This is a genomic window from Mesorhizobium sp. M1E.F.Ca.ET.045.02.1.1 (genome assembly GCF_003952485.1).
Classification (GTDB): domain Bacteria; phylum Pseudomonadota; class Alphaproteobacteria; order Rhizobiales; family Rhizobiaceae; genus Mesorhizobium.
Genome location: NZ_CP034447.1, coordinates 1,987,991 through 2,210,237, shown reverse-complemented (window position 1 = coordinate 2,210,237; position 222,247 = coordinate 1,987,991). Strand labels below are relative to the sequence as shown.

Sequence of the window (222,247 nt, the reverse complement as noted above, 5' to 3'; positions counted from 1 at the left end):
GAAGGATGATCGATTTGCCTGCCGCATCGACGAAAGGCCATCCTTCGATATGCCTGGCGAAGCCGAAGGCCAGCATATTGTGGCGTCCTAGGTCGGACAGTGTCTGCGGCGTGCCGCGGGCTTCGAGGTAGGCAGGGGACGCTACCAGCACCATCCGGCTCTGGCCGAGCTTGCGCGCCACCAGCCGAGATTCGCGCAGTGGCCCGGCGCGTATGGCGATGTCGGCTCGCTCCTCCAGAAGGTCGATGACATTGTCGGTCAGCACCGCCTCGACGCTGATCTCCGGGTAGCGTTCCAGGAAGCGCGGCAGCAATTCCATCAGCCGGTGCTGGCCGAAGGGCACATAGCTGTTGACCCTGAGCCTGCCGCGAGGCGCGGCACCCGCCGCCGCTTCGCGCTCGGCCGCGTCGAGGTCGGCGAGAATGCGGATGCCGCTGTCGTGGAAAGCGACACCTTCCGGGGTCAGCTGCAGCCGCCGCGTCGAGCGGCTGAGAAGTCGCGCGCCGAGCCGCGCCTCCAAGCGCGCGATCAGCTTGCTCACTGCCGAGGGTGTCATGCGCAACGCCCGCGCCGCAGCGGAAAAACTGCCGGCCTCGACGACGCGGACGAACACCTCGATCTCGCCGGAGCGGTTGATTTCGGGTCTCGCCATTCGTGAATCTATTTCACAGAAAATATGCTTGGCGCAAGGCTGGTTCACAGCTCGACGGATCACGATCTTCCCGGTCGGGGGCGCGGGACTGGGCGTCCTTTCCTGACCAACCGGACCATTGCCATGCCTCTTGCTCTCTATGCCCTCACCGCCGGCGCCTTCGGCATCGGCGTCACCGAATTCGTCATCATGGGCCTGCTGCTCGATGTCAGCGCCGATCTCGGCGTCTCGATCTCGGCCGCGGGCCTGCTCATTTCCGGCTATGCGCTGGGCGTCGTTGTCGGCGCGCCGCTGCTTGGCGCGCTCACCGGCCGCCTAGCGAAGAAGACGCTTCTGCTTGCCCTGATGGTGGTCTTCACCATCGGCAACCTCGCCTGCGCGCTGGCGCCCGACTACTGGACGCTGATGGCGGCGCGCGTGCTCACCGCCTTCGCGCACGCTTCCTTCTTCGGCGTCGGCTCGGTCGTCGCCACCAGCCTTGTCGCGCCCAACCGGAAGGCGTCGGCTATCGCGCTGATGTTCACCGGCCTCACCGTCGCCAATATCCTCGGCGTGCCCTTCGGCACCTGGCTCGGCCAGGCCTATGGCTGGCGCTCGACCTTCCTTGCCGTAACGCTGGTCGGCGTCATCGCCTTTGCCGTGATCGCGCTGCTGGTGCCGCGCGACGAGCCGGCAGCGGCCGCCGAGGAGGAAAGCTCCGAAGGCGCGCTTGCCGTGCTTGGCCGCCGGCCGGTGCTGCTCGGCCTGCTGACCACGGTGCTGAGCTGGGTCGGCGTCTTTGCCGCCTTCACCTACTTGGCGCCGATCCTCACCCGGATCAGCGGCTTTTCCGAAGCCGCCGTGTCACCGATCCTGCTCGTCTTCGGTGCCGGTCTGGTCGCCGGCAACCTGCTCGGCGGACGCCTCGCCGACAGGCATCTGGTGCCGACGGTCATCGGCACGCTCGTCGCGCTGTCGGCCGCGCTGTTCGTCATGACCGCCGCCATGCATCAACCGATAGCGGCAATCATCGCCGTCGGCCTGCTGGGCGCGGCCGCCTTCGCCACCGTCGCCCCTCTGCAGATGTGGGTGCTGGAGAAGGCCAAGGGCGCCGGCCAGGGTCTTGCCTCCTCCTTCAACATCGCCGCCTTCAATCTCGGCAACGCGATCGGCGCCTGGCTCGGCGGCTTCGTCATCGATCACGGACCGGGCCTCGGCGCCGTCCCACCTGTCGCCGGCCTGGTGCCGCTCGCGGCGTTGGCCGTGGTGTTCCTGGCGCAGCGCCTGGAGCGCGGCCGCCCGCTTGGCGAGCCTGCCGCGGCACAGTGCTGATCGGCTCCCTTTCACCTTCGGCATCACAAGGAGCGAAATCATGGAATATCGACGTCTCGGCGCCTCCGGCCTGAAAGTGCCGGCGCTGTCTTTCGGCGCCGGAACCTTCGGCGGTTCAGGACCGCTGTTCGGCGCCTGGGGCAACAGCGACGCCAAGGAGGCGCGCCGGCTTGTCGACATCTGCCTGGAGGCCGGCGTCAATCTCTTCGACACGGCCGACGTCTATTCGAACGGCGCTTCGGAGGAGGTGCTGGGCGAAGCGATCAAGGGCCGCCGCGACGCGGTGCTGATCTCGACCAAGACCTCGCTGCCGATGGGCGACGGTCCGGCCGACTGGGGCTCGTCCCGCGCACGATTGATCCGGTCTGTGGACCAGGCGCTGAAGCGGCTCGGCACAGACTATATCGACCTGCTCCAGCTTCACGCCTTTGACGCTTCCACGCCGATCGAGGAAGTGCTCTCGACGCTGGACGACCTCGTGCGTTCGGGCAAGCTGCTCTATGTCGGCGTCTCCAACTTCTCCGGCTGGCAGGTGATGAAATCGCTCGGCCTGGCCGAGATGCATGGCTACCCGCGTTACGTCGCGCATCAGGTCTATTACTCGCTGGTCGGCCGCGACTATGAATGGGAATTGATGCCGCTCGGCCTCGACCAGGGTGTCGGCGCCCTGGTGTGGAGCCCGCTCGGCTGGGGCCGGCTGACCGGCAAGATCCGCCGCGGCCAGCCGCTGCCGCAAAAGAGCCGCCTGCACGACACGGCGAGCTTCGGCCCGCCGGTCGAGGACGAGCATCTCTTCAAGGTGGTCGATGCTCTGGACGCTGTGGCGGCCGAAACCGGCAAGACCGTGCCGCAGGTCGCCATCAACTGGCTGCTGCAACGTCCGACAGTGTCATCCGTGATCATCGGCGCGCGCAACGAGGAGCAGTTGCGCCAGAACCTCGGCGCCGTCGGCTGGGCATTGACGCCGAAGCAGATGAAGGCCCTCGATGAAGCAAGCGCGGTGACGGCGCCCTACCCTTACTTTCCCTATCGCCGTCAGGAAGGTTTCGCCCGGCTCGACCCGCCGGCGGTGTGAGTGCTGGCGCCGAAGCTGCCAATCTCCCTCCTTGCGGGGGAGATGGCCGGCAGGCCAGAGGGGGTCGTCTCACGTAGAGCGCCAGCATCGTCTCTCGTCATGGAGGGCATTGGCGCTCCACGCGCGGCGACCCCCTCTGTCGCCTTCGGCGACATCTCCCCCTCAAGGGGGGAGATTATGGGCGACGCCTCAATGCAATAAAAACTCCCCATCCACCTTCCGCCACTCGTTCGGCGCGATCAGCTTCTGATGCGTGTAGGTGACCGAATGCAGCGGTCCGTCGAGCTTCGTCTTCCAGAATTCGATGAAGCGGATCAGCACCGGAAACTTCGGCGCGACGTCGTAATCCTGCCAGATGAAGCTTTGCAGCAAATGCGGGTGGTCGGGGAAGTGGTAGAGGATTTTGGCCGTGGTCAACCCATAGCCCCTGAGCATCAGGTCCATTTCGGAGTGGTCGTGCATGGCAGCCCCCTTAAGGCTCGATCTCCTTTCCTCCCAATGTTCGATTCTGCGCTCAGTTGCTTAACTGTCTATTGAATTTTGCTGATCGCAACCGGCTTTTCCTTCGCCAAAACAGTTGGTTAGCAGCGATGGGTAACGAGTGCTGACAGCGTTTCGGCGTTTCCCCTGCGTCATCCCGCCGCGCGAATCCAACGTCTAATATTGCCGTCACGACGGAACTGTTAATAATGCCCGCGAATTCGCGGCTGCGTCGCCGCGATACCGCCGGCGATCTAAGCCGGCGGAACGGTTTGGGAGGAAGGCAAAGAAATGTCCGATGTTCATGTGCACCGCGTCCAGCCGGCGTGGAAGAAGAACGCGCTGATCGACAACGAAACCTATCTCAAATGGTACGCCGACAGTGTGAAGAACCCGGACAAGTTCTGGGGCAAGCACGGCAAGCGTATCGACTGGTTCAAGCCGTTCACCAAGGTCAAGAACACCTCCTTCGACGGCAAGGTTTCGATCAAGTGGTTCGAGGACGGGCAGACCAATGTTTCCTACAACTGCATCGACCGGCATCTGAAGAAGCGCGGCGGCCAGACCGCCATCATCTGGGAGGGCGACAACCCCTACGATGACAGGAAGATCACCTACAACGAGCTTTACGCGCATGTCTGCCGCTTCGCCAACGTGCTGAAGAAGCACGGCGTCAAGAAAGGCGACCGCGTCACCATCTACATGCCGATGATCCCGGAGACGGCCTATGCGATGCTGGCCTGCACCCGCATCGGCGCCATCCACTCGGTCGTCTTCGGCGGCTTCTCGCCCGACGCTCTCGCCGGGCGCATCGACGACTGCAAGTCGACCGTCGTCGTCACTACGGACGAGGGCCTGCGCGGCGGCAAGCCGATCCCGCTGAAGGACAACGCCGACAAGGCGATCGACATCGCAGCCAAGGCCGGCACGAAGGTCGAGAAGGTGGTGGTCGTGCGGCGCACCGGCGGCAAGACCGGCTGGGTGCCGGGTCGCGACGTCTGGTACCACGACGAGGCAGCGACCGTTAAGGCCGACTGCAAGCCGGAGAAGATGAAGGCGGAGGACCCGCTGTTCATCCTCTACACCTCGGGCTCGACGGGCAAGCCGAAGGGCGTGCTGCACACCACGGCCGGCTATCTCGTCTATGCCTCGATGACGCACCAATATGTCTTCGACTATCATGACGGCGACGTCTACTGGTGCACCGCCGATGTCGGCTGGGTCACCGGTCACAGCTACATCGTCTACGGGCCATTAGCCAACGGCGCCACGACGCTGATGTTCGAAGGCGTGCCGAACTACCCGTCGCAGTCGCGCTTCTGGGAAGTCATCGACAAGCACCAGGTCAACATCTTCTACACCGCGCCGACGGCGTTGCGCGCGCTGATGGGCGCCGGCGACAGCCATGTGAAGAAGACCTCGCGCAAGTCGTTGCGCGTGCTTGGTACCGTCGGCGAGCCGATCAATCCGGAAGCCTGGGAGTGGTACTACAACGTCGTCGGCAACGCCAAACTGCCGATTGTCGACACCTGGTGGCAGACCGAGACCGGCGGCATCCTGATCACGCCTCTGCCAGGCGCCACCGACCTCAAGCCGGGTTCGGCTACGCGGCCCTTCTTCGGCGTCAGGCCGCAGTTGGTCGACGGCGAGGGCAAGGTGCTCGAAGGAGCGGCCGACGGCAATCTCTGCATCATCGATGCATGGCCCGGCATGATGCGCACGGTCTATGGCGATCACGACCGCTTCGTGCAGACCTATTTCTCGACCTACAAGGGCAAGTACTTCACCGGCGACGGCTGCCGCCGCGACGCCGACGGCTACTACTGGATCACCGGCCGCGTCGACGACGTCATCAACGTTTCCGGCCACCGCATGGGCACGGCCGAAGTGGAGTCGGCGCTGGTCAGCCACGACATGGTCTCGGAAGCCGCCGTCGTCGGCTATCCGCACGACATCAAGGGGCAAGGGATTTACTGCTACGTCACGCTGATGGCCGGCACGACATCGAGCGAAGACCTCCGCAAGGAACTCGTCACCCATGTCCGCAAGGAGATCGGCGCCATCGCGACACCAGACAAGATCCAGTTCGCTCCGGGCCTGCCCAAGACCCGCTCGGGCAAGATCATGCGGCGCATCCTGCGCAAGATCGCCGAGGACGATTACGGCGCGCTCGGCGACACCTCGACGCTCGCAGATCCGGCGGTCGTCGACGACCTGGTCGCCAACCGGCAGAACAAAAGGGCCTGATGACAGACAAGGCGGTGCTCGGAACCGTCAGCCAGCTCTGGCGCTATCCGGCGAGCTCGCTCGCCGGCGAGCGCCAGGACGCGATCTCGGTCGGCCGCGAAACCATCGACGGCGACCGTCTGTTCGGCCTCGTGGATGCCGCGGACAACGAGATTGCCCGGCCCGACCGCGACGCCAAATGGCACAAGGTGCCGCGTATCCGCACCCGGCTGACCAACGATCGCGAACTTGAGGTGGCCGTCCCCGGCGGCGACTGGCTGAGCGCGCCCGGCACCGAATGCGATCATGCCGTGTCTGCCTATCTCGGCTTCACTGCCTCGATCCGGCCGTTCGGCCGGGAGAACGCGCCGCCGGCCTATGCCGGTCCGCTGACGCAGGCGCGCTATCGCAAGGCGCCGATCCATCTGCTGACCACCGCCTCGCTGGCGCGGTTGAAGACGCTGCATCCGGAAGGGGCGGCCGATCCGCGCCGCTTCCGCCCCAACATCGTCGTCGACATGGAGCCGGTCGAAGGCTCTTTCCCGGAGACGGAATGGATCGGCCGCAAGCTTGCGGTCGGCGATCTGCTGCTCACCATCTCGGAACCCTGCCGCCGCTGCGGCTTCACCATCATTGCCCAGGACGGCTTCGACAACGATCCAGGCATCCTGCGCAACCTGGTGCGCCACAACGCCCACAATCTCGGCGTCTACTGCACCGTCGACCGGCCCGCGCGGATCGAGGTCGGCGCGCCGATGCGCTTCGTGTAGGCTTATCGATACAAATCCACACGGGTTGGCGGCAGGCCGCTTGGCCCCCGCGCGCGCCTGGTGGCGACGGTCTGGAAAATCTGCGCCGAGGCCCGCTCGAAGGCAATCGAGCAGCCGGAGAGATAGAGCAGCCAGAGCCGCGCCTTCGCCTCGCCGACCTCGGCGATCGCCTCATCGAAGCGCGCGTGCAGACGCTCCGCCCAGAGCCTGCAGGTGCGCGCGTAGTGCTCACGCAAGTTCTCGACGTCATGGACCAGGAAGCCATGCGCCTCGAGATTGCCGAGCGTCATGCCGATCGTGTCGAGCTCGCCGCCGGGAAAGATGTATTTGATCAGCGCCTTGTATTCCGGGCCCTTGCGCAGCGTCTTGCGGATGTCGCCTTTGCTGCGCCTGGTGATGGCGTGGTGCAGATAGATGCCGCCGGGCTTGAGCAGGCGATTGACGGCCGAGAAGTAGGCGTCGTGGTTGGCGAGCCCCAGATGCTCGAACATGCCGATCGACGATATCTTGTCGAACGTGCCGGAGAGCTCGGCATACGACTTTATCTCGATGGTGATGCGATCCTCCAGCCCCTCGGCGCGAATGCGCTCGCGGGCAAGCTCCGTCTGGGCTTGCGACAGCGAGACGCCGTGGCCGACGACGCCGTAGTTCTTCGCCGCATGGATGAGCATCGCGCCCCAGCCGCAGCCGATGTCCAGCAGACTTTCGCCTGGCTTCAGCCTGAGCTTGCGGCAGATGTGATCGAGCTTGTCGACCTGCGCCTGGTCGATGCCATTGGCGAAATCCTGGAAGTAACCGCAGCTATAGACCATGCGCTCGTCGAGGAAGAGCCGGTAGAAGGCATTCGAGATGTCGTAGTGATGCTGGATCGCCGCCTTGTTCGACCCGCTGACATAGGGATTGCGCCCGGAGAGGTCGGTGCGCGCCGTCATCTGCCTTCGCGAAAACAAGACAGCCGGCAGGTCGCGCAGGATTGCCAGCTTCGGCAGGGACTTGAGCTTCGTCTTGAGCTTGCCTTGCGAAGGCAGGGCGTAGAAATCGAACAGCGTGCCTTCTTCGATGTCGACGGTCTTGGATATCCACATCTCGACCAGCGTCGAGAAGGCCGGCCGCCGCACCAGTTGCCAGACGATGTCCTGGTCGTTGATGGCGAGCACCGGACCGCCGGCGGGGCCGATCCGCTCGCCGGTCCACAGCCTGACCGCAAAGCCGGGCTTCAGAGTCTCGACGACCGTTCGCACGATCCGCGCGGCCCTGTCGGCGGCATTCATTCCCACCTCCCGATACGTCGAATACGCCCGCTGGCTTGAGCCACTGTCGTCCAATTCGCCTTGGGACCGCAATCCCGATCTGTTGCGCAAATGCACTACTCGAGGATTTCCCGTCTGGCCATTCCGTTGCGGCACCTTGTCATTTGCCGCGACACACCCCATTCTTTGGGCCGTGTTCAACCAATCGAAAGGAGGTGATCCGATGTCGAGTGATTTCGTTTTCCATAACGTGAGCTCAGCGGATTGCACTTCCGGGAAGCAGTCTTCCCGTTAAGGCGCGAGACGCGCGGCAGGTGACCCGATGGGGTCGCCGCCATGAGCCGCGTCATGGACGGAAACACGGAAGGCCGCCGGCTTCGTCAAGAAGCGGCGGCCTTTTCCTTTTGGACCAATAGCGATCGAGGAAGGGGTGAACGGCGTTTCCGGGAAACGATGAACCGCTCCAGCATCGAAGCGGGTCAGCGGCGGTGCTGGAGCCGTCGTTTAATGCATGTCGCCCAAAAGTGTGCAGCGGTTTTGGGAGAACGACATGCATCAAAACAAGAACCTAAAGCACGTCGCTTGGATCCGTTTCAGCGCGACGCGCTTTAACAGCCGCCTGCCTATGCCAGCATCTGCGCGCTTACCGTGCGGTCGATGCCGTGCTGCGGCGGATTGAACCGGTTGCTTACCTGCTCATAGGTCCAGACCTTGAACAGGCCGAGCCGGTGCGGCCCGAAACTGTGCAGCAGCGGCACGTCCGTGGCGTCGCGGCCGCGCGCAATCACGACGCGGCCTATCCTGGGGCAATTGTGGCGCGGATCGAACGTGTACCATTTGCCGTCAAGGAATGCTTCCATCCAGGCCGAGAAATCCATCGGCGCGGGATCGGCCGGCACGCCGATATCGCCGAGATAGCCGTTCACATAGCGCGCCGGAATGTTCATCGAGCGGCAAAGCGTGATCGCGAGATGCGCGAAATCGCGGCACACGCCGACGCGCTCTTCATGCGCCTGCGCCGCGGTGCGCGTGGCGCGGGCATAGCCGTAGCCGAAGGAAAGCCGGCTGTGGACATAATCGACGATCGCTTGCACGCGCGCCCACCCGGGCGGGAGACGGCCGAAAAGCTGCCAGGCGAGGCCGCCGAGGTGATCGGTTTCGCAATAGCGGCTGCCGAGCAGGTAGACGAGCACGTCGTCCGGCAGGTCCGCCACCGGCGTTTCGTGCGCCAGCCTGTTGACTTCGTCGCATTCGCCGCTGTCCTCGACCGCTGCGTCATAGAGGATACGGAAGCCGCCGGCCGGCGCGGTGAAGCGGCGGCAGATGTTGCCGTAGCGGTCGCGATAGGTCCGGGTCGGCACGGAAGGCGAAGTGAGCACCCGCGTCTGCCGTTTGATATCGGCATGGCGATCGGGGTGGATGTCGAGGAGCGAGACGATCGGCGTCGCCGCGACGCATTCGATAGCGATTTCGTAGCCGAGCCGGATCAGCATCGCATTCCCCCCTTTTTTGACGATCGCGAAGAAGAACGCGGCAACCGGGAGGTTGTTCCTGCTGCGGATGGAAATCGCCGGCGCGACTTCTCAGGCAGCGCTGACGGCATTAAAGTAAGGAGCGTTTCGCCCCTCCCCGAAAACGATTCTCCAGGAAATCCGATGTTCGTAGGCAGAAAGTTCGCCGCCTTCCTTTTCGACATGGACGGCACGGTGCTCAACTCGATCGCGGCGGCGGAACGCGTGTGGACCCACTGGGCAAATCGCCATGGTCTCGACGTGGCAAGTTTCCTGCCGACGATCCATGGCAGGCGCGCGAGAGAGACGATCGCCGCGCTCGAGCTTCCGGGCGTCGATCCTGTTGCGGAAGCCGACGCGCTGCTCAAGGCCGAGGCCGACGACCTTGAAGGCATCGTGCCGATCGCGGGCGCGGTGGCGTTTCTGCAATCGCTGCCGCCCGAGCGGTGGGCGATCGTGACCTCGGCGCCGCGCGAGCTGGCGCTGCTGCGCATCGAGGCAGCAGGCATTCCGCTTCCCGCCATGATGGTGTCGGCCGAGGACGTCACCCGCGGCAAGCCGGCGCCCGACTGCTTCCTGCTGGCGGCAAAGCGCCTCGGCGTAGAGGCGCGCGACTGCCTCGTCTTCGAGGATGCGCCCGCGGGTATCGCGGCGGGCGAAGCTTCCGGCGCCTCGGTGATGGTGATCAGCGCCACGCATGTCCATCCGATGCGGACGCCACACGCCAGCATTGCTTCCTACGATGCGCTCGGCATCGCCACGGACGACAGCGGCTGGATGGTCATCGATAGGCAGCGTGACGCGGCTTAGGATATGCTGAGATTCAGGTCAGGCCGAGTCGGGGATGGTGAATTCCGAGAACCAGAACGGAGCGGACCTATGGGCCCGTGAGTACCGGCCTGCGCCGGCCGTAGCCTTATCTGCCGCGCCACTCTCATGAATGCTTCGGCCGGCGAAGGCCGGAAGCGCAGGAAGTCGCCATCCGCAGGCCGGCCTCACCTGAATATCAGCATATCCGGCTAGAAGTCGCTGGTCAGACCCTTCACTTCCCAGTCGCCGTAGCGCCCCGGTTCGTTGCTGCCGCGGCCGCCGATCTCCTTCGGCAGGCGGGCTTCCGCCTCGCGATAGGCCTTTCGCCTCGCCTCGGCCTCGGCAAGCGCGCGCTCCGCCGCCGGGGTCAGCGTCTTTCGCGGCTTTTCGGCCGCGGCGGCGGTTTCGGTTTTGCTGGGGTGTTCGGTCATGCGATATGCCTTGCCGATTGAAACAGGGGGCCGATTGAAACAGAGGGCCGATTGAAACAGAGACCGGCCTTTCCCATCATATAGCCATGATGCAAGACGGATCGACTCCTATTCGCCACCACGCCAAACGGACTAGAAGATGAACACGCTTCGCACCGCTATGCTTCTCGCCGCGATGACGGCGCTGTTCATGGGCGTCGGCTTTCTGATCGGCGGCACGGGCGGCATGATGATCGCGCTTTTGATCGCCGCCGGCATGAACCTGTTCAGCTACTGGAATGCCGACAAGATGGTGCTGTCGATGAACGGCGCCTTCGAGGTCGACGAAAGAAGCGACCCCAGATACTACAGGATAGTGCAGGGCCTCGCCCGGCGAGCCGGCCTGCCCATGCCGAAAGTGTACAAGATCGACACCCCACAGCCCAACGCCTTTGCCACCGGCCGCAATCCCGAGAATGCCGCCGTGGCTGCCTCGACCGGCCTGCTGCAGCAGCTTTCGGACGAAGAAGTCGCGGCGGTCATGGCGCATGAGCTTGCCCATGTGCAGCATCGCGACACGCTTACCATGACGATCGTCGCGACGCTTGCCGGCGCGATCTCGATGCTCGGCAATTTCGCCTTCTTCTTCGGCGGAAGCCGCGACAACAACAACCCGTTCGGCTTCGTCGGCGTGCTGGTGGCCATGCTGGTCGCGCCCTTCGCCGCCATGATCGTGCAGATGGCGGTGAGCCGCACCCGCGAATACGAGGCCGACCGGCGCGGCGCGGAGATCTGCGGCCGGCCGCTGTGGCTGGCCTCGGCGCTCGACAAGATCGCGCGCGGCGCCGAACGCATCCCCAACCTGGATGCCGAGCGCAATCCGGCGATGGCCCATCTTTTCATCATCAACCCGCTCTCGGGCGAGCGCATGGACAATCTGTTCTCGACCCATCCGAGCACCGAGAACCGTATCGCCGCCCTGCAGCAGATGGCGAGCGAGATGGGCAGCGCCTCTCGGGCCACGCGGCGCGAAGCGCCGATGGCGGCCGATGAGCCGCCGGCCGGGCCGTGGGGCAAGCCGGCCGAACCCGTGCCGCCAATCGAGCCGGCGCGGCCAAAACCCAATCCATGGGGCCGCAACCCGACTGGACCCCGCGGCGCAGGACCCAAAGGTCCTTGGTCGTGAGCGGAGCGAAGCGCCGACCGCAAACCCCTGGCAGACGTGATGCAGGCGAGGCGATTGCCGGGCTTGCCGCGCGCAAGGCTGCCGCTCGGCTGCTTGCCGCCGTCATTGATGCCCGCACACCGCTCGACGGCCTGACCGACAACGAGCACGGCCATCCGCAATACAGGGCGCTTGATGCCCGCGACCGCGCGCTGGTGCGCGCCATCCTGGTCACGGCGCTGCGCTACCGCATGACCATTGCCGGCCTGCTGGCGAAGCGTCTGGAGAGGCCGCTGCCGGCCAACGCGACCGCGCTCTCGCACATCCTGCACGTGGCCGGCGCGCAGATCCTGTTCCTCGATATCCCCGACAGCGCCGCAGTCGATCTTGCCGTCACCCATGCCAAGTCCGATCCGCGCACGCTGCGCTTTTCCGGCCTCGTCAACGGCGTGCTGCGCTCGCTGGCGCGCGCCAAGGAGGCCGAGCTGGCGCCAACGCTTGCTGCGACCAGCGAAGCGCCGCAATGGTTTGCCGACCGGCTGACCGCCGCCTACGGCGCCGACAAGGCGCGGACCATCCTTGCCGCCCACCGCCACGAAGCGCCGGTCGATTTCACCGTCAAGTCCGACCCGGCGCTCTGGGGCGAGCGGCTCGGCGGCATCGTGCTGCCGACCGGCACCGTGCGGATAGAAAAACTGCAGGCTGCGGTCACCGACTTGCCCGGCTTCACCGACGGCGCCTGGTGGGTGCAGAATGCGGCGGCAAGCCTCCCCGCGCGCCTGTTCGGCGACATCGAAGGGCAGCGCGTTGCCGACCTTTGCGCCGCGCCCGGCGGCAAGACGGCACAGCTCATCCTCGCCGGCGCCAATGTCACCGCCGTCGACACCTCGAAGAACCGGCTGGCGCGTCTGGCGCAGAATCTCGAGCGCCTCGGCCTGTCGGCGGAGCTGGTGCAGACCGACCTGCTCGACTACCGGCCGGCGGAGCCGTTCGACGCCGTGCTTCTCGACGCCCCCTGCTCCTCGACCGGCACCGTCCGTCGCCATCCCGACGTGCCGTGGACAAAAACCATGGCCGATGTCGAGAAACTCGCCGCGCTCCAACGGAAGCTCCTCGCTCACGCCGTTACTCTCGTCAGACCCGGTGGCCGGATCGTCTTTTCCAACTGTTCGCTCGACCCGATCGAGGGCGAAGATCTCTACCACGCTTTCCTTGCCGAGACGCCCAGTGTGGCCGCCGATCCGATCCAAGCAGGCGATTTCGCCGGCGTCGACCCGTTCCTGACGCCAGAGGGCACCCTGCGCACGACACCCGCCGACATGGCGCTCGACTCACCGGGGATTTCCGGCCTGGACGGCTTTTTTGCCGCGCGGATGCGAAGGGCCGCTTAAAACGTTATTACATCAAACTTGCTGACTTTTTTAGGGACGGTCCCGGCGGCACCGCGTGAAGCGCTTCACGCCGGCGAAATCCGCCTTCGCATAAGTTCTTGAATCATATAAGCTTGTGCTTGGGTAGCGGTCGATCAGGAGGGGATTTGGCACTTGTTGCCGGCAACACGACGCGTCTTTGGACGCTTGTCGCGAGGGAGTTTTGGCGCAAGACGCGCCGGCGTCTTCGCGCCGGTCCCGTCTATCGCTGGCGCTATTCCGGCCGCACGCCCGAGCGCGTGCTCATCGCGCCGCCGGATCTCAGGCTCGCCGATCCGCAGATCGCGCTCGAAATCTATTATGGGCGCTATCCGTTGTCCGGCCACATGGTGGAAACCGGCGGCAAATCGCCCTTTCAGATCAATGTGCCCAACCACGGCTGGCAAAAGACGCTGCACGGCTTCCGCTGGCTGCGCCATATGCGGGCCGCGGGCACCGAGCTTGCCGCCGCCAACGCACGGGCCCTGGTCTCCGACTGGATCGCCATGCACGGCAACCAGATATCCGGCGTCGCCTGGGAGCCGCGCACGACGGCCAAGCGGGTGATCGCCTGGCTGCAGCATTCCTCCGTCGTGCTGCAGGGCGCCGAATTTCCCTTCTACCGCGCCTTCCTCAAATCGCTCGCCATGCAGATCCGCTATCTGCGGTCGATGGCACGCGAGATGCCGGACGGCAAGGACAGGCTGCGCGCCCGCATCGCGCTTGCCTTCGCCGCCCTGTCGCTGCCGGCGCCGCCCTCGGCGCTGCGCGCCGCCACCCGCAACCTTGCCGAGGAGCTCGACCGCCAGATCCTTCCCGATGGCGGCCACATCTCGCGCAACCCGATGACGGTGCTGGAATTGCTGGCCGACCTTTTGCCTCTGCGCCAGACCTATGCCAACCAGGCCGAGGCGCCGCCGCCGGCGTTGATCGGCGCCATCGACCGCATGCTGCCGGCCCTGCGTTTCTTCCGCCACCAGGACGGCAGCCTCGCCCGCTTCAACGGCATGGGCGCCACGATCCACGACCGCATCGCCACCATCCTGCGTCATGACGACACGGTCGGCGCGCCGCTGCTGCACGCGCCGCATTCCGGCTACGAGCGCCTGTCGATGGGCGGCGTGACGGTGATCGCCGACACCGGCCTGCCGCCGCCCATCGACGTTTCCAACGCCGCGCATGCCGGGTGCCTCGCCTTCGAGCTTTCTTCCGGACGCCAGCACTTCATCGTCAATGCCGGCATCGATACCTATGGCGCCGCCGAGTTCCGCCCGCTTGCCCGCGCCACCGCCGCGCACTCGACCGCCACCGTCAACGACACCTCCTCGGCGCGCTTCAGCCATTCGCTGCGGGTCAGCGACCTGCTCGGCTCGCCGCTGATCGCCGGCCCGCAGCGCGTGCCCTGCAAGCGCATCGACCAGAAAGGCGTGCACGGTTTCGTCGCCCGCCACGACGGCTATGCCGCGCGCTTCGGCTTCCTGCACGAGCGTGAATTGAAGCTGACGGAGAACGGCAATGTGCTGACCGGCCGCGACCGTTTCCTGCGCCCCGGGGGCGCGACGGTCCGCAACAATGGCCGCGACTTCGTCACAGTGCGCTTCCACATCCATCCCGACATCGGCCTGCTTCAGGACGAGCGGGACCGCTTGACGCTCGCCGCCGCACAAGGAGACACTTGGGTTTTCACCTGCGCGGAAGTGGCGCCGGAGGTTGAGGAATCGATCTATTTCGCCGGACTCGGCGGGCCGCGCCGCAGCCGGCAGATCGTGCTTGCCTTCAAGGCCTCGGAGATCGCCGAGGTGCACTGGCAGCTGACGCGCACCCACATCGCCGGCTATCCCGAAAACAACTGAGCCTCAGCGATGGAACCCAAGCTGCGCGCTTGATTTCCGGGGCTCATATGCTACGGCCCGCGAACGTTTCCCAACCAGCCTTGAAAGGCCGCCTGCCATGGCCGTCCCCGCCAAGAACATTCCGGCACCGGACCTCGTTCCGGTTCGCCGCGCGTTGCTTTCAGTCTTCGATAAAACCGGCCTGATCGATTTCGCCAGGGCGCTTGCCGCCGCTGGCGTCGAGCTGGTCTCCACCGGCGGCACGGCGAAGGCGATCGCCGAGGCCGGCCTGGCGGTCCGCGATGTTTCGGAACTGACCGGCTTTCCCGAGATCATGGACGGCCGCGTCAAGACCTTGCACCCGTCGGTGCATGGCGCGCTGCTCGGCGTGCGTGACGACCCCGAGCATGTGAAGGCGATGCACGACCACCATATCCTTCCGATCGACCTCGTCGTCTCCAACCTCTACCCGTTCGAGGAAGTCCGCCGCTCCGGCGCCGGCTACGCTTCGATCGTAGAGAACATCGACATCGGCGGTCCGGCGATGATCCGCGCCTCGGCCAAGAACCATGCCTATGTCGCCATCGTCACCGATCCCGCCGACTACGCCTCGGTGCTCAACGCGCTGGAGATGAACCTCGGCTCGCTGTCGCTCGATTTCCGCAAGAAGCTGGCCGCCAAGGCCTTTGCCCGCACGGCCACCTATGACGCGGCGATCTCCGGCTGGTTCGCCGAGGCGCTCGAGGTCGAGCATCCGACCTGGCGCGCCTTCGGCGGCCGCCTCGACCAGGTGATGCGCTATGGCGAGAACCCGCACCAGAGCGCCGGCTTCTATCTCTCCGGCGACAAGCGGCCGGGTGTCGCCACCGCCAGGCAGCTGCAGGGCAAGCAGCTCTCCTACAACAACATCAACGACACCGACGCCGCCTTCGAGCTGGTCGGCGAGTTCGATCCGGCCCGTTCTGCGGCGATCGCCATCATCAAGCACGCCAATCCCTGCGGCGTCGCCGAAGGGGCGACGCTGAAGGCGGCTTATGCCAGGGCGCTTGCCTGCGATCCGGTCTCGGCTTTCGGCGGCATCGTCGCCATGAACCGCATCCTCGATGCCGAGGCGGCGGAAGAGATCGTGAAAACCTTCACCGAGGTGATCATCGCGCCGGACGCCACCGACGAGGCGGCAGCGATCGTCGCCGCGAAGAAGAATTTGCGCCTTCTGGTCGCCGGCGACCTGCCCGACCCGCGCGCCGCCGGCACGCTCGTGAAATCGGTGGCCGGCGGGCTCTTGGTGCAAAGCCGCGACAATGCGGTGGTCGACGACCTCGCATTGTCGGTGGTGACGAAGCGCGCGCCGACGCCGGCCGAGATGGCCGACCTCAAATTCGCTTTCCGCGTCGCCAAACACGTCAAGTCGAACGCCATCGTCTATGCGAAGGATGGCGCCACCGTCGGCATCGGCGCCGGCCAGATGAGCCGCGTCGATTCCTCGCGCATCGCCGCCCGCAAGGCGCTCGACGCGGCCGAAGCCGCCGGCCTGACCGAACCGCTGACCAAGGGTTCCGTCGTCGCCTCCGACGCCTTCTTCCCCTTCGCCGACGGCTTGCTGTCGGCGATCGAGGCCGGCGCTAGCGCCGTGATCCAGCCCGGCGGCTCGATGCGCGACGACGACGTGATTGCCGCCGCCGACGAGCACGGCATCGCCATGGTGTTCACGGGCGTGCGGCATTTCAGGCATTGAGCGCGCCCTCTCCTTCTCCCCTTGTGGGAGAAGGTGTCGCCGAAGGCGACGGATGAAGGGTGCTGGACGGAGTGAGGCGTTGGCGGTCCGGTCGCCATGTGTCGTTTGGACGAGCGCGTTCGCCAAGCTGGAACACCCCTCATCCGTCTCGGCGCTGCGCGCCGATCCACCTTCTCCCACAAGGGGAGAAGGAAGAGGCTCACTCCACCGGCTTGTCCGCCGGGTAGGGCGTCCTGACCAGGATCGCCATGCCGATACCGAGAAAGAGGATGATCACCGCCATGCCGAGCCGCGCCGAGTCGCTCAGGTAGCTGATCGTCGCGAGCAGGAACGGCGCCAGGAAACTGGTCGCCCGTCCGGACAGCGCGTAGATGCCGAAATAACGGCCCGATTCGGCGGCGGTGACGCTCCGCGCCATATAGGAGCGCGATGAAGCCTGCACCGGCCCGAAGGCAAGGCCGATCAGCAGCCCGTAGAGGATATAGGCCTTCTCGGCGGCGGTGCCGAACAGGCCGCCGGAATCAGCCAGGGGGAGCGGTATCAGGCCGAGCAGCGTGAAGCCCGGCCCGGTCGAGATGATTCCGGCGGTGGCCACGGTCAGCATCATCAGCGCGATCATCACCACCGCTTTGGAACCAAGCGCGGTGTCAAGGCGAGCGGCGATCCAGCAGCCGAAGATGGCGACGACGTTGAGAATGATGCCGAAGATGCCGATCTCGGTGATCGACCAGTGGAACATCGCGGCAGCGAACACACCGCCCTGCGTGAGCAGCGCGTTGACGCCGTCCTGGTAGATCATGCGGGCGACAAGGAAGCGGAAGATACCGACGCGCTTGCGCGCCTCTGTCAGCGTCGACTTCAGCTCCGAAAGACCCTCGCGCACTGCCGGTCCGATCGGAATGCCCTTGGCGGCGTCCGGGGTGAAGAAGAACATCGGCAGGATGAAGAGAAAGTACCAGCCGGCCGACATTGGCCCGGTGGCGCGGGCATCTTCGCCGAGCTTCGGATCGAGTCCCAGGATCGGGTCGAGGCCGATGACCGTTTTGCCGGTTTCCAGATTGCCGGCCATGAACAGAATGACAAAAATCAGCGCGATCATCCCGCCGAGATAGCCGAGACCCCAGGCGATGTTGGAGATGCGCCCGATTTCGCTTTTCGGCACCAGCCGCGGCATCATCGAATCGTTGAACACGGTCGAGAATTCCGCGGCCACCGAGGCCAGCGAGAACAACAGCACGATCAGGAACACATTCGACCCGGGCGCCGCGAGCCAAAGCAGCGTGAGGCTGGTGATCTTGATGGCCGCGAAGAAGGCGATCCACGGCTTGCGCGGTCCCGTCTGGTCGGCGATCGAGCCCAATACGGGCGAAAGCACGGCGATGACCAGGCCGGCGGCGGCGATGCCCCAGGCCCAGGCGGCCTGACCCACGACCGGATCGCTGACCATGCGCGAGGCGAAGTATGGCCCGAAGATGAAGGTGGTGACGACGGTGAAGAAGGGCTGCGCCGCCCAGTCGAAGAACATCCAGCCCCAGATGCCGCGCCCCGTCGCCCGCTGCACTGCTACTTCGGCCATGTCCCCTCCACTCGCCTTCTATTTGTCGGCGGCGCCATGTCTGCATGTTTTCGGACAGCGATGCAAACGAACAAGCGGCCGCCAGCTATTGCCCAGATTTCCTCGCCCCCACGAAGTGGGGGAGAGGTGGCTCGGCGAAGCCGAGACGGAGAGGGGGAAATGCGCCGGCCTACGGTCAGGTTGACCGCTTAATGCATGTCGCCCAAAAGTGCGCAGCGGTTTTGGGAGAACGACATGCATCAAAACAAAGACCTAAAGCGCGTCGCCTGAATCCGCTTCAGCGCGACGCGCTTTAAGGGTGGTCTCCGCCCTACGAAGCCCCCTCTCCGGCCGCTTCGCGGCCACCTCTCCCCCGCTTTGGCGGGGGCGAGGAACCCAGGCCTTCAAAGCTCACATCCCCGTCAGATCGGTCATCAGGCCCGACGCCACCGACAGCCGCGACACGGTGATGTCGCCGCCTTCGGTGAGTGCCTGCAGCCGCTCGCGAATGCGCGCGACACGCTCGCCGCCGGCCTCCAGCCAGGCCGCGACCGGATCCGCCGCCTTGCCATGGCCGGTGAGCGCCGCGACCGCAATGCCGCGCCTTGCCGCGCCGATCGTGTCCATCGCGCGCGACAGCGCCAGTTGATCGTAATAGTCCGGCGGCGTGATCGAGCGCGCGGCCTCCTCGACCCGTGGGATGCGGAAGGCATCGCTGACGGCGAAGAAGGCCTTGGCCGCGCCGACGATGTCGGCGCCGGCCGTGCGCGCGGTGAGCGCGATGTCCGGGATGAGTTCCGCCACTTCGGCGAGCGCCAGTTGTCCAGCCAGCTTCTCGGGCGCGCCGCTCTTGAACAGGCCGTGCCGCCGCTCCTCGATCCGCTCGCGCGAGAAGGCCGGCAGCAGCGACGCCAGTTTCGGCTCCAACGCCTTGCGCGCGTCATGCAGTTCGCCGATGCGCTGGCTGAGCGGGGCGGCGCCTGCCTCGTTCTTCAGGTACCAGCCGCTGGTCATGAAGATAAGCCGGCTGACCGCCTGATAGAAATCGAGCTGGATCTGGCCGTCGACCTGGCTGTCGAGCGCGTCGATCTCCCTGTAGAGCGCAGGCAGCGCGAAGCCGTCGCGGACCACGGCGAAGGTCCGCACCACGTCGGCCGCGGTGCGGCCCGTGGCTTCCTGCAGCCGGTTGACGAAGGAAGGCCCGCCGCGGTTGACGAGGTCGTTGGCGACGACGCGCGCGATGATTTCGCGCCGCAGCCGGTGGTCGCGGATTTCGCCGGCGAATTTCTTTGCCATGCGCTCCGGGAAATAGCCCATCAGGTCGCGGTCGAAATGCGGATCGTCCGGCACGTCGCTGGCGACGATGTCGGAGAACAGCACGATCTTGGCATAGGCAAGCAGCACGCCGAGCTCGGCCCTGGTCAGCGGCTCCCCGCGCGCCTCGCGCTCGGCAAGGGCTGCGGGCGAAGGCAGCGTCTCGACCGCTCGGTCGAGCAGGCCGCGCGCTTCCAGTGCCGTCATGAAGCGGGCCTGGTGCGCGATGTCGGCCAGCCCGCGCTTGCGCGCCATCGAGAGCGCCAGCGTCTGCTGGTAGTTGTTGGAGAGCACCAGCCCGCTCACCTCGTCGGTCATCTCGGCGAGCAGCTTGTTGCGCGCGGGCCGGGCCAGCGAGCCTTTGCGCATGGCGGATGCCAGCGCGATCTTGATGTTGACCTCGACGTCCGAGCAATTGACGCCGCCCGAATTGTCGATGGCGTCGGAGTTGCAGCGGCCGCCATTCATGCCGAACTCGATGCGCGCCCGCTGCGTGACGCCGAGATTGGCGCCCTCGCCGATGACCTTGGCGCGCACGTCGAGCGCGGTGACGCGGATGGCGTCGTTGGCGCGGTCGCCGACATCCTGGTTGGTTTCGCCGGAGGCCCTGACATAAGTGCCGATGCCGCCGAACCACAAAAGGTCGACCGGCGCCTTGAGGATGGTGTTGATGATCTCCACCGGCGTCGCGGTGGTCTTGCCAAGGCCGATCGCGGCGGCCGCCGCCGGCGGCAGCGTGATCGACTTCTGGCTGCGCGAGACGATGACGCCGCCTTCCGACAGTTTCGACTTGTCGTAGTCCTGCCAGGACGAGCGCGGCAGCGCGAACATGCGCTGGCGCTCGGCAAGCGAAGCCGCGACATCCGGATCGGGATCGATGAAGATGTCGCGATGATCGAAGGCGGCGATCAGCCTGGTCTGCGGCGACAACAGCATGCCGTTGCCGAACACGTCGCCCGACATGTCGCCGACGCCGACCACGGTGAAGGGCGAGGCCTGAATGTCGCGGTTCATCTCGCGGAAATGCCGCTTGACCGCTTCCCACGCGCCCTTGGCGGTGATGCCCATCTTCTTGTGGTCGTAGCCGGCCGAGCCGCCGCTGGCGAAGGCATCGTCCAGCCAGAAGCCGTGCTTCTCGGAGATGGCGTTGGCGGTGTCGGAGAAGGTCGCCGTGCCCTTGTCGGCGGCGACGACGAAATAGGGATCGTCAGGATCGCGACGCACCACGCCGGCCGGCGGGATGACGCCGTCGACGCCAATATTGTCGGTGATCGAAAGCAGGCTGGAGACGAAGTTCTTGTAGGCCGAGGTGCCGGCCTCGAAGATTGCGTCGCGCCCGGCGCTCATTGGCAGCTTCTTCGGATAGAAGCCGCCCTTGGCGCCGACCGGCACGATGACCGCGTTCTTGACCTGCTGCGCCTTGACCAGGCCGAGCACCTCGGTGCGGTAGTCCTGGGCGCGATCCGACCAGCGCAGGCCGCCGCGCGCCACCGGGCCGAAGCGCAGATGCACGCCCTCGACCTCGGAGCCATAGACGAAGATCTCGCGCCATGGCCGCGGAGCCGGCAGGCCGTCGACCGCCTGCGAGTCGAGCTTGATCGCCAGCGACTGCCCCTTCTCCTTCGTATCGGCTACGAAATGATTGGTGCGCAGCGAGGCTTCGATGAGGTTGAGGTAGCGGCGGATGATGGTGTCGTCGTCGATGTTGGGCACCTCTTCCAGCGCGTCCTTGATCTTGGCCTTGAGGTGCTTGGCGGCGACCACGCCTTCGGTTTCGGCCGTCGGCCCGAGGCGTGCGACAAACAGCTGATGCAGGCCGCGCGCGATCTCCGGATAGCGGTTGAGCGCGGCGGCGATGAAATCCTGGCTCTGCGGAATGCCCGCCTGCTGCAGGTAACGGCCATAGGCGCGCAAGATGGCGATCTCGCTCGACCACAGCCCGGCGGTCTGGGCAAGCCCGTTATAGCCGTCATTGTCGACATCGCCGCGCCAGACCGCCAGGAAGGCATCCTCGAACAGCGCGCCGCCGTCGGACAGATCGATTGCCTTGCCGTAGCTGTTCTCGAGTTCCATGTCGTGGATGAAGACCCTGCCGGAACCTTCATCGGCGATCTCGAAGGTGCGCTCGCTGATGACGCGGAAGCCGATGTTTTCCAGCACCGGAACGCGACGCGACAGCGCCACCGGACTGCCGTAATGGTAGATCTTCAGCGCCGCCTGGTGCGGCTTCCGGTCGGCGCGGCGGTAATAGTCGATGGCGATCGGATGGTCGGGGCCGATTGCGGCGATGCGTCCGGCATCGGCCAGCGCCACCGAAGCCGAAAAGGTATCGCGGTAGCTTTCCGGGAACCGCGCTGCGATGCCCTTCAGCATCGGATCGCTGCCGGCCGCCTCCGCCGCCTCGGAAAGCGCGTCTTCCCAGGTTCGCACGATGTCGCGGATAGCCGCCTCGACGGCGGCCTGATCGATCTTCGGGGTTTTGCCGCCGGAACGGCCGATGATGAAATGCACGCGCGCCAGCCCGCCCTCGGGGAAGGCCGGGTAGTAGGCCGACAGCCGGCCCTCGAACACGGTCTTGAGATAGGTGCCGATCTTCTCGCGCACGACGCTATCGTAGCGGTCGCGCGGCACGAACACGAGGACGGACACGAAGCGGTCGAACTGGTCGAGACGGATCAGCGCCCGCACGCGCGGACGCTCGATCAGGCCGAGAATGGCGCTGGCGTGCTTCCTCAAGATAGGCACCGGGACCTGGAAGAGCTCATCGCGCGGATAGCTCTCCAGCACGTTGATGAGCGCCTTGCCGGAATGGTCGCTCGGATTGAAGCCGGACTTGGCGATGATCGTTTCGGCCTTCGAGCGCAGATAGGGGATCTTCATCACCGAGCGGGTATAGGCGGTCGAGGTGAACATGCCGACGATGCGCAGTTCACCGGCAAGCGCGCCCTTGGCCGTATAGGTCTTGATGCCGATGTAATCGAGGTAGATGCGGCGATGCACGGAGGACTTGGCATTCGCCTTGGTGACGATCAGCGGTTCAGGCCCGTGCAGGAAGGCACGGATTTCCGGCGTCGTCGTCACCGCCTCGGTGCCGCGCCGCAACACCAGCACATCGGGATCGGACAGGATGCCGAGACCTGGCTTGTCGGCGCGCTCAAGCGTGCCGCTCTCTTCGCCACCGACATATTTGAACTCACGCATGCCGAGAAAGGTGAAATTATCGTCGCGCAGCCATTCGAGGAAGGCGATCGCTTCGGCGACGCTGTTCTTGTCGAGCGGCACGGCCGAATAGCGGAATTCGGAAATGGCCTGGTCGAGGCGGGCGAGCATCCGTTTCCAGTCGGTGACGGCGCCGCGGACCTGGTTGAGTATCTTGCGCAGCCGCTCGGCGAGCGCGCGCGCCTGCTCCGCGGTGAGCCGCGGGATATGGACATGAACGACGCTCAGCCGGTCATGATCGTCGACGTCCCTGCCGCCGTCGCCCAGGATCTCGACGACGCCGTTCTTACCGTGCCGAACCGTCATGATCGGGTGGGTCACCAGCGTCGGCTCGCCGGCGGTCTCGGCGATCTCGCCGAGGATGGAATCGAACAGGAACGGCATGTTGTCGTTGACGACGGTGATGACCGTGACCGGCCTGCCGCCGCAGGAAACGCCTGAATCGGCTTCGATCGCGACGACGCTCTCGCCCTTCTTGTGGCTGGCCACCGCCCGGCTCGCGAGGTCGGCAGCGCGCTCCAGGTCGGCCACGTCATAGGCCGCGACATCCTCGGCCGGCGCACGAGCAAGCAGGTGGTCGGCAAGCCTCGCTGGCTTCTCTTCCGCTTTCACGGCGGCTGCGGCTCTCTTCTTCGGCTTGGATTTCACGCTGGCCATGACGCCAATTCCCTCCCGTGGCATGCTTTTGCGACTATGGTAGCCAGATGACTGCCGTTTGGCGACAAAGGTTTGACGACGTTTTAAAAAATTCGAACCAACGCCATCGCCCTGCAAGGAGAACGACCATGACCAACAGGATTACCGCGCTCGACCTGGTCCAGGCGGAGCTCGGCGAGGCGACAAAGGCCTATTTCGCCAAATGCGAGGAGAAGCTCGGCCTCGTTCCCAACGTGCTTCTGGCTTACGCCTTCGACGAGAAGAAGCTGCGCGCCTTCACCGACATGTACAACGACCTGATGCTCGGCGATTCCGGCCTGTCGAAGCTGGAGCGCGAGATGATCGCGGTGGTCGTCTCATCGATCAACCACTGCTTCTACTGCCTGACCGCGCATGGCGCGGCGGTGCGCCAGCTTTCCGGTCACCCGGCGCTTGGCGAGATGATGGTGATGAATTTCCGCGCCGCGGACCTGCCCCTTCGCCAGCGCGCGATGCTGGAGTTCGCGGTCAAGCTGACGGAAGAGCCGGCCAAGATCGTCGAGGCCGACCGAGCCACCTTGCGCCAGGCCGGCTTTACCGACCGCGATATCTGGGACATCGCTTCGACCGCCGCCTTCTTCAACATGTCGAACCGGGTGGCGGCTGCCGTCGACATGCGGCCGAACCCCGAATACCATGCCATGGCAAGGTGAGGCTTATCAGCCTCATATTAGCATCTGCGAATTTTGATTTGCCCGCCCCGCCGTTTGGTCCGATGATCAACGATTGCGGCATGGCCGCATATCGGATTGCGGCATGGCCGCATGTCGCTAAAGCAATTCCAGGAAAAGTGAGAAACGGTTTCCCGCCCGGAATTGCGCCAAAACAGAAATAGCGCGGCGTGGCCGCATGCCGGTTCAACGCCGCAGACAAGGGAGGAGAACATGGCGAAATTTCTCTATGTCTATCATGGCTCCGGCAAGATGCCGACCGATGAGGCCGAACGCAAAGCAGCGATGGATGCCTGGACCGGCTGGTACGGCAAGCTCGGCCAGGCCGTGGTCGACGGCGGCAATCCGGTCGGCATGTCGAGAACGGTGTTGCCCGGCGGCAAGGTCGAGAACAATGGCGGCAGCAATCCGACCGCCGGCTACACGATCGTCGAGGCGAAGGACATCGACGATGCCGTCGCCAAGGCCAAGGATTGCCCGATCCTGACGAACCCGGCCTTCACCGTCGAGATCGCGCCGATCATCGAGATGATGTGATGGTCGAGGGGCGCCCATGAATGCCGCGTGCCGGGTGAGCCGGTAGCCAACGAAGAGGCGGTGCGACCACCGATGGGGTTCGCCCCTATGAAGCAGTGTCGGCGCTGCCCCTCACCTGCCTGCCGGCATCCTCTCCCCGTATTAGTGACGGGGAGAAGGTGCCGGCAGGCGGATGAGGGGCAGCGCAAGCATCCGAAGTAGCTGGCTCTGAGCCATCGCCCCCAGCCAAGCGGACTCTTGCTCCTCCGCCATCGCGCGGCTAGAAGAACCGTCCCGACATCCATTTCGAGCTTCACTTTGCCTCAGTAATCGCCGGTCTCGTCTACTCCCCGAAAGCACCGCAGGCGCAGCTTTGGCGGCACCTGTATCATTTTCATGTGTTCTTCAGGCGGGCGGTTTCGAGACCGGTTTGGCATTGCTGAGCCGCTGTCGCGCAATCCGCGCCGACGCCTGACATCCAACAAAACAGCCTTTCGCCACACCGTGCCCGCGCGGGCATCTCGGACATCGCCGGCCTGACGGACTTCCCGACGGGAAGGGCCTACCGGCATGTCTGGACTGTTGCGTATCCGCTGGGCGATCGCGCCGAAAATCGCGCCTCGACCTCTCATCAACTGCAACCGCTGCGGCGGTATCAGACCCTATCGATGCAGCGGCAGATTCCGCGTCAACGCCAACGGCAAGCGCATCGATGCCTGGCTGATCTACCGCTGCACGGACTGCGACAATTCCTGGAACCGCACCATTTTTGAGCGCTGCAACCGCCGCAACATCGAACCGGCGCTGCTGGCGGCGCTCGAGAGCAACGATCCGGCGCTCGTGCGCAGCCATGCTTTCAATGCCACGGCACTACGGAGCCGGATCGGACGGATCGAGGAATTTCCGGATGTCTCGATCCGAAAGGAGCTTCTGAATGGCAGGCCGGAAAGCGCTGTCGCGCTTTGGCTCGCACTTCGGCTCGACGCCGCGACGCCTTTGCGCCTCGACCGTCTGCTTGCCGGCGAACTCGGCATCTCGCGGTCGAGACTGCAGAATTGGGAAGAGCGGCGCACGCTCGCTGTCGAACCTGACGGCGCCAGGGCCTTGCGCAGGCCGCCGCGCGACGGCATGGCGGTCCGCATCGATCTTTCCAGCGAAGCCGACCGCGACGCCATCGTCTCGGCCGCATGCGGATGAAACGAAAAGGGAGGGAGCAATGCCCCCTCCCTCAAATGACCGCTTGCGAAAAAGGCTTACGCTGCGCCCAACACCTTGGCCGACTTCTCGAAGCGCTTGCGCTCGTTCGGATCGAGATAGAGCTTCCTGAGCCGGATGGTCTTCGGCGTCACCTCGACAAGCTCGTCGTCCTGGATCCAGGCCAGCGCGCGCTCCAGCGTCATGCGCACCGGCGGCGTCAGCTTCACCGCCTCGTCCTTGCCGGCGGCACGGATGTTGGTGAGCTTCTTGCCCTTCAGCACGTTCACTTCCAGGTCGTTGTCGCGGCTATGGATACCGATGATCATGCCCTGATACACCTTGACGCCCGGATCGATGATCATCGGACCGCGGTCTTCCAGGTTCCACATCGCGTAGGCGACCGACTCGCCCTGTTCGTTGGAGATCAGCACGCCGTTGGTGCGGCCGGGCAATTCACCCTTGTACGGCTGATACGCGTGGAACAGCCGGTTCATCACGGCGGTGCCGCGCGTGTCGGTCAACAGCTCCGACTGGTAGCCGATCAGGCCGCGCGTCGGCGCGTGGAAGACGAGGCGCTGGCGGTTGCCGCCGGAGGGGCGCAGCTCGACCATCTCGGCCTTGCGCTCCGACATCTTCTGCACGACGACGCCGGCATGCTCCTCGTCGACGTCGATGACGACTTCTTCGACCGGCTCCAGCAACTGGCCGTCATCGCCCTTCTGCATGACGACGCGCGGCCGCGACACGGCGATCTCGAAGCCCTCGCGACGCATCGTCTCGATCAGCACCGCAAGCTGCAATTCGCCGCGGCCGGAGACAAAGAAGGAATCCTTCTCCGGCGATTCCTCGATCTTCAGCGCGACATTGCCTTCGGCCTCGCGCAGCAGCCGGTCGCGGATGACGCGGCTGGTCACCTTGTCGCCCTCGGTGCCGGCAAGCGGGCTGTCGTTGACCAGGAAGGACATCGTCACCGTCGGCGGATCGATCGGCTGCGCGTGCAGCGGCTCGGTCACCGTCGGGTCGCAGAACGTATCGGCGACCGTGCCTTTGGAGAGGCCGGCGATCGCCACGATGTCGCCCGCCTGCGCTTCCTCGATCGGCTGGCGCTCGAGGCCGCGGAAGGCGAGGATTTTCGAGATACGTCCGGTCTCGATCTGCGTGCCGTCGTGGTGCAGCACCTTGACCGCCTGATTGGGCTTCAGCGTGCCGGACTCGATGCGTCCGGTGATGATGCGGCCGAGGAACGGATTGGCTTCCAGGATGGTGCCGATCATGCGGAATGGACCGGGATGCACGGTCGGCGCCGGCACATGCTTGACGACGAGGTCGAACAGCGGCGCCAGTCCCTGGTCCTTCGGGCCTTCCGGGTTTTCCGACACCCAGCCGTCGCGGCCCGAACCGTAGAGGATCGGGAAATCGAGCTGCTCGTCGGTGGCGTCGAGCGCGGCGAACAGGTCGAACACCTCGTTGACCACCTCGATATGGCGGGCATCGGGGCGGTCGATCTTGTTGATGACGACGATCGGCCTCAAGCCCACCTTGAGCGCCTTGCCGACGACGAATTTGGTCTGCGGCATCGGCCCTTCGGCGGCGTCGACCAGCACGATCGCTGAATCCACCATCGACAGGATGCGCTCGACCTCGCCGCCGAAGTCGGCGTGTCCGGGCGTGTCGACGATGTTGATGCGGGTGCCCTTCCAGTCGACCGAGGTCGCCTTCGCCAGGATGGTGATGCCGCGTTCCTTTTCGAGGTCGTTGGAATCCATGGCGCGTTCGGCGACGCGCTGGTTGTCGCGGAAGGCGCCGGACTGTTTGAGAAGCTGGTCGACGAGGGTGGTTTTCCCATGGTCGACATGCGCGATGATCGCGATATTGCGGAGGTTCATTTGTCTGGTCTCGGGAGCGTTGCAGGCAGCAGGCCCAAAAGCGCCGCCTTTTTCGGTTGCGCGGCTCATACAAGGTTTTTCGCAATTGCGAAAGGGGAGGCCCCGCCCCAAATACATGGTCACTGATTCTTAAACGTCTTGGTGTGAAATGATTCTGTTAACCAAGGCGGAACCTTTGAGGGGCCGGGCAGTTCGATGTTCATGACCGATCAGATGTCCAGATTGCGTCCGGTTTTCGCATGGGCGGCGCTTGGCGTGCTGCTTGCGGCCGGTGTGGCGCAGTCGGCCACGGCTCTGAGAGAGACCGGTTCCATCCAGCCGCCCGACGCCAGGACCGCGCAGCAGATGTTCGCCGACGCCCCTGACGGCGTCGACCCGATCGTCACCGGCCCGGTCAGCGCCGCTTTCAAGCAGCGTCAGAAGGCGGCCAACTGCGACACTGCCGTCTGGCCGAACATTCCCGCGACCTGCTATCCGGATTGATCTTCGCGACGGCTATCTGGCAAGGGTAGCACTCCGGCACACCCCCCTCTGCCCTGCCGGGCATCTCCCCCGCAAGAGGGGAGATCAGATGTCGCCCCGGCTTTCGCCAATCGCCAACGTTGCAGAAAACGCTCCGGCGGCGGAGCTGCCAATCTCCCCCCTTGCGGGGGAGATGTCCGGCAGGACAGAGGGGGGTGCTGTCCCTCCAACGTCAAAATTCTGCATCGCCGCAACGCTCCGAAGTGTAGAATCTCCTATGCCGACCGCACCGGGTCGAGCGTGACCTTATAAAGCTCGTTGTCGTCGCGATCCATCAGCCGCACGGTGAGCTGCTCGGTGGCGCCGGAAATATCGACCAGACCGAAGAACTGCAGCCCGGCCGACGGCGGCAGGTTCTGGCCCTGCTCGGCGGTCGGCGCCTTGATGAATTTCAGCTCCGGACCGAAGGTCATGTCGAAATCGTTGGGGCCGAACGTGCCGGCGTGGATCGGGCCGGAGACGAACTCCCAGAACGGATTGAAATCCTGGAACTTGGCCTTGTCCGGATTGTAGTAGTGCGCCGCCGTGTAGTGCACGTCGGCGGTGAGCCACACCGTGTTGGTGATGCCGGCGTTCTTGATGTAGCGCAGCAGGTCCGCGAATTCGAGCTCGCGCCCCTTCGGCGCGCCATTGTCGCCGTTGCTGACCGCCTCGGCGCCGGCCTTCTTGGCCGCGTCGTCCCAGACGATGAGGCCGAGCGGCATGTCGGCGGCGATGATCTTCCACGTCGCCTTGGAATTCGCCAGTTCCCGCTTCAGCCACTTGGTCTGCTGCTCGCCGAGCATGCGCGACTTCGGCGTCAGCGTTTCCTCCATGTCCGGGCCGTTCGGGCCGCGATAGGAACGCATGTCGAGGAAGAAGACATCGAGCAGCGGGCCGTAAGCTATTCTGCGGTAGACGCGGCCCGGCTCCGACGGCTCGTAGCGGATGGTGGTCATCTCGTGGAAGGCGCGCGCCGCGCGAGCCGAGAGCACATGGATGGATTTTTCCGTGTAGCGGTTGTCGGCCGTCAGGTTCTTCGAATCCGACCAGTTGTTCAGCACCTCGTGATCGTCCCACTGATAGAAGGTCGGGCAGATGGCGGAGAGGCCCAGCACGTGCTTGTCCATCATGTTGTATTTCCACTGGTCGCGGTACTCGTCCAGCGTCTCGGCCACCTTGCGCTTGCCGTCGATCATGACGACGTTCTTCCACTTGCCGCCGCTGGGCAGGTCGACCTCGTCCTTCATGGCGCCGTCGGCATAGATCGTGTCGCCGGAATGCAGGAAGAAGTCCGGCGTGTGTTTGGCGATGGTCGAGTAGGTCTTCATGCCGGTCTCGTCGATGCCCCAGCCCTGGCCGGCGGTGTCGCCCGACCAGGCGAAGCGCACGTCGCGCTTGGAGGCCGGCGCGGTGCGGAAGCGGCCGACGATCGGCTCGGAGACGGCGTTGATGTCGGAAAGGTCGGCCGCAGTCATGCGGTAGAAGATGTCCTGGTCGGAGGCTAGGTCGGTGAGCAGCCGTTTCACCGTATAGTCGCTGGCCGGCGAGGTATCGAGCGGCGCAAGCCTCGTCGCATCGGCGAAGCTCTCAGTCGTCGACACTTCGTACATGACGCGCGCCGGGCGGTCCGTGCGGGTCCAGACCATGCCCGAGGTGGCGTCGACATCGCCGGACTGGACGCCGTGGGTGAAGGCCGGGCGCTGACTGGCGCGGGAATAGTAGGGCAGCGCGAGCCCGGAGGCGCCGACAAGGCCGAAGGCGCTGGCTGAGGTGATGAAAGCGCGGCGGGTCAACGAGATCTTGTTCATGGCGGTCTCCGGATGGCGTTGAACGGGACCGCCAAGCTCACGCCTCAATGTTTCAGGCGCATATCGGAACCATGAAGTTTTGATAACAGTGAACAGGCATACCCTTCTCCCCTTGTGGGAGAAGGTGGATCGGCGCGCAGCGCCGAGACGGATGAGGGGTGTTCCAGCGGAGTGAGACGTCGGCTTTCCCTGGAACACCCCTCATCCGTCGCCTGCGGCGACACCTTCTCCCACAAGGGGAGAAGGGGAAGCCGTGCCTCAAGCCGCCTGCGGCTCCGGCTCGAACGCCGGCTTGCTCGTATTGATCAACAGCGAAATACACGCCGCGGCGATGCCCGTCATGCCGGCGATCATGAAGGCGAGCTCGTAATTGCCCTGCAGTTCACGCATCGTGCCGCCGAAAGCGGCGGCCGCTGCCGCGCCCACCTGGTGGCCGGCGACGATCCAGCCGAAGACGATCGGTCCGCTGCGGTCGCCGAAGGCTTCGTTGGCGAGCCTGAGCGTCGGCGGCACGGTGGCGATCCAGTCGAGCCCGTAGAGCACGGCGAAGATGATCAAGCTGACTGCCGAGAAGCCGGAATAGGGCAGATAGATCAGCGACAGGCCGCGCACCGCATAATAGACGCCGAGCAGCTTGCGCGGATCGAAGCGGTCGGTGAGCCAGCCGGACAGCGTCGTGCCGATCAGGTCGAAGATGCCCATCATCGACAGCAGCCCGGCAGCCTGCACTTCGCCGATGCCCATGTCGCCGCAGAAGGCGATGAGATGCGTGCCGACGAGGCCGTTGGTGGTGAAGCCGCACACGAAGAAAGTGGCGAACAAATACCAGAACACCCTGGTACCCGCGGCACGGCGCAGCGTGGAGAGCGTATGCGTCAGGAAATTGCCCTGCGAGGCCGGCGATACCGGCGGCACATCGTCAGCGTCGGCGCCGAAACGCACCTGGCCAATCGAGGCCGGGCGTTCCGGCACCAGCAGGAAGACGATGGGCACAAGCGCAGCAGTGGCAATGGCAACGGCGATCGCCACCGGCTTCCAGCCGCCGGCCTGCGCCAGCGAGGCGATCAGCGGCAGGAACACCAGCATGCCGGTGGCGCTCGAAGCCGACATCAGGCCCATCATCAGGCCGCGATTGGTCTTGAACCAGCGATTGACGATGGTGGCGCCGAGCACGCTCGCCACCGCGCCCGAGCCGATGCCGGAAAACACGCCCCAGGTGATGAAGAGATGCCATGGCTCGGTCATCAACAGGCTGAGCGCCGTCGAGCCCGACATGATCAGCAGCGAGGCAAGCAACGTGCGGCGCAAGCCGATGCGCTCCATCAGTGCCGCGGCGAAAGGACCGGTCAGGCCGTAAAGCAGAATGCCGACGCCGGCGGACAACGAGATGACATCGCGCCGCCAGCCGAAGCTCGCCTCCAGCGGCAGCATCATCACGGAAGGTGCCGAGCGAAGCCCGGCGGCGATCAGCAGGCAGAGGAAAATGACGGCGACGACGACAAAGGCGTAGCGCTGGCCAAACGGACGGGACTGAGCTATCATGTTACTGACCGGTACGTTGCAATGGGATGGCGCCATACATACGTACCGGTCAGTAACATTGTCAAGCGAGTTTGTTGAATGCCATCGGACAATAAAATTGAAGCGTCGGTGAATGAGGCCCGTGCCGCGCCGGCGCCGAAGGCCGCCGACAAGATCCTCGACGTGGCGCGCGATCTTTTTTATCGCGAGGGCATCCGGGCGATCGGCGTCGACGAGATCGTCAGGCGCGCCGGCGTCACCAAGCCCAGCCTCTACCGCAGCTTTCCGTCCAAGGACGAGCTCGCGGCCTCCTATCTGCGCAAGTACGACCTCGAATTCTGGGAGCGCTTCGACGAGGCCGTCGACGCGCATCCGGGCAACCCGCGCGCCCAGATCATCGCTTTCCTGACCCGCGTCGGCAAACGCACGCAGAAACCGGACTATCGCGGCTGCGGCATGACCAACGCGGCGGTCGAATATCCCGAGCACGGGCATCCTGCGCGGGTGGTGAGCGAGAACAACAAAATGGAGCTGCGCCGGCGCCTGCGCGCCATGGCGGCGGCGATGGGCGCCAGCGATTCCGACACGCTCGGCGACGGGCTGCTGCTGCTGATCGAGGGCGCCTATATCAGCGGCCAGCTTTTCGGGCTCGGCGGACCGGCGGCATCGGTCGCCCGCAACGCCGATCTCCTGATCGAAGCCAGTCTGAAGAAATAACAATCTCGAGCTTGGGCGCTGCCCCTCACCTGCCTGCCGGCATCCTCTCCCCGTATAGTCACGGGGAGAGGGGCGCTCCCGCCGGCGATTTCGCCAATCGCCAGCGTTGAAGGAAGGGTGCCGAGGCCGCCCCAGCTCCCTTCTCCCCGTCACTATACGGGGAGAAGGTGCCGGCAGGCGGATGAGGGGCGGCGCAGACGCCGACAACGGGCGCTTGGCAGCCGCCGCGCCCTAGGCCCGCGTCAGTTTTGACGCTACGCTCACGTACCTCCATCGGAGACACCTCGCCATGCGTGCGCTTCTGATCCCGCTTGCCCTCGCCGGTTTCTGCCAGGCGGCGCATGCCGGCGACATTTCCAGCGCCTATACCGATCTCGACTGGAAGAAGGACTGCGTGACCTATGCGCAGTCGGAGGAAGGCGACGGCGACTGGGCGAGCCTCGCCTGTGCCGGCTATCGCGGCTATCCGGTGCTGATCGGCTATGACGATGCCCGCGAGTCCGTTTATTACGGCTTTCCCTCCGACGACATGACCGCCGTCTGGGAGAGTTTTTCCGGGCTCAACACCTCCGGTCCGAAGGTCGAGTGGCGGATCGAAACCAACGGCGACAAGGCGGTGCCCTTCGCCGTCATTCACCGTCGCGAGATCAGCAGTCCCGACGCCGAGAACAAGCCGACCGAGGTGCTGGTCGTCGCCAAGGTGGCGCAGCCGGAAGAGCACGAGGGCTGCACGGTCGGCCTGGTGCTCGCCACCGGCAACCCCCAAGCCAACGACCAGGCGCGCAAGCTCGCCGACGAAAAGGCGAAGGGCTTTGCCTGCGGCAAGGACAAGCGCGAAGTGATCGGCAAAGTGCCGGACTTCGGCCGGGTGGATAATTAGAGCTTGATCCCAAAAAGTGGGAACCGGTTTTTGGGCAAGATCAAGCTCAAAATGAGATCGCCTACTTCGCCGCCTTCGCCCGCTCGATCGCGTCGACGATCATCTTCTTGGCGTATTTGGAATCGTGCCAGCCCTCGATCTTGACCCATTTACCGGGCTCGAGGTCCTTGTAGTGCTCGAAGAAGTGCTGCACCTGCTGGCGCGTGATGTCAGGCAGGTGGGTGTATTCGGTGACGTTCTCGTAGCGCAGCGTGAGCTTGGGCGAGGGAACCGCGATCACCTTCTCGTCCTGGCCGGCATTGTCTTCCATGATCAGCACGCCGATCGGCCGCACATTGATGACACAGCCCGGCACTAGCGCGCGCGTGTTGCAGACCAGGACGTCGATCGGGTCGCCGTCGCCGGAAAGCGTGTGCGGCACGAAACCGTAATTGCCGGGATAGCGCATCGAGGTGTGCAGGAAGCGGTCGACGAACAGCGTGCCGGCCTCCTTGTCCATCTCATATTTGATCGGCTCGCCGCCGATCGGCACCTCGATGATGACGTTGACGTCTTCAGGCGGGTTCTTTCCGGTGGAAATCGCTGCGATACGCATGGCTCAAAATCCCTCTCGATCTTGTCAGACCGATAGCGGGACACGCGTCATGGTGCAATGCGGCGAATGGTGCTGAACGCTGATGGAAGCGCACACTTTGTGATGGATTGTAACCTGATGCGTGTCACCCGACGTGCGCAGCGGTCTTGGAAGAACGACGCTTATCAGGCGGCGCCCGTCATTCCCAGACGAAAGCCACCTTCTTCAGCGCCTTCTGCTCGAAGACCTCGACGCCTTCGGCGATATCGCGGCCGCCATTGCCGGCATAGAAGGCTAAAGCGTTGTAATTGTCTTCCAGCGCCCACACCACCAGGCCTCTGAGGCCGTGGTCGGCCAGGCGCGTCCGCGCCGCCTTGAACAGCCGGCTGCCGAGCCCGATGCCCTGATATTCCGGGCGCAGGTAAAGCTCGTAGATCTCGCCCTGCTGCCTCAGCTCGCGGGCGCGGTTCTTGCCGATCGTGGCATAGCCGGCGATCGTGCCGCCGATTTCGACGACCAGCACCGTTGCCGCCTTGCGAATCGCGTTCGCCCACCAGTCGGGGCCGCGGCGGTTGATCATGGCGGTCAACGTGCGATGCGGGATGATACCGGAATAGGCGCCGCGCCATGCCTCCTGATGCACTTCGGCGATGGCGGCTGCATCGCGAGGGTCGGCTTTCCTGATATCGATCGTCAGCGTGTTCATGATTGGTTAACCATAAACCCGCGTCGCCCGATTGCAAAGAGTCCGCTCCGTCGCGCCCGCGCTTTCGCACAGGCCAACTTGTCGGCGCCGGAAGCGCTGAAAACCGCCTCGCGCCGCCGTCAAAGCCAGGGTTTGCAGCCTAGGCCCTGTCAGATTTCGACGAGGTGGTCGTCAAGCTCGTTGGCGTCGCCGGCGGTGACCGGGAAATGCTCGGCAAGCACCGCGCCTACTGATTCGATCGCCTTGACGAAACCATCGGCGAGCCGGTCGTCGCCGGCGTGCCTTGTGAGGTCCCGCACAACGCCATCCCAGACATGCTGGCCGACCTTGGCATCGATGCCGCTGTCGGCGACAATTTCGGCATAGCGCTCGGCGATCGAGACGAAGATCAGCACGCCGGTGCGCGCGCTCGTGCGGTGGACGTTGCGGGCCAGGAACTGCTTCATCGCGTTGGCATGCGCCGCCTGGTAGCGCAGCCGCCTCGGCACAAGATGGATGCGCCAGCCAGGCAGCGCCCATAGAAGCGCGAGCATGCAGCCCAGCGACAGAAGCTGGGCAAGCACGAAATGCGGCAGGCGGATGGTCAACCACCAGGCTTCCAGCCCATAGGCCACCGCGAGACTGACGATGAGCGTGGCTATAGCCGCCGCGAACGCGGCCGGAAAGAAATAGCCGTCGCTGGTTTGCGCAACGACGCAGTAGATCTCGCCGTCCGTCCTCGCCTCGGCGGCGCGGATCGCGCCGGCGATGCGGTCATGGTCCTCAGGGCTGATCGGTCGCGTTGCCATGGTCCTCACCAGCTCCCCGAAGAACCGCCGCCGCCCGACGAGCCGCCGCCGCCGGAAAACCCGCCGCCACCGCCGCCAGAGGACCAGCCTCCGCCGCCCGACGACCAGCCGCCGCCACCTCCGGAGGATCGCCGTCCCGGCTCGAAGGTCATGCCGAGCCAGCGATAGCGGCCCGGTCCGATCTTCTGGCCGAAGATCGGCGGCAGCACCGTCAGCGCGATGCTGCCGAAAAAGATCAGCGCCCAGATGGTGATGAAGATGGCGAAGAACAGATCGTCGGAATTGAACGGTGCCTGCTCGTTGCGCTTGCCGCGCGCTTCCAGCTCCTCCGGATTGCCCTCCAGCACCATGATCATGTCGTCGACGGCCTTTGAAATGCCGCCGGAGAAGTCGCCGGCGCGGAAGGCCGGCACCATGTCGTTCTCGATGATCAGCTTGGTGTGCAGGTCGGTCAGCGTGCCTTCCAGCCCATAGCCGACCTCGATGCGCATCTTGCGGTCGTTCGGCGCCACGATAAGCAGAACGCCGTTGTTCTCCTTGGCCTGGCCGAGCTTCCAGAACCGGAACAGCCGGTTGGCGTAGGGCTCGATCTCCTCGCCGCCGAGGCTGGGGATGGTGGCGACGACGATCTGGTCGGAGCCTTTCTTCTCGAAATCGGCGAGTTTCTGGGTCAGCGCCGCGCGTGTGCCGGCATCGATGATGCCGGCATTGTCGACGACGCGGCCGGTAAGGGCGGGGAGGTCGGCGGCAAGGGCTGCGAGCGGGAGGAGGAAGAAGAGGAGGCTAAGCAAGCCGCCAATGAAGGTGTTCCTGCGCACCCCCCTCTGGCCTGCCGGCCATCTCCCCCGCAAGGGGGGAGATTGGCAGCTTCGCCGCCGGCCATCTCCCTCAGACGACGGAAATTGGCGAAAGGACAGATGACGGCCAATCTCCCCCCTTGCGGGGGAGATGTCCGGCAGGACAGAGGGGGGTGGGACGGAGCGCAAGGCCAGCAGGCTCGATCTATTAGGTCAGTTCACCCGCCCTGCTTCGTGCTCGTGCCGAAATTCACCTTCGGCACCTGCATCTTGTCTTCCTCGACGGTGAAGTTGGCGAACGGCTCGTTGCCGCGGAACCAGAAGGTCGCCCACAGCACCGAGGGGAAGGTCCTCAGCGTCAGATTGTAGTCCTTGACCGCCTGGATGTAGTCGCGGCGCGCCACCGCGATGCGGTTTTCCGTGCCTTCGAGCTGCGCCTGCAGCGCCAGGAAATTCTGGTTGGCCTTGAGGTCGGGATAGTTTTCCGACACCGCGATCAGCCGCGACAGCGCGCCCGTCAGCCCAGCCTGGGCATCCTGGAACTTCTTGAGGGCTTCCGGATCCTTCAGCGTATCCGGCGTCACCGTGATCTGCGTTGCCTTGGCGCGCGCCTCGACGACCGCGTCGAGCGTGTCCTTCTCATGCGACGCATAGCCTTTGACCGTCTCGACAAGGTTCGGGATCAGATCGGCGCGGCGCTGATACTGGTTCAGCACCTCGCTCCAGGCCGCCTTGGCGTTCTCCTCCGCCGTCGGGATGGTGTTGTAGCCGCAGCCGGCAAGCAGCGGCAGCACGAAAGCCATCATCAGCAAGGCAGGCAAGCTACGAAAAGCGGAGGGTAAGGAAAGGCGCTGGGCAAACATGATTGGTCCCTCGGGTCAAAGTTGCATGCGAAGCAATAGCACAATCCGCGCGCAAGAAAATGACCCGGCCGTGATGTTGCTTCTGGCCGGCCGTGAACCCCTGTGAATGCTTGCACGAACACGCTAAGCTCCCGACAGGAAAGGACATTTGCCATGACCGAGCGCCGGGACGACGAAAGCGAATCGCGCCGCATCCTCGAGCGCGTGGCGCGCGAGACGGCGCCGGGCGGCGCATCGTTCATCACCCGCACCGCGAAGGGCGCGCGCGACCACGTGACCGCCGCGGATGCCGACCGATCCGATCCGATCGAAGTTTGGGGCACCCGCATTGGCCGAACGCTCGGCCTCATCATCGCCATTGGGCTGTTGGCCTGGCTGGTGTATGTCGCCACGCGGGGCGGTTAGGAATCGACTTCCATGAATGCAGAAAAAACCGGCGCGCCGCGTGCGGTCATCGTCATCTCCAGCCATGTCGCCCGCGGCTCGGTCGGCAACCGCGCCGCGGTCTTCGCGCTCGAGACACTGGGCTTTCCGGTCTGGGCGGTACCCACCGTCATCCTGCCCTGGCACCCGGGCCACAGCCGCGCCACCCGCATTGTGCCGCCGCTTGACCAGTTCAAGGCGCTGATGGCCGATCTCGAGCGCGCGCCTTGGTTGGGCGAGGTCACGGCGGTGCTCTCGGGCTATCTCGGCGAGGCCGGCCAGGCCGAGGCCGTCGCCTCGCTGGTCGCCGCCGTCAAGACGAAGACGCCAGGCGCCCTTTATGTCTGCGATCCTGTCATGGGCGATTCGGGCGGGCTCTACGTGCCGGAATCGACGGCCGCAGCGCTCCGTGACAGACTGATGTCGATCGCCGACATCGCCACGCCCAACCGCTACGAGCTCGAATGGATGGCCGGCGCGCCGCTGCCCGACATCAAGTCGGTGATGGCGGCCGCGCTTCACGCCGGCCCTTCCACCATGCTGGTCACCTCGGCGCCGTCGATGATGGCTGGCGGTACCGGCAATTTCCTGCTCGACGGCAGCCAGGCGCTGCTTGCAGAGCACCGCGTGATCGAGAAGCCGCCGAACGGACTGGGCGACCTGACGGCCGCCATCTATCTCGCCCGTATCCTCTCCGGCCAGCCGCCTCTGAAGGCCCTGCAGTCGACCACGGCCGCCGTCTACGAAATCCTGGCGCGCACCGCAAAACGCGGCGGCGACGAGCTGCAGCTCGAGACCGACGCGCAGAGCCTGTCGCATCCGATGGCCATGGTGCAGCTTCGCCATCTCCTCCATCCCGGACGGGACAAGCGGGCGTGACGCCAGGCGGCGGCGCCAAAGCATTTTGCAGCCAAGTGGAATCACTCGGCGTCGCAGAAATGCGGCTAAACAAACAGACAGAGCGGGATGCAGACCTGCATCCCGCTCTGGCCGGCGTCGACGGCTGCAAGGCCGGCTGGATCGCCGTCCACCGCGCTGCTGATGCCGCGCCATTGGTCTCGGTCTTCCCGCGCTTCCAGGCGCTGCTTGACGCCCTGCCCGATGCCACGATCGCCGTCGACATGCCGATCGGCCTGCCGGATCTTTCCCGCCGGGGCGGCCGCGGGCCGGAGGCGCTGGTGCGGCCGCTGCTCGGAGCACGGCAGTCGAGCGTCTTTGCCATCCCTTCGCGCGCGGCGCTCTATGCCGACACCAGCGACTTCACCACGGTCGAGGCTTGGTACGCGGCGCACCGGCGGGCGAGCGCGGTGGCGATGGCCACCTCCGATCCGCCGCGCGGCGTTTCCATCCAGGCTTTCGGCATCTTTGCGAAGATCCGCGAGATCGACGCGCTTTTGATCGAGCGGTCGGATCTGCGGGGTCGCATCTTCGAATCGCACCCTGAAGTGGCCTTCTGCCGACTGAACGGCGGCGCGGCGATGGCGCTGCCGAAGAAGATCAAGGGCGCGGTCAACCCGGCCGGCATGGACGAGCGCAAGGCGCTGCTCTGCCGGCACGGCTACGAGAAAGCCTTTCTCGACCAGCCGCCGCCGAAAGGTGCGGCAAGCGACGACTTCCTCGACGCGGCGGCCATGATGCTGATTGCCGGACGGATCGCCAGCGGCGAGGCGCGGCCGTCGCCCGACCCGCCGCTGACCGACCGTTTCGGCATTCCCGTCGCCATCTGGGCTTGAGGCAAGATCGGCTGCGCGGCTTTGGCGGCATGCGTTTGCGACGCTGCCATCCGCAATTCGGCATTGCTCGCGACCGGCTTTTGCCGTTAGAGCCTTTTTTCGATCGCAACGAGCTGCCGCCTCCAACCCCCCGGAAAGGCTCTAGCTGCCCATGCCTCACCTCCCCGAGCACCTGCTGACCGGCTACCGCAACTTCATGAACGGCCGCTATCCCGCCGAAAGCGGACGCTACCGCTCGTTGGCGCGCGACGGCCAGGCGCCCGAAACGATGATCGTCGCCTGCTGCGATTCCCGCTCGGCGCCGGAAGCGATCTTCGATGCCGGCCCCGGCGAGCTCTTCGTGCTGCGCAATGTTGGCAACCTGGTGCCGCCTTACGAGCCGGACGGCGAGTACCACTCGACCTCGGCCGCGCTCGAATTCGCCGTGCAGAGCCTGAAGGTGAAGAACATCGTGGTGATGGGACATGGCCGCTGCGGCGGCATCCGCGCCGCGCTCGACACCAATTCGGCGCCGCTGTCGCCCGGCGATTTCATCGGCAAATGGATGAGCCTGATCGCGCCGGCTGCCGAAACCGTCACGGCGAGCACCTTCATGACGGCGACGGAGCGCCAGACCGCGCTGGAGCGCATCTCGATCCGCTATTCGATCGCCAATCTCAGGACCTTTCCCTGCGTTTCGATCCTCGAGGGCAAGGGCAGGCTCACGCTGCACGGCGCCTGGTTCGACATCTCGACCGGCGAGCTCTGGGTGATGAACAAGGAAACCGGCGATTTCGAGCGGCTGGAAATGGAGTGAGGCTAGGATGCATCGTCATTTTCGCCATGCCGTCTTTGCCACCGTCGCGCTGCTGTTCTCTCTCCTTGCCGCTCGCGCCGATGACAGCGCCGTCATCGACCGCTGGTATGCGGCGCTGCTCGCCGCCGACCGCGCCGAATTGTCGGCCCTGCTTGCCGACGACGCGCGCATGACGCTCGAGGACCTTGGCGTCGTTCAGAACAAGCAGGAATTCATCGACTCGATCGACCAGTGGCAAGACGCGGTCGCGGGCGCCGCGATCCGCCACCGAATCGAGAAAAGCGAGAACGGTGAGACCACCGTGCTCGCCTGCTACGACTTCCCGGAAAACGACACGCTGATGCGCGAGACCTTCACCGTCCTTGCCGGCCGCATCACCGCCAGCACCCAGACGGCGATCGCGCAGGACTGCAGCGCTTACTAAGCACAAAGCAATTCCAGGAAAAGCGCATAGCGGTTTCCGTCCGGAATTGCGCAATCAGTTTGTTGCGCGACAGGAAGCATCGCCCTACATCCGAGGCACCTCGCCTCATTCAGCCCTCCGGAATTGCTCATGTCATCTTCAAAGACCGTCGACCTCGCCGCCCATCCGCTGACATTTTGGCAAGGGCCACTCGGCCTGCCGGATTTCTCCCGCATCGGCGACAATGATTTTGGCTTGGTCTTCGACGCGGCGCTGGAGGCGCATCAGGCCGAGATCGACGCCATCGCCGGCAACGGCGAGACGCCGACCGTCGACAACACGCTGGCAGCACTTGAGCTTGCCGGCGAGCCGCTGGACCATGTCTCGTCGATCTTCTGGTGCCGCGCCGGCGCCCACACCAACGACACCATCCAGGCGATGGAGCGCGAGGTTTCGCCAAAGATGTCGCGGCATTTCTCGGCGATCTCGATGAACGAGAAGCTGTTCGCCCGCATCGACGACCTCTACCAGCGCCGCGAGAGCCTGGAGCTCGATCCGGAAACGCTGCGCGTCTTGGAAAAGACCTGGAAGGGCTTTGTCCGGTCGGGCGCGAAACTGGACGCCGAGGGCAAGAAGCGGCTCGCCGCCATCAACGAGGAGCTGTCCTCGCTCGGCACCAAATTCGGCCAGAACGTGCTGGCCGACGAGCGCGACTGGGCGCTGTTCCTCGACGAGGCCGATCTCGCCGGCCTGCCGGATTTCCTGAAGAGCGCCATGGCGGAAGCCGCCGAGATGCGCGGCCAGAAGGGCCGCTATGCGGTGACGCTGTCGCGCTCGATCTACGAGCCGTTCTCGACCTTTTCCGAGCGCCGCGACCTGCGCGAGACAGCCTTCCGCGCCTTCACGATGCGCGGTCAGAATGGCGGCGCCACCGACAACACGGATGTGGTGCGCGACATGCTGACACTGCGCGCCGAGAAGGCCAAATTGCTCGGCTACGAGTCTTTCGCGGCGCTGAAGCTCGATGACACGATGGCGAAGACGCCGAAGGCGGTGCACGACCTACTCGACCCTGTCTGGGAAAAGGCGCTGAAAAAGGCAGCGACCGACCAGAAGGAGCTGGAGCGGCTGGCAACGGAAGCCGGCAGCAACGAGACATTCGCGGCGTGGGACTGGCGCTTCTATCAGGAGAAGCTGCGCGCCGAGAAATTCGCCTTCGACGAGGCCGAATTGAAGCCCTATTTGCAGCTCGATCGCGTCATCGACGCCTGCTTCGACGTCGCCACGCGCCTGTTCGGCATCAGCTTCGAGGAGAAGAAGGGCATCGCGGCCTGGCATCCCGACGCGCGCGTCTTTGTGGTGAAGAATGCCGACGGCGGCGAGCGCGGCCTGTTCCTGGCCGACTATTTCGCGCGGCCGTCAAAGCGCTCCGGCGCCTGGATGAGCGCGCTGAAATCCGGCTACAAGCTTGGGCCGGGCGCCAAGCCGGTGATCTACAACATCATGAACTTCGCCAAGCCGCCGGCCGGCGAGGCGGCGCTGCTGTCGGTCGACGAGGCAAAGACGCTGTTCCACGAATTCGGCCATGCGCTGCACGGCATGCTGACCGACGTCACCTGGCCATCAGTCTCCGGAACCTCGGTGAGCCGCGACTTTGTCGAACTCCCCTCACAGCTTTACGAGCATTGGCTGACGGTGCCGGCGGTGCTGGAAAAGCACGCGCTGCACGTCAAGACCGGCAAGCCGATGCCGAAAGACCTGCTCGACAAGATGCTTGCCGCCCGCACTTTCGGCGCCGGCTTCGCCACGGTCGAATTCACCGCCTCGGCTCTGATCGACATGGCTTACCACGCGTGTCCGGACGCGCCGGCTGAGCCGCTTCGATACGAGGCCGAAACGCTCGAGAAGCTCGCCATGCCCGACACCATCGCGATGCGCCACCGCACCCCGCATTTCGGCCATGTCTTTTCGGGCGATGGTTATTCAGCCGGCTACTATTCCTACATGTGGTCGGAAGTGCTCGACGCCGACGCCTTCTCGGCCTTCGAGGAAACCGGCGATGCCTTCAATCCCGAACTCGCTGAGCGGCTGAGGAAGAACATCTACGCCGCCGGCGGTTCGAAGGATCCCGAAGAGCTCTACACGGCGTTTCGCGGAAAGATGCCGTCGCCCGAGGCGATGATGGTGAAAAGAGGGTTGGTGTAGCGCCTGCAAATCTCCCCCCTTGAGGGGGAGATGGCCGCGAAGCGGCCAGAGGGGGTCGCTGCGCGTAGAGTGCCGACCTCCTCCCTCGCCACTGCGGGGCGTCGCGGCAGTTGAGGCGACCCCCTCTGTCGCCTTCGGCGACATCTCCCCCTCAAGGGGGGAGACTTATCAGCTCCACGGATCCGCCACTCTCGGCCAGATCGGCCGCTTCAGCTTCTTATAATCCGTCTTCGCCGGATTGCTCGGATAGGAGCTCGGCGCCGTGACATAGATGATCTCGGCGGCGATCGGCGCGAAGCCGGCGTAGAAATGGTTGGTCGACTTGACCAGCAGGATGTCTTTCGACAGCGGATCGATGCCGATGTTGGAAAAAATATCCGGCTCGAAGGTCTGGGTGCGGTTGGTGTTGAGGATGACGTCGACCTCGGTGCCTTCGATGCGAACCACCGCTGACGGCCCCAGCGTCACCCGGCTCGGCCCGAAACTCTGCCAGCCTTCGCCGACGGCCTTCAACACTGTGACGCGCGCGTCTATGGGCTCGCCGGCCTGGGGACCGGCCTTGCCGCCGAAACGCAGGTCGATGACCGCGCCCTCACCCGCGGCATGGCAGAAAGTCACCGCGATGGGGTCCCAGATCGTCGCGACGCCGACCTTGTCGACGCCGCGCGCCAACAATTCGCGCAGCACGATGGTGCCGTCGCCCGGCACGCCGCCGCCGGGGTTGTCCCATATGTCGGCGATGACCGCCGGCTTGTCTTGTCTTTCAGCGCGCACGGCAAGCGCCCGCTCGATGCCGGCGGCGGCGGAAAGCATCGTCATCGCGGTCTTCTCGCGCAGGGTGTAGAGCTCGCGCCCCAGCGTCTCCGCGAGACGGTCGCCCTTTGCCTTGTCGTTGTCGGTGACGACCAGGATGCGCGTTCCCATCTCCGGCACGTCGGCGGCCATGAAGCCATGGATGACCGAGACCGACAGCACGCCGTCCTTGCCGTGCAGCGCCTTGATTTTGTCGACGAACGAACGCATCGGCTCGCGGCTCGTCGGCAGCACCTGGATCATGCGGCAGTCGAAGGTCGAGATCACCGGCTTGATCTCGCCGCGCGCCGCCGCCAGGCCGAGCTCGACGACATGCTCGCCGCGCTCGTAGAAATCGGTGTGCGGGAATTCGAGGAAATAGGCCATGATGTCGGATGCCGCGACGCGCTTCGGCGTCAAATGGCTGTGCGGATCGAACTCCGAGGCGATCACCACCTTCGGGCCGACGATCGCGCGCACGCGCTCCAGCAGATCGCCCTCGCAGTCGTCATAGCCTTGCGCCACCATAGCGCCGTGCAGGCCGAGGATCACCGCGTCGACCGGAAGGGCCGCCTTCAACTGATCGAGGATCTCGTCGCGCAGCGCCTCGAAAGTCTGCCGCTGCACCAGACCGCCGGGCTCCGCCCAGGTGGCGGTGCCCTCGATGACGGTCAGGCCCTCGCCTGCCGCGCGGCGGCGCAGCGCGACGATCGGCGAGGAGCAGAGCGTCGGCGTCTCCGGATGCTTGCCCGGACCAGCGTAGAAGGCCATCTCGAACGAGGCCCGGTCGGTCGGCACCGGCGAGAAGGTGTTGGTTTCCGTCGCCAGCGAGGCGGTGAAGATGCGCATCAAAACTCCATGGACAATGACAGCTATTTTACGGCCCCGAGCGCCAAGCCCCGGACGAGATAGCGTTGCAGCCAGATGAACAGGATCGCCACCGGCAAGGTGGCCAGCAGCGTGGCCGCCATGACATGGTGCCATTCGATCGTGTAGCGGCCGGCGACCAGCGAGAACACCTGGATCGGCAGCGTATAGCTTTCCTGGCTGCGCAGCATGGTGAGCGCCACGACGAACTCGTTCCAGGCGTTGATAAAGGTGAAGATCGCCGTCACCGCGATCGCCGGCAGGCAGAGCGGCAGGAACACTTTTCGCAGGGTCAGCCAGCGACCTGCGCCTTCCATCCAGGCCGCTTCCTCGAGGTCGCGCGGGATGGTGTCGAAATAGCTCTGCAGCATCCACACGGTGAAGGCGACGTTGAAGGCCATGTAGATGAAGCCGAGCGCGGTCGTGCTCTCGACCAGACCCCAGGCGGCCATCAGCCGGAACAGGCCGAGCACCAGCACGATCGGCGAGATCATCTGGGAGATCAGAAGGAACTGGCGGAAGGCGCCGTAGCCGGCAAAACGAAACCGCGACATGGCGTAGGCCGCCGGCACGGAGATCAGGATAGCGCCGATTGTCGCCAGCGCCGAGACATAGAGCGAGTTGAGGAGCGCCTGGCCGAAGCCGGTCGCCACCCACATGTCGGCGAAATTCGACCAGCGGAACTCGCTCGGCCACCAGGTGGGCGAAAGCACTTCCGGCCGCGGCTTGACCGCTGTCAGGAACATCACCGCGAAGGGAAAGATCGTCACCACGATCAGTGGCGCAAGCAGCAGCCAGGCGATGATCGTTCGTTTGAGCTTGCCGTTCCTCATGCCCGCTGCTCCCGCATGGCCAGCCGCACATAGATCATTGTGAAGACGAGCAGGATGATGAACATCACCAGCGACACCGCTGACGCTTCGCCCAGTTTGCCGATGCGGAAGGCGAGCTTGTAGAGATGCGTGACCAGGATATCGGTGGAGTTCGCCGGCCCGCCCTGTGTCATCACCCAGATGATCGGGAAGGAGTTGAACACGTAGATGGTGTTGAGCACGATCGCGATGTTTATGAAGGGTTTCAGGAGCGGAAAGGTGATCTCGCAAAACTGCTGGAAGGGCGTTGCGCCTTCCAGCGCGGCGGCCTCATAGAGATCGTCGGGGATCGAGGACAGGCCGCCGAGGAAGATCGTGGTGGTGAACGGCACCGTCACCAGGATGCCGATCAGCACCTGCATCGGGAATGCGGTCTCGGCGCTCGCCAGCCACTGGATGTTCTGGCTGATGATGCCGAGCTTCATCAGCGCCGAGTTGAGCATGCCGCTCTCGCCGTTGAGCGCCCAGCGCCAGACCACTGCCGTCATGGTGAGCGACACCGCCCAGGGCAGCATGATGATGACGCGGGCGAGGCCGCGCCCGTAGAAGTCGGTATTGAGGATGATCGCCACGGGGATCGACAACAGCAGCGCGCCGCCGACCACAAGCACGGTCCATAGGCCGGTGCGCCAGAGCGCCGCGACAAAGTCGGGATCGGCGGCAAGCGCCGAGAAATTGGCCAGGCCGCTGAAGTCGCGCAACTGGCCGAAGCGATTCACCTCATGCGTCGAGATCTGCACCAGGTCCCAGACCGGCCAGAAGATAACCACTGCTGCCAAGAGCAGGCTGGGCAAAGTCAGCAGGTAAGGCAGGATCCGGCTTTGCATCGGCTGGCTTGTACCGCTTTGGGAGTAGACAGCAGTGGCATTGGTGCTCAAGGCACGTCCCCGCATTTGAATTCCAGGCCAGCGTTGGCGCTGCCCCTCACCTGCCTGCCTGTCCTCTGCGGCAGTTGCGGAAGAGGGCCCTTCCTCTCCCCCGTCGATCGGGGGAGAGGTGTCGAGCGAAGCTCGACGGAGCGGGGGTCGATCCTTGGGCGCAAGGCGAAGCGATGCTTGCGCCTTGCGTCCCTCGTATGTCCGTTCGCGGCGGTTGCCAGGTGGTTCCCCCACTCCGTCTGGGCTTCGCCGAGCCACCTCTCCCCCCTCCGGAGGGAGAGGAAGGAGGCTGGCTGGGGCGGCGCTGACATCGACGATTCTGTCTTTCTGCTGAAGACCGGAAAGGATGTGGCGCGCCCCGACGGGGTGGGGCGCGCCACGGGGCGCAGGGAGATACGCCCTATTTCTTCAGCACGCCATTGGCCTTGGCGGCGGCCTCCTTCAAGGCGGCTTCCGGCTCGGCGCTGCCGAGATAGATCTTCTGCATGGCGTCGGAAGTGATCTGGGCGATCTCTTCCCAGCCCGGGATGACCGGCGCGAAGCGGGCGTCGGGCAGCAGAGCGGTGAAGGCGGCAAGGTCGGCGTTGTTGACGTAATAGTCCATCTTCGCCTCTTCCTTGTTCACCGGCAGGAAGCCTTCGCCTTGCGTGAACTTGGCGCGCTGCTCCTTGGTGAACAGGAAGTCGAGCAGCTTCCAGGCCTCGTCCTTGTTCTTGGAATTCTTGAACATGATGATGGAGTCGGTGACGCCATAGGTGCCGCGCGCGCCGGTCGGACCGGCCGGAATGGCGGCGACGCCGTATTTCAGCTTCGGCGCTTCTTCCTTGATCTGGTTGGACAGGAAGGGCGCGGTGATCATCATGCCGACCTTGCCCTGCTTGAACAGGTTCTGCACATCCTCGCGGTTGTTGGAGGTGACGCCCGGCTCGGTCAGGCCCTCGTCGATCATCGACTTATAGAGCTTGGCGGCCTCGAGCGCGCCCGGCGTGCTCAAGCCGGACGTGCCGTCCTTGTTGAGGATCTCGGTGCCCTGCGACCACATCGCGTAGTAGTAATAGACGTCGGTCTCGATCTCCTTGCCCTGCAGGCCGAAGCCGAAGGCGCCGACCCCCTTGATCTTGCGCGCATCCTCCTGCAGCTCGGTCCAGGTCGCCGGCGGCTTGGCGATGCCGGCCTTCTCGAAAAGCTCCTTGTTGTAATACATGGCGCGCGCCGAAGCCGCGATCGGCAGGCCATAGGTCTTGCCCTCCATGATCGAGGGCTGAAGGAAAGTGTCGATGAAGCGGTCCTTGAACTCGGGCGTGATGTAGCTGTCGAGCGGCTCGGCGACATCCTGCTGCACGAAGTCGATCAGCCAGCGTGTTCCGATGATCGAGAGATCCGCATTGGTGCCGGCGGTGATGTCGGTGGTGAGCTTCTGCAAAAGCACGTCCCACGGCACCACCTCGTATTTGATGGTGATGCCGGGATTGGCCGCCTCGAATTCCTTCTTCACCGCTTCGAAATAGGGGCCGGTCTTGGCGCTGTATTCGGCGACGGTGACGCGCACCTCGCCCGCATCCGCCGGCGCTGCAAGCGCCAGCATGCTCATTCCGGCCAACAGGCCGACAGTCCATTTCGCAAGGCTCATCTGATCTCTCCCATTGATGCGCATTCGCGCCTGGCCCTGTCGGGCTCAGGATTTATGTGACTTTCCTACATTATCGATCATTTGTCGCCATGCAAGCAGTTTATCATGTTGCTAAATTACATTTCGTTGAGTAGCGTTGGTCCTCCATCTGGCTTGCGGAGGAGCGCGCGCATCGTGGTGTCGAAGGCCGATTTCGAGGGTAAGACCGTTGTCGTCACCGGCGCCGGCGGCGGCCTCGGCTCGGCGATCGTGGCGCTGCTTGCCGAGCGTGGCGCGCGCATCGTCGGCTGCGACCAGTCGGCGGAAGCGCTGGCCAGCCCCCATATCGCCTCGCGCCACGTCTTCAACCTGCTCGACCGCGCCTCGATCGAAGCCGCGATTCCCACCCTGCTCGACAAGGACGGCGTCCCCGACGTCCTGATCAACAACGCCGGCTGGACGCGCGCCGAGACGTTGACGGCGCTGACGGCCGACAAGATAGAGCAGGAGCTCGACCTCAACCTGACCGGCGTGATGAATTTCGCCGACCCGATCATCAAGGCGATGGCGGCAAGCGGCGCGGGCAGCGTCGTCTTCATCTCCTCGGTCAACGCGATTTCGCATTTCGGCAATCCGGCCTATGCGGCTGCCAAGGCCGGCATCAACGCCTATGCCAAGTCGATCGCCGTCGAGCTCGGCCGCAGCGGCGTGCGCGCCAATGTCGTCTGCCCGGGATCGATCCGAACGGCCGCCTGGGATCATCGCCTTGCCAAGAACCCTGAAATCCTCGGCCGGCTGAAGCGGCTCTATCCACTCGGCCGCATCGTCAATGCGTCGGAAGTCGCCGAAGCAGTGGCTTTCCTTGCCTCCGACCGTGCATCCGGCATAACTGGCGCGATTGTGCCGGTCGACGCCGGACTGACAGCCGGCTACCTGCCTTTCATCGACGACATTTTGGGAGCGTGACCATGACCGACGTCCAGTTTCGCAACCTGTCGAAAGCCTTCGGCCAGCACAAAATCCTCGAGGACATCAACCTCGAGATCAAAAGCGGCGAGTTCGTCGTGCTGGTCGGCCCGTCCGGCTGCGGCAAGTCGACCCTGCTGCGCATGCTGGCGGGACTGGAGACGATCACCTCCGGCGACCTCATCATCGGCGGCGTACGCGCCAACGAGCTGCCGCCGCAGAAGCGCAACATCGCCATGGTCTTCCAGTCCTACGCCCTGTTCCCGCATCTGAAAGCCGCGGACAATATCGGCTTTGGCCCCAAGATCCGCGGCGAGACGCGCGCCGCGATCGACGACAAGGTGAAGAAGGCTTCAGGGGTGCTGAACCTCTTCTCCTATCTCGACCGCTATCCACGACAATTGTCGGGCGGCCAGCGCCAGCGCGTCGCCATGGGCCGCGCCATCGTGCGCGAGCCTTCGGTGTTCCTGTTCGACGAGCCGCTTTCCAACCTCGACGCGCAGTTGCGCGTGCAGATGCGCACCGAGATCAAGGCGCTGCACCAGCGGCTGAAATCGACCATCGTCTATGTCACCCACGACCAGATCGAGGCGATGACCATGGCCGATCGCATCGTGGTGATGGACCGCGGCCGCATCCAGCAGGTCGGGCAGCCGCTGGAGCTCTATGACCGCCCGGCCAACAAGTTCGTCGCCGGCTTCATCGGCTCGCCATCGATGAGCTTTGTTTCCGGCGCGCTGAAGACCGCTAACAGCAAATCCTGGTTCGAGACCAGCAGCGGCGGTCGCCTGGCGCTTGCCGGCAAGGCAGCATCCGGCAGCGACACTGTCGAGGCCGGCATCCGCCCCGAGCATTTCGTCATCGGCGCCGCCGAAGACGCCATCGCGATCGATGTCGACGTCGTCGAGCCGACCGGCTCGGAAACCCATGTCTATGGCTCGATCGGCGACGACACGGTGCGCGCCGTGTTCCGCGACCGGCTGCAGGTGAAGCCTGGGGACAGGCTGCCGGTGAGCGTCGACCCGCGCAACGTCCATCTCTTCGACAAGGCGACGGGCCTGCCGCTGTAAGGACAAGACGATTTTGAAGACAACAAGATGAAGACACCGGCCGACATCATCACCCGCCTGCAATTGATGTCGCAGGACGGCACCAAGTCGGACCGCCGGCTGGCCGGCCTCGTGCTTTCCGATCTCGATTTCGCCTCCAAGGCGGCGATCTCGGAGATCGCCGCGCGCGTCGGCGTCAGCGAGCCGACCGTCACCCGCTTCTGCCGCAAACTCGGCTGCGAAGGCTTGCGCGATTTCAAGTTCTACCTGGCGCAGGCGATCGCCATCGGCGGCCAGTATCTGTCGCCGGAGCCGCTCAGCCGCGACGCTCGCGAGCAGCGCATCGCTTCCGCCATCACCGAGGCCGCGATCGCCGCTATCCAGCGCGCCAGCGAGAATCTCGACATGAGCGTGTTGGTGAGCGTGGCCGCGAGGATCGCCAGTTCCGGCAATGTGCTGTGCATCGGCTCGGGCGGCATCTCCTCGATGATGGCGACCGAGATGCAGAACCGGCTGTTCCGGCTCGGCCTGTCGGCGCTCGCCCAGGTCGACGGCCAGCTGCAGCGCATGTATGCCGCCGTCGCGACGCCTGAGACGACGCTGGTTGCCTTCTCGGTTTCTGGCTATGCGCGCTCGGTGATCGAGGCCGTCGAGGTCGCGCAGCAATATGGCGCCGCCACCGTCGCCGTAACCGCGCCGGATTCGGCTTTGGCCAAGGTCGCCGACACGGTGATCCTGCTGCAGTCATTCGAGGACGGCAACATCTACAAGCCGACCTCGTCGCGCTACGCGCTTCTGGCAATCGTCGACATGATCGCCACCACGGTGGCGGAATCGCGCGGGCCGAAGGTGCTGGAGAACCTGCGCCGCATCAAGCAGAGCGTGAACACGCTGAAGGTTGACGATCCAAGATTGCCGCTGGGCGATTGAGGTATGGATTTCGCGCCCCCATGCCCGGCGCCAGCCGACTCCGCCGACCATCTTGCCTTTCAACATTAGCCAGGTCTAATGTGAATTGGGATTGATTGGAGGACGATCATGTCGGGTAAACCAGCCGCATTCCAAATGCCTGATGACGTGTTCAGCGCGCTGCCTGACCAGGCTAAAAGCCATCTGCCGCCAGCCACTTTCGATGCCGCCCTCGCGGCGGTGGTTCCGGATCACCCCTCCGCCGGCGATCACTTCGCGCCTCATGCGGACGTCACTCTGCCGGTCGATGCGGCTGACGCGCTTGACCAGCACGGCACACATGTTCCGAGCTTCGTGACAGACTGGCTGCTGTAGCCAGCCGGACCTGGCGGTTTTCCATCTGGTCAGTGCCCGCCGCCCCTCCGGCGGACGTGGTCATTTTGCGGCCCGACCCGTCACCGTGCCATCGCCGGGTTTGTCAAATAGTCCCCTCCCCGCAAACGGGGGAGGTGAGCTGGCGATATTCTGATCGATACGATCTCAGCTGCCGGAAAGTGCCTCGACGCTTTTCGCCAGCTCACGCGCATCGCCGCGGATACGCAGTGTTTTCAACCGCGCGGTCCCCCCGGCAACCACCGAAACGGCTGACGCCGGAACACGCAGCGCCTTGGCCATCATCCGCTCCAGCGCCGCATTGGCCGCCCCATTCTCCGGCACGGCACGAACGCGAGCCTTGAAATGGCTGCGCCCGTCGGCCGCCGTCTCGACACCTTCGATCCGGTCCAGCGCCGCCTTTGGCGTCAGCCGCACGAAAAGGTCGATGCCATCGTCGCGCGGGCGGAACGGCGCGCTCATGGCGGGACCGGCCTCAGACGACCAGGGACAGGACAGTGGTAAGCAGGAACTGCCGTATGAAGAAGATGATCAACAGCAGGATGATCGGCGAGATGTCGATGCCGCCGAGATCGGGCATGAAACGGCGGATCGGCCGCAGCGCCGGCTCGGTCAGCCGGTAGAGCATGTTGGCGACGGTGCCGACGAACTGGTTGCGCGAGTTGACGACGTTGAAGGCATAGAGCCAGGAAAAGATCGCCGAGGCGATGATGACCCACCAATAGAGGTCGAGCGCCATGACGATGGTTTGAATGAGGGCGATCATGCCGGTCTCCAAATTGTCGCCGACATGTAGCCATTGCTTGGCGAACCGGCAAGGCCCGCCGGCATCGACGCCTCGACGTCAGGCGATCCGTTTCGCCTTGACATCAAACCGCCGCGACCGATACAAGCCCATCCGCTGGAACGGGGCTGTAGCTCAGCTGGGAGAGCGCATCGTTCGCAATGATGAGGTCAGGGGTTCGATCCCCCTCAGCTCCACCAGCGGGATTTTGCGAGCCACGGTGCCGGCCTTGCACGCCACCGCAAACCCCAGAGCCAACCGAACAACCTCTTTTAGATCGGCCCGGAAATCACTTTTGTTTTCCGCCGCATGAGTTCGGTGCGCCGGCGGCGCCATCTCCCAGCGCTGATTTTCGGTCAAACGCCGCGGCGGCAAGACGTCCTGAATTGTGATCTCGCCGGATCGGATGGCTGCTGCAGCCCTGAAACGTCCAACCGAAGCGGTCATGAATTTTCGCTGAATGGAGCCTTCAGCCTCCGTTCCGGGCCAACCTCCTACAAAGGGGCCGTTCAACCCGCGGTCCCCTGCCGCATCGAAGGAGAGGTCCCATGACCCGTACGTCAATCATCGCCACAGCTCTTGCAGCCGTCGTCGGCTTTTCCGCCGTCGCGCCCGCCATGGCCAATGATGTCAACATCGAACAATATGGCTGGCGCAATTCCGCCGGCGGCGCCCAGCACGGCTACCGCAACCGCATACACGTCTACCAGGATGGCCGCTTCAACACCGCCATCGGCCAGCAATATGGTCATCGCAACCGGTCGGTGATCGGGCAGCAGGGCGTCAACAACTACGGCGCGACCTATCAGTACGGCAGCCGGAACGCCGCGGGCATTGCCCAGTTCGGCTCGAACCACACCGCGATCCTGACGCAGGACGGCAACGGCAACATCGCCGCCGGCGTTCAAGTCGGCCACGGGTGCAATGCCGACGTCGGCCAGGGCGGCAGCGGCAATGTCGCCGCCTTCGTCCAGGACTGCCCCTGAACAATATGGACGGCCGGCAACGGTGTTGCCGGCCGTCATCCTGAGATGGCGAGGAGATCATCCATGACCAGACTGGACAACCGAACAGCAGCGGCATCGGCGGCGCTCCTGGCCGTGATCGCCGCCGGCGCGGCCGGTGCGGCGGCCGGTAAGGATGGCGCGAATTCCGGGCTGCTGCGATGCGAGATACGAGATACGGTTCAAGGCGACGCAATCCTGCTGGAGCCCCTGGTTTATGCCGACAGGAGCATCAACGGCATCTACACGGTCAGCGTCTCCGGCGGCGGCACCTACGGCTCCGCCAACATCCGGCAAGGCGGCGCCTTCGAAGCCGGACCGGGCAGTCGCGCATCGCTCGGCCGGATGAGCGTCGGGGCAAACGGCGCTGCCTACGACGTCAAGCTGAAAGTGACCGCAGGCGGAGCGAGCATCAGCTGCGTCAAGCAGGTGTCCGGCGCGACCTGAGCGCCAGTTCTCTCGATTGATCGAAGGAGGGCTTCGGGCAACCGGAGCCCTTCGCCATTTCCATCAGGCCAGGAACAATTCCTGGAAAGTGAGCAGCGATTCTCCATCCGTAATTGCGTGAAAACAAATACTTGGAGCGTCAGCGATTCTTTCAAAGGCTGAATCGCTCCAGGTCTTGAACGGCTGCTGAACGATCCCTTCCGTCACGGTTCAGCTTGGCTATGCGACTGTTCCTCATCAACGGTCGAACCCGCCAGGAGACGTAACATGAACCGCCAGATCACGAAGCTCGTCCACGCCGCCGCGCTCGCCGCGGCCATCGGCCTGCCCCTTGTCGCCGCTCCGGCAAAGGCGGGCGGTTCGATCGGATTTTACTACTCGCCTCGCGCTGCCCGCGACGCGCGGGCGCTGGACCTCGGCCTGCGCGCCTATTCGATCTACAACGGGCTGCGCAGCGGCGCCCATATCAGGCAGTTCGGACGGAACAACCGTGCCGGCCTAGGTCAGGACGGTGCGGGCAACCTCGGCATAATTCGACAGGAGGGCAGCGGGCATTCCGCTGTCTTGCGGCAGGACGGCAACGACAATTCCTACGGCATTTTCCAGTTCGGCAGAAACACCGACGCCAACGCCGCGCAGGCCGGCAACGGCCAGAGCGGGGCAGCCGTGCTGTTCGGCTGGTAGGCGAGAAGCCGCGGATTGCGGATGCGTGGACGACTGTCCGGCTATGCATCCGCAACCCGATGATCGGTTACAGCCCGCGAGGCCTGCAAGCGGCCCCTGTAAAACGCAGGGCAGCTTTCGGCCTCAGAGAGCCTCAATTGTCCCAATCATCCCAATTGTCTTCATCCTGCGGCGGATCGTTGGGAATGACCCGGATGACCGGCCGCGGACGCTGATAGCGCCAGTAATACTCGTCCGGCTGCGGCTCATAGGTGCGGTAGATCTGCCGGTAGTGGTGCTTGGGCTTCCAATACATATGCTTCTTGTGCGGCCGCACGCAGTAGCCGTCCTCGGTCAGGTACGCGCATGTCACATGCGCTCTTGGACCAGACTGTCTCTGTCCGGCGCCGCGATCATTGGCGCCGCCTGCAGCGCGAACGTCGGCGCCAGCATAGCCCCGGCAAGGGCAAGAACAGACAATTTCATCGACCTCTCCATCGTCTCCAGGTTCGGGCCGGAAGAACCCCCTGATTGGGGACGATTTGGGGCGGCCGGTGATCACTTTGATTTTCCGCCGCACATATAAGCGTTAGATCATGTTCGCATGGCGGCGTGCTCAAAGCCTTGCCCTTCAGGCCTGAAGTTTTCCGCGCCATCCCCTCGAAACAGACGGCGCATGAGACCGCAGGCCATTCTTCGCGGGCTTCCAATGGCCGCCAAAAATATGGGTGCTCCCGTGCGGCCTCGGCTGGCCCCACTCACCTGGAGACCGCCGTCGCTCTGCGATTGCGCTGGCGCGCGTAAGCCACACAGGCGTCCACCGTGCTGACGCAGAGCGCGTCGCGGCTGTTCGGCAGATTGTTGTCGCCGGCATAGGCCACCTCGGCGACGTGGCCGTTGAGCATCCGGATCTGCGTGTTGCAATAGCCGCCGGGAGCGACGTTGACGGACCCTCCAACCGCCGGGATCGCGCCCACGGCCATGGTCGGCATTGCGATGCTGAGATTGCCGCGCTGAACGGTGCGCTGATAGGTCCAGATCCGGCCGGAAGCTCCCACATCGGCGGTAGCTGTCGGAAAGCCGGCGCACATGCGAACGTCGGCCTCGCTGAGACCGATCATCTCCTTGCGGGCGGCGGCCGTGGTGGCGTCGACCTTGGCGATGCTCGATGTGTCGTTGGGGATGACGCAGGAAGACTGGATCGAGATGCCTGCCGCAACAAGGGCAAGTTTTCGAATGCGAGAAGATGTCATGCCGTCGGTCGGAATTGCGTGCCGCCCCAGCGCCCTCCTGCCTACCTAGGCAATCTGGCAAGAGCGTCAACCCGAGGAAATCCGCGAATTCCGGTCGAAGGCGAGAGCACCTTTCGCCACGTGCGCTCACACCACCCGGAAATAGCTCGTCATGCCGGTCTTCTGGTGCTCGATGATGTGGCAGTGGAGCAGCCAGACGCCGGGGTTGTCGGCGACGAAGCCAAGCTGCACCTTCTCGTCGGGCTGGATGAGATAGGTGTCGGAGACGAGCGGTTGCACTTGTCGGGTCGAGGACGACAGCACCTTGAAACTCATGCCGTGCAGGTGGATCGGATGCGAATGCGGCGTGAGGTTCTCCATGTCGATGATGTAGCTCTTGCCGAGCCTCAGCTCGGCCAGCGGCGCGGTCGGATCCGGCGTGTCGCCCGGCCACGGAACCTTGTTGATCGCCCAGAAACTGTAGCCGATCGAGCCGCAGATGCTGTCGGCCGAGACGTTTTCCGCCGTGGCGCTGAGCGCCAGCGGAATGCGCCCGGCGCCGGCGAGGTCCACTTCCGCCACCGGATTGGCCTCCAAAGGGCCAAGATCGCGCAGGTCGCGCTTGAGCGACTTCCCGACTGAACGCAGCGTCGCCAGAATCTTCGGCTTGGTGCCCCTGACGTCCCGCAGGCTGACGATCGCGCCTTCGTCGTCGGGCATGCGGATGGCAAGCTCCAGCCGCTGGCCAGGTCCGAGCTGCAGGGCGTCGGGCGCGAAGCGTAGCGGCACCGGATTGCCGTCGAGCGCGATGACCTCCGCTTCCGCGCCGTCGACACGGAAGGCGTAGATGCGGGTGACGTCGGTGATGGCGGCCCGCAGCCGCACCAGGCCGCCTGCCGGCGCGTCATATTGCGGCTGGTCGAGCCAGTTGGCGGTGCGCACGGTTCCATAGGTGCCCGCCCTTGCCGCATCGCGCGGCCGGAACTGCTCGATGAACTGGCCGTCGTCGCCGAGGCGCCAGTCGCGCAGATTGATCACCACCTCGGAATCGAATTCCGGATCGTTGGGATTTTCTACCACGATCACGCCGGTCAGCCCGTGGCCTGTCTGGGTCAGCGTGTTGCAATGCGGGTGGTACCAGAATGTGCCGGCGTCGGGTGGCGTGAAGGCATAGTCGAAATGATCGCCTTGATAGACATAAGGCTGGATCATGAACGGCACGCCGTCCATCTTGTTCGGAACGCGGATGCCGTGCCAATGGATCGTCGTCGGGTCGTCGATGCCATTGATGAGCCGCGCGGCGAACGGCTTGCCCTTCCTCATCCTGACGACCGGCGGTGGGCCTGCCTGGCCATAGGTGAGCACGTTCCTGGTCGGACCGGCCTCCATCAGCTTCGCCTCGATGTTTGAAGTCTTCAGAATAACCGGCTCAGGTCTCGCCGCCGCGAGCCCGGTCAACCTGCCGATAGTCGAGGCGCCAATGCCGGCGAGGCCGGCCGCGGCGGTGGCTTTGAGAAGATTGCGTCGCGTAAATACCGTCATATGGCTTTCCGAAAGGCAGTATCCCGGGCAGTCCACGATTGGGCTGAACCGCTCAGGCCCCTGTCACTATCCATCTTCACAGCCTAGAGCGCTTTGTTTTGACGCAATTCCGGACGGAAAACCGTTTCACACTTTTCCTGGAATTGCTCTAGTCCCGCAAACTGAACACGAATGGCGCCGTGCGCGTGACACGCGCGCCGAGCTCCTCCGGCGGCGTGGGCACCGTCGCGCCCTGCAGCGCGCCGAGCGCCGCGCGATCCAGATCCGCATCGCCCGACGAGCGCGCCAGCCGGGCCGAGACCACCCTGCCGGAGCTGTCCACCGTGAAGGTGACGTTGGGGCTGCCTTCGGCCTTTCTCGATCGCGCAGCGCTCGGGTAGCGCGTGTGCCGCCTGATCCACGCCGCCAGGTTGGCATTCCACCGCGATGGGCTGACGCTGGACCGCGGCGCCGCATCGGAGGATTGCGGCGCGGCGGCCTTCGCTCCTGCCTTGGCGCCGATGCTGGCCGTCGTCACCGCCTTGGGCGGCTCGGCCTTTTCCTTCTTCGGCCGGTGCTTCGGCTTTTCGACCGGCTTCTTTTCCGCTTTTTTCTTCGCCTCGACGGGTTTGCTTGCCTTGATTTCCGCCTCGACCGGCTTCGGCTGCGGCAGCGGAATGACCACGTCAGGCGCGATCGCTTCGACAGGATCGGGAATAACCTCTTCCAAAGGTTGCTGCTCGCTGAGCGCCGCAACAGCCTGCTCCGCTGCTTCGGCCTCTTCCGCCTTGTCAGCGTCGACGGGCTGTTCGGTGGCCGGCTCGGGCGCTTCCGCGACCGGTTCCGGTATCGGATCGGTCGCGGGTTTCACTTCGCTGACCGTCGGCGTCTCCTCCGCCGCATCGGGCGGATCCGGCGTCACCGCGTTCAGCGTCGCCACGTCTTCCGGCACCGCAGGCGCAACCACCAGCGGCGCCATTTCGACCGCCAGCGCCGGTGGCGGGCCGCCGTCCGGCGCCTCGGCAAAGCTCAGATTCTGTACCGCACAGGCGACGGCGACATGCGCGGCGAGAGTGATCGCGGCCGCGCTTGTCCACAGGCCGGCTTCGCGCACGTGCAAGCGCGGCCGAACGGACAAGGAGGCGACCGCAGGTGTCATGGCCCGGGACTTCCGCTTGTCGCCGGCGCGGGGCTTCCGCCTGGAACCGCGCCACCGGCGCCCGATGCCGTCTCGAGGCCGACCAGCGCGACCTTGAGATAGCCGGCGGCGCGCAAAAGGTTCATCACCTCCATCAGTTCGCCATAGCCCACCGTCTTGTCGGCGCGCAGGAAGATGCGCGTCTGCTTGTCGCCTTTGCTGCGGCTGTCGAGCACCGCGGCGAAGGCGGAGCGCGGCACGCTGTCATTGCCGATCGCCAGCGTCAGGTCGCTTTTCAGCGTCAGGAACAGCGGCGTCTCCGGGCGCGGCGCGGGCGTCGCCGTCGAGCCCGGCAGGTCGACATTGACGTCGACGGTCGCCAATGGTGCCGCGACCATGAAGATGATCAGCAGCACCAGGATGACGTCGATGAACGGCGTGACGTTGATCTCGTGGCTTTCCTCGAGATCGTCGCTGGCCGTCTCGCGGATCCGCGCCGCCATCGCCGCTCACTCCGCCGCCATCGCGGTTGCCGGCGGCACCGTGCGGAAATCGAGGTCGCGGCTCACCAGCCGCTCGACGCCCGCGGAAGCGTCGGCAAGGATCTGCCTGTAGCCGGCTATCGAACGCGCGAAGACGTTGTAGATCACCACCGCCGGGATCGCCGCGACCAGGCCCATGGCGGTGGCGAGCAGCGCCTCGGCGATGCCCGGCGCCACCACCGCCAGATTGGTGGTCTGCGCCTGCGAGATGCCGATGAAGGCGTTCACGATGCCCCAGACGGTGCCGAACAGGCCGACGAAGGGCGCCGTCGAGCCGATTGTCGCAAGCAGGCCGGTACCGCGCGACATGCGCCGCGCCGCGGCAGCCTCGATGCGCGAGAGCCTTGAGTTGACGCGCTCCTTCAGACCGTCGCCCGAGGCATGATCCAGCGCGCCGACCGAAAGCGCGCGCTCTTCCTCGGCCGCGCGCACCAGCAGCGCGCCCGGCCCCCCGCTGTGGCCAAGCGCGCGGCCGGCCTGCATCAGCGTCGCCGCATTGCCGATCGCCGTCACCGCGCGGCGGGCCCTGAGCTTGCCGCCTAAGATCTCCAGCGACTTGGCGAGCCAGATCGTCCAGGTGACCAGAGAAGCGAAAGCAAGTCCGACCATGACCGCCTTCACCACGATGTCGGCATTCATGAACATGCCCCAGGGCGACAGATCATGCGGCAGCGTCAGCGGGATTGCGGCCGGCTGCTCACGATCGGCGCCGACGCTCTGGGTCGGCTGGGGACTCGGCTCCGCCGGCTGGGCTACAGTCGGCGCGGCACCCGCCGCCGGTGGTTGCGCCGCAGGTGCCTGCGCGGCCGGCACCGGCGCCGACGGCTGTTCTTGCGCCGTGGCCACGCCGGCTGAGAGAATGACCGATGCGGCCAGCGCCGCAGGAAGAAAGCTGTTCCGGGACAAGGTTCGTCCTCGCTTCATCATTGCACGTAGCCGATAGGCCGGCCGGTGACGGGGTGCTCGAGCACGCCCATCTCGACGCCGAAAATGTCCTTGAGCACCTCGCCCCGCATGATTTCGGCCGGCGTGCCGCGCGTGAGCAGCCGGCCTTGCTTCAGCGCGATCAATTCGTCGCAATAGCGCGCCGCCATGTTGGGATCGTGCAGCACCACGACGACGCAAAGATCGCGCTTGCGGCTCAGGTCCTTGACCAGCGCCAGCACCTCGACCTGATGCGCGATGTCGAGCGCCGAGATCGGCTCGTCGAGCAGCATGACGCCGGCATTCTGCGCCACCAGCATGGCGAGCCAGGCGCGCTGGCGCTCGCCGCCGGAAAGCTCGTCCACCAGGCGGTCGGCGAAAGCGCTCATGTCGGTCAGCGCCAGCGCTTCCTCGACATGGCTTCGGTCCTCCGACCCGAAACGGCCGAGCGCGCCATGCCAAGGATAGCGCCCGAGTGCCGCCAGCTCGCGCACGGTCAAGCCCGTGGCCGCCGGCGTCGTCTGCGGCAGATAGGCGAGCGCCCGCGCCAACTCGCGCGCGCCCCAGCCGGTGAGCGGACGTTCGGCGAAGCGGATATCGCCGGAGCTTGCCGGCTGCTGCCGCGCCAGAAGCTTGACCAGTGTCGACTTGCCCGAACCGTTATGGCCGATCAGCCCGTAGACGCGCGAGCGTTGAAGCTCGAGCGAAACCGGCCCGAGCAGTGTGCGCTCGCCGACGGCAAAGCGCACCGCTTCGACATGAAAGGCAGTCTGGGCACCTGCTTCGGTCAACATCCGTCTCCAAGCGGCCGCTGCCTAGGCTGTCGCCATGCGGCCAACGTTGGCTGACTAGGAAACATGAGTTTACTAGTCAACTCTAAAGGTGATTTTTTTGATCAACAAATTGCTGCGTCGCTTCGACCGGCAGCCTGAGCGCTATGAGGTCTGGACGGCGACGCCATCGCTGCGCCACGATGCAGGCGGCAACCGAGGCAGCAGGCGATGATCAAGGCGACACCATTCGACTTCCCCTATGACGGCCGGCTGGTGCCGCAGCACACCGCGCTGCTGGTCATCGACCTGCAGGAGGATTTCCTGTCGCCGACAGGTTACTTCGCCAGGAAAGGTTATGATCCGTCGCCGCTCAGAGCCATCCTGCCCGCCGTGAACCGGCTGATTGCCGCCGCCCGCGCAGCGGGCCTGACCATCGTCCACACCAGGCAAGGCTATCGCGCCGACATGGCCGACATGACGCCCTACGAGAAATGGCGCCGCAAGCGGGCTGGCCTCGACGGCACCGACATCCTGCTGCGCTCCAGCCCAGGCTTCCAGATCGTGTCCGACATCGAGGTGGCGCCTGAGGACATCGTCGTCGACAAGACCTGCAACGGCGCCTTCACCTATACCGATCTGGAGCTGGTGCTCAGGGCGCGCAGCATCACCCATCTCCTGTTCGCCGGATGCACGACGGATGTCTGCGTGCACACAACGCTGCGCGAGGCCTGCGACCGCAATTTCCAGTGCCTGACGATCGCGGACGCCTGCGCCAGCGGCGACCAAAAGGCGCACGAAGCCGCGCTCCACATGGTCACGGTCGAGGACGGCGTCTTCGGCGCGCTGGCGGAGTCGGAAGTCGTCATCGCCGCGCTGTCCCGGCTCGTGACCGCGGCGAACTGAGCAGCCGCGGGCCTTCTTCTCACAACGGCGAGCGCACGGCCGGCGGCCGGCGCGCGGCGAAAGCTCCCGGCTGCGGGATCTCCGCTTCGCGGCGCGCCAGCGAATTCGCGATCAGCGTGACCGTCTCGCGCCCGATCCGGGCAATCTCGCTCGGACGGTCGATGCCGCCGATCATGAATTCCTCGATACCGAGCGCGGCATAAGGCAACAGCGAAAGCGCAAGCCGCGCCGGCGGCCCCACGACATCGACCGCCTTGTGGTCGGAGGCGCCGGACCAGTCTTCGGAGCGAATGCGGACGGGAAGCGCGAAATGCAGCTTGCCGGCGCGACCGTGTTCGGCGGCGGCGCTGCGCACGCGCTGCATCAACTGCGCGACCTCGTCCGGCGAGCCGGCGGCCAGCTCGAAGACATCGGCGTGCCGTCCCGCGACCTTCAGCGCCGTGCCGGATTGCCCGCCGAGACGGATGGCGAGGTCCGCGCCATGCGGACCCTTGCGCGGAACGTAGCCGCCTCTGACGCTGTAGAAGGCGCCCTCGTGATCGAAAGGCTTGTCGTTCGACCACAGACGCTTCAAGAGCACCAGATATTCGTCGATGCGCTGCCAGACCACGCTGTGGCCGACCGGCCGCGCCTCGGCGTCGCTGTCCTCCAGCGGCTCGCTCAGCATCCTGAGCGACAGGCGGCCGCCGCTTCTGCGGTCGAGCGCCGCGAGTTGCCTTGCCGCCACCGTCGGCTCGATCACGCCGGCCCAGTGCGTCAGAACCACCTCGAGCGATGCCGTGCGTTCGAGCGTCTGGGCGGCGATGTCCATATTGGTGAGCAGGCCGGCCGGATCGTCGACGACCAGCTTGTTGAAACCGGCATCCTCGATCAGCGACAGCTTGGTCGCCGTCTCGGCGAAATCATAGAAGAAGCTGCCGTTGGCAGGCTTACCGGGAACATGCGTGAACTCGATCGGCATTGCCATCTCCTCCATCACGTTGGGTTGCCCCGCTTTATGCCCTCGCATTGAAATCCACGCACAGGCGCGCGACGGCGCTCTGGCGCACGGCCAGTTCTACTCGGCTACTCAACTCAGATTGTTTGACGGAGGGGCCTTGGCCCCTATGCCCGATTATTAGGGGATCAGCCCCAGCACCACCGCGCCGGTGAACACGAACGCAAGCGCGAAGACGAGATAGGCGAAGGTGCCGCCATAGGCGGGCCTCCAGCTCTCACCGGCGGTCAGCCTTTGGCCCTTGCGCTGAGCATTCTGGATGTAGGACATGGTCGAGCCTCCGTCTCGGCCATTAATCTATAAAATTAGTAGACTTTGTCGATTGCTATTTTTGAGAGATTTTTGGAACAACGTTCTCAAATTCAGGCCAAAGATGGTTGTTATTACCTCTCGTAAAAGGAGTATTCGATCGTCGGCGCGTGCCACGCCGGCCTCTGGCTGACCTGGAGTTGGTCGGTCGGAGCCGCCTTCCGAAGCCAAAAAGCCCTTTATTCGACAGAGCTTGGCCATCCCGAATGTCGGGGATAGCATCGGCCGACAAACAAAGGCCCTCACGGAGAAACGACATGGGTGGAAGGCTGGCGGGCAAGGTCGCCATCATTTCGGGCGGCGCGACGGGCATTGGCCGAGCGGCTTCCGAGCTGTTCGCGGCCGAAGGCGCCAAGGTGGCGATCATCGACCGCAACGGCGAGGCGGCCGGCAAAACCGCCGCGGCTATCCGCGCGCGCGGCCACATCGCCGAGCATTTCGTGGCCGACGTTTCGGATGAAGCGCAGGTCGAAGCGGCGGCAAGGGCGGCGGCGGAGAAATTCGGGCCGGTCACCGTGCTGTTCAACCACGCCGGCACCATCGTCATCAAACCCTTCCTGGAGACGAGCCTGCAGGAATGGGACTGGCTGCACGCCGTCAACGTGCGCTCGATGTTCCTGATGACGCGCGCGGTGCTGCCCGGCATGATCGCAGCCGGCGGCGGCTCGATCGTCTGCACCTCGTCGATCTCGGCGGTGGCGGCGACGCCGAACGAAGTGCTCTACGACACCACCAAGGGCGCCTGCCATATGTTCGCCCGCGCCATCGCGGTCGAGTTCCGCGACCGCAACATCCGCTGCAACGCCGTCTGCCCCGGCTTCATCCGCACCCCGCACGGGCTGCGCGAGGTGGCCGATCTCGGCAAGCTCGGCGTCGACGTTTCCGACGCCGCCATGGCCGCACAGCAGGGCCGCATCGGCGAGCCGGAAGAGGTAGCGAAGGCCGCGCTGTTCCTCGCCAGCGACGAATCGAGCTTCGTCAACGGCGCGCATCTGTTCGTCGACAACGCGTTTACGGCAATCTGAGGCCAGCCTGGCACCCTTCCTCTCCCCCGTCGATCGGGGGAGAGGTGTCGAGCGTAGCTCGACGGAGTGGGGGGTCGACCCTTGGCGTGGCGCAGGAAGATTCTTGCGCCTTGGTCTTTTTTTCAATGTTCGGCGGCAGCGGTTGCCAGGTGGTTCCCCCACTCCGTCGCTGCTTCGCAGCGCCACCTCTCCCCCCTCCGGAGGGAGAGGAAAGGGAGCCGAGTCCTACCGCTCCTCCCTGCGAAACGGCTTCAGCAGCGCCGACGGCGCGACCGCATTGCGCGACATGAAGGCCATCGCGACGATGGTGAAGATGAACGGCAGCATCAGGAACGCTTCGTAGGGGATGTGACCGAGTCCGCTTGCCTGCATCCTGAGCTGTAGCGCGTCGACGAAGGCAAAGAGCAGCGCGGCTCCCGCCGAGCGCCATGGGTCCCAGCGGCCGAACACGACCAAAGCGATCGCCACCCAGCCGCGGCCCGACACCACGCCGAAGGTGAAGGCGTTGAACTGCGCCATGGTGAGGAAGGCGCCGGCCAAACCCATCAGCGCGCCGCCGAGGATGACCGCCTGGAAGCGCGTGGCGATCACGCTGACGCCGGCGGAATCCGCAGCGCGTGGGTTCTCGCCGACCATGCGCACCGACAGTCCCCATGGCGTGCGGTAGAGCACGAAGGCGGCGAGCGGTACGGCAAGGATCGCGAGATAAACCAGCGTGAACTGGTTGAACACGGCCGGGCCGAGGATCGGAATGCCCGAAAGCAACGGGATCGCCACCGGCTTGAAGCCGTCGATGCTGGGCGGCACCGATTGCTGGCCGAAGATCAGGCGGTAAAGGAAATAGGCAAGGCCGGATGAGAACAGCGTCACGCCGATGCCGCAGACATGCTGGCTCAAGCCCAGCGCCACGGTGAACAGCGCATGCAGCGCGCCCATCAGCGCGCCGACAAGCACGGCCACCAGCACGCCGAGCCACAGGCTGCCGCTGAGGCTGGCGGCGGTGAAGCCAGCCATCGCCGACAACAGCATGATGCCTTCGATGCCGAGATTGAGCACGCCGGCGCGCTCGGAAAACATTTCGCCGAGCGTGGCGAAAGCGAGCGGCGTGGCAATGCGGATGATGGCGGCGAGGAAGCCGACCTGAAAAATCTGCTCGAATACCGCGCTCATGCGGATGCTCCCACGCGGCGGATGCGGTAGGCGGTGAAGAGCAGCGCCACCAGCATGGCAAGCAGCGCCGTGCCCTGGATGACGTCGCTGAGGAAAGCCGGCACGCCGGTCGCGCGCGACATCGCCTCGGCGCCGGTCATGACGGCGGCGAGGAAGAGCGCCGCGGGCACCACGCCGAGCGGATTGAGCCTTGCCAGCATGGCGACGACGATGCCGGAATAGCCATAGCCCGGCGAGATGTCGCTCATCACCTGGAAGTGCACGCCACCCACCTCGCCGACGCCGGCGAGTCCGGCGAGCGCGCCGGAGAGCAGCGCGGTGGAAAGCAGCACGCGCTGCACGCTGATGCCGCCATAGCGTGCCGCTTCGGCATTCTCGCCGGTAACGCGGATGCGGAAGCCGAGCGTGGTGCGCGCGATCAGGAACCAGCAAAGCGGTGCCGCGATCAGCGCCACGATCACGCCGAGATGCAGCCGCGTGCCTTCGATCAGCACAGGGAAATTGGCCGAATCCTCGATCGGCGGCGAGATCGGGTAGCCGCTGAACGTATCCTTCCACGGCCCCTCGATCAGCGCCATCAGCGCGTAATAAATGACCGAGTTGAGGAGCAGCGAGCTCACCACATCATCGACCTTGAACTTGACCCGGAGCGTCGCCGGCACCAGCGCGACGATGGCGCCGGCCGCCGCGCCCGCCAGCGCCATCAGAAGCATGGCGAGGTAACCCGGCATCGGGATGGCGCCGACGGCGCAGCTCGCCACCGCGCCGGCCAGCAACTGGCCCTCGGCGCCGATGTTCCAGAATTTTGCCCGGAAGGCGATCGCCACCGCAAGGCCGGTGAAGATCATGGGTGCTGCGCGCACCAGCGTCTCGGTGATGGCGTAGCTGTCGCCGAGCGAGGCCGAGAGCATCACGCCATAGGCCTCGGTGACCCCGGCGCCGGCGACTGCGATCAGGCCGCTGCAAAGGATGAGTGTGACGACAATCGCGAGGAACGGCAGCGCGAGATTGAACCAGGCGGGCGTCGACGTGCGGGCTTCGAGACGAAACATCAGGCGTGCCCCTCCGCGCCGGTCATCATCAGCCCGAGCCGCGTGACCGTGGCGTCCGCGCCGGAAAGCGTGCCGGCGATGCGGCCCTCATACATCACCGCGATGCGGTCCGAGAGCATCAGCAGTTCCTCGAGGTCCTCGCCGATGACGATGATGCCGCAGCCCTTGGCGCGCATGGCGAGGAACTTCTCGTGGATGAAGCGGGCAGCGCCTATGTCGAGGCCGCGCGTCGGCTGCGAGACGATCAGCACCTTCGGATCGAAGGCGAGCTCGCGCGCCAAAAGCGCCTTCTGCAGATTGCCGCCGGAAAGCGCGCCGGCGCGCACCATCGGCCCGGGACAGCGTATGTCGTAGGCCTTGATCTGCGCCTCGGCGAAGGCGCGGATCGCGGCCGGATTGAGCAGTCCCTTGCGGCTGAAGGCCTCGGTGCCGACGCGCGGCAGCACCATGGAATCGGCGAGCGGCAGGTTTGTGACCAGCCCGGTCGTCATCCGGTCTTCCGGAATACGGCCGAGCCCGAGCGCCTGCAGTGCGCGCGGCGAGAATTGCGTCACCTTTTTGCCGGCTATCGTCATCGTGCCGGCTTGAGGCTGCAACATGCCGGAGATGACGTCGGCGAGCGCCCGCTGGCCGTTGCCGGAAACGCCGGCGATACCCAGGATCTCCCCGGCGCGGACGAAAAGCGACACCTCGCGCAGCGGCATGCCGGCATGGCCGGTAGTGGAAATAGCGTCGAGCGTCAGCACCGAGGCACCGGGCGTCGTAGCCTCTTTGGTCGGCGGTACGATCTCGTGGCCGCACATCAGCTTGGCCATCTCGGCCGAGGTCGTGCTGGCCGGATGATCGACGCGGCCGGCGACCTTGCCGTGGCGCAGCACCACGCAGCGATGCGTGAGCGCTCTGACCTCGTTGAGCTTGTGCGAGATGAAGATGATGCCGAGCCCTTGGGCTGCCATGGAGCGCAAAGCGGCGAACAGGCCGTCCACTTCACTCGGCGCCAGCACCGCCGTCGGCTCGTCGAGGATCAAAAGCTTCGCGCCGCGAAACAGCGCCTTGATGATTTCCAGCCGCTGCTGCTCGCCGACCGAGAGCGCCGAGACCGGCAGGTTGGGATCGAGGCTCAAGCCATGCCGGCTGCCGATTTCCTTCAGCCGCGCCAGCCCGCCGGCGCGGTCGATGCCGCCGGATCTGCCGGGGATGCCGATCAGCAGGTTCTCCAGCACCGTGAGCCGTGGCGCCAGATGGAAATGCTGATGCACCATGCCGATGCCGGCGGCCAAGGCATCGGCCGAATCGTGGATGGCGACCGATCTGCCCTCGACCAGAATCTCGCCGGCGTCCGACGCATAGGCGCCAAACAGCACATTCATCAGCGTCGTCTTGCCGGCGCCGTTCTCGCCGAGCAGGCCGAGGATTTCGCCCGGCGCGACGCTGAGATCGACCGCCTCGTTCGCCTTGACGGCGCCGAAGCTCTTGGTGATGCCGCGCATTTCGATGAGAGGGGCGGACAAGGGTGCTCCTGCACTGATACCCCTCCCCCTCGAGGGGAGGGTGCCGAGCGAAGCGAGGCGGGAGGGGTCGCCTCAACCGCCTCGACGTTGATTGAAGGATGGAGTGCGTCGCGGGCGACCCCTCCCGGCCCTGCGGGCCACCCTCCCCTCAAGGGGGAGGGGAGCGCAAGCCTCAATCCGAAACCGGCGTGTTCTCGTCGACGTCGACGCGGAAATTGCCTTCGAGGATCTCGGCCTTCTTCTTCTCGACCAGGTCCTTGACCTCCGCCGGCAGCGTCTTGTCGAACTTGTGGTAGGGCGCCAGATAGGAGCCGCCCTTGGCCATGCGCGAGAAGTCGCCATAGTCCTGCGCGGTGAAGACGCCGGCCTTGACCAGCTTGATCGCCTGCTCGACCGTCGGATACATGTCCCACACCGGGCCGGTGATGACCGTGTCGGGGCCGAGGCTCGACTGGTCGGACATGTTGGAGATGGCGAGAATCTTCTTCTCCACCGCCGCCTCGATGACGCCGAAGCGCTCGGCATAGATGACGTCGACGCCGGCATCGATCTGCGCCACCGCCGCTTCCTTGGCCTTCGGCGGATCGAAGAAGGAGCCGATGAAGGCGACCTTCTTCTTGACATTCGGGTTGACCTCCTTGGCGCCGGCGAAGAAGGCGTTGACCAGCCGGTTCACTTCCGGAATGCCCATCGCCGCGACAGCGCCGACCGTGCCCGACTTCGACATCTTGCCGGCGATCATGCCGGACAGATAGGCCGGCTCATGGATCCAGTTGTCGAAGACGCCGAAATTGGGTTCGGCCGGACCGGCGCCGGAGCCGAACAGCCAGGCGGTCTTCGGGAACTGCTTGGCGGTCTTTCGCGATTCGCGCTCGGCGGCGAAGGCATCGCCCAGCACCAGTTGGTAGCCGCCCTGCGCATATTCGCGCATCACACGGCTGAAGTCGGCGGTCTGCACCTTTTCCGACCATTTGTATTCGATGCCCAGCTCCTTCTGGGCCTTCTGCAGGGCGACATGGATCTGGTTGTCCCACGGCTCCTCGATCGGCGTGGCGAAGATCGCCGCCACCTTCAGCTTCTTGTCCTTGGCGAAAGCCATACCGGGCAGCGCGGCCGCCGCGAGACCGAGCGCGCCGAGTTCCAGCACGTTGCGCCGCGACAGGCCGGCGCGTTGCGATTTGCTATGATCGTTTTCCATTGAAGTGCCCCTCTGTTCGACAGCCGTGTCGAGCCGGCCGTTCAAAAAATGTCAGACGCCAAGACTATGGAACGCCGCCTGAGTTTTGTCCACATGGTCAAATTTGGCCGTCGATCGTTGTGTGTAAGCCGAGAAGATCGGCGGGACAGCACCCCCCTCTGGCCTGCCGGCCATCTCCCCCGCAAGGGGGGAGATCAGCAGTCATGACGGCCTTCGCCAATCTCGGGCTTCGCAAGAGCAGCGAGGCGCCAGAACTGCCAATCTCCCCCCTTTGCGGGGGAGATGTCCGGCAGGACAGAGGGGGGTGCGAAGGAACTCCGGCGCTTGTTCCGGATGGCTGTACTATCCCTCCCAGCGCCCCGTCTCCGCAAACCTTCTCAGCAGCGGCGCCGGCTCGAAGATCAGCCGCCCTGTCCTTGCGTGCCAATACTCCAGCCGCTCGACGATCTTGCCGGCCCCTTCGAGCCCGGCCCAGAACATCGGCCCGCCCTTGCCGACCGGAAAGCCGTAACCATTGGCCCAGACGACATCGATATCTGACGCCCGCGCAGCGATCCCCTCCTCGAGGATCTTCGCGCCCTCGTTGACCAGTGGATAGAGCGTGCGCTCGATGATCTCCTCCGCGTCGATCGCGCGCGGCGCGATACCCAGTTCCGCCACCTTGGCGCGGATCAGCGCCTCGACGTCCGGGTCCGCAACCGGCTCCCGCGAGCCGCCGTCATAGCGGTACCAGCCGCGCCCGGTCTTCTGGCCGAAGCGGCCCTGCTCGCACAGCGTATCGGCAATGACCGCCGTCTGGCCGCGCGCCTTGCGGTTGCGCCAGCCGATATCAAGGCCGGCGAGATCGCCCATCTGGAACGGCCCCATCGGCCAGCCGAAATCGGTGAACGCCTTGTCGACCTGACTTGGCGTCGCGCCTTCGAGCAATAGCGCTTCGTTCTCTGCACCTCGCGCGGACAGCATACGGTTGCCGACGAAGCCGTGGCAAACGCCGACGACGACCGCCACCTTGCCGACGCGCCGCGCCAGATCGGTGACCGTCGCCAGCGCATCCGGCGCGGTTTTCTCGGCCCGCACGATCTCAAGCAGCTTCATGACATTGGCCGGCGAGAAGAAATGCATGCCGAGCACGTCCTGCGGCCGCGAGGTCGAGGCGGCGATTGCGTTGACGTCGAGATAGGAGGTGTTGGTGGCGAGGATGGCGCCGGGCCCGGCGACTGCGTCGAGCCGGCCGAACACCTCCCTCTTCACCGCCATGTCCTCGAACACGGCCTCGATGATCAGGTCGCAATCGGCAAGGTCGGCATAGTCGGTGCTGCCCTTGAACAGGCCGAGACGCTGCTGTTTCGCCTCCTCCGTCAGCGAGCCACGGCTGACCGAGACGGCATAGTTCTTGTCGATCGTCGTCAGCCCACGTTGCAGCGCTTCCTCGCTCGTCTCCAGCAAGGTCACCGGGAAACCGCCATTGACGAAGGCCATGGCGATGCCACCGCCCATCGTGCCGGCGCCGATGATGCCGACGCGGGCAATATTGCGTCGCTGCAGATCCTTGCCCGGCACCTTCGCGGCCTCGCGCTCGGCGAAGAACAGATGCCGCTGCGCCCGCGACTGGTCGCCGGAAACGAGTTGCAGGAAGAGCTGGCGCTCGGCAGCCAGAGCTTCGTCGAAAGGCAAGGTGATCGCGTTGCGCACGGCCTCGGTGCAGGCAAGCGGCGCCTCGAGCCCGCGCGCTTTCTTGGCGAGTTCAGCCGCCCGGGCGTCGAAAGCGGCAAGATCGGCTTCAGCCAGACGGTCGTTGCGGTCTCGGACAGCGATGAACGCTCCGCCTCGGTCAGCCATTTCGCTAGCGAAACGAATTGCTTCTGCCAACAGATCGCCATCAAACACCGCGTCGACAAGACCCGCCGCCTTGGCTTCACCGGCCGAAATCGGCGTGCCCGAAACGATCATGCCGAGCGCTTTCGCGGCACCCACCAGGCGCGGCAGGCGCACCGTGCCGCCGCCGCCCGGCAGCAGGCCGAGCTTCACTTCCGGCAGGCCGAGCTTTGCGCCTTGATCGGCAATGCGGAAATGGCAGCCGAGCGCCAGTTCCAGCCCGCCTCCCAGCGCCGTGCCGTGGATGGCGGCGACGGTCGGCTTGGCGATGGTTTCCAGCAAGGCGATGATGGCGCGCAGCTCCGGCTGCTCGACCGGCTTGCCGAATTCGGTGATGTCGGCGCCGGCGACAAAGGTGCGCCCGGCGCAGGCGATGACGATGGCCCTGGCGGCAGGATCGTCACGCAGCGCGGCGAGCGCCGCATGGAGCGGCTTGCGGACATGAAAACTCAGCGCATTGACCGGTGGATTGTCGATTATGACCACCGCCACGCCGTTCTCGTTCGCGACGTCGACGAAATTGGACAAGCGGAACCTCCCGAGACCCGGCTGCGACCAGGACGGGTTTATTACGCCGCGTCGCGAATTGAAACCGGATGCCGTGCTGGCACAATGCTTGTCGGAAAGCTTAGCCGGAAGCGTTGCGTTCCTTCACACCCCCCTCTGCCCTGCCGGGCATCTCCCCCGCAAGGCCCGCAAGGGGGGAGATCGGAAGCTTGAGCGCTCCGCTCATTCCTGCGATGTTTGAGATTGGCGAAAGCCAAAGCGACGTCCAATCCCCCCTCTTGCGGCGGTTGAGGAGCGGTCCGCGCAGCGGACGGAAAGCCAATTGCTTGGCTTTCCGAGCGACGAAAGCCGGCAGGCCAGAGGGCTGTCCCGCCAACCTCTCGCAGCCCTGCGCCAACGCGACTATCGCACGGCCTTCTCCCCACCCGCTGCCGTGATCACCCCGACGATGATCAGCCCGGTCAGCACCAGCCGCACGCCGGCGCTGACGCCGAATGTGTTGAGCATGGTGAGCAACAGCACCAGGAACAGGCCAGCGCCCCAGACGCCGGGCACGTTGGCCTTGCCGCCGGCGACCGAGGTGCCGCCGATGACCACGACCGCGATCGAGGCGAGCAGATACTCGTTGCCGATATCGACATTGGCGCCGCGGAAATAGCCGGCGAGCAGCGCCCCGTCGATGCCGCCGAGCGCGCCGCACAGCGTATAGGTAAGGAAGCGGATTCGCCCGACATTGACGCCGGCGAGCCAGGCGGCGCGGATGTTCTGCCCGATCGCCAGCACCGAGCGGCCATAGATCATGCGCTGCAGCGCCAGCGCCGCGCCGACGGTGAAGACCACCGTCAGCATCGCCAGCACCGGGATGCCGAGGACCTGCCAGTTGGTGAAATCGGCGAAGCCCGGCGGCGGCTTGATCTGCAGGCCGCGGCCATAGCTGATGTCGACCGACTGGATGATGAAGCTCGCCGACAGCGTGGCGATGATCGGCGGGATGCGCAGCGCCCAGATCAGCAGGTAGTTGATGATGCCGATGGCCGCCCCGCAGGCAAGCGCCGCAAGCAGTCCCACGATGATCATGGAGTCGCTGCCGCCCATCACCTTCATCGCCACCGCGCTGGCCAGCCCGATATTGGCCGGCAGCGACAGGTCGACATTGCCTGGTCCCAGCGTGATCACGAACATCTGGCCGACGCCGACGATGACGGTGAAGACGGCCAGCGAAAGTGCTGCCGTGACCATGCCGCCGGCGCCGTAGCCGCCGGTGAAGGCAACCGTCGCCAGCCATACGAAGAGAGCGCCCACGAAGGACCAGAGCCAGGGTTTTTCGAGCAGCATCCGCACAGAGGCCATCTTCTCACCTCTCCCTGCGGCTGATCAGCACCCGCGCCGCCAGCACGATGATCAGGATTGCGCCATTGGCGGCGACCTGCCAGTCGGGCGGGATATGCATGAAGGTGAGCAGCGGCGAGGCGGCCAAAGCCAGCGTCAGCGCGCCGAGGACCGCGCCGATCGGCGACACCCGGCCGCCGACGAATTCGCCGCCGCCCAGAATGACGCCGGCGATCGAAAGCAGCGTGTAGCCGTTGCCGATATTGGCGTCGGCCGAGGTGGTGATGCCGATCAGCGCCATGCCGGAGAGCACGCCGAACAGCCCGGTCAGCGCGAACAGCCCGATCTTGGTCCTGAGCAGCGACCATCCGGCGCGCCTCAGCGCCGCGGCATTGCCGCCGGAGCCGCGCAAGATGACGCCATAGGAGGTGCGCATCAGGCCGAAATGCACGACCGCCGCAATCAGCAGCGCCGCAAGGATCGGGAACGGTATGTAGGGCGGCTTGAACGCCAGGATCGCCAGCAGCCAGTCCGGCGCCTTGCCGCCGGGCTTCGGCAGGATGAGGATGGCGAGCCCCTGCCAGACGAAGCTCATGCCGAGCGTCACCACGATCGAAGGCAGGTTGCGCAAATGGATCAGCGCGCCGAGCAGCGCGTAGACGCCGATCGATCCCAGAAGCACCGCGATGCCGATGAGCGGCGCGTCGCGCAGCCACGTCGCGGTGACGCAGCCGACAAAGCCGACGAAGGTGCCGATCGACAGGTCGAGCTCGTTGCCGGCGATGACGAACATCTGCGCGATCGTCGCCAGCGCGATCGGGATCGCCAGGTTCAGCATCAGGTTGAAGCCGAAATAGCTGATGGCGCGCGGGTTCAGCCAGGCGATCGCCATCAGCACCAGCGCCAGCGACAGCGCCGGCAAAAGGCCGCGCAGCATGCGTGCCCGGGCCGCGTTGCCGCGTGGTGAGGATTTCGGGACCGTGCCGGGAGCGAGCGCCGTCATCTCAAGCCGCATCGCCGAAGGAGGACTGGATGATCTTTTCCTCCGTCAGCTCGTCGCGCCGCAGATTGGCGACGATCCTGCCGTTCTTGAAGACATAGACATGGTCGCAATTGTCGAGCTCTTCGGTTTCGGTGGTGTACCAGAGGAAGGTGCGGCCCTTGGCGGCCTCCTCGCGCACAAGGTCGTAGACTTCGAGCTTGGTGCCGACATCGACACCGCGCATCGGGTCGTCCATCAGCACGATCTCGGCATCGGAGCCGAGCGCGCGGGCAAACAGCGCCTTCTGCTGGTTGCCGCCCGACAGGGAATAGATGTTGTTGCTCATGTCCGGCGTGCGGATGCCGATCTTCTTCTTCCAGAACTCGGCCAATTCCGCCTCGCGCTGCGGCGAGATCAGCAGCCCGTTGCGCAGCCGAGCCAGTGAGCGGATGCCGATGTTCTGCGCGATCGACCATTGCGCAAAGATACCGTCCGACTGACGGTCGCCGGCGACCAGCGCGACCGGCGCCGTCACCTCGATGCCGGCCTTGGCGCGCGAGGCCGCCGAGAAAATTGCGAGCAAAAGGTCCGTCTGACCATGGCCGGCAAGACCGGCAAGGCCGATGATCTCGCCCGCGCGGGCGACAAGTTCCTTGCCATCCTGCTGCCGTGCCGGACGCGCCCGCACTCTGAGCGCACCGGCCTCGGCCTTCCGCGTCTCTTTAGCGGTCCGCTGATGGCCCTCGGCGCCACCCATGGCGGCGACCAGCTTGTCACGGTCGAAAGCGCTGGCGGCATCGGCCGCGACCACCTTGCCGTCTCGCATCACCACGATGCGGTCGGCATTCTGCAGCACCTCGCCCAGCACATGCGAGATCAGGATGCAGCTGCCGCCCGCCCCGACGAAGCGGCGCACGAAAGCGAGCAACTGGCCTGCCGTATGCGCGTCGAGCGACGAGGTCGGCTCGTCGAGGATGACCAGGTGCAGCGGCTCGCGGGTCAATGTAAAGGCGCGCGCCACCTCGACCATCTGCCGCCGCCCGATCGAGAGGTCGCCGGCTATATCGTCCGCCGCGATGCCGTGGTCGGGAAAGATCTCATCGAGCTTGGCCTGAATGAGGTCGGCGGCCTTGCGCCGCCAGCCGAAACCGGCGAGCGAGGGATGGTTGATGCGCGTGTTCTCGGCGACGCTGAGGTTGGGGCAGAGCGACAGCTCCTGGAAGACGCAGCGTATGCCGAGCTCGAGAGCGCGCGCCACGGAATAGGCGGCTTCCTGATTGCCGCGCACGGCGATCTGCCCGCCGTCGGGCCGCAGCGTGCCCGCCACCATATGCATGAGCGTCGACTTGCCTGCGCCATTGTGCCCGACCAGCCCGACGCATTCGCCGGCGCCGACATGAAAATCGACGCCGTTGAGCGCCCGGACGGCGCCGAAATGTTTTTCGGCGCCGTCCAGCCTGACGATGTCTGCAATAGCCTGGAGCATCCTCAACTTTTATCCGGTTGCCGATGCGGCTGGCAACGTTGGCCACTATTGCTTGATGTTGGCCTTGATGGCCGCAACGGCTTCTTCCTGCGTGTATTCGTGGGTGGCGACGCCGCCCTCCTTGATCTTCGGCAGCGCGGCTTCGAAATCGTCCTGGGTGAAGGCAAGATAGGGCACCAGCAGGTCGTGCGGAATGTCCTTACGACCGTCGAGCACCTGCTGCGCCACCCAGAAGGCGAGCGTCGACACGCCGGGCGCGATCGAGGCCGACCAGGTCGTGTAGCCGTCCTTCTCCTTCTGCTCCTTCCACCACTTCAGCTCGTCCTGACGGTTGCCCATGATGATGGTCGGTCGCGGCTTGCCTGCGGCGGCGAAGGCTTGCGCGGCGCCATAGCCGTCGCCGCCCTGGTCGACGATGCCGACGACGTCGGGGAGCGACGGCAGGATGGTCGCCACCGCCTTCTGCGCCGTCGTCTGGTCCCAGTCGCCGGTCACCGAGCCGACGATCTTGAACTCGGGATGGGCGGCGACGCCTTCGAGAATGCCGGCATGGATGGCATCGTCGATCGAAGTGCCGGCAAGGCCGCGGATTTCCAGCAGATTGCCGCCTTTCGGCTGGAACTTGGCCATCTGCTCGACTTCCTGCTTGCCCATATCCTTGAAGTCGACGACGACGCGATAGGCGCAAGGCTCGGTGACGATGCCATCGAAGGAGACGACGACGATGTTGGCGTCGCAAGCCTGCTTGATGGCGCCGTTCAACGCATCCGGCGAGGCGGCGTTGATGACGATGGCGTCATAGCCCTGCAGGATCAGGTTCTGCACCTGCGCGGCCTGGGTCGGCACTTCCTTGTCGGCGGTGGTGAAGACATCCGCCGCCGCGACCACCTTGTCCTCGACCGCTTTCTTGGTGACGATGCCGTAGCTGTCGAGCATCGCCTGCCGCCACGAATTGCCGGCGTAGTTGTTGGAGAAGGCGATCTTCTTGCCGCTCGTGCCGGCAAGCGCCGTGCCCGAGGCGAGCATGGCTGCAAGAGCGCTCAAGACCAGTAGTTTCTTCATGTCATTATCCTCCCAGATGTGTTGACTGCTGCACTTCCATCGGCCTTCCGGGCCGGCTTCACTCCAATCAAATCCGAGCCCGTTCGCTCAAAACAACCTCAGCCCCGGCACGCGGACCCTCAACCGGTAGAGCGATGTCGAGGCGGCAATGTAGAGGCTCCTGAGATCATCGTCGCCGAAGGTGAAATTGGCACAAAATTCCGGTGTCGCAATGACGCCGATCAAATCGCCCGAGGCATCGAAGACATGGATACCGCCGGGCCCGGTGCAATAGAGATTGCCCCGGCTGTCGATCTTCATCCCGTCCGGCGAGCCCGGCTCATCGCCTTCCGTCACCGCCCACACGGCGCCGCCGTTGAGATCGCCGTTCGCTTCCACGCCGAACACCCTGATATGGCCGCGCTCGGTATCGTTGATGAAGAGCCGCGATTCATCGAGCGAGAAGCAGAGCCCGTTGGGCTGCGTGAAGTCATCGGCGACGAGCGTCAGCCGGGCGCCGTCGCCGTCGATCCGGTAGACGCCCTGGTGCGGCAATTCCTGCGACCTCGGCACGCCGTAGAACTCCGCCCGCCCGTAGGTCGGATCGGTGAAATAGATCGAGCCGCCGGTGGCGACGACGATATCGTTCGGGCTGTTGAGCTGCTTGCCCTGATAGTGGGTGGCGAGCACCGTCTTCGCGCCGCTCGGCTCGGCGCGGGTGACCCGGCTGGTCGCGTGTTCGCAGGTCACCAGCCGCCCCTGCCGGTCGAGCGTGTTGCCGTTGGCCATCTGGCTCGGCTCGCGGAAAAGCTCGATCTCGCCCGAATTGCCGAGCCGGTACATGCGGCTTTGCGGAATGTCGGAAAAGACCAGCCATTTCTCGTAAGGGTGCCACACCGGCCCTTCGATGAAGGAATACCCTGTGGCCAGCCGCTCCATCGCCGCATTGCCGACGACATCGTCGAAGCCGGAATGACGGGCGTGTGCGGGCATCGACATTACGAGCCCTTCGGTTCCCGCACCGGCTTGCCGCCGACGAACCAGTCGCTGCCTGGCACATCCTCGATCACCACCCAGATGGCTTCCTTGGGCAGTTCGGCGATCTCGCTGATCGCCTCGGTGACGCGGCGCGAGATCTCGTCCTTGCGCTTTTGCGAATGGCCCTCGAGTATCCGTATGCTGACGAACGGCATGGCGCTTCCCCGGGATTCTTGTCTTTTATTCTTGTCAGACAAAAGCCTAGTCGGGATGGGGATCGGGCGATAGCGGCCTATGCGCAGCACCGACTGTGGTTTTGCACAGTCGCGGCGTTCAAGGTCGCTACTCCTGCAATGGCGTCGCCTGCGCGAGCCAGGCGTCGAGCTGTTCCTGCTCGCGCCGCAACGCGTCTATGTTGATCAACCCGCGCGCCATGGCGAGGTAGATCGCCCGCGTGCGCGAGTTGAACACCGACGCTTCGCCGGCCCCCTCCTCGGGCGGCACGATGCCCAGCTTGTCGTAGACATGCTTGATGCGGCTCTGCGCGCCACGGATCGACAGGCCGCGCCGCGCCGCGATCGCCCTATCTGTCAGGCCGAGCGCGATGTCGATCAGGCTTTCATATTCGCCGTCGGTGATGCCCTCGAAGCGGTCCTGAACGCGATGCTGGATGCCGCGGATCTCGCGGTCGATGATGCAATGCCCCTCGCGGAACACGCCGCGCAGCGCCGAGCGCATGCCTTCTTCGGTGGCCGACTTCAGCACATAGCCATAGACCGATCCCGGCGGCACGATGCGCGCCACGCCCCGCACATAGGCCTCGTCGGCAAAATTCGACCAGAACAGGATATGCGTGCCGGCGCGCCGGCTCCAGATGGCGCGGGCCACCTCGATGCCGGTCGCCTTGGGAAGCTGCAGGTCGAGCACGACATGCGGCGGCTGCCGCTCGGCCGCGAGGTTGATGGCATCCTCGCCGTCGCCGGCTTCGATCACCTCGACGTCGCCCGGCCATAGTTGCTCGACGGTGCGCCGCGCGAAGGTGCGGTGCAGGCCGTCATTTTCCGCGATCATGACCAGCATCACACCACCTCCGCCACCGGCTTACCCTCGGTTGCCGCAGCGCCACGTGCCAAAACCTTGTCGGCCGCCGGCTCGCGGTCGATCTCGATGACGACCCGCGTGCCGCCCTTGCGGTTGGCCGGCTCGAAACGCAGCCGCGCCCCGACAAGGGCCGCCCGCGTATGCATGTGGCCGATGCCGCCTTGGGCGGCGGGGTCGACCGCGCCGCAGCCATGGCCGTCGTCGGTGACGGTCACGCTGAACGTATTTGGCGTCGAGGCCAGTTGCACCTCGATGCGGCTCGGCCCGGCATGGCGCACCGCGTTGTTGATCGCTTCCTGCACGATCCTGTAGAGCGCCGTGCGCAGCGTTTCCGACAGGTTGTCGGCGCTGCCGTCGCTGGTGTCGGCTATGCGCACCGCGATCGGCGGCTTGGCCCTGGCGACGCTGCGGTTGAGATGCGCCTCGACGGCATCGCGCAGGCCGAACAATTCCAGCACGCTCGGCCGCATGTCGTCGACGATGTGGCGCAGTTCCGCCAGACAGCCCGCGACCTCCTGCTCGAGATCGGCAAGCTGGGCCGTCCGTGCCACGCCCCGGCTGCGGAAGGCCGAGACCTGGCGCGCGATGCGGGCGAGGTCGGCGAGCGTCTGGTCGTGCAGGTCCATCGCCATGCGGCGGCGCTCGCGTTCCATGCCGGCGGTCAGTTGCGAGGCGCCGACCCGCAGCAGCTCCGCCCGGTTGCGCGCCTCGCTTTCGGCGAGCATGGCGCGGCGCGCTTCCTCGGTCTGGATCAGCGCGAAGATATAGGGCCCGATGAGATCGGCGCATTGCTGGGCGACGTCGACGTCGGCCTGCGTGTAGCACCCGGCCTCGTGCCGGCTGATATTGAGCGCGCCGATCACGCTGCCGCGCGCCCTGAGCGGCACGATGATGCGGCTGCGCAGCTTGGCGGCGAAGATCGGGCCGTCGAAAGCTCCGTCGAAATGAAAGCGGTCGTCGACGAGCGCATTGTCGGACAGAAGATAAGGCGTCTCGCCCCGCAGCACGCGACGGATCGGGCTGCCCTCGATCGGATGCTGCGCAAGCTCGCTCCAGCTTGTGTGGAACCCGGCCTCGTAGCAGGCATGCATGCGGCCATCGAGCGAAAGCACCGCCAGGTCGATGTGGTCATGCGGTATGAGCGTGCCGATCTCGATCGCCGTCGCACGGAATGCCGAGCCCGGATCGATGTGGCCGGCTAAAGCCCGCGAAATCGCGAGCAACCGGTCGATCAGTTGGGGAGATACTTCCGACATCGTCTCCTCCCTTGCCGCTGGACGAATGCCGCGCAAAAACGAGCAATGCCGAGCCATATGGCACGGCTGCAAGCGCTGTTTCCCGCATTCCTCCCTGCTTGCGAAATAGTGAGCGCTTGACGGTGCCGCTGTCAACGATGGCTCCTGCGGCGGCAGGCGATCAACTTCAGGTGCGACGATTGAAAAGCCTGCGGCTCCTGGTTTAGGGATGGCCGAGGAGATCGCATGGCATGGCAGCGACGCCGACTGTTGCTCGGGGCGCCCCGGGAATTCCCGCACGCTGGACGTCAAGCGCCAAGAGCGGCGTCGGCACCGCGCTTTCAGCGAAAAGCCCGCTCTGGTTCACCATCAGCCACGGCATATTGAACGAGATCTACTATCCGCGCCTCGACAGCGCCTGCACGCGCGACATGGGGCTGATGATAACCGGCCCCGGCGGCTATTTCTCGGAGGAGAAACGCGATGCCGTCCACCTTGTCGAGCCGTTCGAGGACGGCGTGCCGGCCTACCGCATGGTCAATACGGCGACCGATGGCGCCTACCGGTTGGAAAAGCGCATCATCACGGATCCGAAACGGCCAGCGCTGCTGCAGGAAATCACATTCGCGGCGCTTAAAGGCTCGGCTTCGGACTATCGCGTCTACGCGCTGCTTGCGCCGCACCTCGTCAATGCCGGCATGGGTAACACGGCCTGGGTCGGCGAGCATAAGGGAGAGCGAATGCTCTTTGCATCGGGACGAGGCGTCTCGATCGCGTTTGCTTCTTCACTGCCCTGGGGCGCCTGTTCGGCCGGTTATGTCGGCTTCTCCGATGGCTGGCAGCAGCTCCGCGATGGCGGCGCGCTCGATCCTGCCTGTCAGCGGGCGGAGGACGGCAATGTGGCGCTGACCGGCGAGATCGGCTTCGCGGCAGGCGAGGGCACGGCCTTGCTGGCGCTCGGCTTCGGTGCCTGGCCGCAACAGGCGGCGGAGATCGCGCTGGCCAGCCTGAGGGACGGTTTCGACGCGGCTGCCGAGACCTATGCCGGCAACTGGCGGAAATTCCAGGCCGGGCTGGAAAAGCCCGACCGGCACGCTGCCTCCGGCCTGAACACTTACCGCGTCAGCACCGCGGTGCTTGCCTCGCATCTGTCGATCGCCAGGCCCGGGGCCGCCGTCGCCAGTCTTTCGATCCCCTGGGGCTTCAACAAGGGCGACGACGATCTCGGCGGCTACCATCTGGTCTGGCCGCGCGACCTGGTCGAGACGGCGGGCGGCTTCCTCGCCGCCGGCGACGCCAGGCAGGCGCTGCAGATCCTCACCTATCTGCGCTCGATCCAGCGGCCGGACGGCCATTGGCCGCAAAATTGCTGGTCGAGCGGAGAGCCCTATTGGCCGGGCATCCAGATGGACGAATGCGCCTTTCCGCTGCTGCTCGCCGACGCCTTGCGCCGCGCCGGCCATCTGCCGCGCGCGAAACTCGACGATTTCCTGGCCATGATCGAGAGCGCTGCTTCCTATGTCGTGCGCAACGGCCCGGTCACCGGCGAGGATCGCTGGGAGGAAGACGCCGGCTACAGCCCGTTCACGCTGGCGGTCGAGATCGCGGCGCTGCTTGCGGCGGCGGATATGCTGGACGCCTGCGACAAAAATGAGCCGGCAAAATATCTACGCGAGACCGCCGACTGCTGGAACGGAGAGATCGAGCGCTGGACCTATGTCACCGGTACCGAACTCTGCGCCAGGGAGAGCATCGACGGCTACTATGTCCGCATCGCGCCGCCTGACGATGGCGGCGCCGCTTCGCCGAAGGACGGCTTCGTGCCGATCAAGAACCGGCCGCCCGCCGAGACCGACCGCCCGGCCGAAGCGATCGTCAGCCCTGACGCCCTTGCGCTGGTACGTTTTGGCCTCAGGGCAACGGACGATCCGCGCATCCTGAACACGATCAAAGCCATCGATGCCGAGTTGCGCTGCGATCTGCCGCAAGGCCCGGTCTGGTACCGCTACACCTGCGACGGCTACGGCGAGCACGAGGACGGCTCGCCTTTCGACGGCACCGGCCAGGGCCGGCCTTGGCCGCTGCTCACAGGCGAGCGCGCGCATTACGAGCTGGCGGCCGGACGGCACGGCACGGCGGCCGAACTGCTCGAAACCTTCGAGCGCTCGGCCGGTGTAGGCGGCCTCCTGCCGGAACAGGTCTGGGACAGACCCGACATGCCGGAGCGCGAATTGCGGCTCGGCGCACCGTCGGGCAGCGCCATGCCGCTGGTCTGGGCGCATGCCGAGCACATCAAGCTCTTGCGCTCGCTGCGCGACGGAACCGTCTTCGACATGCCGCCGCAAGGTGTCGATCGCTACATCAAGCGCAAGACCGTCTCGCCCTTCCGGACCTGGCGCTTCAACAACAAGATCCGCTCCATTCCCGCCGGCAAGGCCCTGCGCGTCGAGCTTTCAGCCCGTGGCGTTGTCCACTGGAGCAGCGACAAATGGCTGACGGTGCGTGACGACAAGACGGCCGAAAACGCCTTCGGTGTCCATCTTGTTGACCTCGATGTCGCCGACCTGCCGCCGGGCAGCACGATCGTCTTCACTTTTTTCTGGCCCGAAGCCGGCCGTTGGGAGAATGTCGACTTCACCGTCGGCATTGATCCTTCGGATAGCCAGTAAGATTTCTTCTTTCCTCAAGCTATTGGGACGACACCATGCAGATCGGAATGATGGGACTGGGCAGGATGGGCGCCAATATGGTGCGCCGCCTGGTGCGGGACGGCCACGAATGCGTCGTCTACGACATCAACTCGGCAAGCGTCGCCGGCATGGTCAAGGACGGCGCCATTGGCGCCGCCTCGCTGGAGGAGTTCGTCGCCAAGCTCGCCAAGCCGCGCTGCGCCTGGCTGATGCTGCCGGCGGCGATCACCGGCAGGATCGCCGACCAGGTGGCGGCGCTGATGGAGCCGGGCGACATCATCGTCGACGGCGGCAATTCCTACTATCACGATGCCGTCGACCAGGCGGCGAAGCTGGCGACCAAGGGCATCAGCTTTGTCGATGTCGGCACCAGCGGCGGCGTCTGGGGCCTGGAGCGCGGCTACTGCCTGATGATCGGCGGCCCCGATGAAGCCGTGCAGCATCTCGATCCGGTTTTCGCCACGCTGGCGCCGGGCGCCGACCCGGGCTCCAATCCGCCGAAGGATGCCGGAAGCGCCCCCCACGGCTATCTGCATTGCGGGCCGAGCGGCGCCGGCCATTTCGTCAAGATGGTGCATAACGGCATCGAATACGGCGTCATGGCCGCCTATGCCGAGGGCATCAACATCCTGAAGTCGGCCAATGCGGGCAAACGGCAGCGGACGGCGGACGCCGAGACCAGTCCGCTGGAAAACCCGCAATATTACCAGTTCGATATCGACCTCGCCCAGGTGGCCGAGGTGTGGCGGCATGGCAGCGTCATCGGCTCCTGGCTGCTCGACCTTACCGCCGGCGCGCTGAAGAATGATCCGTCGCTCGCCCAGTTCGGCGGCCGCGTCTCCGATTCCGGCGAAGGCCGCTGGACGCTGAAGGCGGCGATCGACACAGGCGTTCCGGCGCCGGTGCTCTCCGCGGCACTGTTCGACCGCTTCTCCTCGCAAGGCGAATCCGCATTCGCCGACAAGCTTCTGTCCGCCATGCGCTATGCCTTCGGCGGCCATGTCGAGAAGCCGAAGACCGGCGCGTGAAGGGAGAGGCGGCATGAGCCAGGAGAGGTCCGACACGCTGGTGCTTTTCGGGGCGACCGGCGACCTTGCGCACAAGAAGATATTTCCGGCGCTCTATCACATGGTCGCCAAGGAGACGCTCGCCGAGCCGGTGATCGGCGTCGCCTTCGAGCCCTGGGACATCGGCAAGCTGGTGGACCGCGCCCGCGACGGCATCGTCAATGCGCTGGGCGCCGTCGACGACAAGGTGTTCGGCAAGCTCGCCTCGCTGCTGCGCTATGTCAGCGGCGACTACCGCGACCCGGCGACCTTCGAGAAGCTGAAGACGGCGCTGGGCTCGGCGCAGCGGCCACTGCATTACATGGCCGTGCCGCCCACGATGTTCGAGATCGTCGTGCAAGGCCTGGAACAGTCCGGCACCGCGCGCGGCGCGCGGCTGATGGTGGAAAAACCCTTCGGCCACGACCTGCAGTCGGCGCGCTGGCTGAACCGCGTGCTGCATCTGGTGTTCGACGAACGATCGATCTTCCGCATCGACCACTATCTCGGCAAGGAAGCGATCCAGAACCTGCTCTATTTCCGCTTCGCCAACTCCTTCCTCGAACCGATCTGGAACCGCAATTTCGTCGAGAGCGTCCAGATCACCATGGCCGAGGATTTCGGCGTCGAGGGCCGCGGCCGTTTCTATGACGATGTCGGCTGCATCCGCGACGTCATCGAGAACCATCTGCTCAACATCCTGCTGCTTTTAGCCATGGAGCCGCCCGTCGGCCGCTCGGCCGATGACCTGATCGACGAGAAGGTGCAGGTGCTCAGGGCGATTCGCACCCTGAACAAGGACGATGTCGTGCGCGGCCAGTTCGACGGCTATCTGGCGGAGCCGGGCGTGCGGCCGAACTCCCCCGTCGAGACCTTCGCCGCGGTGCGCTTCTTCGTCGACACCTGGCGCTGGCGGGACGTGCCCTTCTTCATCCGCGCCGGCAAGAACATGCCGGTGCACGCCACCGAGGTGATCGTGCGGATGAAGCGGCCCCCGCTCGATGTCTTCGACCCGATCAAGCCGGACGACGCCAACCATGTCCGCTTCCGCATCGACCCGCAGGTGGCGATCTCGATCGGCGCTCAGCGCAAGGTGCCAGGCGACGACATGATCGGCGAGCAGGTGGAGCTGACCGCGCTCGACGACACCAAGGGCGACATGCCGCCCTATGAAAGGCTGATCGGCGACGCCATGAACGGCAACGGCCAGCTCTTCACGCGGCAGGATGCGGCCGAGCTTGCCTGGCGCATTGTCGGCCCGGTGCTTGGCGACATGACGCCTCCCCCTATCTATGCCCCCAAGACCTGGGGACCGGCCGATGCCATGGACGGCTTCGGCCCGCCCAATGGCTGGATCAACCCGACGAAATAGTTTGGAGGCAACGGGATGGCGAAATCGGCAAAGCCGGCGGCGGCGAAGGGCGACCAGATCGTGCTCACCATCGACGTCGGCGGCTCGCGCGTGAAGATCCTCACCAGCGCCGGCGGCGAAGTGAGTCGCGCCGAATCCGGGCCGGGCTTGACGCCTGAGCAGGTTGTCGCCTCGGTGAAGAAGCTTGCCGAGGGGCTGAGCTATGACGTCATCTCGATGGGCTACCCGGGCCCGGTGCGGGACAACAAGCCTTCGCTCGACCCCTTCAATCTCGGCAAGGGCTGGAACGGCTATGATTTCGCCGCCGCCTTCGGCAAGCCGGTCAAGCTCGTTAACGACGCATTGATGCAGGCGATCGGCAGCTATGAGGGCGGCCGCATGCTATTCCTCGGCCTGGGCACCGGCCTCGGCGCCGCGATGATCCTCGATCACGTCGGGCAGCCGATGGAGCTTGCCCATCTTCCCTATAAGAAGGGCTGCAGCTTCGAAGACTATGTCGGCGAGCGCGGCCTGGTAAAGCACGGCAAGAAAAAATGGCGCAGATACGTTTTTGATGTCGTAAACAGGCTTCGCGCCGCCTTGCAGCCGGACTATGTGGTCATCGGCGGCGGCAATGTCGACAAGCTTGATGAATTGCCCGAGAAATCCAGGCGCGGCGACAACACTCGCGCCTTCGAAGGCGGATTTCGACTGTGGCGCGACAAGGCGCTGATCGTCTGATATTGTTACATTTCAGTATAGTTGTTCAAAATAGCGTGTAACCGCGCGACTGGTCGTTGCGCTGTGCAGATTTGCCGACTAGGAATTCGCCGGCCTTGTGGAGAACGCGGCAGCGCTCTGATTTACATCCCGATTTTCGCGGCCATGCGGCACAGACGGAGGAATGACGTGGACGAGGACACCAACACAGCCAAGGAAGTCGACCTGCTCGAGCTCACCGCTCACATCGTGTCGGCCTATGTCGCCAAGAACCGGTTGCCCGCTTCGGGCCTGGGCGAGCTCATCGCCAGCGTCGCCTCCTCGATCGGCGAACTCAACCAGCCGCCGGCGCCGCCGGCGCCCCCGCCCACGCCAGCCGTCAATCCGCGGCGCTCGGTGACGCCGGACTACATCATCTGCCTCGAGGACGGGAAGAAGTTCAAATCGCTGAAGCGCCATATCGGCGTGCATTTCGGGCTGACGCCGGAAGCCTACCGCACCAAATGGGGCCTGCCGGCGGACTACCCGATGGTCGCGCCCAATTATGCCGCGTCGCGCTCCGAGCTCGCCAAGTCGATCGGCCTTGGGCGCAAGGCGGAAGCCGAGCCGGTCAAGCCTGCGAGAGGCAGAAGGGCCAAGGCTTCCGCCTGAGACGTCACCTGCCTGTACCAACAGTTTGAGAAGCCTGCCGGCGAATCCGCCTTGGCAGGCTTCCTGCTTTTATGGCTTGGATAGGCTGAACCTCGGGGGAGCCTGGCCATGAACTACGCAAGGATGGTGATCGAGAAGGAGGCGCCGGAAGAATACGGCTACGACCGCATCCGCTGTAATCTCTCCGAAAGCTCGATCGCCGACCAGAAGCTCTCCGACATCGGCCTCTCGCTGCCCGACCTCACTTTGTTCTACGGCGAGCATCGTGGCGACAAGGAGTTGCGCACGCTGATCGCAGCACAAAACGAAGGGCTCTCCGCTGACGACGTGCTGGTGACCGCGGGCGCCGCCGGCGCGCTGTTCATCATCGCCACCTCGCTGCTGTCGCCGAGCGACCATCTCGTGGTCGTGCGGCCGAACTACGCCACCAACATCGAGACCCCCAAGGCGATCGGCTGCGCCATCTCCTATGTCGATCTCGATTTCGAAAACGGGTTCGCGATCGACGTCGAGCGCGTCGCGGCCGCCGTGCGGCCGAACACGAAGCTGATCAGCGTCACCTGCCCGCACAACCCGACCGGCACGATGATGACCCGCGCCGATCTCGACGCGCTGGTCGCGCTCACTGAGCGCCGGCGTTGCCGGCTGCTGGTCGACGAGACCTATCGCGATCTGTCCTATGGCGAGCGGTTGCCCTCGGCGGCATCGCTGAGTGCGAGCGCCATCAGCGTCTCGTCGCTTTCCAAGGCCTTCGGCATTCCGGGCATCCGCATCGGCTGGCTGGTCGCCAGGGACAAGGCGGTGCGGGAGACATTCCTTGCCGCCAAGGAGCAGATCGGCATCTGCGGCAGCGTCGTCGACGAGGCGATCGCCCGCGCCATGCTCGAGCGCCGTGATGCCTTCCTGGCATCGCTGCTGCCCCAGATGGCGAGGCGGCGCGACATCGTCCAGGCCTGGATCGACGGCGAGCCGCTTGTCGACTGGGTGCGGCCGCAAGGCGGCGTCGTCGGCTTTCCGCGGCTGAACGTCGATACCGGCTTCGACCTCGACCGGTTCTACACCAGGCTTCTCGAGGAGCACGGCACCTATGTCGGCCCAGGCCACTGGTTCGAGATGCCGAAGCGCTTCTTCCGTGTCGGCTTCGGCTGGCCGAAAGAGGCGGAATTGCGCGGCGGTCTGGAAGCCATCTCCGCCGCGTTGAGGGATTGAGCCCCTTCCCATCGCGAACGACCGTTCCAGATTTCTTCAGCCAGCGCCGATTTTTTTGCGCGCGCGGCGAAACGAACTGGGCTAAAGGGTTCTGGCCGGACCAGCGCCCGCCGTGGAAGTGCCCCGCCGGCCAATGCCACAACGGGGCCCTTGAACCATGACCGCCGAAGCAGCTTCACCTGACCAGCGCTATGCCGCTTTCCGGCACCGGCCGTTCCTCAGCTACTGGACGGCGCGCTTCCTCACCACCTTCGCCACCCAGATCGTCTCAGTCGCCGTCGGCTGGCAGATCTACGACCTGACGCGCAATCCCTTCGACCTCGGCATCGTCGGCATCGTCCAGTTCCTGCCCTCGCTGCTGTTGGTGCTCGTCACCGGCGTCGTCGCCGACCGCTTCGGCCGCCGCCTGATCATGACCTTGGCGTCGTTGGTGGAAGGCGGCTGCGCGCTCGCTATCCTATTCCTGACGCTGCGCGGCCTGACCGGTCCGCTGCCGATCTTCGTCGTGCTCGCTCTGTTCGGCGTAGCCCGCGCTTTCTACGGACCGGCCTCGTCCTCGCTGTTCGCCAATCTGGTGCCGCAGGAGGATTTCGCCAACGCGATCGCCTGGAACTCGTCGGCCTGGCAGACCGCGACGATCGTCGGCCCGGTCGCCGGCGGCCTGCTCTACGGGCTCTCGGCGGAAATCGCCTACGCCACTGCGGCGATCCTGCTGCTTGCCGCCGCGCTGCTCGTCTTCACCATCCCCAAGCCCGCTCAGCAGACCGCCACCGACAAGCCGACGATGCAGACGCTGTTTGCCGGCTTCGGCTATATCTGGAGCGAGAAGATCGTGCTCGGCGCGATCTCGCTCGACCTCTTCGCGGTGCTTCTCTCCGGTGCCTCGGCGCTGCTGCCGGTCTATGCGCGCGACATTTTGGAGCTCGGCCCCTGGGGCCTCGGCCTGCTGCGCTCGGCGCCGAGCATCGGTGCCATCTGCGTCGCGGTCTGGCTCGCCGGCCATCCGATCCGCGACCACGGCGGCGTGGTCATGCTCGGCGCCGCAGCGTCGTTCGGCGTCTGCACGGTGCTGTTCGGCCTGTCGACCATCACCTGGCTGTCGATCGCGGCGCTCGTCTTGCTCGGCGCCACCGATATGTTCAGCGTCTATATCCGCGAGACGCTGATCCAGCTCTGGACGCCGGACGAGGTGCGCGGCCGCGTCAATGCGGTCAACCAGGTCTTCGTCGGCGCCTCCAACGAACTCGGCGAATTCCGCGCCGGCACCATGGCGGCACTGATCGGCACCGTGCCGGCGGTGGTGGTCGGCGGCATCGGCGCCATCGCGGTCGTCGGATTGTGGGCCTGGCTGTTCCCGGCGCTGCGGCAGGTGCGGCATCTGAACAGCCGGAACTGAGCAAGCGCCAAGCTTGCGCCGACAACGGCCGAGATGGGGCCGTTAAGGAGCCGGTCCGCTCTGTGGCGCGGCATCAGAAAGCTGCCGTCGAGGCTGCTGTCCCAAGCGATTGCGAGGCGATGACATCTTCTATTGGGACGATACCGGCTTCACCGCCGGCGGGAAGGTCGTCGACGGCGTGCTCCATCACGCAGGAATGATCCTCTACCGCAAGAGGTGACGGTCTCTAAGGCTGACGACGCGGCCGAAAAAAGGCGCGAATTTCATGCGCCAGCAACTCTGGCTGCTCAAGTGCCGCGAAATGGCCCCCCGCCGGCATCTCAGTCCAGCGGGCGACATCGAAAACGCGCTCGACCCAAGACCGTGGCGGCATCGGCAGTTCGTGGGGAAAGAGCGCGACGCCAAATGGCGGCGTCACGCGCTCATCAAGGTCGAACGAGAGTGGGCAAAGGCGATTCTCCTTGTACAGCCGCAAGGAGGCGCTGAGGCTGTCGCCGAACCAGTAGATAGAAATATCGGTAAGCAGCGTATCCAGGGAGAAAACGCGCTGGATATCACCATCGCAATCGCTCCAGGATCTGAATTTCTCGACAATCCAGGCAGCGAGACCCACGGGAGAATCAGTCAGCGAGAAGGCCAGCGTCTGTGGCTTGGTGCCTTGCAAAGCCGCATAGGCTCCTTCATCTGCCGCCCAGGACGAAACCCGTTTAAGAAACTCTTGCTCCTCATTTGTCACGGGCGGTGATGCCGGTCCCAGGGTCGGGCGGAAGCTGCCGGGAATATAGTTGACATGAACGCCTGCCAAGCTGTCTGGGAACTGCCGCGCGAGCCAAGCCGAGACACCGGCGCCGATATCGCCCCCTTGAGCTGCAAACCGGTTGTAACCAAGACCTTCCATCAATCGATGCCACAGTTGGGCAATCGTTCGTGCGTTGATACCAGGGTAGGAGGGCGCAGGCGAGAAGCCATAGCCGGGAAGGGAGGGCACGACGACGTGAAAAGCATCGGCGGGATCGCCGCCGTGAGCTCCGGGGTCGGCCAGCAACGGAATGATGTGTTCCATCTCGGCGAAAGAGCCTGGCCAGCCGTGCGTCAGGACAATAGGCATGGGTGATGGCCCTGCCCCGCGCTGATGGACGAAGTGGACGTCCGCGTTATCAATAGTGGCGATGAATTGTGGTAGTCGGTTCAGCCGCTCCTCTTGCGCGCGCCAGTCAAAGTTGTGGAGCCAATGGTGAGAAAGCCGCTGCATGAACAGCAGGTTCGCGCCGTCGGCCCAACTCTCGTCATCAAGTGAACTCGGCCAACGCGTCGCACGCAGGCGATGTCGCAAGTCAGCCAGCGCTTCGTTGGGGATGTGGATCGAAAAAGGCCGGATTTTCATATTCTGCCATGGTGCAGGGTGTCCGTCACCATAGCGCTAAAGCCGGTGTACCAACAATCGATGTGGTTCACCTAACGCATGTCGCCCAAAAGTGCGCAGCGGTTTTGGGGGAACGACATGCATCAAAACAAAGACTTAAAGCGCGTCGCCTGGCTCCTCTTCAGCGCGACGCGCTTTAATCTCGCAGCGCAGCGGACGTGAACGTTCGCCCTGAGCTTACGGCCGCTTCCGGGCACCGGGCACAGCGGTCCGGATGGCCGACTCTGCAGCGCAGAGCGGTCGTCCACGTCTCGACAGGACGTAGGTCGTCTTCCGGTCAAGCTCAGCCACTCGGGGCAATTGGCTTTTACTCTATCCCACAGCCGGTTTGCCGAAGATCAGGCCCAAAAATTCGCCCAGCCAGCGTTTCAGATGCATGTCCCAGATCAGCCGGCCGCCGAGGTGATCGCGGCCGGGCTGGGCGCCGGGCAATTCGAAGCGATGCGCGCCGCGCACCACCCAGCGATGCATCATCACGCGGGTCAGCTCGCCATGGAACTGGATGCCCCAGGCATTCTCGCCATAACGAAAAGCCTGGTTGGGATAGGTTTCCGCCGTCGCGAGCAGCGTTGCCTCCTTCGGCAGCGAAAAGCCCTCGCGGTGGAACTGGTAAACCATCTCCGGCCAGTGCAGCAGATTCTTCCCCGCCTCGGTCGCCTTCAGTGGATACCAGCCGATCTCGACCAGTCCCTCGCCATGACCCTCGACCTTGCCGCCGAGATGGTTGGCGAGCATCTGCGCGCCGAGGCAGATGCCGAGGAAGGGCCGGTTCTCCTTGAGCGGGACTTCGAGCCAGTCGGTCTCGCGGCGGACGAACTCGTCCCCGTCATTGGCGCTCATCGGCCCGCCGAAGATAACCGCGCCGGCATGATCATCCAGCGTGCGGGGCAATCCATCGCCAAGCGGCGGCCGGCGGATGTCGAGATCGAAACCTTCTTCCAGCAGCATATGACCTACGCGGCCGGGGCTCGAAGTCTCCTGATGCAGCACGATCAGGATTTTTGGTCTCGGCCTCGGTCTGGGTGGCATGGAAGGCGAAGGATCCTCTATTCGTCGCTCGACGTCCCGCGCGCGCCGGGCGCCTCGGCCGCCGCCTTGCGGCGCGCCTCGATGCGGTCCTGGCGCTCGACGCCGATCAATTCGGCGACGCGCCAGACGGTGTTGTCCTCGAGCTCGTGCAGCTCGCCGTCGGCGTAGACGATTTCCCACATCAAGCCGATGAAGGCCTTGCGCGCCTCGGCGTCGAGATGGCGCTTGAGCACGCTGGTGAAGGCGTAGAGGTCGATCGCCTCATTGTCGGCGTGCTCGCCGGCGGCCGCCAGCGCATCGAGCTCGTCGCCGCTGATCGAGTAGGTTTCCGCCAGAATTTCCTTGAAGCGCTCCCATTCGACATCCTGGCGCACGCCGTCGGCGTTCATCACATGGTAGAGCAGGGCCGAGGCCGCGACGCGCGGATCGTCGGCGCTCGGCTTCGCCGCGCCGGCAGCCGGCAAATCCCTCAGGAACGACAATACGCGTTCGAACATCGACACCTTTTCCCTGTCCGCCAAAACCGGCCTCAAAACAAACGAAACCGGCGCGGCGATTTTTCCGCCTCGTCTTCCGGCGCGACGCCCGGATCGTCCGGCAATCGCGGCGGCTCCGATGCCTGCTCGAAGGCCTCGCCATCGCCCGACGCGGCCGCGGTCTCCTTCTCCATGCCGTTCGGCGCTTCGGCGGCCGGCTTCGCCGCCGAAGCATCGGGGACGATGTCGATCGCTTTCTCGGCCGGCACGGCCGGCGCGGCGGGAATTGCCGGCACCGCCACGTCCGCGTCGCTCTCGATCAACTGCCCGAGCCTCTCCATCGGCGCGCGCCAGATGAAGGCGTCCAACTTGCCGGTGACCGGCGACACCGGCGCCCAGCGCTCGGAGACGACGCCGTCGGCGACCCAGGCCGGGTCGCGCGGTGCGCGCACTGCCTTCGAAAGCAGTTGCCGCACCTTCCCCTGGTCGCCGGTTTCGGCCTCCTCGATGTCGGCCAGAAGCAGATAGGCGCCCTCGCGGCGATCCATGCGGATAGCGGCCTCCGCCTCGCGCCGCGCGGTGGCGAAATCCTGCGCATCGAGCGCGGCGCGCGCCACGGCCATCGACGATTCGGCGTGGTTCTTCTTCATCTCCTGCAGCTTCTTCGCCCGGTTGAGGCGGTCGAGCACGGCATCGCCCGGCCTTGCATGGGTGTAGAGCTCGGCGATGTCCGGATGCGGCTCGGCCCGCCAGGCCGTCTCCAGGATCTTGGAGCCTTTGCGCACGTCGTTTTGCCGGATCAGCAGATTGGCGGCGATGACCGCCGCTGGCGAGAAATCGGGCGCCAGCTTGTTGGCTTCGACGGCGGCATTCCGGGCGGTATTCGGATCGCTGTCGACCAGCGCCTGCGCCTTGGCGGTGAGCAGCACCGCGCGGCGCCGGTTGGCGGCGTCGCGCTCGATCTGCCTTGTCGACTTCTGCGATTCGACGAGCTTCAGCGCGCCATCCCAGTCGCCGCGCTCGGTCAGCTCCTCGAGTGTCGATTCCGCCGCCCAGGCGAGCTGCGGCGCCACCGCCGCCGCGCGACCGGCATAGTGGCGCGCCGCATTGCGGTCGCCCAGCCGCTCGGCTTCGAGATAGAGCCCACGCAACCCGAGCAGCCGCATTTCCGGGTCGTCGAGCATGCGCTCGAACTTTTCCCGTGCGCCCTCATGGTCGCCTTCGAGCAGCGAGGCCTGCGCGTCGAGCAGGTTGATCAGCGGCTCCTGGTCGGAGCTGATCAGCTTCGCCGCTTCCTTGGTCTTCTTGCGCGCCAGCGCGCCGTCGCCGGCGCCGGCCGCGATCATGCCGCTCGACAGCGCCTGGTAGCCGCGGTCGCGGCGGCGCACCCGGAAATAGCGCGAGATCGTATAGGGGCTGTTCCACAGCGACTTGACCAGCCACCACAAAATCATCACCGCTGCGACCACGGCGACGATCGCCACCGCCGCCACCATCAGCGAGACCTGGTACTGGTAGCCGTTGAAGGTGACGAGCATCTCGCCCGGACGGTCGGCCAGCCAGGCAAAGCCGAGCCCTAGCGCGAAGACGACGGCGAGGAAGATGAGGATGCGGATCATCGGACGGTCCTCACGCCTTCGTCGCGCCGGCAATCAGCGCGTCGATCTGCTTTTCGACCTCGAGCCGCGCCTTCAGTTTGCCGGCAAAATCGGCGCCCGCCGACTTTGCCGCATCGGGCAGCGTATCGTATTCGCTGAGTGCCTTGGCATAGTCGCCCTGATTGACCGCCACCTCCAGGCGCGCCACGGTCTCCGGCGCGCCCTTGCCTTCGACCGTGCCGACCGGCCGCACCTTAACCAGCGACTCGGCGCTCGACACCAGGCTCTGGAAGAAGCCGGCATTCTGGTCGACCGGCGTTGCCGCCTCGACCATGGCGTTGGCGGCGGCCTCGACCTCCGAAGCGATTGTGGCGCGGGTCGGTACGCCCTTTTCGGCATAGGACCGCAGCACCGTGATCTCCGGCGCGTCCGGCGCGATCGCGGCGAAGGTGTCGAGCTCGGTCGCGAATGGCGCGCCGCGGTCGAGCGCCGCCTTCAGCGCCGAAGCGGCAATCGCCAGCGCGATCTTCGGCTGCGAGGCCTGCGCGTCGACCTTGCCGGAGAGCTGCGACACCGACTGTTCCAGCGCCGCGATCCGGCCGTCCTCGGCCTTTGCCGCGTCGCCGGCCGATTTCACCAGCGCATCGAGCCCGGCGAGTTTTTCGTTGAGCGGGCCAAGATCAACCGGTGCCGCGCTGCCGGCTTTCTGCAGGTCGGCGACAGCCGTCTCGACCTGTCCGACCTTGTCGTTGAGCGCCTTGAGCGCCGTGCCGTCGCCGCTCTGCCCGGCCGAGGATTTCAGCGCCGCGACATCCGACTTCACCTGATCGAGCGCCGAGGACAGGCCGTCGATCTTGGCCGAAGCACCGGTATCGCCCGATTCCTTGAGCGCCGCGATTTCACCCTTGAGCGAGGCGATCTCGCCATTGACGCCGTCGAGCGCCGCTCCGCCCGAGGCAGGCGAGCCGAGCAGACCGACCGCCTGCAGCAGGCCGGCGCCGGCAAGCGCGACCACGCCGCCGATGAGGCCGGCCGCAATCATGTTGACGCCAGAGCGCCTGGCGGCCGGCGAGCCGTGACCGTCGTCCCGGGTCTCGCTTGGTTTCGCCGCAGAGCCGGCGGAACTGGTCTTGGCCGCCGACGCATCCTCGAAATTGTAGCCGAAGTTATTCGGCTCGCTTTTCGGAGCCTCTTCGCCGCCCGGATAGGGCGCTTCCGCCTCATCCTTGGTCTTGGCCTCGGGTCCATCGACCCCGGCCTGCGCCGCATCGGCGTGTTCCCACGGTTCGATGTCGGCCTGCTCCGCATGGATCGGTTCCTCCGGAGCTTCCGGCTGCGAAGCGGCGGCCGCTTCCTCCGCCTTCGCCTCGTCGGTCTGTTCCGGATTGGCCTCGGCCTTGGCGGCATCCTCCTCGGTGATTCGCGAGACGGCGCCGGGCTCGAGCTCGATGGTCACCGGCTCGCGGTGGCTCTTCGAATGTCGCACCTTAGGCGTCTTGACCATGCTTGGGCTCCGCAAATTGGCTTGAGGATGGTTCGAAGGGTCTAGGGGATGCTCTAGCACATCACCAAGCGGTGAAAAGGGGCGGTGTGATGACGCGGCTCAGCGCGGCAGCGACAAAAGCGCCAGCAGCGCGTCTTCGTCGGGTTGGGACGCAATCCGAACCTTTTGCCCGGCGCCGCCGTCCAATGCATCGGCGACGCGCGCGGACAGCGCCAGCAGCTCCGCCCTTTCGAACAGGCCGCGCAAGGTGGCCCGGCGGATCAGTGGGTTCAGCGCCTCGGCAGCCTTGGCGGAATAGAGCAGCACCGCGTCGACGGGCTTATTCGAAAGATGCGCCACGACCTCCGCATCGTCGCGGTTCAGCCGAACGGTGTCGTATGTCTCGATCGCGTCAACCCGCACGCCGGCCGCAGCGAGCCGCTCCTCGAAGATCCGAAAGCGCACGCGGCCGCAAAGATAGACGATTTCTTGGCCTGCGAGATCACTATTGATCGCATCGGCCAACGCTCCTGCATCGCCCGGGCCTTCAGCGACAGAGAGAAAACCGGCCGCGCGGCAGGCCTCGGCCGTCCTTTTCCCGACCGCATGGCAGGGCAAGGCGGCAAGCGCCGCGACAAGTTCCCTGGGCGCATGACGAACCGCATTGGCGCTGGTGACGGCGACCGCGGCGGCAGTGGGGAAGAAACTTGCCTCGACCGGCAGCGCCGCCGTCTCGGTCAGCGGCAGCACAATGGGTTGAAATCCCTGGGCTTCGAGCCGCCGCGCCGTGCGGGAAGCGCCCGGTTCCGGCCTCGTCACCAGGACGCGGGCCATATCAGGCCCAGCCTTCGAAGAATTTGGCGCCGGCCTTGGCCCGCACGCTCCGAGCGGCCTCCGCGCCGATTGCCGCCGCATCCTGGGCCGAGCCGTCCAATTTGACCTCGTGCGACTCGGTCCCGTCCGGCGAGATGATCAGCCCGGCAAAGGACAGTTTTTCGCCCGATATCGTCGCATGGCCGGCGATCGGCGTGCGGCAGGAGCCGTCGAGCGCGGCGAGAAACGCGCGCTCGCAGGCAAGCGCCTGCCCGGTCGGCACATCGCGGATGACCGCCAGCATTTTTTCCACCGGGCCGTCGCCGATGCGGCTTTCGATACCGATCGCGCCCTGCCCCGGCGCCGGCGGGAATAAATCCAACGGCATCAGGTCGGTGATGACGCTCTCGAGTCCAAGCCGCTTCAGCCCGGCATAGGCGAGGATGGTGCCGTCGCCGACGCCTTCTTCCAGCTTGCGCAGCCGGGTCTGCACATTGCCGCGGAACATCACCACCTCGAGATCCGGCCGCATCCGGCGGATCAGCGCCTGGCGCCTGAGCGACGACGACCCGACCCTGGCGCCTTGCGGCAGATCGGTGATCCGCTTCGCCGTCTTGCCGATGAAGGCGTCGCGCGCATCCTCGCGCGGCAGGAAGGCGGAGAGCTCCAGCCCGTCGGGAAGCACGGTCGGCATGTCCTTCGACGAATGCACCGCGATGTCGATGCGACGATCTAGCAGCGCTTCCTCGATTTCCTTGGTGAACAGGCCTTTGCCGCCGGCTTCCGATAGCGGCCGGTCCTGGATGCGGTCGCCGCTGGTCGAGATGACGACCACCTCGAACGCCTGTTCGGGAAGGTCGTGCGCCTTCATCAGCCGCGACCGCGTCTCATGCGCCTGGGCCAGCGCCAGCGGGCTGCCGCGTGTTCCGATTTTCAAGGTTGTTTGCATGGCGCGCGGTCCGTGATAACCCCCGGCAGGCAAAGCCTGACCGGCCTTGTCCTATATAGGAAAGGCCGGCGACACAATCTTCGAGGACAGCGACCAATTGATCCGCGTTCTGGGCATTGAGACGAGTTGCGACGAGACGGCTGCCAGCGTTGTGGCGCTGGACGACGGCTCGGCGCCCGAAATCCTGTCCAATGTCGTGCTCAGCCAGATCGAGGAGCATGCCGCCTTCGGCGGCGTCGTGCCCGAGATCGCGGCGCGCGCCCATGTCGAGGCGCTGGACGGGATCATCGAGGCAGCGCTGACCGATTCGGCCATATCCCTCGACGAGGTCGACGCCGTCGCCGCCACCGCTGGGCCCGGTCTGGTCGGCGGGCTGATCGTCGGACTGATGACGGCCAAGGCGATCGCGGCCGCCGCCAACAAGCCGCTGATTGCCATCAACCATCTCGAAGGCCACGCGCTGACCGCAAGGCTGACCGACGGGCTCGACTTCCCCTATCTGCTGTTGCTCGTCTCCGGCGGCCACACCCAGATCGTCGCGGTGCGCGGCATAGGCGACTACCAGCGCTGGGCCACCACCATCGACGATGCATTGGGCGAAGCCTTCGACAAGACGGCCAAGATGCTCGGCCTGCCCTATCCCGGCGGGCCGAATGTTGAGAAGGCGGCGGCCAGCGGCGATGCGGGCCGCTTTGCCTTCCCGCGCCCGATGAAAGGCTCGGCGCAGCCCGATTTCTCCTTCTCGGGCCTGAAGACGGCCGTCCGCCAGGCCGCGACGGCGATCGCGCCGCTCAGCGACCAGGACGTCGCCGACATCTGCGCCTCTTTCCAGGCTGCGGTTGCGGATGCGCTGGGCGACCGTGTCGCGCGAGCGCTCGCCCGCTTCCGCCTGGAATTCCCGGACAAGGCGAACCCCGCGCTGGTCGTTGCCGGCGGCGTCGCCGCCAACCGGACGATCAAGGGCACACTTGAGGCGCTTTGTTCCAAAGCCGGCTTCACATTCCTCGCGCCGCCGCAGAAACTCTGTACCGACAATGCGGCGATGATCGCCTGGGCCGGCATCGAGCGGCTGCGCGCCGGGATAGTGGGCGAGAATGCCGCGGACTTCGTGCCGCGCTCGCGCTGGCCGCTGGACAGTGTTTCCGCTCCTTTGGTCGGCTCGGGCCGGCGCGGTGCCAAGGCATGACCAAGAAGACTAAAAGCGGCAGAAAGCCGCCCAGCGGCTGGCGCGTCGCGGTGCTGGGCGGCGGCGCCTGGGGCACGGCGCTGGCGCTGGCCATGCTGCGCGCCGGCCATTTCGTGCGGCTTTACGCGCGCGACGGCGAGACCGTGGCGGCCATCGATCGCGGCGAGAATGCGCGCTACCTGCCCGGCATCGCGATCGAGCCCGGCATCGTCGCCACCAGCGATATCGCCGCGGCGCTCGGCGGCACCGATTGCGTGCTGGTGGTGACGCCGGCGCAGTCGCTGCGCGCGGTGCTGGCCACCGCCGCGGACCATGTGCCGAAGGGCGTGCCGCTGGTTCTCTGCGCCAAGGGCATCGAGCGCGACACCGGCGCGCTGCTGTCGGCGATCGTCGAGGAGATCCTGCCGGACAACCCGGTCGCGGCACTTTCCGGCCCGAGCTTTGCCACTGATGTCGCGCGCGGCCTGCCGACGGCCGTTGTGGTCGCCGCCCGCGATGGCGAATTGGCAGCCGATCTCGCCGCCCGCTTTTCGGCCGAGAACCTGCGCTGCTATTCCAGCGACGATCTCATCGGCGTCGAGATCGGCGGCGCGCTGAAGAATGTCTTCGCCATCGCCGCCGGCGCGGTCACCGGAGCCGGGCTCGGCGCCAGCGCCCAGGCCGCCATGGTGACGCGCGGCTTCGTCGAGCTGCGCCGCATCGGCGCCGCCTTCGGCGCCAGGCCGGAGACGCTGATGGGGCTTTCCGGCCTCGGCGACCTTCTGCTCACCTGCTCGTCGGCGCAGTCGCGCAATTTCGCCTACGGCCTGGCGCTCGGCCAGGGCAAGCCGCTTGCCGGCCTGCCACTCGCCGAAGGCGTGCCGACGGCGGGCATTGCCGCCCGCATCGCCGCCGAGCGCGGCATCGATGCGCCGATCATTTCCGCCGTCGCCGCCATCCTCGACGGCAAGGTGACCATCGGCCAAGCCGTGACGGCGCTGATGACGCGGCCGCTCAAAACCGAAACCGACATCTGACCCTTGGAGTTTTGAACATGCTGTTTGCGTTGATTTGCAAGGATAAACCCGGCAGCCTGCAGCTGCGCGCCGACACGCGGCCGGCGCATGCGGCCTTCCTCGAAGGCCTGATCAGCGAAGGCAAACTTGCCTTTGCAGGCCCGTTCCTCGACGCCGATGGGAAGCCCGAAGGCAGCCTGGTGATGATCGAAGCGCCCGACATGGCCGGCGCGCAAGCCTTGGCCGCAGCCGACCCTTACGCCAAGGCCGGCCTGTTCGAAAGCGTCGAGATCCGTGCGTGGAACTGGGTCTTCCAGAAGCCTGCGACCGAATGAGGTTCGCTTGCGCTGCCCCTCATCCGCCTGCCGGCACCTTCTCCCCGTAAGAACGGGGAGAAGGGAGAAGCTCCAACGCTGGCGACCCCTCTCCCCGTCCTTACGGGGAGAGGATAGGGTGAGGGGCAGCGCCAACGCTGAATAATGGCCAACCGACAATGGCAATGGGACAACTGAGATGAACTACTGGCTGTTCAAATCCGAACCCTCGGTCTTTTCCTTCGAGGCGCTGAAGGCCAAGGGCAAGGCCGGCACGCAGTGGGACGGCGTGCGCAATTACGCGGCGCGCAACAACATGAAGGCCATGAAGATCGGCGATCTCGGCTTCTTCTATCATTCCAACGAGGGCCTCGACATCGTCGGCATCGCCGAGGTCTGCGCGCTTGCCCACCCCGACACCACGACCGACGATCCGCGCTGGGAATGCGTCGACATCCGCGCCTGGAAGGACGTGCCGAAGCCGGTGACGCTGGAACAGGTCAAGGCCAATCCGAAGCTTGCCGAGATGGCGCTGGTCCGGCTCGGCCGGCTTTCCGTGCAGCCGGTGACGCCGGCCGAATGGAAAGAGGTCTGCCGCATGGCCGGCCTCGACCCGGCGCCGTGACCAGGCTCACCCCGAAAAACGCCAAGACATTCATCCTCGACAACACGGCGCTGATGGCGCCGCCGCACGTGCCGGAAGTGCTGCTGCACTTGGCCGACGAGGCGCATGATCTGTGGCTGCGCACCGAGGAGGAGCTGGCCGAGATTGGCCTGCCGCCGCCATTCTGGGCTTTCGCCTGGGCCGGCGGCCAGGGCCTTGCCCGCTACGTGCTCGATCATCCGGCCGCCGTGCGCGGCAAGCGCGTGCTCGATTTCGCCTCCGGCTCTGGCCTTGTCGCCATCGCTGCCTTGAAGGCCGGAGCTACCGCAGTGGTTGCCGCCGATATCGACCCCTTTTGCAAGACGGTGATCACGCTCAACCTGGAAGCCAACGGCGTGAAGGCCGAATTCCTGGATGCGGACTGCATCGATACGGATGACGGCTGGGACGTCGTGCTCGCCGGCGATGTCTTCTACGACAAACCGTTGGCCGATCGGCTGATGCCGTGGTTCACGGCACTCAAGGCGCGCGGCGCCGATATCCTGGTTGGGGATCCCGGCCGCGCCTATCTGCCGAAGAAGGGACTGCAATCGCTGGCCGTCTACCAGGTGCCGGTGACGCGCGCGCTGGAGGATGCGGAGGTCAAGCGCACGACCGTCTGGCGATGGGGTTCTGCCGCTCCCGCTTGACGCCGCCGGCGAACCGGGATTCCATTCAGCCATATTTTTGGGCGACACGCATTCGGAGGGGGAACATGGATTTTTCAACGGTGAACTGGCTGGCGGTGATCGTCGCCGCCGTCGTGGCGTGGCTGTTCGGCGCCGCCTGGTACATGGGCTTGAGCAAGCCCTGGCTGAAGGCGGCAAAGCTTGACCCGGCGACCATGAAGCGCTCTGTCGTTCCGTTCATCGTCAGCTTCATCGCTGAGCTCATCATGGCGCTGGTCATGACGCTGGTTATCGGCGCGCTGACCGGCGGCGAGCCCAACCCGCTCGCCGGGGTGATCTTCGGCTTCGTGCTCTGGCTGGGCTTCGTCGCCACCACGCTTTCGGTCAACCACCGCTATCAAGGCTTCGGCTGGGGCCTGACGCTGATCGATGCCGGCCATTGGCTGGGCGTGCTCATCATCATCGGCTTGGTGATCGGCTGGTTCGGGGCGCCGGCGGCGCCCGCCGGCTAGAGCAACAACCGCGCCGCGCGGCGGTCCGGGGTATCGCTACCCCGCCTCTCCGTCTTTCGCCACCTCGTCGAGAAGCCATTCGCGAAAGGCGACGATCCGTGCGTCGTCCTTCATGACTTCGGGGTAAACCAGGAAATAGGCGAATTCCGGCGCGACCTTGATGCCGAGTTCGAAGGGCCGGATCAGCCGCCCCTGCGAAAGATCGTTGGCCACCATCGCGAAGTCGGCCAGCGCCACGGCATGGCCATCGAGCGCGGCCTGCGTGGCGTCGGTCGCCGATCCGAAAACGAGGGTGCGGCTGTCGTCGAAGTCGTCGACGCCGGCCGCCTGCATCCACATGCGCCAGTTCGGCCATGTCACGCCCTGCCGCGACCATTCGATATGCGCCAGCGTATGGTGGAAGAGGTCGCGCGGCTCCTTCAGCGGCGGGCCTGACGCGAGCAGCGCCGGGCTGCACACCGGGATGATGATGTTCTCGAACAGCCGGTGCGCGCAAAGCCCCGGATATTTGCCGCTGCCGAAGCGGATGCCGATATCGACATCGTCCCGTTCGAAGTCCCTGACTTCATAGGTGATATCGAAGCGCAGCTCGATGCCCGGCTTCTGCCGGCGGAAACTGTCGACGCGGCGCATCAGCCACTTTGTCGCGAACTGCGCGTCGAGCGTCACCTTCAGCAGCGAGGTGCCCCGCGTCATCTTGCGCGCCCGCGACACCGCCCGATTGAGCAGGTCGAGCGCGTCGATCGAAGCCTCATGAAGAACGTTGCCCGCCTCCGTCAGCCGGATGGTGCGGCTGGTGCGCGTGAACAGCACCAGGTCGAGCTGTTCCTCGATTTCCTTGATCTGATGGCTGACCGCAGCCGGCGTCAGGCCAAGCTCATCGGCGGCGCGGGTGAAATTGAGACGCCTGGCCGCGGCCTCGAAGGTCCTCAACGCGCGCGTCCCGGGCAGCAGGCGGGCCATCCGATCTCCAAATAAAACTTGACGATCGAACAAGAACTACTCGTTTCCCGTTTATTTTTCAATCCGGCATGATTGCAACATCGAAACACTATCAAACCGGATTTGATGTCCGGAGAACACGGATAAAGCCATGACCGAGATCGCTCTCAAGTCCCACACCGCCCTGAAATCCCGCTCCAGCGTCGCCCTTTGGCTGCACTCCGCACTCGATTGGCTGCGCCAGGCGCGGGTCGCCGCTCGGCTTCCCAACGAGTCCATCGAGGATCTCTCCGACGATCTGCTGCGTGATATCGGTGCCGAGCGCCGGGACGTGGCAAGAGCCGTGGACCGTGAGCTCGGCCGGATCGGATTGCTGGACACGGGCTGGCAGAAGCCGCGGCGATAGGGAATAGGCAGTAGGCAATAGGAAAAGAGACACCTACTGCCTACTGCCTACTGCCTACTGCCTCACCACCTTCACCACCGTCCGCTCCGACAGCAGCGGCAGCAGCCTCGCCATGGTGCGCGCCGTAACCGCCACGCAGCCTTGCGTCGGCGTGAAGCCGGGACGCGCCAGATGGAAGAAGATCGCGCTGCCGCGCCCGCGCCGGCGCGGCGCGATGTTCCAGTCGAGCACCAGGCACACATCGTAGAGGCGATCGCCGCGCCGCATCCGCTCGTGGCTTGCGCCATAAGGGATCTTCACCGGCCGGTTGTAGTTGCGGTCGTCGGGCACCTCGCACCAGCCGAGATCCGGGCCGATCGGCGCCATGGAAAGCCTCGTCCTGCGCCCGCCGGGAAACTGGTCGTTGCGAAAATAGCCCGACAATATCCGCATCGCGGCCAGCGGCGTGGCGCCATCGCCCTCGCGCTTGCCGGCGGAAATGCCGCCGCGCCCAAGCGCGCAGGGAAACACCGCTTTGCCGGCTTGCAGCAACCCTTGCGCAGGGTTGCCCGGCCTCGCGCGCACAACCAGGACACGCAGGCCTTTCGGCAAAAATGCGTCCGCCTCATTGCGCGCGCGTTTTTTCTTGTATGATTGTCTCACGGAACAAATCACTGTGATCGGCTGTTGCGCCGGTGAGCTTCCGCATAAATGGGGGGAGGTCAACTGAATATTCTTTTTAAAACAACGGATTGATCCATGACATCACGCACCATTCTGATCGTTGACGACGACGACGACCTGCGAGCCACGCTCGTCGAGCAATTGGCGCTTTACGAAGAATTTGACGTTCAGCAGGAATCCACCGCCGCAAAAGGCGTGGCCGCGGCGCGCGGCGGCCTTGTCGATCTGCTCATCATGGATGTCGGCCTGCCCGACATGGACGGCCGCGAGGCGGTGAAGATCCTGCGCAAGGGCGGCTACAAGGCGCCGATCATCATGCTGACCGGGCACGACACCGATTCCGACACGATCCTGGGTCTCGAGGCCGGCGCCAACGACTATGTCACCAAGCCCTTCCGCTTTGCCGTGCTCTTGGCGCGCATCCGCGCGCAGCTGCGCCAGCACGAGCAGAGCGAGGACGCCACCTTCTCGGTCGGCCCCTACACGTTCAAGCCCAGCCAGAAGCTGTTGATCGATCCGCGCGGCGCCAAGGTGCGGCTGACCGAAAAGGAGGCCTCGATCATCAAATATCTCTACCGCGCCGACCAGAAAGTGGTGACCCGCGACGTTCTCCTGGAAGAGGTGTGGGGCTACAATTCCGGCGTCACCACGCACACGCTGGAGACCCATGTCTACCGGCTGCGTCAGAAGATCGAGCGCGATCCTTCCAATGCCGAAATTCTTGTGACAGAAAGCGGCGGCTACAAGCTGGTTCCTTAAACATTTCATGATCTAGAGCAATTCCAGGAAAAGTGTGAGACGGTTTTCCGTCCGGAATTGCGTCAAAGCAAAGAGAGCGGTCGGGCGGGACCGCTTCGGGTACGATCCTGGTGCTGGAGGGTGATGGATCGGCTCGCTGCGTGATTGGAAGTGTTGGGGCGTTCGCTGCGTCCGGAAGGACGCGACGCTCCAAAGGAGGGACTGGACTGACCGCTCGGGGACACAGCTAGGATGGCGCTGGATGACGACATCCGCATCCTGTCCGGCGTGAAGCTTTTTCAGGGCTTCACACAGGAACAATTGCGCCTGCTCGCCTTCGGCGCGGAAAACACCTTCCTGCAGGCCGACCACAAGCTCTACCGCGAGGATGACGAGGCCGACTCGGCCTATATCGTGGTCAGCGGCTTGATCGCGCTCTATCGCGAGCAGGGCGGCAAGCGCATCCCGATCGGCACGGCCGGCCCAGGCGCCATGCTGAGCGAGCTCGCCCTGATCGCCGACACCAACCGGCTGACCAGCGCCTCGGCGGCGGCCGATTCGGAAGTCATCCGGCTCAGCCGCAAGATGTTCCACCGCATCCTGGAGGAGTATCCGGAACTGGCGGCGCTGCTGCACGAGCGCATCCTAGAGGAATTCCAACAGATGATCGCCCGCATCGAGGCGCTGGCGCCGAGATTTACGGAGTAAGACGACGCGCAGAGAGGCCGCCGCCCTGCGCTAATCCAGATCGAACTTCGCAATAACCGGCACATGGTCCGACGGCTTCTCCCAGCCGCGCGCCGCCTGGAGTATCTCGTAGCCGGAGAAACTCGGCACCAGATTGGCCGAAGACCAGACGTGGTCGAGCCGGCGGCCGCGGTTCGATGCCTCCCAATCCTTGGCGCGATAGCTCCACCAAGTATAGAGCTTCTGCTCGGCGGGCACGTTGAGCCGCATCAGGTCGACCCAGCCGCCGGCCTGACGCATCGCCTCGAAGTTCTCCGTCTCGACCGGCGTGTGGCTGACGACGTTGAGCAGTTGCTTGTGCGACCAGACGTCATGCTCCTGCGGCGCGATGTTGAGGTCGCCGACCAGGATCGACGCGGACACTTCGTCCTGGCTCGCCGGCACGCCGTTCATCTCATGGACGAAATCGAGCTTGTGCCGGAACTTCCGGTTGATCTCCGGATCCGGCTCGTCGCCGCCGGCCGGAACGTAGAAATTATGCAGCAGGATCGACCTGGCGCCGACCTTCACTTTGACCGACAGATGCCGGCTGTCGTCGATCTCGCAGAAGCGGCGCTTCTCGACCAGCTCGATCGGCCGGCGCGCCACGGTCGCGACGCCGTGATAGCCCTTCTGGCCGTGGAAAAGGATGTGCTCGTAGCCCGCCCTGCGAAAGGCCTTTTCGGGAAACAGCTCGTCCGGAACCTTGGTTTCCTGCAGGCAGAGCACGTCCGGCGCATGCTCCTTGAGCAGCCGCTCGACGATCGGCATGCGCAGGCGCACGGAGTTGATGTTCCAGGTGGCGACGGTGAAAGGCATTCAGGCAGGGTCCGGCGAAAGATCGCCGAACTACTGCCAGCCGCGCGCGGCAAAAACAAGCTGGGCAACAATCGCCGGCGTCGGCGCTGCCCCTCATCCGCCTGCCGGCACCTTCTCCCCGTATAGTGACGGGGAGAAGGGATAAGCTCCGGCGCTGGCGTCCCCCTCTCCCCGTTCTTCACGGGGAGAGGGTAAGGGTGAGGGGCTGCGCTGACGCCGGGAAACCTTCACAACAGTTGAATCTACCGCGTCTTGGTATTCAGCTCTCTGTTCGCCGTATAGTCGATGGCGAAGGTGTCGTCAGGGATGGAGACACCTTCCTTGACGTTGAAGATCATCACCGTCGTGTCCTTGCCCTGCGCGTCGGTGATCGTCCATTGACGCAGCTCGTAGCTCTTCGGATCGAACATCATGGTGATCCGGGCGTTGCCGAACACCGACTTGTCGGAAAGCTGAATGGTGGTGAGGTCATCCTCTTCCTTGACGGCCTTCACGCGCCCGCCCGAAAGATCGATCCTGTCGTCGAGCAGCAGCTTCAAAGGCGTCTTCGACAGCGGATAGAGGTCGGAGGTGTTGAGCTTCTTGTTGAGGATGACCACCGACTTGCCGTCGGAGATCACCCGGAAATTCGACGATCCGTCATAGTTGAAGCGGATCTTGCCGGGGCGTTCGAGGAAGAACTTGCCGCCGGTCTGCTCGCCCTTCGGTCCGAACTGCACGAACTCGCCGCTCATCGATTTGACCGAGGAGAAGTGGTCGGCGATCTTTTGCGCCGCCGGCGGCACGGCCGCCTGCGCATGGGCCAGAAGCTGGAAGCCCGGCACGACGTTGATGGCGGCCGCGCCCGCGAGCACAAGGCCAAGGCCGAGCACCTGCCGGCGGGTCGGAGCGAAATCTATCTGGGTCTTCATGCCGGTCACTTCCTGTGATTCGTGTCGTCGCAGTCTCTGGACCCCCAGTTGGGCCTAAGTTTGGCGGGTCGCGACGGCTCCGTCGCATGAACGCGCCGGAAGGTTCAAAGTTGCCGGCAAGCCGCGCTAGAACTTATCCTCGTCAGTCGGCACCAGGATCTCGCGTTTGCCGGCATGGTTGGCCGGGCCGACAATGCCTTCTTTCTCCATCTTCTCGATGATCGAGGCGGCGCGATTGTAGCCGATGCCGAGCCGGCGCTGGATGTAGCTGGTCGAGGCCTTGCCGTCGCGCAGCACCACCGCCACCGCCTGGTCATAGGGATCGTCGGAATCCTCGAAATTGCCGCCACCACCGCCGCCCCTGCCCGAGGCGCCGTCCTCATCGTCTTCCTCATCGTCCTCGGTGATGGCGTCGAGATATTCGGGCACGCCCTGCAGCTTGAGATGTCCGACGATCCGCTCGACCTCGTCGTCCGAGACGAAGGGGCCGTGGACGCGCTGGATGCGGCCGCCGCCGGCCATGTAGAGCATGTCGCCCATGCCGAGCAGTTGCTCCGCGCCCTGCTCGCCCAGGATCGTGCGGCTGTCGATCTTCGACGTCACCTGGAAGGAGATGCGGGTCGGGAAATTGGCCTTGATGGTGCCGGTGATGACGTCGACCGAGGGACGTTGCGTCGCCATTATGACATGGATGCCGGCGGCGCGCGCCATCTGCGCCAGGCGCTGCACCGCGCCTTCGATATCCTTGCCGGCCACCATCATCAGGTCGGCCATCTCGTCGATGATGACGACGATATAAGGCATCGGCTCGAGATCGAGATCCTCCGTCTCGTAGATCGCCTCGCCGGTCTGGCGGTCGAAGCCGGTCTGCACCGTCCGCGAGATTTTTTCGCCCTTCTTCTCGGCCTGTTGGACGCGCGCGTTGAAGCCGTCGATGTTGCGCACGCCGACCTTGGACATCTTGCGGTAGCGGTCCTCCATCTCGCGCACGGTCCACTTCAGCGCCACCACCGCCTTCTTCGGATCGGTGACCACCGGCGTCAGAAGGTGCGGGATGCCGTCATAGACCGAGAGTTCGAGCATCTTCGGGTCGATCATGATCAGCCGGCATTCCTGCGGCGTCAGCCGGTAGAGCAGCGACAGGATCATGGTGTTGATGGCGACCGACTTGCCCGAGCCGGTGGTGCCGGCGACCAGCACGTGCGGCATCTTGGCGATGTCGACGATGACCGCCTCGCCATTGATCGTCTTGCCGAGCGCCAGCGCCAGCTTGGCCTTCGTCGTCTCGAAGTCGCGGCTTGCCATGATTTCCCGCAGATACACCGTCTCGCGCTTGGCGTTCGGCAATTCGATGCCGATCGCGTTGCGGCCGGGCACGACGGCGACGCGGCAGGCGATCGCGCTCATCGAGCGGGCGATGTCGTCGGAGAGACCGATGACGCGCGAGGATTTGATGCCGGGCGCGGGCTCGAGCTCGTAGAGCGTGACGACCGGGCCGGGGCGGACATGGATGATCTCGCCCTTGACGCCGAAATCCTCGAGCACGCCTTCGAGCAGGCGCGCATTCTGCTCGAGCGCGTCCTTCGACAGGCTCGGGTCGCGCGCGACATTCTTCGGCTCGGACAGGAAATGCAGCGACGGCATCTCGAATTTATCCGAGCCGATCAATGACGTCTGCGCTTCGCGCTGGACGCGCGCACCCGGAGCCGGGCGGGGCGCCGGCGCCTGTACGCGGGTCGCCGCGTCCGAGCGGAAGTTGCGCACGTTGGCGCGGCGCTGCACAGGCTGCTCGTCGTCGAAATCGTCGAGGTCGGCCTCTTCCTCTTCGTCGGCGAAGTCATCGTCGTCGACCGGATCGACCGAGGCGCTGCGGTCGTTGACCATGGCGGCGAAGAATTCCGGCTCGACGCGGGCGCGGCCGCCGGGGCTCATCCGGGCCTCGGCGAACTCGGCCGATTCGACCCGTTCGGCGGCGCGGCGCCAGGCACTGGCCCGCGGTTCCATCTGCGGCTCGAACTCGTCGCGCTCCTGCCTGCGGCGCGCGGCGCGGCGGTGCAGGAAGGCGCGGAACGACAGCCACCAATGGGTGATGGCGCCGAGCGCCAATATGCCTTCGTCGCCTTCGTCGTCATCCTCGCTGAACAGCAGGTCGTCCTGCTCGCGCGGATCGGGCTGGGCGGCCCGCTCCATGACCGCAAAGCCGTTCTTGCGCGAAATCAGCGCCGAGCCATAGGCGAACAGCCAGAGCGCCGGCGCGGCAAGCACGACGGCGATCATGGTGGCGAAAAGGCCCTTCGGATAGCCGCCGACGGCGATCCCCGGGATCTTCAGCACCATGTCGCCGAACACGCCGCCAAGGCCGGTGGGCAGCGGCCAGGTGTTGGGCGGCGTCACGCAACCGGCGATGGCCGCCGCGAGCAGCGCATAGCCGAACCAGGCAAGCCCGCGTTTCGGCAGCCTGTCGACGCCGCGCGCGGAAAAGAGAAGAAAACCCCAGACCACCGCCGGTACCAGGCCGGCGACGGCGGCAAGGCCGAAGAACTGCATGGCGAGGTCGGAAAACACCGCGCCGGCATAGCCCATGGCGTTGGTGACGATGTTGTTGGTGGCGTGCGAGAAGCTCGGATCGGCGACGTTCCAGGTGGCGAGGCTGGCGACGCCGAAAGCGGTGAACACGAACAGGCCGGCGCCGACCAGCCGCCCGACCTGGCGCCGTGCGAATGCCTGGATGCCGTGCCCCGTATCGGTCAGCGCGAGCGGTGCTGAAGCGCCTGAACGCATGCCTCTTCCCCGTAAGTCAGTGCCTGGCCGGATGCGTGGCGCATGCCGGGAGATTCGGCTGCCAGACTATCGGGGGGAAGGTTAAGGCCGCATTAACCATGGCTTTTTACCGACGATGGCGCACAGTCAAATAGGTAGAGACAAGGATGGCGGGCCTGGCGGCCCGCCATTTTTCTGCTTGAATGACGAAACGATCAGGCCCGTCAGGACCCGATCTCCCGCAGAACTACTTGTGACCGGCGTACATCATCAGGTTGGCGCAGAATTCGGCGTGGGGCTTGCTCATCGCCGCGTCCTGGCACTCCTTCATCATGGCGTCCTGTTTGTCCTTCGCCGTCGAGGCCCAGGCCGCCTTGAAGTCGGCTTCGGATTTCATGGTCTTCATGCTGGAATCGGTGAAGAACGGCGCCATGTTGTCAGGCTCGTCGAGCGCGCCAGCAAGTGCCACTCCGCTGACCATCGACAGAGCCATTGCTCCCAGGAAGATAGTCTTGAATTTCATTGGTTGGTTCCTTCCCTCTTGTTTGGCGAGCGCCTCCTTGGCGGTCGTTCTCTCAGTACGGAACCACAAAGCCCAACGTTTCATACCGGCGCGATCAAGTGAATGTGATTGAAATCCGCCTGACGCCACGCAAAAAAAGGAGGCCCGGAAGATCTTCCGGGCCTCAAGGCGTGAGCCCCTTTCGAGAGCGTCACGACGGGATCTTGGAGTAACTCCAGAAAACCGCTGCACGGCTTTCGTTGATATTCGGGCCGGCGGGAGGAGGATCCGCCGGCCCTTTGGCAAAGCCGGCCTTACGGCACCACTTCGCCGTGCTGGGTGACGTCGAGACCCTCGACCTCTTCCTGGCTGCTCGGACGCAGGCCGACCAGCGCCTTGACGATGAAGAGGATCACGAAGGTGGCGATCGCCGTCCACAGGATGGTGAAGACGATGCCGTAGACCTGCGTGACGACCGAAGCGCCCTTGCCGAGCGCGTTGATCTCCGGATCGGCGAGCGCGCCGGTGAGCAGCGCACCGATGACGCCGCCGACGCCGTGCACGCCGAAGGCATCGAGCGAGTCGTCATAGCCGAACATGTGCTTCACCTTGACGGCCGAGATGTAGCAGAGCACGCCGGCGACGATGCCGATGATGAACGCGCCGGTCGGGTTGACGAAGCCGGAAGCCGGCGTCACCGCGACCAGGCCGGCGACGGCGCCCGAGATGATGCCGAGCACCGAGGGCTTCTTGGCGACGATCCATTCGGCGAACATCCAGGCCAGCGCCGCGGCGGCGGTGGCAACCTGCGTGTTCATCATCGCCGCACCCGCGAGGCCGTCGGCGGCGAGCTCGGAACCCGCGTTGAAGCCGAACCAGCCGACCCACAGCAGCGAGGCGCCGATCACCGAATAGACGAGGTTATGCGGTGCCATGTTGGTGGTGCCGTAGCCCTCGCGCTTGCCGAGGACGAGCGCGCAGACCAGGCCCGCGACACCGGCGTTGATGTGGACGACCGTGCCGCCGGCAAAGTCGAGAACGCCGGCCGAACCGAGGAAGCCGCCGCCCCACACCCAGTGCGCGATCGGCGCATAGACGAAGACCAGCCACAGGCCCATGAAGATCAGCAGCGCCGAGAACTTCATGCGCTCGGCGAAGGCGCCGGCGATCAGCGCCGGCGTGATGATGGCGAAGGTCAACTGGAACATCGAGAAGACGAATTCGGGAATGTTCGCCACGCCCGGCAGCCACAGCGTCGAGGTGGTGATGCCGTGATGGAAGAATTTCGAGAAGCCGCCGAGATAGGCGTTCGTGGCGCCGCCGTCGGAGAAGGCCAGCGAATAGCCGAACATGAACCACAGCACCGTCACCAGGCAGGTGATGGCAAAGCTCTGCATGATGGTGGCGAGCACGTTCTTCTTGCGCACCATGCCGCCGTAGAACAGCGCCAGGCCCGGAATGGTCATCATCAGCACCAGCGCCGTCGAGGTCAGCATCCAGGCGGTGTTGCCGGTGTCGAGGACCGGGGTCGGCGCGGCAGGTGCGGCCGGCGCTGCCGGAGCCGCTTCCTGCGCGAAGGCGGCGACGGTGCCGAATACTGCGAGAGCGAGCGCACCGAGCGCGGCCGCGCGTCCCGTCGTCTTCAAGGTGGAAGGTATGTTCATTGAACTCTCCGTTGGAATAGCTGGTCGCCGCTCAGAGCGCGTCGGTGTCTGTTTCGCCGGTGCGGATGCGCACCGCCTGGTCGATGCCGAAGACGAAGATCTTGCCGTCGCCGATCTGGCCGGTCTTGGCGGCCGCGGTGATGGCTTCGACGGCCTTGTCGACCATGTCGGCGCCGACGGCGACCTCGATCTTGATCTTGGGCAGGAAGCTGACCGCGTATTCCGCGCCGCGATAGATTTCCGTATGTCCCTTCTGACGCCCGTAGCCTTTGACTTCGGTGACGGTCAGGCCCTGGATGCCAACGGCGGTGAGCGCTTCGCGCACCTCGTCGAGCTTGAACGGCTTGATGATTGCCATCACGATTTTCATAAGGTTTCACCCTTTGCTGTTGCGGTCCCCCGCGTTTGCACACCTTCACCGATCCCGAGGAGAGCCGGAGAGTGCCGAACAGGATTCAAACTTCATGCCAATTGCCGAAGCAGGGCGTTAACCTGTTGTAAACAAAGGGAACGGCGCTGCCGGAACCAGTGACTGCCCAAAGCGACGGTTGGCTGCCTGATTAAAAAATAGGCAAATTTTCAAAAATGCCTATTTCGCAAGCCTATGGCGCAACTGTGGGCAGCGGCAGTGGGTTGACGCAAGAATTCCGCGTAAAATCAGGCCAGGCGGATTTCTTTTGCGCGACGAAGGGCGCGCCCACGGCGGAAGAGAGTTTGGCCTGTTCAGCGCCGCAGCCGGATGAGGCCTTCCTGGGCGACCGAGGCGATCAGGGTCCCGTCGCGCGCGAACAGCGATCCGCGGGTGAAACCGCGCGAGCCTTGCGTCGAGGGGCTGTCCTGCGTGTAGAGGATCCAGTCGTCCAGCGAATGGCTGCGGTGGAACCACATCGCATGGTCGAGGCTGGCCGCCTGGATGTCGCGATCGAAAATGGCGCGACCATGCGCGAAAGTCGAGGTATCGAGCAGCGTCATGTCGGAGAGATAGGCGAGCACGGCCGCCTGCGTGGCGCGGTCCTCCGGCACCGGACCGGTGGTGCGGATCCAGATGTTCTGCTCCGGCTCCAGCTTCTCGCGGCTGGTATAGTGCTTCAGCATCACCGGCTTCATCTCGATCGGCCGGTCGCGCTCCCAATAGCGCTTGATGCCTTCCGGCACAGCCCCGCCGAATTTGCCCAAAAGCTCGCGCTGCGACAAAAGCGTGTCGGGCGCCGGCACGTCGCGCGGCATCGGCAGTTGATGCTCCAGCCCCACTTCGTCCTGCTGGAACGAGGCCTCCAGCGAGAAGATCGCCTGGCCATGCTGGATCGCCACCACCCGGCGCGTGGTGAAGGAGCCGCCGTCGCGGATGCGGTCGACCTCGTAGACGATCGGCACCTTGGTATCGCCCGGCCGCATGAAATAGCCGTGCAGCGAGTGCACGTGGCGCTCGGGCTCGACCGTGCGCTGGGCGGCGACCAGCGCCTGGGCGATGGTCTGGCCGCCGAACACCCGCTGCCAGTCCAGCTTTGGGCTGCGACCACGATACAGGTTGTGTTCGAGCTGCTCGAGGTCGAGAATGTCGAGGAGTTCGTCCATGGCCGCCGTCATGTTCCACGTCCTTCAAAGATGTGACATGGCCGGTTTCGGACAGGACAGGCAGGCAGTCAAGCTGCTATGGCCGCCGCTGCGGCCGCAAGCCGCGAAAGGAAAGTGGCATGGTCAAGGCGGATGAAGCAGGCGAAGCCTCGCTGGACGTGCTGGTGGCGGGCGCCGGCTATGTCGGCCTGGCCACCGCCGTGTCGATGAAGCAGGCGCGCCCGAGCCTTGCCGTCGCCGTTGTCGACGCCGCTCCCGCCGACGTCTGGCAGAAGGACGGCCGCGCCTCGGCCATCGCCGCCGCGGCCTGCCGCATGCTGGAACAGCTCGGCGTCTGGGAAGAGATCGCGCCGGAGGCGCAGGCGATCACCGAGATGATCATCACCGATTCGCGCGCCGCCGATCCGGTGCGCCCGGTGTTTTTGACCTTCGACGGCGAGGTGGCGCCCGGCGAGCCCTTCGCGCATATGGTCGCCAACCGGGAGCTCAACGGGGCGCTGCGGCGGCGCGCCGAAAAGCTCGGCATCGACATCATCGAGGGCATGGCCGTCAGCGGTTTCGACACCAGCGGCACCGGCGTCACCGTGCATCTGGCCGATGGCGCCGCGCTGAAGGCGCGGCTGCTGATTGCCGCCGACGGCGTCAACTCGAAGCTGCGCGACATGGCCGGCATCAAGACGGTGAAATGGGAATACGGCCAGTCCGGCATCGTCTGCACGGTGGCGCACGAGCGTCCTCACAATGGCCGCGCCGAGGAACATTTTCTGCCGGCCGGCCCCTTCGCCACGCTGCCGCTGAAACCCGGCAAGGACGGGACGAACCGCTCGTCGATCGTCTGGACCGAGCGCACGGAAGACGCGCAAAAACTCGTCGATGGTGAAGAGTTCGTCTTCGAGCACGAGCTGGAACAGCGCTTCAGCTTGAAGCTCGGCGAGATCCGCGTCGCCGACAAGCCCCGCGCCTGGCCGCTCGGGTTGACCCTTGCCCGCGCCTTCGTGGCGCCGCGCATCGCGCTGGCCGGCGACGCCGCCCACGGCATCCATCCGATCGCCGGCCAGGGCCTCAATCTCGGCTTCAAGGATGTCGCGGCACTTGCCGAAGTGGTGGTCGAGGCCGACCGGCTAGGCCAGGACATCGGCGCGCTCGACGTGCTCGAGCGCTACCAGCAGTGGCGCCGCTTCGACACGCTGCAGATGGGCATCACCACCGACGTGCTGAACCGGCTGTTCTCCAACGACATCGGCCCGCTGCGCGCCGTGCGCGACATCGGCCTCGGCCTTGTCGAACGGATGCCCGGGCTCAAGGATTTCTTCATCCGCCAAGCCTCGGGCCTGTCGGGCGACACGCCAAGGCTGCTCAAGGGCGAAGCGATCTAGCGTCTCACAATTGGCCGAGGCCTAACACGGCGTCGTCATCCACGGGCGGAGCGGGAGCGAAGCGGACGCGAAGACCCGAGGATCCATTCCGTGACTTTGATCGTAGGGTGCAGCGGAGCAGAATTCTGCATCGCTGCAACGCCTATAGGTAACGGAATGGATTCTATGGTCTGCGCCACGTCGCTTCGCTCCTTGCTCCGCCATAGAATGACGACGTGAGGGGCGTTTCGGCCAATCACGAAGGCAGGCGATCCGGCCGCCACAGCTTCAGCTCAATTCACCTCGAAACCCAGCTTCTGCCGCAACCTCAGCATCCGCTGGTCGGCGATCCGCAGCCGTTGCTCGCCACCCTGCGCCACGCGGTTCAGCATCCTGAGCAGATCGTTCCGCTCATGCGGATCGAGGCGCTCGCGCAGGAACGGCGCCAGCTTGTCGATGACGATCGTCGTGTCGTCGATCTGCGCGGCGGCCCATTTGGCGTAGACGACGGCCTCGTCGGTCTTTTTCCGGCTGTCCGCAATTCCAGCAATCACCTCCCGCAGCGCGGCCTCGCGCCCCGGCAGGATCGGACCATGTTCCGAAACGATCGCGGTGATCAGCGTCGCGGCCGCCACGACGGGGTCGTCGATCGCCGTCAGCGGCGAGAGTGCTGCCTGCTTGCGCAGCTTCTTGCGGCGGATGTTGCCCTGCACGCGCCCGACGACGTCAGCGACCTCGCGCGCGGCCTCGTTCATGGCCTTCATCCGGTACCACCAGATGGCCGCGGCGCCGAGCACGCCAAGGATAGCGATCAGGAAAGGCATGCCGAATTCCCCCGAAAACCCGGCAACGATAGGAGAAGTGTGGCATCGCTTCAACACGCGACAGTTGCGGCGATGAAGAAACTCCTAATGCATGTCGGCCAAAAGCGTGCAGCGGTTTCGGCCGGCATCCAGCAGGACAAAGGCCTGCGCAATCGCCACACGCTGGCATCATGACCCCGGTATGTCGTAGATGGCCCTGACTTCGACGGTGCCGAGCTCGGCGAGCGGAATCCCGGCGGCGATGTCCAGCGCCTCGTCGAGGTCCGCCGCTTCGATCATGACGAAGCCGAGCAACTGTTCCTTGGTCTCGGCGAACGGCCCGTCGGTGACGAGCTTCCTGCCCTTGCGCCGGCGCACGGTCTTGGCCGTCTTTACCGATTGCAGCGCCTGCGCCGCGATCAGGTAGCCCTTCTTTTCCAGTTCTCTGTCGTAGGCGAGCGAATCGGCGTCGAGCTTTGCCGCCTCGCCGCGCGACAGGGCGTGGAGCTTTTCTTCCTCGTGATAGACGAGACAAAGATATTTCATCGTGTTCTTCCCGTGATTGCGATAATGACATTCGCCGGGCAACGGCGGCAGCCGGCTGCCCGCCGGCGATCCGGCCCAGAGCAATTCCAGGAAAAGTGTGTAACGGTTTTCCGTCCGGAATTGCGTAAAAACAAAGGCTTAAGCTGAGCCGGCGATTCCATGAAAAGCTGAACCGGGCTACGAGCCCGGTATGTGGTAGACGGCGCGCACTTCCAGCATGCCGATTTCGGCAAGCGGGCTGGTCGAGGCGATCTCGATGGCCTCGTCGAGGTCGCAGGCCTCGATCATGACGAAGCCGAGCAATTGCTCCTTGGTCTCGGCGAAGGGACCATCGGTGACGAGCGTCTTGCCCTTGCGCCGGCGCACGGTCTTCGATGTTGTTGCCGATTGCAGCGCTTGCGCGATGATGAGGCGCCCGCTTTTCTCCAGCCCCTTGTTGTAGGCGATCGCTCTGGCGTCGAGCTTCGCCAGCCCTCCGCTGCCAAGCGCATGAAGTTCGGCTTCCTCACCGTAGACAAGGCAAACATATTGCATCTCTATCTCCTCTGCTGGGCCGGATCATAGGACGACGCGATCAAGCTGCTGCCAGCCAGGCTCGCTTGCGCTGCGGCATGGTCGAGCAGGCCGATGGCGAGCCCGATGACGGCGACAGCCACGAGCAGGCGGCCAAAGCCCGAAGGCGGCACCTCGGCCCAGTCGGTTTCTTGTCGGAACATTCTTTTGCGAGCGGAAAACAGCGTATCCATTTTGAGCCTCCATCCGGCCATCATTTGCGTGGCCGCCCACAGGACGGCCGGACCCCGGGCAAGTCGACATTTTTGCACATGCATTTTTTTGTCGTCCGATGGCGATACCGCGCGCCGGTGTGAAAGCGCGGTGGCCTTCACGCCGGCGCGCGCTATAGTTGGCCGGGCTTTGATCACGCTCAACCGAGGAGGATTTCATGGACCGCACCGCAAACGCCGTCTGGAAAGGCAATCTGAAAGAGGGCAAGGGCACGCTGGATACGCAGAGCGGGACCTTGAAAGGCACGCCCTATTCCTTCAAGGCGCGCTTCGAGGACGAGAGCGGCAAATCGGGCACCAATCCGGAAGAGCTGATCGCGGCGGCGCATGCCGGCTGCTACGCCATGCAGCTCTCGCACTTCCTGGCCGAGAACGGCACGCCGGCGGCCGAGCTCGACGCCAAGGCGGTGGTGACGCTGGTGCCCGGCACCGGCATCACCGGCAGCGCCATCACCCTGGTCGGCAAGGTGCCGGGCATCGACGCGGCGAAGTTCAAGGAACTCGCCGAAAAGGCCAAGGCCGAATGCCCGGTGTCGAAAGCGCTCGGCGCCATCAAGGTCTCGCTCGACGCAAGGCTGGGGTGACTGGCGTATTTATCTGAGCGGCAGCGATCCTTCGCGCTGTCCCGCCAGCATTTCTGGTCAGCTACCGCCCAGCGCCTCGATCTTTGCGCGCAGCGACGCGACCTCTTCCTCGAGCGCCTTCACTCGCGCTTCGAGATCGGAATCCGATGACGACGGTTGCCACGGCGCCGCAACCGCTGCCGCCGTCATTTCCACCGGTCCACTCAGCAGATGCACATAGCGCTCCTCGCGCTGCCCGGGCGCGCGTTCGAGCAGTTGCACCAGCGGCGGCCGGCGGCCGATCATCAGGTCGAGATTGTCGCGAAGCTCCTCGATCGAGGCAAAGCGCGCCATGCGCTCCGCGCGCGCCAGCAATTCATGCGCCGTCTGCGCGCCGCGCAACAGCAGCAAACCGACGATGGCGATCTGCGGCGTCGTCAGCGAAAAACGCTGCGCCATCAGATGCTCGTAGCGCTCGACGCGGGAAGCGAAGGCCTGGCGCACCAGGCCCTTCTGCTCGAGCGTGCTCAGCGCCCGCCTGATCTCCGTCAGCTCCAGCGCCATCACCGGCTCGCGCGCCGTCTTCTGGTTGGCGGCTTGATGCGCTCCGTTGAGCGTCAGCGGATAGACGTCCGGCGTCAGTTCCTTCTTCTCGATCAGAGAGCCGAGCACGCGCGCTTCGGTGGCAGAGAGGACGGGGAGGTCGGTCATGTGAGCTATCCTTTTGAGTCCGGAGGGACAGCACCCCCCTCTGTCCTGCCGGACATCTCCCCCGCAAGGGGGGATCGGCAGCTTCAGCGCCGTTCGTCCATTCTTGCAACGTTGAAGATTAGCGAAAGCGGGAAAGACCGCCAATCTCCCCCCTTGCGGGGGAGATGTCCGGCAGGCCAGAGGGGGTGCGAAGGGTCGCGACAGCAACAATTTGCCGCTAAATCCTTCTCTCCACCATCATCTTCTTGATCTCGGCGATCGCCTTGGCCGGGTTGAGCCCCTTCGGGCAGGTCTGCGCGCAGTTCATGATGGTGTGGCAGCGATAGAGCCGGAACGGGTCTTCCAGATTGTCGAGCCGCTCGCCCTTGGCCTCGTCGCGGCTGTCGATCAGCCAGCGATAGGCCTGCAGCAGCGTCGCCGGGCCAAGATAGCGCTCGCCGTTCCACCAGTAGCTCGGGCATGATGTCGAGCAGCAGGCGCACAGGATGCACTCGTAGAGCCCGTCGAGCTTTTCGCGGTCCTCATGGCTCTGCAGCCATTCCGTCGCGGGCGTCGGCGAGACCGTCTTCAGCCACGGTTCGATCGAGGCGTGCTGGGCATAGAAATTGGTGAGGTCCGGCACGAGGTCCTTGATCACCGGCATATGCGGCAGCGGATAGACCTTCACCGCGCCGGAAATGTCGTCGCAGCCTTTGGTGCAGGCCAGCGTGTTCGAGCCGTCGATGTTCATGGCGCAGGAGCCGCAAATGCCTTCGCGGCAGGAGCGGCGCAGCGTCAGCGTCGGGTCGATCTTGTTCTTGATCCAGAGCAGCGCGTCGAGAACCATCGGCCCGCAATCGTCCATGTCGACGAAATAGGTGTCCATGCGCGGATTCTCATCGTCGTCCGGCGACCAGCGGTAGATGCGGTATTCGCGAAGGTTGGTGGCGCCCTCCGGCTTCGGCCAGGTCTTGCCCTGCTGGACTTTCGAATTCTTGGGAAGCGTGAGTTCGACCATTACCTGCGGTCCTTTCGGATGACGAGCTTCAGCCCGGACCAGATTTCACTGACGGCCGCGACCTTGACGTCGACGAGGTCGCGCTTGAGCGCCTCGGCGCGGATGACGCCCTCGGTGACGTCCGTCGGCACTTTCGATGCCTTCTTCGGCCAGGAAACCCAGACCATGCCGTCGCGCTTGATCGCCGTCTCGATGCCGGCAAGGCCGTCCTCGATCTCGGCGCGCTGCCGGGTGAAGGCATGCACGGCATCGTATTTCTGGTTCCCTGAGATCGATGACCATTCAGGAAGCCGATCGACCCCGGCAAACGCCACGGCTTCGGCCAGGTCGCCGAGCTCCGGCGGCAGCGCGATGAAGGCGGCGACCATGCCGTCCTTCAGGCCGAGCTTGGCCGGAAGGGACGTGCCGGAATATCCCGCGGCCGCCAATGCCATGGTCAGTACACCCTGGCCTTCGGCGCGATCTTGGCCGGGTTGATGCCGCCGTCTTTTTCCGGCAGCAGCGTGTCGGTATGCACCGGCCGGTAGGTGAGCGTCACCTTGCCGTCCTCGCTGACGCGGGCCAACGTATGCTTGCGCCAGTTGGCGTCGTCGCGATCCGGGAAATCTTCCCGCGCGTGCGCACCGCGGCTCTCCTTGCGCGCCGCGGCGCCATGGACCGTGGTGATGGCGTTCGCCATCAAATTCTCCAGCTCCAGCGTCTCGACCAGGTCGGAGTTCCAGATCATCGAGCGGTCGAACACTTTTATGTCCTTGAGCTCACCCCAGATCGCGGAAATGCGCTTGCAGCCATTGTCCAGCGAGTCCTGGGTGCGGAACACCGCCGCGTCCTCCTGCATCGCCTTCTGCATCTTTTCGCGCACATCGGCCGTTGGCGTCGAGCCGTTGGCATGACGCAGCCGGTCGAAGCGATCCATGATCTTTTCGACCGAAGCCGCGTTGGGCGAAGGGATCGGCGAATTGCGGTCGATCACCTCGCCGGCCCTTATCGCCGCGGCACGGCCGAAGACGACCAGATCGATCAGCGAATTCGAGCCCAGCCGGTTGGCGCCGTGCACCGAAGCGCAGGCGGCCTCGCCCACTGCCATCAGCCCTGGCGATACGCGATCCGGACTCTTCGCCGCCGGGTTGAGCACTTCGCCCCAGTAATTGGTCGGCACGCCGCCCATATTGTAGTGGACCGTCGGCAACACCGGGATCGGCTCCTTGGTCAGGTCGACGCCGGCGAAGATCTTTGCCGACTCCGAAATGCCCGGGAGCCTTTCGTGCAGAACGGCCGGGTCGAGATGGTCGAGATGCAGGAAGATGTGGTCCTTCTTCGGCCCGACGCCGCGGCCTTCGCGGATCTCCAGCGTCATGCAGCGCGAGACCACGTCGCGGGAGGCAAGGTCCTTGGCCGACGGCGCATAGCGTTCCATGAAACGCTCGCCCTCGGAATTGACGAGATAGCCGCCCTCGCCGCGCGCGCCTTCGGTGATCAGGCAGCCGGCGCCGTAGATGCCGGTCGGATGGAACTGCACGAACTCCATGTCCTGCAGCGCAAGCCCGGCACGTGCGGCCATGCCGCCGCCGTCACCGGTGCAGGTGTGCGCCGATGTGGCGGAGAAATAGGTGCGGCCATAGCCGCCGGTCGCCAGCACCACCATCTTGGCCGAGAAGCGATGGATGGTGCCGTCGTCCAGGTTCCAGGCGACGACGCCGGTGCAGGTGCCGTCCGGCTCCATGATCAGGTCGAGCGCGAAATATTCGATGAAGAACCGCGCGTTGTTCTTCAGCGACTGGCCGTAAAGCGTGTGCAGCATGGCATGGCCGGTGCGGTCGGCGGCCGCGCATGTGCGCTGCACCGGCGGACCCTCGCCGAAATTCATCATCATGCCGCCGAACGGCCGCTGGTAGATCTTGCCCTCTTCGGTGCGCGAGAACGGCACGCCGTAATGCTCGAGCTCGTAGACGGCGGCCGGCGCCTGCTGGACCATGTATTCCTGGGCGTCGATGTCGCCCAGCCAGTCCGAGCCCTTGACGGTATCGAACAGATGCCACTGCCAGTTGTCGGGGCCCATATTGGCGAGCGAGGCGGCGATGCCGCCCTGCGCCGCCACCGTGTGCGAGCGGGTCGGGAACACCTTGGTGATGCAGGCCGTGCGCAGGCCCTGCTCGGCCATGCCGAGCGTGGCGCGCAGCCCGGCGCCGCCGGCGCCGACGATCACGACATCGAATTTGTGATCGACAAAAGTGTAGGCGGAAGCCGTTTTGTTTGCGTCCTTGGCCAAGACTTCAGCCTCCGAATGCCAGTTTGAGCAGGGCGAAGAGCGAGGCGACGCCGACTGCTGCTGAGAAGAATGTGTTGAGGGCGATCAGCGCCAGCTTCATGCCTTCGCCATGCACGTAGTCCTCGATGATCACCTGCATGCCGAGCCGCATGTGATAGAGGCCGGAGATCAGCACCAGCGCAAGCACGAGCGCCACGAACGGATTGGCGAGCGAAGCCCGCACGTCCGCATAGCCGTGGCCGTTGACCGCGATCAGAAAGCCGACGAAGAACAGGATGAGCGGGATATTGGCAATCGCGGTCAGCCTCTGGCGCCAGAAATGGCCGGTGCCTTCGCGGGCCGAGCCCAGGCCGCGCACCTTGCCGAGCGGCGTGCGCATGTCGGTGTTCTTCGCGCTCATCAGAAAGCTCCCCGCGCCGTATAGCCGGCGATCCAGATCAAAAGCGTGAGCACGATCGAGCCGGCGAGCGTCGCCCAGGCGATCTTCGAGGCGGTGTGTTTCTCGAGCCCCGCTCCGGTGTCCCACACAAGGTGGCGCAGCCCGCCCAGCATGTGGTGCATCAGCGCCCAGGTGTAGCCGAAAAGGACCAGCCGGCCGAGCCAGGAGCCGAAGGCCCAGTCGACCCAATCGAACGCGGCCTGCGAGCTCGACGCCGCGATCAGCCATGCCGCCACCAAGAGCGTGCCGAAATACAGCGCGCCGCCGGTGATGCGGTGGATGATCGACATCGTCATCGTGATCGGCGGCCGGTAGATCGTCAGATGCGGCGATAGCGGCCGTTCACGTCTGGCGACTGCGTGGGTGGCTGGTGATTTGCTCATGGCTCCCCCAGTTCGGCGTCCCGGAGCCTCGAAGGGCGCGGCTTTTGCCGTCTCCATATATGGCTTCGGATAGGCGGTTTCTAATGCTCTTTTTGCACCGCGTCAAAGCCGGAAAATCGTTTTGGAAACATCATTTAGTCTGACAAAAGGCGGCGATTCCGCTTCAATCGATTAGCGCGCGATGCGAAGCCGGCGAAGTGCGGTATGCCGATGAAGATTGACCTCGTTACCGTCTGCAGGTGAGTGGCCTCGAACCCTTCTTCATGACCAGCGCTTCGCCCCCGTCGATCACGATTGCGTCATGCGTCGCCGCTTGGTAGCGGCTGCTCTGGTTGGCGGGCGACGCCGCAAACTCCTCGGTCCAACCATCCGGTCCTGCCACACGCAGCGACGTGCCGAGATTCTGGATGGAGATCATGCCGCCATTGCCGCATTTGTAGGTGGCCATGCCGATACTTGATCGCGGCACGGTAAGGTCGGTAGTGATCTTGGTCGCAGATGCCGCAGGCGTTGCCGATGCTGCAGGCGGTGCAGGTGCCGGAGACTCCGCGGGTGCGGTGGACTGCTGAGCCGAAGCAGGCGGGACCGCAGTCGATGCCGCTTTCGGCGCGCCGTCCTGGGACACGCAGCCTGCGGCAACGAGAAACAGCGGGATACCGAGCAACACCCGAACCCTGTGGCCATACGTCATGTGCTGCACCTTTCGTGCGCGGCACGCTAGCCACGCGGCACGGCAAGATCAAGTTCACCCCGAGTCAGCAGGTCGGGGCAGGCGAGCCGCTTGATGCCTGCGTGGCTTGGGCCTTCTCACCAGAATTAACCATATTCATTAAGATCCGGCACCGAAGGCGGTCCGCCTCTTAACAAAGGTTAAGAAAGGGTTAATTTCTGATTCGGACGAAGTCCGGGCCGTGGCCTTGAGGTCGCGCCGGTGAACGGAGGACAAAATGCGTTCGAATTCAGTGCTGGCTTGCCTTGCGGCGATTGCGGCGATGGCCGTCGCTTTTGCCACGCCGTCGGAAGCCGGCTTGCGCCACCACGACCGCGTCTATGCCGATTCCTTCGGCAATCTCGTCATCGACAGCGCCGCCGGCTACAAGCGCATCATCGTCGGCGAGGGCAGGCACGCCAAGGAGCTCTCGAACTTTACCGGTGCCGGCCAGCCCGACGTCATCTACGACTCCGACGATGCCGGCGCGCCGGGCTGCTACCAGCCGCCGGTGTTCGTGAAGGGCCGCTCCTATATGTACGGGCTTTCCGACGGCGAGATGCCCAACCTCAGCCCTTGCCGCTGAGCGCCTTGGCCTGCCGCACCACGAGTCCGGGCGATACGCGGACGCAGTCGCGGCCGGCATTCTTGGCCGTGTAAAGGGCCTCGTCGGCGCGCCGCAGGAGATCTGAAAAGCCCTCGTCCGCGGCAAGCTCGGCGACGCCGAAGCTCGCGCTGCAGCGACGATCGACGGACAGGCCGTCGATCGGCAAAGTGCCGAACGCGCTGCGCGTACCCTCCGCGAACAGGCGTGCGGCGGCAAGATTGGTGCCGGGCAGGATGATGGCGAACTCCTCGCCGCCGATGCGGCCGGCGACATGATGTTCGGCCGCCGCCTCGCGCAGCAGGCCTGCAAAGGTCTCGATGACGCGATCGCCGCTGGCATGGCCGTAGCTGTCGTTGATGGCCTTGAAGTGGTCCAGATCAGCAATGACCAGCGCCACCGGAACACCCTGGCGCACGGCGTCCCGCAAGGCGAGCTCGGCATGACGTTCGAAACCGCCGCGATTGAGCAGCCGTGACAGCGTGTCGATCTCCGATTTCGACGTCGCCTCGGCCAGCACGTCGCGCACCAGCAGGGCGAGCGCAAGCAGCGCCAACGCCAGGCCGAACACGGTGCCGAGCGACTGCGACACCAGCGCATAGCCCGTCTGCACGTAGGATTGCGGATCGGCGCCCCATCCTCCGAGCGCGCCGGCGATGAACGGCTTCGAAGCGAACTGCACGGCGCTCGCCGCCAGCACCGCCATCAGCGCGTAATCGAGCCGCCCGAGCCTCTGCCTGGACGAGAGAGAACGATGCCGAGGGCGGCAAACTGCATGGCGGCATAGGGAAGCTGATAGGCCATCATGCGGTTGAGCGAGTGGCGCGGCAGATCCTGCACCAGATAGACGGCGACCGAGGCGACAGCCAGGAAGAACAGCATCGGCGCCCAGGGTGGGGTCACGCCATATCTATAGGCAAGCCCGCCATTGAAGGCGATGGTCGCGCCGAGGAAGACGGCGAAGGCGACGACCACCGGCAGCCGGGCGTCGGCAAAGGCGGGGATGCTGAATTCGATGGCGAAATAGGCCATGCCGAGCCCATAGCTGAAGGCCAGCCAGCGCGCCGACACGCGCCCGACGTCATGGATGGCGATCGCCATGAAGGCCGTCGCCAGCAGCCCGGCGACGGACAGATTGATCATCAGGATGAAATCAGCGCTGCCCATGTTCCTTCGATGCCCCTCGGACAGAAAACCATCGACGGGCGAAAAAGCCGTTAACGCAGGCCGCTGATTCAGCCGACGCTGACCGCTGCTGGCACGAAGGCGGTTTCAGGCCGCTCGTAGGAGAGACGGACGCTGTCGCGGCCGTTCCTCTTGGCCTTGTAGAGCGCCTCGTCGGCGCGCCGCATCAGCGGCATCAGCCTTTCGTTGCCGGTGCGGGCGGCGACGCCGAAGCTCGCGGTCAGCCTGATGCCGGAGGGAAGCCCATCGACCGCGCCCGCCGAATAATAGGCGCGGATCGCTTCCGCGAACAACCGCGCCGAGGCGAGATCGCTGAGCGGCAGGAGCACGGCGAACTCCTCGCCGCCGATGCGGCCGGCAGCGCCCCGCGTGCCCGTGGCAAAACGCAGCTTGGCGGCGAAATCGACGATCACCCTGTCGCCCGCCTCATGTCCGTGCCGGTCGTTGAGCGCCTTGAAGTGATCGAGATCGGCAAGCACCAGAGCGACGGGGGATCCTGTTTTGGCGCATTGATCAAGCAGCAACGCTGCCCGTTCCTCGAAGCCCCGGCGGTTGAGCAGCCCCGACAGCGGGTCGGTATGGGTTTCGGCCTTCAAAGCCTTCATCACGTCGAGCGCCGCCGCCGTGAACAGGCAGAGCGCCGTCAAGAGCGATAAAAGCGCATGCGAGAGCAGCGCCGTCGTCCAATAGGACGAGCCGTAGAAGCCATCATAGCTCGGGAACGGACCATGCGCGATGACGACGATCAGGGTACGGGCGATGAAGTTCAGCCCGGAAAGCAGCGACAGCACGAACAGGATTTTTTCGGTCGGCCCATTGTTGCGCACGGCCCTGAGCTCGGCGGCGACCAGCAGGCTCAAGGCGCCGAAACCGAAATTCATGGCAAGCACGCGCCAGGTGAGATCGGGCTGGACGAACATGAACCATGCGAAAGCGGCGAGCCCGCCGCCGGTCATGATGCCGATGCCGATATAGGGCACGCGCCGACCGAAGCGCGCGACGATGGCGCTGGAAAGGCAGCATGCGGCGATCGTGAAGCATATGTTGGAGATCAGCTTGGTCGCCACGACGCCGACCGGAAGCGTGAAATATTGCAGCAGGAAGCCCGAGGCCGACAGGCAATAGCTCGCCGCCAGCGCCGCCAGATACGGGCGGTGGCGCTGATAGAACCACAGCACGAGGAACGCGGCGCCAAGCGCCAGCGCTATCGTCGGGTTGAGCAGCGCTATGAGCAGACCGGTGTCCAACGGACCGTAACTTTCCCCAAACTTACCCTGGGGAGATGCTAGTCCGGAAGCGCAAACAAGCAGTTAAGCGGAAGCTGACGCAGGTGCAATCTTGCTTCGGCCTAAAGCATGTCTCCCGAAAGTGGGAGCCGGTTTCGGGACCAAGACATGCGTAAAATCAAAAACCTAAAGCGCACGGAGCGAATCTGAAAGATCGCGACGCGCTTTAGCGTGAAAAACCCCGAACCGCGACGCGGTCCGGGGTTCGGTGACGGGATAGCCGCGGTGTCCTATTTCCAGTCGCGGATGTCGACGAAGTGGCCGGCGATCGCCGCCGCCGCCGCCATGGCCGGCGACACCAGATGGGTACGGCCCTTGAAGCCCTGCCGGCCCTCGAAATTGCGGTTCGAGGTCGAGGCGCAGCGCTCATGCGGCTTCAGCCGGTCGTCATTCATGGCCAGGCACATCGAGCAGCCCGGCTCGCGCCAGTCGAAGCCGGCGGCGACGAAGATCTTGTCGAGACCCTCGGCTTCCGCCTGCTCCTTGACCAGTCCGGAGCCCGGCACGATCATCGCGTTGACGCGCGGATTGACCTTCTTGCCCTCGACCACCTTGGCGGCGGCGCGCAGGTCCTCGATGCGGCCATTGGTGCAGGAGCCGATGAAAACGCGGTCGAGCGCGATGTCGGTGATCTTGGTTCCCGGCGTCAGCCCCATATAGTCGAGCGCGCGCAGCTTGGACGTGCGCTTGTTCTCGTCGGCGATATCGGCCGGATTGGGCACGGAGCCCTGCACCGAGACGACGTCCTCGGGCGAGGAGCCCCAGGAGACGATCGGCGGCAGTTTTTGCGCGTCGAGCACGACCACCTTGTCGAAATGCGCGCCTTCGTCGGAATGCAGCGTCTTCCAATAGGCGAGTGCCGCATCCCATGCCGCGCCCTTCGGCGCGCGCGGCTTGTCCTTGACATAGGCGAAGGTGGTCTCGTCCGGCGCGATCAGGCCGGCCCGCGCCCCGCCCTCGATCGACATGTTGCAGATCGTCATGCGGCCTTCCATCGACAGCGAGCGGATCGCTTCGCCGGCATATTCGATGACGTAGCCGGTGCCGCCGGCGGTGCCGATCTCGCCGATGATGGCAAGGATGATGTCCTTGGCGGTGACGCCTTCCGGAAGCTGGCCGTCGACACGCACCAGCATGTTCTTGGCCTTGCGCTGGATCAGCGTCTGCGTCGCCAGCACATGCTCGACTTCCGATGTGCCGATACCATGCGCCAGCGCACCGAAAGCGCCGTGCGTCGAGGTGTGGCTGTCGCCGCAGACGATGGTCATGCCGGGCAGCGTAAAGCCCTGCTCCGGGCCGATGATGTGGACGATGCCCTGGCGGACGTCGTTCTCGGAGTAATATTCGATGCCGAAATCCTTGGCGTTCTTGGCCAGCGCCTCGACCTGGATGCGGCTTTCCTCGTTCTTGATGCCGAACTTGCGCTCGGGCGAGGTCGGCACATTGTGATCGACCACGGCCAGCGTCTTTTCGGGATGCCGGACCTTTCTGCCGCTCATGCGCAGGCCTTCGAAGGCCTGCGGGCTGGTGACCTCGTGGACGAGGTGGCGGTCGATATAGAGCAGGCAGGTGCCGTCGTCCTGGCGGTCGACGACGTGGTCGTCGAAAATCTTGTCGTAGAGGGTGCGCGGTGCGCTCATGTGCGTAAATCCGTCGATTTCGAAAATGGGAAAAGCTGGCCGGGACTTTGAAGCCGGCAAAGCGATTGGGGTCAGTCGGCCTCAGCTAAGTCGGCTGGTCAGCGCGCCGCAGACGCGCGCGGCAAATCGCGACGGCAGGCGCTTTCTGTCCTGCAGCACGAAACCCTTGTAGGCCGGATCGCCGAATAGCTCTTCCATGGCGGGGTAAATAGCAATGTTTTGGCTTTTCGGCAATTGGCGCGACGCCCCCTTCTCCCCTTGTGGGAGAAGGTGTCGCCGAAGGCGACGGATGAGGGGTGTTCCAGGGAACGCCAACGTCTCACTCCGCTGGAACACCCCTCATCCGTCTCGGCGCTATCGCGCCGATCCACCTTCTCCCACAAGGGGAGAAGGGAAGGCCGCGCTCACAGCACCTCGAACACAAGCGTCTTCACCAGCGCCTCCGGGTCGCCGATCGCGTAGCAGCGGAACCACGGGCTTTGCTCGACCAGCCGCCACTTCCTCGCCTGCGTGAGATCGTCGAACACAGCCTGAAATCCGCCGCTCTCGAACACCTGGTCGCGCACGGTGAAGATGGCGTGGCCGCCGCTCTTCGTGACGCGCACCAGCTCGTGCAGGCCGGAGGCAGGCGCGTGGCCGATGGTGAAGACGCCGGTCGAGAAGAAGGCGCGGAAATGCCTGTCCGGCCAAGGCAGCGGACCACCGAGCATCGCCTTCTTCAGCTCGCTGTAGGCCTGGCGGCTGCCGGCGAGCTTCAGCATGTCGTCGGAAAGGTCGAGCCCGGCGATATCGCCATAGCCCAGCGCCTTCAGCGACGGCCCCGACAGGCCGGTGCCGCAGCCTGCATCGAGCAGTGGGCCATCGCCCGTCGGCACATGGCGAGCCACCCAGGCGGCGATGAGGAAGGGCAAGAGATAGCCGAGCGAGGCGGTTTCGCTGTCATAGGTCGCCGCCCATTCGGCATAGGCCTTGGCGAGCGCTTCCGGCGTCTCGGCCGAATAGACGGAGTCCAGCGCCGCATCGGCCTTGTCGAAATTCATGGATCGGTTCCTCCTCACCGGATGCAGGCCGTGCAAAAGCGCGGCGGCGCGGGAAGACGGCATGCGTCCGGCAACGACAAACCGGGATCGTAGCGCGGTCTTCGCCGGGCCGCTATGCCTCGTTCTGCCGGCGCAGCCGCTGCTCCAGCGCTCGCAGCGCCAGCGACAGGCCGACGGTCAGGATGAGATAGATGTAGGCGACGATCGAATAGGTCTCGAAGAAGCGGAAGGAACCGGCGGCGTAGACCTTGCCCATCTGGGTGATGTCGGCGACGCCCAGCACCGAGACCAGCGAGGAATCCTTGACCATGGCGACGAAGTCGTTGCCGAGCGGCGGCAGGATGGTGCGGATCGCCTGCGGGAAGACGATCAGCCGGAAACGCTGCACGCGCGTCAGGCCGAGCGCTTTGGCGGCTTCGATCTGACCCTTCTCGACCGACTGGATGCCGGCCCGGAACACTTCCGAGATGAAGGCCGAATAGCCGATGGTGAGCGCCATGATGGCGCGCCAGAGCAGTGAGACGTCGCGCACCAGGAGTTCGCCCATCAAGCCGGCGCTCTGCAGCGGCGCCGTCAGCGCGTTCCACGCCGCGACGAAGGCCGGCGCCCCGGCAAAGGCGATCCAGAACAGGAGCACCAGGATCGGCACGCCGCGGATGATCTCGACATAGAAGCGCGCGACCTGCCGCAGCCATTGCGAACCGGACAATGCCATCAGCGCGATGCCGAGGCCAAACGTCGAAGCCAGCGCGAAGGCGACGACCGTGACGAAGATGGTGATGCCGATGCCCTTGGCGACCGTGGCGAAGACCTGGGCGTAGAGGTCGCTCGCGGCGATCGCCAGCGCCGCGATCAAGGCGAGCACAAGGGCGGCGGCCAGCCACCAGGGGAACTCGGATTTGGCGGTGGAGGTTGCGGCGGGCATCAGGCGGCGTCGACGGCATAATTGTTAATGCCGCGTTCCGGCACACCCCCCTCTGCCCTGACGGGCATCTCCCCCGCAAGGGGGGAGATCAGATGTCGCTGCGGCTTTCGCCAATAACCGACGTTGAGGGAAAGGCGCCGTGGATCAAGCTGCCAATCTCCCCCCTTGCGGGGGAGATGTCCGGCAGGACAGAGGGGGGTGGGAAGGAATGAGGCTTTCGCGGCTTTCCGCCCGTAGCCGTTGCGCACCGCCCGCGCCAAAACGAGCTACTGCCCCATCTTGTAATCAAGGAACCACTTCTTGTTCAGCGCATCGAGCGTGCCGTCGGCTTTAAGCGCGGCGATCGCGGCGTTGACCGGCTTCACCAGGTCGGAGCCCTTCGGGAAGATGAAGCCGAAATCCTCGGTGCCGAGCGGCCCGCCGATCAGCTTGAGCTTGCCCTCCGAAGCATCGACATAGCCCTTGCCGGCGGTGCCGTCGGTGAGCACGACATCGACGTCGCCCGACTTCAGCGCCTGCACGGTGGCGCCGAAAGTCTCGAACAGTTTTATCCGCGGGTTCTGCTCGTTGCCGTCGAGCACGCTGTAGACGGCGGTGTAGAAGGGCGTGGTGCCGGGCTGGGCGCCGATCAGCCCGTCCTTGAAGGCGCCGAAGCTCTTGGCGTCGGTGAAGCGGTTCTCGTCGCCGCGCACCAGCATGAACTGCTCCGAACGCATATAGGGGTCGGAGAAGTCGACCTTCTCCTTGCGGTCTTCCTTGATGGTGATGCCGGTCATGCCGATGTTGTACTGGTTGTCGGAAACCGCCTGGATCATCGCGTCCCAGGAGGTGTTCTGGTACTCGACCTTGAAGTTCAGCCGCTTGGCGATCTCGTCCATCGCGTCATACTCCCAGCCGATCTGCTTGCCAGTCTTCTTGTCGATGAACTGCAGCGGCGGATAGGCGTTTTCGGTCACCACCACAACCTTCTTGCCGCCGAGATCGGGCAGCGCATCGGCGAGCGCCGCGACGGGCGCGAGAAGGCAGGCCACCATGGCGGCCAGCAACAGTTTCGACTTGGTCATGACAAACTCCCCGAATGTGATTGGCCGCGCAATCCTCGCGCGCCAGGACAAGGCGCCGACTTTAGCTTTCCGCAAGCGCCTTGCAAGCCGATCCGCTGCGACGTTCCGCGCCTACATGGATTCCATTGCTTCCGAAAGATGAATTCTAGAACGGACGTTGCTGCGATCAGTCCTGATCGGCGGCGGCCTCGCGCAGTCCGGCGACCAGCCGGGTCAGTGTGCCGTGCAGGGCTTTGAGCTCGGCGCGTTCCAACGGCATGCTGCAGGCAAGCGCTGCCTGAACATCCTTCATGTTCGCGCGCAGCGCCTGGCCTTTTGCCGTCGGCTCGACCAGCACCCGGCGTTCGTCGGCGCTGTCGCGCCGGCGGGTGACGAGGCCGCCCGCCTCCATCCGCTTGATCAGCGGGGTCAATGTCGCGGAATCCAGCCCCAGCGCCTCGCCAAGCTCGCCCACCGTCATCGGCGAACGCTGCCACAGCGCCAGCATCGCCAGATATTGCGGATAGGTGAGGCCGAGCGGATCGAGCAGCGGCCGGTAGAGCTTCGTCATCAGCCCGCTTGCCGAATAGAGCGCGAAGCAGAGCTGCTGGTCGAGACGCGGAACGGCGAGCGCCCCGGCGGCGGTATCCGCCGGGGCGTCGCTGGGCCTGGTTTCGAGCTTCGTCGTCATGCCGCCTTTGCCGCGAGCGCCACCGTGGAAAGCGCCACATCGATATTGCCCCGGATGGCGTTGGAATAGGGGCAGACCTGGTGCGCTTCCGATACAAGCGCTTCCGCGCCCGCCTGATCAAGGCCTTTCGTTTCGGCAGCCAGCGCGACGCCGAGCCTGAAGCCTCCCTGGTCGTTCGGATAGAGGCTGACCGTTGCCGTCACCGCCGCATCCTGAAGCGGCAGCTTCTGCTTTCGCGCAACGAAGCGGATCGCGCTTTCGAAGCAGGCGGCATAGCCGGCGGCGAAAAGCTGCTCCGGATTGGTTGCGCCGCCCTGCCCGCCGAGTTCCTTCGGCATCGCCAGATCGAGTTTGAGCAGACCGTCGCTGGTCTCGGCATGACCCGCGCGGCCACCGACGACGCGAGCCTGGGCGGTGTAGAGTGCTGACATCTTTGTCTCCATTTATCTTGTGCACGATTATTTAGTGTACAAGATAATAGGATGTCAAGGGCGCCGGCGCTGGAATCCTTTGGGGCAGAAATCGGAACCGCTGGCGGGACAGCACCCCCTCTGGCCTGCCGGCCATCTCCCCCGCAAGGGGGGAGATCGGATGTTCCGCGACTTTCGCCAATTGTCGACCTCCACGGGAGGACGCGGCGCCGAAGCTGCCAATCTCCCCCTTGCGGGGGAGATGTCCGGCAGGACAGAGGGGGGTGTGAAGGAACGCGACGCTGCTTGCCCGGGAGGTCGAGCAGACCCGTGGTCAAAACGAAAAAAGGCGGCCGAAGCCGCCTTTCCGAAACGCGTCTATCGAAAAGCCTTACTCGGCCGAAGCGGCCTCGGCAGCCTTCTTCTCGGCGGCGTCCTGCGCTGCCTTCTCGACGGCCAGCGCCTCGGCGGCGGCGACCTTCTCGGCCTCGATGCGGGCGCGCTCGGCGTTCAGAGCGTCGCGCTCCTCGTCGTTCAGCTTGCGGGCGCGCACGCCGGTGTTCTCCGAAATGCGGGCCGACTTGCCGCGGCGGTCACGCAGGTAATAGAGCTTGGCGCGGCGCACCTTGCCGCGGCGCACGATCTCGACGCCCTCGACCATCGGCGAATAGATCGGGAAAACGCGCTCGACGCCTTCGCCGTAGGAAATCTTGCGGACGGTGAAATTCTCCTGGAAGCCGGAGCCTGAGCGGGCGATGACGACGCCCTCATAGGCCTGGACGCGGGTGCGGCTGCCTTCGGTGACGCGCACCTGGACGCGCACGGTGTCGCCGGGCTGGAATTCGGGCAGCTTGCGCTTGGCTTCGATCTTGGCGGCCTGTTCGGCCTCGAGCTGACGGATGAGGTCCATCTCAAAAATCCACTTCTTGTTCTTCCGACAGTCAGAGCGTCCTCAACTCGCCTTGCAGTTCCATTGACCGCTCGGCTATGCCCTTTGCCGAAAGCATTGGGCAGGGACGGCTACACCGCCATTGTTGACGGGTCCAGAAGATCGTTCTTCCGGTTCGGGCGGCCACATACCGCTATTTCGGCACTTTGTCACGTCTTTGAAGCACATTTTTTGCCTGCATGGCACCATCTTATTGTCGCCGTGTCGGTTGCGTCAGCCGCGCAAGCTTCCTAAGCGGGGAAAGGTCATTCCCTTGGTGTTTCCTCAATGACATTCTTCGATGCCGTCCTGCTCTTTGTCGCGGGTTTTGCTTCGGGCGCCGCCAACGCGGTAGCCGGCGGCGGCACCTTCCTCACCTTCGGCGCCATGACGCTGGTCGGACTGCCGCCGATCGCCGCCAACGCCACCTCCTCGGTGACGCAGCTGCCAGGCTACATCACCTCGACGCTCGCCTATTGGACCGATATCCGGCATTTCTGGCGCGGCGCGCTGCTGCTTTGCCTGATCTCGGCCCTCGGCGCGCTGGCCGGCTCGCTCATACTGCTGGCGCTCACCAATCCGTCGTTCCGGGCGCTGGTGCCGTGGCTGCTAATTGCCGCCACCGCCCTGTTCGCCGCCGGGCCGTGGCTGAAACCGGCGGCCGGGCCGGAGCACCAGGCCTCGGTCGGCTCGCTTGCCGGTTCGCTCGCGCAGTTCGCGACCGCGGTCTATGGCGGCTTCTTCGGCGCCGGCATGGGCGTCATGATGCTGGCGACCCTCGGCCTGACGCAAGCCGGCGACTATCATCGCCTGAACGCTTTGAAGAACATGCTGTCCATCGTGATCGCGGTCGTCGCCATTCTGGTCTTCGTTTCCGGAGGCGTCGTGGCCTGGCCGCAGGCGATCGTCATGATCCCGGGCGTCGCGCTCGGCGGCTATGCCGGAGTGTGGATCGCCAAGCGCGTGCCGCAAGGCGTGGTGCGCGGCTTCGTCGTCGCCGTCGGCCTGCTCCTGGCCTTCTACTACTTCACCAAGGGCTGAGTGCCCGCCAGCAGATCCGGCCGCCGCTCCCTGGTCAACCTAATCGCCTCGGCGCGCCGCCATTCGGCGATCTTCCTGTGGTTGCCGGAGATCAGCACGTCGGGGATCGGCCTGCCCTCGAATTCCTGCGGCCGCGTGTAGTGCGGATGCTCGAGCAGGCCGTTCTCGAAACTTTCTTCCTCGCCGGAGACGGCGTTGCCCATGACGCCGGGCAGCAGCCGCACGACGGCGTCGAGCAGCACCAGCGCCGCCGGCTCGCCGCCCGACAGGATGAAATCGCCGATCGAAACTTCCTCCAAATCGCGCGCCTCGATCAGCCGCTGATCGACGCCCTCGAAGCGGCCGCACAGGATCACCGCGCCAGGCCCCGCGGCGAGCTTGCGCACGCGCGCCTGGGTGAGTGGCCTGCCGCGCGGGCTCATCAGCAGCCTTGGACGTTCGTCGCCCTGCGGCGAAACGTGATCGATGGCCTTGGCCAGCACGTCCGCGCGCATCACCATGCCGGCGCCGCCGCCGGCCGGCGTGTCGTCGACGGTGCGATGCCTGTCGGCGGCGAAATCGCGGATCTGGATCGCCTCCAGCGACCAGGTGCCGGCTTCAAGCGCGCGGCCCGCGAGCGACAGGCCGAGCGCGCCCGGAAACATTTCGGGATAGAGCGTCAGCACCGAGGCGGCAAAGCTCAACGGTTGCCCCCGGCATCCTTCGGTCCGCGCGGCCGGCCTTTCGGATCGAAGCCGGAATGGCCTGGCGCCTCGCCATCCTCGTCGTCGACCAGACCCGCCGCCAGCGGATCGACCTGAACAAAGCCGTCGGCGATCGACACATGCGGCACCGCGGCCTGGGTGAACGGGATCAGCACGCCCTTGCGGCCGGCGAGCGTGACGTCGAGAATGTCGCCGCCGCCGAAATTGTGCACGGCGACAACCCTGCCGATGGCGCCTGTTTCGTCCCTGACCTCCAGGCCGATCAGGTCGGCGTGGTAGAATTCGTCCTCCTCGCCGTCGTCCGGCAGCACCGAGCGGTCGACGAAGAGTTCTGTGCCGGCAAGCGCCTCGGCGGCGTTGCGGTCGTTGACGCCCTTGAAGCGCACCACCACCACCGTGCCGGCCGGCCTGATGTCGAGGATCTGGAAGGCTCGGCCGTCCTTGGCCTGGAGCGGCCCGTAGTCGGCGAGCGCCAGCGGATCGCCGGTGAAGGTCTTCACCCGCAATTCGCCCTTGATGCCATGCGCGGCGCCGATCACGGCCATCTGGACGGGGTTCTCGAGCTTCGACATGGCGTCACTTCCTTTGCCCTGCTCTACCCCCCTATGGCTGTCATTTCAATGACGCGCTCTTCACCGGTTCCTAACCTCCCCGCCGGAAAATGCCGCCATGCAGGAATTCCTCATCCCGGCAAAGCCCGACCTCCAGGCGGCGCGCGAGAACTGGCTGAAGATGCTGGCGCGCGAGCGCCGGCTGTCGCCCGAGACGGTCGAAGCCTATGAGCGCGACACGCGCCAGTTCCTGCACTTTTTGACCGGACATTGCGGCGGTCCGCCCGGCATCGCCGATATCGCCGACCTGCGGCCGGCCGATCTGCGCGGCTTCCTCGCCGCGCGCCGCAATAGCGGCGCCGGCGCCCGCACGTTGGGACGCGGCCTCGCCGGCATCCGCTCGCTGCTGCGCTTTCTCGAACGGCGCGGCCTCGTCAACGCGGCGGGTGCGGCAGCACTGCGCGCGCCGCGCCAGCCGAAATCGCTGCCCAAGCCGCTGACGGCGAGTGATGCAAAGCAGGTCGTCGGCGTGGAGGGGCAGCTGGCGGAAGAGCCATGGATCGCCTCACGCAACGCCGCCGTGCTGACGCTGCTCTACGGCTCCGGACTGCGCATCTCCGAAGCGCTTGGGCTCACCGGCGCCGATCTGGCCACGGAAGCCGACACCGTGCTGCGCGTCACCGGCAAGGGCGGCAAGACAAGATTGGTGCCGGTGCTGCCGGTGGCGCAGCGAGCGGTTGCCGAATACCGGCGGCTCTGTCCCTTCCATATCGACCCCAAGGGCCTGCTGTTCCGCGGCGCCCGCGGAGGGCCGCTGAACCCGGCGATCGTCCAGCGCGAGATGGCGAAGCTGCGCTCGGCACTGAACCTGCCGGACACGGCGACGCCGCATGCCTTGCGCCATTCCTTCGCCACGCATCTGCTTGGCCGCGGCGGCGACCTGCGCACCATCCAGGAGCTGCTCGGCCACGCCAGCCTGTCGACCACGCAGGTCTATACCGGCGTCGACACGGCGAGGCTGCTCGATATCTACGAACGGGCGCATCCGCGTGCCTGAGCGGAACCGCAGCGAAAATTTCGGTCGCCCGGTTAACCGTTTTGCCGCTTTTTCAGCTTAAGAAGCTCCTCATGAAACGCGTCATCGCCATCGCCGACCGCGCGGCTCTTGTCTCGTTGAAGCTGCTCGCAGCGCTCAACGTGCTGTTTTTCCTGTCGTTTCTCATCGTCCTGCTGCTGGCCGGCAGGGCGCATGCCGAGGCTCCCGCCTGCGGCGGCTCCGATCTGCTGGCAAGTCTGGCAAAGAGCGATCCCGCTGCCTTCAAGAAGGTCGAAGCCGAGGCGGCCGCCGTTCCCAACGGCAAGGGTCTGCTGTGGAAGCTGAAGAAATCAGGCGAAAAACCGTCCTATCTCTTCGGCACCATGCACATGACCGACGCGCGCGTCACCACGCTGCCGGCCGCGGCGCAGAAAGCCTATGACGGCGCCGACACCGTCATCATCGAAACCACCGAAGTGCTCGACAAGAGCAAGATGATGGCGGCAATCGCCGCAGAGCCCGGCCTGATGATGTTCACCGACGACACCACGCTGTCCTCGCTGCTGTCGCCCGAGGACGCGGCGGTGCTGAACAAGGGGCTCGATGCGCGCGGCATTCCGCCCGCGACGGTCGCCAAGATGAAGCCGTGGATCCTTTCGGCCATGGTGGCGCTTCCCGCCTGCGAAGTGGCGCGTCAGACCGCGGGAGCACCGGTGCTCGACGTCAAGCTGGCCACGGACGCAAAGGCGAACGGCAAGGCGGTCGAAGGTCTGGAAACCGTTGCCGGTCAGCTCCGCGCCATGGCTTCGCTGCCGCTCGCCTTCCACATGAAGGGGCTGGTCGACACGCTGAGGCTCGGCGACAAGGCCAACGACCTCAACGAGACCATGATCGTGCTCTACCAGCGTGGCGAGGTCGGTATGTTCTGGCCGCTGTTTCGCACCGTCTTGCCCGATGCCGAAAACGACCAGGCCGGCTATGCCGCCTTCGAACAGACCATGATCACCAGCCGCAACAAGGTGATGGTGGAGCATGCCGAGCCGATTCTGGCCAAGGGCAACGTCTTCATGGCGGTCGGCGCGATGCATCTGCCGGGGCCCGAAGGACTGGTCGAGGATTTCCGCAAGGCAGGGTATAGTGTTACCGCCGTCAACTGAGTCGTCTGGCGGCTGGGGAGCGGAAAACGCCGTTTTTTCAGCGCTTTCCGTCCGCCTGCGTGAAACCGATTGCGGGATCGCGCGTTGATGGCTGTTGATTGAAGCCTTTCATTCCAAGGAGGACACCTTTCATGGCGAACCCTAACGACCCCTTCACCCCTCCGAGCACGCCCCCCTCGTCGGGTGGCGGCGGCAGCGGGTGGCTGATCGCCCTTGTTGTCATTATCCTGGCCATTGTTGCGTATTATGTTTTTGGCAGAAGCGGCGGCGAGAAGGCCCCGGCACCCGCCGAGCCGCCGGCAGCTACGACGCCGGCTCCGGCGCCCGCACCGGCTGAGCCGGCGCCCGCAACGCCTGCTCCTGCACCTGCACCTGAACCGGCGCCCGCACCGGCACCAGCGCCCGCTCCGGCCCCAGCGCCGGCACCTGCCCCGGCTCAGTAATCAAGCCAAAGCTCAACGACAAACGGCCCGCCGAAAGGCGGGCCGTTTTGGTTGGTGGAACCACGCCTTCGATGGGCGTTCGGCGCCGGCGCGTGGCGCGCAGCTAAATATGGATCGGCTTGAAGAACGTCGCCAGCGCCGCTTCCTTCACCGCTTCCGACATCGTCGGGTGCGCGTGGCAGGTGCGGGCGAGGTCTTCCGAGGAGCCGCCGAATTCCATCAGCACCGCGGCCTCGTGGATCATCTCGCCGGCGCCGAAGCCGACGATATGGACGCCGAGCACGCGATCGCTGGCCTTGTCGGCCAGGATCTTCACGAAACCGTCGGTGTGCAGCATGGCGCGCGCGCGGCCGTTGGCGCTGAACGGGAACTTGCCCGCCTTGTAGTCGATGCCGGCCTTCTTCAATTCCTCCTCGGTCTTGCCGACGGAGGCGATTTCCGGGCTGGTGTAAACGACGCTCGGGATGACGTCGTAGTTCACATGGCCGGCCTGGCCGGCGATCGTCTCGGCCACCGCCACGCCCTCGTCCTCGGCCTTGTGCGCCAGCATCGGCCCCGCGATGACGTCGCCGATGGCGTAGATGCCGGGCACGTTGGTCCTCAGATGCCCGTCGGTCTTGACCCGGCCGCGCTCATCGACATCGACGCCCGCTTCCTTCAGCCCCAGGCTGTCGGCATAGGGGCGACGTCCGGTGGCGACCAGCACGACGTCGGTCTCGATGGTTTCGGCCGCGCCGCCCTTGACCGGCTCGAACGTCACGCTGGCGCCCTTCTTGGTTTTGGCCACATCGGTGACCTTGGCCCCTAATTTGAACTCGAAACCCTGCTTGGACAGCAGGCGCTGGAACTGCTTCGACACCTCGCCGTCCATGCCGCCGAGGATGGTGTCGAGGAACTCGACGACCGTGACCTTGGCGCCAATCCTGGCCCAGACCGAGCCGAGCTCCAGCCCGATGACGCCACCGCCGACCACCACGAGGTGGCCGGGCACCTTGGCCAGCGACAGCGCGCCGGTGGAAGACACGATCACCTTCTCGTCGAAGTCGACCTTGACGCCCGGGATGCCGGCGACGTCGGAGCCGGTGGCGATGACAATGTTCTTCGTCTCGAGCTCCTCGACCTTGCCGTCCTCGCCGGTCACCGACACCTTGCCGGCGGAAACCACCTTGCCGGTGCCGCGGAAGCTGTCGATCTTGTTCTTCTTGAACAGGAAGGCGACGCCGTTGACGTTGGACGCCACCGTCGCATCCTTGTGCGCCAGCATCTTCTTCAGATTGAGCTTCGGCGCGCCGACCTCGACGCCGAGCGCATCGAAGGCATGGCCGGCCTCGGCGAACATCTCGGAGGCGTGGAGCAGCGCCTTCGACGGGATGCAGCCGATGTTGAGGCAGGTGCCGCCGAAGGTGGCGTTCTTCTCGACCACCGCCGTCTTCAGGCCGAGCTGCGCCGCCTTGATGGCGCAGACATAGCCGCCCGGTCCCGATCCGATGATTACGACGTCATAAGCCATGAGACTGTCCTTCTTATCCGGCCTTCAGCGGCCGCCGCTCACATTGAGGATCGCGCCCGTTACATAGGAGGCCGCGTCCGACAGAAGATAGAGAACCGCGCTGGCGACCTCATCGGCCGTGCCCGCCCGTTTCATCGGCAGCATGTCCTGCATCCGCGCCACGCGGTCCGGCTGCCCGCCGGAGGCATGGATCTCGGTCTCGGTGATGCCGGGGCTGACCGCGTTGACGCGGATGCCTTCCAGCGCGACTTCACGCGCCAGCCCGATCGTCAGCGTGTCGATCGCGCCCTTGGAGGCGGCATAGTCGACATATTCGCCGGGCGAGCCGAGTCTCGCCGCCGCCGAGGACAGATTGACGATAGCGCCGCCCTTGCCGCCGTGGCGGGTCGACATGCGCTTCACCGCCTCGCGGGCGCAGAGGAAGGAGCCGACGACGTTGATGCGCATCATGCGCTCGACCCGCTCGGCACTCATCTCGTCGACACGCGCCTTGACGTCGACGATGCCGGCATTGTTGACGAAAGCGTCGAGCCGGCCGAAGGCTTTGTCCACCGTTTCGAACATCGCGATCACATCGGCTTCGTCGCCGATGTCGCCCCTGACCGCGAAGGCCTCGCCGCCGGCGGCTTCGAGCTCGGCGACGAGCGCATCGGCGGCAAGCTGGTTGGAGACATAGTTGACCGCAACGCGATAGCCGGCCTGATTTGCCTGCCGGCAGATGGCGGCGCCGATGCCGCGGCTGCCGCCGGTGACCAGCAGCGTCTTCTTGTGCGTGCTCATTCCTGGCAGCCCTTCAGGGTAAAGACGTCCCACGGCACTTTGGAGAAGCCGGCTGGACCGTAAGCGGCCGACATCTGCAATGACGGCCCGAGATCGGGAAAGATCAGGCTTTTCGGCGCATCGGCGCCCTCGGCCGGCAGCAGGCCGACGCCGCCCTTCTCATCCGCCCTGTAGATGACGCCTTCCCAGACCGTGCAGGCGGCAAGCTCCTCGCCGGTGACGTCGCCGGTCGGGCACTTGTACATCAGCGAGCCGTGCGGGCGCGAGGCGGAGCCCTCGGTCCACATGGCGATGCCGTCGAGCACGGTATTGTTGTCGAGGATCATGCGGAAGCTGTTGGTGATCGTCGCCGAGGTGCCGGTCGGGGTGAAGTCGATCTCGGCGCCGCTTTGCGCCTCGCCATAGACGGCGAGCTGGATCGGGCATGCGGCCTGGGCATCGGCCGCCACGAGAGCCGCGCTGGCCGCAAGCACGACCGGTCTGGCGGCGCCAAGCAGACGGGCTGTCATTCGCCGCCCCGATCGCGCGCCGCCACCCTGGCCACTCAGAGATCGAGCACCAGACGCTCGGGATCCTCCAGGCTTTCCTTGACGCGCACGAGGAAGGTCACCGCTTCCTTGCCGTCGACGATGCGGTGATCATAGGAGAGCGCCAGATACATCATCGGGCGAATGACGATCTGGCCGCCGACCACCATCGGCCGCTCCTGGATCTTGTGCATGCCGAGGATGCCGGACTGCGGCGCATTCAGGATCGGCGTCGACATCAGCGACCCGTAAACGCCGCCATTGGAGATGGTGAAGGTGCCGCCTTGCATGTCGGCAACCGAGAGCTTGCCGTCGCGCGCGGCGAGCCCCAGCCGGCCGATCTCCTTCTCGATCTCGGCAATCGACATCTGGTCGGCGTTGCGCACCACCGGCACCACCAGTCCCTTGTCCGTGCCGACGGCGACGCCGACATGGGCAAAATTCTTGTAGATGATGTCGGTGCCGTCGATCTCGGCATTGACGGCCGGGATCTCCTTCAGCGCATGCGTCACCGCCTTGGTGAAGAAGCCCATGAAGCCGAGCTTCACGCCATGCTTCTTCTCGAACACGTCCTTGTACTTGGCCCTGAGCGCCATCACCGCGCTCATGTCCACCTCGTTGAAGGTGGTGAGCATAGCGGCGGTGGACTGCGCCTCCTTGAGGCGGCGCGCGATGGTCTGGCGCAGCTTGGTCATGCGCACGCGCTCCTCGCGCGAGGCGTCGTCCGGCGTGGACGGGGCGCGGACAGCGACGGGCGCGGGCGCCGCTCTCGGCGCCTCGGCCGGCTGCGACGGCGCGCCCTTGGCGATCGCGTCGAGCACGTCGCCCTTCAGCACCTGGCCGCGCTTGCCCGAGCCGGAGAGCTGGTCGACCGAGAGATTGGCCTCCGCGATCAGCTTGGCGGCGGCCGGCGCCGGCGGCATGGTGCGCGGCTCGATCGGGCCGGCGTCGCCGGCCATCTTGGCGGTCTCGGCCACGGCCTGCTTGACCGTGGACGCGGCGTCCGGGCTCGAGGCCTGCGCCACCGCCTGCGGCTTGGTTGCCGGCGCGGCGGCGCCGCCGCCAGCCGAAATCGAACCGAGCAGCGCGCCGACATTGACCGTCTCGCCTTCCTTGACGGCAATCTCGGCAAGCGTTCCGGCACCCGCGGCAGGCACCTCCACCGTCACCTTGTCGGTTTCGAGCTCGACCAGCGGCTCGTCGGCGGCGATCGCGTCGCCGACCTTCTTGAACCACTTGCCGACGGTCGCCTCGGTGACGGATTCGCCGAGTGCGGGGACGCGGATTTCGGTAGCCATTGTGCCTGTCCGTTCTTTTCTCTTCTTGAGGTCTGTTTCGTCCGCTCTGCCTATTCACCCAGCGCGTCGTCGAGCAGGGCGGCGAGTTGGCTGAGGTGCTTCGACATCAACCCTGTCGCCGGCGAGGCCGAGGCAGGCCGGCCGGTGTAGCGCACCCGCTGATGCTTGGCGTCGATATGCGCCAGCACCCATTCGAGATAGGGGTCGATGAACGACCAGGCGCCCATGTTCTTGGGCTCCTCCTGGCACCACACCATCTCGGCATTGCGGAAGCGCGACAGTTCCGTGATCAGCGCCTTGGCCGGGAACGGATAGAGCTGTTCGACGCGCAGCAGGTAGATGTCGTTGATGCCGCGCTTCTCGCGCTCCTCGTAGAGGTCGTAATAGACCTTGCCCGAGCAGAGCACGACGCGGCGGATTTTTGAGTCCTTCACCAGCTTGATCGGCTGATTGGGCAACAGCTGCGCATCGTCCCACAAAAGCCGGTGGAACGAGCTTTCGCCCGACATTTCCGGAAGCGTCGACACTGCCCGCTTGTGGCGCAGCAGCGACTTCGGCGTCATCAGGATCAGCGGCTTGCGGAAGTCGCGCTTCAACTGCCGGCGCAGGATGTGGAAATAGTTGGCCGGCGTGGTGACGTTCGCCACCTGCATGTTGTCCTCGGCGCAGAGCTGCAGGAAGCGCTCGAGGCGCGCCGATGAGTGTTCCGGCCCCTGGCCCTCATAGCCGTGCGGCAAGAGGCAGACCAGACCCGACATGCGCAGCCACTTGCGCTCGCCAGAGGAGATGAACTGGTCGAACACCACCTGGGCGCCGTTGGCGAAATCGCCGAACTGCGCTTCCCAGAGCGTCAGCGCCTTCGGCTCGGCCAGGCTGTAGCCATATTCGAAGCCGAGCACCGCCTCTTCCGACAGCATCGAGTTGATGACTTCGTAGCCGGCTTGCGCCGCCGACAGATTGTTGAGCGGGATGTAGCGGTTTTCGTCGCGCTGGTCGTAGAGCACGGAATGGCGCTGCGAGAAGGTGCCGCGCTCCGAATCCTGGCCGGACAGCCGGATCGGATTGCCGTCGAGCAGGATGGCGCCGAAGGCCAGCGCCTCGGCCGTCGACCAGTCGATGCCTTCGCCGGATTCGATCGCCTGGCGGCGGTTGTCGAGGAAGCGCAGGATTGTCTTGTGCGCCTCGAAATCCTTCGGCACCTCGGTCAGCTTCTTGCCGATCTCCTTCAGCGTGCGCACCGGCACGGCTGTCTTGCCGCGCCGCTGTTCGTCCTGGTTGTCTGCGGTGCGCAGGCCAGACCAGGCACCGTCCAGCCAGTCGGCCTTGTTCGGCTTGTAGGACTGGCCGACTTCAAATTCCTGCTCCAGATGCGCGCGCCAGTCGGCCCGCATCTTGTCGACCTCGGCCTGGGTGATGTGGCCTTCGGCGATCAGCCTGTCGGCGTAGACCTGCACCACCGTCTTATGGGTGCGGATGCTGCGGTACATGATCGGCTGCGTGAAGGCCGGTTCATCGCCCTCGTTGTGGCCGAAGCGGCGATAGCAGAACATGTCCACCACCACCGGCTTGTGGAACTTCATGCGGAACTCGGTCGCGACCTTCGCGGCATGCACCACCGCTTCCGGATCGTCGCCGTTGACGTGGAAGATCGGCGCCTCGATCATCTTGGCCACATCCGACGGATAGGGCGACGAGCGCGAGAAGCGCGGATTGGTGGTGAAGCCGATCTGGTTGTTGATGATGAAATGCAGCGTGCCGGCGACGCGATGGCCGCGCAGGCCGGACAGCCCGAACATCTCCGCGATCACGCCCTGGCCGGCAAACGCAGCGTCGCCGTGGAGCAGCAGCGGCATCACCTTGGCGCGTTCGGAAAGCGGCACGATCTCGCCGCGCTCGCGCCCGGCGAGCTGGTCCTGCTTGGCGCGCGCCTTGCCCATCACGACAGGGTCGACGATTTCCAGATGCGAGGGGTTGGCCGTCAGCGACAGGTGCACCTTGTTGCCGTCGAACTCGCGGTCCGACGAGGCGCCGAGATGGTACTTCACGTCGCCCGAGCCCTCGACGTCGTCGGGCGCGGCCGAGCCGCCCTTGAACTCGTGGAAGATGGCGCGGTGCGGCTTGGCCATCACCTGGGAAAGCACGTTGAGGCGCCCGCGATGCGCCATGCCGAGCACGGCCTCCTTCAGGCCGAGCTGGCCGCCGCGCTTGATGATCTGCTCCAGCGCCGGGATCAGCGACTCGCCGCCGTCGAGGCCGAAGCGCTTGGTGCCCTTGTACTTGACGTCGATATACTGTTCGAAGCCTTCCGCCTCGACCAGCTTCGACAGGATCGCCTTCTTGCCGGTGGCGGTGAAGGTGATCTCCTTGTCGGCGCCCTCGATGCGCGCCTGGATCCAGGCCTTCTCTTCCGGATCGGAGATGTGCATGAACTCGACGCCGAGCGTCGAGCAATAGGTGCGGGTGAGGATATCCAGCATCTGCCGGATGGTGCCGAACTCGAGCCCGAGCACATTGTCGAGGAAGATCGGCCGGTCGTAGTCGGCTTCGGTGAAGCCGTAGTTCTCCGGCGACAGCTCGTTATAATCCTCGAGCGGATTGGCGATGCCGAGCGGGTCGAGATTGGCGTGCAGATGGCCGCGCATGCGGAAGGCGCGGATCATCATGATGGCGCGCACGGAATCGCGCGTCGCCTGGTGCACGTCGGCGTCGGAAAGGACCGCGCCGTTGACGACCGCCTTGTCCTTCACCTTCTTTTCGATGTGCTTCTCGATCAGGCCCCAATTGCCGTCGAGCGCCGAGACCAGCTCGCCATTGGCCTGCATCGGCCAGGAAGGCCTCGCCCAGGAAGCGCCCTTGGCGTTCTTGCGCACATCGCCGGCGTCGTCCTTCAGCGCCGCGAAGAAATCCTGCCACTCCGGATCGACGGAGGCCGGATTATCCTCATAGGCGGCATAGAGCGCGTCGATGTAATCGGCATTGCCGCCATAGAGGAACGAGGTGAGCGAGAATTGGTCGTTGGCCTGATCTTGTCTTGCCATTTTCGTCTGCGGAGCCTGGCTCCGTCTCCTTTCGAGGGGAATAGTGAGTAGTCAGTAGTGAGTAGAAGGTGGAAGTCCCCGCTCAGCTGCTACTCACCCGTTCGTCCCTTTTCACTACTGACTACTGCCCTACTCACTACTGCCTTAACCCTTGATCGCCTCGACCAGCGTCGTGCCCAGCCGAGCCGGCGACGGTGAGACCTTGATGCCGGCCGATTCCATCGCCGCAATCTTGTCTTCCGCGCCGCCCTTGCCGCCCGAGATCACCGCACCCGCATGGCCCATGGTGCGGCCGGCCGGCGCCGTGCGCCCGGCGATGAAGCCCGCCATCGGTTTCTTGCGGCCGCGCTTGGCCTCGTCCTTCAAGAACTGCGCGGCGTCTTCCTCGGCCGAGCCGCCGATCTCGCCGATCATGATGATCGACTTGGTCTCGTCGTCGGCGAGGAACATCTCCAGCACGTCGATGAACTCGGTGCCCTTGACCGGGTCGCCGCCGATGCCGACAGCGGTGGTCTGGCCGAGGCCGACATTGCTGGTCTGGAAGACCGCCTCATAGGTAAGCGTTCCCGAGCGGGAAACAACGCCGACCGAGCCCTTGCGGAAGATGTTGCCGGGCATGATGCCGATCTTGCATTCGTCGGGCGTCAGCACGCCCGGGCAGTTCGGGCCGATCAGCCGCGACTTCGAGCGGTCGAGCCGCGCCTTGACCTTGACCATGTCCATCACCGGGATGCCCTCGGTGATGCAGACGATGAGCGGGATCTCGGCCTCGATCGCCTCGAGAATGGCTTCGGCCGCGCCCGCCGGCGGCACATAGACGACGGAGGCGTTGGCGCCGGTCTTTTCCTTGCCCTCGGCGACTGTGGCGAAGATCGGCAGGCCCTCGCCCTTCGAGCCGGTCCAGGTCTCGCCGCCCTTCTTCGGATGGATGCCGCCAACCATCTTGGTGCCGTGATAGGCCAGCGCCTGCTCGGTGTGGAACGTGCCGGTCTTGCCGGTCAGGCCTTGAACCAGCACCTTGGTGTTCTTGTCGACGAGAATGGACATCGCGGCCCTTTTCTAAAAACCGTTGATCGAGGAAGGCGAAACGCGCCGGTAGAGCCCGCTCACCATGTCTTGCCAGGCATCGCTGCCGGCGGGCTTGAACTGCAATCGCATGCGGTAGGTATCAGTATCGTCAAAACTGTAAGTCACGCGCGCGGCGCCGCGCGGCGACGACCGTTCCAGAACCAGCCCGCCCCCGTTCCACGTGCCTGTGGCCGGCAACATCGGCACAAACCCCATGGAATCGAACTGGTGCATGGTGACGAGGCTGTTCTGCTGGTCGAAGCCGAACACATTGTGCGCGCCGAACGAAACCGTGCCGTCGCGGCGCTGGCGATAGCGCTGCACCACGAACAGGCCGCCGAACTGCGCTTCCGCCAGCACTTCCGAAGTCGCCGCGCCGGCATCGGTCCATTGCGTGGCAGCCACCTCTTCCTCGCCGCGCCACGCGCCGACCAGCGCCTGCAGGCGCTGGTGATCGGCCGAGAGGGAGGAGAAAGGCGCCGCGTTCATGGTCAGAGCCGCTTCAGATCGGTGACGGTGAGGTCACTCTTGGCGTTGCCGGTGTTGAGCGTCGTCGCCGGCTCGAACATCAGCACCACCGGCTCGGCAGTGAGTGAACGCGGCCGGTGCTCGACGCCGCGCGGCACGACGATGAAATCGCCCTCGCCGAGCTCGACCGGCCCGTCGCGGAAGTCGATGGCGATGCGGCCGCGCAGCACGAGGAAGGCTTCGTCCTCGTTGTCATGCGCGTGCCAGTCGAACACCTCGCCGAACTTCGCGACCTTGGCCTGGCTGTCATTGACATCGCCGGCAATGTGCGGATCGAAGACCTTGGCGATCTTCGCGTCCGCCGCCTCGACCAGGTTTATCTTGCGCGGAGGCATCCGCTCAGCCCTTCACCGCCTTGACGATCTTCTTGGCCGCGTCGTCGAGGTCGTCGGCCGACACGACGTTGAGGCCGCTGTCGTTGATGATCTTCTTGCCGAGCTCGGCATTGGTGCCTTCCAGCCGCACGACCAGCGGCACCTTCAGCCCGACTTCCTTGACCGCGGCGATCACGCCTTCAGCGATGACGTCGCACTTCATGATGCCGCCGAAGATGTTGATCAGGATGCCTTCGACCGCCGGATCCTTGGTGATGATCTTGAACGCCGCCGTGACCTTCTCCTTGGAGGCGCCGCCGCCGACATCAAGGAAGTTGGCCGGCTCGGCGCCGTAGAGCTTGATGATGTCCATCGTCGCCATGGCGAGGCCGGCGCCATTGACCATGCAGCCGATATTGCCGTCGAGCGCGACATAGGCGAGGTCGTATTTCGACGCCTCGATCTCCTTCTCGTCCTCTTCGGTGGTGTCGCGCAACTCCATCACGTCCGGATGGCGGAAGAGCGCGTTGTTGTCGAACGACACTTTGGCGTCGAGCACGCGCAGATGGCCGTTCTTCATGACGATCAGCGGGTTGACCTCGAGCAGGCTCATGTCCTTCTCGACGAAGGCCTTGTAGAGGATCGGGAACAGCGTGCCGCCGTCTTGTGCCGCATCGCCGTCGAGCTTCAGCGCGGCGTTGAGCTTCTTCACGTCATCCGCCGAGACACCCTTCTCCGGGTCGATGGCGACGGTGAGGATCTTTTCCGGCGTGTCATGCGCGACCGCCTCGATGTCCATGCCGCCCTCGGTCGAGACGACGAAGGCGATGCGGCCGACCGAACGGTCGACCAGGATCGACAGATAGAGCTCGCGCTCGATGTCGGCGCCGTCTTCGATATAGAGGCGGTTGACCTGCTTGCCGGACGGTCCGGTCTGCTTGGTGACCAGCGTGTGGCCGAGCATCTCGTTGGCGTTGGCGACGACCTCTGCCGCCGACTTCGCCAGGCGCACGCCGCCCTTGGCGTCGGGGCCGAGTTCCTTGAACTTGCCCTTGCCGCGGCCGCCGGCATGGATCTGGCTCTTCACCACATAGAGCGGGCCGGGCAGCGCCTTGGCGGCGGCTTCCGCCTCGCTTGCCTTGAACACCGGAACGCCGTCCGCTACCGGCGCGCCGAACGACTTCAGCAGCGCCTTGGCCTGATATTCATGAATGTTCATGCGCTTGGTCTCCGGGGAGGACGATTACTTGCCGGCGAGATGCGGGGCGATCTTGGTGCAGGCCTCGGTCAGGCCCTGCACGGCCGCCACCGAATTGTCGAACATCTTCTGTTCGGCCTTGGCGAGGTCGATCTCAATGACGCGCTCGACGCCGCCGGCGCCGATCACCACCGGAACGCCGACATAGGTGTTCTTGACGCCATATTGGCCGGAAAGGTGCGCCGCGCAGGGCAGCACGCGCTTCTTGTCCTTGAGATAGGATTCGGCCATGGCGATCGCCGAGGCCGCCGGCGCGTAATAGGCCGAGCCGGTCTTCAAGAGGCCGACGATCTCGGCGCCGCCGTCGCGGGTGCGCTGCACGATCTGGTCGAGCTTCTCCTTCGAGGTCCAGCCCATCTTGACGAGGTCAGGCAGCGGGATGCCCGCCACCGTCGAATAGCGGATCATAGGCACCATGCTGTCGCCGTGGCCGCCGAGCACGAAGGCGGTGACGTCCTCGACCGAGACCTTGAACTCTTCGGCCAGGAAATAGCGGAAGCGGGCGCTGTCGAGCACGCCGGCCATGCCGACGACATGGCTGGTCGGCAGGCCGGAGAATTTCTGCAGCGCCCAGACCATGGCGTCGAGCGGATTGGTTATGCAGATGACGAAAGCCTTCGGCGCGTATTTCTTCAGGCCCGCACCGACCTGTTCCATGACCTTGAGGTTGATGCCCAAGAGGTCGTCGCGGCTCATGCCCGGCTTGCGCGGCACGCCGGCGGTGACGATGCACACATCCGCGCCCTCGATGCCGGCATAGTCGTTGACGCCGGTCAGCCTGGCGTCGAACCCGTCGACCGGCGAGGACTGGGCGATGTCGAGGCCCTTGCCCTGCGGAATGCCCTCGGCGATATCGAACAGCACCACGTCGCCGAGATCCTTGAGGCCGATCATATGGGCGAGCGTGCCGCCGATCATGCCCGAGCCGATGAGCGCTATCTTGTTGCGTGCCATGTCAGGATGGTTTCCCTTTGTGTGTGACCGTGCCCCAAATCCTTGCAGACTTGATGACGGCGTCGAGGAGGCTGGAATGCTGCGAGGACCCGCGAGATTTCGCCGCACCGAATAGCTCCGGTGTGCAAAAAATTCAAACGATTATTTTGACCCTAGTGTTTTCAATCGGTTAGATGGTTTGGGAATTACGTAAACGTCAAAGTTTTTGAGCCGACTGAGGAGAACTTACAAGATGGACGTCGAAATCAGAAGGCTTCATCCCGGCGATGACGCCCTTGTGATGCGGGCGCCAAATCTCCCCCCTCGAGGGGGAGATGTCGCCAAAGGCGACAGAGGGGGTCACCGCGCGTGAAGCGCCGACGCGGTCTGCGTCGAGCCCGGTCGAACCGACCCCCTCTGGCCTGCCGGCCATCTCCCCCTCAAGGAGGGAGATCGGCCGTCGCGCCGGGTTTCGCCAATCTCCTGCGATGCAGGAGGGTAGCGAAACAATATCCCTACCCTCTCGCCTGCCGAGCCTCTGCCGGCGCCTCGACCTGCCGCCGCTCCGCCCAGCCTTCCAGCCAGTCGTGGCTCTGCATCTCGATCAGCCGCGAGGCGGTGCGCTCGAATTCGAACACTTCCGTGCCGCGCTTGGCGGTGTAGAGCTCGGAGGGCTGGGCGGCTGCGCTCATCACCAGCCGCATGCGATGGTCGTAGAGCGTGTCGATGAGCAGGATGAAGCGTTTGGCCTCGTTGCGCTTGCCTTCGCCGAGCACCGGCACATGATCTATGAAGACGGTCGAGAAACGGCCGGCGATCGCCAGATAGTCGCGCGCGCCGTGCGGCTTCTCGCAGAGGTCGGTAAAGGAAAAGCGGGCGGCATCGCCTGCGGCGCGCGGCACGACCAGGTGCCGCCCTTTCAGCGTGATCGTCACCTCTGCCGACGGCATGCCTTGCGTCATCGCCTCCCAGGCCTCGTCGAGCGCGCGGTCGGCCGCCTCATCGGCCGGCGTGACATAGACCGGCAGGCGGCTGAGCTTTTCCTGCCGGTAGTCCTTCTCGGCATCGAGCGTCAGCACATGCGTATTGCGTTCGAGCAGGCCGATGAAAGGCAGGAAGAGCTGCCGGTTCAGCCCGTCGCGATAAAGGTTCTCCGGCGCCACGTTGGAGGTGGCGACCAGCACGACGCCGTTGGAAAACAGCGCCGAGAACAGCCGCGACAGGATCATCGCGTCGGCGATGTCGGTGACGGAGAACTCGTCGAAGCACAGCACCCAGGCTTCGTCGGCCAGCGCGCGCGCCACCGGCGGGATCGGATCGTCCTCCTTGACGTCGCCATTCTTGCGCGCCGCCCGGTGCTTCTGGATGCGGTCCTGCACGTCGGCCATGAAATCGTTGAAATGGACGCGGCGCTTGCGCCTGACCGGCAAGAGCTCGAAGAACATGTCCATCAGCATGGTCTTGCCACGCCCGACGCCGCCATAGATGTAGAGGCCCTTCACCACCTCGCGCGGCTGCTTTTTGCGCGCGAACAGCCAGCCCAGCGAGCTGGATTTCTGCGCCAGCCGTTTCGCGGAAATCTCGTCGGTCAGGCGGTCGAGCGCGGCGACGATGCGCTCCTGCGCCGGGTCGCGCTCGGTCGTGCCCGTCTCGACAAGATGGTCGTAGCGCTGCTTGACGGTCACATGGGTCTGGAGGCCGTCACGCAGATGCATAGGTCACGTCATTTATATTGAGCAGAATGCTCTAAAGAGGGCGACAAGGTGTGCTGAGATTCAGGTCAGGCCGAGCCGAGAATGGTGGCTTACGAGAACCGGAGCGGAGCGTACTTAAAGTACGTGAGCACCGGCCTACGCCGGCCATAGCCTCAATTTGACTTCCGCGCCAGTCATAAGTGCTTCGGCCGGCGAAGGCCGGAAGCCGCCGTTCGCAGGCCGGCATCACCTGAATATCAGCACACCCTTACCTTGTAAGCGAGATCGGCTGCCCATTGGAAGTCTGGCCGTCGAACTTTTCGCCGCCGGAGGAATAGAGCCTGGCCAGCGCGCCGCCGTTTTCGTCATAGAGCGTCAGCTGCTTGCCGGCGACGTTCCATGACTTGATGCCGTCGACCGGAGCCGGGCAGTGCAGCGGCCCGGCGCGATAGCCGGCGCCGAACTTGGTCTGCGGCGTGGCCACCTTGCAGCTCTGGCCGGAGACGTTGACGTTCCAGACGCCGGCGACGCTGGCCGCGGTCAGGTCCGCGGCGCCCGCGGGCGCCGCGCCATTCGGCGGCAGCGAGGCGACCTGGTTGTTCGCCGGCGCCGTCGGAAACTGCGATGGATCGGTGGTGCCGGGGGCGGCCGGTGGTGGCAGTTGGTTCTGCGTCACCGTGCCGGAGGGCGCCGGCGTCAGCGGCGCCGGCTGCTGGTCGTCCATCGACGAGAACCGCGAGGTCGAGCAGCCGCTCGCGACGAGCGCGGCCAGCGATACGGCCAAAAGGCCCGTTTTCGAAAAAGTGCGGGTCATCGAAAAAGTCATTCCAACCTCCGTCGGATCCGGTGGGGGGCGCCGTCCGCGTAAAACACCTGCTTCACCAAGATGGCGAAGGTGGCAGAATTTCAACCCGATATGGTTAAAATAGGGTTTTCGGAACTGGTGTTGCAAATTTATCGCAAGGCGTCGGGCGCCCGGGTCACGCCGGGAGTCTGGGTCGTAACATATTGAAATTTCAGGCTTGCAGGCGCGCGCAGGGCACGAAGACATAGCCGTCCGGGCCGACGATGTGGCATTCGCGCAAGCCATGCGGCTTGTCGATCGAGCCGGCAAGCACGATGTGGCCGAGTGCCGCCGCCTTTTTCTCCACCGCGTCCGGATCGGCGCCATAAAGGCGCAATTCGATGCCGGCGCCGCGCGTCTCGGCACCGGCGATGACGCCGGTCATCGGATTGTCGAGAAAGCTATGGTCGGCATGCAGCATGAAGATCGAGCCCAGCAGCGCGATCGCCGCGAAATCCTCGTCGGCATAGATGATTTCGGCGCCGAGCACGTCGCGGCAGAAGGCCTCCATCGCCGCCATGTCGGTGACCAAGAGGTTCACGCCCACCCCACGCGGCAGCGAGCGGCCGAAATCCTCGGCCTTCATCCACGGCGTCTTGGTTCGTTTCTTTGCCACGGCGTTGTCCCTTCCACGCCACCGACCCTATACGAGGCCGGCCCCCGGCCCTTGGCATTCGCCAGCGAAATGCTTGCGCCAGTCGGCCGCGACCTTATTTCTGGGAAGTGGAACAGAGCGGACGGGAGAGACGATGGCCGCCGGAAAGAGAGCAGCCAACCGCTATTACAGCGGCCCGCCCAGCGACCATTTCGACGGCGCCCTGTTCTTCAATCCCGACGGCAAGCCGCCCGGGCGCTTCGCCGATCTTCTCAAATGGCAATTGAACGGCGGGCGCTCGAAATGGCCGGCGGCCCATCCAAGCCCTTATCCGCAAGCGAAGCCGGACAGACGCGTCGAAGGCAAGATGCTGCGGCTCATCATGGTCGGCCACGCCTCGCTGCTCGTCCAGACCGCCGGATTGAACATTCTGATCGACCCGGTCTGGTCCGAGCGCGCCTCGCCCTTCGCCTTCGCCGGCCCGAAACGGGTCAATGCGCCAGGCATTGCCTTCTCCGACCTGCCGCCGCTCGATCTCGTATTGGTCAGCCACAACCACTACGACCATCTCGACCTCGCCACGCTGCGGCGGTTGAAGCACGGCCATGATCCATTGGTGGTCACGCCGCTCGGCAACGACGCCATCATCGGCAGCGCCGTGCCCGGCATCAGGCTCACGGCGCATGACTGGGGCGACAGGATCGAGGTCGGCAACGGCGCCGTCATCCATATCGAGCCGGCGCATCACTGGTCGGCGCGCGGGGCGCGCGACCGCCGCATGGCGCTGTGGGCGGGCTTCGTGATCGAGACGGCGGGCGGCAAGGTCTATTTCGCCGGCGACACCGGCTTCCATGGCGGGACCAACTACCGGCTGATGGCGGAAAAACACGGCGGCTTTCGGCTGGCCATCCTGCCGATCGGCGCCTACGAGCCGCGCTGGTTCATGGCGCCGCAGCATCAGAACCCGGAGGAAGCCGTGCAGGGCATGAAGCTGTGCAACGCCGCCCACGCCGCCGGCTGCCACTGGGGCACCTTCCAGCTCACCGACGAGCCGATCGACGAGCCGGCGCAAAGGCTGGCCGAGGCATTGGCGGCCGAAGGCTTTTCGCACGAGCGTTTCCGCGCCATGCGTCCGGGCGAAGTGTGGGACGTGCCGTCGGCCTAGGTCGCGGAACCTGAAGCGCAAAGCCGCGTTGCTTCCTTGACACAATTCGGCAGGGAGCCCGTCTCATGATCAAGTGGATCATCATTCTTCTGATTGTCGCCGCGGCCGCGAGCCTGCTCGGCATGCCGGCGCTGGCCGGCGCTGCCGCCTTGGGCGCGCGCATCCTGATCGGCATCGTGCTGATCATCTTCCTGCTGATCGTGCTCGGCGTCTTCGCGGTAACCTAAGCGCGACCTCTTGGTCGTCGCAGCGCGACCTCTTGGTCGTCGCTGGCGCGCCGGACTGGTAATTCCCGCCCGTTTCCGCCATATAGCGCCAAACGGACGCGGAAATGACGGGAAAGATGGCAGGCACTGCCCCCTTCGCCAAGATGAACGGCATCGGCAACGAGATCATCGTTGCCGACATGCGCGGCCGTGCCGACAGGGTGACGGCCGCCGCGGCCATCGCGCTCAACGCCGATGCGGCGACGAAGTTCGACCAGATCATGGCGATCCACGATGCGCGGACGGCTGGCACCGCCTACTATGTCGACATCTTGAATTCGGACGGCACCGGGGCGCAGGCCTGCGGCAACGGCATGCGCTGCGTGGTGCAGGCTCTAGCCGCCGAGACCGGACAGAAGATCTTCACCTTCGAGACCCGCGCCGGCATCCTCAACGCCAAGGAACATGCAGACGGGACGATCTCGGTCGACATGGGCAAGCCGCGCTTCGGCTGGCAGGAGATCCCGCTGGCGGAAGAGTTCCGCGACACGCGCATGATCGAATTGCAGATCGGCCCGATCGATGCGCCGGTGCTGCACTCGCCTTCGGTCGTGTCGATGGGCAACCCGCACGCCATCTTCTGGGTCGACCGCGACGTCTGGTCCTACGAGTTGGACCGCTTCGGCCCGCTGCTCGAAAACCATCCGATCTTTCCCGAGCGCGCCAACATCACCATCGCTCAGGTGACTTCGCCTGAGACGATGATCATCCGCACCTGGGAGCGCGGCGCCGGCCTCACCAAGGCCTGCGGCTCGGCGGCCTGCGCCGCCGTGGTGGCGGCTGCCCGCACCAAGCGCACCGGCCGCAGCGTCTCGCTGATGACGCCCGGCGGCGGCGAGCTCAATGTCGAGTGGCGCGACGACGATCACGTCATCCTCACGGGCGCCGCCGAATGGGAATTCTCCGGCAGCTTCGACCCCTCGACCGGCGCCTGGGCACGCGACACCGAAAGCGCCGCGTGATGTCCGCTCTTGCCAAAGGTCCGGCGGCCGAAGGGCCCATCGCCACGGGCATTGACGTGGTCACGTTCGGCTGCCGCCTCAACACCTATGAATCGGAAGTGATGCGCCGCGAGGCCGAAAGCGCCGGCCTCGGAGCGCTCCCAGGCGGCGCCGTCATCTTCAACACTTGCGCCGTCACCGCAGAAGCGGTGCGCCAGGCCAAGCAGGCGATCCGCAAGGCCCGCCGCGAGAACCCTGAGGCGCGCATCATCGTCACCGGCTGCGCGGCGCAGACCGAGCCGCAGAACTTCGCCGCCATGGACGAGGTCGACCTCGTGCTCGGCAATGAAGAGAAGCTCAAGGCGAACTCCTACCGCGCGCTGCCCGATTTCGGCGTCAACGACACCGAGAAGGCGCGCGTCAACGACATCTTCTCGGTGCGCGAGACGGCGAGCCACATGGTCGACGCTATCGAAGGCCGGGCGCGCGCTTTCGTCCAGGTGCAGAACGGCTGCGACCATCGCTGCACCTTCTGCATCATCCCGTACGGCCGCGGCAATTCGCGCTCGGTGCCGATGGGCGCCGTGGTCGAACAGGTGAAGCGTCTGGCCGATAATGGTTATGCCGAGATCGTGCTCACCGGCGTCGACATGACCAGTTTCGGCGCCGATCTGCCCAGCAGCCCGAAGCTCGGCAGGCTGGTGAAGACGATCCTGCGCCAGGTGCCGCAGGTGAAGCGGCTCAGGCTCTCCTCGATCGATTCCATCGAGGCCGACGACGACCTGCTCGACGCCATTGCCACCGAGCCGAGGCTGATGCCGCATCTGCATCTGTCGCTGCAGTCGGGCGACGACATGATCCTGAAGCGCATGAAGCGCCGGCATTCGCGCGACCAGTCGATCCGCTTCTGCGAGGACGTGCGCAAGCTCCGCCCCGGCATCGTCTTCGGCGCCGACATCATCGCCGGCTTCCCGACCGAGACCGAGGCGATGTTCGAGAACTCGGAAAAGATTGTCGAGGAGTGCGGCCTCACGCACCTCCACGTCTTCCCGTTCAGCCCGCGCGAGGGCACGCCCGCCGCACGCATGCCGCAGGTCCGCCGCGAGGTGGTCAAGCAGCGCGCCGCAAGGCTGCGCGCCGCCGGCGAGGCCGCCTATCGCCGTCATCTGGCGTCCCTTGCCGGCACCCGCCAGTCAATCCTGGTCGAGCGCGACGGGCTCGGTCGCACCGAAGGCTTCACGCTTGCCGCGATTGCCGCTGGCCAGCCGGGCGAGATCGTCGAGGCTGTTGTCACCGGCCATGACGGCACCCGCCTGATCGCGGCCCCGCTTGCCGCCCAAGCCGCCTGAGACTGCGAGAAGCATGGCTGGTTTCTTCAAGAAGATATTTTCGTTCGGCAAGAAAGAGGTCGTCGAGGAGCGTATCGACGAGACCGCGCCCCTGCCGCCGATCAAATGGGACGCGCTGGAGGCGCTGAAACCGGAAGCCGAGCAGGCTGCGCCGGAGCAGGAGCCTGCGCCCTACCCTCCCCTCGATGGGGAGGGTCGCCACGAAGTGGCGGGGCGGGGTGAAAGCGCCGACGCCGGCGCCAGTCACCCCCGAGCTGCGCTCGGGACCTCCCCCATCGAGGGGGAGGTAGGGTCAGCGCTCGAACCGGCACCCACGCCTCAACCGGCGCCCGAGGAGCCGAAACCCGAGCCTGCTCCGGCCATCCCGCCCGCGCCGGAGCCCGTCATTCCGTCCGAGCCGGAACCGCTGCCCGAGCCCAAGCCGGAAGAAGAACCGCAACCGGCTCCGGAGACACCCGAGCCGCCGGCGCCGGAAGAAGTGCCGGTGCCGCCGGCCGAGCCCATACCGGGCCCTGCGCCCGAGCCGAAACCGCAGGAAGTGCCGCCGCCCGCCCCGACCGAGCCGGACATCGTGCCGTCGCGACCGGAAAGGCTGCCGGAACCGGCGCCCGTCGAAGTGCCGACGCCACCGAGCGAGGTTCCAGCCGAGACGCCGACACCTCTCGAAATCCCGCCGGCGGAAGCTTTGCCCCCCATTCGCCGGCCTGCGCCCATCGAGCAGCAGCCGGTGCGCGCCGAGATCGCGCCGGAGGTCGAAGCCGCGCCAGCGCCCCACCCTCCCCTCGATGGGGAGGGTCGCCACGAAGTGGCGGGGCGGGGTGACAGCGCCGACGCCGGTGCCAGTCACTCCCATCCCCGAGCTGCGCTCGGGACCTCCCCCATCGAGGGGGAGGTAACGCTGGCGCCAGTTCCTTCGCCTTCAACGCAGCCTGCACCGCCTCCGCTCTCCGCCGGCAAGGTGACGGTCGCCAAAAAGGTCGAGCAGAAGGCCGAGACGCAAAAGGCGGCGGAACCGGCGGCGAGACGCTCCTGGTTCCAGCGCATGCGGGACGGGCTCGCCCGTTCCTCGCGCGAGCTCACCGGCAACATCGCCGGCGTCTTCACCAAGCGCAAGCTGGACGAGGACACGCTGCAGGACCTGGAGGACGTGCTGATCCGCGCCGATCTCGGCGTCGAAACGGCGCTGCGTGTCACCGATTCGCTCGCCTCCAGCCGCTACGGCAAGGATGTTTCCGATGCCGAGGTGCGCTCGGTCATGGCGGCGGAAGTGGAAAAGGTGCTGACTCCGGTCGCCAAGCCGCTCGAGCTCGACCTCAGCCACAAGCCGCATGTCATCCTGGTCGTCGGCGTCAACGGTACCGGCAAGACCACGACCATCGGCAAGCTGGCGGCCAAGCTGACCGAAGGCGGGCTTTCGGTGATGCTCGCCGCCGGCGACACGTTCCGCGCCGCGGCGATCGAGCAGTTGAAAATCTGGGGCGAGCGCACCAAGTCGCCGGTCGTCGCCTCCAAGCTCGGCGCCGATGCCGCAGGCCTCGCCTATGACGCCTTCGAGAAGGCGAAAGAGGCGGGCTCGGACGTTTTGATCATCGACACCGCCGGGCGGCTGCAGAACAAGACCGAGCTGATGGCGGAGCTGGAAAAGATCGTGCGCGTGCTGGGCAAGCTCGATCCGGAGGCGCCGCACACCGTGCTGCAGACGGTCGACGCCACCACCGGCCAGAATGCGCTGAGCCAGGTCGAGATCTTCCGCAATGTCGCCGGCGTCAACGGCCTGGTGATGACCAAGCTGGACGGCACGGCGCGCGGCGGTATTCTGGTGGCGATCGCCGCCAAGCACAGATTGCCGGTCTATTTCATCGGCGTCGGCGAGCAGGTCGACGACCTCGAACCGTTTTCCGCCAGCGAGTTCGCCCGGGCGATCGCCGGCGTGGCTTGACCAAGGCGTGATCTGCCCGGAGCCGCCTGCTTTTCGGCCAGATCATGCGCAAGAAGGACTTTTATGAACATCATCGAACGCGACCCGTCCGATCCGCGCCGCAAGCCGCTCATGCCCGGCTTGAAGTTCCTGCTCGAGCTGGGACCCGGCCTGGTGTTCTTCTTCACCACGATCCGCGGCGAATGGCTGGCCGGAAAATTCCCGATCCTCACCCATCTCGGCGAACCGATCCTGATCGCCACCGCGTTTTTCATGGTGGCGACGGCGCTCTCGCTCAGCGTGTCATGGGCACTGACACGCAGCCTGCCGCTGATGCCGCTCGCCTCGGCGGTGATCGTGTTCGTGTTCGGCGCGCTCGCTCTGTACCTGCAGGACAAGACCTTCGCCTTCATGAAGCCGACCATCATCAACGCGCTGTTCGGCTTCACGCTGCTCGGCGGGCTGGCCTTCGGCAGGCCGCTGCTCGGCCATGTGTTCGATTCGGCCTTCCAGCTCGATGCCGAAGGCTGGCGCAAGTTGAGTTTCCGGTGGGGGCTGTTCTTCCTGTTTCTGGCCGTGCTCAATGAGGTTGTCTGGCGCAATTTCTCGGAAGCGACCTGGCTATATTTCAAGGTCTGGGGCACGATTCCCATCACCTTGCTCTTCACCTTCAGCCAGATGCCGCTGATCATGCGCCATTCGCTGGAGGAAAAAGCCAAGGAAGAGAACGCCGGCAAGTAGAGCAATTCCAGGAAAAGTGTTTAACGGTTTTCCGTTCGGAATTGCGTCAGGATAAAGAGCAATTCCAGGAAAAGCGCACAGCGGTTTTCCGTTCGGAATTGCGTGAAGACAGGGGGGACGGGATGGAATTCCTCACCACGCGCGACGAGCTGAGGACGATCTACAAGACGCCCCGACCGACCGACGGCTCGATCCGCAAGGAGCTCAAGGCGCTCGACGTCCACTGCCGCTCCTTCATCGGCAAGAGCCCCTTCGTGCTGATCGGCTCGTCGGACGGCGCCGGCAATGCCGATGTGACGCCGAAGGGCGACAAGCCCGGCTTCACCGCCATCCTCGACCAGAACACCATCGCCATTCCCGACCGTCCAGGCAACAACCGGCTGGACACGCTGGAAAACATCATCCGCAATCCGTCCGTCGGGCTGCTGTTTCTCATTCCCGGCATGAACGAGACGCTGCGCGTCAACGGCGACGCCCGCATCACCATCGATGCCGGCCTGCGCGAGCGTCTGGCCGTCGACGGCAAGGAGCCGCAGAGCGTCATCGTGGTGACGGTCAAGGCCGCCTACATGCATTGCGCCAAGGCCTTCATGCGCTCCGAGCTGTGGAAGCCGGAGACCTGGTACGACCGCGCAACGCTGCCGACGCTCGGCCAGATCATCCGCGACCAGCTCGCGCTGGCCGAGAGCGCCGGAGAGATCGACCGCGAGCTGGACGACGATTACAGGCAGACCATGTGGTAGCATTCGGAACGACTCACCCGTTCCGTCCGGCTCATCCCCTTGATCGAAATCCTCGCCATTTCCGGCAGCCTGCGCGCCGCCTCGACCAATTCGGCCCTTGTCGCGGCTTTAGCCGCCAATGCGCCGGCGGATTGCCGCGCCACCGTTTATGACGGTCTTGGCCGGCTGCGGATCTTCAATCCCGACGATGAGGGCGAGCGCACGCCGTGCGAAGCAGCCGCCCTGATCGATGCCGTCACCCGCGCCGACGGCGTCATCGTCTCCTGTCCGGAATATGCGCATGGCGTGCCGGGCGGCATGAAGAACGCGCTCGACTGGCTGGTGTCGCGCGATGCCGCGGTCGGCAAGCCGGCGATGCTGGTGCATGCCTCGCCGCGCTCGCTCTATGCCCGGGCGGCACTCGCCGAGATCATGCGCACCATGTCTTTCGCGCTTTACGAGGACGCCGCGCTCGAGATCGCGCTGCTCGGCAAGAAGCCGCCGGAGATCGAGGCGATCCTGGCGGAGCCGGCCAACCGGCAAGCGATGCGCGAGGCGGTTCAGAGCTTCGCCGCCTTCATTCGCGCCCGCTGAGCGGCGGCCATCGGCTACCTCTGCGTTCCTTCGCACCCCCCTCTGTCCTGCCGGACATCTCCCCCGCAAGGGGGGAGATTGGATGTCAGTTCTGCTTTCGCAAATCACCAACATCGCAGGAAAAGCGCCGCAGGCGACGCTGCCAATCTCCCCCCTTGCGGGGGAGATGCCTGGCAAGGCAGAGGGGGGTGCTGTCCCGCCAACATCCGACATCTTCAGGTTTGCCTCAGCCCCCGAGATCCGCGTGGCGGTATGCGACGATCACATTCAATACGTCTTGGCGCCGTTCACCATCAGCCAGACCACATAGAGCGACGTGGTGCCACAGATATAGAGGCGGTTGCGCTTGGCGCCGCCGAACACGCAGTTGGCGACCACTTCCGGCACCTTGACCTTGCCGATCAGCGTGCCGTCGGGATCGTAGCAATGGACGCCGTCGGCGGCGCTCGTCCAGATGCGCCCGCTTTCGTCGAGCCGAAAACCGTCGAACAGGCCGGTCGTGCAGTCGGCGAAGACCTTGCCGCCCGAGATCTTCTTGCCGGCCTTGCCGACATTGAAGACGCGGATATGCGCCGGGTTCTTGGCGCCATGCGTTCGGCCCGTGTCGGCGATATAGAGCAGGCTTTCATCGAGCGAGAAGGCGAGCCCGTTGGGCCTGACCATGTCGGTGATGACGGCATCGATCTCGCCCGTGCCGGGGTCGACGCGGTAGACATTGCAGGCGCCGATCTCGCTCTCGGCATGATCGCCCTCATAGTCGCTGTCGATGCCGTAGGCCGGATCGGTGAACCAGATCGAACCGTCGGAGCGGACCACGACGTCGTTGGGCGAGTTGAGCCGCTTGCCGCGCCATTTGTCAGCGATGGTGATGATGGAACCGTCATGCTCGGTGCGGCTGACGCGCCGGCCCGAATGCTCGCAGGTGAGAAGCCGGCCCTCCCGGTCGACGGTGTTGCCGTTGGAATTGCCGGAGGGCTGGCGGAAGACGCTGACGCTGCCGTCGGTCTCGTCATAGCGCAGCATGCGATTGTTGGGGATGTCGGACCAGACCAGGTAGCGGCCGGCGGCGAACCAGGCAGGGCCTTCCGCCCAGCGGCATCCGGTGAACAGCTTCTCCACCCGCTCATTGGCGTTGACCAGCCGCGAGAAACGCGGATCGAGAACTTCATAGTCGGCGGCCGTCATGCTTTTCCTCCCGGCATTCACGTGCGCATGAAGGACGCGCGACGCTGTGGGGCGATCAAGCCAGCCGGCGAGCAATCTGGCAAGATCGACGATGACACTTCACCCTATCTCGTGTTTGTCACGACGACCTGCGGGGCCGACATGCGGGTAACGGCCGGTTAACCGGCTATGCGCTGGTTGCAATGGTGCATTGCAACATCTTTCTTTTGCAATGCACCATTCCTATGTCATGCTCGCAATCGATCAAGGGAGGAACAAACCCGCCGCAGGAATGCGGCAGCAAAGGAACCTCGTCATGATCTTCGACAACATCGTCTCCCGCGCTCGCACCAACATCGCCAAGCGCCGCCAGTACAACCGTCTCGTCGCCGAAATTGAGAACCTGTCGAGCCGTGATCTCGCCGATCTGCGCGCCGACCGCTCCGAGATGCTCTACCAGATCCACAAGCAGATCTACGGCTGAGCCACCCGGCGCGGGGCCTGACGGCGCGTTGAGATTCAGGTCAGGCCGAGTCGAAAATGGTGGTTTCCGAGAACCGGAGCGGAGCGTACTCTAAAGTACGTGAGCACCGGAAGCGCAGGAAGCCGCCATTTGCAGGCCGGCCTCACCTGAATATCAACGCGCCGTCAGCGCTTTCTCGATCTGCGGCAGCAGCAGATCCCTCGCCGATTCCGGTGTCAGCGGCCCGACATGCTTGTAGGCGATCTTGCCGTCCTTGCCGATGACGAAGGTCTCCGGCACGCCATAGACGCCCCAGTCGATCGCGGCTCGGCCGGCCGGATCGACCCCGATCGCCTGATACGGATTGCCGAGATCGCCGAGGAAGCGGCGGGCGTTTTCCGGCTCGTCCTTGTAATTCAGCGCGGCAAGCGTGAAGCGCTTGTCCTCAGACAGCGCCAGCAGCACCGGATGCTCTTCCCGGCACGGCGCGCACCACGACGCGAAGACGTTGACCAGCGTCACCTTGCCGGCGAAGGCTTTCGAATCGAGACCCGGCAGGCTCGTCCCCTCCAGCGGCGGCAGATTCGTCTGCGGCGCCGGCAGGCCGATCAGGGCCGAGGGGATTTCCGACTCGTCGCGGCCGGACAGGAGCTGTGAGAGAAACAGCCCCGCCAGGCCCAAGAAGACCAGCAGCGGCAAGAGCACGAACAGGCGGCGGCGCGGCGGCGACGGCATTTTCGTTTCGACGCTCACGGCTTCGTGGTCCCGGCCTTGTCGGAGCGGCGCCGCACGCCGGAGGCTTCGAGCGCTGCAAGATCGCGCCTGCGCGCCCGCTGGTCGATGAGGACCCAGCCGATCAGCCCGGCCAGCACGATCGCCGTGATGGCATAGGCCGCGGTGACATACAGAGCATGCGCGCTCACGCCCACCGCTCCCTGCGCGCGCCTTCCGCGCCTGCCTTGCCAATCCGTTCGATCATGCCTTCCCTTAGCCCTGCATCGCAGGCTGCGCAATCAGGCGCGGCGCCGCAGATTGAGAACGTTCCGCAGGCCTCAATCCGTCCCGTGACGCAATGCCAGCGCCGCCGCCAGCGGCCCGATCACGGCAAGAAACAGCGTCAGCGCGGCAAGAATGAGGAAGGGCGGCAGGAACGGCGCCGGATCGGCCACCGCGCCGTAGCTGGCCGAGACGCCGAAGATCAGCACCGGAATGGTGAGCGGCAGCACCAGCACGGAGATCAGCAATCCGCCGCGCGGCAGCGCAACCGCCACAGCCGCCCCGGCGGCGCCGATGAAGGTGATGGCCGGCGTGCCGACGAGAAGCGTCAGCGCCGTGGCGCCGATCGCAACCGGCTCCATGTTCATGAACAGGCCGAGCAGCGGTGCGGCTATGACCAGCGGCAGCACGCTGCCTGTCCAATGCGCCACGCATTTGGTCAGCACCGTCAGCGCCAGCATCTGGCGGTCGTAGTTGAGCACAAGCAGGTCGAGCGACCCGTCCTCGCGGTCGGCCTGGAACAGCCGGTCGAGCCCGAGCAGGCAGGCGAGCAGCGCGGCGATCCACAGGATCGCGGGGCCGATGCGCGACAAAAGGTTGAGGTCCGGCCCGACGCCAAACGGAATGGTGGCGATCACCGCCAGGAAGAAGATCACGCCGACCAGCGCCCCGCCGCCGGCGCGGATGGACAGGCGGATGTCTCGGAGGAAGAGGGCTAGCATGATTTGAGATGCCTTCGCCCAGGCACCCCCCTCTGGCCTGCCGGCCATCTCCCCCTCAAGGGGGGAGATTGGATATCATCCCGACCTTCGCCAATCTCCGGGGTAGCAAGGCTGGCGGGGCGTCCGATCTGCTGATCTCCCCCCTTGAGGGGGAGATGCCCGGCAGGGCAGAGGGGGGTGCCTGGCGCCGACATCAACTAACTTCCCCCATCCTCAACCCCTTCGCCCCCTCCAGCCCCAGCGGCAGATGCGTAGCCGCCACCACAATTCCTCCATCCTCCAGATGCCCCCTCATCAGCCCCGCAAACCGCTCCTCCGACGCCTTGTCCAACCCCGCCGTCGGCTCATCGAGCAGCCAGACCGGGCGCCGGCTGACCAAAAGCTTGGCGATTGACGCGCGCCGTCGCTGCCCGGTCGAGAGATAGCCGAACGGCAGGTGGCCGATGCCGCCGAGCCCGACAGTCTCCAGCGCCTCTTCCACGTCAATCGCCGGCTCACCCTGGAAGGCGCGCCAGAAGCCCAGATTCTCTTCCACCGTGAGCGCCGTCTTCATCGCGTTGAGATGGCCGAGATAATGCGAGGCTGAAGTGACCGTGGGAAACGCTTCGCCGCCGGCCTCGACCCGCACCGAACCCTCGGCTGCCGGCAGCAAGCCGGCGATGACCCTCAGAAGCGTCGACTTGCCGGCGCCGTTCGGCCCGGTGACGACGAGCGCCTCGCCCTTTTCGAGCGCGAATCCGATGCCGGAAAAGACCGTCTCGCCGCCGCGCTCGCCGCCCAGATTTTCGGCGATCAGCCGCATCCTTGCCCGTCCCGAAAGCACCGTTTCGCGGCCGCCGCCGCATCGCACAAATTCGTCTTTCGACTGTCTAGAACTATTCCAGGAAATTCTCTATATGCGGTTCATCCGTGCCAGCGGTCGGCGCGGGAGAAGAATTAGCGCCGAACCAGCGCACGCGCCGCCTTGAACGGCTCGGGTTGCTTGGGAGCGGACAGCGGAAATGGCCGTACCCGCACCTTTGCGCGTGATTGCCATCGGCGTCCGTTCCCTTTCAGGCTGAACAGACAAGGACGGATCGCACGTGTCAAAATCCCTCGACAGCTTCAAATGCCGCCGCACCCTGACCGCGGGTGGCGCAGATTATGTCTACTTCGACCTCACCGAGGCCGAGAAGAACGGCCTCACCGGAATCGCCCAGTTGCCCTATTCGATGAAGGTGCTGCTGGAGAACCTGCTCCGCAACGAAGACGGCCGTTCCGTCACCAAGGAAAGCATCCAGGCAGTCGCCGCATGGCTGACCGACAAAGGCACCGCCGGCGTCGAGATCGCCTATCGCCCGGCCCGTGTCCTGATGCAGGATTTTACGGGCGTCCCGGCGGTGGTCGATCTCGCGGCCATGCGCGACGGCATCAAGGCGCTCGGCGGCGATCCGGAAAAGATCAATCCGCTGGTGCCGGTCGACCTCGTCATCGACCACTCCGTCATCGTCGACGAGTTCGGCACGCCGATGGCCTTCGCCCGCAATGTCGAGCTCGAATATGAGCGCAACGAGGAGCGCTACAAGTTCCTGAAATGGGGTCAGCAGGCCTTCCGCAACTTCCGCGTCGTGCCGCCCGGCACCGGCATCTGCCACCAGGTCAATCTTGAATATCTCGGACAGGTGGTGTGGACCAACGCCGAGGACGGCGAGACCACCGCCTATCCCGACACCTGCGTCGGCACCGATTCGCACACCACCATGATCAACGGCCTCGGCGTGCTCGGCTGGGGCGTCGGCGGCATCGAGGCCGAGGCCGCGATGCTCGGCCAGCCGGTCTCCATGCTCCTGCCGGAAGTCATCGGCTTCCGCCTTACCGGCAAGCTGAAGGAAGGCGTCACCGCCACCGACCTCGTGCTCACCGTCACCCAGATGCTGCGCAAGAAGGGCGTCGTCGGCAAGTTCGTCGAGTTCTTCGGCCCCGGCCTTTCCAACATGACGCTGGCCGACCGCGCCACCATCGGCAACATGGCGCCGGAATATGGCGCCACCTGCGGCTTCTTCCCCGTCGACAGCGAGACCATCCGCTACCTCACCATGTCCGGCCGCGAGGAGAACCGTATCGCGCTGGTCGAGGCCTATTCCAAGGCGCAGGGCATGTGGCGCGACGCGGGTTCCGCCGACCCGGTCTTCACCGACCTGCTCGAGCTCGACCTCGGCGATGTCGTGCCGTCGATGGCCGGCCCGAAGCGCCCGGAGGGCCGCGTCGCCCTGCAGGACATTCCCGACGGCTTCGCCAAGGCGATGGAGACCGAATACAAGAAGGCGGCCGAGATCTCCAAGCGCTATGCGGTGGATGGCGCCTCCTACGATCTCGGCCATGGCGACGTCGTCATCGCCGCCATCACTTCCTGCACCAACACCTCGAACCCGAGCGTGCTGATCGGCGCCGGCCTGCTTGCGCGCAACGCCAACCGGCGCGGCCTGAAGCAGAAGCCGTGGGTGAAAACCTCGCTGGCGCCCGGCAGCCAGGTCGTGGCCGAATACCTTGAAAAGTCTGGCCTGCAGAAGGAGCTCGACCAGATCGGCTTCAACCTGGTCGGCTTCGGCTGCACCACCTGCATCGGCAATTCCGGCCCGCTGCCCGGCCCGATCTCCAAGACCATCAACGATAAAGGTTTGATCGCTGCCGCGGTGCTCTCCGGCAACCGCAACTTCGAAGGCCGCGTCTCGCCCGACGTGCAGGCGAACTACCTCGCCTCGCCGCCGCTGGTGGTGGCGCATGCGCTGGCCGGCACGGTGACCAAGGATCTCACCACCGAGCCGCTCGGCGAGGGCAGCGACGGCAAGCCGGTCTATCTCAAGGACATCTGGCCGACCTCGGCAGAGATCCAGGAGTTCATCGAGAAGAACGTCACGCGCGAACTGTTCGCCCGCAAATATGCCGATGTCTTCAAGGGCGACGCGTACTGGCAGAAGGTCAAGGCGCCGGAAGGCCAGACCTATGCCTGGGACGATCATTCGACCTATGTGCAGAACCCGCCTTATTTCGCCGGCATGGGCCGCAGCTTCGGCAAGATCGGCGACATCAAGGGCGCGCGGGTGCTCGGCCTGTTCGGCGACAAGATCACCACCGACCACATCTCGCCGGCCGGTTCGATCAAGGCCGCATCGCCGGCCGGCAAGTACCTCACCGAGCACGGCGTCGGTGTCGCCGACTTCAACCAGTACGGCACGCGGCGCGGCAATCATGAGGTGATGATGCGCGGCACCTTCGCCAACATCCGCATCCGCAACCACATGCTGGGCGAGAACGGCCGCGAGGGCGGCTACACGATCCACTATCCCTCGAAGGAGGAGATGTCGATCTACGACGCCGCGATGGAATACAGGAAGGAAGGCGTGCCGCTGGTCATCTTCGCCGGCGTCGAATACGGCAACGGCTCCTCGCGCGACTGGGCGGCCAAGGGAACGAACCTGCTTGGTGTCCGCGCGGTCATCGCCCAGTCCTTCGAACGTATCCACCGCTCGAACCTGGTCGGCATGGGCGTCATCCCCTTCGTCTTCGAGGAAGGCACCTCATGGGCTTCCCTCAACCTCAAGGGCGACGAGCTGGTCGAGATCGACGGGCTGGACACGATCAAGCCGCGCCAGAAGATGGTCGCCAAGGTCACCTACGGCGACGGCACCGTGAAGAACCTGCCGATCGTCTGCCGCATCGATACGCTGGACGAGCTCGACTACTTCAAGAACGGCGGCATCCTGCAATACGTGCTGCGCGATCTGGCTGCTTAGCAGCGAGGCAGTAGGCAGTAGGGCTTAGGCAGTAGGGAAAGACCCCCTACTGCCTACCTGCCTACTGCCTACTGCCTAATCAAACCGCCGCCTACCAAGCATTAGCCGGCCGACCCGAAAGTCCTGATCCGGTTCGCTCGCAATAGAGATTGTCCGGCATCAGCAGGCTTTACCTCATGGCGGCGATGCGGCTTCGAAATCGAACCGCGTCGAAAAATGCAGCCGCCTCTCCTGCCGCCGCCTTACCTGCGGTCGCGGCGACAAAATTTCACCGCAACGTGACTTCCCGTTGACTGTCCGTTCTGCCACATATTTTAGCAATCAGAACAAGGCCGGCGTCACCGGCGGGAATCGGAACAGTCATGGCATCTCGAGGACCATTGCGGCTTGCGGCAATAGCGCTGGCCCTTTCAACGTTTGTCGGCGCCGCGCTGGCAAGCGAGCCCGAGAAGCCTCAAGCCGATAAGGTTCAGGCCGAAAAGCCGCTGGGCGTGGTTGAGCTGTTCACCAGCCAGGGCTGCAGTTCCTGCCCGCCTGCCGATGAATTCTTCGCCGAGCTGGCCGCCAAGGAAAACATCGTCGCGCTCGCCTACCACGTCAATTACTGGGACTATCTGGGCTGGCAGGACACGCTGAGCAACAAGAAGAACACCGACCGGCAGTATGATTATATGCGCGCTTTCGGCAGCCGCTCCGTCTACACGCCGCAGGCGGTCATCAACGGCCGCAGCCATGTCAATGGCGCCAGCCGCAGGGACGTCGACGGCGCGTTGGCCCGGATGGACAGGGTGGGCGAGGGCATGCGGGTCGGCATCAAGGTGAGCCGCACCAGCGACCGCGTCATGATCGACGCCGGCGATGCCGGCAACGGCCCGAGCGACGCCCATGTGGTGATCGTCTATTTCGATCCGCCGCAGATGGTGAAGATCGGCCAGGGCGAGAACAGCGGCCGCAGCCTGACCTACTGGAACGCCGTCTCCGACATCCAGACCGCCGGCATGTGGCACGGCAAGGCGCAGCGTTACGAATTGCCGATGACCGAGATCGCCAAGAAGGGCGGTTGCGCGGTGCTGCTGCAGTCCGTCGGCAAGGACGGCATGCCCGGCCCGATCCTCGGCGCCGCCTTCATCCGCAAGCCGTGATTGCCCCCTTCTCCCCTTTGTTTGGACCGGGGACATCGCGAACAGGTGTGCGAAGACATCGCGAACAGTTTTGCATGCTATCGGGCGAGGGCATTGAGGTCGATGGTTTCTATTTTCTGATGTCTGAACCAGGCGTCGAAGACGCCGTCGGTGGCGGTGGGGCGGAAAGCGACGGACTTTCCGGCGAAGGCCCGGCACAAGCGTATGGTTCGGCCGAGAATGGAGACGAAGCCGTGCTGCTGAACGCGGCGGATGAGATCGTCCTTGGCATATTCGAACGGCTCGACTGTTTCGCGATACTGGCGCGGCGAGGCCTGGTAGCGATCGAGCGGCACGCCGCCGCCCAAGGCATCGTGGGGACGCTGGGCGTTGTAGACGTGGCGCCACTGGTCGAATGCATCCTGAGCCTCGGCGAGATTGGCGAAGGGCGGTCCCTGCAATGCCTCGGCCTTGAGCGAACGATGGAAGCGCTCGTCCTTGCCGAGCGTCTGCGGATGGCAAGGCCTGGAGTGGCTGACGGCGATGCCAATCTCGATCAGCCAGACGGTGAGCAAGGTGAAGTCGTTGCGGCCGCCATCGCCCCAAGGCGGACCATTGTCTGTGGCGATGCGCCACGGCAGGCCATAGCGACGGAAGGCGGCGATCAGCCGGGCTTTTACGGTTTCGGTGGTCTGGTCGGCGCAGGCCGACAGCGCGATCGAGAAGCGCGAATGGTCGTCGAGCACGGTAAGCGGATGCAGCCGGCCGGCGCGCAAGGCAACGTGGCCCTTGAAGTCCATCTGCCACAGGTGGTTGGGGGCGGCATGCTCGAAGCGAATGAAAGGCTGGGCTCCGCCGCCCAAAGCCCCCAGCTCGATACCGTTGCGGCGCAGGATGCCGGTGACCGTCGAGGCCGCCGGCGTGCCGATGCCTTCGCGGGCAAGCACCCGCGCGATCTTGCGCCCACCCCAGGCTGGATGCGCCACACGCACCGAAACGGCTGCCGCCTCCACCTCCGGCGCGCTGCGTGCCGGGCTCGACAGTGGTCGCCGAGACTGCTCCGCCAGGCCGGCCGCCCCTTCCATCCGATAGCGCGAAAGCAACTTGTGGCCACAGGTCCGGCCAATGCCGAAGCGCCGGCACAACGCGCTCACATTGGCGCCAGGCGCCAGCGCCAATCTCACGAACTCTTCTTTCTGGCTCATCACGCTTCTGGCCTCGAATGGCATCCCGAACCCCCTCGCGCAAAACGCGCAAAACTGTTCGCGATGTCTTCGCACACCTGTTCGCGATGTCCCCGGTCCAAACACCCTTGTGGGAGAAGGTGTCGCCGAAGGCGACGGATGAGGGGTGTTCCAGCGGAGTGAGACGTCGGCGTTCCCTGGAGCACCCCTCATCCGTCTCGGCGCTGCGCGCCGATCCACCTTCTCCCACAAGGGGAGAAGGGGGCGCTCCAGCCATTAAAAAACCGGCGTCAGCTTGCTTCTGACGCCGGTCATTCAGGTTTTGGGATCGTCGCACCTGATTTTTCCAAGGAAAAACCGAGGTTGGTTCGATCCGACGCTGACCCGTGGGCGGGGGGCTTGGGGTTTACGAGCCGGTGCCGGACCGAACCGTCTCAGGCAACGCCGGTAAACTCGTTGGACATTGGGGCATGAGCGCGGATAATTTGTGGCGACAATGTGGCGAAGCATCACCAATGACAACACACGTTTCGCAAACGTGACTGGACCTTTCGGAAACCGCGCGACGCTCCGCGTGCTTCGCCGGCCCTTGCAATTCGACCGCGAAAGCGCGAACCTTGGCTGGCGCACGATTCAATCGAAGGATTGACGCATGACCGATCACAGCAGCGGGATGGAGGATGGGGAAGCATCCGGAATATTGATCCCGCTACACGAGGCGCGGCGCGAACGCCTCGATCAGCCGGTACGCTTTGACCGGCGCGAACTCGACCAGATCCTGAGGCTCTATGGACGCATGGTGGCGGCCAACGAATGGCGCGACTATGCGATCGATCATCTCTCTGATCGCGCTGTGTTTTCGGTCTTCCGCCGCGCCAGCGAGGTGCCGCTGTTCCAGATCGTCAAGGACCCGAAGCTGGCGCGCCGGCAAGGCGCCTTCGCCGTCATCGCCGCCGGCGGACGCATCCTGAAGCGCGGCCAGGAACTCGGCCGCGTGCTCGGCGTGTTCGATCCCAAGCTGAAACTGGTGCAGGCCTGAGTTGGGAATTGAAGAACTGGAATTGAGGAACTGAAGAACTGAAGAACTGAAGAATTGAAGAACTGAGGAATGACGAGTTGAAGAATAAGGCGCTTGGCGCGCCCGGTGTAACCGTCGCCTTCTTTTGTTCTTCAGTTCCTCAATTCCTCAATTCTTCAGTTCCCCTTGAGCCCCTCCCGGAATTTCCGCTCGGGCAGCGCCTCCGGATCCGGAGGCAGCTCTGCGCCGCCATTGAGCGGCAGTTGCATGAACACCGTGTCCAGCCAGCGCCCGTGCTTGTAGCCCGACCCTTCCAGGCGCCCGGAATGACGGAAGCCAAGCTTCTCATGCAGCCGCACGGAAGCGCTGTCGGCATGGCCGTCGCCGATCACCGCGATGATCTGGCGAAAGCCGGCCAGGCGAGCCGCCTCGATCAGCGCCTGCATCAGCAGGAAGCCGACACCCTGCCCCTTGGCCTCGGGCGCGACATAGACCGAGTCCTCGACGACAAAGCGATAGGCGGGCCGCGGCCGGAACGGTCCGGCATAGGCATAGCCGAGCACCGAGCCATCCTTCTCCGCCGCGAGATAGGGAAAGCTGCCCGCCGCTAAGCTGTCGAATCGATTGCCCATTTCGGCGCGGCTGGGCGGCTCCAGTTCGTAGCTCGCCGTGCCGTGAGAGACCGCGTCGGCATAGATTTCGGTGATTCGGTCGAGGTCTGCCGCGGTCGCGGCTCTGATTGAAATACTGCTCATAATTTGTGCAAATCACTTTCCTGCCTCGATAACAGCAGAGGAACACACAAAAGGAAAGGGCGGCCGTTGGGCCGCCCTTTCCGAAGTCTATGGTCCAGCCGGACCGTGAGCCCGTCTTAGCGGCGGTCGCCCATGAACTGCAGCAGGAACATGAACAGGTTGATGAAGTCGAGATAGAGCTGCAGGGCGCCCATGATCGCCTTGCGGCCGGCAACGTCCGCGACATCACCCTCGAAATACATCTCCTTGATCTTCTGCGTGTCGTAGGCGGTCAGGCCCGCGAACACCAGCACGCCGATCGCCGAGATGGCGAAGGCAAGCGCCGAAGACGCCAGGAAGATGTTGATGACCATGGCGATCAGCAGGCCGATCACGCCCATGATCAGGAACGAGCCGACGGGCGTCAGGTCGCGCCTGGTCGTGTAACCATAGAGCGACAGGGCGCCGAAGGCTGCGGCCGTGGCGAAGAAGGTCTGGGTGATGCTGGTGCCGGTGTAGACGAGGAAGATCGTCGACAGCGACAGGCCGACAAGGCCGGCATAGACCCAGAACGTGGTCTGCGCCGCCGCCACGCTCATCGACTGGATCCTGAACGACAGGAACATCACGGCAGCCAGAGGCGCCAGGATGACGACCCAGCGGAACGCACTTGCGTAGATGAGCTGGCCGAAGGCGGTCAGTTGGCCATCGCCCGTGACGGCGAGCTGGAACGCGCCCCAGGCGGCAAGGCCGGTGATGAGCAGGCCAAGCCCCATCAGGTTGTAGACTTTGATCATATAGGCCCTGAGGCCCTGATCGATATCGACGCGCGCGCCGGGGGCGGCGGACGTCTGGTAGTTGCGAATGGGATCAGCCATTGAAAATCCTCTGTTGCTTCTGCCCCGTCCGGTGACAGGTCCCCTGGAATGACCACTTTGGAAGTGACCCCTTTGGACCAGGCGCCGCTGGCAGGGGCTCCAGCATGCCTGCGCAAAATATGATGGTTCTTGACGTCAAGAACAAGACGGTAACCGCGTGCAACGCCGCGTGAGAAGGCAAAAGGCCGGTTTCCGGCCCTTCCGCGCGGCATTGTTACGAAGATTTAACGCGAGGGTCGATCTTCAGGGCGCGGTATCAGAGGTTGCGCAACACCGGCGCCGCCTTGTGGCCGAGCACCCGCCAGGTGCCGGCGAGGCCGATGCCGACGGTGACCGCCAGCGAGACGAGGATCGTCGCCACCGCCACTTGCGGCATGAAGTGCGACGGCAGCGTCATGATATGCGCGACGACGAACCATGCCGCGACGCCGCCGGCGGCCAGCGCGAACAGCGCCGTCGCAAGGCCGATCAGCATATATTCCAGCGAGAAGGCGGCGATCAGCGTTTTCCGCGTTGCGCCGAGCGTCTTCAGCACCACGGCGTCGTGGATGCGCGCCCGGTTGCCGGCGGCCAAAGCGCCGGAGAGCACCAGCACCGAGGCGATCAGCGCCACGCCGGCGGCGGCGCGGATCGCCGTGCCCAACTGCGCGACCAGCCGGTTGACGATGTCGAGCGCGTCCTTGACCCGGACCGTCGTCACCGCCGGAAAGGCGCGGGTGACCGCGTTGAGCAGCCGGGCATCGTCGGCCGTGGCGGCACCTTTGTCGGTCAGCGTCGCCAGCCAGCCATGCGGCGCGCCGGCGAACGTGTTGGGCGAGAACACCATGACGAAATTGATGCCCATGGTTTCCCACTCGACCTGGCGGAAACTGGCGATCTTCGCCGTCACGTTGCGGCCGAGCACATTGACGGTGACCGTGTCGCCGAGCTTCAGCCCGATCGCCTTGCCTTCCTCCGCGGAGAACGACACCAGCGGCTCGCCGGAATAGTTCTGCGGCCACCACGCGCCTTCAGTCAGCGTGGCGTTTTCCGGCTGCTTGGCGTCATAGGTCAGCCCTCGGTCGCCGCGCAGCACCCAGGCGCCTTCCGCCGGGATCGTCACCTTGTCGACGTCGATGCCGTTGAGCGCCATGATCCGGCCGCGCAGCATCGGAACCTTGACCAGCGTCCCATGCGGCGCCTCCTTTCCGACCAGGGCGGCGAAGGCATCGACATCGCCGCCCTGGATGTCGACGAAGAAGAAGTTGGGCGCCCGCTCCGGCAGGCTGCCTGAGATCTGCCGTCTGAGATTCCCGTCGATCAGCGCCAGCGTCACCAGCAGCGTCAGGCCGAGCCCGAGCGACAGCACGACCGACGGCGTCAGCGCGCCGGGACGGTGGATGTTGCCAAGCGCGAGCCGAAGCGACACGAACCGCACGCGGGGGCTCCGGCTGGCTACCCATTGCACCAGCGCCGCCACCAGCCGCAGCACCAGGAAAGCGAAGACCGTGGCGCCGACGAAGATCGAGGCGATGCGACGATCGTCGGCCGAAAGGATGGCCAAAGCCGCCAGCGCGAGCACGATCGCGAGTGCGGCGCCCGCATAAGGCAGACGTGGCAGGCCGCGGCTTTCAAAGCCCATCTCGCGAAACAGCGCTGTCGCCGGCACGTCGCGCGCTCGCCCGAGCGGCAGGAGCGCGAAGGCCAGCGTCACCAGCAGGCCGAACAGCGCCGCGAGCGCGAGCGCGCTCGCGTAGAACCCGCCTTCCGCGGGCACCGGAATGACCGATTGCAAAAGAGTGCTCGCCACGAACGGCATCGCGGCGCCCAGGATCAGGCCGAGCACGATGCCGAGGCCGGCAATCAAGAGGATCTGCACGAGATAGACAGTGAAGACGAAACCGCCGGAGGCGCCGAGGCTTTTGAAGGTGGCGATGACGCCGCGCTTGCCGTCGAGATAGGCGCGCACCGCATTCGCCACGCCGACGCCGCCGACCACCAGCGCGGTCAGCCCGACCAGGGTCAGGAACTGCGAGAAGCGCTCGATGTTGGACGAGAGCGCGGGTGCGGCGTTGCTGCGAGTGCGGATCGACCAGCCGGCCTGCGGAAATTCCTTTGCCGCCTCGGCCTGGATTTCCTTGATCCGCGCCTCTGACGCGCCGTCGGGCAGCCGCACCTTGTAGGCGTTCTCGACCAGGCTGCCGGGCTGAACCAGTCCGGACGCGGCAAGCCCTTCGCTCGAGATCATCAGCCGCGGCGCGAAGCCAAAGCCGTCCGAGATCGCGTCAGGCTCGTTGACCAGCCTGGCCCTCAGCTCGAAAGTGGCGCTGCCAAGCTTCAGCCGGTCGCCGATATGGAGATTGAGGCGATCGAACAACAGATCGGGGGCGGCGGCGCCGAAGATGCCGGACCTCTCGCCGAACAGCTCTTTTCTCGGCAGCGGCGGGTCTGTCTCCAGTGTGCCGTAAAGCGGATAGCCGTCATCGACCGCCTTGGCCTCGACCAGCGCCTGGTCCGAGCCGTCCTCGAGCCGCGCCATCGAGCGCATGCCCGAATTCAGGGACACCGTGCCCAGACTGTCGAGGAAGCCGAGCTCGGCATTGGAAGCGCTGCGCTGGTTGATCTGGAAGCGCAGATCGCCGCCGAGCAGCGTCTGGCCCTGATTGGCGACGCCGGCGGTGATCGCCTGCGCCACCGAATTGACCCCGCCGATCGCCGCGACGCCGAGCGCGATGCAGGCGAGGAAGATCATGAAGCCGGACAGGCCGCCGCGCATCTCGCGCAGCGAGAAGCGGACGGCGAGCTTCAATGTGCGCGGCATCAAGCCGGCACCTTCACGGACCTTGGCGCATCCTCGATCCGGCCGGAGCGCATCGACACCTGGCGCGCGCAGCGGGCCGCGAGCGCCGGATCATGCGTGACCAGCACCAGCGTCATGGCGCGCTCGGCGGCCTTGGCGAAGAGAAGGTCGGCGATCTGCTTTCCCGTCGCCTGGTCGAGATTGCCGGTCGGCTCGTCGGCAATGAGGATGCGCGGCGAGGGCGCCAGCGCCCTGGCGATCGCGACGCGCTGCTGCTCGCCCCCGGACAGCTCGCCAGGGTAGTGCGTCACACGGTCGCTCAGGCTCACCGCCGCCAGCTCCCGCGCCGCCACGCCGAACGGATCGGCATGGCCGGCAAGCTCCAACGGCACCGCGACGTTTTCGAGCGCCGTCATGTTGGGGATGAGATGGAAGGACTGGAAGACAATGCCCACGTTTCGCCCCCGAAACGATGCAATCTGGTCCTCGCTTTTGCCGTTGAGCAATTCGCCGGCGATTCGCACCGTACCCTGGTCGACCCTTTCCAATCCGGCCAGGACCATCAGCAGGGTGGACTTGCCGGAGCCCGAGGGGCCGACGATGCCGGTGGCCTCGCCCGCCGCCACATCCAGGCTGACGCCTTTCAGCACGTGGACGGAGGAAGCGCCCTCGCCGAGCGTCAGCGAGACATCCCTCAGTGCGATGACGGCTTCTGTCACAATGAAAGCGTCCTATATGGTGGAAAGGGGGACGACTTCCCCGCGAATGTTCCGGTCATATGGGGCTCGCCGCATGGCTTTCAAACAGACATTTGCCGCAGCCCTCGTCCTTTTCGTTGCGGTTTGCGGCGCCATTTCGTCCGCGCATGCCGGCACGTTCACGATCGTCGGCTTCGGCGACAGCCTGACGGCGGGATTCGGCTTGGGCCCGGGGGCAGGTTTCACCGACAGGCTGCAGGCGGCGCTGAAGGCGAAGGGCCTGGACGTCACCGTCGCCAATGCCGGCGTCTCCGGCGACACCACCAGCGGCGGACTGGCACGGCTCGACTGGTCGGTGCCGGACGGCACCAGGCTCGTCATCCTCGAGCTCGGCGCCAACGACATGCTGCGCGGCGTTTCGCCCGACCTTGCCGAAAAGAACCTCGACGCGATGCTGGCCAAGCTCAAGCAGCGCAACATCCCGGTGCTTCTGGCCGGCATGCGGGCCGCGCCAAATCTCGGCGCCGAATACCAGAAAGCCTTCGACGCCATCTATGCGAAGCTTACCGCGAAATACGACGTGCCGCTCTATCCGTTCTTCCTCGACGGCGTCGCCGGCCATCCCGACCTGCAGCTAGACGACGGCCTGCATCCCAACCCCAGGGGCGTCGATGTGATCGTCGAGCGCATTCTGCCCGCCGTCGAAAAGGCGATCGCCGCCAATGGCGGGGCGTCGTGAGGCTGGAATGCCACGGTTTCCGTTGGGGAAACTTTGTGGACAACAAACCGCTTGCCCCGCGCGGATATCGATGATTCGCTAGGGGTGAGAGTTTCGATTCGAGGACAGGAGGCTTTTCATGCCACGTCTTTTCACCGCCCTCGAAATTCCGCGTGACGCTGCTCTTTCGCTGTCCCTGCTCCGGGGCGGCCTGCCCGGAGCCCGCTGGATCGATGTCGAAAACTATCACCTGACGCTGCGCTTCATCGGCGATGTCGAGGGCCATGTCGCCGACGAGATCGCCAACGCACTCGACCGGGTCAACCGCCCCTCGTTCCCCCTGACGCTTTCGGGTGTCGGTGCTTTCGGGGGAAAAAAGCCGCATGCTGTGTGGGCCGGCGTGTCCGTATCGCAGGACCTGGTGGCGCTGCAGGGCGAGATCGACCGCATCTGCCAGCGGCTCGGCCTGCCCGCCGATCCGCGCAAGTTCACGCCGCATGTGACGCTTGCGCGCCTGCGCAATGCGAGCCCGCTCGACGTCGCGCAATATCTTTCGGCGCGCGGCAATTTTTCCGCGCTGCCCTTCCGCGTCGGCCGCTTCGTCCTGATGTCGTCGCGCGATTCGGTCGGCGGCGGCCCTTACATCGTCGAGGAAGCCTGGCCGTTGGTCGGCGCCGACGCGCGCGCGTCCAGCCGCTTCGCCAGCGCTTCCGACGCCTCGCGGATCATGCGGTAGACCGAAGCGAACTCTTCCGGTCCGTCATAATAGGGATCCGGCACGTCTCGTCCGCTTCCGGTCGCAAAGTCCAGATAGAGATGGACGCGGTCGCGCGCGGCCTGCGGTGCCAGCGCCTTGAGGTCGTGCACATTCGACCGGTCCATGCCGAGGATCAGGTCGAATCGCGAAAAATCCTCTGGTGCTATCTTGCGGGCCCTTTGCCCGGAAATGTCGATCCCGTGGCGAATGGCGACCGCGATCGAGCGCGGATCCGGGGCCGAGCCGACCTCCCAGCCGCTGGTCGCGGCCGAATCGAGCACGATGTCGTGACCCACTCCGCGCTCCGCCAGGACGGCGCGCAAGATGCCTTCGGCCAAAGGCGACCGGCAGATGTTGCCGAGGCAGACGAACAGAACGGAATTTATGGGCTTTGCGCTCATCGATCCGGCGCTATGGTGCGGGTCATTTTTCCCGAATAGCACAGGAAATCGACATGACCAGAGAGAAACTCAGCAAGGAAGCGATCACCGCCGCTTTGGCGGAACTCGAAGGCTGGTCGCTGGCCGCCGACGGCGCCTCCATCAAGCGCAGCTTCAGCTTCAAGAACTTTTCCGAGGCCTTCGCCTTCATGACCCGCGTGGCTTTGGCCGCCGAAAAGATGGACCATCACCCCGACTGGTCAAACGTCTACAAGACCGTCGACGTGACATTGAACACGCACGATGCCGGCGGCGTGACCGCGCTCGATATCGAATTGGCGAAGCGGATGAACCGCTACTTCGGTTAGAGGCGGCCTGCCGGACGGAGTGCGATTTCCGGGCCAACAGCCACCCGAACTCTTGCAGCGAGGCAGCGCTTTCACCACATCTCCCGCGGCGGGCCGACGTGCAAGGACACGCGCGGCCAAGGAGAGACTGATGGCGCAGGAATCCGGTTTTGATTTCTTCGGCTTTGGCGACAAGCTCGCCGGCGAAGGCGAGGTGCGCGAGAAATTCTGGCGCACCGCCAAGAAGGCTGCCCGGCAGATCCCGTTCATGGACGAGGTGGTCGCCGCCTATTATTGCGCCATGGACAAGGATACGCCGCTGCGCGCCAAGGGCATCCTCATCGCCGCGCTCGGCTATTTCGTCCTGCCGGTGGATTTCATTCCCGACGTCGTTTTCGGTCTCGGCTTCACCGACGACCTTGCCGTGCTGACCGCCGCGATCACCGCTGTCAGCGCCCATATCACGCCGGCGCACCGGCAGGCCGCCAGGGACGCACTGGCTGACAAGCGTTGACCCTGGCCGACATTTTGGCACAACGACACCGCGAAACCGCCCGCGCGAAAAGACAAACTCTTGCCGCTTTCGTGGCCTCCAAGTTCGCGCCGGGACATCGTGATCGCCGCATTTCCAGCGGTGGCGCGAATGGTGGCGGTTTCCTGGGGTGAGTTCCTTTTCTTGAGGACAATTCACCGTTTGGTAACCCTGATTAAATCAAAATGAAGCGACGGCAGGACGCCAGGCGGCCCGCCTCCGCACCAGTTGGAATACGGGAAGAACGATGCGCGGATTGATTGCTACGGTTTCGAGCCTGGTCCTGGCGGCCGCTTTTGCGGGGCCGGCGCTGGCTCAGCAGGCGACCAAGATCGGCCAGCACAACGCCTGGGGCACCTACAGCTACCAGTCGGCGGGCGGCAAAGTCTGCTACGTGCTGACGGTTCCGACCGACAAGCAGCCGCCGTCGCTCGATCACGGCGACATGTTCTTCTTCGTCAGCCAGCGCCCGGGTCAGCAGGTCTCCTACGAGCCGCAATTCATCGCCGGCTACAATTTCCAGGAAGGCTCCAAGGCCACCGTCACCATCGACAAGAAGACCTTCTCGATGTTCACCCGCGGCAAGTCGGCCTGGGTCGAGAACGCGGCAGAGGAACCGGTCCTGATCGCCGCCATGAAGACCGGCACCGACATGAAGGTGCAGGCGAAGTCCGGCCGCGGCAACCCCACTTCTTACGTCTTTTCGCTGAAGGGCATTTCGGCGGCGCTGTCCTCGATCGCCAAGTGTAAATAGCGAAAAGCCAATCTGACGATTAGGCCGGGCCTCCAAGCCCGGCCTTTTGCTTTCATCCCACCGGCTTGCCGCCGTTTCGCTCACATCGCCATTTTTTCACATTCGGCCTGGGCCTTCTTGGTCGACGTGTCGATCACGTAGGCTTTGCCCTTGGCGTCGGTGATCATCATCATGCAATGCTTGAGTGGCTTCGCCGTCTTCATCATTTCGGCGCCCATCTTCGCGTCAGGCGTCATGGTGCCCATATGCCCGTCGGGCATGATCGCCGTCACTTGCCCGCCCTTCATCATGGTCATCGTTCCCATCGCGTCCTCGGCAAGCGCCGGCGAGACGGACAGGCCGACAAGGCCGGCAATCGCTACAAGCTTGATCGAATGCATTCTGCTCACTCCCGTTTTGCGGGGGGCACAATTGCCCCTTTCAGGGTTCGCTGCGGGTTGGCGAAGCGTTACACCAACACGACTATGTGATCGGGCTGAGGACGGCGCGCAGGTCAGCGGTCACCGCCGAAGAGCGGATACTCAAGAGTAACGTCGTTGCCGATCGGCGCCTCTCCCTTCTCCCCTTGTGGGAGAAGGAAAGCCCGGCCCCATGACTCCGCCTGCAACCTGTGCTATGCGCCTCGCTTCATTTCGGGCACGATGCTGAAATCGGCCGCAAACCGCTTATATTGGCGCAACCATGACCCTTTCATTCGATCTGACCGCCGAAGGCGCACGCGACGCCTTGCGCGCCCGCACCCCGGCGGCCGAAAAGCCGTCGCTGATCGGCCTGACCCGCGCCGAGCTTGGCGCCGCCCTCGTCGCGGCCGGCATCGTCCCTGAGCGCCAGGCCAGGATGCGCGCGCAGCAGCTCTGGCACTGGATGTATGTGCGCGGCGTCTCCGACTTCGCCCATATGTTCAACATCTCCAAGGAATTGCGCGCCGAGCTCGACAAGCATTTCACCGTCGCGCGGCCCGAGATCGTCGAGGAGCAGATCTCCGCCGACGGCACGCGCAAATGGCTGTTCCGCTTTCCGCCGCGCGGCGCCGGCAGGCCGGTCGAGATCGAGACCGTCTACATTCCCGAGGAAGGCCGCGGCACGCTCTGCATCTCCTCGCAGGTCGGCTGCACGCTGACCTGCTCCTTCTGCCACACCGGCACGCAGAAGCTGGTGCGCAATCTGACGACAGAAGAAATCCTGGCGCAGTTGCTCACCGCGCGCGACCGGCTCGGCGATTTCCCCGACCGCGACACGCCGGACGGCGCCATCGTGCCGGCCGAGGGCAGAAAGGTCTCCAACATCGTCATGATGGGCATGGGCGAGCCGCTCTACAATTTCGAGGCGGTGAAGAAGGCGCTGCTGATCGCTTCCGACGGCGACGGGCTGTCCCTGTCCAAGCGCCGCATCACGCTGTCGACCTCCGGCGTCGTGCCGGAGATCGCCCGCACCGGCGAGGAGATAGGCGTCATGCTGGCGATCTCGCTGCACGCCACCAATGACGATCTGCGCGACCTTCTGGTGCCGATCAACAAGAAGTTCCCGCTGAAGGAGCTGATCGCCGCCTGCCGCGCCTATCCCGGTCTCTCCAATGCCAAGCGCATCACCTTCGAATATGTGATGCTGAAAGACGTCAACGATTCCCTCGAAGACGCCAAGGCGCTGGTGAAGCTGCTCAAGGGCATTCCGGCCAAGATCAATTTGATCCCGTTCAACCCCTGGCCCGGCACCAACTACCAGTGCTCGGACTGGGAGACGATCGAGAAGTTCGCCGACTACATCAACAATGCCGGCTATGCCTCGCCGATCCGCACGCCGCGCGGCCGCGACATCCTCGCCGCCTGCGGCCAGTTGAAGTCGGAATCGGAGCGCATGCGCAAGGTCGACCGGCTGGCGCTCGAGGCAATGATGATTGCGGGGCACGGCGAGGCGTGAGGCGTATCATCGCCTATCTCGTCCGCTTCGCCGTCATCCTGATCGGCTATGCGGTCGCCTCGCTGGCGGCCAGCGCCTTCCTCAATCTGCTCTTCCTCGGCTATTTCGCCTATGCGCCGGAGCCCGGGCATTCGACGATCGCACCCGCGCTTTATTTTTCGGTGCCTTTCGTGGCGCTGTTCGTCGCCTATTTCGGCTTCATGCCGGCGGCGATCGTCATCCTGATCGCCGAAGTGCTCGGCCGTCGCGACTGGCTGTTCTACGCGCTGGGCGGCGCCGTCATCGCCGTCGTCTTCCTCGGCTTCGCGCACAATATCGGCGATGCCGACTTCGATGTCACCGACAACAATGTCAGGCTCGCGCTGGTCGGCAGCGGCATGGTCGGCGGCATCTTCTACTGGCTCTCCGCCGGCCGCTGGGCCGGCAGCTGGCGCCGCGAGCCGTTGCTCGATCCGGAAGCCTGAGATCGGCGCAGGCTTACTTTGCCTGCGCCGTCAGGATCTTGAGCGCGAAGGCCGAGAACACGCCGCCGAACAGATAGTCGACCACGCGCGTGACGCGGGGGCTCGCCTTCATCGCCGCCGCGAATTTCTCCGCCGCCAGCACCATCGGCGCCGTCACCGGAATCGCCAGCACGACGAACATCACGCCGAGGAAGAACAGTTTTCCCGGCGCGTTCGGGTCATGCGCGGAGACGAATTGCGGCAGGAAGGTCATGAAGAACAGGATGATCTTCGGGTTGAGCAGGTTGACGCCGAGCCCGGCCGCCCAACTGCGGAACAGCGAGATCCGCGGCCCCTCCTTCTTCTCCGGCGAAAAGGCCGAGCCCTTCGTCACCGCCTGCCAGGCCAGGAAGACGAGATAGCCGGCGCCAAAGATCTTCAGCGCGAAAAAGGCCATCGGCGAAGCCACGATCAGCGCCGAGACGCCGACCACCACCAGCGTGGTATGGATCAGCGTGCCGCACAGCGCGCCGGTCATCGAGGCGAAGCCTGTGGCGCGGCCCTGGCTCAGCGTCCGCGACACGAACAGCGTCATGTCCGGTCCGGGCGTGATCGCCAGGATGACGGTCGCGATGGCGAACTGGATCAGCGTCGTGGTGTCGGGAATGAAGGACATGGCTCGCCCCTGCGGGATGGATCGCAGACCCTATAGCGCAGCCATGTCCGTTTCGCCAGCAACTGCCGGCGTGGCGGCGGCACAATCTCCCCCCTTGAGGGGGAGATGTCGCCAAAGGCGACAGAGGGGGTCGCCGCGCGTGAAGCGCCGGCATTTTTCCGCGACGAAAACAGCGCCGGCGATCTATGTGAGACGACCCCCTCTGGCCGCTTCGCGGCCATCTCCCCCTCAAGGGGGGAGATCACGTGCTGCGATTGCCTCGCCCTGCGCCCCTTCGTCTCTTGCATGAGCCGGAAACGCCGTGATACTCGCCCCCGAAAGCTTTTTACCCGCGGAACCGCCAACAATGTCCAAGACCAAAGACGTCAAGAAAGTCGTGCTCGCCTATTCCGGCGGCCTCGACACCTCCATCATCCTGAAATGGCTGCAGACCGAGCTCGGGGCCGAAGTCGTCACCTTCACTGCCGATCTCGGCCAGGGCGGCGAGCTGGAGCCGGCGCGCCGCAAGGCCGAGATGATGGGCATCAAGGATATCCGCATCGTCGACGTGCGCGAGGAATTCGTTTCCGACTTCGTCTTCCCGATGTTCCGCGCCAATGCAGTTTACGAAGGCACCTATCTGCTCGGCACCTCGATCGCCCGGCCGCTGATTTCCAAGCATCTGGTCGAGATCGCCAGGGAGACCGGCGCCGACGCAATTGCGCACGGTGCTACCGGCAAGGGCAACGACCAGGTCCGCTTCGAGCTCTCCGCCTATGCGCTGAACCCCGACATCAAGGTCATCGCGCCGTGGCGCGACTGGTCGTTCAAGTCGCGCACCGACCTGATCAACTTCGCCGAGCAGCACCAGATCCCGGTGCCGAAGGACAAGCGCGGCGACGCGCCGTTTTCGGTCGACGCCAACCTTCTGCACTCGTCCTCCGAGGGCAAGGTGCTGGAGGATCCGTGGAGCGAGCCGCCGGAATTCGTCCACCAGCGCACCGTCTCGCCGATGGACGCGCCGGACGCCGTCACCGAAATCGAGATCGAGTTCCTCAAGGGCGATCCGATCGCGCTCAACGGCAAGAAGCTGTCGCCGGCCACCATGCTGGCGGCGCTCAACGACCTCGGCCGCGACAACGGCATCGGCCGCCTCGACCTTGTCGAGAACCGCTTCGTCGGCATGAAGTCGCGCGGCGTCTATGAAACCCCCGGCGGCACCATCCTGATCGCCGCCCACCGCGCGATCGAATCGATCACGCTCGACCGTGGCGCGGCGCATCTCAAGGACGAGTTCATGCCGCGCTACGCCGAGCTCATCTACAACGGCTTCTGGTTCTCGCCCGAGCGCGTCATGCTGCAGGCGATGATCGACAAGAGCCAGGAGGATGTCGAAGGCTCGGTGCGGCTGAAGCTTTACAAGGGCAATGTCATCGTCACCGGCCGCAAGTCGAAGAAGACGCTCTATTCCGACGCGCTGGTCACCTTCGAGGACGACCGCGGCGCCTACGACCAGAAGGACGCCGCCGGCTTCATCCGCCTCAACGCGCTCCGGCTGCGCACGCTTGCGGCAAGGAATCGCCGGTGAGGCTGGTAATCTCCCCCCTCGAGGGGAGATGGCCGGCAGGCCAGAGGGGGTCGCCTCGCACAGAACACCAACGCTTTTCGCGCGATGAGAGACGACGCTGGCGCCCCACGCGCGGCGACCCCCTCTGTCGCCTTCGGCGACATCTCCCCCTCAAGGGGGGAGATTACCGCTTTCCCGGCTTTCGCTAACTTCCTGTGTAATAAACAAAAACCCGGCGTTTCCGCCGGGTTTTTGTTGCTTGGTCGCTGCCCGTGTCAGTCGGCGTCGATCGCCTCGGCGATGCGGGCGATGGCCTGCTGGTAGACGCTTGCCGAATTCCAGCCGGCGATGGCGCCCATATTCGCCTCATAGCTCGCGCCGGCGTGCCAGCCGTGACCTTTGAGGAAATTGGCGGTGGAAGCGAGCGCGGTATTTCTGTCGCGCAGGTTCCCGCTGCCGACGCCATACTTCAGGACATTTCCGGGAAGGAACTGCGTGTGGCCGATCTCGCCATGCATGGCGCCGACCGACGAGGCGCTCAACGCGCCGCGATCGACCAGCTTGAGCGCCGCAATGGCATGCGGGGTAAAGTAATCCGGGCGGCGGCAATCATAGGCCAGCGTCAAAATGGCCGAGACCGTGTTCTGGTTGCCCATCGAGGCGCCGAAGCCGGTTTCCATGCCCCAGATGGCGAGCAGCACGCCCGGCGGCACGCCGTAGTTCTGTTCGATCTTGTCGAACATCGCCGCGTTCTGCTTCTTCAGCGCACGGCCCCTGGAAATGATCGCGGCCCCGCCCCGGCGCTTCATGAACGCTTCCACCGAACCGCTGAACGCCTTGTGGATGGCGCGGTCGGCAGCGATCGTCCTGGTTGCATAAGTCGCGCCAGCCAGCGCGGACAGGCCCCGCTGACCCACGCCCTCAGCCTGCGCTTCGGCGGCGAACTGCTGCTTCCAAGCATCGAAGCCAGCGCCGTTCTTGCCGCAACTGGCCGCCGCCTGCGCGCCCGTCGCCAGTCCAAGTGCCGCCACAGCCGCGGCCACGAAAATCCTTCCCTTGGCAAAAAATGCCATATCGTTCTCCTGGTTGCCTGAATCACGTCCCGGTTGCAAATCTGCCAGTGAAACGCCCGATTGTCACCGCCCACACGGGCTGCGTGCCGCTCGCTGCTGGCGATTGCCGGGGAATTTGCCTACGATCAAGCATTTATTATGGCGGGGTGGCTTTATGGAAGACGTTGATGTCGTGATCATTGGCGCCGGTTCCGCGGACCTTGCGACGAAATAGGATCGGAACGCCGGGCGCCGCACGGCGTTTGCACGAGGCCCGCCCTTGTCCCCATGGGTTGATAGCAGATGAAGCTGTTCGACTGCCCGCATTGCGGCCACCGCCTTTATTTCGAGAACGCCCAATGCCTGAACTGTTCCAGCCTCGTGCTTTATGACCCCGCGCGGGCGCATTTCGTGCTTTCCGACGAGGCCGTTCCATGCGGCAATGCCGACGAATGCGCCTGCAACTGGCAGGCCGAGCCGGACCACGGCTTCTGCCGCGCCTGCGCACTGAACCAGACGATCCCGGACCTGTCGGTGGACGGCAACCGCCAGCGCTGGATCCGCGTCGAGGCGGCGAAGAAACGCGCCGTCTATTCGCTGCTCGCCTTCGGGCTGCCGGTCACGCCCAAGACCGGCCTCGAGGACGAAGCCGGGCTCGCCTTCGATTTCCTTGCCGATCCGATCGGCGGCGGGCCGGGCGGCGAACGCATCCTCACCGGCCACGACAACGGCCTGATCACTCTCAATGTCGCCGAAGCCGATTCCGCCGAGCGGGAACGCAGGCGCGTCGAGATGGGGGAGAATTACCGCACCTTGCTCGGCCATTTCCGCCACGAGCTCGGCCATTATTACTGGGACCGGCTGATCCGCGACGATCCCGGGCGGCTCTCGGCCTTCCGCGCCCTCTTCGGCGACGAGCAGGCCGACTACGAGCAGGCGCTGAAGGCCTACTACGCCAACGGCTCGCCGGCAGACTGGGAGCAGCGGCACATCTCGGCCTACGCGACGTCCCATCCATGGGAGGACTGGGCGGAAACCTGGGCCCATTATCTGCATATCACCGACACGCTGGAGATGGTGCATGCGCTGAATTTCCCGCTCGGCCGGCTGGAGACGGTGGAGGCCGGCGCCCTGCCCCACGGTGACACGGGTGGAAAGCTTCAGGCGGCTCCGGCCGAGCCAACCCCACCGCCCGAGCCCTTCGAGAAGGTACTGGCCCGCTGGCTGGTGCTGTCGGAGGCCTCCAATTCGATCAACCGCTGCATGGGGCTGCCCGATCTCTATCCTTTCGTCATTTCGGACGTGACTGCGCAAAAACTGGCCTTCGTCCATGCGCTTTTGACCGGGCTGCCGAAAGAAGGTGGAACAATTCGTGAGCCGGCGACGGCATTTTAGCCGGAACGCATGAGGCCTGGTTTCGTTTTCGAGCCCGAGGGAGCGTTGAAAACGGAGAGAAACCATGAAACTCGTATTGTTTCCGGCGCTTGCCGGCGCGCTGCTCGCCATGTCGGGCGCGGCCCTTGCCGACACGCCGGTCTCGGCCGTGGCCGATTTGAATGTCCGCGCCGGCCCGGGCCCGCAATATCCTGTGATCGGCGTGCTCGCGGCCGGCCAGTCGGCAACGCTCACCGGCTGCATCGCGAACAGCAAATGGTGCACCATCGCCGAAGCTGGCGGCAATGGCTGGGTCTATTCCGACTATGTGACGGGTGATTTCGGCGGCAGCCGCGTGGTGCTCACGCGCCGGCCGGCCGATGCCGGCATCGCCGTGGTGTCACCGCCGGCCGACGACGTCTATTCGCAGGACGACTATACCGGCGGCATCGTTTCGGGCGATGCGGATGCGATCGAGCCGATCGCCAGGCCGCCGGCCGAGGTGGGCACCTACGTCGCCACGCATCGGGTCGACCCGGTCTATCTCGAAGGCGAAGTGGTGACGGGCGCCACGCTGCCCGACACGGTCGAGTTGCGCGAGATCCCCGACTACAACTACCGCTACGTCTATGTGAACAACCAGCCGGCGCTGGTCGATCCGGGCACGCGACGCATCGTCTATGTGATGCGCTGATCAGGTGGATTGTGGTGGAAAGCGGCCGCCTGATGAGCGGCCGTTTTTTTAGCGACTCGGAACGGTAACCCTTTCCACTATCCGCAAGGACGATTGCGCCGAAAACGCCAATCCCCTAGATCATGCGACCGGAAGGGTTGGGGCAGGGGACCCGCGTGACCGTCGACAATGCCGCCTTCGAGCGCTACCGCCGCTCGCCGAACCAAAAAACCACTCCGCTCCGGCTTCTGCTGGGAACGGCGATCGTGGTTTTCTTCTGGCTCGCCATGACGTTCGTCGTGCTCGTCGCCGGCACCTACGCCTTCCTCGTTCTGCGTCTTCCCGGTCCGTCGACCGGACAGCCGATCCAGGATTTCCTCGCTTCGCCCATCGGCATTCTTACCGCGCTGGGGTCGTTTGCCGGCATCTGGATCGGTCTCTGGGTGGCGATGCGATTCGTGCATGGCGAGCCGCTCTCGGCGCTGATCGGCGCCAGCCGCCGCATCTCGCGCGGCGGTTTCCTCAAAGGCCTGGTCGCGGTCCTGATCACCTCGCTGTTCTCGGAGGTCCTGCTCTATTGGCTGCAGCCGGAGATCGCGCGCGGATCGATCGCGTTCTCGTCCTGGCTGCTCTTCCTCGTCCCGATCGTGCTGCTTACCTTTCTGCAGACGTCCTCGGAGGAGGCGCTGTTCCGCGGCTATCTGCTGCGCGGCCTCGCCAGCAGATTCGCCAGCCCGCTGATTTGGGCGGCGCTGCCGGGGCTTCTGTTCACCGCGCTGCATTGGAGCTCCGCCTCGACGCTCGCCATCAATGCCTGCGTGCTGGTTTCGATCGCCACCTTCGCGCTGCTTTTGACCCTTTTGGTCTATGTGACCGGCAATCTCAGCGCTGCCTTCGGCGCCCATCTCGGCAACAACCTGACCGGCTTCCTGCTGATCTCGCACCAGGAGAGCTACAACTCCTTCGCCCTGTTCAACGCCAAGCCGCTCGAGGGCCCGGGCTGGACGAATTCGGACGCCGTTCTCATCGCCGCGATCGGCATCGCAAGCACCTTGCTGACGATGCTCCTGTTTCTGCATCGCCGCTCGCCACTGAAGATCGGGCCGGACGGACCAGACAGGATCACGGTCGATCAAAAAGCCGATGGGCTCACCTGATGCGCATCACGCTGGTGGCGGAACAGGCCATTCCCTGCAAAGGCTATGGCGGCACCGAGCGGCAGGTCGACTGGCTGGCCAAAGAACTTTCTCGCCTCGGCCACCGGGTCGTCCTGATCGCCGGTCGCGGCTCGAGCCATCCGCTTTGCGAGGTGCGGCATGCGTCCTCGGCGGCCGAATGCCGCGCCGCGATCCCTGCCGATACCGACATCGTGCACTTCAATGGCTGGTACATCGATACGTCGCGTCCGGCGCTCTACACGATGCACGGCTTTGCCCCGGGATTCCCGCGGCGGGAGCAGAACTGGAGCTTCGTCAGCGCCAACCATGCGCGCAACCACGGGCGGGAAACCTTCGTCTACAACGGCTTTCCGATCGATGCCTATCGGCTGTCCGCCGCCAAGACGAACCGGCTGCTGTTTCTGGCCGGCATCGCCCGCGCCGCCAAGAACCTCAACCGGGCCGTCGATCTCGCCAGGGCTTTCGATTTCCAGCTCGACATCGCCGGCGGCCCGCGCTGGCAGCTCCTGCTGCGCTCGAAGGTTCGCCGCCAGGGCGTCTTCTTCAAGAGCCTGGGCCGCCGTTTCCGTTTCCACGGCACCATCGACGGCGATGAGAAGCTGCGCCTGCTCGGCGAGGCCAAGGCCTTCCTCAACCCGATCGCCTGGGAAGAGCCGTTCGGCATGGCGCCGGTCGAGGCCATGCTGTGCGGCACGCCGGTGCTGACCACGCCGCGCGGCGCGCTGCCGGAAATCGTCGACGACGCCACCGGACGCTTCTTCGACACCGATGCCGAGTTCGCGCAAGCCTTGGCCGACATCGCCGCGCTTTCGCCCGAGCGGTGTCGGGAATCCGCCGCCGACCGTTTTCCCATGGCGAAGACGGCACAAGGCTATCTCGAGCTTTACCGGCGCATTCTGGAGGGGGAGAGGCTGGCTTGAGCCGGGCGGGCTCCTCCTTCTCCCCTTGTGGGGTGAGAAGCGGTCCGCACAGCGGACGAAAAGCCAACTGCTTGGCTTTTCGAGCTTCGAACGCCCGGAGCTTGCGACGGGCCGGGCGGTGGATCGGCGCGCAGCGCCGAGACGGATGAGGGTGCTGGAAGGAATGAGACGCTGGCGTTCCCTGGAACACCCCTCATCCGACCGAGCTTCGCTCGGCCACCTTCTCCCACAAGGGGAGAAGGAGGAGCCCGCCCGGCCTCACACTTGACTCTTCGGCCGATTTCCTGTCTAGACGCCCTCGAATTCCGCGACGAGCACACCTTCGCGAAAGCCGACCAGGACGCCGAGGCCTCTTTGAGGCGAGTGCTGTAAAGAGATCCTGGAGGCCAACACCCGGCAGCGCGATGCGCCCCCGGGTGCTTTTTGGCTTTGCGCTTTTGCTTGGCGACCCGGCGCGAACGCACTACCTCTCGGGCATCATCCGGGTGCCAGAGAAAAGGAAGAAGAATGTTTGAATCCCTTCAGGAGCGCCTTGGCTCCATCCTGAATGGCCTGACCGGCCGCGGCGCGCTGTCAGAGGCGGATGTCTCGGCGGCGCTGCGCGAGGTGCGCCGCGCGCTGCTCGAGGCGGACGTGGCGCTGGAGGTGGTGCGTTCCTTCACCGACAAGGTGCGTGAGAAGGCGGTCGGCGCGGCTGTCCTGAAGTCGATCAAGCCCGGACAGATGGTCGTCAAGATCGTCCATGACGAGCTGGTCGACATGCTTGGCGCCGAAGGCGTCGCCGTCGACCTCAACGCGCCGGCGCCCGTCGTCGTCATGATGGTCGGCCTGCAGGGCTCCGGCAAGACGACGACCTCGGCCAAGATCGCCAAGCGCCTGACCGAGCGCCAGAACAAGAAGGTTCTGATGGCCTCGCTCGACACGCGGCGTCCGGCCGCGCAGGAGCAGCTTCGCCAGCTCGGCGAGCAGGTGAAGGTCGCGACGCTGCCGATCATCGCCGGCCAGAGCCCGGTCGACATCGCCAGGCGCGCCGTCCAGGCGGCGAAGCTCGGCGGCCATGACGTCGTCATCCTCGACACCGCCGGCCGCACCCATATCGACGAGCCGCTGATGGTCGAAATGGCCGACATCAAGAAGGTGTCGTCGCCGCACGAGATCCTGCTGGTCGCCGACTCGCTGACCGGTCAGGACGCCGTCAACCTGGCGAAAAGCTTCGACGAGCGCGTCGGCATCACCGGCCTGGTGCTCACCCGCATGGACGGCGACGGCCGCGGCGGCGCGGCGCTTTCGATGCGCGCCGTAACCGGCAAGCCGATCAAGCTGATCGGCACCGGCGAAAAGATGGACGGGCTGGAGGAATTCCACCCCAAGCGCATCGCCGACCGCATCCTCGGCATGGGCGACATCGTCTCGCTCGTCGAGAAGGCCGCCGAGACCATCGACGCCGAGCAGGCGGCGGCGATGGCCAGGAAGATGCAGTCGGGCAAGTTCGACCTGAACGACCTTGCCGCGCAGCTTCAGCAGATGTCGAAGATGGGCGGCATGGGCGGCATCATGGGCATGATGCCCGGCATGGGCAAGATGAAGGACCAGCTTGCCGCCGCCGGCTTCGATGACAAGATGTTCCGGCGCCAGCTCGCCATCATCTCCTCGATGACCAAGGCGGAGCGGGCGAACCCCGACATTCTGAAGCACTCGCGCAAGAAGCGCATCGCTTCCGGCTCCGGCACCGACGCGGCCGAGATCAACAAGCTGTTGAAGATGCATCGCGGCATGGCCGACATGATGAAGGCGATGGGCGGCAAGGGCAAAGGCGGCGGCCTGATGCGCGGCATGATGGGCGGCCTGGCCTCGAAAATGGGCCTCGGCGGCATGATGCCCGGCGGCGGCATGCCCGATCTCTCCAAGATGGATCCGAAGCAGCTCGAGGCCCTGCAGAAGCAGGCCCAGGCTGCCGGCCTCGGCAAAGGCTTGCCGGGCGGATTGCCCGGCGGACTTCCCGGCGGCGGCGGACTGCCGGGCCTGCCCGGCGGCATGAAGTTGCCTGGCCTTCCGGGTCTCGGCGGCGGTGGGCTGCCCGGCTTGGGGAAGAAGAAGTGAGGGGGCGATGAACGAGGAGAAGGACATGGCCGACGCACGCGCCATTCTGGCGGGCTACCGCGCTTCGATCGACAACATCGACGCCGCCCTCATCCATATGCTGGCCGAGCGCTTCCGCTGCACCAAGGCGGTCGGCGTGCTGAAGGCCGAGCATGGCCTGCCGCCCGCCGATCCGGCGCGCGAGCAGCAGCAGATCGCCCGCCTCCGCCAACTGGCGAAGGATGCGCATCTCGATCCGGATTTCGCGGAGAAATTCCTGAACTTCGTGGTCCGCGAAGTGATCCGTCATCACGAACAGATCGCCGCCAACAACGGCGTGACGAAAACCGGTTGAGAACCCAACCACACCGATCAACGAAATCAGAGCTTTTTAGGAGATAACAATGGCACTGAAAATCAGACTGGCCCGCGCGGGCTCGAAGAAGCGTCCTTACTACCACGTCGTCGTCGCCGACGCCCGTTCGCCCCGCGACGGCCGTTTCATCGAGGCGCTCGGCTCGTGGAACCCGCTGCTGCCGAAGGACGGCGAACGCGTCAAGGTCGATGCCGACCGCGTCAAGCACTGGCTCTCGCACGGCGCCCAGCCGACCGACCGCGTGCTGCGCTTCCTCGATGAGGCCGGCATCGCCAAGCGTGAGGCCCGCTCGAACCCGAGCAAGGCCCTGCCCGGCAAGAAGGCGCAGGAGCGCGCCGCCCTGTTGAAGAAGGCCCAGGAAGACGCCGCCGCTGCCGTTGCCGCGGCATCCGCCGCGCCGGCCGAGGCGGAAGCCGCGACCACCGAGTAATTCGGCGTTCAACTTCGTTCAATGGGAACGGCGGGCAAGATGCCCGCCGTTTTCGTTAGGTCCGCCTATAGACTCAATAGCCTTCCGGGCAGCGCGCGACATAGACGCGCCCGTAACGGTCGCGATAGCGGCACTGGCCGGCCTCGCTGGCATGGCCGATCAATGCGCCGGCGACAGCGCCGACGGCGCCGCCGACCACCGCGCCCTGTACCGGATTGTTGGCGACGGCAGCGCCGACCGCCGCGCCGCCCAGGCCGCCGATCGCGGCACCTTTTTCCGTCTGCGAACAGGCGCCCAGCGCCACCGTCAGCACCAGAATGGTAATCGCTTTCTTCATTTCAGTTCCTCTCTCACGGGATCGCCGTCCGCGCCGCCAAGTGTTTAACTCGCAGACGGCTAATTTGATCCCGAGGACCATGAAGACTGCCGGCGCTGCGCACGCCGCTGCCCAAGCTACATCGTTGAAACTGCTAACTTTTATGTTCGGTGGCGCGCTTCAAATTGGCGAGGCCGACCTCGAAATCCTTGCCGATCAGCGTGTCGAAATTCATGAACAGGCCCATCAACTTGGCGATGAACGGCCGGGCGCCACGCATCGCCCAGGTGACCGTCGTGGCCTCGCCCGATAGCGTCAAGGTGAAGTCCACTGTGTTGTTCGCCCTGAACGGCTTCTCGAAATCGAGCTTCAGCGACACCAGCGAGGATGGAACCGAGTTGGTGATCTCCATCCGGCCGACGCCGGCCTTGCCGTTGCTCTCCCAGCCGTAGGCCGCGCCCTTGCCGCCCTCGGGGCCGGAAAGCGTGCGCTTCATCTGCGGGTCGAGCTTTTCATAGGGCGACCATTCGGGCCAGCGCTTGAAATCGTTGATCAGCGGGAAGATCGCCTCGGCAGGGGCCTTGACGCTGGCCGAACGGCTGACGACGAAGTCGTTCGGCCGAGTCGCGGCATAGACAATAGACAAGCACGGCGGCGATGATGACGACGAGGATGATGAGGATGGTGGTGAACATCTTTTTCTCCTTTCGGCCACTTATCGGCTGAACGGGATCAGAGCGCGCAGCTTGGGGTCCCTTAGGAACAAGCCGGCCCATAGGATGATACCGAGATAGACGCCGAACAGCGTATGGGAGAAAAGCGGGCTGTCGACCCGCACCTTGGTGGCGATGGCGCCGCCCATATAGGCGGTGAGCAGGATGGCGCCGAGCACAGAGGTGCGCGGCACGGCGTAGAGTGCGGTCGAAATCAGTCCGATGATGCCGAGCATGCGCGCGACATTGGGATCGGCCGGCCAGCCGAGCTGCACCATCGTCTGGGTGACGATGTCGAGCGGCGGCAGCTTGATGGTGCCATCGAAGATCATGAACAGCACGATGACGGTGCTGAGCAGGCGGCCGGCCCACAGGGCGCCCGACGACACGGGCGCGGCTTGAGTAATGCTCATTGACGTTCCCTCCTGGTATTTTTGGTTCGGACGCTGGCCATCCTTGCCAGGCTCGAACCAAGGACGCCGCACGGGTCCACGGTCCGACACGTCCCGGAATATTTTTCGCAAATGCGCGCGGCTCATTCCCGCGCGCCGAACCGAACTCTCGCTCAGAGCGTCTTGAGATAGGCTTCCAGCCGCCCGTAGCTCGCCATCACCATCTGGCCGAAGCCCATCTTCACCGCCATGTCGCGGGCAGCGATCGAGTTGGCGCGGATGTTGGCTACTATCCGCGTCTTGCCGCCGGCATCCTCGAACAGGATGGTCGTCACCATGTTGGGCGGCGGCAGGGTATCCTGCCACTGGCTACGATCGAGCGGCGCGTCGCGATAGACGATCCGCTCCGGCGGGGCGATTTCCAGATAGACGCTGTTGGTCGGATATTCGCTGCCGTCGGCAAAGCGCATGGTCAAACGCCATTGCCCGCCCGGCCTCACATCCATCTCGCAGACCGGATAGGTCGACCCTTCCGGTCCCCAGAACCGCACCAGATGGTATGGGTCGGTGAAAAGCTTGAACATCAGCGCGCGTGGCGCATCGAAGGTCCGGGTGATCATGATCACCGGGTCGTCGGATGGCGTGTCGATGGTCTGATCTGTCATTTTCCCCTCTCTAGATCGTCTTGCCTCGCATCGGCGACAAATTAGTTAGCCGCCTTCAATTTTGATTTCCGCCGGGATCACCAGCCTGCAAGGCCTGTAGATAGGTTTCCAGCCGGTCGAAGCGGGCGTCCCATAGCGCGCGGTAGGACTCCAGCCATTCGTCGATCTCACGCAATGGTTCCGGCTGCAGGCGGCGCGGCCGAAACTGCGCGTCGCGGCCGCGCGCCACAAGGCCGGCGCGCTCGAGCACCTTGAGGTGCTTCGACACCGCCGGAAAGCTCATGGCAAACGGCTCCGCCAGCTCCGTGACGGAGGCCTCGCCGAGCGCCAGCCGCGCCAGGATGGCGCGGCGAGTCGGGTCGGCAAGCGCCGCGAGAGTCAGGCTGAGGCTATCCGACGTCATTTATTAAACCAAGTAGTTATGTAACCTTTTGGTTCTATACGAGACGCTGGCGACCGAGTCAAGCGGCACGGTCCAAGATCGAATCCATGGCAACGCTTATCCGGCTCGCAAACCGGACGGCCAGGTTGGAAGGCTTTCGGTGGCCTCAGGAGAAATAGAACTTGTCGGCCGGGATCATCTTCGGCGGCGTCTCGCCCAGCGCCTCGAACACCGAAATCTCGCAGACGCGGCAGAGCCCGTCCAGCGCAAGGTCGTTGGGTTGGGTACCGAACGGATCCTCGAGTTCCTCCGATAAAGCGTCGAGGCCGAAGAAAGTGTAGGCGATCAGTGCTGTGAACAAGGGCGTCGCCCAGCCAGCAGCCGAGGCCAGCCCGAACGGCAGGAGCAGGCAGAAGATGTAGGCCGTCCGCTGCAGGAGCAGCGTGTAGGCGAAGGGCAGCGGCGTGCCCATGATGCGCTCGCAGCCGGCCTGGGCGGCGGCGATTTCCGACAGCCGCTCGTCGAGGATGCGGTAGCCGATCGTGTCGATCGCGCCGGCCTTGCGCAGCGCCGCGACGCGCGCGCCCATCCGGCGCACCATGGCGTCGGGCGCGTTGGAGGCGCGCGCGACCGATTCGGCCTCGTCGCCAATGAAGCCGCGTGCTTCGGAGAGGGCATCGACTCGCCTGATCAGGCCGCGCAGGAAATGGCAGAAGGCGATCGCGTCCATCAACAGGCCGCGCAATTCGGTCCGATCCTCGATCAGTCCGGTCGAGGCGCGCGCCAGGTTGCGGATGTCGAAGACGAGCTGGCCCCACAGCTTGCGTGCCTCCCACCAGCGGTCATAGGCGGCGTTGTTGCGGAAGCCGAGATAGATCGATAGCGCAACGCCGAGCAAAGCGAACGGCGCGGTGCCGGCATTGCCGAAATCGAGCTTCAGTGCCCGAACGATGACCACCACCAGCGCGCCATAGGCGGCGAAGCCGAAGATCTGCGGCAGGATGCGCGGCACCACAGAACCACGCATGATGAAGAACAGGTGCAGGAACCCTGGACGCGGGCGAACGATCATCGAAACCCCTCAAGCCAACGTGATACGCGTTCTTGTGCAACGCACAAGCCGGGTAAGCTCAGCCATCGGCGACATTTCCGTGTCGTTGGCGCTTTCGGCAACCGACCGGCCGGTCTAATGACGCTGTTATCGCGCCAGAGCAATTCCAGGAAAAGTGTGTAACGGTTTTCCGTCCGCAATTGCGTAAAAACAGCTAGTTGAAGCGACGCGTTGCTTGGGAGGAGAGATGAACGGCGAGACCGACCTGCAAAGACTGTTGGCGTCGATGACGCCGCACCTGTTGCCCGGCGTCTATGTCTTCGCGACGCTGGCGCCGGGTGCGGCCGTGCCGGACGGACTTGAGCCGGTTATGCAGTTTCGGGAGCGGGAAGGCCTGACGCTTATCTTGCCGGAGGACCAGGCAAAGGCGGCCGGCCTCATGGGCGCATTCCGCTGTTGCATGATCACGCTGAACGTCCATTCCTCGCTGGAAGCCGTCGGCTTCCTGGCCGCCATCACGACACGGCTGGCTACGGCCGGCATGGGCGTCAATCCGGTTTCGGCGTTCTATCATGACCATCTGTTCGTGCCGGCGGAGCGGGCGGAGGAGGCGATGAAGCTATTGCAGGAATTGGCGCAAGCCTTCCCTTCTCCCCTTGTGGGAGAAGGTGTCGCCGAAGGCGACGGATGAGGGTGTTCCAGCGGAGTGAGACGTCGGCGTTCCCTGGAACACCCCTCATCCGTCTCGGCGCTGCGCGCCGATCCACCTTCTCCCACAAGGGGAGAAGGGAGGTCGCGATTACGGCCGAAGGCCGGAGCCCGCGACTGCGGGCCGCCGGTCGTCCGGCGCCCCCGCGGAGGGCCAGCCGCGGCAGCGGCGGTGCGGCCCGTGAGCGAAACCAACCGGCCGAAGGCCGAGCCCGCGACCGCGGGCCGCCGGTCGTCCGGCGCCCCCGCGGAGGGCCAGCCGCGGCAGCGGCGGTGCGGCCCGTGAGCTAAATTAAGCCGCCTTCTTCTTCGGCTGGATCAAGCCCCGCGCGACCAGCAGCTCGGCGATCTGGACGGCGTTGAGGGCCGCGCCCTTGCGCAGATTGTCGGAAACGACCCACATCGACAGGCCGTTGTCGACGGTCGAATCCTCGCGGATGCGCGAGATGAAGGTGGCGTCTTCGCCGGCCGATTCGAGCGGCGTGATGTAGCCGCCGTTCTCGCGCTTATCGAGAACCTGGCAGCCGGGCGCGTCTCGAAGAATTTCCCTCGCCTCGTCCGCCGTGATCGGCTTCTCGAACTCGATGTTGACCGCTTCCGAATGGCCGATGAACACCGGCACGCGCACGCAGGTCGCCGTCAGCTTGATCTTGGGGTCGAGCATCTTCTTGGTCTCGGCCACCATCTTCCACTCTTCCTTGGTGAAGCCGTCGTCGAGGAAGACGTCGATATGCGGGATGACGTTGAAGGCGATGCGCTTGGTGAACTTCTTGACGTCGACCTGGTCGGCGACGAAGACGGCGCGGGTCTGCGTGAACAGCTCGTCCATGCCTTCCTTGCCGGCGCCGGAGACCGACTGGTAGGTGGCGACGACGACGCGCTTGATGGTGGCGACGTCGTGCAGCGGCTTCAGCGCCACCACGAGCTGCGCCGTCGAGCAGTTCGGATTGGCGATGATGTTCTTGCGCGAGAACAGCTCGACCGCATCCGGATTCACTTCCGGCACGATCAGCGGCACGTCCGGATCGTAGCGGAAGGCCGAGGAATTATCGATGACCACGCAGCCCTGCTTGCCGATCTTGGGCGACCATTCCTTGGACACGTTGCCGCCGGCCGACATGACGCAGATGTCGGTGTCGGAAAAATCATAGGTGTCGAGCGCCTTGACCTTCAGCGTGCGGTCGCCGAAGGACACCTCGGTGCCCTGGCTGCGCCGCGAGGCCAGCGCCACCACCTCGCTCGCCGGGAAGCCGCGCTCGTCCAGAATGCTGAGCATTTCGCGGCCCACATTGCCCGTGGCGCCGACTACCGCAACCTTGAAACTCATCGATATCTCCTGTCCCTCTCCGCTTGGTTGTTGGAGAAACCCGCCGGCCTCATGCGGGTTCCGTCCCCCGGGCCGAACCCGGGAGAGGGTGGTTAGGCCAAGGGAATCACACCGTTTTGGTGGTGGTTTTGGCCACAGTTTTGCTGGAACCCAGAATCTTGCTGGAACGGACGGACGCGCCGAAGCGCCCGGCCCGATGCTGCGCATCGTGGCTGGAGGCATCGAATGCAAGAAGAGCCATCAGAAGGCCGCGCATCGAAAAAGATCCCGTTCGCTGCGGGCTTTTACGCGCTTTGATAAAAGAGTCAATCGGCGCCGCAGCTCCCCTTCTCCCCTTGTGGGAGAAGGTGGATCGGCGCGCAGCGCCGAGACGGATGAGGGGTGTTCCAGCGGAGTGAGGCGCTGGCTTTCCCTGGAACACCCCTCATCCGTCGCCTTCGGCGACACCTTCTCCCACAAGGGGAGAAGGGGAAGTCGGTGCCGCCTGCTCTGTACAATGGCGGCTGCAGGAAGTACGAACGCCCAAATTCGTTCGGCTGGCGCAGTGCCGGCCTTGTGCTCCGCGACGAGCACAGAACCCCGAATCCCGAAAGAACAAGATGTCCAGTTTCGAAACCATCGTGCCTGCGCTTGCAGAGGCGTTGCAAAACCGCGGCTATGTCGAGCTGACCGCAGTGCAGAAAGCGGTGCTGGCGCCCGAGCTTGGCGTGGCCGACGCGCTGGTCTCCGCGCAGACCGGCTCCGGCAAGACCGTCGCCTTCGGTCTTGCCCTGGCACCGAGCCTGCTCGGCGGCGCGGAACGCTTCGCCGATGCCGGCGCGCCGCTGGGGCTGGTGGTGGCGCCGACGCGCGAGCTGGCGCTGCAGGTGCGGCGCGAGCTGGAATGGCTCTACGCGCTGACCGGCGCGACTGTGGCGTCCTGCGTCGGCGGCATGGATATGCGCAGCGAGCGGCGCGCGCTGGAGCGTGGCGCCCACATCGTCGTCGGCACGCCCGGCCGGCTGCGCGACCACATCAGTCGCGGCGCGCTCGACATGTCGGCGCTGAGGGCCGTGGTGCTGGACGAGGCCGACGAGATGCTCGACCTCGGCTTCCGTGAGGACCTCGAATTCATCCTCGACGCCGCGCCCGCCGAGCGGCGCACGCTGATGTTTTCCGCCACCGTGCCGCGCTCCATCGCCGCGTTGGCGAAGAACTACCAACGCAATGCCGTGCGCATCTCGGCCGGCGGCGAGGCAAAGCAGCATCTCGACATCGAGTACCGGGCGCTTTCCGTGGCGCCGGCCGATCGCGAGAACGCCATCATCAACGTGCTGCGCTACTACGAGGCACAGAACGCGATGGTGTTCTGCAACACCCGCGCCGCCGTCAACCATCTCACCGCGCGCTTCAACAACCGCAATTTCTCGGTCGTGGCGCTTTCGGGCGAGCTCAGCCAGAACGAGCGCAGCCACGCGCTGCAGGCGATGCGCGACGGCCGCGCAAAAGTCTGCATCGCCACCGACGTGGCGGCGCGCGGCATCGACCTGCCCAATCTCGACCTGGTCATCCATGCCGACCTGCCGACCAATCCTGAAACGCTGCTGCATCGCAGCGGGCGCACCGGGCGGGCCGGGCGAAAAGGCGTGAGCGCGCTGATCGTGCCGGGCAACGCCCGGCGGCGCACCGAGCGGCTGCTTGCCAATGCCGGCCTGACCGCAACCTGGGCGCGCCCGCCCTCTGCCGACGAGGTGCTGCGCCGCGACGACGAGCGCATCCTGGCCGATCCGGCGTTCGGCGAACCGATCAAGGACGAGGAGCGCGATTTCGCCGCCGCTCTTCTCGAGCGGCATGGCGCCGAGCTGGTGGCCGCCGCTTTCGTGCGGCTCTGCCGCGGCAGCCGCTCGGCGCCCGAGGACCTGCTCGAGATCGCGCCGTTCGCGCCGTCAAAGGAGAAGGCCGCGCGCAGGGACGAAGCGCCCGGCCGCCGCGACGAGTTCGGCGACAGCGTCTGGTTCTCGCTGTCGGTGGGACGCCGGCAGAATGCCGAGCCGCGCTGGCTGATCCCCATGCTGTGCCGCAGCGGCAACATCTCCAAGCGCGAGATCGGCGCCATCAAGATGCAGCCGGAGGAAACCTTCGTGCAGATCGCGGCCGACTGGGCCGACCGGTTCCTTGCGGCGATCGGCCCCGACCGCAAATTGCAGGGCAGCATCGCCGTGAAGCGGCTGGACGGCACGCCGGACCTGTCGCGAGCCGGCTACCAGCCGCCGAAGCCGGAGAAGAAGCCGCATCGCGGCAAGCGCGCTTTCGACCAAGGCGCCGCCCAAGGTGCTCACAAGCCGAAGTTCGAGAAGCGCGCGCCTGCCGATCAGCGCACTCCATTCGAAGCAAAGCCGTGGGCCAGCAAATCCGGTAAACCGGCCAAGCCGAAATTCGACAAGCCAGGGCGGGCGAAGAACAAGAAATCGAAGAAACGACCAGCGTAGGTTCGCAATTAAAGTTGGTAGCTGACCGGCGGGAACATCGGCAACCTTCTTCGGCAGCAAATCGCGACCTTCGAGATCGGCGGAAGCGGCTGAACTTCGTCATCCACGGGCGGAGCGGGAGCGAAGCGGACGCGTAGACCCGAGGATCCATTCCGTGACCTCGCGCGAAGAGTAGAGACGACGCAGAACAGAGGTCGTTCTGGACCGCTGAAACGCTCATAGGTCACGGTATGGATTCTATGGTCTGCGCTGCGTCGCTTCGCTCCTTGCTCCGCCATGGAATGACGAAGGTGTGGTGCCCGCGAAGTGGCGCTGCTGCGTATGACGCTTGCGAACGGCCGCGACTTTGGACAGTCTGGACCACGCGATGCGGGGGACACGGCGATGCGCGGCGAAGTTCTTCACTACGACCAGGAGCAAGGCTTTGGTTTCATCGCCGGCGCCGACGGCAAGCGCTATAGCTTCGCGCGCGAGGACCTGCGCCGCGAGATGGCGCTGGCGAGAGGCGCCGAAGTCGAATTCCAGCCGAACGGCGACCGGGCGAGCAACGTTTTTTCCGTCCGCGCCCGTGCGACCGGTCCGATGGAGAGCGCAGCTCCCATCGCGGCGGCCACCGTTCCCTTGCCGGGCAGCGCGCCCATAGCGCCTACCCATTTTGGCCGCAACGCCGAGAGCGGGGCGGTGGAATCCACCGGCCTGTGGAGCTATTTCTGGCGCGGCCTGACCACGAACTACGTCAACTTCTCCGGCCGTGCCCGTCGCAAGGAGTTCTGGGGCTTTTGCCTGTTCTGGACGATCGGCCTCGTCGTCGCCATCGGCGTCGGGCTGACCGTGGACCTGTCGCGCGGCGAGGGCGGCGCCGACGAGCCGATCGTCATGCTCTGCCTTATCGGCCTCTTCTTCCTGTTGACGTTCCTGCCGTGGATCTCGCTCATCGTGCGCCGCCTGCACGATCTCGGCCTGACCGGCTGGCTCGTGATCCTCTGCCTCCTGCCCTATGTCGGTGGACTCGCCACCTTGGTCTTCGCGCTGATCCCCACCCAGGCCGGCGACAACAAATGGGGACCGGTGCCGGCCGGAGTGAGGTTCTAGGCGCGGGCGCCGTCCGCGCCGAAGCTGTCAGCCGAGGAACTTGGCGATGATGGCGTCGCCCATCTGAACGGTGCCTACCTCGGTCATGCCTTCGGACATGATGTCCTTGGTGCGCAGGCCGTCGTCGAGCACGGCGGCGATTGCCGCTTCGAGCTTGTCGGCTTCCGCCACCATGCCGAAGGAATAGCGCAGGCACATGGCGAAGGAGGCGATCATCGCGATCGGGTTGGCGATGCCCTTGCCGGCGATGTCGGGCGCCGAGCCGTGCACCGGCTCGTAGAGCGCCTTGCGCTTCTTGGTCTTGACGTCCGGCGCGCCGAGCGAGGCCGAAGGCAGCATGCCGATCGAGCCGGTGAGCATGGCGGCGATGTCGGAGAGCATGTCGCCGAACAGATTGTCGGTGACGATGACGTCGAACTGTTTCGGCCAGCGCACAAGCTGCATGCCGCCGGCATCGGCCAGCATGTGGTCGAGCTTGACGTCGCTGTATTTGGCCTTGTGCGTCTGGCTCACCACCTCGTTCCACAGCACGCCCGACTTCATGACGTTGCGCTTTTCCATCGAGGTGACGTGGTTCTTGCGCGTGCGCGCCAATTCGAAGGCGACGCCCGAGATGCGCTCGATCTCGAATGTGTCGTAGACCTGGGTGTCGATGCCGCGCTTCTGGCCGTTGCCGAGATCGATGATCTGCTTCGGCTCGCCGAAATAGACCCCGCCAGTCAGCTCGCGCACGATCAATATGTCGAGGCCCTCGACCACGTCCTGCTTGAGCGAGGAGGATGCCGCGAGCGCCGGATAGCAGATCGCCGGGCGAAGATTGGCGAACAGTTCCATGTCCTTGCGCAGGCGCAAAAGCCCGGCCTCGGGCCGCACCTCGTAAGGCACCTTGTCCCATTTCGGCCCGCCGACGGCGCCGAACAGGACTGCATCCGCCGCCATCGCCTTTGCCATATCGGCATCGGAGATCGCCGCGCCATGCGCGTCGTAGGCGCAGCCGCCGACCAGCCCCTCGTCGGTGACGAAACCGCTGCCGAGCTTCGCGTTCATGGCGCCAATCAACTTCTTCACCTCGGCCATGGCCTCGGGGCCGATGCCGTCGCCGGCGAGCAGGAAGAGATTTTTGGAAGCCATGGAGAAACGTCCCGGAGAGAGAGAATTGAACCGCGGCCTTGCTAAACGGCTAGCGCTTGCCGCGCAAGCCGGAAGAGGACAACCTCGTTACTTGGCGATCCTTCGCACCCCCCTCTGCCCTGCCGGGCATCTCCCCCGCAAGGGGGGAGATTGGCAGCTTCGCCGCCGGCCATCTCTTTCAGACGTCAAAAATTGGCGAAAAGGCAGATGGCGTCCAATCTCCCCCCTTGCGGGGGAGATGGCCGGCAGGCCAGAGGGGGGTGCTGTCCCGCCGACGTCTCGCAAACTGCAGCGCCAACGAGAGAAGCCCTCACCGGTGCGAGAGAATATTCACCAAGCGCCCGAACGGGTCGCGCACATAGAAGCGCCGCACGCCCCAGGGCTCGTCGGCCGGCCCGTATTCGATGGCGAAGCCGGCGGCCTTCATGGCATCGAGCGCCTCATCGACATTGTCGACCTCGATCGAGAGGTCGGGCACCGGCGTGCCAGAGCCGCCTTGCGCCATGAAGCTGACTTGGATGGTCATGCTGCCCTGCGAGCCGTAAGTGGCGATCCAGCCCATATCCATGAGCAGATCGAGGCCGAGGACGTCCTGATAGAAGCGCTTTGCCGCCGCGATGTCGGGCGTTTCGATATTGGCGACAATGCGCCTGACCTTCACCATGAGCAACTCCTTGCCTTATGCGTGTCCGGGAGCCCTCCGCATTTTGGGCGACTGTATCAGGCCGTTCGCCGCAGCGCCGTCACCTCGATCTCGATCTTCATCTCCGGCTTGTTGAGCTGGCAGACGATCATCGTCGCCGCCGGGCGGATGTCGCCGAACACCTCGCCGAGGATCGGGAAGACGACGTCAACATAGGACTGGTCGGTGATGTAGTAGTGCGCCCGCACGACATCGGCCATGTCGAAGCCGCCGTCGGCCAATGCCTTTGCGATGGTCGCGAGACAGTTGCGCGTCTGCGCCTCGACCGTCTCGGGCATGGTCATCGTGGCATAGTCGTAGCCGGTCGTTCCCGACACGAAACACCAGTCGCCCTGCACCACCGCGCGCGAATAGCCGGCGGTTTTTTCGAAGGGGGAGCCGGTGGAGATGAGCTTGCGCATGGGGTGCCTCGCGTTTTGTTGCGGGCATTCTGCGGGGACGGCGGCAATCTGGCCATAGGCCAAGCAATGCGGATTTGAGGTGCAAAAATCTCTTTGATGCTGGCGGGACAGTACCCCCCTCTGGCCTGCCGGCCATCTCCCCCGCAAGGGGGGAGATCAGCAGCTTCGGCAGGCCACCATTCTTGCAACATTGAAGATTAGCGAAAGTCGTGGTGACGACCGATCTCCCCCCTTGCGGGGGAGATGCCCGGTAGGGCAGAGGGGGTGGGAAGGATCGCGGCGATGGTCATTTCCCGCTGGTACGCGACCCACGGCCGGCACCATTGCCAAAACCCTAATTCCCCGACCCCTGCGCCTCGTCCAGCGCCTTCTTGATATCCGCCGGCCAGCTTTTCATGTCGGGCCAGGCCTGCGGTTCGCCATTGTCGCCGCGGCGGGCGAAATAGACCTGATGCTTGACCGGGTCGACCGCCATGAAGCCGTCATTGCCGCCGCAGTCATGCGGCACGCAACCGCTGGCGTAGAAAGCGCCGGAAGCGGTCTTTTCGGTGCCGCCGCCGACCAGCAGGCTGGTCGCCATGTCGGGCATGTCCTTTCCGAGCAGCGCCTCGCCGGCCTTGTAGACGGCCTCGTTGTGGAAGGCGTCGATGATGTTGTCGTATTTCGACGGATCGACATCCTTCCAGTCGGTGCCCGGTTCCGGCGTATAGGTCAGGTTGCCGGACGTCGTCAGTCCGCCGGTCGGCGACCATTGCAGCGCCGGCCGCGATTCGCCGGGCAGGAGATAGGGCACGTAATAGATGTCGCTGTCGGAAACCGCGGCCGGCGGCGCGCCGCACTCGTCCTGCTCGACCGTGGTGGTCTGGATCTCGCCGCCCTCCGTCTTCCAGGCGATGACGCTGGCCGGGCCGCATTGGTTGCCGCCATCGCCGACATCGAACAGCGCCACCTTGACCCCGCCGACCTCGACGATCTTCTCGAAGAAGACGTCGTAATTGCTGGCGAGCTGCTTGCCGTCATAGGCCAGCACCTTCTCGCCATACTGTTCCTGCTGGGTGATGGTGAACTGGCCGCCTTCGAACGGGATCGGCGCCTGCTTGTCGTCCTCGGCCTGGGTCGCATTGGCGGTGTTCGAGGGGTCAGCGGCGTCGCCGGACGGATCCTCTGCCGGTACGAGCACGTTGTCGGTCTGTGCATGGGCGCCGGCCACCGGCATCAACACCCACACCAACGCGCAAGCGCCAGCCAGAAGCGAGTGTGTCATGACTGTCCCTCCATTCAGCCGCCACGAACCCGGCCGCTTGCGGCCGGGTCTATCCGTTCAACGCTTCAGGCCCAGGGGCGCAGCTCAGCGTTTTTCTTCTCGAACGAAGCGATGGCGCCGGCCTTCTCCATGGTCAGCCCGATGTCGTCGAGGCCGTTCAGCAAGCAGTGGCGCTTGAAGTCGTCGAGATCGAACTTGACCACGCCGCCATCCGGCCCGCGGATTTCCTTCGCTTCGAGATCGATCGACAGCGTCGCATTGGAGCCGCGCGAGGCGTCGTCCATCAGCTTGTCGAGATCTTCCGGGCTCACCGTGATCGGCAGGATGCCGTTCTTGAAGCAGTTGTTGTAGAAAATGTCGGCGAACGAGGTCGAGATCACGCAGCGAATGCCGAAATCGAGCAGCGCCCAGGGCGCATGCTCGCGGCTCGAGCCGCAGCCGAAATTGTCGCCGGCGACCAGGATCTGCGCCTTGCGGTAGGCCGGCTTGTTGAGCACGAAATCCGGGTTCTCCGAGCCGTCGTCCTTGTAGCGCATTTCGGCGAACAGGCCGGTGCCAAGTCCGGTGCGCTTGATCGTCTTCAGATAATCCTTCGGGATGATCATGTCGGTGTCGACATTGACGATCGGCATGGGCGCGGCGACGCCGGTGAGCTTGGTGAATTTGTCCATGGTCCTTGCCCGTCTCGGTTTTGCGGGAATTGCTGGCGCACGCTTTACACAAAGCGGCCGGCAAATGAAAGGCAACTGTTGGCAGTTGAGTTTGGGCCATCGGACACAAGGTCGGCATCGCCTGCTTTCAAAACGTCGATCGATCGGGCACCTTGGCGGCATGGCGCCGACTTCGAAGGTCCTCTACGCAAGCGAGCCCACGCTCGATGTTGCCGAATTCCGCCGCGTGCTGGTGGAATCCGGCCTCGGCGAAACACGGCCGGTCGATGACGAGGCCCGCCTGAAGACGATGCTCGGCAATGCCAATCTGGTGCTGACCGCGCGTCTCGATGTCGAGGGCAGGCCGCTTGTCGGCCTCGCGCGCGCCATCACCGACTTCTCCTGGGTCTGCTACATTTCCGAGCTCGCCGTGTCCGCCTCGGCGCAAGGGCTCGGCATCGGCAAGGGCCTGATGGACGAGGCGCGTCGGCAACTCGGCCCTGCGGTCGGCATCAGCCTGATCTCGTTGCCCGACGCCGTCGGTTTTTACGAGCGCATCGGCATGAAACGCATGACCGACGCTTTCTGGTTCTCCCGCAAGCACTGACGCCATTCACCGGCAAGTGATTGCTTGGGTTTGTCACGCCGCTTGACATGCAACCAAATGGTTGCATATTAAGGCCATGAGCATGGATGCCGTCTTTCGCGCCTTGGCCGACCCGACACGTCGGCAATTGCTGGACAGCCTCTATGCCCGGAACGGGCAGACGCTGAATGCGCTCTGCGAACGGATGGACATGACACGCCAGGCGGTGACCAAGCACCTGGCGATTCTGGAAGAAGCGAACCTCGTCACCACCGTCCGCCGGGGCCGCGAGAAGGAGCACTACCTCAACCCCGTTCCGATCAACGAGATCGCCGAGCGCTGGATCGGCAAGTTCGAGCGCCATCGGCTGGATGCATTGAGCGACCTGAAGAAGCGGCTTGAAAGGGAAGAGCCATGAGCGACAACAGTTTCGTCTACGTCACCTATATCCGCACCACGCCCGAAAAGCTTTGGACGGCATTGACCGACCCCGAGTTCAACCGGCAGTTCTTCCTCTGCTCCTATCAGGAGAGCGACTGGAAGGTGGGCTCGAGCTGGAAGCTGATCTTCCCCGACGGCCGCGTCGCCGACTCGGGCGAGATTCTCGAGATCGACCCGCCCAGGCGTCTCGTCATCAAATGGCGCAACGAATGGATGCCGGAGCTGAAGGAAGACGGCTACACGCGCTGCACCTTCACCATCGAGCAGGACGGCGATTTGATGAAGCTTGCCGTCACCCACGAGGCCGACGGACCGCACAGGCTGATCGAGAACGTCGCCAAGGGCTGGCCGCTGGTCCTGGCGAGCCTGAAGAGCCTGCTCGAGACCGGCAAGGGTTTCGAGCGCCCGCCGTCAAAGGGCTGAGGCATCGTTTCGAAATCGAAACGAAAGGAGGTTGCGATGATGCTCGGGCATTCCTGGCCGCAGGCCATGGCGAACACCGAGACGGTCATGGCTTCGGCAGAAATCCTTGCCCCTCCCGAGCAAGTTCTTGCCGCGCTCGTCACGGATGAGGTCGGGCGCTGGTGGGGCTCGGCGGACACCTACCGGATGATTGGCTGGGCCGCCGATCTTCGCGTCGGCGGCCGATGGAATGTCACCGTGAAGACTGCCGACGGCGGGCATCTTCCCGTCAGCGGGAGATTTGTCGAGATCGAGATGCCGCGCCGCATCGTGCAGACGAGGCGCTACGAGCGGGACCATCCGACGCTCGGCCGCCACGAGACCACCGTCGCCTATCTGCTGGAACCGACCGTGGCCGGCACGCAGCTCACGATCTGCCACGGCGGTTTCGCCGGCTTCCCGGACGCCGCGGCCGAGCATGCCGAAGGCTGGGCAAGAGTGCTTGGGTGGCTGCAACGATATTTTGGCGAGGGAAAGCAGGCGGCTTAGCGCCTCCCCCTTCTCCCCTTGTGGGAGAAGGTGGATCGGCGCGCAGCGCCGAGACGGATGAGGGGTGTTCCAGCGGAGTGAGACCGGTGTTCCCTGGAGCACCCCTCATCCGTCGCCTTCGGCGACACCTTCTCCCACAAGGGGAGAAGGGGGCGCTCCTCAAATCACATTCAGCTCCCGGAACGCCCGGCCCTCCGCAACGCGCCCATACCCGAACGCCGTGCAATCCACCGTCCGATACCCGCCATGCACGATGAGCTCGGAGAGCGCCTTGCCGACCGCCGGCGCCTGCTGCAGGCCGTGGCCGGAGAAGCCGTTGGCGAAGAGGAAGTTTTCGACCTCCGGATGCGGCCCGATCACCGCGTTCTGGTCGAGCGTGTTGTAGTCGTAATGCCCGACCCAGGCGCGCGTCGGCTTGATCGCCTCGAAGGCGGGGATGCGGGTGGCGAGTACCGGCCAGATCACCTCTTCGAACAGTGGCCAGTTGACCTCGAAATCCTTGGGATCGGGTGCGTGATCGCCTTCCTCTGGTTCGGCGCCGCCGGTGATGTAGACCGAGCCTTCCGGCCGCACATAGATGCCGGAGGGATCGACCAGCAGCGGCATGTCGGCGTATTTCTCGCGCGCCTCGAAGACGAAGACGTTGCGCTTGCGCGGCTCGACCGGCAGCTCGAGCCCGGCAAAAGCGGCGACCTTGCCGGCGTTCGGGCCGGCGGCGTTGACAATAATGCCGGCTTCAAGCGCCTCGCCATTGTCGAGGCTCACGCTCGCGACGCGGTTGCCCTGGCGCGCGATGCCCGTGACCGAGGCCGTGATGAGGTCGATGTTCTTCTCGCGCAGCGCCTTGCGGAACAGCATCAGCATCGCATGCGCGTCGAACCAGCCTTCGCCGCTGCGGCCATAGGCGCCGGCTGAAATACCCTCGGCCGACAGCCAGGGGAAGCGGCGCGTGAGTTGGTCGGCGTCCTCCAGCACGATATCGGCGCCCTCGGCGATCTGCGCCTCGTGATTGGCCTTGAGGATCGGCAGGCCCGCCTCGCCGGCGAGGATCAGATAACCGCCTTCGCGAAAACCGATGTCGGCATCGGCGCCGAAAGTCTCCTTCAGGCGCCGGAACAGTTTCAGCGTGAACTGCGACAGGCGGATGTTTTCCGGGATCGAGAATTGCTGGCGGATGGAGGCGCAGGACAGCGTCGTCGCCGCATGGGAGAATTGCGGATCGCGCTCGATCAGCGCGATGGAGCCGGTAAAGCCCTCTTCGCGCAGATAGTAGGCGACCGAGGAACCGACGATGGCTCCGCCGATGATGACGATGTCGTAGCGCACTTGTCTCTCCGATCCACCCGGTCCTCACGCGACCGGCAAATTGATCTCGAAGCGCGTGCCGCGCTCGCTGTCAACCAGCCTGATCGTGCCATCATGGGCTTTCAGGAGGGCCAGCACGATGCCCAGCCCCATGCCGGTGCCGCCGGCCTCGCGCCTTGTGGTGAAGAACGGCTCGAACACTTTTGCGCGGTTGCTGACCGAAATGCCGTCGCCGTCGTCGCCGAAATGGACGGCCGCCCTTTCGCCTGCGCTTTCGGCACCGATCGTAACCTGCTTGGCGCCGTGCCTGGCTGAATTGTCGATGAGGTTGGCGAGCACGATCGCCAGATTCTCGCCCGAGATGCCAAGGCCGGTATTGCCGCCCTCGGTGCGCACCTCCAGCCTGGCATCGACCGGCAGCAGGGCCAGCGCGGCATTGAGCGTCGTGCTTTCGCCGCTCGGCGCGAGGTTTTCGGCGCGCGCCAGCTCCAGCAGCCGCCGCACCAGGAGATTGAGCCGGCCGGCATCGGTAACGATGTTGTTGGAGAAACGCCGCCGCTCGGCCTCGTCCATCGTCCCGCCGGAATCCCTGAGAAGCTCCGCCGCGCCCTGGATCGCCGTCAGCGGCGATTTCAGCTCGTGCGAGACATGGGTGGCGAAGGTCTGGATGCTGTCGGAGCGCGCCTGCAGTTTTTGCGCCATGTCGAGGAAAGCGGCCGACAGTTCCGCCATCTCGCGCGTGCCGTGATGATCGAGCGGCCTGATCGCCTCGCGATCGCCGGCGGCGATGCGCTTTGTCCGCTCGATCAGCGCATAGATCGGCCGGCTGACGGTGCGGATGAACACCAGCGCGATCAGCAACGTGCCGCCGAGAATCGCGATTGCCGCAAGCGTGACCTTGCCGCGCTCGCCGTAGAGATGCTTGACGATGTTGTTCGGCGTCCGCGACAGATAGACCACGCCGGCGACTCGGCCTTCGACCTCGACCGGCAGGGCGACGAAGACGCGTACCTTGGTGCCGCGGCTCACCGAATAGAGCGGCGGTGGCGGCTGGTCGGGGATCCTTAAGCGGAGCTCGCTGGCATAGACGCCGGAGAGCGCCCTCCCTACCTCCTCGACCTTGCCGAGCGACAAGCCCAATTCGTCGCCGCCGGCAATGACCACGCCATGCGGATCAAGCAGGCGGAAGCCGGCGAGCGTCGTCTTCTGCGTCTCGTCGAGGATGCCGTTAAGCCGCGCGCCGATCGCCGCGAAGGCCGGATCGGCGGTCGCGGGAAGCGCCGCCGGCCGCGACGGCATGACATCATCGGAAGCCAGATCGAGCTGCGGCTCGATCGGCTGGTAGGGATAGTTGCTGTCCCTTGCAGGATCAGCCGAGATCGGCGCGCCCAACCGTTCCGGGGCAATGCCGGCCGCGCGCACCGCGTCGGCATAAACTGCTGCGACGACCGCGCCCTGCGCGATGAGCTCGCCCTCGGTCTGGCGGATCAGCTGGTTCTCATAGAGCCGGAAGAAGAACAGCCCGACAAGCGGCAGCGCCATCACCACGATCAGGATGGCGACGACGACGGTGGCGAGCCGCGGCCGCCAGCTTTCCTTGCTCAACCACCGCATCGGCCGAGCCGGAAGCCGACGCCATGCACGGTCGCGATCGCATCCACGCAGCCGACCGCCGCCAGCTTGGCGCGGATGTTGCGGATATGGCTGTCGACGGTGCGTTCCGAGACGTGGATGTTGGAGGCATAGGCATTGGCCATCACCGCGTCGCGGCCGAGCACATGCTGCGGCCGGGCGAGGAAGCCTTTCAGAATTGCGAACTCGATCGCCGTCAAGGTGAGCGGCTTGCCTTCAAAACTCGCCGCATGGCTGGCCGGCACCAGCATGAGCTTGCCATGCGCGAACTGCCGGCCGTCCGCTTCTTCCTCCACCGCCACTGGGCGGGCGCGCCGCAGGATGACGTTGACGCGGGCGACCAGCTCGCGCGGGCTGAACGGCTTCGTCACATAGTCGTCGCCGCCCATCTCCAGCCCCAGGATGCGGTCGATTTCTTCGTCGCGCGCCGACAGGAACAGCACCGGCACGTCGGAGCGTTGCCGGAGCCGCCGGCACACTTCCAGCCCGTCCATCTCCGGCATGCCGATGTCGAGCACGATGAGGTCGGGCGCGCGGCGCTCGACCGCCTGCAGCGCCGCTGCGCCGTCGGCCACGGCAGCCGTCTTCATGCCGGCCTTTTCCAGCGCGAAGCAGATGATCTCGCGGATATGCGGATCGTCGTCGGCGACGAGGATATTGTGCGGCATGGATCAAAGGTCCGGCGAATGGGGTTTGGTGACGGCAGGATTAGCAAGCGCGCCGCGCTTGTCGAGAGTGCGGCGGCGCAATTGCCAGTCGCGAAAATTCCAGGCGCACCGGTTTTCCCAGGCGGCGCGCGCCCGTCATGGCCGGGCTTTCCTGGCCTTCCGAACGATCCGCCGCGATCTCGGCACAAAGGCCAGCAACGTCGCCGTGGGGCGAACCCTTTGCGGCTCGGCGAGCCACCAGCCTTCGTTGCGGAGGCGCCGGGGCAGGGACCAGCGGGATTTGTGATGTGTTCGCATGGCGCCCTGTGTGGCTGACCGGAACGGAAAGCTGACGGCGGATCGGAGGAGGTTTTCCGCAAGGATTTGCAGTTTTCGTGCAGGGCGCTGCCGCTATCTCCCCCCTCGAGGGGGAGATGGCCGCGAAGCGGCCAGAGGGGGTCGTCTCGCGTAGATCGCCAGCGTCATTTCTCGTCGCGCAAGGCGCCGGCGCTTCACGCGCGGGGACCCCCTCTGTCGCCTTCGGCGACATCTCCCCCTCAAGGGGGGAGATTACTCCGCGCCTTGCCTCGCCCCGCTCCAATCGGCATAGATCGATCATGACCAGTGACCCCTACCGCCCGCGCCGCTCGGTGCTTTACATGCCCGCCTCCAACGACAAGGCGCTGGCGAAGATCGCCTCGCTTGCCTGCGACGCCGTGATCATCGACCTCGAGGACGGCGTGGCACCCGCCGACAAGGTTTCAGCCCGCGACAAACTTGCAGGCGTCTTGGCCGCGCGTCCGCAGCGGCGCTGCGAGATTGTGGTTCGCATCAATCCGCTCGGATCCGAATGGGGCATCGACGACCTGCTGGCCGTCGCCAAGGCCGGGCCGGACGGTATTCTCCTGCCCAAGATCGGCACACCGCGCGACATCCTCGAGGCCGGCGACCTGCTCGACGACAATTTCGCGCCCGACACGGTGAAGCTGTGGGCGATGATCGAAACGCCCAAGGCGCTGCTCAACATCGGCCCCATCGCCGAACTTGGTCGCGACCCGGCTTCCCGCTTGGCTTGTTTCGTTGCCGGAACGAACGACCTGGTGAAAGCGACGGGCATTTTGGCAACGCCCGACCGGCGTTATCTCATGCCTTGGCTGATGCAGCTTGTGCTCGCCGCCCGCGCCGGCGGCCTCGACGTGATCGACGGCGTCGCCAATGATTTTCGCGACCTAGACGCCCTGGCGCGAGAGTGCGCCGAGGCCGCCGCCATGGGTTTTGATGGCAAGTCGCTGATCCACCCCGCCCAGATCGAGCCGGCGAACCGCGCCTTTTCGCCGGCGCCGGAGGCGCTGGCCGCGGCGCGCGCGATCCGGGATGCGTTCTCGCGGCCCGAAAATGCCGGCAAGGGCGTCATTGCGCTGGACGGCCGCATGGTCGAGCGGCTGCATCTGGCCGAGGCCGAGAAACTTCTGGCGAAGGCCGCAATCATCGGCGCATGATGCGCTGGAGCAATTCCAGGAAAAGTGCGTAGCGGTTTTCCGTCCGGAATTGCGTCAAAACAAAGGAATAGAATGTCGCCCAAAAGTGCAGCGGGCGACATTCATAGTTCATAGACAGACATTGGTCATGACAGGGTCGAAAAAATGAAACTTTACCGCTTTCTGTCCGGTCCGGACGACGCCACCTTCTGCCACAAGGTGACGGCGGCCCTTAACAAGGGCTGGCACCTGTTCGGCTCGCCGACCTATGCCTATGACAAGACGACCAAGTCGATGCGCTGCGGCCAGGCCGTGGTGAAGGACGTCGAAGGCCAGGAATACACCGCCGACACCAAGCTCGGCGATTGGTAGGGATGGAGCGGCGCCCCTCTCACTTCGTCCTAAGGCGGAGCAAGGATCGAAAGCCTTGAGATTAGGCGATAAGAAAAGGAACTGTGACGCCGCGTTCCTTCACACCCCCCCTCTGGCCTGCCGGCCATCTCCCCCTCAAGGGGGGAGATCAGATCGTCGCCTTTGATTTCGCCAACTACCAGCGTTGAATGAAAAGCACCGTCGAGGGAAGCTGCCAATCTCCCCCCTTGAGGGGGAGATGGCCGGCAGGCCAGAGGGGGTGGCTTGGCGCCAGCCTGTATGGCTTAGCCCTCACCCCGCCGCCGTCTGTTCGGCCGCTTCCTCGATCCGCTCCATGTCGTCGTCCGACAGGCCGAAATGGTGGCCGATCTCGTGGATCAGCACATGGGTGACGATGTCGCCCAGCGTCTCGTCATTCTCGGCCCAGTAGTCGAGGATGGCGCGGCGATAAAGCGTGATGCGGTTCGGTCCCTCGCCGGTCTGCGGGTTCCAGCGCTCGGCGATGCCGCGCCCCTCGAACAGGCCGAGCAGGTCGAAGGGCGTTTCCAGCGACAGGTCGTCCATGATCTCGTCCGTCGGAAAATCGGCGATCTGGATGACGATGTCGCCGGTGAGCTGGCGGAACTCTTCCGGCAGATGGGCATAGGCCTCCAGCGCCAGAAGCTCCATTTCCTCCATCGATGGCGAGAGCTGATCGTGCCAGGTGCGGGTCTTGTAGATGCGGGCCATAAGGTTTTCCTTTGATCCCGGCATATAGGCTTTCGCGCCGATTGAGGCAAATGAGCCGGCAGGCAGGCTACTTGGAGGGCAAAGGGCAAAGGAATAAATTCCTTGTGACTCCGCTTGACTCTTTCAAGGCCCTCTGGAATCTATAAGAACATAACAGGAACAATTGCTGCCGGAAGTGAACGTCATGGCGATGAGCGCCGTGGCGCGGGACACTGTTTTTGCCCTGCGCCGCCAGATCGCGAAGATCGAGGGAACGCTGCCCGAGCGCCTGGAAGCGCCGGCGCGGAGCGCATCCATCGATGCCGCCGGATTGGACATCACCCCCGGGACCAACATCATCCGGCGCGGCCTCGCCGTGGCGCCGCAGGATGCCTTCCTGCACACCGGCATCGAACGCCTCGACACAGCCCTCGGCGGCGGCCTGCCCAAGGCGGCGCTCAGCGAAATCCATGGGTTGGAGACCCGCGATGCCGGCGCCGTCGCCGGCTTTGCGCTGTCGCTCGCCAGCCTGATCCTCAGAGAAAAGCAGGGCCTGCCGATCCTCTGGGTCGGCACCGCCGAGATCTTCCGCGAGGCCGGCTTTCCCTATGCGAGCGGGCTCCATGCCCTCTTCGGCATCGAGCCGGAGCAATTGCTGTTTTCCGAAGCGCCGAAGCTCTTGGACGCGCTGTGGATCGCCGAGGAGGCCGCCCGCATGACGGCCTTCGCCGCCGTCATGCTCGAGATCCGCGGCAGCCCGCGGCTTCTCGACCTCACCGCCACGCGCCGCCTGCACGCCCGGGCTCAGAATGCCGGCAGGCCGGTGCTGCTTTTGCGCCAGGCCGGCGAGGCCGAGCCCACCGCCGCGCCGGTGCGCCTCATCGTCTCGGCAGCGCCGGCGGCGAGCCGCAAGACGGTCGCCGGCCCGCTCGCCGGCTCGATCGGCCGCCCCGCCTTCACCGTCGATATCGGCAAGAGCCGCACGGCCCTGCCCGGACAATTCACACTGGAGTGGAACCCCGATGAGCACGCTTTTGCGGAAAGAAGGCCCCAGGAAGAGCGGGCAGAGAATCCTGTCGCTGTGGTTCCCCTACCTCTGCGCGGAGCGGATCCTGCGCCAGCGTCTGGGGCGGTCCTGGCGTTCCCGGCCGTCGCATCACCTGCCCCCGCCTCACCCACCGCTGGTGATCAGCCATCGCGACAGCAACGCCCAGCGCATCGCGGCCCTCGACGAGCGGGCTGAGGCGCTGAAGCTGAAACGCGGCATGGGCATTGCCGACGCGCGCGCCATGCACCCGTCGATCGATGTGGTGGAGGCCGACCCGGAGGCCGACCGCCGCCTGCTCGAGGGCCTTGCCGACTGGTGCGACCGCTACACGCCGCTGGTGGCGATCGACGGCGAGGACGGGCTGTTCCTCGACGTCACCGGCTGCACGCATCTGTTCGGCGGCGAGCGCGCCATGCAGGACGAGATCCTCACCCGCTTCTTCCAGCAGGGTTTCGACGTCCGCGCCGGCCTTGCTTCCACGCCGGGGGCCGCCTGGGCGGCGGCGCGCTTCCATGGCGACCGCATCGTAGCCTTCGGCGAGGAGGAGGCGCTGCTTGCGCCCCTGCCGCTTTCGGCGCTGCGCATCGCGCCGGAAACCCGCGCCAGCCTCGAAAGCGTTGGCCTGCGCACGGCGGGCGCCGTGATGGCCGCGCCCCGCGCGCCGCTCGCCCGCCGCTTCGGCGCCACCTTGCTTCTGCGCCTCGACCAGGCACTCGGCCGCATCGACGAGGCCGTGTCGCCGCGCCTGCCGGTGGCGCCGCTCTCGGTCGAGCGCCATCTTGCCGAACCGGTCGTGCTCACCGACGACATCGAGCGGCTGGTGAGCCGGCTTGCCGTGGCCTTGAAAACCGACCTCGAACGCCGCGGCGAGGGCGCCAGGGCGCTCGCCCTTCTCCTCTTCCGCGTCGACGGCGCCGTCAGCCGCGTCACGGTCGGCACCTCACGCCCGCTGCGCGAGCCGACGCTGATCAGGCGGCTCTTCCACGAAAGGCTTGCAGCGCTTGAACAGGACATCGACGCCGGCTTCGGCTTCGACCTCGTGCGGCTCTCCGTGCTTTCGGTTGCCGCCTTCGACATGCTGCAGGGCGACCTTACCGGCGAAATGGTCGACGACGATGCCGACATCGCTTTGTTCGCCGACCGCATCCGCGCCCGCCTCGGCGACGCCGCCGTGCTGAAGCCGGTGGTCGTCGAAAGCCATCTGCCGGAGCGCGCCGTGACCACGGTTCCTTTCGCGGAAGCACCGCAAAGGCGCATGCCGGCGACCGGCCGGGCAGCGCCGCCGATGACCATCTATCCGCCGGAGCGGCCGGTGCGGCTGTTCCGCTCACCCGAGCCGATCGAGGTGCCGGCGACCGAAATGCCCGAGGGCCCGCCGATGAATTTCCGCTGGCGGCGCGCGCTTTACCGTGTCGCCCGCGCCGAAGGGCCGGAGCGCATCGCCGCCGAATGGTGGCGAAAACTGCCCGGCGAGGAGGAAGCGCCGACCCGCGACTATTACCGCATCGAGGACAGCGAAGGGCGTCGCTACTGGCTCTACCGCCAGGGCCTCTACGGCGCCTCGCAGGCCTCGCCGCGCTGGTTCATGCACGGGGTGTTCGCATGAACGCGCTGACCGCCATCCCCTATGCCGAGTTCGGCATCCAGTCGAATTTCTCCTTCCTGCGCGGCGCCTCCAAGCCCGAGGAGCTGGTGGTCACGGCGAAATTCTACAGCTTTGCCTCGATCGGGCTTGCCGACAGGAACACGGTTGCCGGCGTCGTGCGCGCCTGGCAGCAGGCCAAGGTCGAGAAGCTGGCCTATTACCCCGGCTGCCGCCTGGTTTTCCGCGACGGCACCCCGGACGTCCTCGCCTACCCCCACGACCGCAAGGGCTGGGGACATCTCTGCCGCATGCTGACGCAAGCCAATCTGCGCGACGAGAACGAGAAGGGCGCGACGCTGCTTGAATTGAGCGACCTGCTCGAATGGGGCGATCGGATGTCGCTGGCGGTCCTGCCCAGTCTGTCGACGAGCGCGGAAAACGATCTGTCGCTCATTAGCCGGCTTAAGGATCGCTTCGGCTCGGCGCTCCGGCTGGCCGTGGCGCCGGATTATGGCGGCAATGACCGCTTCCGCATCGAGCAGGCGGCGGCGATGGCCGATCATGCGCGGGTTCCGCTGATGGCGACCAATGACGTACTCTATCATGCCGCCGACCGCCGGCCGCTGCAGGACGTGCTCACCGCGATCCGCCTCAACACGCCGGTTTCCGAGGTCGGACTGGAGCTGACGGTGAATGCCGAGCGCCATCTGAAGCCGCCGCTGGAAATGGCGCGTCTGTTCCGCCGGCACCCGCAGGCGCTGGCTGAAACGCTGCGCTTCGCCGACGAGCTCACATTCTCGCTCAGCGACCTCGAATATAATTATCCGGACGAGCCGACCGAATCCGGCCTCGGACCGCAGGCCGAGCTCGAGCGGCTGGCGCGGGAAGGGGCTGCCGTCCGATACCCGGCCGGTGTTCCCGCCCATGTCACGCGGCGCATCGAGGAAGAGCTCGCGCTCATCGAGCGGCTGAACTACGCGCGCTATTTCCTGACCGTCCACGACATCGTGAAGTTCGCCCGCAGCCAGAGCATCCTTTGCCAGGGGCGCGGTTCGGCCGCCAATTCGGTCATCTGCTTCTGCATCGGCATCACCGAAGTCGGCCCCGACCGGATCGACGCGCTCTTCGAGCGCTTCATCTCCGAGGAGCGCAACGAGCCGCCCGACATCGACGTCGACTTCGAGCATGAAAGGCGTGACGAAGTCATCGCCTACATCTACGACAAATACAGCGCCAAGCGCACCGCACTCGCGGCCGCCGTCATCAGCTATCGCGGCCGTTCGGCCTTGCGCGAAGTGGCGAAAGCCATGGGCCTCTCCGAGGACGTCCGCAGCGCTCTGTCGAGCACCATCTGGGGCTGGTCGACCTCGGAGCTCGGCGAAAGGGAGACCGATGCCGGCGGCCTCGACCGCGCCGACCCGCTGTCCAGCCAAGTGCTGGAGCGCGCCAACGAGATCATGGGCTTTCCCCGCCACCTCTCGCAGCATGTCGGCGGCTTCGTCATCACCCGCGACCGGCTCGACGAGGTCGTGCCCATCGTCAAGACGGCGATGGACGAGCGCAAGATGGTCGAATGGGACAAGGACGACCTCGACGCGGTGAAGATCCTCAAGGTGGATGTGCTGGCGCTCGGCATGCTGACTTGCCTGAAACGCGCCCTGACCTTGCTGACGCGGCATTATCCGGAAGCGCGCGATGAATACGGCCGTCCCTATGATCTGAACTCGCTGCCACCGGAGGACGATCGCGTCTACGCCATGATCTGCCGGGCCGACACGCTGGGCGTCTTCCAGATCGAGTCGCGCGCCCAGATGTCGATGCTGCCGCGGCTGCGGCCGCAGAATTTCTACGATCTCGTCATCGAAGTGGCGATCGTGCGGCCCGGCCCGATCCAGGGCGACATGGTGCATCCTTATCTGCGCCGCCGGCAAGGCAAGGAGAAGCCCGAATACCCGAAGCCCGAGCTGGAAGAGATCCTCGGCAAGACGCTTGGCGTGCCGCTGTTCCAGGAACAGGCGATGAAGATCGCCATCGTCGCCGGCGGCTTCAGGCCGGGCGAGGCCGACGAATTGCGCCGCGCCATGGCCACCTTCAAGCGCACCGGCACGATCGGCAACTACCGCCAGCGGATGATCGACGGCATGGTCGCCAAGGGCTACGAGAAGGAGTTCGCCGAGCGCTGCTTCAAGCAGATCGAAGGCTTTGGCGAATACGGCTTTCCCGAAAGCCATGCCGCGTCCTTCGCGTTGCTGGTCTATGCCTCCTGCTGGTTCAAGACCTTCTATCCCGACGTCTTCTGCGCCGCGATCCTGAACGCGCAGCCGATGGGTTTCTATCAGCCGGCCCAGCTCGTCCGCGACGCGCGCGACCATGGCGTCGAGGTGCGCGAGGTCGACGTCAACCACTCCGTCTGGGACTGCACGCTGGAACAGGCCGCCTTCGATTCGTCCCGCATCCTCGAGCGTCATGCCTCGATGCGCGGCGTCATCGAGGCGGCTCATGCGGTCAGGCTTGGCTTCCGCCAGATCAAGGGCCTGTCCGAGGAGCGGATGGAGGCCGCCGTCGCCCGGCGCGGCAAAGGCTATCGATCGGTCAGGGATCTCTGGCTGCGGTCAGGCCTCGATGTCGGGGAGATCGAAAGGCTGGCCGAGGCCGACGCCTTCCGCTCGCTCGGCCTCGACCGCCGCGCCGCGCTCTGGGAAGTGCGCGCGCTCGACGGCAGGAGTGCTGCCGAAAAGCTGCCGCTGTTCGACCAGCCCACGCTTCGCCTGCGTGAGCTGGAGCCGGAAACGAAGCTGCCGAAAATGCCGCTCGGCGAGCATGTCGTCCACGACTACCGTGCGCTCGGCCTGTCGCTAAAGGAGCACCCCGTCGCCTTCCTGCGCGAGCGGCTCGACCGCGCCGGCATCACGCCCAATGCCCGCCTGCCGTCGGTGCGCGACGGCCGCCGCGTCTCCGTCGCCGGCCTGGTGCTGGTGCGCCAGCGCCCCAGCAAGGGCAATGCGATCTTCCTCACCCTGGAGGATGAAAAGTCGATCGCCAACGTCATCATCTGGCCGCGCGTCTTCGACCGCTTCCGCTCTATCATCATGGGCGCGCGCTTCATCCGCGTCACCGGCAAGCTGCAGCATGAATCGGACGTCATCCACATCGTCGCCGACAGGATCGAGGACCTGACCTCCTGGCTGAGCGTACTGCTGCAGGCGCTCACCATCGAGCATCAGCCCGCCGAGTCATCGAATGGACCGGAGCGCTCCGCGAGCCGCGGCCTGCCGGTCCGTCAGGACATCGCCGCGCTGTCGGATACCGCACAGCAGGTCATGCCAAGGGGACGGAATTTTCAGTGAGGCGTAGAGGCCGTTGGCCTCGAGCGGAGCAAGGAGCGAAGACCCTGGGATGGCGAAGGTTGCGTTCCTTCACACCCCCCTCTGTCCTGCCGGACATCTCCCCCGCAAGGGGGGAGATCGCATGTTGCGCGGCTTTCGCCAATTGTCGACGTCGAAAGAAGGGCGCGGCGCCCAGGCTGCCAATCTCCCCCCTTGCGGGGGAGATGCCCGGCAGGGCAGAGGGGGGTACCGTCCCGCCAGCGTTTCGGATTCCTCCGCTGCAGCGGCGTTGTGTAATCACAGACGCCTTTGCCAATCTCGAAGGCTTGCGGCGTCCTTCCGGAAGCGTCCGTCAGCGGAAGACATTCACGACGGCCCGCTCAGCCGCGGCGGCGGCGGCGTCAGCATATCGTCGGCCGAGATCGTGCGCGCTTCCGACGGCAGCATGATCGGAATGCCGTCGCGCACCGGATAGGCAAGCTTCGCCACCCGCGAGATCAGCTCGCTGCGGTCCGGATCCCAGCTCAGCGGCCCCTTGGTCAGCGGGCAGGCGAGCAGTTCCAGCAGTTTAGGGTCGACCGTGGCCTTCCGCCCGTCACGTCCATCCGCCACTAGCATTGTCCTCCCGCCACGCGAGATGTGTTGAGATTCAGGTTAGGCTGAGTCGAAAACGGCGGTTTTCGAGAACCGGAGCGGAGCGTACTTAACGTACGTGAGCACCGGAAGCGCAGAAAGCCGCCGTTTGCAGGCCGGCATCACCTGAATATCGACGCATCTTACTGGATGCTCGAGCCAAAATCCTCATCCTCGCGCGCCAGCGTTATCTCGGTGATGGCGATCAGCGTCTCGGCGCGCGTCTTCAGGTCCGCCGCTTCGAGCAGCGCCTGCTTCTCGGCCGGCCCATAGGGCGCCATCATCGACAGCGCATTGACCAGCATGGCGTTCTCGGCGCGGCTGACGCTTTCCCAGTCGGCTTCGAGATCATTGGCCTGCAGATAGGCGCGGAACGCCTTGAGCAGCGCCGGCCGGTCGACCTCGGCGGCGGCCTGGTCCTCCTCGAGATCGGCGAGGAACGGCGCGATCCGGCACTGCCGGAATGGTGTCTTCACCGCCAGCTCCTGCGTGACCCGGAAGCGGCAGACGCCCTGCAGCGAAATCAGGTAGCGCCCGTCGCCGGTCTCGGCGAGCGAGATGATGCGCCCGGCGCAGCCGACGCTGCAGAGTTCCGGCTCGCCGTCGTCGCGCAGCGCGCCGTCAAGGCTGGGCTGGATCATGCCGATCAGCCGGGCCCCGGCCATCGCCTCATCGATCATCTGCAGGTAGCGCGGCTCGAAGATGTTGAGCGGCATACGGCCGCCCGGCAAGAGCAGGGCGCCGGCGAGCGGAAATACCGGGATCGCCGATGGCAGATCCCTCGCGAGCCGATAGCGGGCGTTTCCGACCTGCACCTCAACCCTCCAAAAGCGTCGCCGGCCAGCGTGTCAAACCTGCGATCTTCTCTGACGCAGCCCGGTCTATCCAACCCATCGACAGGGCGAGCCACTGCCCTATTTGGCGCAGTTGCCGCCCGCCGCAAGCCCCCTTACCTGGCAGGGGCCAGCAAGAGAGCCGGCAAAAGGCTCAGGAGAACAGCAGCGACGACAGCTTGCGCCGCGCGGCAAGCGTCGCCTCGTCGGTCATCCCCCATGCCTCGAAGAACTTCAGGAGCTGCGCCCGGGCGCCGTCGTCGTTCCATGTCCGGTCGGCCTTGACGATCGCCAGAAGGTTGTCGGCGGCCTGCGTCTTCTCGCCGCGCGCATTCTGCACCATCGCCAGGTCGAAGCGCGCCTGATGATCGTTCGGATTGGCGGCGAGCCGGCGCTCGAACTCGGCCGGATTGCCGAGCGCGGCCGCTTCCGCCGCAAGCGTCATCTTGGCGCGCAGCGCCGCAAGCGCCGGCGCGTCCTTCTTGTCCTCCGGCGCCTTCGCAAGCACCGCCTCGGCGCCTGGAGCATCGCCGGCCTCGAACAGGATCTCACCCAGACCCGCGATCGCCTCGACGGTTTCGGGCGCCTGCTCGAGGATGGCGTCATAGATGTCGGCCGCGGTCTGGACGTCGCCGGCCTCGCGCGCCTCGCCGGCCGCTGCCAGCGCGTCGGTAATTTGCGGCGCGCCGCCGCCGCCCTTGCCGCCGACCTTCTGGATGAACTGCGTGATCTGGCTTTCGGGAATGGCGCCCATGAAGCCGTCCACCGGCTGGCCGTCCTTGAAGGCGATGACCGCGGGGATCGACTGGATGCCGAGCTGGCCGGCAATCGAGGGATGGTCGTCGATGTTCATCTTGACCAGCTTGACCTTGCCGCCGGCCGCCTTGACCGCCTTTTCGAGCTGCGGCGTCAACTGCTTGCAGGGACCGCACCAGGGCGCCCAGAAGTCGACCAGCACCGGCTGGCGGCGCGATTCCTGGATGACGTCGGCCGCGAATGTCGCGGTCGTGGTGTCCTTGATCAGCTCGGCCGTCGCCGGCGCCTCGCCGAGCGACACCTTGGCACGGTCGGCCCCGCCATACTGGACGGATTGGGCGTACTGGCCGGAATTGCCGCCAAATGAGCCGCTGAACGGATTGTTGTCACTCATGTCGTCGCCCTTTCGGTCGCGCCGCCGCCGGCATGAAGGCGCGGCGCGTCATTGTCGGATTTCGGTTCGCCCTCCATGTGGCGATCAAGCCCTGACTTTCAAGATAATGACACTTTCAAGATAACAGGATCGTGGCCGGTTGCCTCGACGAATCTGACGAGATCGGCCGCCGCGATGGTCGTCGTCGCCTCGTTGGTCAGCGGATGGCCGTTGATGACGTCGTGGTTCATCAGTTCCTGGTCGAGGACGACCTTCACCCGTCCGGCCGTATCGTTGATCAGGCCGAACACGGTGACCGCGCCCGGGATGACGCCGAGCAGCTCCATCAGCATTTCCGGCTTGCCGAAGGAAACGCGGCCGGCGGCGCCGATCAGGTGATGAATCTGCTTGAGATCGACCTCCGCGTCCTCGCCGACGGTGACGAGAAAGAAATTGTCCTTCTTGTCCTTGAGGAAGAGGTTCTTGGTATGCCCGCCCGGGATCTCGCCGCGCAGCGCCTGCGAATCGGCGACCGTGAACAGTGGCGGGTGGCGCACCGTCGAGACGGAAATGCCGAGATCGGCAAGAAAGGCGTAGAGCTCGGCTTCGGTCTTCGGCATTGGGTCCTCGCATCGTCCGGAAGTGTCATGCCGTTTACGGCCAACGGCACCCTCGGGGCAAGATCGCCCGCGTGGGCCACGGAAATCCGCCCGTTCGGAGCGAGCCTTCCATGCATGAAGAGCTAGCTCCAAAAAGACCGTCATTTCCCTGTTGCAATCGGCGCGCTCTTCGGCCATATAGGCGCGGCTTGCGGCCCAAGGCCGCGCGAGCGGGTGTAGCTCAGGGGTAGAGCACAACCTTGCCAAGGTTGGGGTCGGGCGTTCGAATCGCCTCACCCGCTCCAGTTTCCCTTCCGGGATCAAGCAAACGAAAAGCCGCGGTTTTCCGCGGCTTTTTCGCGTTTGAACGCACGAAGAACCCGAACGGCAAGAGCCAGATCAAAGAGCCGGGATCCCCGAGCGGGTTACCAGCCCGGCCATCGCTGGGACGCGTTCTCGAAACCGTCCACACTCGGCGGCGATGATCCAAGATCGTCGCTGAATTCTACAAGACCAAACCGTTGGGGAGAGCGCGCTGAAAGTCCATACGGCGTGACGCACTTCACACGCGTTATCCCAACTGCGTGGTATTTTAGGGCGGTCGGAATTTCCCGATAGCTCAGGACCAGCGCCTCATTCTTAGGGCGCAGGATCAAGGTGTACCCTTCCTGGCGGTCGAGATTTCGTCGGTTTCGGAATTGCCAATTTCCATCGCGACAAACACATTCGCGTCTACCAGATGGTGACTCTTCGTAGTCGTACTACACCTTGCTTGCCATACCAGCAAATTGGAGAGTTCGATGGGTTTGACTCAAGTCGTCGTGCCGATGATCAAGAGCTATGACTTTGGCATTGGCGTGGATTATTCGACGGGTAGTCCCATGAACAGAGCTGTTCAGGGGGAGATAACGGGCGTTAAGAGTGCCGGGGGCTCGACTGCGAGCTGGTCCATTACTCGCATCACCACAACTGAAGAGCTCGAGAGCGCTTTGGGCATCAGTGCCGAGGCAAGTTATGGAGTTCCCGCCTTTCAGGGCGCAAGCGCCCGGTTCGATTTCGCCAAGCGATCGAAAGTTCAAAGCAGCTCCCTATTTTTGATGCTCAGCGCATTCGTCAAGTTGGAATATCTGTCCATAGATGAGCCAGAGCTAACAGATGCCGCGAAGCTATTGATCGCCGACTCTAGGGCTTTTAACGGCCGCTATGGCAACATGTTCGTACGTGGTGTCGATCGTGGCGGCTTGTTTTTCGCCGTAATGCGTATTGACGCTCTGTCTAAACAAGACGCAATGTCGATTGCCGCCAGCCTTGGTGGTTCTTATTCCGCCTTTTCCGCTGAAGGCAAAATGAAGCTCGACGAATTGCATCAGAGGTATGCAAGCGAACTCCATGTCGAAACGTATCATGAAGGCGGCCCGGTCGATTTGGATATTAGCTCACCAAATTCCACTTCGGATCTTTATGATATGCTGCGCAAGTGGTTGACATCGTTTCGCGATGACCCAACCGCAAATTCGGTACCCTACTCTGCCACATTGGCACCAATGACGATTGCAAAAGCGCCGCCAGCCCCTAACGAAGCGGATATTCAGCATGCGTCAGATGTGCTTGCTATCTGTGCTAAAACACGAAGCCGTATCCTCGATAGCTTGAATCTGGTCAATTTCATCACTGAAAATGCCTACCGCTGCGAGTTCGCCGATGGGACATCTGCCGCAGACTTCATCAAGGCGTCGAACGGCTACGAATCTGATCTGGACGTCGTAGCAGGCTGCGCTTCGCAGGCGATGCGTGACGTTACCAGGGCGGTCATGCCGGCTGACTTCGCTAAACAGCAGGGCAAGTCATTTCCGCTCGGGTCGATCCCATCCCCTATACCAACAATGAAATCTGGAATGGCCATACCACTGGCGGCTCCGAACTTCGTGGGCATGACAGTAGCTGCGGCGACCGAACTTGCCGAACGTTTTGGCGTGACACTGGGGTATAGTGACAAGATAATGTCACTGTCAGCGATAACGCTAATGGATGGATACACGCTTCAGTTTCCAGACAGCAAGATCATGGTGACATCGCAATCACCGCAAGCTGGCGACAAACTTCCGTCGGACAACACCGTCGCGGTTGATGGCAAGGGGATCAGTTGATCAATTAATCTGGTGAAGGGGTTATGGCCCGACGACCCAAGCGGGGTCGAGCGTTCGAATCGCCTCACCCGTTCCAGTTTCCCTCCAGGGATCAAGCAAACGAAAAGCCGCGGTTTTCCGCGGCTTTTTCGCGTTTGGTAGACATCCCCCTCTGCCGCAACTACCCCAGCCGTGCCCTGGTCGTCCTCGGCGTCGCAAGCAACAGGCTGGTCTCGCTCCCCGTTATCCCCGGGATCAGCCGTATCCGCCGCAGCACGGCATCGAAA

The 222,247-nt window shown here is 65.0% G+C and carries 221 protein-coding genes, 2 tRNA genes and 3 pseudogenes (2 of these 226 cut by a window edge); 95 read left to right on the top strand and 131 right to left on the bottom strand.

Annotated features, from left to right (window positions below):
• Positions 1-652: the 5' portion of a LysR family transcriptional regulator gene (locus EJ070_RS10665; RefSeq protein WP_126091324.1), read on the bottom strand. It extends 254 nt beyond the left edge of the window; the window shows 652 of its 906 coding nt (coding positions 1-652); it begins with the start codon at positions 650-652; its stop codon lies off the left edge, out of view.
• 123 nt (positions 653-775) lie between these two features.
• On the opposite strand from EJ070_RS10665, the gene EJ070_RS10660 reads away from it, so the two are divergent.
• Both EJ070_RS10660 and EJ070_RS10655 read left to right on the top strand, forming a co-directional pair.
• Complete coding sequence (locus EJ070_RS10660) at positions 776-1,963, top strand: MFS transporter (RefSeq protein WP_126091323.1); 1,188 nt, start codon at positions 776-778, stop codon at positions 1,961-1,963.
• Between the two features lie 40 nt (positions 1,964-2,003).
• Positions 2,004-3,038 (top strand): aldo/keto reductase, encoded by a 1,035-nt coding sequence (locus tag EJ070_RS10655; protein WP_126091322.1) that lies wholly within the window; start codon positions 2,004-2,006, stop codon positions 3,036-3,038.
• 189 nt (positions 3,039-3,227) lie between these two features.
• Here the strand turns inward: EJ070_RS10655 and EJ070_RS10650 are convergent, their stop codons facing one another.
• Positions 3,228-3,500 carry an aspartate-semialdehyde dehydrogenase gene (locus EJ070_RS10650; protein WP_126091321.1) on the bottom strand — a complete coding sequence of 91 codons (273 nt, stop codon included), beginning with the start codon at positions 3,498-3,500 and terminating at the stop codon, positions 3,228-3,230.
• A 309-nt stretch (positions 3,501-3,809) separates the two neighbouring features.
• Here EJ070_RS10650 and acs point away from each other — a divergent pair, with 309 nt between their 5' ends.
• Together acs and EJ070_RS10640 are read left to right on the top strand one after the other, a co-directional pair.
• Entirely contained in the window at positions 3,810-5,765 is a 1,956-nt protein-coding gene (gene acs / locus EJ070_RS10645; RefSeq protein ID WP_126091320.1) for an acetate--CoA ligase, read from the top strand.
• A complete protein-coding gene (locus tag EJ070_RS10640) occupies positions 5,765-6,514 on the top strand; it encodes an MOSC domain-containing protein (protein ID WP_126091319.1) in 750 nt (249 codons plus the stop codon). Before acs ends, EJ070_RS10640 begins: the two co-directional genes overlap by 1 nt.
• Before the next feature lie 2 nt (positions 6,515-6,516).
• On the opposite strand, the gene EJ070_RS10635 is transcribed toward EJ070_RS10640, so the two are convergent.
• Positions 6,517-7,785 (bottom strand): cyclopropane-fatty-acyl-phospholipid synthase family protein, encoded by a 1,269-nt coding sequence (locus EJ070_RS10635; protein ID WP_126091318.1) that lies wholly within the window; start codon positions 7,783-7,785, stop codon positions 6,517-6,519.
• Positions 7,786-8,387: 602 nt separating this feature from the next.
• Complete coding sequence (locus EJ070_RS10630) at positions 8,388-9,257, bottom strand: transglutaminase family protein (protein ID WP_126091317.1); 870 nt, start codon at positions 9,255-9,257, stop codon at positions 8,388-8,390.
• Positions 9,258-9,419: 162 nt separating this feature from the next.
• Here EJ070_RS10630 and EJ070_RS10625 point away from each other — a divergent pair, with 162 nt between their 5' ends.
• Positions 9,420-10,085: an HAD-IA family hydrolase gene (locus EJ070_RS10625; protein WP_126091316.1), complete on the top strand. Its 666-nt coding sequence runs from the start codon at positions 9,420-9,422 to the stop codon at positions 10,083-10,085.
• Between the two features lie 209 nt (positions 10,086-10,294).
• On the opposite strand, the gene EJ070_RS10620 is transcribed toward EJ070_RS10625, so the two are convergent.
• The gene (locus EJ070_RS10620) at positions 10,295-10,516 is read right to left on the bottom strand and encodes a DUF1674 domain-containing protein (protein WP_126091315.1); all 222 of its coding nucleotides are present in this window, start codon (positions 10,514-10,516) and stop codon (positions 10,295-10,297) included.
• Between the two features lie 139 nt (positions 10,517-10,655).
• Here EJ070_RS10620 and htpX point away from each other — a divergent pair, with 139 nt between their 5' ends.
• The 4 genes from htpX to purH all read left to right on the top strand — a co-directional run bounded on the left by htpX (position 10,656) and on the right by purH (position 16,636).
• On the top strand, positions 10,656-11,681 hold the full coding sequence (gene htpX, locus EJ070_RS10615) for a zinc metalloprotease HtpX (protein ID WP_126091314.1): 1,026 nt from the start codon (positions 10,656-10,658) through the stop codon (positions 11,679-11,681).
• Positions 11,672-13,051, top strand: a complete 1,380-nt coding sequence (locus EJ070_RS10610; protein WP_245464846.1) for an RsmB/NOP family class I SAM-dependent RNA methyltransferase — start codon at positions 11,672-11,674, stop codon at positions 13,049-13,051. The genes htpX and EJ070_RS10610 overlap by 10 nt, the downstream gene beginning before the upstream one ends.
• A gap of 146 nt (positions 13,052-13,197) precedes the next feature.
• Positions 13,198-14,922, top strand: a complete 1,725-nt coding sequence (locus tag EJ070_RS10605; RefSeq protein WP_126091312.1) for a heparinase II/III family protein — start codon at positions 13,198-13,200, stop codon at positions 14,920-14,922.
• Positions 14,923-15,019: 97 nt separating this feature from the next.
• Complete coding sequence (gene purH, locus EJ070_RS10600; RefSeq protein WP_126091311.1) at positions 15,020-16,636, top strand: bifunctional phosphoribosylaminoimidazolecarboxamide formyltransferase/IMP cyclohydrolase; 1,617 nt, start codon at positions 15,020-15,022, stop codon at positions 16,634-16,636.
• A gap of 199 nt (positions 16,637-16,835) precedes the next feature.
• On the opposite strand, the gene EJ070_RS10595 is transcribed toward purH, so the two are convergent.
• On the bottom strand, positions 16,836-18,212 hold the full coding sequence (locus EJ070_RS10595) for an MFS transporter (protein WP_126091310.1): 1,377 nt from the start codon (positions 18,210-18,212) through the stop codon (positions 16,836-16,838).
• 390 nt (positions 18,213-18,602) lie between these two features.
• Entirely contained in the window at positions 18,603-23,381 is a 4,779-nt protein-coding gene (locus EJ070_RS10590) for an NAD-glutamate dehydrogenase (RefSeq protein WP_126091309.1), read from the bottom strand.
• A 128-nt stretch (positions 23,382-23,509) separates the two neighbouring features.
• Here EJ070_RS10590 and EJ070_RS10585 point away from each other — a divergent pair, with 128 nt between their 5' ends.
• The 3 genes from EJ070_RS10585 to EJ070_RS10575 all read left to right on the top strand — a co-directional run bounded on the left by EJ070_RS10585 (position 23,510) and on the right by EJ070_RS10575 (position 25,804).
• Positions 23,510-24,073 carry a peroxidase-related enzyme gene (locus tag EJ070_RS10585; RefSeq protein WP_126091308.1) on the top strand — a complete coding sequence of 188 codons (564 nt, stop codon included), beginning with the start codon at positions 23,510-23,512 and terminating at the stop codon, positions 24,071-24,073.
• A gap of 231 nt (positions 24,074-24,304) precedes the next feature.
• Positions 24,305-24,628 carry a YciI family protein gene (locus tag EJ070_RS10580; protein ID WP_126091307.1) on the top strand — a complete coding sequence of 108 codons (324 nt, stop codon included), beginning with the start codon at positions 24,305-24,307 and terminating at the stop codon, positions 24,626-24,628.
• 549 nt (positions 24,629-25,177) lie between these two features.
• Positions 25,178-25,804, top strand: coding sequence for a DUF1062 domain-containing protein (locus EJ070_RS10575; protein WP_126091306.1), 627 nt, complete (start codon positions 25,178-25,180; stop codon positions 25,802-25,804).
• Positions 25,805-25,860: 56 nt separating this feature from the next.
• On the opposite strand, the gene typA is transcribed toward EJ070_RS10575, so the two are convergent.
• Entirely contained in the window at positions 25,861-27,690 is a 1,830-nt protein-coding gene (gene typA, locus EJ070_RS10570) for a translational GTPase TypA (RefSeq protein ID WP_126091305.1), read from the bottom strand.
• Between the two features lie 201 nt (positions 27,691-27,891).
• On the opposite strand from typA, the gene EJ070_RS10565 reads away from it, so the two are divergent.
• Positions 27,892-28,173 carry a hypothetical protein gene (locus EJ070_RS10565; protein ID WP_126091304.1) on the top strand — a complete coding sequence of 94 codons (282 nt, stop codon included), beginning with the start codon at positions 27,892-27,894 and terminating at the stop codon, positions 28,171-28,173.
• A 254-nt stretch (positions 28,174-28,427) separates the two neighbouring features.
• Here the strand turns inward: EJ070_RS10565 and EJ070_RS10555 are convergent, their stop codons facing one another.
• Positions 28,428-30,002 (bottom strand): alkaline phosphatase, encoded by a 1,575-nt coding sequence (locus EJ070_RS10555; protein ID WP_126091303.1) that lies wholly within the window; start codon positions 30,000-30,002, stop codon positions 28,428-28,430.
• Positions 30,003-30,260: 258 nt separating this feature from the next.
• Positions 30,261-31,544, bottom strand: coding sequence for an MFS transporter (locus tag EJ070_RS10545; RefSeq protein WP_126091302.1), 1,284 nt, complete (start codon positions 31,542-31,544; stop codon positions 30,261-30,263).
• Between the two features lie 78 nt (positions 31,545-31,622).
• Between EJ070_RS10545 and EJ070_RS10540 the strand changes: the two genes are divergently transcribed.
• On the top strand, positions 31,623-32,240 hold the full coding sequence (locus EJ070_RS10540; RefSeq protein WP_126091301.1) for a TetR/AcrR family transcriptional regulator: 618 nt from the start codon (positions 31,623-31,625) through the stop codon (positions 32,238-32,240).
• Positions 32,241-32,529: 289 nt separating this feature from the next.
• Positions 32,530-33,120 (top strand): hypothetical protein, encoded by a 591-nt coding sequence (locus EJ070_RS10530; RefSeq protein ID WP_126091300.1) that lies wholly within the window; start codon positions 32,530-32,532, stop codon positions 33,118-33,120.
• A gap of 61 nt (positions 33,121-33,181) precedes the next feature.
• Here the strand turns inward: EJ070_RS10530 and ppa are convergent, their stop codons facing one another.
• The 5 genes from ppa to EJ070_RS10500 all read right to left on the bottom strand — a co-directional run bounded on the left by ppa (position 33,182) and on the right by EJ070_RS10500 (position 36,848).
• Complete coding sequence (ppa, locus tag EJ070_RS10525) at positions 33,182-33,715, bottom strand: inorganic diphosphatase (RefSeq protein WP_126091299.1); 534 nt, start codon at positions 33,713-33,715, stop codon at positions 33,182-33,184.
• A 178-nt stretch (positions 33,716-33,893) separates the two neighbouring features.
• Positions 33,894-34,400, bottom strand: coding sequence for a GNAT family N-acetyltransferase (locus EJ070_RS10520; protein WP_126091298.1), 507 nt, complete (start codon positions 34,398-34,400; stop codon positions 33,894-33,896).
• A gap of 149 nt (positions 34,401-34,549) precedes the next feature.
• Positions 34,550-35,188: a TPM domain-containing protein gene (locus tag EJ070_RS10515; protein WP_126091297.1), complete on the bottom strand. Its 639-nt coding sequence runs from the start codon at positions 35,186-35,188 to the stop codon at positions 34,550-34,552.
• A gap of 5 nt (positions 35,189-35,193) precedes the next feature.
• Positions 35,194-36,006 (bottom strand): YgcG family protein, encoded by an 813-nt coding sequence (locus EJ070_RS10510; protein ID WP_189350475.1) that lies wholly within the window; start codon positions 36,004-36,006, stop codon positions 35,194-35,196.
• 197 nt (positions 36,007-36,203) lie between these two features.
• Positions 36,204-36,848 carry a LemA family protein gene (locus EJ070_RS10500; protein ID WP_126091295.1) on the bottom strand — a complete coding sequence of 215 codons (645 nt, stop codon included), beginning with the start codon at positions 36,846-36,848 and terminating at the stop codon, positions 36,204-36,206.
• Positions 36,849-37,001: 153 nt separating this feature from the next.
• On the opposite strand from EJ070_RS10500, the gene EJ070_RS10495 reads away from it, so the two are divergent.
• The 6 genes from EJ070_RS10495 to EJ070_RS10470 all read left to right on the top strand — a co-directional run bounded on the left by EJ070_RS10495 (position 37,002) and on the right by EJ070_RS10470 (position 42,408).
• Entirely contained in the window at positions 37,002-37,253 is a 252-nt protein-coding gene (locus tag EJ070_RS10495) for a hypothetical protein (protein WP_126091294.1), read from the top strand.
• 12 nt (positions 37,254-37,265) lie between these two features.
• Complete coding sequence (gene pdxY / locus EJ070_RS10490; protein ID WP_126091293.1) at positions 37,266-38,150, top strand: pyridoxal kinase PdxY; 885 nt, start codon at positions 37,266-37,268, stop codon at positions 38,148-38,150.
• A gap of 59 nt (positions 38,151-38,209) precedes the next feature.
• A complete protein-coding gene (locus EJ070_RS10485) occupies positions 38,210-39,004 on the top strand; it encodes a DUF429 domain-containing protein (protein ID WP_126091292.1) in 795 nt (264 codons plus the stop codon).
• Positions 39,005-39,155: 151 nt separating this feature from the next.
• Positions 39,156-39,800, top strand: a complete 645-nt coding sequence (locus tag EJ070_RS10480; protein ID WP_126091291.1) for a carbonic anhydrase — start codon at positions 39,156-39,158, stop codon at positions 39,798-39,800.
• A gap of 7 nt (positions 39,801-39,807) precedes the next feature.
• Positions 39,808-40,224, top strand: a complete 417-nt coding sequence (locus EJ070_RS10475; RefSeq protein WP_126091290.1) for a DUF4440 domain-containing protein — start codon at positions 39,808-39,810, stop codon at positions 40,222-40,224.
• Between the two features lie 129 nt (positions 40,225-40,353).
• Positions 40,354-42,408, top strand: coding sequence for a M3 family metallopeptidase (locus EJ070_RS10470; protein WP_126091289.1), 2,055 nt, complete (start codon positions 40,354-40,356; stop codon positions 42,406-42,408).
• Between the two features lie 168 nt (positions 42,409-42,576).
• On the opposite strand, the gene EJ070_RS10465 is transcribed toward EJ070_RS10470, so the two are convergent.
• The 4 genes from EJ070_RS10465 to EJ070_RS10450 all read right to left on the bottom strand — a co-directional run bounded on the left by EJ070_RS10465 (position 42,577) and on the right by EJ070_RS10450 (position 47,447).
• A complete protein-coding gene (locus EJ070_RS10465; RefSeq protein WP_126091288.1) occupies positions 42,577-44,049 on the bottom strand; it encodes a M81 family metallopeptidase in 1,473 nt (490 codons plus the stop codon).
• Between the two features lie 23 nt (positions 44,050-44,072).
• Positions 44,073-44,900, bottom strand: coding sequence for a carbohydrate ABC transporter permease (locus tag EJ070_RS10460; protein WP_126091287.1), 828 nt, complete (start codon positions 44,898-44,900; stop codon positions 44,073-44,075).
• Positions 44,897-45,766, bottom strand: a complete 870-nt coding sequence (locus EJ070_RS10455) for a sugar ABC transporter permease (protein ID WP_126095702.1) — start codon at positions 45,764-45,766, stop codon at positions 44,897-44,899. Before EJ070_RS10455 ends, EJ070_RS10460 begins: the two co-directional genes overlap by 4 nt.
• Before the next feature lie 451 nt (positions 45,767-46,217).
• Entirely contained in the window at positions 46,218-47,447 is a 1,230-nt protein-coding gene (locus EJ070_RS10450) for a sugar ABC transporter substrate-binding protein (protein ID WP_126091286.1), read from the bottom strand.
• A gap of 174 nt (positions 47,448-47,621) precedes the next feature.
• On the opposite strand from EJ070_RS10450, the gene EJ070_RS10445 reads away from it, so the two are divergent.
• From EJ070_RS10445 to EJ070_RS10430, 4 genes are all read left to right on the top strand, one after another.
• A complete protein-coding gene (locus EJ070_RS10445) occupies positions 47,622-48,392 on the top strand; it encodes an SDR family oxidoreductase (protein ID WP_245464845.1) in 771 nt (256 codons plus the stop codon).
• Positions 48,393-48,394: 2 nt separating this feature from the next.
• Positions 48,395-49,462, top strand: coding sequence for a sn-glycerol-3-phosphate ABC transporter ATP-binding protein UgpC (gene ugpC, locus EJ070_RS10440; RefSeq protein WP_126091284.1), 1,068 nt, complete (start codon positions 48,395-48,397; stop codon positions 49,460-49,462).
• Between the two features lie 27 nt (positions 49,463-49,489).
• Complete coding sequence (locus tag EJ070_RS10435; RefSeq protein WP_126091283.1) at positions 49,490-50,371, top strand: MurR/RpiR family transcriptional regulator; 882 nt, start codon at positions 49,490-49,492, stop codon at positions 50,369-50,371.
• Between the two features lie 108 nt (positions 50,372-50,479).
• Positions 50,480-50,725: a hypothetical protein gene (locus EJ070_RS10430; protein WP_126091282.1), complete on the top strand. Its 246-nt coding sequence runs from the start codon at positions 50,480-50,482 to the stop codon at positions 50,723-50,725.
• Positions 50,726-50,890: 165 nt separating this feature from the next.
• Here the strand turns inward: EJ070_RS10430 and EJ070_RS10425 are convergent, their stop codons facing one another.
• Both EJ070_RS10425 and EJ070_RS10420 read right to left on the bottom strand, forming a co-directional pair.
• Positions 50,891-51,205 carry a DUF167 family protein gene (locus EJ070_RS10425; protein ID WP_126091281.1) on the bottom strand — a complete coding sequence of 105 codons (315 nt, stop codon included), beginning with the start codon at positions 51,203-51,205 and terminating at the stop codon, positions 50,891-50,893.
• A gap of 13 nt (positions 51,206-51,218) precedes the next feature.
• Positions 51,219-51,509 carry a YggT family protein gene (locus EJ070_RS10420; RefSeq protein ID WP_126091280.1) on the bottom strand — a complete coding sequence of 97 codons (291 nt, stop codon included), beginning with the start codon at positions 51,507-51,509 and terminating at the stop codon, positions 51,219-51,221.
• A 142-nt stretch (positions 51,510-51,651) separates the two neighbouring features.
• Here EJ070_RS10420 and EJ070_RS10415 point away from each other — a divergent pair.
• From EJ070_RS10415 to EJ070_RS10400, 4 genes are all read left to right on the top strand, one after another.
• Positions 51,652-51,727 (top strand) — tRNA-Ala (locus tag EJ070_RS10415).
• 348 nt (positions 51,728-52,075) lie between these two features.
• On the top strand, positions 52,076-52,513 hold the full coding sequence (locus tag EJ070_RS10410; RefSeq protein ID WP_126091279.1) for a curlin: 438 nt from the start codon (positions 52,076-52,078) through the stop codon (positions 52,511-52,513).
• Between the two features lie 63 nt (positions 52,514-52,576).
• Positions 52,577-52,978, top strand: coding sequence for a curli-like amyloid fiber formation chaperone CsgH (gene csgH / locus EJ070_RS10405; RefSeq protein ID WP_126091278.1), 402 nt, complete (start codon positions 52,577-52,579; stop codon positions 52,976-52,978).
• A gap of 267 nt (positions 52,979-53,245) precedes the next feature.
• Positions 53,246-53,662 (top strand): curlin, encoded by a 417-nt coding sequence (locus EJ070_RS10400; RefSeq protein ID WP_126091277.1) that lies wholly within the window; start codon positions 53,246-53,248, stop codon positions 53,660-53,662.
• Between the two features lie 133 nt (positions 53,663-53,795).
• Here the strand turns inward: EJ070_RS10400 and EJ070_RS10395 are convergent, their stop codons facing one another.
• The 7 genes from EJ070_RS10395 to EJ070_RS10365 form a co-directional block, all read right to left on the bottom strand.
• The gene (locus EJ070_RS10395; protein ID WP_126091276.1) at positions 53,796-54,014 is read right to left on the bottom strand and encodes a hypothetical protein; all 219 of its coding nucleotides are present in this window, start codon (positions 54,012-54,014) and stop codon (positions 53,796-53,798) included.
• Positions 54,015-54,399: 385 nt separating this feature from the next.
• Positions 54,400-54,894: a hypothetical protein gene (locus tag EJ070_RS10390; protein ID WP_126091275.1), complete on the bottom strand. Its 495-nt coding sequence runs from the start codon at positions 54,892-54,894 to the stop codon at positions 54,400-54,402.
• Between the two features lie 126 nt (positions 54,895-55,020).
• Positions 55,021-56,415 carry a multicopper oxidase family protein gene (locus EJ070_RS10385; protein ID WP_126091274.1) on the bottom strand — a complete coding sequence of 465 codons (1,395 nt, stop codon included), beginning with the start codon at positions 56,413-56,415 and terminating at the stop codon, positions 55,021-55,023.
• Positions 56,416-56,563: 148 nt separating this feature from the next.
• Positions 56,564-57,553 (bottom strand): energy transducer TonB, encoded by a 990-nt coding sequence (locus EJ070_RS10380; RefSeq protein ID WP_126091273.1) that lies wholly within the window; start codon positions 57,551-57,553, stop codon positions 56,564-56,566.
• Entirely contained in the window at positions 57,550-58,035 is a 486-nt protein-coding gene (gene exbD, locus EJ070_RS10375) for a TonB system transport protein ExbD (protein WP_126091272.1), read from the bottom strand. The genes EJ070_RS10380 and exbD overlap by 4 nt, the downstream gene beginning before the upstream one ends.
• A 6-nt stretch (positions 58,036-58,041) precedes the next feature.
• Entirely contained in the window at positions 58,042-58,980 is a 939-nt protein-coding gene (exbB, locus tag EJ070_RS10370) for a tonB-system energizer ExbB (protein ID WP_126091271.1), read from the bottom strand.
• A gap of 17 nt (positions 58,981-58,997) precedes the next feature.
• Entirely contained in the window at positions 58,998-59,792 is a 795-nt protein-coding gene (locus EJ070_RS10365; RefSeq protein ID WP_189350473.1) for an ATP-binding cassette domain-containing protein, read from the bottom strand.
• A 207-nt stretch (positions 59,793-59,999) separates the two neighbouring features.
• Between EJ070_RS10365 and EJ070_RS10360 the strand changes: the two genes are divergently transcribed.
• Positions 60,000-60,674, top strand: coding sequence for an isochorismatase family cysteine hydrolase (locus EJ070_RS10360; protein ID WP_126091269.1), 675 nt, complete (start codon positions 60,000-60,002; stop codon positions 60,672-60,674).
• A 19-nt stretch (positions 60,675-60,693) separates the two neighbouring features.
• Here EJ070_RS10360 and EJ070_RS10355 read toward each other — a convergent pair whose 3' ends face one another.
• Entirely contained in the window at positions 60,694-61,635 is a 942-nt protein-coding gene (locus tag EJ070_RS10355; RefSeq protein ID WP_126091268.1) for an LLM class flavin-dependent oxidoreductase, read from the bottom strand.
• A gap of 156 nt (positions 61,636-61,791) precedes the next feature.
• Positions 61,792-61,941 carry a hypothetical protein gene (locus EJ070_RS10350; RefSeq protein ID WP_126091267.1) on the bottom strand — a complete coding sequence of 50 codons (150 nt, stop codon included), beginning with the start codon at positions 61,939-61,941 and terminating at the stop codon, positions 61,792-61,794.
• A gap of 296 nt (positions 61,942-62,237) precedes the next feature.
• Between EJ070_RS10350 and EJ070_RS10345 the strand changes: the two genes are divergently transcribed.
• Positions 62,238-63,005, top strand: coding sequence for an SDR family oxidoreductase (locus tag EJ070_RS10345; protein ID WP_126091266.1), 768 nt, complete (start codon positions 62,238-62,240; stop codon positions 63,003-63,005).
• Positions 63,006-63,230: 225 nt separating this feature from the next.
• Here EJ070_RS10345 and EJ070_RS10340 read toward each other — a convergent pair whose 3' ends face one another.
• The 13 genes from EJ070_RS10340 to EJ070_RS10280 all read right to left on the bottom strand — a co-directional run bounded on the left by EJ070_RS10340 (position 63,231) and on the right by EJ070_RS10280 (position 78,491).
• Positions 63,231-64,175: an ABC transporter permease gene (locus tag EJ070_RS10340; RefSeq protein WP_126091265.1), complete on the bottom strand. Its 945-nt coding sequence runs from the start codon at positions 64,173-64,175 to the stop codon at positions 63,231-63,233.
• Positions 64,172-65,227 carry an ABC transporter permease gene (locus tag EJ070_RS10335; RefSeq protein WP_126091264.1) on the bottom strand — a complete coding sequence of 352 codons (1,056 nt, stop codon included), beginning with the start codon at positions 65,225-65,227 and terminating at the stop codon, positions 64,172-64,174. Before EJ070_RS10335 ends, EJ070_RS10340 begins: the two co-directional genes overlap by 4 nt.
• Positions 65,227-66,738, bottom strand: a complete 1,512-nt coding sequence (locus EJ070_RS10330; RefSeq protein WP_126091263.1) for an ABC transporter ATP-binding protein — start codon at positions 66,736-66,738, stop codon at positions 65,227-65,229. Before EJ070_RS10330 ends, EJ070_RS10335 begins: the two co-directional genes overlap by 1 nt.
• Positions 66,739-66,910: 172 nt before the next feature.
• Positions 66,911-67,936, bottom strand: coding sequence for a BMP family protein (locus EJ070_RS10325; protein WP_126091262.1), 1,026 nt, complete (start codon positions 67,934-67,936; stop codon positions 66,911-66,913).
• Between the two features lie 342 nt (positions 67,937-68,278).
• Positions 68,279-70,339: a 3-hydroxyacyl-CoA dehydrogenase NAD-binding domain-containing protein gene (locus tag EJ070_RS10320; protein ID WP_126091261.1), complete on the bottom strand. Its 2,061-nt coding sequence runs from the start codon at positions 70,337-70,339 to the stop codon at positions 68,279-68,281.
• Positions 70,340-70,720: 381 nt separating this feature from the next.
• A complete protein-coding gene (locus EJ070_RS10315; RefSeq protein WP_126091260.1) occupies positions 70,721-71,668 on the bottom strand; it encodes an ABC transporter permease in 948 nt (315 codons plus the stop codon).
• Positions 71,669-71,672: 4 nt separating this feature from the next.
• Positions 71,673-72,650, bottom strand: coding sequence for an ABC transporter permease (locus EJ070_RS10310; protein ID WP_189350471.1), 978 nt, complete (start codon positions 72,648-72,650; stop codon positions 71,673-71,675).
• 1 nt (position 72,651) lies between these two features.
• A complete protein-coding gene (locus EJ070_RS10305; RefSeq protein ID WP_126091258.1) occupies positions 72,652-74,115 on the bottom strand; it encodes a sugar ABC transporter ATP-binding protein in 1,464 nt (487 codons plus the stop codon).
• A 45-nt stretch (positions 74,116-74,160) separates the two neighbouring features.
• Positions 74,161-75,177 (bottom strand): ABC transporter substrate-binding protein, encoded by a 1,017-nt coding sequence (locus EJ070_RS10300; RefSeq protein WP_126091257.1) that lies wholly within the window; start codon positions 75,175-75,177, stop codon positions 74,161-74,163.
• Positions 75,178-75,264: 87 nt separating this feature from the next.
• Positions 75,265-76,155: an SMP-30/gluconolactonase/LRE family protein gene (locus tag EJ070_RS10295; protein ID WP_126091256.1), complete on the bottom strand. Its 891-nt coding sequence runs from the start codon at positions 76,153-76,155 to the stop codon at positions 75,265-75,267.
• Positions 76,155-76,349 (bottom strand): 4-oxalocrotonate tautomerase family protein, encoded by a 195-nt coding sequence (locus EJ070_RS10290; RefSeq protein ID WP_126091255.1) that lies wholly within the window; start codon positions 76,347-76,349, stop codon positions 76,155-76,157. Before EJ070_RS10290 ends, EJ070_RS10295 begins: the two co-directional genes overlap by 1 nt.
• Positions 76,350-76,476: 127 nt before the next feature.
• Positions 76,477-77,214, bottom strand: coding sequence for a response regulator transcription factor (locus EJ070_RS10285; protein ID WP_126091254.1), 738 nt, complete (start codon positions 77,212-77,214; stop codon positions 76,477-76,479).
• Positions 77,214-78,491, bottom strand: coding sequence for an ATP-binding protein (locus tag EJ070_RS10280; RefSeq protein ID WP_126091253.1), 1,278 nt, complete (start codon positions 78,489-78,491; stop codon positions 77,214-77,216). The genes EJ070_RS10285 and EJ070_RS10280 overlap by 1 nt, the downstream gene beginning before the upstream one ends.
• Positions 78,492-78,721: 230 nt before the next feature.
• Between EJ070_RS10280 and EJ070_RS10275 the strand changes: the two genes are divergently transcribed.
• The 8 genes and pseudogenes from EJ070_RS10275 to EJ070_RS10240 form a co-directional block, all read left to right on the top strand.
• Complete coding sequence (locus tag EJ070_RS10275) at positions 78,722-81,139, top strand: glucan 1,4-alpha-glucosidase (RefSeq protein WP_126091252.1); 2,418 nt, start codon at positions 78,722-78,724, stop codon at positions 81,137-81,139.
• Between the two features lie 35 nt (positions 81,140-81,174).
• Positions 81,175-82,188 carry a phosphogluconate dehydrogenase (NAD(+)-dependent, decarboxylating) gene (gene gnd, locus EJ070_RS10270; RefSeq protein ID WP_126091251.1) on the top strand — a complete coding sequence of 338 codons (1,014 nt, stop codon included), beginning with the start codon at positions 81,175-81,177 and terminating at the stop codon, positions 82,186-82,188.
• 13 nt (positions 82,189-82,201) lie between these two features.
• A complete protein-coding gene (zwf, locus tag EJ070_RS10265; RefSeq protein WP_126091250.1) occupies positions 82,202-83,578 on the top strand; it encodes a glucose-6-phosphate dehydrogenase in 1,377 nt (458 codons plus the stop codon).
• Positions 83,579-83,593: 15 nt separating this feature from the next.
• On the top strand, positions 83,594-84,298 hold the full coding sequence (locus tag EJ070_RS10260; protein WP_126091249.1) for an ROK family protein: 705 nt from the start codon (positions 83,594-83,596) through the stop codon (positions 84,296-84,298).
• 168 nt (positions 84,299-84,466) lie between these two features.
• Positions 84,467-84,928 carry a MucR family transcriptional regulator gene (locus EJ070_RS10255; protein ID WP_126091248.1) on the top strand — a complete coding sequence of 154 codons (462 nt, stop codon included), beginning with the start codon at positions 84,467-84,469 and terminating at the stop codon, positions 84,926-84,928.
• 108 nt (positions 84,929-85,036) lie between these two features.
• Positions 85,037-86,137 carry a pyridoxal phosphate-dependent aminotransferase gene (locus EJ070_RS10250; RefSeq protein ID WP_126091247.1) on the top strand — a complete coding sequence of 367 codons (1,101 nt, stop codon included), beginning with the start codon at positions 85,037-85,039 and terminating at the stop codon, positions 86,135-86,137.
• Positions 86,138-86,294: 157 nt separating this feature from the next.
• Positions 86,295-87,533, top strand: a complete 1,239-nt coding sequence (locus EJ070_RS10245) for an MFS transporter (protein WP_126091246.1) — start codon at positions 86,295-86,297, stop codon at positions 87,531-87,533.
• Between the two features lie 106 nt (positions 87,534-87,639).
• Positions 87,640-87,753, top strand: a pseudogene (locus EJ070_RS10240) (Atu4866 domain-containing protein); the annotation flags it as partial.
• A gap of 6 nt (positions 87,754-87,759) precedes the next feature.
• On the opposite strand, the gene EJ070_RS10235 reads toward EJ070_RS10240, so the two are convergent.
• The 7 genes from EJ070_RS10235 to hemC all read right to left on the bottom strand — a co-directional run bounded on the left by EJ070_RS10235 (position 87,760) and on the right by hemC (position 95,304).
• A complete protein-coding gene (locus EJ070_RS10235) occupies positions 87,760-88,917 on the bottom strand; it encodes an epoxide hydrolase family protein (protein ID WP_126091244.1) in 1,158 nt (385 codons plus the stop codon).
• A gap of 351 nt (positions 88,918-89,268) precedes the next feature.
• Positions 89,269-89,985, bottom strand: coding sequence for a glutamine amidotransferase (locus EJ070_RS10230; protein ID WP_126091243.1), 717 nt, complete (start codon positions 89,983-89,985; stop codon positions 89,269-89,271).
• Positions 89,986-90,002: 17 nt separating this feature from the next.
• Positions 90,003-90,482, bottom strand: a complete 480-nt coding sequence (locus EJ070_RS10225) for a TerB family tellurite resistance protein (protein WP_126091242.1) — start codon at positions 90,480-90,482, stop codon at positions 90,003-90,005.
• A 32-nt stretch (positions 90,483-90,514) separates the two neighbouring features.
• Complete coding sequence (locus tag EJ070_RS10220) at positions 90,515-92,080, bottom strand: heme biosynthesis protein HemY (protein WP_126091241.1); 1,566 nt, start codon at positions 92,078-92,080, stop codon at positions 90,515-90,517.
• Between the two features lie 10 nt (positions 92,081-92,090).
• The gene (locus tag EJ070_RS10215) at positions 92,091-93,563 is read right to left on the bottom strand and encodes a COG4223 family protein (RefSeq protein WP_126091240.1); all 1,473 of its coding nucleotides are present in this window, start codon (positions 93,561-93,563) and stop codon (positions 92,091-92,093) included.
• A gap of 99 nt (positions 93,564-93,662) precedes the next feature.
• Positions 93,663-94,376: a uroporphyrinogen-III synthase gene (locus EJ070_RS10210; RefSeq protein ID WP_126091239.1), complete on the bottom strand. Its 714-nt coding sequence runs from the start codon at positions 94,374-94,376 to the stop codon at positions 93,663-93,665.
• A gap of 1 nt (position 94,377) precedes the next feature.
• On the bottom strand, positions 94,378-95,304 hold the full coding sequence (gene hemC, locus EJ070_RS10205) for a hydroxymethylbilane synthase (protein WP_126091238.1): 927 nt from the start codon (positions 95,302-95,304) through the stop codon (positions 94,378-94,380).
• 100 nt (positions 95,305-95,404) lie between these two features.
• Here hemC and tsaD point away from each other — a divergent pair, with 100 nt between their 5' ends.
• From tsaD to EJ070_RS10175, 6 genes are all read left to right on the top strand, one after another.
• The gene (gene tsaD / locus EJ070_RS10200; RefSeq protein WP_189350629.1) at positions 95,405-96,490 is read left to right on the top strand and encodes a tRNA (adenosine(37)-N6)-threonylcarbamoyltransferase complex transferase subunit TsaD; all 1,086 of its coding nucleotides are present in this window, start codon (positions 95,405-95,407) and stop codon (positions 96,488-96,490) included.
• Positions 96,487-97,506 (top strand): NAD(P)H-dependent glycerol-3-phosphate dehydrogenase, encoded by a 1,020-nt coding sequence (locus EJ070_RS10195; RefSeq protein WP_126091236.1) that lies wholly within the window; start codon positions 96,487-96,489, stop codon positions 97,504-97,506. The genes tsaD and EJ070_RS10195 overlap by 4 nt, the downstream gene beginning before the upstream one ends.
• A gap of 17 nt (positions 97,507-97,523) precedes the next feature.
• Entirely contained in the window at positions 97,524-97,820 is a 297-nt protein-coding gene (locus EJ070_RS10190) for a YciI-like protein (protein WP_126091235.1), read from the top strand.
• 178 nt (positions 97,821-97,998) lie between these two features.
• On the top strand, positions 97,999-98,424 hold the full coding sequence (locus EJ070_RS10185; protein ID WP_126091234.1) for an EVE domain-containing protein: 426 nt from the start codon (positions 97,999-98,001) through the stop codon (positions 98,422-98,424).
• On the top strand, positions 98,379-99,092 hold the full coding sequence (locus tag EJ070_RS10180) for a methyltransferase (RefSeq protein WP_189350467.1): 714 nt from the start codon (positions 98,379-98,381) through the stop codon (positions 99,090-99,092). The genes EJ070_RS10185 and EJ070_RS10180 overlap by 46 nt, the downstream gene beginning before the upstream one ends.
• 65 nt (positions 99,093-99,157) lie before the next feature.
• The gene (locus tag EJ070_RS10175) at positions 99,158-99,583 is read left to right on the top strand and encodes a DUF1761 domain-containing protein (RefSeq protein ID WP_126091232.1); all 426 of its coding nucleotides are present in this window, start codon (positions 99,158-99,160) and stop codon (positions 99,581-99,583) included.
• A gap of 36 nt (positions 99,584-99,619) precedes the next feature.
• Here the strand turns inward: EJ070_RS10175 and gcvA are convergent, their stop codons facing one another.
• Complete coding sequence (gcvA, locus tag EJ070_RS10170) at positions 99,620-100,546, bottom strand: transcriptional regulator GcvA (protein ID WP_126091231.1); 927 nt, start codon at positions 100,544-100,546, stop codon at positions 99,620-99,622.
• 130 nt (positions 100,547-100,676) lie between these two features.
• Here gcvA and EJ070_RS10165 point away from each other — a divergent pair, with 130 nt between their 5' ends.
• Positions 100,677-100,931: a hypothetical protein gene (locus EJ070_RS10165; RefSeq protein WP_126091230.1), complete on the top strand. Its 255-nt coding sequence runs from the start codon at positions 100,677-100,679 to the stop codon at positions 100,929-100,931.
• Positions 100,932-100,985: 54 nt separating this feature from the next.
• Here EJ070_RS10165 and EJ070_RS10160 read toward each other — a convergent pair whose 3' ends face one another.
• A complete protein-coding gene (locus EJ070_RS10160) occupies positions 100,986-101,522 on the bottom strand; it encodes a L,D-transpeptidase (RefSeq protein WP_245464844.1) in 537 nt (178 codons plus the stop codon).
• A 147-nt stretch (positions 101,523-101,669) separates the two neighbouring features.
• On the opposite strand from EJ070_RS10160, the gene EJ070_RS10155 reads away from it, so the two are divergent.
• The gene (locus tag EJ070_RS10155) at positions 101,670-102,353 is read left to right on the top strand and encodes a response regulator transcription factor (RefSeq protein ID WP_040974579.1); all 684 of its coding nucleotides are present in this window, start codon (positions 101,670-101,672) and stop codon (positions 102,351-102,353) included.
• A gap of 231 nt (positions 102,354-102,584) precedes the next feature.
• Positions 102,585-103,040, top strand: coding sequence for a cyclic nucleotide-binding domain-containing protein (locus EJ070_RS10150; protein WP_126091228.1), 456 nt, complete (start codon positions 102,585-102,587; stop codon positions 103,038-103,040).
• Positions 103,041-103,070: 30 nt separating this feature from the next.
• Here the strand turns inward: EJ070_RS10150 and xth are convergent, their stop codons facing one another.
• From xth to tesB, 7 genes are all read right to left on the bottom strand, one after another.
• Positions 103,071-103,877 (bottom strand): exodeoxyribonuclease III, encoded by an 807-nt coding sequence (gene xth, locus EJ070_RS10145; protein ID WP_126091227.1) that lies wholly within the window; start codon positions 103,875-103,877, stop codon positions 103,071-103,073.
• Positions 103,878-104,119: 242 nt separating this feature from the next.
• A complete protein-coding gene (locus tag EJ070_RS10140; protein ID WP_126091226.1) occupies positions 104,120-104,788 on the bottom strand; it encodes an outer membrane lipoprotein carrier protein LolA in 669 nt (222 codons plus the stop codon).
• 126 nt (positions 104,789-104,914) lie between these two features.
• The gene (locus tag EJ070_RS10135) at positions 104,915-107,569 is read right to left on the bottom strand and encodes a DNA translocase FtsK (protein ID WP_126091225.1); all 2,655 of its coding nucleotides are present in this window, start codon (positions 107,567-107,569) and stop codon (positions 104,915-104,917) included.
• A gap of 226 nt (positions 107,570-107,795) precedes the next feature.
• On the bottom strand, positions 107,796-108,071 hold the full coding sequence (locus EJ070_RS10130; protein WP_126091224.1) for a hypothetical protein: 276 nt from the start codon (positions 108,069-108,071) through the stop codon (positions 107,796-107,798).
• 293 nt (positions 108,072-108,364) lie between these two features.
• Complete coding sequence (locus EJ070_RS10125) at positions 108,365-109,714, bottom strand: ammonium transporter (RefSeq protein WP_126091223.1); 1,350 nt, start codon at positions 109,712-109,714, stop codon at positions 108,365-108,367.
• 31 nt (positions 109,715-109,745) lie between these two features.
• Positions 109,746-110,084 (bottom strand): P-II family nitrogen regulator, encoded by a 339-nt coding sequence (locus EJ070_RS10120; protein WP_006327120.1) that lies wholly within the window; start codon positions 110,082-110,084, stop codon positions 109,746-109,748.
• Between the two features lie 353 nt (positions 110,085-110,437).
• Positions 110,438-111,301, bottom strand: coding sequence for an acyl-CoA thioesterase II (gene tesB / locus EJ070_RS10115; RefSeq protein ID WP_126091222.1), 864 nt, complete (start codon positions 111,299-111,301; stop codon positions 110,438-110,440).
• A gap of 107 nt (positions 111,302-111,408) precedes the next feature.
• Here tesB and EJ070_RS10110 point away from each other — a divergent pair, with 107 nt between their 5' ends.
• Positions 111,409-112,665 carry a ubiquinone biosynthesis hydroxylase gene (locus EJ070_RS10110; protein WP_126091221.1) on the top strand — a complete coding sequence of 419 codons (1,257 nt, stop codon included), beginning with the start codon at positions 111,409-111,411 and terminating at the stop codon, positions 112,663-112,665.
• Positions 112,666-112,937: 272 nt separating this feature from the next.
• Here EJ070_RS10110 and EJ070_RS10105 read toward each other — a convergent pair whose 3' ends face one another.
• The 4 genes from EJ070_RS10105 to EJ070_RS10090 form a co-directional block, all read right to left on the bottom strand.
• A complete protein-coding gene (locus EJ070_RS10105; protein WP_126091220.1) occupies positions 112,938-113,468 on the bottom strand; it encodes a hypothetical protein in 531 nt (176 codons plus the stop codon).
• 168 nt (positions 113,469-113,636) lie between these two features.
• Positions 113,637-113,993 (bottom strand): YciI family protein, encoded by a 357-nt coding sequence (locus EJ070_RS10100; protein WP_126091219.1) that lies wholly within the window; start codon positions 113,991-113,993, stop codon positions 113,637-113,639.
• Between the two features lie 177 nt (positions 113,994-114,170).
• Positions 114,171-114,527 (bottom strand): YciI family protein, encoded by a 357-nt coding sequence (locus EJ070_RS10095; protein ID WP_126091218.1) that lies wholly within the window; start codon positions 114,525-114,527, stop codon positions 114,171-114,173.
• A gap of 2 nt (positions 114,528-114,529) precedes the next feature.
• Entirely contained in the window at positions 114,530-114,739 is a 210-nt protein-coding gene (locus tag EJ070_RS10090) for a hypothetical protein (RefSeq protein WP_126091217.1), read from the bottom strand.
• Between the two features lie 197 nt (positions 114,740-114,936).
• On the opposite strand from EJ070_RS10090, the gene EJ070_RS10085 reads away from it, so the two are divergent.
• Positions 114,937-115,362 (top strand): OsmC family protein, encoded by a 426-nt coding sequence (locus tag EJ070_RS10085; RefSeq protein WP_059189445.1) that lies wholly within the window; start codon positions 114,937-114,939, stop codon positions 115,360-115,362.
• A 57-nt stretch (positions 115,363-115,419) separates the two neighbouring features.
• On the opposite strand, the gene EJ070_RS10080 is transcribed toward EJ070_RS10085, so the two are convergent.
• The 7 genes from EJ070_RS10080 to EJ070_RS37615 form a co-directional block, all read right to left on the bottom strand.
• Positions 115,420-116,052, bottom strand: coding sequence for a DUF480 domain-containing protein (locus EJ070_RS10080; protein WP_126091216.1), 633 nt, complete (start codon positions 116,050-116,052; stop codon positions 115,420-115,422).
• Between the two features lie 217 nt (positions 116,053-116,269).
• A complete protein-coding gene (locus tag EJ070_RS10070; protein WP_126091215.1) occupies positions 116,270-117,049 on the bottom strand; it encodes a succinate dehydrogenase iron-sulfur subunit in 780 nt (259 codons plus the stop codon).
• Positions 117,049-117,483 (bottom strand): DUF3052 family protein, encoded by a 435-nt coding sequence (locus tag EJ070_RS10065; protein ID WP_126091214.1) that lies wholly within the window; start codon positions 117,481-117,483, stop codon positions 117,049-117,051. Before EJ070_RS10065 ends, EJ070_RS10070 begins: the two co-directional genes overlap by 1 nt.
• 2 nt (positions 117,484-117,485) lie before the next feature.
• Positions 117,486-119,318 carry a succinate dehydrogenase flavoprotein subunit gene (gene sdhA, locus EJ070_RS10060; protein ID WP_126091213.1) on the bottom strand — a complete coding sequence of 611 codons (1,833 nt, stop codon included), beginning with the start codon at positions 119,316-119,318 and terminating at the stop codon, positions 117,486-117,488.
• A 4-nt stretch (positions 119,319-119,322) separates the two neighbouring features.
• Positions 119,323-119,718: a succinate dehydrogenase, hydrophobic membrane anchor protein gene (sdhD, locus tag EJ070_RS10055; RefSeq protein ID WP_126091212.1), complete on the bottom strand. Its 396-nt coding sequence runs from the start codon at positions 119,716-119,718 to the stop codon at positions 119,323-119,325.
• Positions 119,718-120,140 (bottom strand): succinate dehydrogenase, cytochrome b556 subunit, encoded by a 423-nt coding sequence (gene sdhC, locus EJ070_RS10050; RefSeq protein WP_126091211.1) that lies wholly within the window; start codon positions 120,138-120,140, stop codon positions 119,718-119,720. Before sdhC ends, sdhD begins: the two co-directional genes overlap by 1 nt.
• A 226-nt stretch (positions 120,141-120,366) precedes the next feature.
• Positions 120,367-120,588 carry a hypothetical protein gene (locus EJ070_RS37615; protein ID WP_348639596.1) on the bottom strand — a complete coding sequence of 74 codons (222 nt, stop codon included), beginning with the start codon at positions 120,586-120,588 and terminating at the stop codon, positions 120,367-120,369.
• Positions 120,589-121,087: 499 nt separating this feature from the next.
• Between EJ070_RS37615 and EJ070_RS10040 the strand changes: the two genes are divergently transcribed.
• The gene (locus EJ070_RS10040) at positions 121,088-121,435 is read left to right on the top strand and encodes a hypothetical protein (RefSeq protein WP_126091209.1); all 348 of its coding nucleotides are present in this window, start codon (positions 121,088-121,090) and stop codon (positions 121,433-121,435) included.
• Here the strand turns inward: EJ070_RS10040 and EJ070_RS10035 are convergent.
• The 9 genes and pseudogenes from EJ070_RS10035 to rplS form a co-directional block, all read right to left on the bottom strand.
• Positions 121,419-122,620, bottom strand: a pseudogene (locus tag EJ070_RS10035) (GGDEF domain-containing protein). The gene EJ070_RS10040 and the pseudogene EJ070_RS10035 overlap by 17 nt on opposite strands.
• A gap of 68 nt (positions 122,621-122,688) precedes the next feature.
• Positions 122,689-123,885, bottom strand: coding sequence for a GGDEF domain-containing protein (locus EJ070_RS10030; RefSeq protein WP_126091208.1), 1,197 nt, complete (start codon positions 123,883-123,885; stop codon positions 122,689-122,691).
• A 269-nt stretch (positions 123,886-124,154) separates the two neighbouring features.
• Positions 124,155-125,564: a 3-isopropylmalate dehydratase large subunit gene (gene leuC / locus EJ070_RS10025; protein WP_126091207.1), complete on the bottom strand. Its 1,410-nt coding sequence runs from the start codon at positions 125,562-125,564 to the stop codon at positions 124,155-124,157.
• Positions 125,565-125,968: 404 nt separating this feature from the next.
• Positions 125,969-126,604, bottom strand: coding sequence for a class I SAM-dependent methyltransferase (locus EJ070_RS10015; protein ID WP_126091206.1), 636 nt, complete (start codon positions 126,602-126,604; stop codon positions 125,969-125,971).
• Positions 126,605-126,716: 112 nt separating this feature from the next.
• Positions 126,717-127,529, bottom strand: a complete 813-nt coding sequence (locus tag EJ070_RS10010; RefSeq protein WP_126091205.1) for an amino acid ABC transporter permease — start codon at positions 127,527-127,529, stop codon at positions 126,717-126,719.
• 266 nt (positions 127,530-127,795) lie between these two features.
• On the bottom strand, positions 127,796-128,593 hold the full coding sequence (locus EJ070_RS10000; RefSeq protein ID WP_126091204.1) for a transporter substrate-binding domain-containing protein: 798 nt from the start codon (positions 128,591-128,593) through the stop codon (positions 127,796-127,798).
• A 166-nt stretch (positions 128,594-128,759) separates the two neighbouring features.
• The gene (locus EJ070_RS09995; RefSeq protein WP_126091203.1) at positions 128,760-129,263 is read right to left on the bottom strand and encodes a MarR family transcriptional regulator; all 504 of its coding nucleotides are present in this window, start codon (positions 129,261-129,263) and stop codon (positions 128,760-128,762) included.
• Positions 129,260-129,694: an organic hydroperoxide resistance protein gene (locus EJ070_RS09990; protein WP_126091202.1), complete on the bottom strand. Its 435-nt coding sequence runs from the start codon at positions 129,692-129,694 to the stop codon at positions 129,260-129,262. The genes EJ070_RS09995 and EJ070_RS09990 overlap by 4 nt, the downstream gene beginning before the upstream one ends.
• A 370-nt stretch (positions 129,695-130,064) precedes the next feature.
• Complete coding sequence (rplS, locus tag EJ070_RS09980; RefSeq protein WP_126091201.1) at positions 130,065-130,583, bottom strand: 50S ribosomal protein L19; 519 nt, start codon at positions 130,581-130,583, stop codon at positions 130,065-130,067.
• Between the two features lie 306 nt (positions 130,584-130,889).
• Here rplS and EJ070_RS09975 point away from each other — a divergent pair, with 306 nt between their 5' ends.
• Positions 130,890-131,642: a sulfite exporter TauE/SafE family protein gene (locus EJ070_RS09975; RefSeq protein WP_126091200.1), complete on the top strand. Its 753-nt coding sequence runs from the start codon at positions 130,890-130,892 to the stop codon at positions 131,640-131,642.
• Here EJ070_RS09975 and trmD read toward each other — a convergent pair.
• The gene (gene trmD / locus EJ070_RS09970; protein WP_126091199.1) at positions 131,624-132,325 is read right to left on the bottom strand and encodes a tRNA (guanosine(37)-N1)-methyltransferase TrmD; all 702 of its coding nucleotides are present in this window, start codon (positions 132,323-132,325) and stop codon (positions 131,624-131,626) included. The two genes, EJ070_RS09975 and trmD, sit on opposite strands and share 19 nt — an antisense overlap.
• Positions 132,322-132,918, bottom strand: a complete 597-nt coding sequence (rimM, locus tag EJ070_RS09965) for a ribosome maturation factor RimM (RefSeq protein WP_126091198.1) — start codon at positions 132,916-132,918, stop codon at positions 132,322-132,324. Before rimM ends, trmD begins: the two co-directional genes overlap by 4 nt.
• Before the next feature lie 97 nt (positions 132,919-133,015).
• On the opposite strand from rimM, the gene EJ070_RS09960 reads away from it, so the two are divergent.
• Together EJ070_RS09960 and EJ070_RS09955 are read left to right on the top strand one after the other, a co-directional pair.
• On the top strand, positions 133,016-133,954 hold the full coding sequence (locus EJ070_RS09960; protein WP_126091197.1) for a tyrosine recombinase XerC: 939 nt from the start codon (positions 133,016-133,018) through the stop codon (positions 133,952-133,954).
• A gap of 71 nt (positions 133,955-134,025) precedes the next feature.
• Positions 134,026-135,090, top strand: a complete 1,065-nt coding sequence (locus EJ070_RS09955) for a TraB/GumN family protein (protein ID WP_126091196.1) — start codon at positions 134,026-134,028, stop codon at positions 135,088-135,090.
• A gap of 303 nt (positions 135,091-135,393) precedes the next feature.
• Here EJ070_RS09955 and EJ070_RS36235 read toward each other — a convergent pair whose 3' ends face one another.
• The 14 genes from EJ070_RS36235 to EJ070_RS09885 all read right to left on the bottom strand — a co-directional run bounded on the left by EJ070_RS36235 (position 135,394) and on the right by EJ070_RS09885 (position 149,941).
• The gene (locus tag EJ070_RS36235; protein WP_189350464.1) at positions 135,394-135,537 is read right to left on the bottom strand and encodes a hypothetical protein; all 144 of its coding nucleotides are present in this window, start codon (positions 135,535-135,537) and stop codon (positions 135,394-135,396) included.
• 99 nt (positions 135,538-135,636) lie between these two features.
• Positions 135,637-137,043, bottom strand: a complete 1,407-nt coding sequence (lpdA, locus tag EJ070_RS09945; RefSeq protein ID WP_126091194.1) for a dihydrolipoyl dehydrogenase — start codon at positions 137,041-137,043, stop codon at positions 135,637-135,639.
• A 24-nt stretch (positions 137,044-137,067) separates the two neighbouring features.
• Complete coding sequence (locus EJ070_RS09940; RefSeq protein WP_126091193.1) at positions 137,068-137,823, bottom strand: SDR family oxidoreductase; 756 nt, start codon at positions 137,821-137,823, stop codon at positions 137,068-137,070.
• A complete protein-coding gene (locus EJ070_RS09935) occupies positions 137,820-138,332 on the bottom strand; it encodes a hypothetical protein (RefSeq protein WP_126091192.1) in 513 nt (170 codons plus the stop codon). Before EJ070_RS09935 ends, EJ070_RS09940 begins: the two co-directional genes overlap by 4 nt.
• Positions 138,333-138,367: 35 nt before the next feature.
• Positions 138,368-139,648 (bottom strand): 2-oxoglutarate dehydrogenase complex dihydrolipoyllysine-residue succinyltransferase, encoded by a 1,281-nt coding sequence (gene odhB / locus EJ070_RS09930; RefSeq protein ID WP_126091191.1) that lies wholly within the window; start codon positions 139,646-139,648, stop codon positions 138,368-138,370.
• Between the two features lie 50 nt (positions 139,649-139,698).
• Positions 139,699-142,686 carry a 2-oxoglutarate dehydrogenase E1 component gene (locus EJ070_RS09925; protein WP_126091190.1) on the bottom strand — a complete coding sequence of 996 codons (2,988 nt, stop codon included), beginning with the start codon at positions 142,684-142,686 and terminating at the stop codon, positions 139,699-139,701.
• A gap of 144 nt (positions 142,687-142,830) precedes the next feature.
• On the bottom strand, positions 142,831-143,733 hold the full coding sequence (gene sucD, locus EJ070_RS09920; RefSeq protein WP_126091189.1) for a succinate--CoA ligase subunit alpha: 903 nt from the start codon (positions 143,731-143,733) through the stop codon (positions 142,831-142,833).
• 12 nt (positions 143,734-143,745) lie between these two features.
• Positions 143,746-144,243 (bottom strand): DUF1579 family protein, encoded by a 498-nt coding sequence (locus EJ070_RS09915; RefSeq protein ID WP_126091188.1) that lies wholly within the window; start codon positions 144,241-144,243, stop codon positions 143,746-143,748.
• A 2-nt stretch (positions 144,244-144,245) separates the two neighbouring features.
• Positions 144,246-144,617 carry a cupin domain-containing protein gene (locus EJ070_RS09910; RefSeq protein WP_126091187.1) on the bottom strand — a complete coding sequence of 124 codons (372 nt, stop codon included), beginning with the start codon at positions 144,615-144,617 and terminating at the stop codon, positions 144,246-144,248.
• 4 nt (positions 144,618-144,621) lie between these two features.
• Positions 144,622-145,815, bottom strand: coding sequence for an ADP-forming succinate--CoA ligase subunit beta (gene sucC / locus EJ070_RS09905; protein WP_126091186.1), 1,194 nt, complete (start codon positions 145,813-145,815; stop codon positions 144,622-144,624).
• A gap of 24 nt (positions 145,816-145,839) precedes the next feature.
• Positions 145,840-146,808, bottom strand: coding sequence for a malate dehydrogenase (gene mdh / locus EJ070_RS09900; protein ID WP_126091185.1), 969 nt, complete (start codon positions 146,806-146,808; stop codon positions 145,840-145,842).
• Between the two features lie 494 nt (positions 146,809-147,302).
• Complete coding sequence (gene zapE, locus EJ070_RS09895; protein WP_126091184.1) at positions 147,303-148,502, bottom strand: cell division protein ZapE; 1,200 nt, start codon at positions 148,500-148,502, stop codon at positions 147,303-147,305.
• Positions 148,503-148,749: 247 nt separating this feature from the next.
• Positions 148,750-149,307, bottom strand: coding sequence for a protease inhibitor Inh/omp19 family protein (locus tag EJ070_RS09890; protein WP_245464843.1), 558 nt, complete (start codon positions 149,305-149,307; stop codon positions 148,750-148,752).
• A 190-nt stretch (positions 149,308-149,497) separates the two neighbouring features.
• Positions 149,498-149,941, bottom strand: a complete 444-nt coding sequence (locus EJ070_RS09885; RefSeq protein WP_245464842.1) for a hypothetical protein — start codon at positions 149,939-149,941, stop codon at positions 149,498-149,500.
• Positions 149,942-150,074: 133 nt separating this feature from the next.
• On the opposite strand from EJ070_RS09885, the gene EJ070_RS09880 reads away from it, so the two are divergent.
• From EJ070_RS09880 to EJ070_RS09840, 8 genes are all read left to right on the top strand, one after another.
• The gene (locus EJ070_RS09880) at positions 150,075-151,085 is read left to right on the top strand and encodes an MBL fold metallo-hydrolase (RefSeq protein ID WP_126091183.1); all 1,011 of its coding nucleotides are present in this window, start codon (positions 150,075-150,077) and stop codon (positions 151,083-151,085) included.
• Positions 151,086-151,150: 65 nt separating this feature from the next.
• On the top strand, positions 151,151-151,312 hold the full coding sequence (locus EJ070_RS09875) for a DUF1328 domain-containing protein (RefSeq protein WP_082296467.1): 162 nt from the start codon (positions 151,151-151,153) through the stop codon (positions 151,310-151,312).
• Positions 151,313-151,428: 116 nt separating this feature from the next.
• Positions 151,429-152,313 carry a diaminopimelate epimerase gene (gene dapF, locus EJ070_RS09870; RefSeq protein ID WP_126095699.1) on the top strand — a complete coding sequence of 295 codons (885 nt, stop codon included), beginning with the start codon at positions 151,429-151,431 and terminating at the stop codon, positions 152,311-152,313.
• Positions 152,313-153,641, top strand: coding sequence for a tRNA (N(6)-L-threonylcarbamoyladenosine(37)-C(2))-methylthiotransferase MtaB (mtaB, locus tag EJ070_RS09865; RefSeq protein ID WP_126091182.1), 1,329 nt, complete (start codon positions 152,313-152,315; stop codon positions 153,639-153,641). Before dapF ends, mtaB begins: the two co-directional genes overlap by 1 nt.
• 13 nt (positions 153,642-153,654) lie before the next feature.
• Positions 153,655-155,580, top strand: a complete 1,926-nt coding sequence (ftsY, locus tag EJ070_RS09860) for a signal recognition particle-docking protein FtsY (protein ID WP_126091181.1) — start codon at positions 153,655-153,657, stop codon at positions 155,578-155,580.
• Between the two features lie 63 nt (positions 155,581-155,643).
• Entirely contained in the window at positions 155,644-156,300 is a 657-nt protein-coding gene (locus EJ070_RS09855; protein WP_126091180.1) for a septation protein A, read from the top strand.
• A 122-nt stretch (positions 156,301-156,422) separates the two neighbouring features.
• Positions 156,423-157,043, top strand: coding sequence for a pyridoxamine 5'-phosphate oxidase family protein (locus EJ070_RS09845; RefSeq protein ID WP_126091178.1), 621 nt, complete (start codon positions 156,423-156,425; stop codon positions 157,041-157,043).
• A gap of 39 nt (positions 157,044-157,082) precedes the next feature.
• Positions 157,083-157,616, top strand: a complete 534-nt coding sequence (locus tag EJ070_RS09840) for an NADPH-dependent FMN reductase (RefSeq protein ID WP_126091177.1) — start codon at positions 157,083-157,085, stop codon at positions 157,614-157,616.
• Between the two features lie 267 nt (positions 157,617-157,883).
• Here EJ070_RS09840 and EJ070_RS09830 read toward each other — a convergent pair whose 3' ends face one another.
• A complete protein-coding gene (locus tag EJ070_RS09830; protein ID WP_126091176.1) occupies positions 157,884-158,801 on the bottom strand; it encodes an SMP-30/gluconolactonase/LRE family protein in 918 nt (305 codons plus the stop codon).
• 295 nt (positions 158,802-159,096) lie between these two features.
• Between EJ070_RS09830 and EJ070_RS09825 the strand changes: the two genes are divergently transcribed.
• Complete coding sequence (locus tag EJ070_RS09825) at positions 159,097-159,264, top strand: hypothetical protein (RefSeq protein ID WP_126091175.1); 168 nt, start codon at positions 159,097-159,099, stop codon at positions 159,262-159,264.
• Positions 159,265-159,417: 153 nt separating this feature from the next.
• On the opposite strand, the gene EJ070_RS09820 is transcribed toward EJ070_RS09825, so the two are convergent.
• The 4 genes from EJ070_RS09820 to ccmA all read right to left on the bottom strand — a co-directional run bounded on the left by EJ070_RS09820 (position 159,418) and on the right by ccmA (position 161,763).
• On the bottom strand, positions 159,418-159,996 hold the full coding sequence (locus EJ070_RS09820) for a DsbE family thiol:disulfide interchange protein (RefSeq protein WP_126091174.1): 579 nt from the start codon (positions 159,994-159,996) through the stop codon (positions 159,418-159,420).
• A complete protein-coding gene (gene ccmD, locus EJ070_RS09815) occupies positions 159,993-160,166 on the bottom strand; it encodes a heme exporter protein CcmD (protein ID WP_126091173.1) in 174 nt (57 codons plus the stop codon). Before ccmD ends, EJ070_RS09820 begins: the two co-directional genes overlap by 4 nt.
• A gap of 129 nt (positions 160,167-160,295) precedes the next feature.
• A complete protein-coding gene (gene ccmB, locus EJ070_RS09810; RefSeq protein WP_126091172.1) occupies positions 160,296-160,961 on the bottom strand; it encodes a heme exporter protein CcmB in 666 nt (221 codons plus the stop codon).
• Positions 160,962-161,154: 193 nt separating this feature from the next.
• Positions 161,155-161,763 carry a heme ABC exporter ATP-binding protein CcmA gene (gene ccmA / locus EJ070_RS09805; RefSeq protein ID WP_126091171.1) on the bottom strand — a complete coding sequence of 203 codons (609 nt, stop codon included), beginning with the start codon at positions 161,761-161,763 and terminating at the stop codon, positions 161,155-161,157.
• A 280-nt stretch (positions 161,764-162,043) separates the two neighbouring features.
• Between ccmA and acnA the strand changes: the two genes are divergently transcribed.
• Both acnA and EJ070_RS09795 read left to right on the top strand, forming a co-directional pair.
• A complete protein-coding gene (acnA, locus tag EJ070_RS09800) occupies positions 162,044-164,734 on the top strand; it encodes an aconitate hydratase AcnA (RefSeq protein ID WP_126091170.1) in 2,691 nt (896 codons plus the stop codon).
• Positions 164,735-165,096: 362 nt separating this feature from the next.
• Positions 165,097-165,876, top strand: a complete 780-nt coding sequence (locus EJ070_RS09795) for a thioredoxin family protein (RefSeq protein ID WP_126091169.1) — start codon at positions 165,097-165,099, stop codon at positions 165,874-165,876.
• 77 nt (positions 165,877-165,953) lie between these two features.
• Here EJ070_RS09795 and EJ070_RS09790 read toward each other — a convergent pair whose 3' ends face one another.
• Entirely contained in the window at positions 165,954-167,084 is a 1,131-nt protein-coding gene (locus tag EJ070_RS09790; RefSeq protein WP_126091168.1) for an IS481 family transposase, read from the bottom strand.
• A 607-nt stretch (positions 167,085-167,691) separates the two neighbouring features.
• Here EJ070_RS09790 and EJ070_RS09780 point away from each other — a divergent pair.
• The gene (locus EJ070_RS09780; protein WP_126091167.1) at positions 167,692-168,078 is read left to right on the top strand and encodes a DUF2794 domain-containing protein; all 387 of its coding nucleotides are present in this window, start codon (positions 167,692-167,694) and stop codon (positions 168,076-168,078) included.
• 155 nt (positions 168,079-168,233) lie between these two features.
• Here the strand turns inward: EJ070_RS09780 and EJ070_RS09775 are convergent, their stop codons facing one another.
• From EJ070_RS09775 to EJ070_RS09760, 4 genes are all read right to left on the bottom strand, one after another.
• Entirely contained in the window at positions 168,234-168,812 is a 579-nt protein-coding gene (locus tag EJ070_RS09775; RefSeq protein ID WP_126091166.1) for a GNAT family N-acetyltransferase, read from the bottom strand.
• Between the two features lie 116 nt (positions 168,813-168,928).
• On the bottom strand, positions 168,929-169,669 hold the full coding sequence (locus EJ070_RS09770) for a Bax inhibitor-1/YccA family protein (protein WP_126091165.1): 741 nt from the start codon (positions 169,667-169,669) through the stop codon (positions 168,929-168,931).
• Positions 169,670-169,925: 256 nt separating this feature from the next.
• Complete coding sequence (locus EJ070_RS09765) at positions 169,926-172,469, bottom strand: ABC transporter permease (RefSeq protein WP_126091164.1); 2,544 nt, start codon at positions 172,467-172,469, stop codon at positions 169,926-169,928.
• A complete protein-coding gene (locus EJ070_RS09760; protein WP_126091163.1) occupies positions 172,469-173,167 on the bottom strand; it encodes an ABC transporter ATP-binding protein in 699 nt (232 codons plus the stop codon). The genes EJ070_RS09765 and EJ070_RS09760 overlap by 1 nt, the downstream gene beginning before the upstream one ends.
• Positions 173,168-173,240: 73 nt before the next feature.
• Between EJ070_RS09760 and EJ070_RS09755 the strand changes: the two genes are divergently transcribed.
• Together EJ070_RS09755 and thpR are read left to right on the top strand one after the other, a co-directional pair.
• Positions 173,241-173,885, top strand: coding sequence for an arylesterase (locus EJ070_RS09755; RefSeq protein ID WP_126091162.1), 645 nt, complete (start codon positions 173,241-173,243; stop codon positions 173,883-173,885).
• A gap of 118 nt (positions 173,886-174,003) precedes the next feature.
• The gene (gene thpR, locus EJ070_RS09750; protein WP_126091161.1) at positions 174,004-174,600 is read left to right on the top strand and encodes an RNA 2',3'-cyclic phosphodiesterase; all 597 of its coding nucleotides are present in this window, start codon (positions 174,004-174,006) and stop codon (positions 174,598-174,600) included.
• Here the strand turns inward: thpR and EJ070_RS09745 are convergent.
• Positions 174,504-175,022 (bottom strand): low molecular weight protein-tyrosine-phosphatase, encoded by a 519-nt coding sequence (locus tag EJ070_RS09745; protein WP_126091160.1) that lies wholly within the window; start codon positions 175,020-175,022, stop codon positions 174,504-174,506. The genes thpR and EJ070_RS09745 overlap by 97 nt on opposite strands.
• A 53-nt stretch (positions 175,023-175,075) precedes the next feature.
• On the opposite strand from EJ070_RS09745, the gene EJ070_RS09740 reads away from it, so the two are divergent.
• The 3 genes from EJ070_RS09740 to EJ070_RS09730 all read left to right on the top strand — a co-directional run bounded on the left by EJ070_RS09740 (position 175,076) and on the right by EJ070_RS09730 (position 176,634).
• Positions 175,076-175,369: a 4a-hydroxytetrahydrobiopterin dehydratase gene (locus tag EJ070_RS09740; RefSeq protein WP_126091159.1), complete on the top strand. Its 294-nt coding sequence runs from the start codon at positions 175,076-175,078 to the stop codon at positions 175,367-175,369.
• Positions 175,370-175,499: 130 nt separating this feature from the next.
• On the top strand, positions 175,500-175,862 hold the full coding sequence (locus EJ070_RS09735; protein WP_126091158.1) for a YkvA family protein: 363 nt from the start codon (positions 175,500-175,502) through the stop codon (positions 175,860-175,862).
• Positions 175,863-176,127: 265 nt separating this feature from the next.
• Complete coding sequence (locus tag EJ070_RS09730) at positions 176,128-176,634, top strand: invasion associated locus B family protein (RefSeq protein ID WP_126091157.1); 507 nt, start codon at positions 176,128-176,130, stop codon at positions 176,632-176,634.
• An 80-nt stretch (positions 176,635-176,714) separates the two neighbouring features.
• Here the strand turns inward: EJ070_RS09730 and EJ070_RS09725 are convergent, their stop codons facing one another.
• Positions 176,715-177,014: a hypothetical protein gene (locus EJ070_RS09725; RefSeq protein ID WP_126091156.1), complete on the bottom strand. Its 300-nt coding sequence runs from the start codon at positions 177,012-177,014 to the stop codon at positions 176,715-176,717.
• A gap of 301 nt (positions 177,015-177,315) precedes the next feature.
• On the opposite strand from EJ070_RS09725, the gene rlmN reads away from it, so the two are divergent.
• Together rlmN and EJ070_RS09715 are read left to right on the top strand one after the other, a co-directional pair.
• Positions 177,316-178,551, top strand: a complete 1,236-nt coding sequence (gene rlmN / locus EJ070_RS09720) for a 23S rRNA (adenine(2503)-C(2))-methyltransferase RlmN (protein WP_126091155.1) — start codon at positions 177,316-177,318, stop codon at positions 178,549-178,551.
• Entirely contained in the window at positions 178,548-179,015 is a 468-nt protein-coding gene (locus EJ070_RS09715; RefSeq protein WP_126091154.1) for a hypothetical protein, read from the top strand. Before rlmN ends, EJ070_RS09715 begins: the two co-directional genes overlap by 4 nt.
• A 13-nt stretch (positions 179,016-179,028) precedes the next feature.
• On the opposite strand, the gene EJ070_RS09710 is transcribed toward EJ070_RS09715, so the two are convergent.
• The gene (locus EJ070_RS09710; protein WP_126091153.1) at positions 179,029-179,670 is read right to left on the bottom strand and encodes a LysE family translocator; all 642 of its coding nucleotides are present in this window, start codon (positions 179,668-179,670) and stop codon (positions 179,029-179,031) included.
• A gap of 346 nt (positions 179,671-180,016) precedes the next feature.
• Here EJ070_RS09710 and EJ070_RS09700 point away from each other — a divergent pair, with 346 nt between their 5' ends.
• Positions 180,017-181,237 carry an argininosuccinate synthase gene (locus EJ070_RS09700; RefSeq protein ID WP_126091151.1) on the top strand — a complete coding sequence of 407 codons (1,221 nt, stop codon included), beginning with the start codon at positions 180,017-180,019 and terminating at the stop codon, positions 181,235-181,237.
• Between the two features lie 254 nt (positions 181,238-181,491).
• Here EJ070_RS09700 and EJ070_RS09695 read toward each other — a convergent pair whose 3' ends face one another.
• Positions 181,492-182,289, bottom strand: a complete 798-nt coding sequence (locus EJ070_RS09695) for a lytic transglycosylase domain-containing protein (protein WP_126091150.1) — start codon at positions 182,287-182,289, stop codon at positions 181,492-181,494.
• A gap of 282 nt (positions 182,290-182,571) precedes the next feature.
• Between EJ070_RS09695 and EJ070_RS09690 the strand changes: the two genes are divergently transcribed.
• From EJ070_RS09690 to rpsP, 7 genes are all read left to right on the top strand, one after another.
• Positions 182,572-183,663, top strand: a complete 1,092-nt coding sequence (locus EJ070_RS09690) for a putative zinc-binding metallopeptidase (protein ID WP_126091149.1) — start codon at positions 182,572-182,574, stop codon at positions 183,661-183,663.
• 64 nt (positions 183,664-183,727) lie between these two features.
• A complete protein-coding gene (locus tag EJ070_RS09685) occupies positions 183,728-184,336 on the top strand; it encodes a DUF1236 domain-containing protein (protein ID WP_126091148.1) in 609 nt (202 codons plus the stop codon).
• 155 nt (positions 184,337-184,491) lie between these two features.
• Positions 184,492-185,472, top strand: a complete 981-nt coding sequence (locus EJ070_RS09680; RefSeq protein ID WP_126091147.1) for a CPBP family intramembrane glutamic endopeptidase — start codon at positions 184,492-184,494, stop codon at positions 185,470-185,472.
• Entirely contained in the window at positions 185,472-186,413 is a 942-nt protein-coding gene (locus EJ070_RS09675; RefSeq protein WP_126091146.1) for a glycosyltransferase, read from the top strand. The genes EJ070_RS09680 and EJ070_RS09675 overlap by 1 nt, the downstream gene beginning before the upstream one ends.
• 507 nt (positions 186,414-186,920) lie before the next feature.
• The gene (ffh, locus tag EJ070_RS09670) at positions 186,921-188,513 is read left to right on the top strand and encodes a signal recognition particle protein (protein ID WP_126091145.1); all 1,593 of its coding nucleotides are present in this window, start codon (positions 186,921-186,923) and stop codon (positions 188,511-188,513) included.
• Positions 188,514-188,520: 7 nt separating this feature from the next.
• Positions 188,521-188,847 carry a chorismate mutase gene (locus EJ070_RS09665; protein WP_126091144.1) on the top strand — a complete coding sequence of 109 codons (327 nt, stop codon included), beginning with the start codon at positions 188,521-188,523 and terminating at the stop codon, positions 188,845-188,847.
• Positions 188,848-188,896: 49 nt separating this feature from the next.
• Positions 188,897-189,298 (top strand): 30S ribosomal protein S16, encoded by a 402-nt coding sequence (gene rpsP, locus EJ070_RS09660; RefSeq protein WP_126091143.1) that lies wholly within the window; start codon positions 188,897-188,899, stop codon positions 189,296-189,298.
• A gap of 73 nt (positions 189,299-189,371) precedes the next feature.
• On the opposite strand, the gene EJ070_RS09655 is transcribed toward rpsP, so the two are convergent.
• The 6 genes and pseudogenes from EJ070_RS09655 to EJ070_RS09630 all read right to left on the bottom strand — a co-directional run bounded on the left by EJ070_RS09655 (position 189,372) and on the right by EJ070_RS09630 (position 192,838).
• Entirely contained in the window at positions 189,372-189,635 is a 264-nt protein-coding gene (locus EJ070_RS09655) for a YMGG-like glycine zipper-containing protein (RefSeq protein WP_126091142.1), read from the bottom strand.
• Positions 189,636-189,768: 133 nt separating this feature from the next.
• Positions 189,769-190,309: pseudogene (locus EJ070_RS09650) on the bottom strand (SRPBCC family protein).
• A 20-nt stretch (positions 190,310-190,329) separates the two neighbouring features.
• Positions 190,330-190,740, bottom strand: a complete 411-nt coding sequence (locus tag EJ070_RS09645) for a DoxX family protein (RefSeq protein ID WP_126091141.1) — start codon at positions 190,738-190,740, stop codon at positions 190,330-190,332.
• A 152-nt stretch (positions 190,741-190,892) separates the two neighbouring features.
• Positions 190,893-191,384: an SRPBCC domain-containing protein gene (locus EJ070_RS09640; protein ID WP_126091140.1), complete on the bottom strand. Its 492-nt coding sequence runs from the start codon at positions 191,382-191,384 to the stop codon at positions 190,893-190,895.
• A gap of 55 nt (positions 191,385-191,439) precedes the next feature.
• Positions 191,440-191,787 (bottom strand): metalloregulator ArsR/SmtB family transcription factor, encoded by a 348-nt coding sequence (locus tag EJ070_RS09635; protein ID WP_126091139.1) that lies wholly within the window; start codon positions 191,785-191,787, stop codon positions 191,440-191,442.
• A gap of 145 nt (positions 191,788-191,932) precedes the next feature.
• Positions 191,933-192,838 (bottom strand): bestrophin family ion channel, encoded by a 906-nt coding sequence (locus EJ070_RS09630; RefSeq protein ID WP_126091138.1) that lies wholly within the window; start codon positions 192,836-192,838, stop codon positions 191,933-191,935.
• 226 nt (positions 192,839-193,064) lie between these two features.
• On the opposite strand from EJ070_RS09630, the gene EJ070_RS09625 reads away from it, so the two are divergent.
• Positions 193,065-193,508 (top strand): ACT domain-containing protein, encoded by a 444-nt coding sequence (locus EJ070_RS09625; protein ID WP_126091137.1) that lies wholly within the window; start codon positions 193,065-193,067, stop codon positions 193,506-193,508.
• 309 nt (positions 193,509-193,817) lie between these two features.
• On the opposite strand, the gene EJ070_RS09620 is transcribed toward EJ070_RS09625, so the two are convergent.
• Positions 193,818-194,852 carry an aspartate-semialdehyde dehydrogenase gene (locus EJ070_RS09620; protein ID WP_126091136.1) on the bottom strand — a complete coding sequence of 345 codons (1,035 nt, stop codon included), beginning with the start codon at positions 194,850-194,852 and terminating at the stop codon, positions 193,818-193,820.
• A gap of 106 nt (positions 194,853-194,958) precedes the next feature.
• Positions 194,959-195,108: a hypothetical protein gene (locus tag EJ070_RS36230; RefSeq protein ID WP_189350462.1), complete on the bottom strand. Its 150-nt coding sequence runs from the start codon at positions 195,106-195,108 to the stop codon at positions 194,959-194,961.
• 343 nt (positions 195,109-195,451) lie between these two features.
• Here EJ070_RS36230 and EJ070_RS09610 point away from each other — a divergent pair, with 343 nt between their 5' ends.
• Both EJ070_RS09610 and EJ070_RS09605 read left to right on the top strand, forming a co-directional pair.
• Positions 195,452-197,320: a DEAD/DEAH box helicase gene (locus EJ070_RS09610; protein ID WP_126091134.1), complete on the top strand. Its 1,869-nt coding sequence runs from the start codon at positions 195,452-195,454 to the stop codon at positions 197,318-197,320.
• A gap of 384 nt (positions 197,321-197,704) precedes the next feature.
• Entirely contained in the window at positions 197,705-198,412 is a 708-nt protein-coding gene (locus tag EJ070_RS09605; protein WP_126091133.1) for a DUF805 domain-containing protein, read from the top strand.
• Between the two features lie 27 nt (positions 198,413-198,439).
• On the opposite strand, the gene leuB is transcribed toward EJ070_RS09605, so the two are convergent.
• The 5 genes from leuB to leuD all read right to left on the bottom strand — a co-directional run bounded on the left by leuB (position 198,440) and on the right by leuD (position 202,582).
• Positions 198,440-199,543, bottom strand: coding sequence for a 3-isopropylmalate dehydrogenase (gene leuB / locus EJ070_RS09600; protein WP_126091132.1), 1,104 nt, complete (start codon positions 199,541-199,543; stop codon positions 198,440-198,442).
• Positions 199,544-199,853: 310 nt separating this feature from the next.
• Positions 199,854-200,204: a VOC family protein gene (locus EJ070_RS09590; protein WP_126095697.1), complete on the bottom strand. Its 351-nt coding sequence runs from the start codon at positions 200,202-200,204 to the stop codon at positions 199,854-199,856.
• Between the two features lie 59 nt (positions 200,205-200,263).
• On the bottom strand, positions 200,264-200,647 hold the full coding sequence (locus tag EJ070_RS09585) for a RidA family protein (RefSeq protein WP_126091131.1): 384 nt from the start codon (positions 200,645-200,647) through the stop codon (positions 200,264-200,266).
• 334 nt (positions 200,648-200,981) lie between these two features.
• Positions 200,982-201,911 carry a hypothetical protein gene (locus EJ070_RS09580; RefSeq protein WP_126091130.1) on the bottom strand — a complete coding sequence of 310 codons (930 nt, stop codon included), beginning with the start codon at positions 201,909-201,911 and terminating at the stop codon, positions 200,982-200,984.
• A gap of 65 nt (positions 201,912-201,976) precedes the next feature.
• Positions 201,977-202,582 carry a 3-isopropylmalate dehydratase small subunit gene (gene leuD, locus EJ070_RS09575; protein WP_066991643.1) on the bottom strand — a complete coding sequence of 202 codons (606 nt, stop codon included), beginning with the start codon at positions 202,580-202,582 and terminating at the stop codon, positions 201,977-201,979.
• A gap of 160 nt (positions 202,583-202,742) precedes the next feature.
• Here leuD and EJ070_RS09570 point away from each other — a divergent pair, with 160 nt between their 5' ends.
• The 4 genes from EJ070_RS09570 to EJ070_RS09555 all read left to right on the top strand — a co-directional run bounded on the left by EJ070_RS09570 (position 202,743) and on the right by EJ070_RS09555 (position 204,539).
• Positions 202,743-203,168: a GNAT family N-acetyltransferase gene (locus EJ070_RS09570; RefSeq protein ID WP_126091129.1), complete on the top strand. Its 426-nt coding sequence runs from the start codon at positions 202,743-202,745 to the stop codon at positions 203,166-203,168.
• A 76-nt stretch (positions 203,169-203,244) separates the two neighbouring features.
• Positions 203,245-203,565 carry a metalloregulator ArsR/SmtB family transcription factor gene (locus EJ070_RS09565; RefSeq protein WP_095809696.1) on the top strand — a complete coding sequence of 107 codons (321 nt, stop codon included), beginning with the start codon at positions 203,245-203,247 and terminating at the stop codon, positions 203,563-203,565.
• The gene (locus EJ070_RS09560; RefSeq protein WP_126091128.1) at positions 203,562-204,011 is read left to right on the top strand and encodes an SRPBCC family protein; all 450 of its coding nucleotides are present in this window, start codon (positions 203,562-203,564) and stop codon (positions 204,009-204,011) included. Before EJ070_RS09565 ends, EJ070_RS09560 begins: the two co-directional genes overlap by 4 nt.
• 36 nt (positions 204,012-204,047) lie before the next feature.
• Positions 204,048-204,539: an SRPBCC domain-containing protein gene (locus EJ070_RS09555; protein ID WP_245464841.1), complete on the top strand. Its 492-nt coding sequence runs from the start codon at positions 204,048-204,050 to the stop codon at positions 204,537-204,539.
• 159 nt (positions 204,540-204,698) lie between these two features.
• On the opposite strand, the gene EJ070_RS09550 is transcribed toward EJ070_RS09555, so the two are convergent.
• From EJ070_RS09550 to EJ070_RS09540, 3 genes are read right to left on the bottom strand one after another with little or no spacing between them, the layout of a single operon-like run.
• Complete coding sequence (locus EJ070_RS09550) at positions 204,699-205,865, bottom strand: FAD-binding oxidoreductase (protein WP_126091127.1); 1,167 nt, start codon at positions 205,863-205,865, stop codon at positions 204,699-204,701.
• A 24-nt stretch (positions 205,866-205,889) separates the two neighbouring features.
• Positions 205,890-207,458 (bottom strand): ATP-binding protein, encoded by a 1,569-nt coding sequence (locus tag EJ070_RS09545; protein ID WP_126091126.1) that lies wholly within the window; start codon positions 207,456-207,458, stop codon positions 205,890-205,892.
• Positions 207,446-208,144, bottom strand: a complete 699-nt coding sequence (locus EJ070_RS09540) for a response regulator transcription factor (RefSeq protein WP_126091125.1) — start codon at positions 208,142-208,144, stop codon at positions 207,446-207,448. The genes EJ070_RS09545 and EJ070_RS09540 overlap by 13 nt, the downstream gene beginning before the upstream one ends.
• 596 nt (positions 208,145-208,740) lie before the next feature.
• Here EJ070_RS09540 and EJ070_RS09535 point away from each other — a divergent pair.
• Positions 208,741-209,622, top strand: a complete 882-nt coding sequence (locus tag EJ070_RS09535) for a CoA ester lyase (RefSeq protein ID WP_126091124.1) — start codon at positions 208,741-208,743, stop codon at positions 209,620-209,622.
• A 144-nt stretch (positions 209,623-209,766) separates the two neighbouring features.
• Complete coding sequence (locus tag EJ070_RS09530; protein ID WP_126091123.1) at positions 209,767-209,973, top strand: DUF1737 domain-containing protein; 207 nt, start codon at positions 209,767-209,769, stop codon at positions 209,971-209,973.
• Positions 209,974-210,264: 291 nt separating this feature from the next.
• On the opposite strand, the gene EJ070_RS09520 is transcribed toward EJ070_RS09530, so the two are convergent.
• Positions 210,265-210,702 carry a metallopeptidase family protein gene (locus EJ070_RS09520; protein ID WP_126091122.1) on the bottom strand — a complete coding sequence of 146 codons (438 nt, stop codon included), beginning with the start codon at positions 210,700-210,702 and terminating at the stop codon, positions 210,265-210,267.
• 184 nt (positions 210,703-210,886) lie between these two features.
• Between EJ070_RS09520 and EJ070_RS37010 the strand changes: the two genes are divergently transcribed.
• The 3 genes from EJ070_RS37010 to EJ070_RS09505 are packed head-to-tail and all read left to right on the top strand — an operon-like array spanning position 210,887 to position 216,661.
• Positions 210,887-211,924, top strand: a complete 1,038-nt coding sequence (locus EJ070_RS37010; protein WP_126091121.1) for a hypothetical protein — start codon at positions 210,887-210,889, stop codon at positions 211,922-211,924.
• Complete coding sequence (locus tag EJ070_RS09510; RefSeq protein WP_126091120.1) at positions 211,866-213,335, top strand: DUF6504 family protein; 1,470 nt, start codon at positions 211,866-211,868, stop codon at positions 213,333-213,335. Before EJ070_RS37010 ends, EJ070_RS09510 begins: the two co-directional genes overlap by 59 nt.
• A complete protein-coding gene (locus EJ070_RS09505; RefSeq protein WP_126091119.1) occupies positions 213,332-216,661 on the top strand; it encodes an error-prone DNA polymerase in 3,330 nt (1,109 codons plus the stop codon). Before EJ070_RS09510 ends, EJ070_RS09505 begins: the two co-directional genes overlap by 4 nt.
• Before the next feature lie 345 nt (positions 216,662-217,006).
• Here EJ070_RS09505 and EJ070_RS09500 read toward each other — a convergent pair whose 3' ends face one another.
• From EJ070_RS09500 to EJ070_RS09485, 4 genes are all read right to left on the bottom strand, one after another.
• The gene (locus tag EJ070_RS09500; protein WP_189350458.1) at positions 217,007-217,258 is read right to left on the bottom strand and encodes a Trm112 family protein; all 252 of its coding nucleotides are present in this window, start codon (positions 217,256-217,258) and stop codon (positions 217,007-217,009) included.
• 158 nt (positions 217,259-217,416) lie between these two features.
• Positions 217,417-218,088, bottom strand: coding sequence for an LON peptidase substrate-binding domain-containing protein (locus tag EJ070_RS09495; protein ID WP_126091117.1), 672 nt, complete (start codon positions 218,086-218,088; stop codon positions 217,417-217,419).
• Between the two features lie 172 nt (positions 218,089-218,260).
• Positions 218,261-219,256, bottom strand: a complete 996-nt coding sequence (trxA, locus tag EJ070_RS09490; protein WP_126091116.1) for a thioredoxin — start codon at positions 219,254-219,256, stop codon at positions 218,261-218,263.
• A 98-nt stretch (positions 219,257-219,354) separates the two neighbouring features.
• On the bottom strand, positions 219,355-219,855 hold the full coding sequence (locus EJ070_RS09485; RefSeq protein WP_126091115.1) for a prolyl-tRNA synthetase associated domain-containing protein: 501 nt from the start codon (positions 219,853-219,855) through the stop codon (positions 219,355-219,357).
• A 209-nt stretch (positions 219,856-220,064) separates the two neighbouring features.
• Here EJ070_RS09485 and EJ070_RS09480 point away from each other — a divergent pair.
• Positions 220,065-220,139, top strand: a tRNA-Gly gene (locus EJ070_RS09480).
• A 495-nt stretch (positions 220,140-220,634) separates the two neighbouring features.
• Positions 220,635-221,981 (top strand): PASTA domain-containing protein, encoded by a 1,347-nt coding sequence (locus EJ070_RS09475; RefSeq protein WP_126091114.1) that lies wholly within the window; start codon positions 220,635-220,637, stop codon positions 221,979-221,981.
• A 160-nt stretch (positions 221,982-222,141) separates the two neighbouring features.
• Here the strand turns inward: EJ070_RS09475 and EJ070_RS09470 are convergent, their stop codons facing one another.
• On the bottom strand, positions 222,142-222,247 hold the end of the coding sequence (locus EJ070_RS09470; RefSeq protein ID WP_126091113.1) for an Lrp/AsnC family transcriptional regulator. 335 nt of this gene lie beyond the right edge of the window; 106 of the gene's 441 nt are visible here — the last part of the coding sequence; the start codon falls outside the window, past its right edge; its stop codon occupies positions 222,142-222,144.

Excerpts from the sequence above, each read along its gene's own strand:
- EJ070_RS10310 (WP_189350471.1), bottom strand. The coding sequence starts at position 72,650 with ATGACGGCGCTCGCTCCCGGCACGGTCCCGAAATCCTCACCACGCGGC.
- EJ070_RS09570 (WP_126091129.1), top strand. The coding sequence starts at position 202,743 with ATGGCGCCGACTTCGAAGGTCCTCTACGCAAGCGAGCCCACGCTCGAT.
- EJ070_RS09755 (WP_126091162.1), top strand. The coding sequence starts at position 173,241 with ATGGCTTTCAAACAGACATTTGCCGCAGCCCTCGTCCTTTTCGTTGCG.
- EJ070_RS10260 (WP_126091249.1), top strand. The coding sequence starts at position 83,594 with ATGGCGAAATCGGCAAAGCCGGCGGCGGCGAAGGGCGACCAGATCGTG.
- EJ070_RS10105 (WP_126091220.1), bottom strand. The coding sequence starts at position 113,468 with ATGCCTTTCCTGATCGCTATCCTTGGCGTGCTCGGCGCCGCGGCCATC.
- EJ070_RS10470 (WP_126091289.1), top strand. The coding sequence starts at position 40,354 with ATGTCATCTTCAAAGACCGTCGACCTCGCCGCCCATCCGCTGACATTT.
- exbD (WP_126091272.1), bottom strand. The coding sequence starts at position 58,035 with ATGGCGGCGCGGATCCGCGAGACGGCCAGCGACGATCTCGAGGAAAGC.
- EJ070_RS10315 (WP_126091260.1), bottom strand. The coding sequence starts at position 71,668 with ATGGCCTCTGTGCGGATGCTGCTCGAAAAACCCTGGCTCTGGTCCTTC.
- EJ070_RS10585 (WP_126091308.1), top strand. The coding sequence starts at position 23,510 with ATGACCAACAGGATTACCGCGCTCGACCTGGTCCAGGCGGAGCTCGGC.
- EJ070_RS10140 (WP_126091226.1), bottom strand. The coding sequence starts at position 104,788 with ATGAAGACCCAGATAGATTTCGCTCCGACCCGCCGGCAGGTGCTCGGC.
- EJ070_RS10090 (WP_126091217.1), bottom strand. The coding sequence starts at position 114,739 with ATGGATACGCTGTTTTCCGCTCGCAAAAGAATGTTCCGACAAGAAACC.
- ftsY (WP_126091181.1), top strand. The coding sequence starts at position 153,655 with ATGGCTGGTTTCTTCAAGAAGATATTTTCGTTCGGCAAGAAAGAGGTC.
- EJ070_RS09975 (WP_126091200.1), top strand. The coding sequence starts at position 130,890 with ATGACATTCTTCGATGCCGTCCTGCTCTTTGTCGCGGGTTTTGCTTCG.
- zwf (WP_126091250.1), top strand. The coding sequence starts at position 82,202 with ATGAGCCAGGAGAGGTCCGACACGCTGGTGCTTTTCGGGGCGACCGGC.
- EJ070_RS09500 (WP_189350458.1), bottom strand. The coding sequence starts at position 217,258 with ATGCTAGTGGCGGATGGACGTGACGGGCGGAAGGCCACGGTCGACCCT.
- EJ070_RS10180 (WP_189350467.1), top strand. The coding sequence starts at position 98,379 with ATGGAAAGAGGTCTGCCGCATGGCCGGCCTCGACCCGGCGCCGTGACC.
- EJ070_RS10420 (WP_126091280.1), bottom strand. The coding sequence starts at position 51,509 with ATGATCGCCCTCATTCAAACCATCGTCATGGCGCTCGACCTCTATTGG.
- EJ070_RS36230 (WP_189350462.1), bottom strand. The coding sequence starts at position 195,108 with ATGCGCGGCCTTCTGATGGCTCTTCTTGCATTCGATGCCTCCAGCCAC.
- EJ070_RS10250 (WP_126091247.1), top strand. The coding sequence starts at position 85,037 with ATGAACTACGCAAGGATGGTGATCGAGAAGGAGGCGCCGGAAGAATAC.
- rpsP (WP_126091143.1), top strand. The coding sequence starts at position 188,897 with ATGGCACTGAAAATCAGACTGGCCCGCGCGGGCTCGAAGAAGCGTCCT.
- leuC (WP_126091207.1), bottom strand. The coding sequence starts at position 125,564 with ATGAGCGCACCGCGCACCCTCTACGACAAGATTTTCGACGACCACGTC.
- EJ070_RS09725 (WP_126091156.1), bottom strand. The coding sequence starts at position 177,014 with ATGCATTCGATCAAGCTTGTAGCGATTGCCGGCCTTGTCGGCCTGTCC.
- EJ070_RS09545 (WP_126091126.1), bottom strand. The coding sequence starts at position 207,458 with ATGCGGTGGTTGAGCAAGGAAAGCTGGCGGCCGCGGCTCGCCACCGTC.
- EJ070_RS10080 (WP_126091216.1), bottom strand. The coding sequence starts at position 116,052 with ATGACCGACCTCCCCGTCCTCTCTGCCACCGAAGCGCGCGTGCTCGGC.
- mtaB (WP_126091182.1), top strand. The coding sequence starts at position 152,313 with ATGTCCGCTCTTGCCAAAGGTCCGGCGGCCGAAGGGCCCATCGCCACG.
- EJ070_RS09955 (WP_126091196.1), top strand. The coding sequence starts at position 134,026 with ATGAAACGCGTCATCGCCATCGCCGACCGCGCGGCTCTTGTCTCGTTG.
- rlmN (WP_126091155.1), top strand. The coding sequence starts at position 177,316 with ATGACCCTTTCATTCGATCTGACCGCCGAAGGCGCACGCGACGCCTTG.
- EJ070_RS10450 (WP_126091286.1), bottom strand. The coding sequence starts at position 47,447 with ATGAGCCTTGCGAAATGGACTGTCGGCCTGTTGGCCGGAATGAGCATG.
- EJ070_RS10435 (WP_126091283.1), top strand. The coding sequence starts at position 49,490 with ATGAAGACACCGGCCGACATCATCACCCGCCTGCAATTGATGTCGCAG.
- EJ070_RS09540 (WP_126091125.1), bottom strand. The coding sequence starts at position 208,144 with ATGCCGCACAATATCCTCGTCGCCGACGACGATCCGCATATCCGCGAG.
- EJ070_RS10130 (WP_126091224.1), bottom strand. The coding sequence starts at position 108,071 with ATGAAATTCAAGACTATCTTCCTGGGAGCAATGGCTCTGTCGATGGTC.
- EJ070_RS10355 (WP_126091268.1), bottom strand. The coding sequence starts at position 61,635 with ATGCCGATCGAGTTCACGCATGTTCCCGGTAAGCCTGCCAACGGCAGC.
- EJ070_RS10625 (WP_126091316.1), top strand. The coding sequence starts at position 9,420 with ATGTTCGTAGGCAGAAAGTTCGCCGCCTTCCTTTTCGACATGGACGGC.
- EJ070_RS10555 (WP_126091303.1), bottom strand. The coding sequence starts at position 30,002 with ATGAACAAGATCTCGTTGACCCGCCGCGCTTTCATCACCTCAGCCAGC.
- rplS (WP_126091201.1), bottom strand. The coding sequence starts at position 130,583 with ATGGACCTCATCCGTCAGCTCGAGGCCGAACAGGCCGCCAAGATCGAA.
- EJ070_RS10410 (WP_126091279.1), top strand. The coding sequence starts at position 52,076 with ATGACCCGTACGTCAATCATCGCCACAGCTCTTGCAGCCGTCGTCGGC.
- EJ070_RS10350 (WP_126091267.1), bottom strand. The coding sequence starts at position 61,941 with ATGTCCTACATCCAGAATGCTCAGCGCAAGGGCCAAAGGCTGACCGCC.
- EJ070_RS10580 (WP_126091307.1), top strand. The coding sequence starts at position 24,305 with ATGGCGAAATTTCTCTATGTCTATCATGGCTCCGGCAAGATGCCGACC.
- EJ070_RS10520 (WP_126091298.1), bottom strand. The coding sequence starts at position 34,400 with ATGAACACGCTGACGATCGATATCAGGAAAGCCGACCCTCGCGATGCA.
- hemC (WP_126091238.1), bottom strand. The coding sequence starts at position 95,304 with ATGCAAACAACCTTGAAAATCGGAACACGCGGCAGCCCGCTGGCGCTG.
- EJ070_RS09690 (WP_126091149.1), top strand. The coding sequence starts at position 182,572 with ATGAAGCTGTTCGACTGCCCGCATTGCGGCCACCGCCTTTATTTCGAG.
- EJ070_RS10215 (WP_126091240.1), bottom strand. The coding sequence starts at position 93,563 with ATGGTCAAGACGCCTAAGGTGCGACATTCGAAGAGCCACCGCGAGCCG.
- EJ070_RS10155 (WP_040974579.1), top strand. The coding sequence starts at position 101,670 with ATGACATCACGCACCATTCTGATCGTTGACGACGACGACGACCTGCGA.
- EJ070_RS10010 (WP_126091205.1), bottom strand. The coding sequence starts at position 127,529 with ATGCCCGCCGCAACCTCCACCGCCAAATCCGAGTTCCCCTGGTGGCTG.
- EJ070_RS10380 (WP_126091273.1), bottom strand. The coding sequence starts at position 57,553 with ATGACACCTGCGGTCGCCTCCTTGTCCGTTCGGCCGCGCTTGCACGTG.
- EJ070_RS09505 (WP_126091119.1), top strand. The coding sequence starts at position 213,332 with ATGAACGCGCTGACCGCCATCCCCTATGCCGAGTTCGGCATCCAGTCG.
- gnd (WP_126091251.1), top strand. The coding sequence starts at position 81,175 with ATGCAGATCGGAATGATGGGACTGGGCAGGATGGGCGCCAATATGGTG.
- EJ070_RS10295 (WP_126091256.1), bottom strand. The coding sequence starts at position 76,155 with ATGTCGATGCCCGCACACGCCCGTCATTCCGGCTTCGACGATGTCGTC.
- EJ070_RS10000 (WP_126091204.1), bottom strand. The coding sequence starts at position 128,593 with ATGACCAAGTCGAAACTGTTGCTGGCCGCCATGGTGGCCTGCCTTCTC.
- EJ070_RS10335 (WP_126091264.1), bottom strand. The coding sequence starts at position 65,227 with ATGTTTCGTCTCGAAGCCCGCACGTCGACGCCCGCCTGGTTCAATCTC.
- thpR (WP_126091161.1), top strand. The coding sequence starts at position 174,004 with ATGCCACGTCTTTTCACCGCCCTCGAAATTCCGCGTGACGCTGCTCTT.
- htpX (WP_126091314.1), top strand. The coding sequence starts at position 10,656 with ATGAACACGCTTCGCACCGCTATGCTTCTCGCCGCGATGACGGCGCTG.
- EJ070_RS10595 (WP_126091310.1), bottom strand. The coding sequence starts at position 18,212 with ATGGCCGAAGTAGCAGTGCAGCGGGCGACGGGGCGCGGCATCTGGGGC.
- EJ070_RS10390 (WP_126091275.1), bottom strand. The coding sequence starts at position 54,894 with ATGACATCTTCTCGCATTCGAAAACTTGCCCTTGTTGCGGCAGGCATC.
- EJ070_RS09630 (WP_126091138.1), bottom strand. The coding sequence starts at position 192,838 with ATGATCGTTCGCCCGCGTCCAGGGTTCCTGCACCTGTTCTTCATCATG.
- EJ070_RS10620 (WP_126091315.1), bottom strand. The coding sequence starts at position 10,516 with ATGACCGAACACCCCAGCAAAACCGAAACCGCCGCCGCGGCCGAAAAG.
- sucD (WP_126091189.1), bottom strand. The coding sequence starts at position 143,733 with ATGTCCATTCTCGTCGACAAGAACACCAAGGTGCTGGTTCAAGGCCTG.
- mdh (WP_126091185.1), bottom strand. The coding sequence starts at position 146,808 with ATGGCACGCAACAAGATAGCGCTCATCGGCTCGGGCATGATCGGCGGC.
- EJ070_RS10325 (WP_126091262.1), bottom strand. The coding sequence starts at position 67,936 with ATGGAAAACGATCATAGCAAATCGCAACGCGCCGGCCTGTCGCGGCGC.
- EJ070_RS10110 (WP_126091221.1), top strand. The coding sequence starts at position 111,409 with ATGGTCAAGGCGGATGAAGCAGGCGAAGCCTCGCTGGACGTGCTGGTG.
- EJ070_RS09795 (WP_126091169.1), top strand. The coding sequence starts at position 165,097 with ATGGCATCTCGAGGACCATTGCGGCTTGCGGCAATAGCGCTGGCCCTT.
- EJ070_RS10480 (WP_126091291.1), top strand. The coding sequence starts at position 39,156 with ATGCCTCACCTCCCCGAGCACCTGCTGACCGGCTACCGCAACTTCATG.
- EJ070_RS09825 (WP_126091175.1), top strand. The coding sequence starts at position 159,097 with ATGATCTTCGACAACATCGTCTCCCGCGCTCGCACCAACATCGCCAAG.
- EJ070_RS10515 (WP_126091297.1), bottom strand. The coding sequence starts at position 35,188 with ATGGCAACGCGACCGATCAGCCCTGAGGACCATGACCGCATCGCCGGC.
- ppa (WP_126091299.1), bottom strand. The coding sequence starts at position 33,715 with ATGCGTATCGCAGCGATTTCCACCGGAAAGAACCCGCCTGAAGACGTC.
- EJ070_RS10195 (WP_126091236.1), top strand. The coding sequence starts at position 96,487 with ATGACCAAGAAGACTAAAAGCGGCAGAAAGCCGCCCAGCGGCTGGCGC.
- EJ070_RS37615 (WP_348639596.1), bottom strand. The coding sequence starts at position 120,588 with ATGGCCACCTACAAATGCGGCAATGGCGGCATGATCTCCATCCAGAAT.
- EJ070_RS09535 (WP_126091124.1), top strand. The coding sequence starts at position 208,741 with ATGACCAGTGACCCCTACCGCCCGCGCCGCTCGGTGCTTTACATGCCC.
- EJ070_RS09790 (WP_126091168.1), bottom strand. The coding sequence starts at position 167,084 with ATGCCATTCGAGGCCAGAAGCGTGATGAGCCAGAAAGAAGAGTTCGTG.
- EJ070_RS10575 (WP_126091306.1), top strand. The coding sequence starts at position 25,178 with ATGTCTGGACTGTTGCGTATCCGCTGGGCGATCGCGCCGAAAATCGCG.
- EJ070_RS09735 (WP_126091158.1), top strand. The coding sequence starts at position 175,500 with ATGGCGCAGGAATCCGGTTTTGATTTCTTCGGCTTTGGCGACAAGCTC.
- EJ070_RS10100 (WP_126091219.1), bottom strand. The coding sequence starts at position 113,993 with ATGAAATATCTTTGTCTCGTCTATCACGAGGAAGAAAAGCTCCACGCC.
- EJ070_RS10175 (WP_126091232.1), top strand. The coding sequence starts at position 99,158 with ATGGATTTTTCAACGGTGAACTGGCTGGCGGTGATCGTCGCCGCCGTC.
- EJ070_RS10465 (WP_126091288.1), bottom strand. The coding sequence starts at position 44,049 with ATGCGCATCTTCACCGCCTCGCTGGCGACGGAAACCAACACCTTCTCG.
- EJ070_RS09555 (WP_245464841.1), top strand. The coding sequence starts at position 204,048 with ATGATGCTCGGGCATTCCTGGCCGCAGGCCATGGCGAACACCGAGACG.
- EJ070_RS10225 (WP_126091242.1), bottom strand. The coding sequence starts at position 90,482 with ATGTTCGAACGCGTATTGTCGTTCCTGAGGGATTTGCCGGCTGCCGGC.
- EJ070_RS10460 (WP_126091287.1), bottom strand. The coding sequence starts at position 44,900 with ATGAGGAACGGCAAGCTCAAACGAACGATCATCGCCTGGCTGCTGCTT.
- EJ070_RS10210 (WP_126091239.1), bottom strand. The coding sequence starts at position 94,376 with ATGGCCCGCGTCCTGGTGACGAGGCCGGAACCGGGCGCTTCCCGCACG.
- EJ070_RS10360 (WP_126091269.1), top strand. The coding sequence starts at position 60,000 with ATGATCAAGGCGACACCATTCGACTTCCCCTATGACGGCCGGCTGGTG.
- csgH (WP_126091278.1), top strand. The coding sequence starts at position 52,577 with ATGACCAGACTGGACAACCGAACAGCAGCGGCATCGGCGGCGCTCCTG.
- EJ070_RS09685 (WP_126091148.1), top strand. The coding sequence starts at position 183,728 with ATGAAACTCGTATTGTTTCCGGCGCTTGCCGGCGCGCTGCTCGCCATG.
- ccmB (WP_126091172.1), bottom strand. The coding sequence starts at position 160,961 with ATGCTAGCCCTCTTCCTCCGAGACATCCGCCTGTCCATCCGCGCCGGC.
- EJ070_RS10275 (WP_126091252.1), top strand. The coding sequence starts at position 78,722 with ATGGCAGCGACGCCGACTGTTGCTCGGGGCGCCCCGGGAATTCCCGCA.
- odhB (WP_126091191.1), bottom strand. The coding sequence starts at position 139,648 with ATGGCTACCGAAATCCGCGTCCCCGCACTCGGCGAATCCGTCACCGAG.
- EJ070_RS09830 (WP_126091176.1), bottom strand. The coding sequence starts at position 158,801 with ATGACGGCCGCCGACTATGAAGTTCTCGATCCGCGTTTCTCGCGGCTG.
- EJ070_RS09745 (WP_126091160.1), bottom strand. The coding sequence starts at position 175,022 with ATGAGCGCAAAGCCCATAAATTCCGTTCTGTTCGTCTGCCTCGGCAAC.
- EJ070_RS10540 (WP_126091301.1), top strand. The coding sequence starts at position 31,623 with ATGCCATCGGACAATAAAATTGAAGCGTCGGTGAATGAGGCCCGTGCC.
- EJ070_RS10635 (WP_126091318.1), bottom strand. The coding sequence starts at position 7,785 with ATGAATGCCGCCGACAGGGCCGCGCGGATCGTGCGAACGGTCGTCGAG.
- EJ070_RS10455 (WP_126095702.1), bottom strand. The coding sequence starts at position 45,766 with ATGCAAAGCCGGATCCTGCCTTACCTGCTGACTTTGCCCAGCCTGCTC.
- EJ070_RS10650 (WP_126091321.1), bottom strand. The coding sequence starts at position 3,500 with ATGCACGACCACTCCGAAATGGACCTGATGCTCAGGGGCTATGGGTTG.
- EJ070_RS10590 (WP_126091309.1), bottom strand. The coding sequence starts at position 23,381 with ATGGCCAGCGTGAAATCCAAGCCGAAGAAGAGAGCCGCAGCCGCCGTG.
- EJ070_RS10220 (WP_126091241.1), bottom strand. The coding sequence starts at position 92,080 with ATGATCCGCATCCTCATCTTCCTCGCCGTCGTCTTCGCGCTAGGGCTC.
- EJ070_RS37010 (WP_126091121.1), top strand. The coding sequence starts at position 210,887 with ATGGCGATGAGCGCCGTGGCGCGGGACACTGTTTTTGCCCTGCGCCGC.
- EJ070_RS10365 (WP_189350473.1), bottom strand. The coding sequence starts at position 59,792 with ATGTTGACCGAAGCAGGTGCCCAGACTGCCTTTCATGTCGAAGCGGTG.
- dapF (WP_126095699.1), top strand. The coding sequence starts at position 151,429 with ATGGCAGGCACTGCCCCCTTCGCCAAGATGAACGGCATCGGCAACGAG.
- EJ070_RS09665 (WP_126091144.1), top strand. The coding sequence starts at position 188,521 with ATGAACGAGGAGAAGGACATGGCCGACGCACGCGCCATTCTGGCGGGC.
- EJ070_RS10385 (WP_126091274.1), bottom strand. The coding sequence starts at position 56,415 with ATGACGGTATTTACGCGACGCAATCTTCTCAAAGCCACCGCCGCGGCC.
- EJ070_RS09565 (WP_095809696.1), top strand. The coding sequence starts at position 203,245 with ATGAGCATGGATGCCGTCTTTCGCGCCTTGGCCGACCCGACACGTCGG.
- EJ070_RS10655 (WP_126091322.1), top strand. The coding sequence starts at position 2,004 with ATGGAATATCGACGTCTCGGCGCCTCCGGCCTGAAAGTGCCGGCGCTG.
- EJ070_RS10245 (WP_126091246.1), top strand. The coding sequence starts at position 86,295 with ATGACCGCCGAAGCAGCTTCACCTGACCAGCGCTATGCCGCTTTCCGG.
- EJ070_RS10285 (WP_126091254.1), bottom strand. The coding sequence starts at position 77,214 with ATGCTGGTCATGATCGCGGAAAATGACGGCCTGCACCGCACCTTCGCG.
- EJ070_RS09675 (WP_126091146.1), top strand. The coding sequence starts at position 185,472 with ATGCGCATCACGCTGGTGGCGGAACAGGCCATTCCCTGCAAAGGCTAT.
- sdhC (WP_126091211.1), bottom strand. The coding sequence starts at position 120,140 with ATGAGCAAATCACCAGCCACCCACGCAGTCGCCAGACGTGAACGGCCG.
- EJ070_RS10095 (WP_126091218.1), bottom strand. The coding sequence starts at position 114,527 with ATGCAATATGTTTGCCTTGTCTACGGTGAGGAAGCCGAACTTCATGCG.
- purH (WP_126091311.1), top strand. The coding sequence starts at position 15,020 with ATGGCCGTCCCCGCCAAGAACATTCCGGCACCGGACCTCGTTCCGGTT.
- EJ070_RS10185 (WP_126091234.1), top strand. The coding sequence starts at position 97,999 with ATGAACTACTGGCTGTTCAAATCCGAACCCTCGGTCTTTTCCTTCGAG.
- EJ070_RS10425 (WP_126091281.1), bottom strand. The coding sequence starts at position 51,205 with ATGAGCGCGCCGTTCCGCCCGCGCGACGATGGCATCGACCTTTTCGTG.
- EJ070_RS10040 (WP_126091209.1), top strand. The coding sequence starts at position 121,088 with ATGCGTTCGAATTCAGTGCTGGCTTGCCTTGCGGCGATTGCGGCGATG.
- EJ070_RS10280 (WP_126091253.1), bottom strand. The coding sequence starts at position 78,491 with ATGTCGGAAGTATCTCCCCAACTGATCGACCGGTTGCTCGCGATTTCG.
- EJ070_RS10340 (WP_126091265.1), bottom strand. The coding sequence starts at position 64,175 with ATGAGCGCGGTATTCGAGCAGATTTTTCAGGTCGGCTTCCTCGCCGCC.
- EJ070_RS09560 (WP_126091128.1), top strand. The coding sequence starts at position 203,562 with ATGAGCGACAACAGTTTCGTCTACGTCACCTATATCCGCACCACGCCC.
- EJ070_RS10190 (WP_126091235.1), top strand. The coding sequence starts at position 97,524 with ATGCTGTTTGCGTTGATTTGCAAGGATAAACCCGGCAGCCTGCAGCTG.
- EJ070_RS10640 (WP_126091319.1), top strand. The coding sequence starts at position 5,765 with ATGACAGACAAGGCGGTGCTCGGAACCGTCAGCCAGCTCTGGCGCTAT.
- EJ070_RS10065 (WP_126091214.1), bottom strand. The coding sequence starts at position 117,483 with ATGGCATTGGCGGCCGCGGGATATTCCGGCACGTCCCTTCCGGCCAAG.
- EJ070_RS09585 (WP_126091131.1), bottom strand. The coding sequence starts at position 200,647 with ATGCGCAAGCTCATCTCCACCGGCTCCCCCTTCGAAAAAACCGCCGGC.
- EJ070_RS09995 (WP_126091203.1), bottom strand. The coding sequence starts at position 129,263 with ATGACGACGAAGCTCGAAACCAGGCCCAGCGACGCCCCGGCGGATACC.
- acs (WP_126091320.1), top strand. The coding sequence starts at position 3,810 with ATGTCCGATGTTCATGTGCACCGCGTCCAGCCGGCGTGGAAGAAGAAC.
- EJ070_RS09780 (WP_126091167.1), top strand. The coding sequence starts at position 167,692 with ATGACCGATCACAGCAGCGGGATGGAGGATGGGGAAGCATCCGGAATA.
- EJ070_RS10125 (WP_126091223.1), bottom strand. The coding sequence starts at position 109,714 with ATGAACATACCTTCCACCTTGAAGACGACGGGACGCGCGGCCGCGCTC.
- EJ070_RS10070 (WP_126091215.1), bottom strand. The coding sequence starts at position 117,049 with ATGGTCGAACTCACGCTTCCCAAGAATTCGAAAGTCCAGCAGGGCAAG.
- trxA (WP_126091116.1), bottom strand. The coding sequence starts at position 219,256 with ATGAGTGACAACAATCCGTTCAGCGGCTCATTTGGCGGCAATTCCGGC.
- ffh (WP_126091145.1), top strand. The coding sequence starts at position 186,921 with ATGTTTGAATCCCTTCAGGAGCGCCTTGGCTCCATCCTGAATGGCCTG.
- EJ070_RS09640 (WP_126091140.1), bottom strand. The coding sequence starts at position 191,384 with ATGACAGATCAGACCATCGACACGCCATCCGACGACCCGGTGATCATG.
- EJ070_RS09910 (WP_126091187.1), bottom strand. The coding sequence starts at position 144,617 with ATGCCTCCGCGCAAGATAAACCTGGTCGAGGCGGCGGACGCGAAGATC.
- EJ070_RS09520 (WP_126091122.1), bottom strand. The coding sequence starts at position 210,702 with ATGGCCCGCATCTACAAGACCCGCACCTGGCACGATCAGCTCTCGCCA.
- lpdA (WP_126091194.1), bottom strand. The coding sequence starts at position 137,043 with ATGGCTTATGACGTCGTAATCATCGGATCGGGACCGGGCGGCTATGTC.
- EJ070_RS09925 (WP_126091190.1), bottom strand. The coding sequence starts at position 142,686 with ATGGCAAGACAAGATCAGGCCAACGACCAATTCTCGCTCACCTCGTTC.
- EJ070_RS09775 (WP_126091166.1), bottom strand. The coding sequence starts at position 168,812 with ATGAGCAGTATTTCAATCAGAGCCGCGACCGCGGCAGACCTCGACCGA.
- EJ070_RS10475 (WP_126091290.1), top strand. The coding sequence starts at position 39,808 with ATGCATCGTCATTTTCGCCATGCCGTCTTTGCCACCGTCGCGCTGCTG.
- EJ070_RS10120 (WP_006327120.1), bottom strand. The coding sequence starts at position 110,084 with ATGAAAATCGTGATGGCAATCATCAAGCCGTTCAAGCTCGACGAGGTG.
- EJ070_RS09625 (WP_126091137.1), top strand. The coding sequence starts at position 193,065 with ATGAACGGCGAGACCGACCTGCAAAGACTGTTGGCGTCGATGACGCCG.
- EJ070_RS10085 (WP_059189445.1), top strand. The coding sequence starts at position 114,937 with ATGGACCGCACCGCAAACGCCGTCTGGAAAGGCAATCTGAAAGAGGGC.
- EJ070_RS10500 (WP_126091295.1), bottom strand. The coding sequence starts at position 36,848 with ATGTTTGCCCAGCGCCTTTCCTTACCCTCCGCTTTTCGTAGCTTGCCT.
- EJ070_RS09710 (WP_126091153.1), bottom strand. The coding sequence starts at position 179,670 with ATGTCCTTCATTCCCGACACCACGACGCTGATCCAGTTCGCCATCGCG.
- EJ070_RS09845 (WP_126091178.1), top strand. The coding sequence starts at position 156,423 with ATGGAATTCCTCACCACGCGCGACGAGCTGAGGACGATCTACAAGACG.
- leuB (WP_126091132.1), bottom strand. The coding sequence starts at position 199,543 with ATGGCTTCCAAAAATCTCTTCCTGCTCGCCGGCGACGGCATCGGCCCC.
- EJ070_RS10230 (WP_126091243.1), bottom strand. The coding sequence starts at position 89,985 with ATGCCACCCAGACCGAGGCCGAGACCAAAAATCCTGATCGTGCTGCAT.
- EJ070_RS09730 (WP_126091157.1), top strand. The coding sequence starts at position 176,128 with ATGCGCGGATTGATTGCTACGGTTTCGAGCCTGGTCCTGGCGGCCGCT.
- EJ070_RS09530 (WP_126091123.1), top strand. The coding sequence starts at position 209,767 with ATGAAACTTTACCGCTTTCTGTCCGGTCCGGACGACGCCACCTTCTGC.
- EJ070_RS10485 (WP_126091292.1), top strand. The coding sequence starts at position 38,210 with ATGCGGCTAAACAAACAGACAGAGCGGGATGCAGACCTGCATCCCGCT.
- EJ070_RS09740 (WP_126091159.1), top strand. The coding sequence starts at position 175,076 with ATGACCAGAGAGAAACTCAGCAAGGAAGCGATCACCGCCGCTTTGGCG.
- EJ070_RS09935 (WP_126091192.1), bottom strand. The coding sequence starts at position 138,332 with ATGACAGCCCGTCTGCTTGGCGCCGCCAGACCGGTCGTGCTTGCGGCC.
- EJ070_RS09915 (WP_126091188.1), bottom strand. The coding sequence starts at position 144,243 with ATGAACGCGGCGCCTTTCTCCTCCCTCTCGGCCGATCACCAGCGCCTG.
- EJ070_RS09890 (WP_245464843.1), bottom strand. The coding sequence starts at position 149,307 with ATGACTTTTTCGATGACCCGCACTTTTTCGAAAACGGGCCTTTTGGCC.
- EJ070_RS10135 (WP_126091225.1), bottom strand. The coding sequence starts at position 107,569 with ATGCGTTCAGGCGCTTCAGCACCGCTCGCGCTGACCGATACGGGGCAC.
- EJ070_RS09765 (WP_126091164.1), bottom strand. The coding sequence starts at position 172,469 with ATGCCGCGCACATTGAAGCTCGCCGTCCGCTTCTCGCTGCGCGAGATG.
- tesB (WP_126091222.1), bottom strand. The coding sequence starts at position 111,301 with ATGACGGCGGCCATGGACGAACTCCTCGACATTCTCGACCTCGAGCAG.
- EJ070_RS10305 (WP_126091258.1), bottom strand. The coding sequence starts at position 74,115 with ATGCTCCAGGCTATTGCAGACATCGTCAGGCTGGACGGCGCCGAAAAA.
- EJ070_RS09610 (WP_126091134.1), top strand. The coding sequence starts at position 195,452 with ATGTCCAGTTTCGAAACCATCGTGCCTGCGCTTGCAGAGGCGTTGCAA.
- EJ070_RS10630 (WP_126091317.1), bottom strand. The coding sequence starts at position 9,257 with ATGCTGATCCGGCTCGGCTACGAAATCGCTATCGAATGCGTCGCGGCG.
- EJ070_RS09960 (WP_126091197.1), top strand. The coding sequence starts at position 133,016 with ATGCAGGAATTCCTCATCCCGGCAAAGCCCGACCTCCAGGCGGCGCGC.
- zapE (WP_126091184.1), bottom strand. The coding sequence starts at position 148,502 with ATGCATCTGCGTGACGGCCTCCAGACCCATGTGACCGTCAAGCAGCGC.
- EJ070_RS10530 (WP_126091300.1), top strand. The coding sequence starts at position 32,530 with ATGCGTGCGCTTCTGATCCCGCTTGCCCTCGCCGGTTTCTGCCAGGCG.
- EJ070_RS10545 (WP_126091302.1), bottom strand. The coding sequence starts at position 31,544 with ATGATAGCTCAGTCCCGTCCGTTTGGCCAGCGCTACGCCTTTGTCGTC.
- EJ070_RS09655 (WP_126091142.1), bottom strand. The coding sequence starts at position 189,635 with ATGAAGAAAGCGATTACCATTCTGGTGCTGACGGTGGCGCTGGGCGCC.
- EJ070_RS09855 (WP_126091180.1), top strand. The coding sequence starts at position 155,644 with ATGAACATCATCGAACGCGACCCGTCCGATCCGCGCCGCAAGCCGCTC.
- ugpC (WP_126091284.1), top strand. The coding sequence starts at position 48,395 with ATGACCGACGTCCAGTTTCGCAACCTGTCGAAAGCCTTCGGCCAGCAC.
- EJ070_RS10235 (WP_126091244.1), bottom strand. The coding sequence starts at position 88,917 with ATGAAAATCCGGCCTTTTTCGATCCACATCCCCAACGAAGCGCTGGCT.
- rimM (WP_126091198.1), bottom strand. The coding sequence starts at position 132,918 with ATGTCGAAGCTCGAGAACCCCGTCCAGATGGCCGTGATCGGCGCCGCG.
- EJ070_RS10400 (WP_126091277.1), top strand. The coding sequence starts at position 53,246 with ATGAACCGCCAGATCACGAAGCTCGTCCACGCCGCCGCGCTCGCCGCG.
- EJ070_RS10290 (WP_126091255.1), bottom strand. The coding sequence starts at position 76,349 with ATGCCGTTCGTCAGCATACGGATACTCGAGGGCCATTCGCAAAAGCGC.
- EJ070_RS09580 (WP_126091130.1), bottom strand. The coding sequence starts at position 201,911 with ATGACACACTCGCTTCTGGCTGGCGCTTGCGCGTTGGTGTGGGTGTTG.
- leuD (WP_066991643.1), bottom strand. The coding sequence starts at position 202,582 with ATGGACAAATTCACCAAGCTCACCGGCGTCGCCGCGCCCATGCCGATC.
- sucC (WP_126091186.1), bottom strand. The coding sequence starts at position 145,815 with ATGAACATTCATGAATATCAGGCCAAGGCGCTGCTGAAGTCGTTCGGC.
- EJ070_RS10165 (WP_126091230.1), top strand. The coding sequence starts at position 100,677 with ATGACCGAGATCGCTCTCAAGTCCCACACCGCCCTGAAATCCCGCTCC.
- EJ070_RS09770 (WP_126091165.1), bottom strand. The coding sequence starts at position 169,669 with ATGGCTGATCCCATTCGCAACTACCAGACGTCCGCCGCCCCCGGCGCG.
- sdhD (WP_126091212.1), bottom strand. The coding sequence starts at position 119,718 with ATGAGCGCGAAGAACACCGACATGCGCACGCCGCTCGGCAAGGTGCGC.
- EJ070_RS10430 (WP_126091282.1), top strand. The coding sequence starts at position 50,480 with ATGTCGGGTAAACCAGCCGCATTCCAAATGCCTGATGACGTGTTCAGC.
- EJ070_RS09605 (WP_126091133.1), top strand. The coding sequence starts at position 197,705 with ATGCGCGGCGAAGTTCTTCACTACGACCAGGAGCAAGGCTTTGGTTTC.
- EJ070_RS09695 (WP_126091150.1), bottom strand. The coding sequence starts at position 182,289 with ATGGCATTTTTTGCCAAGGGAAGGATTTTCGTGGCCGCGGCTGTGGCG.
- EJ070_RS09940 (WP_126091193.1), bottom strand. The coding sequence starts at position 137,823 with ATGAGCACGCACAAGAAGACGCTGCTGGTCACCGGCGGCAGCCGCGGC.
- EJ070_RS09485 (WP_126091115.1), bottom strand. The coding sequence starts at position 219,855 with ATGCCGAAGACCGAAGCCGAGCTCTACGCCTTTCTTGCCGATCTCGGC.
- xth (WP_126091227.1), bottom strand. The coding sequence starts at position 103,877 with ATGCCTTTCACCGTCGCCACCTGGAACATCAACTCCGTGCGCCTGCGC.
- EJ070_RS09875 (WP_082296467.1), top strand. The coding sequence starts at position 151,151 with ATGATCAAGTGGATCATCATTCTTCTGATTGTCGCCGCGGCCGCGAGC.
- EJ070_RS09620 (WP_126091136.1), bottom strand. The coding sequence starts at position 194,852 with ATGAGTTTCAAGGTTGCGGTAGTCGGCGCCACGGGCAATGTGGGCCGC.
- EJ070_RS09475 (WP_126091114.1), top strand. The coding sequence starts at position 220,635 with ATGGGTTTGACTCAAGTCGTCGTGCCGATGATCAAGAGCTATGACTTT.
- gcvA (WP_126091231.1), bottom strand. The coding sequence starts at position 100,546 with ATGGCCCGCCTGCTGCCCGGGACGCGCGCGTTGAGGACCTTCGAGGCC.
- EJ070_RS09700 (WP_126091151.1), top strand. The coding sequence starts at position 180,017 with ATGTCCAAGACCAAAGACGTCAAGAAAGTCGTGCTCGCCTATTCCGGC.
- ccmA (WP_126091171.1), bottom strand. The coding sequence starts at position 161,763 with ATGCGGCTGATCGCCGAAAATCTGGGCGGCGAGCGCGGCGGCGAGACG.
- EJ070_RS09635 (WP_126091139.1), bottom strand. The coding sequence starts at position 191,787 with ATGACGTCGGATAGCCTCAGCCTGACTCTCGCGGCGCTTGCCGACCCG.
- typA (WP_126091305.1), bottom strand. The coding sequence starts at position 27,690 with ATGAACCTCCGCAATATCGCGATCATCGCGCATGTCGACCATGGGAAA.
- EJ070_RS10495 (WP_126091294.1), top strand. The coding sequence starts at position 37,002 with ATGACCGAGCGCCGGGACGACGAAAGCGAATCGCGCCGCATCCTCGAG.
- EJ070_RS09645 (WP_126091141.1), bottom strand. The coding sequence starts at position 190,740 with ATGAGCATTACTCAAGCCGCGCCCGTGTCGTCGGGCGCCCTGTGGGCC.
- EJ070_RS10565 (WP_126091304.1), top strand. The coding sequence starts at position 27,892 with ATGACCGATCAGATGTCCAGATTGCGTCCGGTTTTCGCATGGGCGGCG.
- EJ070_RS10345 (WP_126091266.1), top strand. The coding sequence starts at position 62,238 with ATGGGTGGAAGGCTGGCGGGCAAGGTCGCCATCATTTCGGGCGGCGCG.
- pdxY (WP_126091293.1), top strand. The coding sequence starts at position 37,266 with ATGAATGCAGAAAAAACCGGCGCGCCGCGTGCGGTCATCGTCATCTCC.
- EJ070_RS10660 (WP_126091323.1), top strand. The coding sequence starts at position 776 with ATGCCTCTTGCTCTCTATGCCCTCACCGCCGGCGCCTTCGGCATCGGC.
- EJ070_RS09990 (WP_126091202.1), bottom strand. The coding sequence starts at position 129,694 with ATGTCAGCACTCTACACCGCCCAGGCTCGCGTCGTCGGTGGCCGCGCG.
- EJ070_RS10300 (WP_126091257.1), bottom strand. The coding sequence starts at position 75,177 with ATGAAGAAACTACTGGTCTTGAGCGCTCTTGCAGCCATGCTCGCCTCG.
- EJ070_RS10150 (WP_126091228.1), top strand. The coding sequence starts at position 102,585 with ATGGCGCTGGATGACGACATCCGCATCCTGTCCGGCGTGAAGCTTTTT.
- EJ070_RS09880 (WP_126091183.1), top strand. The coding sequence starts at position 150,075 with ATGGCCGCCGGAAAGAGAGCAGCCAACCGCTATTACAGCGGCCCGCCC.
- EJ070_RS10015 (WP_126091206.1), bottom strand. The coding sequence starts at position 126,604 with ATGAATTTCGACAAGGCCGATGCGGCGCTGGACTCCGTCTATTCGGCC.